Origin of the sequence: Pontixanthobacter luteolus, assembly GCF_947494915.1 — a bacterium.
Lineage (GTDB): Bacteria > Pseudomonadota > Alphaproteobacteria > Sphingomonadales > Sphingomonadaceae > Pontixanthobacter > Pontixanthobacter luteolus.
On record NZ_CANLWR010000001.1, the window covers coordinates 1,652,273 to 1,835,966 of the forward strand.

A 183,694-nucleotide genomic window follows, 5' to 3' on the forward strand; every position below is an offset into this window, starting at 1 on the left:
TACCGGCAAACCCGGCTGGTCAGTACAACCAGCTTGGTGGTGGTAACCCGAACCTCGACGTTGAAAAGGCAGACACTTGGACTGCTGGTTTCGTCTTTGAAGGCGACTCACTTGGTCTCCGCGGCTTCGCGCTGTCGGTCGACTACTTCAACATCGAAGTTGACGGCACCATCGCAGGTATCGGTGCACAGACCACGATCAACCAGTGTATTGCCACCGGTGATCCGACCTTCTGTGACCTGATCGTTCGTAACGCAGGTACTGGTGACCTCTGGATCGGCAGCGACGCCAATGACGGCTACGTTGTGAACACCATCCAGAACATCGGTGGACTGAAGACCGAAGGCTTCGACATCAACGCAGGCTTCGACTTCCCTGTAACCGACACCGGTTCGGCATACCTCGACTATGCTGGTACCTATACAACTGCATATGAAATTCAGTCGCTTCCGACTTTGGATTTCTATGACTGTATCGGTTACTACGGTTCGACCTGTGGTCAGCCTTTCCCTGAGTACAGCCACATCGCACGGTTTGGCTATCGCTCGGAAGACGGCTTCTCGGTCAACCTGAGCTGGCGCTTCTTCGGCGGCGTTGACGCTGACGTTCTGTCTTCGGACCCGCAGCTTAGCGGTGCTTCGCAGGGCGTTGAAGAGCTCGACACCATCGACTCCTACAGCTGGTTCGACCTTTCGGGCACCGTCCGTGTTCTTGACACGCTGACGCTGACCGCTGGTGTGAACAACATGTTCGACAAGAAGCCACCACTCGTTGGTTCTGCTTACAGCCCGTCGAACGGCAACACCTACCCAGGTGTTTACGATCCAGTAGGTCGCAACATCTTCGTTCGTGCTGCTCTCGACTTCTAAGAGTAGACGACACTGAAACGGAAACGGCGGGCTTCGGCCCGCCGTTTTTGTTTGTGCGCCCCAGACGCGCGAGTTCCATTTTGTTGAGAGTTCACCGCTCTGCCCGCTGGCAGCTCAATGCACGCTCATCAGACCGGACAAAAAGAGGGGCGCGTAGCCATCACCACACGCCCCAACAGATTTTCTCATTTGCGACTGATCGCTAGAAACTGTTCATCCGGACATCGAATGCGCAGGTCAGTCTCTCACCACCCTCAAATGGCCGTGTCCCATGCCACATTGTGGAAGGGAACAGCACCAGCCGGCCGACCTCCGGCCTGATCGCCCTGATCGGCTCCAACCCTGTCTCCAGCTCGCTCGCCGGCTCGCCGAGCATTAGCCAACCCGACTGATCCACATCGGCCACGTTGCTTTGGACACTCTGCGGCAAGGCGACATAAAACGCCGAACTAATATCCCCATGGGTGTGAATATGGTTCGCGTGAAACCCACCTTCAGTTAACCGGATCGACCAACTGCCACTGAAGCGAAAGTTCTCTCGCGGTCTGCCAAGCAATGGATGGTTCGGGTCCGGTTCTGGTAGCTGATCGATATACTCGCGAACGCAGTTCCTGAGCGCATTCACCAGCGTCTGGATTGGCGCGCTAGCGTTGCGGAAAAGGATATTCCCCGTTTGCGTGCCGCCCCGCACCGATTGAGCAATCGGCTGTTCGCGAAATACGTGCAGCTTGCGCAAAGTATCCGCCAGCTCCTCGATATCCGGCATTTCCGACGAAATATCATGCGTCTGAATGAAACGTCTATCGCCCTCGAGCCAGGCCCATCTAGGATCATCAAGTTTTCGCATTGCAATCGCGATATAGGGCCAGACATCGCCATTTATCGTGCCCTCACCTGCAGGGTCGAGCGCGAGGATGCCATTGCCAATCCTGATCACCTCGTCGAACCGCTGCGTTCTGGTCAGAAACCTGAGATAGGCCTTCGCAAATTCAGGAGAGCTTTCGAAATCGAGCTTTGCAAACAGAGCTTCAGCTTCATCAAAGCGCTTCAATTCCGAAAGGCTATTCGCCTTTGCCAACTGGATGAAACTGTCTTGATCGGCATCTTCACCGCCCTGCCCAAGAATTTCCAGCGCCCGTTCATGGCCTTCTACCCGCGATGCGAGGGCGGCATAGGCAGACCGCAAAGCGTGCCAATCCGGCCGCTGACTCAGCGCGGTTTCATACCGCGTTGCAAAGCCTTTGGCCCCGGATGTCTGGCGCTTCATATCAGCCAGAATTCCGTAGCCCTCCAGCCAATCGGGAGCCTTGTCCAGCGCATCTTCGAGAATGGCGATCCCATCTTCGGTCCGCCCGTCCTCTACTGCGGCCTGCGCAAGTGTAGCCTTCAGTTCGAGATTGTCTGGGTCTGCGGCGAGTGCGATTTCCAGCGGTTTGCTGGACGGATTGCCGGATTCGTACATTGAACGGGCAAGAATGTGTTTCGCACGGCGGTTGACCGGGTCGCGCGACAGGACCCGCTTGGACAGTTCCACTGCTTCGGAGATGCGGTCATCTTCGCGAAGGAAAAGCGCCAAATTGTTTGCAATACGAAATTCATGCGGGTGCGCATCTGCCAGTAAGGCCAACTCTTGCAAGGCGGCTGGACGGCCAGGGGTTCTTGCCAAGGAGAGAAGCCGGTCAATCTTGGCGTTGAGATGGTCGGGCTGCTCCGCCAGAATGGCATCGAAATGCACAATAGCCTTCTCATGCTCTCCCAGGGTGCTCAGCCAATCCGCATACACCCCTCGGAACGATATCTCGCGTGGCTGCAGACGAATTGCTGCCTCGAAGTTCTCCTTGGCTTTACCGATCTGCCCCTGTGCCCGGTGCGCATATGCCGTCATCAGGCGAATGGTGCCGTCTTGCGGGGCCAGTATCCTCAGCTTCGCCAAATCAGCATGAGCATCGTCATATCGGCCTTCCTGCATCGCACGTTGTGCGCGAGCAGCCAGTTCTTGCGGCGATTGATTCACGGTCATGCTTCGGCTCTAGTACCGTTGAGTTCCCAGCAGATCGCCTTGCCGTCAAACTCCAACACCTCGGGCCGTGCCCAATCGATGGATGATGCAGTACGCTTGATCAACGCATTGATATCATCCTCACTTTGGGCTGCCTGCTTCAATTCGCGTAAGATAGTGAGTTCTCGCTGCATTCCGGCATCAATACCGTCCAGAAGCGCCGTACGGTCGACCTCCGACATGGCAAACCCATCTCGACAAGCGGTAGCAATCTCGAGAATCAGCGGCTGCTCTCCATACTGGCCAACTAGCTTCCCGAAACCGGCTTGCAAACGGGCACGATCCCCGCTGCGGGCCGCATCGGTCGCTCCAAAGGCTGAGATGGCTTCCAGCAAATTGCGCCGGACTTTGTTTGCTTGCACCACCACGCTTTGCGCATGATGCATCAGAAGCCGGATCTTGCCACCGGGTTTCAGGATACGGGCCAACTCGCCCGATGCTTCTTCGCCAGCGTATTCGAAACCGAACTGGCTGATTGCGGCGTCAAATTCAGCATCATCGAAAGGCAGATTCTCTAGCGGCACCCCAGCGCGAACCGGAAACGGCAGATCTGCATCTTCCGAAATTTCTGCATAGTCCGCACCGATGATATCTGCAGTTGGGTTTCCGCTCAGCAGCGCCCGTCCAGCCGCACCCATACCGCATGCCAGATCGGCGACACGGCTGGCCTTTGGCATCTCTTTGCCGAATTCCTGCCAGCGGCCTGAGATCAATTTTTGGACAATTTCCTCGGCCTGCGGAACACAGGCCGCCGCTGAATCGGGATCGGCCCAATACCATGTCCAGCTGCTCTCAGCCGCCGACTTATCGCTTTTGTCGCTCATTTATTGCTCGCGCTAATTGTTTGGAAAATGGATAATTCAACGCGATCGCTTTATACGGAAGGATGGCCCGCCGTTGAGACTGGCTTTGTAGCTGGTGAACGCAGCCTTCTTTATGGTGATCTTGTCGCCCGGATCAGGCCGGAGATAATTGTTGTCCGTCTGATACCAAACCGCCCCGTCTTCAAGAGTGAAAACAAACCCGCTTCGGCCTTGTGACACCGACACGACGGTGGACTCGATTTCTGAAACCTCGTCATCATCGCCGCCGCCATCAAACAGCTTTATCTTGGGCAGAGTCAGTCCGAACAGGCCACGTTTTGTCTCCCGCACCTGTTCGCGATCAGCCAGCAGAAGATCGTTTGCCTCTTCCGCAGAAGCCATGGCGTCTACACTGGAATCGAAACAGGCAAGCCGCTCGGCATCGTCGGTCAACTGGCGACATTCGAGCACCTTAGTAAAAACTTCGGGTCGTTGCTGCTCATCCTGCGCCGAAGCTGGGACTGCAATCCCAAGACAGGCTGTTGCAGCCAGTGAATATCCGAATTTCCTAGTCATGAAATGCTCCCACGGCTCTGCACTCTCGCGTGACCCGCTGCTTAGGGCATTTGGCGGGCAGCGCCAATATCTGCAGCGTGCTGCCCGCCCGGAAATCTGTTGGCTCAGCCCACCTGCATCGCAAGTTCGCCGTCGCCTTCGTCGATTTTCACCGTGCTGCCATCTGGCACCTCGCCCTGAAGGATCTTCTCGGCGAGCGGGTCCTGCAGGTATCTCTGGACTGCCCGTTTCAGCGGACGTGCGCCGTAAACCGGATCGTATCCGACCCGCCCGAGCCAGCGTAGTGCTGCATCGGTCAGGTCGAGAGTGATTTTCCGGTCCTTGAGCAGTTTCTGGACCCGGCCAACCTGGATTTTCACGATCGGTGCCATATGCTCCATCGACAAGCGGTGGAACAGGATGATCTCGTCCAGCCGGTTGAGGAATTCGGGGCGGAAGTGACCGCGAACGACATCCATGACCTGCGGCTCGACATCTTCCACCTTCTGATCATCATCCATATTGGCGAGGAACTGGCTGCCAAGATTCGACGTCAGGATGATCAGCGTGTTTGAGAAATCCACCACACGCCCCTGCCCGTCTGTCAGGCGGCCATCATCAAGCACCTGAAGCAGCACGTTGAACACGTCGGAATGCGCTTTTTCGACCTCGTCGAACAGGATGACCTGATAGGGCCGGCGGCGAACCGCTTCGGTCAGCACGCCGCCTTCTTCGTATCCGACATAGCCGGGCGGCGCACCTATCAACCTTGCGACCGCGTGCTTCTCCATGAATTCAGACATATCGATGCGCACCATCGCGCTGTCATCGTCAAACAGAAACTCCGCGAGCGCCTTGGTCAGTTCCGTTTTACCCACGCCCGTGGGGCCGAGGAACAGGAACGAGCCGAGCGGACGGTTTGGATCCTGAAGGCCCGCGCGGGCACGGCGGATGGCCTTCGACACAGCCTCGATAGGCTGGCGCTGGCCAATCACGCGCTTGCCAATCACGTCCTCCATCTGGAGGAGCTTCTCACGTTCGCCTTCCATCATCTTGTCGATCGGAATCCCGGTCGAACGGCTGACAACAGCGGCGATATCGTCCTCGGTGACTTCCTCGCGCAGCATCGCGTTCTCGGTGTGCTCACCAGCCGCCTCGATCGCTTTCTCAAGCTCGGGAATCTTGCCGTATGAAAGCTCACCGGCCTTGGCCAGATCGCCTTCGCGCTGCGCCTGTTCAAGTTCCAGCCGCGCCGCGTCCAGTTGTTCTTTCAGCTTACTCTCGGCGTGAATCTTGTCGCGTTCGTTCTGCCAGCGGGTGGTCAGTTCCGATGATTGCTGTTCAAGATTCGCCAATTCCTCGCGCAAGGTCGCCAGACGGTCTTTGGATGCCTGGTCGGTTTCCTTGCCAAGAGCGGATTCTTCGATCTTGAGCTGGATGATCCGCCGGTCGAGGCTTTCGATTTCCTCGGGCTTCGATTCCACTTCCATCCGGATGCGGCTTGCCGCTTCGTCCATAAGGTCGATCGCCTTGTCGGGCAGGAAACGGTTCTGGATGTATCGGTTGGACAGAGTCGCAGCGGCGACAATCGCGCCGTCGGTAATCCGGACGCCGTGGTGCAGCTCGTATTTTTCCTTCAGACCGCGCAGGATCGAGATCGTGTCTTCAACTGTCGGCTCGTTGATATAAACCGACTGGAAACGCCGCTGCAGCGCCGGGTCCTTCTCGACATATTTCTGATATTCATCGAGCGTTGTTGCACCAATGCAGTGAAGTTCGCCGCGTGACAGGGCAGGCTTCAGCAGGTTCGACGCATCCATCGAACCTTCGGATGCACCCGCCCCGATCAGGGTGTGCATCTCGTCGATGAACAGGATGATCTGCCCTTCCGCGCCCTTCACTTCATCGAGCACTGCCTTGAGACGCTCTTCAAATTCGCCGCGATATTTCGCGCCGGCAATCAGTGCGCCCATGTCGAGCGCCATCAGCGTGCGGCCCTTCAGGCTGTCGGGCACGTCGCCATTGGCGATACGCAGGGCAAGGCCTTCCGCGATGGCGGTTTTACCTGTGCCGGGTTCACCGATCAGAGCCGGATTGTTCTTTGTCCGGCGGGCAAGGATCTGGATAGTGCGGCGAATTTCCTCGTCCCGGCCGATAACTGGGTCAAGCTTGCCGTCCCGCGCTGCCTGGGTCAGGTCGCGGGCGTATTTCTTCATCGCGTCATAGGCGTCTTCGGCGCCCGCCGTGTCGGCGCTGCGCCCGCCGCGAAGTTCATTGATCGCGGCATTCAGAGCCTGCGGATCGAGGTTCGCATCCTTCAGCGTCTGGCCAGCAGTGGTGGTGGTGGCAAGCGTAATCGCGACCAGAAGCCGCTCAACCGTGACATAGCTGTCACCAGCCTTCTCCGCGATCTGTTCGGCCTGATCGAGCAGGCGCACCGCGTCATTATCAAGGCCCGGCGTCTGCTGAGCGCCGCCGCCCGACACCGCCGGAATTTTTGCCAGAGCATCATCGACCGCACTTTGCGCGATCTGGACATTGCCGCCCGCACGCTGGATGAGTCCGGCAGCCATGCCTTCATTGTCTTCGAGCAAGGCCTTGAGGATATGCGTGGGCGAGATGCGCTGATGGCTGTTCCTGATGGCCACAGTCTGTGCGGATTGCAGGAAGCCCTTGGCGCGATCGGTAAACTTTTCCAGATTCATCAATAATCCCTCATTCTATACCGCCACAAGATAGTGTTGTATAACTGCAACACAAGGCCCGACCCCATTTTCCCATGGAGGTGTATTACTCACATATGGAACCCCGGCGAACCTACAAGATGGCAGCGAAAAAAACTCATACGTGATTGTCCAGACGCTTCACCGATGCCGTCAAGCCCGCTAGGCTGCCCGGCAAGAGAGGAAATTACAGATGAAGCGATGGATTGCGCGTGCCGGATGGGCCGTGCTCGGCCTAGTGCTGGCGGTATTGATCGGCCTGATGGTGTGGGAACCGCTGGCAGCCGGGAAGAGCACGGCACCGGACACCGACCGCACTTATGAGGCGGAAATCGTTCGGAGCGAATTCGGGGTGCCGCATATCTACGGCGAAACTGACGCAGATGTCGCTTACGGCGTGGCCATCGCCCATTCGGAAGATGATTTCTTCACCTTGCAGGACGTGATCGCGATGAGCCGCGGACGTTACGGCGCAATCGCCGGGGAAGAAGGCGCTCAGGTCGATTTCGCTTATCACCTGCTTGATGCGCGCGGGACCGCCGAACGGCATTATTCCGCCCTGCCCGCCGATACGCGCGCTTTGTTCGAAGCTTACGCCACCGGCCTGAACCAATATGCCGATGAACATCCGGCACAGATCAAGCTGGCGAATCTGTTCCCGGTGAACGGTCAGGATGTGGCGGCTGGGTTTGCCTTGCGTCAGCCGTTTTTCTTTGGTCTCGGCAACACCATTGGCCCTCTGGTCTCCGGTGATCCACTTCCGCGCGAATTCGGCCCGGCCATTCCCGGCTATGCTCCGTCAGACGATGCTGAGCCGATCATGGATCGCAGCGGGGAAGATCAGGTCGCCCGCGCATTACCAATCCATATGGGCGAAGACGGCGCTATGGCCGGATCGAACGCGTGGGCGATTGCTCCGGACAAATCGGGCGACGGGGTGACCCGGCTCGTTTCCAACAGTCACCAGCCGTGGCGGGGCGGCGTCGCTTGGTATGAAATGGTCGTACAAAGCAATGAGGGCTGGCATTATGCCGGGGCCAATTTCCCGGGCAGCCCGTTCCCCTTCCTTGGCCATAACGAGAATTTGGGCTGGACCAACACCGTCAACCGGCCCGACATGACCGACATCTACCGCCTCGAGGTCGATGAAGCAGGCGAGAATTACCGTCTGGACGGCAAATGGATCCCGCTTGAACAGCGCAGCTTCACCTTGCCGGTAAAGATGGGGCCGTTGGTCCTGCCGGTGCGCCAGACTGTCTATCGCAGCGCGCATGGTCCGGTAATTCGCAATGACGACGGCTATTTTGCCATCCGTTACGGCGGCATGGACAATCTGGGTCAGCTGGACGCGTATTACCGCCTCAACAAGGCCGAAACGCTCGAGGAATGGGAAACCATTCTGGCACGCATGGACATCCCCTCGACCAACTTCATCTACGGCGACCGTGAGGGCAACATTGGCTACGTCTACAATGCGGCAATCCCCGATCGGCCGAAGGGACCAAACTGGCGCGGTATCCTGCCAGGCGATGACAGCTCGCTGATCTGGAAAGATGTTGTCGAATATTCCGCCATTCCCAAGGTGGTCAACCCTTCCAGCGGGTGGGTTTATAACGCCAACAACCAGCCCTATTCCGCAGCCGGACCGGCCGATGATATCGACCCGGAAAGCGTGCCCGCCGAAATGGGCGTGGAACTGAAAATGACCAATCGCGCAAGGCGCGCGGAAGAACTGATGAACCGCGCCGGCAGGATCGACCGATTGACGCTTGAACGGATCAAATACGATACCGGCTATGTGCGGGCGGATTACGTCGACACGATGCTGAACAGCGTGGCACTCCTCGATGTGACCGACGATCCGGAATTGCTGGAGGGACAGCGCTTGCTGGCTGAATGGGATCTGTCATCAGACGGTGTCGGACAAGGCGATGCCATCGCCCTGCTGATGGTGCGGCCTTGGATGAGCGCCGAATACCAGAACAAGGCTCTGCCCGATGCAAGAGAAGAGCTGCAACGCTCGGTTGATCACCTGATCACCCATTTTGGCCGGCTGGACCCACCAATGTCAGAATTGCTGCGATTGCGGCAGGGCGATGTCGATCTGCCACTGGACGGGGGCAGCGACACCTTGCGGGCATCTACCCTGTGGGACGTAGATGACGATGGGCGGCTATCCGTGCGGCACGGGGACAGTTTCCTGATGTTCGTCGAATGGGAACGCGGAAAACGGGTGCGGTCGCAGTCGATCCAGCCATACGGAGCGGCCACCACAAGGCCGGACAGCCCACATTATGCCGACCAGGCACCCCTGTTCGTTCGCAAGGAATTAAAACCGGTCCATTTCTGGCGCGTTGATGCGCTGAAAAACGCCGCTCATCGAAAAACGGTCACCAACAAGTGAGCCGCTTTTAAAACTGCCACCGGACTAAATTAACCTCAGAGGACTGATACATGCGCCTTCAACCACTCGCACGCTTTGCTTCTGCCAGCCTGATCGCGCTGTCGCTGGCGGCTTGCCAGACGACTGCGGCAGAACCTGTTGCGGTTTCTTCCGCGCTGCCGGGCGACAACACTGACGCGCAGGTGGCAAGCGCTGATCCGGCTCCGGTCTCGGAACTGATCGATGCGGTTTCGATCCCATACGAATCGTTCCAGCTGGAAAACGGACTGACCGTTCTGGTGCACGAAGACCGCAAGGCCCCGGTGGTCGGCGTATCGATCTGGTATAATGTCGGCTCCAAGCACGAGCCTGAAGGCAAGACCGGTTTTGCCCATCTGTTCGAACACTTGATGTTCAACGGGTCGGAAAACGCGCCAGGTGATTTCTTCGAGCCTTTGCAGCAGGTCGGCGCGACCGATTTCAACGGCACCACCTGGTTCGACCGCACAAATTACTTCGAAACCGTCCCTACCGGCGCGCTCGACCGGGCGCTTATGCTGGAAAGTGACCGGATGGGATATTTGCTGGGTGCGGTCACACAGGAAAAGCTCGATAACCAGATCGGCGTTGTCCAGAACGAGAAACGCCAGGGTGATAACCAGCCATACGGGCTGACCGAATACGAACAGCTGGAAAACCTCTATCCTGCGGGCCACCCCTATCACCACTCGACCATCGGATCGATGGACGACCTGTCCTCGGCCACGCTGGAAGACGTAAAACAGTGGTTCCGCGACAATTACGGGCCGAACAACGCAGTGCTGGTGCTGGCTGGAGACATCGATACCGCCACCGCGCGGGAAAAAGTGACCAAGTGGTTCGGTGCAATCAAGCGCGGACCGGAGACCACACCTGTCGCGGCCCCTGTCCCGACATTGCCCGAGTCAAAATCGAAAACGATTTACGACCGGATCGCCTCCCCTCGCCTGTACCGCATGTGGGCCGTTCCTGGGCTGGACAATCCTGACTTCCTGCCGCTGTCGATGGGTGCAACCGTGCTTGGCGGCCTGGCCTCATCGCGGCTGGACAATGCGCTGGTGCGCGAACAGCAACTGGCAGTCCGGGTCGTCGCACGGGCGGAAATTTTCGCCCAGGCCGGTCAATTTGTTGTTTACGCCGATGCAAAGCCCGGCGTTGACCAGGAGGAACTCGCTGCCGCACTCGATGCAGAGATCGAGAAATTCATGGCTGAAGGGCCAACCGCTGGCGAAATCCAGCGGGCGACCACAGTCTACGCCGCTGGCCAGATCCGCGGGCTGGAGCAAGTTGGCGGGTTCAGCGGCAAGGCACCGACGCTGGCCGAAGGCTTGCTGTACCAAGGCGATCCGGGCGCGTACAAAACCACGCTGCGCCGTGCGGCCGCATTGACGCAGGAGGAAGTGCGCGATGTGACCGCGAAATGGCTCTCGCGTCCGGTATTCGAACTCATCGTCGAACCCGGCGACCGGCAGGAAGGCGGCGAAAACCGTGGCGGTTTCGTAATCGCTCCAGAGGGATCGGGTGCGATGCAGCCGGCGTTCTTTATCAACCCTGCCGCAATGCAGGGGTCGGTAGGCGTCGCCGTTCCGGAAGCAGACCGGTCGCAATTGCCGCCTGTGGGCGAGCTAAAGCCACTCGATTTCCCCGACATTGAACGCGCGACCCTGTCCAACGGGATGGAAGTCTATTTCGCCCGCCGCGATGCAGTCCCCGCCGTTAGCGTCCGGGTTGCGTTCAATGCAGGTTACGGCGCTGACCCCGCTGGCCGCTTGGGCCTGCATTCGCTGATGCTCAGCGCGATGGACGAAGGGACCACCTCGCTCAGTTCGTCGGAACTGGCGGTCGCCCGCGAACAGCTCGGTGCCTCGATCGGAGGCGGCGCAAATGCCGACACCACGTTCTTCAGCCTCGATGCGGTGACCCCGAACCTGCTCGGATCTCTGAACCTGCTAGCCGACTACATCCGCAACCCCGCATTCGACGCGAGCGAACTTGAGCGAGTGCGCGCACAGCAATTGACGCGGATCACCAATGAACTGAACAACCCGGCGCAGATCGGGCAACGGGCGCTGCTGCCGATCCTGTACGGGCAAGACCACCCTTACGGCATTCCGCCCAGCGGCACCGGCGACCCGCAGGTGGTACAGACAGTCACGCGCGAGGAGATTTCCGATTTCCACCGCATGTGGCTGCGCCCCGATCTGGCAAAGGTGTTCGTGGTCGGCGACACCACGCTGGAGGAAGCCGTCCGTATGCTTGAGGCAAGCTTTGGCGACTGGCAGCCGCCAGCAGTCCCGGCACCGGAAAAAACCTACGATGCGCCCATCCCCCAGCCTGAACAGCGCATCATCCTGCTCAACCGCCCCAATTCGCCGCAGTCGATTATCTTCGGCGGTCTGGTGCTAGAACAGAAGGGCACAGACGACCTGACCGTGCTTCAATCGGCCAATGAGGTTTTCGGCGGCAGTTTCCTCAGCCGGATCAACATGAACCTGCGTGAGACAAAGGGATGGTCCTACGGCGTCCGCAGCATGGTGCGGGCACCGCTGGATCGGTCGTACTTCATGATCTACGCGCCGGTTCAGTCGGACCGCACGGGGGACTCGCTCGCCGAACTGCGCAAGGATTTGACCGAGTACACCAGCGGAAAGGGCGTGACGGAAGAAGAGCTGGTCCGTCTGATCAACGGCAATGTGCGCGAATTGCCGGGCCAGTTCGAAACCAGCGGTGATGTGCTTGGCGGGATCGTAAACATCGTGACCTACGACCGCCCGGACAATTATTATGAGACCCTGTCCGAAAAATATTCCTCGCTCACCGCCCAGCAGCTTGACGCTGCGGCATTGGGGGCTCTGCGCGAGGACCAGATCGTCTACGTAATTGTTGGCGATGCAGAAGTGGTGCGTCCGCAACTTGACGCATTGGGCCTGCCCGTGGAAGTGCGGGAAACATCAGGCGAATAAGCCGTTTGAATTGTATCAAAGGAGAATATTATGTCCGTAGCCGGTACTTATGATTGCGTAACCAAGAGCCCGATGGGCGACCAGAAGAGCACTTTCACCGTTGTCCCTGGTGATGACGGCACCACCTTCACCGGCACCAATGCCGGCGCAATGGGCAGCATGGACGTCGACGATGGCAAGATCGACGGCAACAAGCTGACCTGGAAGATGAACATGACAGTTCCGATGCCGATGACCCTCGACTGCGAAGCTACCGTCGATGGCGACCAGCTGACCGGCAACGTCAATGCAGGCGCATTCGGTTCGATGGCCATGACGGGTGAACGTCAGGGCTAAGTCGCTGTCAAACGACTAGCGTTTAACCAAACACAAAAAAGGGCGCCGGAGTATCACTCTGGCGCCCTTTTTTGCCTTTTTGACGGCGCAGATCACATCAGCTTGATGCGATCCATGATGCCGCGGACTTCCTCAATGTTCTGGTCGAAAAAGTGCAAACGCGGCGCGGTAAAATTCACAACGTAGAGTTCGCCGTTATGCACCGCCATACGCGCTTCGCCGCGGCGCTGCAGGCTTTCACCCGGAAGCGCGTAATCGTAGGTCAGCTTAAGCCCGTTGGCACCGCCCAGCATTGCTGGCGCAATCTCGGTCACCTCGAACTGGGTGATGTTGTTTTCGATGCTGAAATTCGCCTCGAACAATGTCGCAAGGTCGGGCAACAGCATATCGCTCTTGAATTTCGGCAGCGGACGGTCCGACTTGTTGCGCTCCTTGTAAACCGGATCGCCGTTGGCAACCTGGCCGAAGAAATCGAGCTGATTGAGCGGCAGGCCATCCTTGGTCCACGTTTCACCTTTCTTCGCCGGGCGGCGCGACCAGCGGTTCCATTCGCTGGACGGGGCAACTTCCATTGCCCCCTTCGCGACAGTAGTCTCGACCGGCTCGATCTTGCGCCAGCCTGCGTTGGCCGGAGCGGAAAGGACAGGAATTGCGATTACGGCAGCTGCCGCGAGTATAATTTTACGCATATTAGTTCACCCCAATCATCATGGACATCATCGGCGCGTCGGGCGCGTCGGGTTCCATTTCAAGATATGTCTTCAAAGCTTCCTGACCCTGCACCCGTGCACCGGCACGCATGTGAGCAAGGCCGAGGCCGCGCCACGTGCGCGGATCCGTATTGCCGAGTTCGATTGCCTGGCTGTAGGCCTCAATCGCGGTGGCGAGATCTTCAGGTTCGCCGCGATTCCGGTAAAGTTCACCGCGCAGCAACAGCAGATCGGCGTCCCAATTCCCGGCCGCCATTTCCTCCACGATATATTCGGACGCTGCGAAGTCGTTTCGCTGCAACTGATCGTCGAAGAAATCGGTCAGGAACGGGCGCATGGCCATCGCATAACGATCCCGTCGATCTTCGCCCTCAGCCTCGGCGAATTCCTCAGAACGGTCGAGATAGGTTGCCCGCACAAATGGCGCCGGATGGCTATCCAGCCAACCGGTTTTCTTGCCCTTCGCCCGGCGATCCCGCTCAACGGCGCGTGCCGCATCTTCATCCAGCATCCGCACCCACACATCGGCCGACGCGCGCGGCGTATAGGGCGATGCTGCGAGGAATTCGGAAGAAAGCATATCGGCTTCCTTTTCCTGCTCACGGCTGAAAGTGAACAGGTCAGAAATTGCCAGCAAGCCAACGAGGCTGCCAATCATGCCGAAACTGGATGCAAAGATCGCGATGTCTGTCGCTGCGCGTGCTTTCTTGAAGCTTTGCAGGCCGTGCCGTTCCTCGAAATGGGCAAATTCATGGCCGAGCATAAACGCCAGTTCCGCTTCCGAACGCAGGCGCAGCAAGGCACCGCTATGCACGATCATCATGCCGTTGGGATACATGCCCGCGTTGAAACTGGCATCGCGCAGCACGTAGATGCGCACACCGGTGCAACGTTCAGGCCCCACGGTTTCGCACAACACATCCTGCAAATATCCGCTCAGCGAATCGTCACGGATCACGTCTTTGCGGGCGATGGCCTTGCGTTCCAGCTCTTCCATCTGCTGCCAGATGCCGCGCTCATCCTCGTCTTCCGGATCGTATGACCCGGTGTAAGGCGGATAAATCGGTTCTGGCCCGGAAGGAGCCGAAACGATCTGCGGCATACCATCGACCTGAAAACTTGCCGGGTCCGTTTCCGGATCACCAGTTTCATTGACGGCCACTTCGGTGGCAGCATCGATTCCGGTTTCCGCCTCGATCGAAGCATCCGGCGAAACTTCTGCAATTTGCTCTGCATTCGCCGCCCCTTCCCCTGACATTGCATCAGACTGGGCAAGAGCAGGCGCAGAGACACCCAGCAGCAGAGCTGCGAGGGTGGTTTTCTCTACGACACCCATGGATCAGTCCTCCGCAGGAGTGCTGCCCGGGAAGTCTTCCAGCAACTGGCGGACACGCTTTTCAACGCCTTCGGCATCGCGAACGTCGCCGCCCATCTGCAGGTCGGCATTCAGCCACAGGACGTTGCCCGTGTGCAGATCGACGAGCCCTGCCGAACCCATGTGGACACCTGACTGGACACCCACGAGAAGCTGCATGACCTTCCGGCCAGCCGATCCGTAGTGATCTTCCGTCGTGATGAAGAGGCCGTAACGCGCGCCCGACATATCTGCGAGGCGCTTGGCACCTTCACCGATGGTCCATTCGAATGCTTCGTTCTTGCGCGTTGGCAGTCGGTTGCCGGGGAAGAACTGGTACTGAACGATCGAACCGCTCACCGCGTTGAAAAGCGCCTGGTATTCGGCAACCAGCGCGGCGTTTTCGCCGGTCTGTTCCGGGAAAGGCACCAGTTCGTTCGACAGGCGCGACTGGGCGCGCTGCAGTTCCGCACCGATCAGTTCGCGGGCGGTTTCGGTCCATTCAGCACGCGGTTCGAATAGACCGCCCATCGATTGTTCGCCGACCTTGATATCAGGCCGAAACAGAACGATTTTTTCACCCGCAATCTGGGCTTCTTCGAACCCGGGGCGGATACCTGATTTTTCCATCGCCTGCGCCTGCGCAGACAAACCAATAAACATTAGACAAGCAAATAGAATACGCATGAACATCTGCGCGACCCCCTGAAAATAATCCCTTGGCACTTGCTAGCGCCCTATCGTTGCATGGCAACAGGATATCCAGCAGGCCTGATCGCGCACTTCCTCTCTGCACTGATCCAGATGCAGAAAGCCAGGCACGCAAAGTTTGACCGCGAAGGACTCCCTGCGACACAAATCAGGGAATAGCGGCGGTTAAGCCCGTGCCATTGTATCAGAGCGACATCACGCCGAAACCTGCGCGAATTAGCCCAGCTTCGCCTTCAGCAGTTGGTTGACGACAGCCGGATTTGCCTTGCCCTGCATCGCTTTCATCGTCTGGCCAACGAAGAACCCGAACAGCTTGTCCTTGCCGCCCTTGTACTGTTCGACCTTGTCGCCATTGGCGGCGATGATTGCGTCGATTGCTTCCTCGATCGCGCCGGTGTCGCTGACCTGCTTGAGGCCTTCGGTGTCGGCAATTTCTTCGGGGCTGCGGCCGGTTTTCAGGACAATCTCGTAGATTTCCTTGGCCTGACCGCCCGAAATCTCGCCCGCGTCCTGCATTTTCAGGATCGCCGCCTGTGCTTCAGCCGTGGCGTATTCGAGGTTCGCTTCATCGCCGAGCGATTTGACCACGCCCGGCGCGGTGGACATCGACCAGTTCGCAACGGTGGTCGCAGCGCCGCTTTCGGGCTTGCCCAGATGCTTTGCAGTGATCGCCAGCAGCGTTTCGAACCGCGCGAAGGTTTCCACCTCTGCGGTCAGGACGTGCGCGTTGTATTCGCTCAGCCCCAGCTCGTTGATGTAACGCAGGCGCTTGGCATCAGGCAGTTCGGGCAGGCTTGCGCGGCATTCCTCGAGGAAGTCATCCTCAAGGTTAAGCGGCAACAGATCGGGATCGGGGAAATACCGGTAATCATGCGCGTCTTCCTTGCTGCGCATGGACCGCGTCTCGTTCTTGTCCGGATCATACAGGCGTGTTTCCTGCACCACTTCGCCGCCATCTTCGATCAGATCGATCTGACGACGCACTTCGCTTTCGATCACCGCCATGACGAAGCGGACCGAGTTGACGTTCTTCGTCTCCGTCCGCGTGCCAAGCTCGGTATCGCCAACCTTGCGGACCGAGACGTTGACGTCGGCGCGCATCGAGCCTTGCTCCATATTGCCATCGCACGATCCGACATAGCGCAAGATCGAGCGCAGCTTGCGGACGTATGCTCCGGCCTCTGCCGGCGATGTCATATCGGGCTTGGAGACAATCTCCATCAGCGCGACGCCGCAGCGGTTGAGATCGACATAGGACATGGTCGGGTGCTGGTCATGCATCAGCTTGCCCGCGTCCTGTTCGACGTGAATGCGCTCGATCCCGATGATCTTGTCCTCGGGAATGCCGGCCTTCTCGTCCTTCTCGATCAGCAGCTGACCCTCGCCCACGATGGGGTGGTAGAGCTGTGAAATCTGGTAGCCCTGCGGCAAATCGGCGTAGAAGTAATTCTTCCGGTCGAAGCGGCTGTATTTGTTGATCTGCGCCTCGATCGCCATGCCCGTGCGCACCGCCTGCCGGATGCATTCGGCATTGGGCACGGGCAGCATTCCGGGCATCGCGGCGTCGATCAGCGACACCTGCGTATTAGGCTCCGCACCAAAGGTGGTGTCCGCGCCGCTGAACAGCTTGCTCTTGGAAGTGACCTGCGCATGGACCTCAAGGCCGATCACGACCTCCCATTCGCCCGTTGCGCCGTGGATGCGGTAGTTACTCATCTATACACCATATTTCCTGTCAGCAGCTGAACCGTCGGACCTTCTCAATCCAGTTGCAATTTCTTCTCTTACATTGCTGTCGAGTTCTCCGCCCAATTCAGCTTGTCCTACACAACCCCAGCAATCCCCGCCGCAATCAATCGACAATGGATCATCGTCAACATCCAGCTTTCGCTGGCAAATGCTGCAGAGGGGCACTGCTTTCGAAGTGATGACATCGTTCTTTGCAAAGCGAAAATAGGCATATATTGCGACGAGCAACGCCGCAGCAGACGCAAGCGTTACTCCGACATTCACCACCACTTCTCCGGCTTGGCCGTAAACCCAGCGCGTTCTTCAATCGCCAGCCCTGCGTTCAGCACGCCTTGCTCGTCAAAGGCCTTGCCGACGATCTGGAGGCCCAGCGGCAGCCCTTCGCTGTTCACGCCGCAGGGCACGCTCATTGCAGGCAGTCCGGCCAGCGATGCTGGCACAGCAAACACATCGTTGAGATACATTGCCAGCGGATCGTCCGATTTCTCTCCGAGGCCGAAGCTGGCGGTCGGCGTTGTCGGGGCAAGGATCACATCGCAATGTTCCCACGCCTTTTCGAAGTCCTGCGCCACCAGCGCACGAACCTTTTGCGCCTGATTGTAATAGGCATCGTAGAAGCCCGCGCTGAGCACATAGGTGCCGATCAGCACGCGGCGCTTCACCTCGTCACCGAAACCGGCGGCGCGGGTGGCGGCGTACATATCCTGCAGGCCCGCACCCTCGGGCAATTCGCGCAAGCCGTAGCGCACACCGTCATAGCGCGCGAGGTTGCTCGACGCTTCTGCCGGGGCGATGATGTAATAGGCGGGCAGCGCATATTTGGTGTGCGGCAGGCTGATATCGACGATTTCAGCGCCGGCATCCTTCAGCCATGCAATCCCGTCATCCCAGCTTTTCAGGATTTCCGGATCGGTGCCGTCCATCCGGTATTCGCGCGGAATGCCGACTTTCTTGCCCTTCATGTCTGAATTGAGGGCAGCTTCCCAATCGGGCACGGGCATGTCGAGGCTGGTCGAATCCTTCGGATCGAAACCCGCCATCGCGCCGAGCATGATCGCGCAATCGCGCACGTCATGCGCCATCGGGCCAGCCTGATCGAGGCTGGAGGCAAACGCCACCACGCCCCACCGGCTGCACCGGCCATAGGTTGGCTTGATGCCCGTAATGCCCGCAAATGCGGCTGGCTGACGGATCGAACCGCCGGTGTCGGTGCCGGTCGCCGCCGGAGCGAGCCGCGCCGAAACGCAGGTGGAGCTGCCGCCGGACGAACCGCCGGGGCTCATCTGGGTGTTTGAGCCGCCGCTGCGCCGCCAAGGCGACACGACATTGCCAAAATAGCTGGTCTCGTTTGACGAGCCCATCGCGAACTGGTCGAGGTTCAGCTTGCCCAGCATACCCGCGCCCGCCGCCCACAGATTGGACGAAACGGTGCTTTCATACTGCGGAGTGAAACCTTCCAGAATGTGGCTGGCCGCGGTGGTCTGGACACCCTTGGTCGCGAACAGATCCTTCATGCCGATCGGCACACCGGCCATCCGGCCCAGTTCATTGCCCGCCGCGCGGTCGGCATCGACGGCATCGGCTGCGGCAAGCGCCGCGTCCGGGGTGGTCACGATGAAGGCGTTGAGCGCGTCCTGCGCGGCCGCGACATTGGCATTGAAAGCCTCTGCCACTTCGCGCGCGGTGAAATCGCCACGGGCGACGCCATCGCGGATTGCCGCGACGCCGAGTTCAGTCAGATTGGTCATTATTCGATTACCTTCGGCACGCCGAAAAAGCCGTGTTCGGCAGCGGGCGCATTGGCCAGAATATCGTCGCGGCGGTCACCGCCGGTCTTGGGGTCGGCATTGACCACGTCATCGCGCAGGCGCAGCGTGTTGGGGATCACTGCAGTCATCGGTTCGATGCCGGTGCAATCAACCTCGCCCAATTGCTCGACCCAGCCGAGGATATTGTTGAGTTCGGGGACCATACGCTCGAGCGCATCGTCATCCATCTGGATACGGGCCAGAGACGCAATCTTGGCCACGGTTGCTTTATCTACGGACATGACGCCGCGTTAGCCGCGCCTGCGGCACGCTTCAAGCAGGTTTCGCGCGCGAGGAGCCTATTCGAACGGTTCGCCTATCGGCTTGCCATCCACATAAACACGCCGGCCTGTCCATTCGCGGATTTCAACGTCAGAATTCGCCGACACTTCGGCATCCTTTTCAGGCGCTTCTGAGGCAAGCTCCACTGCGCTGACAGCGTCCATTCCCTGGGCCTTCAACTCGGTCAGCGGCTGGTTTGTGTCGATGGTCAGATTATACAGTCCCCGCCCCTCAGCAATCGCCACCGTGTGCACGCCGTCTTTTTCCTCGAGGTCAAGAGCGACACAGGGCTTGTCGCAGCTCCAGCGGCGGCCCGCGATGGTCAGTTCGACGCGGCGTTTCAGATCGGGATCGTCAAACTCCATGCGCAGGTTGGCAAGGCGGCGATCACGGTCGCTGGTCTGCTCCTTGATCGGGCCATACCGGTAGGGCCGCGATTCCTGGGCCAGCGCGATTTCCGCGCCTTCCTTGATCGCGGCATCGCTGCTCTTTGCCAGTTGTGCCAATGCCTCGCGCCCCGGCTCGCCGAAATCCCAGCGCAAGGCTGTGTAATCGAATTCATCAGCGCTGACCTTGCCGCTTTCAAGCCGGCTGAGCTGATTGGCGGTTGAAATCGTCCCGAAATTCAGGATCGGCATGGCGAGCAAGAACGCGATGACACAGGTGATAACCGCGAGATGCAGGTTCGCCTGCCGCAGTAGATCGCGCCACCCATCCTTGCGCCCGCGGATCGCGGCGACGAAATAGCCTGCCCCATATGCCACCGCGACGCCAATCGCGATCACCGCCCACAGGCGTTCCGGGCTAAGGCCGTGCTGGTCGATGCGCGTTCCCATCGACAGTGCGGCCATCGCGGCCAAAGGCAGGATACCGATGGCGAGCACGAAACCGGCGATCCGCAGAATGCGCGAATTGCTGGCATCGGCATCGTCATCGCGGACGACCGCATTGGTCAGCACAAATGCGCCAACCGCACAGGCCAGCAGCAACGGCGTGGCGCTTTTGGTGGCGGCCCACAGCACGTCGATGCCCGATAGCGCCACGGCCAGCAGGAACAGGATTAGCGCAATCGCCAACGGCACGGCCAGGATCGACAGCACCAGCAGAACGACCGACTGCAGCGTCCCGATGATTTTCATCTGGTTGCGCAGAACGCCAAGCGACGCACCGAACGCCGCACCGGAAAACATCCAGCCGAACCATTCCTCGTCTATCAAATCTTTCAGCAGGCTGATCTGGATAACGTCGAACAGTGCAGCAAGGATCGCGATCAGCGCCCAGCTAAGCCCGGTAAATGCAAGCGCGCCCGCCCCGCAGATCGCATCGCTCCAGACATGGTAATGGGTGACTTTATAGGGGGTTTTCCAGCGCAGCTTGTGGAAGCCCGACTGGAACAGTGGGACCGACAGCAGAACCGCCAGAATGCCTGCAGCAACCCAGTATTCTGTGTCGCTGTAACGGTCCTGCACGCTGGTCACGCGCCATGCGATGCCCGCCATGACTGCGCCGACACCAAGACCGAAGATTGCAGGTGCCACCCGGTCATTTCGGTCGATGGTGAGCGCGGCTGCAACAGGCCCGAAGAAGAAAAACGCTGTTAGCGCCATGCGCCACGGAGTGTCGCTGCCCCCGTCACTGGCAAGATGCACCGCCAGACCCGCAAGGCCAAGCAGGCCAGCAAGCAGCCAGGGCCGCAGGGGCCAGTCGTCTGGCCGCGCCGCCTCTATCGCAGTGTCGTTCTCACCCACGCCGTATCCCCTCCGTTACGGCAGCCAGCAATTTTATCCGATCAGTAAAAGCCTGATCAGTTGGCGCCCGGCCCCGAAGGCGGACCGGCCGGCCCACCAGGGCCGCCTTGTTGCTGCTGCATTTGCATCATTTGCTGAAGTGCCTGAAGCCGCATTTCGAAATCCTGCCGGCCCATGAAATCAACCACTTCGATCTCGAAGGTGAGGTCTGCGTTTGCCGGGATCGGCGAACCGGCTGGCGGCTCTGCACCATATGCCTGCGCGGCTGGAATCTCGAGGACGTATTTGCCGCCCTTCTGCATCTTTTTCAGGCCTTCCGCGAAACCGGGGATGGTCGCGCCATCTTCCAGCGGAAACGGATTGCCCTTCGGGAAGATACCTTCAGGGATTGGCGGGTCCTGCGATTCGTCGAACACAGTGCCATCGGCCAGCTTGCCGGTGTAATTGATGAACACCACGTCGCCGTCCTGCGGGGTCGGGCCCGTGCCTTCCGAAACCGTTTCGATCGAAACACCCTGCGGTACGGCCGACCATGCGATTGCCGCACCGATCAGTACGGCAACGATGATCCCGATCCACAGCTTGGTCAGGGAACCCTTGGCAATGGGGTGGATCGGTACGCGGGTGACTTCGGTCATGGATTGGTCCTGGATTTCTGATCTGTTTCAGCGCCAAAAACAAAAGGGCGCGGATTGCTCCGCGCCCTGATGGCTTATCGCTGTGCTAGGTTCAAGCGAGTAATCTGGAATGCGTGGCGATTAACCGTCGCGTTCCATCCGCTTGCGGTCCATCTTGCGAGCGCGGCGAACTGCAGCTGCCTTTTCACGGGCGCGCTTTTCGCTTGGCTTCTCGTAGTGGCGACGCAGCTTCATTTCGCGATACACGCCCTCACGCTGCAGCTTCTTCTTGAGCGCGCGGAGTGCTTGGTCGACATTGTTATCGCGAACCATGATCTGCATAAATTCAATAACCTCACAGCAAAGGAGCAGAGACCGCAAGAGCGCGGTTTGCCCTCAGAAAAATCAACGAAAAATGGGCCGAATCCATAACGGATCGGCTCGAACTGGGGCGCACCTAGCGAATCGCGGCAGTTTTGGCAAGGGCTTAGGACGCCCCAGTTTGCTCCGCGAAGCCCGCCGATGATGCAGCGGCGGCTTTGCCTGCTTTCCCTATGGCCCCTGCACGGCTAAGGAGCCGCCATGTCCTCTCTCTCACCATTAGCAGCAACCCTCAATGTCGCATTGGGCGGCGCTGTCGGCGCGGCCATGCGTTACCAGACCGGGCGGCTGATGACCGGCTGGCTTGGCCCCAAGGCTGTTACTGCATTTCCATGGGCCACGCTGACGGTAAACATCACCGGCAGCCTGCTGATGGGCCTGTCTGCGGGATGGATGGCCCGGCACGGCGGCGCAGGGGGCGAACAATGGCGCCTGCTGATCGGCGTAGGTTTGCTCGGCGGATTCACCACTTTTTCCAGCTTCAGCCTTGAGATGATGCTGCTGATCGAGCGCGGCCAGGTCGGCCAGTCGCTGCTATACGCGTTCGTTTCGGTCATGGCGGGCCTGATCGGACTTTACCTTGGATTGATCGTAATGAGACTTGCAGCATGAGCGGCGAAGATAAAAATCCCGACGGATCGGGCATTAACCCGTGGGATTCGGCGAAGGATTCGGACAATGTCCGCCAGTTCACGGTGGGCAAGGATGACGATGACATCCGGCTGGACCGCTGGTTCAAACGGAACTTACCGCAGATCGGCTTTGCCATGGTCAGCCGCTGGGCGCGCACCGGCCAGATCCGGGTGGATGGCAAGCGGGTGAAACCGGAAGACCGGTTGAAGGCAGGCCAGATGCTGCGCGTTCCGCCGGGGGGCGAGACAGCGCAGCGCGGCCCGCGTAAGCGTGAAGAGCTGTCGGACGAAGATATCGCCCGCGCCGAATCCATGCTGATCGCGCAGGACAAAGCATCCATCACGCTGAATAAACCTCCGGGTCTTGCCACGCAGGGCGGCACCGGCATGAGGGATCACGTAGACCGCCTGCTGGATGCCTTTGCCGGCGAAAATGATCCGCGCCCGCGCCTCGTCCACCGGCTGGACAAGGATACCAGCGGCGTGCTGCTGATTGCCCGCACACCTGGCAGCGCGGCGTATTTCTCCAAGCGTTTCTCGGGCCGTTCAGCCAAGAAGATCTACTGGGCGCTGGTGGTCGGCGTGCCCGAGGTGCAGGACGGCGTTATCGAGGCGGCACTGGCCAAACAGCCGGGCACCGGCGGCGAAAAAATGCATGTCGATGAAGCGGCAGGGCAACCTGCCAAAACCCGCTACCGCGTAGTCGACCGCGCAGGAAACCGCGCGGCATGGGTCGAATTGCAGCCCTTCACCGGGCGCACCCACCAGTTACGCGTGCACATGGCGGCAATCGGGCACCCCATCGTTGGCGACGGCAAATATGGCGGTCCCGATGCTTTCCTGACCGGCAGCATCAGCCGCAAGATGCACCTTCATGCGAGGCGCCTGATCATCGACCACCCGGATGGCTCGCCGCTGGACGTTGTGGCCGATCTGCCTGAACATTTCGCATCGAGCATGGAACAGCTCGGTTTCGACGAGAACGACAGCGACGCCCGGCCCGACGAAGGCCCCGGCCCGATGCCGAAGGAGCTGAAAAAGAAGGCCGCCCGCCAGCACGCCAAGCAAATCCGCAAGGATACGCGCGGCGAACGGCGCTCGCGTGGGGCCACTGACAAAAACCCGAAGAAGAAGCTGGGCAAAAAATCGACTGCCAAATTCGCCAAGGGCGGCGCGCCAAAACCCAAAGGGCGCGGCAAACCCGGCACACGCGGAACGGCAAGTCGCGGAGTAAAGCCTGGCCCAGGCAAAGGAAGCAAGCGGTAATGCATCCCAACCCGGCCTATCGCGGCGGCGACAGAGCGTTGCAGGAAACGCTGATCGACCAGATCGGCATGGGAATGGTCTTCATGCAGACGCCGGATGGTCCGCGGGTGGCGCATACGCCGCTGCTGTCCACCGGTGACGGGGCGGTCCAGTTCCACCTCGCGCGTGGCAATGCGCTGAGCAGGTATTTGGCTGGAGAGAACGCCCTGATCGTCGTCAACGGACCCGATGCCTATGTATCGGCACGCTGGTATGAAGACCGCAACACCGTTCCGACGTGGAATTTCGTCGCGCTGGAACTGGAAGGTCCGATCAGGAAAATGGCCGCAGAGGGTACGCTTGCCATGCTCGAAACGCTGTCGCAGCGGCACGAAGGCCGCGTCGAAGGCGGCACGCCGTGGACCATGGATGAATTGACCGATGACCGGAAACGGCGCCTGATGTCCGGCATCGCCGGTTTCGAGATGGAAGTGCGTGCGTGGCGCGATACGGTCAAGCTTTCGCAGGACGATAGCGCCAGCGACCGCACGCGCGTGGCAAAGGGGCTTGAGGCCAACGGATCGGTTGCCGTGGCCGAATTGATGCGCACACTGGTGCCAGACCAATGACCATCAAACTGGCCGTATTCGATTGCGACGGCACGCTTGTCGACGGGCAGGCAAGTATTTGTGAAGCGATGGAGATCGCCTTCCAAACCGCAGATCTGCCCCCGCCAGACCGTCACGACATTCGTCGCATCGTCGGGCTCAGCCTGCCGCAGGCGCTTGGCCATCTGGCGCCCGACGCCAGCGGCAGGCAGCGCGCCGCCGCGGTCGACGCCTACAAGGACGCGTTTCGCACCAGCCGTCTGGAAGGAAGATTGCAGGAACCGCTTTTCCAGGGGATCAAGCCGCTGCTTGACCGGCTGCTGGCCGCTGACTGGACGCTGGCAGTCGCCACCGGGAAATCCGACCGGGGGCTCTATTCCTGCCTGATGATGCACGGCCTGAGCGATCATTTCGTGTCTTGCCAGACAGCCGACAGACATCCATCCAAACCCCATCCCGACATGCTCCATGCCGCAATCGAAGAAGCGGGTGCGAGCGTGGCGGATGCGGTGATGATCGGAGACACCACCTTCGATATCGAAATGGCCAAGGCCGCCGGCGTTCGCCCCATCGGCGTCGATTGGGGCTATCACACCCCGGCCGAACTCACAGGCGCCGGAGCAGAGGCTATCGCCGCCAGCCCATCACATCTTGGAGACATCCTGATATGATCCAGAACAATGACGATGCAGTCGCCCGCACGCGGTATTTCATCATCTCGCTGACCCGCCTGTTCGGGGCAATCATGCTCATTTTGGGCATTCTCGTGGTCAACGGAACCATCGGCTGGCCGGATATTGCCGGATACGCGCTGATCGTGGTCGGGATCGCCGATACTTTCCTGATCCCGCAAATTCTCGTGCGCCGGTGGAGGACACCCCCGCAATGAAGCGGTTTTACACGGAAGTCTCGGTCAACAGCGGTGATGATGCGTACTGGATTGAACTGGATGGCCGGCCGGTCAAGACTGCCTTGGGCAACCGGCAGATGCTGCCGAACAGGGCGCTTGCTGAAGATATGGCGCAAGAATGGTCTGCGCAGGGCGATCCGATCGACGTGAACCTGTTTCGCCGCCGCGACCTAGCCGATTATGCCATCGACCTGATTTCGCCCGACACGGATGCCGCAGCCGCGAAGCTTCTGCCATTCCTGGAAACCGACACGCTGTGTTACCGCGCCGGCCCGGACGAACCGTTCTTCCGCAGACAGGAAGAAATTTGGGAGCCGATCATCGAGCGGTTCGAGCAAGACGAAGGTATCCGGTTGGAACGGGTCAGCGGCATCGTCCACCGTCCGCAGCCCGATGCCTCGCTTGCAAAAATGCGTGAACGTCTGGCCGCGATGGACCATTTTGCGCTGGCTTCGCTGCAAAGCATGACTTCGCTTGCCGCCTCGCTATCGATCGGGCTTCTGGCGATGGCCGAGGATGCCGATGCCGACGCATTGTGGAATGCCGCCAATCTGGAAGAGGACTGGCAGATCGAACAATGGGGTGAGGACAGCGAAGCGCAGGCAGTGCGCAAACGGCGCACCGCAGATTTCATGAACGCATTTGAATTTGCGAGACTGGCCCGCGCCTGAGCGCGGCAGCGCCGGGTTTATCCGCCTGCAACCCAATCTGCGACTTGCCCCGCAACATCGTTAGCCGCACGGTTCAGCCCATCGCCGACCGGCCCCGCTTCCGCCAGGATGCCGGGTTGCACGCTTTCGAAGCGGCGGGTTTGCAATGCGCCGTCAGGCTCGCTGCGAATGGCGTCGAAACGCACAACCACCGATGATGTGCGAGCATCATAGCCGAATTCGCGCAAGGTCCCTCGAATGGTCGAAGCAGCGCCAACGCCCGGATCATCCCCGTCGATCACCAGCCCGCCGGTGCGGGTACGCAGTGTTTCGGCCAGCAATGTACGGAACAGGCGCGACGGCTTCTCAACCCAGACCGCGTCTTTCAGATAGGCGATTTCGGTTGCATCGACCTGCACCGGCACCCGGGCAACACTCAGCCGGGCGGATGTTTCAGGTTCCAGAACCTTTATCGCAGTCGCTCTGCTACCGGCGGTCCCCGTTCCTGCAGGGGCAGAGGCGGTGGCTGTCAGCGTCAGCAGGCTTTCGGGCGGTTCGGACGACAGGCTGATGCACCCGGACAGGGCGATCACAGCCATGGCGGCGGCACCGTTACGGATCATGGCCAACATCGGCGGGTTCCTCTTGTCTCTCATGGCTCATACTCCGGCAGCGGTTTGGAACCGAGCAGCGACCCCGCCCCTTCGTTCTCCAGCCGTTCGGTAACGCTGCGCAGTGCCTTGCTGGTGGCACGCAGGTCTTCCAGCGTCGCCTCTGCAGCAGGCAAGGTTTCGGTCGACAGCTGGCGCGCGGCAGGCCGTGCATCTTCCAGCGTGTCGCTGAGCGATTTCGCCGCCGTGTTCGCAGTGCCCAGTGTCTCGCGCAGCTGCTTTGCCAGGGAAGCGCCTTCGCTGTTGAGCAACTGGTCGGTCGAATCGGTGACCTTTTCGAACGAATCCAGCGCCTCACCGGCTTCTTTCAAGGTATTTTCCAGCTCCGCCATGGTCGATTTGATTTGCGGGGCCGTGTCGGCAAGCTCGTCGGTCATCCGGTTGGTATTGCGAAGGATACCGGCAATCTCGCCCTGGTTCTTGTCAGAAAGCAGCTCGGTCATCCGCTCGGTCAGCGTTGCCAGACGTTCAAGCAGCAATGGAGCATTGGACAGGATCGCCCCGAAGCCGCCGGCCTTTGGCGGGATCTGCGGAACGCCGTCTTCAAGGCAGGATGTTGTTTCGCACGTAATTGGCGGTGCGCCCTGACGCGCGCCATCAAGCAGGATAGTTGAAACGCCGGTAAACGATCCCTGGATGGTCGCTGTCGTCCCCATCAGGATGGGAACCTCTTCCTTCACCCGGATACGCACGCGGACGAAACTGGGATCGTTTTCATAGATCGCGATCTGCGTCACCTGACCGGCGGGCACGCCTGCGAAAGACACTTGCGATCCGTTGGCCAGCCCGTCGACCGATTGCTGGAACAGGATATCGTAATCCTTCTGCGCACCCTGGCCCAACTGAGCGATCCAGATGATGAATGCGGCCAAAGCGGCAAGCAGCAGCAAGGTGATCGTACCGACCCACAGATGATTTGCACGCGTTTCCATACTGTTTCCTTATGCCCCGCCCTTGCGCGGCTTGTCCATCGAACGTGATGCGCTCGAAACTTCCCGTTTGCTTTCGCGCGCCTGTGCGGCCTGTGCTGCGCGTCCACGAGGGCCGGTGAAATAATCCAAAATCCACGGATGCTCTGTGGCGAGCAGTTCGTCGATCGTACCAACGCCGATGACCTTGCGATCCGCGATCACCGCGACCCGGTCGCAAATCTCGTGCAGCGTGTCGAGGTCGTGGGTGATCAGGAACACAGTCAGGCCCAGCGTATCCTGTAATTCCTTGGTCAGCTTGTCGAACTTGGCCGCGCCAATCGGATCGAGGCCCGCCGTAGGCTCGTCAAGAAAGAGCAATTCCGGGTCCAGTGCCAGCGCCCTGGCAAGGCCCGCGCGCTTCTTCATCCCGCCGGAAAGTTCCGACGGGTATTTGTTGACCGCTTCTGCCGGAAGACCCGACATTATCACCTTGTATAGCGCGATCTCGTCGAGCAGCTTCTGGCTAAGCTCGGGGTAAAACTGTTTCAGCGGAACCTGCACGTTTTCGCCCACTGTCAGGGTCGAAAACAGCGCGCCGCCCTGAAACAACACGCCCCAGCGCGACCGGACGCCAATCTCCTCATCCGGCTCAGCTTCGGTGATCGAATTGCCGAACACCTCGATATGCCCCTCATTGGGCCGCTGCAGACCGATGATGGACCGCATCAACACCGACTTACCGGTCCCGGAACCGCCCACTACGCCCAGGATTTCACCCTGTTTCACTTTCAGAGAGAGATCTTCGTGGACCGTTTGAGTGCCAAACCGGTTGACCAGACCGTCGACCACGATCGGGTACTGGAAATCACTTTCTTCGCCGCTCATCAGCCCCACCCTATTTCGGTGAAGAATACCGCGAAAAACGCGTCCAGCACGATGACCATGAAGATTGCGGAGACCACTGCCATCGTGGTGCGCCGCCCGACCTGCTCTGAATCGCCTGCCACCTGCATCCCGTGATAGCACCCGGCGATACCAATGATCAGGCCGAACACCGGTGCTTTGATCAGGCCGACCCAAAGGTCATACAGCGGCACGACTTCCTTGATCCGTTCAAGGAAAGTCAGGAACGGTATGCCCAGCGACAGGTCGGCGACCACTGCGCCGCCAACGATCGCGACAACCGACGAATAAAAGCCCAGCAGCGGCATCATCAAAACCGCCGAAAGAATACGCGGAATCACCAGCGCCTGCAGCGGCGAAATGCCGATGGTGCGCATCGCGTCGACTTCTTCGGTCAGTTTCATGGTGCCGATTTGCGCGGCGAAGGCAGATCCGGAACGGCCCGCGATCATGATCGCGGTCATCAGCACGCCCAGTTCACGCAGGGTGATCCGGCCCACGAGATTGACGGTCAGCGTTTCAGCACCGAATTGCGCCAGCTGCACCGCGCCTTGCTGCGCGATGACGATACCGATCAGGAAACTCATCAGGCCGACGATTGGCAGTGCGCGAATACCCACCAGATCAAGCTGGCGGACGACAGCCTTGCCGCGGAACAGGCGCGGCGAGCGCAGCAATTGGCCCACCGCAATCAGCGTCTGACCGAGGAATCCGACCACGCCCTTGATCCCGCCGACAAATTCTTCGACGAGAACACCGACATGTTCGGCAGCGCGTTCGTAACCGGGGCGCAAATCCGTCGCTTCCGGTTCGACCTCGTTCGCCGATTCGATTTCCTTGAGCAGACGCGAGGCGCGGTCCCCGGCGCCGACAATCGGCACGCCGAGCCGCGTAGACAGGCGCGCTGCAATCCATGCGCCCACGGTGTCGATTGCGGTTACACCGGACAGATCGACCGCCCCGACATCGCCATCCACATCGCGCAGGTCCGCGTCGATTTCGCCAATGGTCGAAACGAGATACGCGCCGGTCAGGGCCAGCACAGGGCCGCTTTCCGCGCGCTCTTCAATGCTGAAATGGGCCCCGTTATCCATATGACGGAGCTATGCGGCGAAAACTCTCTCCATACAAGCCGTTGCGTGCGCCGGTTGTCGCTGGCAAAGGCCGGTCACTATGACCACCGAACTCGCCAAGACATTCGATCCGGCTGCCATCGAGCAGCGTTGGTACCAGCACTGGGAAGAACAGGGGCTCTTCCGTCCCGAGCGTCCCGATGCGCAGCCCTTCACCATCGTGAACCCGCCGCCAAACGTCACCGGCAGCCTGCATATCGGCCATGCGCTGGACAACACGCTGCAGGATATCGTGATCCGGTACGAGCGGCTGCGCGGCAAGGATGCGCTGTGGGTGGTCGGCACCGACCATGCGGGCATCGCGACACAGATGGTGGTCGAACGCCAGCTGGAAGAGAAGCAGGACAAACGCACCAACTACACGCGCGAGGAATTTGTCGAGAAGGTCTGGGACTGGAAACGCGAAAGCGGCGGCACCATCACCACCCAGTTGCGCCGCCTTGGCTGTTCGATGGACTGGAGCCGCGAACAATTCACCATGGACCCGCATTTCAGCGAGGCCGTGCTCAAGGTCTTCGTCGATCTGTATAATGACGGGCTGATCTACCGTGATAAACGGCTGGTCAACTGGGACCCCAAGCTGAAAACCGCGATTTCCGATCTCGAGGTCGAGACGCAGGATATCAAGGGCAGCTTCTGGCATTTCAAATACCCTCTGGAAGACGGCGTGACGCTGTCTGACGGGCGCGACTATATCGAGGTTGCGACCACCCGCCCCGAAACGATGCTGGCCGATATGGCGGTTGCCGTGCACCCGGATGATGAACGCTACGCCAGCGTTGTCGGCAAGCATGTCGTGCTGCCGATTACCGGCCGCAAGGTTCCGATCGTCGCGGATGAACATGCCGACCCCGAACTGGGCAGCGGCGCGGTGAAGATCACGCCGGGTCACGATTTCAACGATTTCGATGTCGGCAAGCGCGCAGGCTTTGCCCCTGCCGATATGCTCAACATGCTCGATGCAGAGGCCAATGTTTGCCAGACGGCAGACGGCCTGGTGCCTGACGAGTTTCTTGGCCTGCACCGTTTCAAGCGCGACGGTATGGACGGCGCGCGCGAACTGGTGATCCAGCGCCTGAAGGAACAGGGTTACCTGATCCCGCACATCACCAAGACGAAAAAGGGCGAAGAGGTCGAACTCGACGCGGAACCGCGCACAATTGCCACCCCGTTTGGCGACCGCGGCGGCGTGGTGATCGAACCATGGCTGACTGACCAGTGGTATGTCGATGCCGCGAAACTTGCGGTCGCGCCGATGGAAGCTGTGCGAAACGGCGACATCGAGATTATTCCGCAAAGCTGGGAAAAAACCTTCTTCCACTGGATGGAAAACATCCAGCCGTGGTGCATTTCCCGCCAGCTGTGGTGGGGGCACCGGATTCCAGCGTGGTTCGACGAAAGCGGCAATGTGTTCGTCGCCATGTCCGAGGAAGAGGCCCAGGCAAAGGCTGGCGAAGGCGTTACGCTGAAGCGCGACGAAGACGTGCTCGACACGTGGTTCTCCTCCGGCCTGTGGCCATTTGCCACGCTCGGCTGGCCCGACGAAAACGCGCCGCTCTATCAAAAGCATTATCCCAACGACCTGCTGATTTCCGGCTTCGACATCCTGTTTTTCTGGGATGCGCGGATGGCGATGCAGGGGATGCATCTGACCGGTCAGGCCCCTTGGAAACGGCTGTATCTGCACGGTCTGGTCCGCGCGGCAGACGGCTCCAAAATGTCCAAGTCGAAAGGCAATGTGGTCGATCCGCTGGGTCTGATCGATCAATATGGCGCCGATGCGCTGCGGTTCTTCATGGCGGCGATGGAAAGCCAGGGCCGCGACATCAAAATGGATGACGAGCGGGTCAAGGGATACCGCAATTTCGCGACCAAGCTGTGGAACGCGGCCCGTTTTTGCCAGACCAACGGCATCACCGCGTCGGCCACCATGGAAGCGCCCGCCGCGACCAGCGCGGTCAACCGCTGGATCATTGGCGAAGTTGCCGGAACGCTGACGAAACTGGATGCGGCGATGGCCGATCTGCGTTTCGATGCGGCGGCCAACATCATCTACCACTTCACATGGGACACATTCTGCGACTGGTATATCGAACTGATCAAAGGCAATTTTGACGAGGAAACGAAGGCTGTTGCCGGCTGGGTCCTCGATCAGATCCTGGTAATGCTGCACCCGTTCATGCCGTTCGTCACGGAAGAGCTGTGGAATGCACAGGGCGACCGCGCAAACTACCCGCTGATCACCGCCAAATGGCCCGAATTTGCAGCGGGTGTCGATGCCGATGCCAAGTCCGAAGTCGAATGGCTTACCGGTCTGACCAGCGCGGTTCGCGCCGCCAAGAACGAGCTTGGCATTCCGCCGGGGCAAAAGCTGGAAGCATATTGCGAGGCACCCAGCCCGCTGGCCGCTGATGCAATTGCCCGCAACAGCGCGGCGATCGAACGGCTAGCCCGGATCAGCGCGATCCATACCACGCACCCGCCTGAAGGGCCGGCAATGCAGATCGGCGCAGGTTCGGACACGCTGGCAATCCCGCTGGAAGGCCTGATCGACATCGATGCGGAAAAGGCCCGCCTGACCAAGGCTCTCGAAGTCTCTGCCAAGGAAGCAAAATCGCTCGAAGGGCGGCTGGGCAACGCCAACTTCGTCGAACGCGCAAAGCCCGAGGCGGTGGAGAAGGCCAAGGCCGACCACGCGCATCACAGCGCCGAAGTCGAACGGCTGACTGCGGCGCTGGAACGGCTGGGATAAGGCACGGTGTCGGTGGCGGTATTTTCCTACCCCGCCGATATCTGGCACACCGCGACCATGGAATACGCAGCGACACATTTCGGGGCAAGCTTCTGGCGCACTGCCAGGCGCATTGGCAGGCGCATTGACAGGCGCTCTGGCAGACCCGGTATTTTCTGCCTCAGAACCGTGTTCCATGTGTTCCATTCTGTAGGGTTTGCCGGGGGTGAGCCGTGCAGCTAGTCCTCGCCACACAGGCGCCGGGGGAGCCAGAAATCTTTGCCTCTGTGCAAGGCGAAGGCCCTAGCGCCGGGTCGCCCTGCACCTTCGTCCGGCTGTCGCGCTGCAATCTGGCGTGCACATGGTGCGACACCGCCTACACCTGGCATTTCGAAGGCGATAACCGCCCGCACCGCAATGCTGAAACTTTCGAACGCAAGGCGAACCAGATCACCCTGAAGGTGGCAGATGTAGCCGCGCGAATTGAGGCGTTGGGACAAACCCGGCTGGTCGTGACCGGCGGCGAACCCTTGCTGCAGGCCGCAGCGCTGGGTGAATTGCTCAAACTGCTGCCCGACATGACGGTAGAGATTGAAACCAACGGCACCACCACCGCGCCCGGCCATGTCGATGTATGGATCGACCAGTATAACGTCAGCCCGAAACTGGCACATAGCGGCAATCCGGCGGAACTGGCGCTGATCCCCGAACGGCTGCGCAGTTATTCGCTGGACGAGCGGGCGTTCTTCAAATTCGTCGTCGCCTCGCCCGGCGATGTTGATGAAGTGGCTGAACTGGTGCGCACGCACGCGCTGCCCCGCCAGCGGGTATTCCTGATGCCGGAGGGGACCGACAGCGAGACAATTCGTGCCCGCGAACAATGGATGACGCAGGCCTGTCTCGATCATGGTTTCCGCATGACCGACCGGCTGCACATCCACCTGTTCGGCGATACAAGGGGGACTTGATGAGTTATCTTTCCGAAGCATCCGGTTCGCAGAAAGTCGGCTTTTTCATCGCCGTTGTAATCGCTGGACTGATGGCACGCTTTTTCTGGGCCGGCGGGATCGAGGAATATTTCAACCCGTCCAAGCAGGTCGAAAACCAGATTGTCGAGGTGCTTGAAGCGCGACCGGGCGATCTGGCCGTGCTGCGGGCGATGGAGCAATCCTTTCCGCTGCAATATGACGAACTGCTCGAAGCGATGACCGATGCCGGGATGCAAAACGCCCCGCCGGAAATGGTGATCGAAGCTGGCAGCAGGCAATTGGGCCAGTTCATGGCCAGCCATCGCAATGATTTTGCTGCTGCCCCGCTGCCTTCACTTGATGCGGTCGCCGGCAAGGAACGCGAATTGCTGGCATCGCTGCAGCGCGACGAGCCTGTCTACTGCGCCGATTACCTGTTCGGCACGCTGATCCCCTCGGACCCGCTGTCGCAGGAAAGCTCGCGATTAATCGGAGAAACCGCAGCCGCGCGTGTCCAAGCGATGGCCGCCGGGCGCGCTGACCAGCAGCTGCGGCTCGATATTACGCCCGCCATTCTGGACGGCCTCGCAGATACGATGAAAGACGAAGGCGCGAGCGCTCAGCAATTGGCAGTGATCTTCGGCGACGCGGATTCGTCCACGCTCAGCGCTGAGCAGCAATGCGATTCGGCATTGCGGATGCTTTCCAGCATCGAGAGCCAAACGGACACGCGGCGAGCCTTGCTGATCGGCAAGATGCTCGCCCGGTAAGGTGCCCTAGGAGCCCTAGACCCCCTGACTGCGCCAGCGCTGGACGGTGCGGTAAACCGCCTCTTCCTCGCCTCCGCTGCCGGTCCAAAGTTCAACAAAGCTCGGGTCTTCGGATGCCGGCCGTTTGATTTCCTCGAGGTTGTCGAAACTGACCCGGATCGGGATGGCCACACCCTCGCCGCAGATGATGCATTCGCGGTTGCGCAAGGCCGGGATCGAATCGAGGAAACCGCGCGCACCTTCGGGCATTGCAGCCTTCACGAATGCCTGGTCACGGTCGTTGTTGAGACGCATGGAGATGATCGTGCCGCACTGCGACAGCACGCCTTCGGCAAGGTCAGAAGGACGCTGGGTAATCAGGCCCAGCGAGATACCGTACTTACGGCCTTCCTTCGCGATCCGGCCAAGGATGTTGCCGACCGACGAGCCATCAGCGTTCTTCTCGTTTGGAACGTATCGGTGGGCCTCCTCGCATACGAGCAGGATCGGACGGGTCTTTTCGTCGCGGCCCCATATCGCAAAGTCGAACACCAGCCGGCTGAGAACCGCAACCACGGTGGATGTGATGTCCGACGGCACGCCCGAGACATCGATAATCGAAATCGGTTTGCCATTGCCGGGCATCCGGAACACCTTGGAAATGAAGTCCGCCATCGTGTCACCCACGAGCATGCCGGAGAACATGAACTGGTAACGCGGATCGCCCTTCAGTTCCTCAAGCTTGTTCTTGATGCGCATATACGGCGCGGAATTGGTCGCTTTGTCCAACTTGCCCATCTGGTCCTGAATTGCGCCGGAAAGGTCGGACAGAAGATAAGGCACCGGCGAATCGACGGTGATCTTGCCCATCGTTTCGGCCAGGCGGTTCTTGTTGCGTGCCACCAGCAGGCAGCGCGCCAGAATATCGGCGTCGATCTGACGTTCGTTGCCGCGCGAAGTAAGCAGCACCTCGCAATGTTCTTCGAAGTTCATCAGCCAATAGGGCATCTGAAGGTTCGTCACGTCGAGGATCTGGCCATTGGTTTTGAACGCTGCGGAATATTCCCCGTGCGGATCGATCATTACGATGTGACCATCGGGCGCAGCTTCGCAGATGCGGTGCAGGATAAGCGCGGCGCTGGTCGATTTACCGGTACCGGTCGACCCGAGCAGTGCGAAATGCTTGCCCAGCATCGCATCGATGTAAACGCCGGCGCGAATGTCCTTGGTCGGATAAACCGTACCGATCTGGATATTCGAACGCCCATCGCTGGCATAAATCTGTTTAAGATCGGAAGTGGTCGCCGGATAGATAAGCGCGCCAGGCACGGGATAGCGGGTCACGCCGCGGCGGAAACCGTGAATCTTGCCGGTCAGCTTCTCTTCCTGTCCTTCGCCGAGGAAGTCGATATTGGCGATGATTCCGCCGTTGGAGCGGCGATCCTGCCGTTGGTTGCGGACGTTTGCGAGCAGCCAAGCATCACCCACGCGGATCTTGATCTGGCTACCAACCTGCCCGGCCAGTGCGATCGATGGATCTTCGTCCTGCATGCACTGGTTTAGACGTTCGAGATCCAGCGCGATTTGCGAGCCTGAGCCCGCGATTTCCAGAACGACACCAATTGGCTGTTTGGCGTTGTCGGACCTTGCAGCTGGCTTTGCGGGTGCCGGCTGAGCAGATGGCTGCGCAGCTGGACGCTGGGCCGCCGGTTGCGGCGCGTTATTGGGCGCGGGCTGCGGATTTTGCGGAGCCTCTGACTGAGACTGAGCAGCCCCACCCGAATTCGCGTTTGGCGACGCTGCCGACGTTCCCGCCTGCGGCTGCCTGAAATTGTGATTACCCAATTCGCCCATGGTGTGCGCCCAGTTCCCGTTGTGTTTCGGGATACGCGCTAGCGCGAAAGGGGTTAATATCGGGTCAACTGCCCGACCAGCGGACTTAAATCAGCGCGAATAACCGGCCGGCGACCCATCCCATGAAGATCGAAAGACTGACGGCAAGCAGTCCGTACCAGAACTCTTGTTGCTGCGAAAACAGCTCTACAAAGCGTTCAAACCCGACCTTCTTGACTTCGACTTCAGCAATAGCGGAGGCGATTACGCGGCCGCGTGTAATGGCGAAAGTTTCCGCAGTATAGGTTCCCGTCTGCACATTCGACGGCAAGGAAATCCGTGCCTGATAGAGCACCTGCTCGCTGATGCGGACGCCCTCCATCGACTCCTTGTACAATCCCTGCCGCTCTCGCAGATCGACCAGCCCTGCCGTGAAGCGGGCCTGTTCTTCCGGATCGATGGTGCCGCTGGGGGACAATTGTATGTAGTCAAGCCCCAGTTCATAAATCGCTGCGGTTCTTTCATCGACAATATCTGCAATCCGCGCGGAGGAAGACGCCACGGCGAAGAACGAAGGGGCCGAGCGGAACGCCGTGCTTTCAGCGTTCATCCAGATCGGGCCAATGCGTTCTTTTTCGCGCAGACGGATCGGTTCCGACGGCCCTTTGAGGATCACAACGATGTCGTATTTTCGGCCAGCCCGCTGACCCGACGGGTCCAGAATGGCGCCAAACAGAATGAGCTCTGTCCCGGTAAAGCCCTGCCGCACCTGCACCTCGTGCTGGGACACCTCCGGCACGAGGATCGGGTCACGCTGCGCGCTCAGTGCAAAAAAGCACAGGATTATCAGGAACACCCGGATCATAGCGGCGACACCGTGTAAATCTCGTCCGGTTGAACACCCAGTCCGAAAAGCATTCTGAGCGCGACAAGCAGAACGATCACCGCGAGCGCAAGGCGCAACCATTCAGGTTTGACCTTCTGCGCCACCTGCGTGCCGATCTGCGCCCCGGTCACAGAGCCGAGCAGGAGAAACGCCGCCAAAACAATGTCCACCGCCTGGGTTGTCAAAGCGTGCATCATTGTAGTCGCCATGGTCACGAACAGAATATTGAACAGCGACGTACCGACCACGACACCCGCGCTCATGCCGAGAATGTACAGCATGGCCGGAACCAGAATGAAGCCGCCGCCAACGCCCATCAGCATGGTGAGAATGCCTACCAGAATGCCGAGAATGAGCGGCGCGAAGGGCGAGATATACAGACCGGAGCGATAGAACCGCCAACGCAGGGGCAATGCGGTCACCAGCGGGTGATGCCGCCGCTTCGGCGCGCTGCGCGAGGTAGATCCCTGCGCTGGCCGGATCGATTCCATCGCTTCCTTCGCCATCAGAGAACCAATGGTCCCCAGCATGACGACGTAAAGAATGTTGATCACAACATCGATCTGACCGGCGGCTTGCAAGAAGCGGAACAGGATCGCCCCGATCCCGGCGCCGAAAATACCACCGACAACGGTGACCCCGCCCAGCTTGTAGTCAACGCCCTTGCGTTTACTGTGAGCGAAGACCCCGGACACGCTGGCACCGGTAACCTGGGTAGAAGCCGACGCAGCCGCAACCGTTGGCGGGATACCATAAAAGATCAGCAATGGCGTTGTGAGAAATCCCCCGCCGACCCCGAACAGGCCGGACAGGATGCCGGTCAGCATACCCAAAGCGACGATCCAGATGCCGTTCACCGACAGGTTCGCAATGGGCAGATAAAGATCCATGGCCCGCCCTACCGCACGCGTGCGGCAGGTGAAAGGTGAAACGGTTCAAAATCCGGTCGAAAGCGTGACTGCGATTCCTGAATCGGGCTGCGCGTCTCCGGCCGCTCGGTGCCTGTAGTCCATCGATAGTCGCACAGGGGCCCGGTCGAGATTGAAATTGGCACTGATGCCAGGTCCGGCATCGAGCCTTTCGGCACCCTCTTGCGCCCCGCCCCATACACCGGCGCCCAGCCTCAGTTCAGCACCGCCGACCTGCGCCAACTTGTGATCTAGCCTCACTTGCCCGTCGACAAAGGCGGTTTCAAAATTGCCGCCGACATAGCCCGCTTGGACATATGCCTCAGCCCGCAGGCCAAGCGGCAATTGCGCTGGCGGCAGCTCGGTCACGGCAAATACGGCTGGCCGGATCTCCGTGCCAGACGCATTGCGCGACAACCTTGCTTCGGCATGGAGCGCCACCGGGATCTGCGGCACCGGCCGTGCCGCGGCTCCAAGCGCAATATCGCCCTCCTCGCCTTGGGAAATTGCCTTGGTGACCCGCGCATAGGCAACGGGCTTATAGCTGCTGTGTGGATCGAGCCGGTACCGCATGACTGCGCCGACCTGACTGCCACCATAACTCGGTGCCAGCACGCCTGCGGCTGTCGGGAGGCCATCTTGAGAACGGAAAAATGCCCATCCATCGAATGACCAACGCTTGTCACGCTTACTTGCGCCTCGGACAGAATTGGGTCGAGACAAGTCATTCCTTTTGGCCGGCTGCGAGACCGTTAGTGAATTTTGCACGCTTGTTAATGTAGCTCTGCGCGGCGCCTCAGTTGCAGATGCTGGCGAAGCAACCACTGACGGCAGTCGCAAGCCCATAGTTTCTGGAGCGGGCGCGCTACGGGAATTTCGGATCAATTTGCGGTCCGCGCTCACCTGCACGCGAGAAACGGCGTTGGAGATGCGGCGCACCGTCTCTGTGCCAACTGCGGTATCAGATGCCTCGTCATCGTTTGCCTTGCGGGTATTAGCCGCGATCTCAGGCCCGGCCAACCGCACCGCCGCAGCGTCGCCCGCCGCCCCATCCGCCGGATCAAACGGAGAATGCCAAAGCGTCACACGCAAAGCGATCCACAAGGCAAGCACTGCGGCCAGCGCCACGAGCGGCGCACCCTTGCGCCGCACCCTGATGTTAGTCATCGGCTGCCTCTGCCTGCTGCAAGTACTGCCGAGTGCGTTGCAGGGTGGGCCGAATGGTCGGTCTTGTCCCAGCGCGGCGCCTCTCCGGACAGTGTCGCCACATAAGCCATCAAGGCACGGCGGCCAGCCATGATCGCGATGATGTTTGCAACCGGTATCCGCAAGATCGCGAGCAGCCCCTCGCCTAGTCCATATTCACGCGCCGTGAATGCAAAACGCCACACAGCACGCCATGCAAAACTGATGAAGTTCAGCGCCAGCACTGCACGCAACAAGGCATTCAACTCCATCGATGGACCTTGCCAGAAAGCATTGAGCGCCCAGACAATCGCTGAAAGCACCAGCAGCAAATATGCCGCCGCCAGCACCAGAGCCGTGAACGGGCCGCGCCTGTCACGCAAACGCATCCAGAATTCACTGGGCTTCCCGCTCCATCCGAGATGGTCCCACCCCTGAAAAGCGATGCCGTGCACCCAGCGCGTTTTCTGCCGAACGGCCTGATCGAGCTTGGCCGGAAAACACGCACGGGTTGCAATCAATCGGCCGTCTTCGTGCCGCATCCGCACGAACCGGCCACTACCGCCCAGTTCCGCGACCCCCAGGCCCAATTCGTAATCCTCTGTCAGACTGCCATCGGCGAAAGGTCTCTGACCGCCGTTTTGTGCGGCTAGCCGAGTCAGCATTGCTCGGGAGATCGCACATCCGACCCCGGCCAGAGGCATGCCCGCACCGAGCGCATCGCGAACCACCATGGCCTTGCCATGCGCCTCGGCGAACTCTTCACAGTAATGCCCGGCGATCCACGGTGAGGTCGGTTGCGGCTCCGGCAAGACCGGTAATTGGACGATGTCCGCCGTCTGCATCGACCGGTCAATCAGCGTCAAAGCCGCCGGATCGACCATATCCTCTGCATCATGCAACAGCACCATGCTCGCCTGCTTGCCCGTGCGCGCCTCGTCCGTCTGAAGCGCGGCATAGAGGCTGTTCAGACAGTCGGCCTTGGTCGTAGGTCCGGGTTTGGGCTGAACCACAATTCGCAGCCGCGAGTCGGTTCCGCCTGCAACCGCAGCAGCAGCGAGAGTTGCCGGGTCGTTGTCATAACAGCCGACATACATGCGCAGCTGGCTATGCGGCCACACCGCCAGTGCATGACGGATCGTTGTGCCGATAACCGCGGCTTCCTGCCACGTTGGTATAAAAACCGCTGCCGGGCCGCTTAATTCCAGCTCGCTTTCATGTTCAGGCGCGAGGGTCTCCGTCCGCGCCCGGCCTGTCAGTTTCAGCCAAATCCAGGCGAAATCGACAGTTATTTCATCCAAAGCCCCGATAAGAAAAAAAGCGCCCGCAAATAACAAAAGCTCTTGCTGGACCAGTACAAGCCATTCGGCCCCTGAATATTCGATCAATGCTTGTCCGACCCCCGGAAAGTGAGGTCCTCATCACAAATACGCGTATCGGAGGCTGCCGGGCCTTGCAACGGAGAAAAGATTGGGGGATGGGGCACAGCAGACATGGCCCAAACAAAATTACCTCTTCGCTCCGTCTTTGCCCCTGTACGCGCGCTGTTCGTAAGCGACGCCTCGGCAGGCGTCCTGCTCATCCTTGTGGCAGCCGCCGCCATGCTGGCTGCGAATTCTGAACTGGCATCGGAATACAGCTTGCTGTTCAACGGCAAGCTCGGATGGACCCCGATCCCGAAACTCGACACGCTCCACTATTGGATCAACGATGGTTTGATGGCGATTTTCTTCTTCGTCGTCGGCCTCGAGGTTAAGCGGGAAATCATTTGCGGGCAGCTGTCCTCGCCTGAGCAGCGGCGTCTGCCCATACTGGCCGCGATTGCAGGAATGCTGGCACCGGCCGCAGTTTATGTATTCATCGTTGGCCCAGATTCCGAACTGACCCGCGGCTGGGCCATCCCGGCCGCGACCGACATTGCCTTTGCAATGGGCGTGCTCGGCCTGCTTGGCAGCCGTGTTCCGGCTTCGCTCCGCCTGTTCCTGCTGACGGTTGCCATCGTCGACGATATCGGTGCCGTCATGGTGATCGCGGCGTTCTATACCGCCAATATCAAGATGGCCTGGTTGGTCGCTTCGATTGTCGTTGTCGGCGTGATGATGGCGATGAACCGCATGCATGTCAGCCGGATTTTCCCATATATTCTGGTCGCTCTGGTGCTCTGGTTCTGCGTACTCAATTCAGGTGTTCATGCGACGATTGCGGGCGTAGTTGCCGCGCTGACCGTCCCGATGCACCGCAAGGACGGGAACAGTCTGCTGGAGAAGATCGAACATGGCCTTGCCCCGTGGAGCGCCTATGCGATTGTGCCAATCTTCGGTTTCGCCAATGCCGGCGTGAACTTGAGCGGGATCGGTATGGACAAGATGCTGGATCCGTTGCCGCTGGCAGTTGCAGCGGGCCTCGTGTTCGGCAAGCAGCTGGGTATTTTCACGATCATCGTGCTGGCTGCAAAGGTTGGCTTCGCCAAACCGCCAAAGGGTGCCAGTTGGGCTGAAATCTGGGGCGTTTCCGTGCTGTGCGGGATCGGTTTCACCATGTCGCTGTTCATCGGCGAACTTGCCTTCACCGGATCTAACGAAGCGGCTCGCCTCCTCAGGGACGAAGCCAAGATTGGTATTCTGGCCGGATCGGTTATCTCGGCAGTGCTCGGCTTCGTGATCCTCAGGCTCACCACCGAACATCCCAATGATCGCAGCGCGGAACCCGATCCCGCCTGATCAAGATCCTGTTACCGGCCAGATGAATACCGCCGGGAGCCTCACCAGCTCCCGGTGTTTTCCATGCTTGCCCAAGGTTCCTGCTCGGGCAAATTGCCGTCCTGCAAAAGCTCGACAGATATCCCATCTGGCGAACGCACAAACGCCATATGGCCGTCACGCGGCGGGCGGTTGATCGTGACCCCAGCATCCATCAGGCGCTGGCACGTTTCGTAAATATCATCGACGCGGTACGCGAGGTGGCCGAAATTGCGGCCGCCTTCGTATTGTTCGGGTTCGCTGCCGTCTTCTGCGGGCCAATTGTATGTTAGCTCGACCTCAGCCACGCCTTCCTGTCCGGGCGCCGCGAGGAAGATCAGGGTGAAACGTCCCGCCTCCACATCGAAGCGGCGGACTTCCTCGAGACCAATCAGCTTGAAAAAATCGACCGTCGCATCCGGATCGGTCACGCGGATCATGCTGTGAAGATATTTGGTCATCGCTGGTAAACTCCATTCGTCGCTATTCAAGCACAGTTCATCGTCAGATGGTATCCCAAGCTCGGTCGCCAGAACCGCAACTGGGAGGACATGAATGACTGATATCAGTGAAACACCCACCGCCGCCACCACCTTCTGGCGGGATTCCGAAAATCGCCGATGGATAGGCAGTTCGGCGATAATTGCCGCCGGACTGATCGCGGGCGGCTTCCTACTGGGCGACGGGCTTGTCCGCGCGAAGGACGCTGACCGGTCGGTCACCGTGCGCGGCCTCGATGAACGCGAAGTGGTGGCCGATCTCGCGACCTGGACAATCTCTTATTCCGCCACGGCTTCCAACCTTCAATCGGCCCAGTCGGGGGTCGACCGCGACAGCGAAGCTATCCGGAAGTTCTTCAAGGAAATCGGCTTTCCAGAAAACGCATTGGAGCCGACCGGCGTCAACGTGAATTACTATACCGACAACGGCGTGCCGCGTTACACGGTCAGGCAGCGTATGACCTTGCGGAGCAAGAACATCGAACTGGCCCAGAAGGCCGTCAAACAGCAGGTCGATCTGGTCCGCAGCGGTGTGGTTCTGGAAGACGGATCAGGCATGTCTTACACCTTCACCGGGTTGAACGACGTCAAACCGGAAATGGTCGCAGCTGCAACAAAGGACGCACGGGCTTCTGCAGAACAGTTCGCGAAAGATAGCGGCGCCTCTGTCGGCAGTATCCGCAAGGCGACCCAAGGCTATTTTTCGATCAATGCACGCGACGGAGATGGCGGCGGATGGGGCGTAAGCGATACGCCCTATAAGAAGGTCCGCGTAGTCACGACCGTCGATTTTTCACTGGAATAGCAGGCAAAAAAGGGCCCGCGCCTCCCCCTAAGGCGCGGGCCCTTTCGTATAGCCCAAGTGGGCGAATTACATGCTGTAGGACAGCGTGAAGAAGAAACCGGCGTCGGTGAAATCTTCGAATGACGGGCCCTGCGTATCGACGTAGTTCACGCCGAGGCTCAGGCTGTCGGTAACCGCGTAGGATGCACCGAGCCCCCAGTCGAAGGACGTTCCGTCCGTATCGGTCGAGAACACGCCGTCGGTATAACCGAGGTGTGCGCTAAGACTGACCGGAGTGTCGGGAATGCCAACTTCGAAGTCTGTGTAGACGTAGATATTGTCGCTATTACCGAGCGAGTCCTGATCCCACGCATAGGCCGCGCCCAGCGTTGCGCTGACCGGACCAAGCGTCGTCGAAATCGACGCGTAGGGTTCGAAGTAATCGGTATCTACGCCTGGAATGTCGCCAGTCGGATAGATGTAATAGAGCAGACCGACATCGAAGGTCAGACCTTCGGCTACGTCGCCGCTCCAACCGCCATATACGTCAAGCTCCAGCTCGCCGAATGCACTACCGCCGGAAATGGTGGACGCCCAGGTGCCGACATAGAAACCGCTCGAATGGCCCAGATCAATGCCGCCTTGCAGCGCGATATCACCGTCGGAGAAAGATACGCCGCGGAAACGGTAGTCGGATACCAGCGCAACATTGCCGGACAGCTCGAGACCGCTTTCGCCGCCAACTTTGCTTTCTTTTTCAAAATTCACGTCTTGCGAGATACGGACCACTTCCTGTGCGGTCAGTTCAGGCATTACGGCGTTTACATCGATATCGGCGATATCGACTACGACGTCGGATGTGACAATGTCGGACGTGTTGATGACAGTTGTCTCGGCTTCGACAGCAATTTCAGATGCCAGAGCAGGCGCCGAGATCAGCGCAGTAGTAACAAAAAGACTTGCGGCGGTAAGGCCGCGGATGGACGTGAGCATGACAAACTTCCTTGGTTTGTTGGGTTGCTTCGTCCCACCTGCATAAACACCGGCCGCGTTCTTTTCGATGTGCGGTCTCGTGCGAATATGTAATTATCTTGCAGGCCAATGCTGCGCCGCACAAGTCTTATTACGAGATTTTCGAGAAGCCGTCAGAATGTGTGGATTTTCTGCACCAATTGCGCGACACTTAAGCCTCGGTACAGCGATTGCGGCCTAACCCTCTCTCCCCTATGCGCGCCATCAACCAATCAGGAATCAGAGTTTTCAATGTTCGAGCCGTTCCGCAATATCTTTAAAGGCAAATCGGGCCCTCGCGGCGCACGGTTGCCCGAAGGTGAGCGTGCCTATGTCATCGGCGACATACACGGACGTGCCGACCTGTTCGAAGTGCTGATCAAGGCAATCGAGGAGGATGACAAGCAAGCCGGACCTGCCGAAACAACCGTCATTCTTCTGGGTGACCTGATAGATCGTGGGCCGGACAGCGCAGGCGTGATCAAGCTCGCCCGGTTATGGACTGATTACCGCAAAGTCCTTTTCCTGACCGGCAATCATGAAGAGATGTTTCTGGATTCGTTCAAGGACGAAGGTGTGCTGCGCCATTTCCTGAAGCATGGCGGCCGCGAAACAATCATCAGCTACGGCGTTACCAAAAAGGAATTCAACAATTCCACGCTGGAGCAATTGCAGGACCTGCTTCGCGAAAGAGTGCCAAAGGGCGACCGCAAATTCCTGAAAAGTTTCGCCGACATGATCGAAATGGGCGATTATCTGTTCGTCCACGCCGGAATCAATCCGAAACGGACGGTCGACGAACAGAAGCGCAGCGACCTGCGGTGGATCCGCGAACCCTTTCTGAACCACAAGGACCAACATTCTCACGTGGTGGTTCACGGCCATACAATATTTGAAGAAATCGACGAGCGTCACAACCGCATCGGGATCGATACCGGCGCATACCGCCATGGTGTATTGACCGCACTTGTGCTGGAAGGGGACACCCGCCGTTACATCCAGTCCGTCGAGAAGAAAAAGGGCGGGATTCAGATCGTGAAAAAGGACGAAGTCGCATGAAAATCGCCATGGTGGGCTCAGGCTATGTAGGTCTGGTATCGGGTGCCTGTTTCGCCGATTTTGGACACGATGTTGTCTGCATCGACAAGGATCAGTCGAAGATTGATCGCCTGCATGACGGGGTCATGCCGATTTACGAGCCAGGCCTTGCCGAACTGGTCGGCACGAATGTGAAGGCCGGCCGCCTGTCGTTCACAACCGATCTGGCAGAGGGGATCAAGGACGCTCAGGCTATCTTCATCGCGGTCGGCACCCCTAGCCGCCGCGGCGACGGGCACGCCGACCTTTCCTTTGTCTATGCAGTCGCGAAGGAAGTTGGTGAAAGCCTATCGAACGATGCAGTGGTCGTTACCAAGTCCACTGTGCCAGTCGGCACCGGCGACGAGGTCGAACGTATCCTGCAGGATAGCGGCACGAGCCACAAATTCGCAGTTGTATCCAACCCCGAATTCCTGCGTGAAGGCGCTGCGATTGGTGACTTCAAGCGTCCTGATCGCATCGTGATCGGTGCGGAAAGCGAGTTTGGGCGCGAGATCATGCGCGAAGTTTATCGCCCGCTGTTCCTGAATGAATCGCCAATCCTTTTCACCAGCCGCCGCAGTGCGGAACTGATCAAATATGCCGCCAACGCATTCCTTGCGACGAAGATCACCTTCATCAATGAAATGGCTGATCTGTGCGAAAAGGTGGGCGCGGATGTCCAGGATGTCAGCCGCGGAATTGGCAGCGACAACCGGATTGGGTCCAAATTCCTGCACGCAGGCCCGGGTTATGGCGGATCGTGCTTCCCCAAGGACACGCTCGCCCTGTTAAAAACCGCTGAGGATTATGAAAGCCCGGTCCGCATCGTCGAAGCGGTGGTCAAGACCAACGACACGCGCAAACGTGCGATGGGCCGGAAGGTTGTCGACGCTCTGGGCGGGCCTGACCACGCGCGCGGCAAAAAGGTCGCGCTGCTTGGCCTCACCTTCAAACCGAACACCGATGACATGCGCGACAGCCCGGCAATCGCAATTGCGCAGACTTTGCAGGACGCCGGGGTGACCGTCGATGCATTCGATCCTGAAGGTATGGAAATCGCGAGGCCTTTGATGCCCGGCGTGAATATGAAAAACGATCCCTACGCCGCCATCGAAGGCGCGGATGCGATTGCAATCGTTACCGAATGGGATGCGTTTCGTGCCCTTGACCTGAAGCGTGTGCGCGAGCTTGCAAAGGCCCCGGTCCTAGTTGACCTGCGCAATATATATCAACCGTCAGATGTCCGTGCAGCAGGCTTTGAATATTCCAGCATAGGCCGCGAATAAACGTCAGAGGCCGAGCCACCGCTTCCGGTTCGGTGCATCTGGCAATTTCGCGGCAGCGGCGAAAATCACCAGAACTGCGGACAGGATTGCTGCATAGGTTATCAGCGGGAATTGCTGCCCGCCCTGATAATGTATGGCCAGCATCGCCCACAGGATAACCGCCGCATACCAGGGATTCCCGCGGCTGCGGAATGTCGCAGCGGCGCCAATGATCCCGGCGACCAAGACAATGGCTGCAGCCAGCAACGGATATTCACCGCCGCCGCCAACGCCATGATATTTAAGCGCAGCGGTTATGTTGACGGTTGAGGCGACTGTCAGCCATGCCGCCAGAGCGCTGAATGTTAATCCCGCAATCCATCTCTCGCCAGCTGTGAATTCGCGTTCGTAATTCACCAAATGCCTTAGCGCCGCCAACAGGCAAACCAGCGAGCAAAGGATAATGACCGCAGAAATCGCCGTCAGGTTCGCAAACTGGGTGTATGTCGCCCACAGCCCGTTCGCTGCAGTCGCTCCGGCAGTGTACCATCCGATGCGTGCCAGCAGGGTATTATTCCGCTGCGAGGGAAGCGCTTGCCAGATCGCGTAGATCACGCAGCCCAGAAATAGCGGCCCCCAAATAGCAAATGCCCAACCTGCCGGCACGACCAGTGAGCGGATTGCATCCGAACGCTCACCTATCTGCTCCCCAAAACCGAGGTTCGGCAAGAAAGTCGCTCCGATCTGGAACGCGACGGCCAGAATAATGGCGAACCGCTGCGCGGCGCTGCGAGGGGATGATACTGTGTTCATGCAGGTTAAACACGCCCCGCGCCGACCGGTTCCGTCGCTGCGGTTAGTCCGTATCTGCGTAGAGAACCCGGAAAGTATAGACCGCCACTATGGCGCCGGCGAGCTGCGCAGCGATAAAGCCCAGCACATCGGCGGGTGAGATTCCCGCGAAGGTGTTCGAAAGGCTTCTGGCCACGGTGATCGCAGGATTGGCGAAGCTGGTCGAAGAGGTGAACCAATAGGCAGCTGAAATATACAGCCCGACACTGGCAGGCACCCACGCCTTGCTGACCTTGATCGTGCCCAGAATAGTCAGAACCAGTCCAAAGGTGGCGATAAATTCGCCCAGCCATTGCCCGGTTCCGGTCCTTGGCTTGATCGAATACTGCCACACCGGCAGATCGAACATGACATGAGCGGCCCAGACACCGGCAATCCCAGCGCACAGCTGAACCAGAACGAACAGCAGCGCTTCTCGCGTTCCGATTTCGCCCCCGATGCGGAAGGCCAGCGTTACCGCTGGATTGAAATGTGCACCCGATATCGGCCCCAGCATGGCAATTAGCACGGCGAGGATCGCGCCCGTCGCCAGAGTATTGCCGAGCAGCGCGACCGCAACATTTCCGCCGGCCAGCCCCTCCGCCATGACGCCTGATCCCACGACACAGGCGAACAGGAAAAAGCTGCCGATTGCTTCGGCCAGTAGGCGCTGTTTCATGATGTCCGAAATCCCCATCAACCGTTTCGGCGGCCGCTATAATCAAGCCGGAGCCGGATGACACAGATAAATTTGCCAGGGGGCCTGTAAGCCGGGTTCTGTCCTGCAGCCGGTTTGCTTACGCACCAGCGCTGCAGGGGCAGCCATTCCTCTAGGCGGCGGATTGCTCCGCCGCTCAAGCAGCCAACCCGGGCGATCACGGTCCGAAACAGACCTGCTGACTAGCAGCGCGCCGCCCCTATTTGGCCTTGCTCCAGGTGGGGTTTACCATGCCGCCATTGTTACCAATCGCGCGGTGCGCTCTTACCGCACCCTTTCACCCTTACCCCTTGGCCGAGGCCTCGGGGCGGTTTGCTCTCTGTGGCACTTTCCCTACGGTCACCCGCGGCGGGCGTTACCCGCCACCATCGTTTCGCGGAGCCCGGACTTTCCTCGCGGAGACAAAGTCCCCCCGCAGCTGCCCGGCCCCCTGGCAAAGCCCATGTAAGACCGCCCTGCCCGATTGGGAAGCGCTTTGCTGTTATTCGGCAGCTGCATCCGAGTATTGATCATACGCCTCAAGCGCCTGCGCTGCGTACATCGCACTGGGCCCTGCGCCCATATACACAGCCAGCCCCAGTGTTTCGGCGATCTCTTCGCGGGAGGCGCCATGCTTGCGCGCGCCTTCGACATGATAGGTGATGCACGGATCGCAGCGAACCGCGACAGAGATTGCGACCGCCAGCAACTCCTTGGTCTTTGCATCCAGTGCGCCGCCCTGATGCGCTGCACCGCCCATCTCGCGGAACGCCTTCATCACGCCCGGCGAACCCTTGTGCAGTTCCTTGATCGCCGGGATCAGGTTTGCGGCCATTCCCGGCCAGTCCTTGAATTCAGTGTGTGCCATTCGCTTGCTCCTTGCTTGCCCTGACCTTTAGGCGCGCGGTGTTCGGCGCGCTTTGACACAGATCAATTTGGCAATTTGTTGCAAGCTTTAGCGGGCGATACCCCGGTCACGGTCGAGCAAGAGCTGGAACAGGATCGCGCGCAATTCTCCGTCGATTTCACCGCTGATCCTGCGCGGCCGCCAGCGGCGCTCGAAAGCCTCAACCGCCTTGTGGCCATCGGTGATATCGTACCCGTACCGTTCCAGCGCGAGGTAAAACGCGCCGTCATTGTCGAACGGATCGCCCAGTTCGATCTTTGGCGTCGGGGTCGCAAGACCGTATTCCGCAAGCCTGTCCCATGGGAAAAGTTCCCCCGGATCGGTCTTTCGCGCCGGGGCCACGTCGGAATGCCCGACGATGTTGGCGCGCGGAATGTCATGGGTTTTCACGATCCGGTGCAGCAAAGGCACAAGCGCCTCTATCTGGGCATCGGCAAAGGGGCGATATCCCAGCCCGTGCCCGGGATGGTCGAGTTCAATCCCGATACTGGCCGAATTCACATCCTTGTGGCCGCGCCAATAGGATACGCCTGCATGCCATGCGCGTTTGTCCTCCGGCACCAGCAAGGTGACCTCACCCTCTTCCGATATCAGATAGTGGGCACTTACCCCCGCGTCGGCATCGCACAGCCGGTCCAGGGCTGTGCCAACCGGCTTCATTTCGGTGTAGTGGAGCACAACCATGGAAACGGGCAATTTCCGGTCGTTGAAATTGGGCGACAGCCGCGTGTGATGAACGAGTTCGTCGCTCAACCGATCAGACCCTCCGGCTGCGGCAACACTGCGCCCAGCACCAGGGCATCTTCGCCCAGTTGATATTGAAGGCCGCCGCCAGACCGCTCAGCCAGCATGGCGATCATATGTGCGGGTGCCGTACGGCTGGAAAGATCACGCGCTGCAAGATCACCTTGCAAAGCCTTGCCGATTGTTTCGTCAAACGCGATTTTCGGGCCGCTTGCGCGAACCACGATTTCGGTATTCCCGCTGCGCATTTCCGCACCGATATCGAGCGAGCCGCCGCGCACCAGCGTTTCCAGCGCAATATGCGCGAGGTTGAGCAGGACCTTCACCGCATCCTTGGGCAGTTTGGCCGCGTCCATCGCCCAATGGGCTTCCACCCGTTTAGCATTGGCGACAAGCGAATCGATAACCGACTTCGCTTCGCTCACTTCAACCATTTCGCCAAATCCGCCAGCAGCGCCGAACGCCAGACGGAAGAACTTGAGCTTGTCCGTGCTGGTCCGCGCGCTCTGTTCCAGCAAATCCATACATTGTTCGCGCATTTGCGGGTCGGTTTCGTCAGCCAGCAATTCCAGCCCGTTGCTCAGCGCGCCAACCGGGCTGAGCATATCGTGGCACAGCCGCGAACACATAAGCGCGGCAAGATCGAGGGATGCATCATCGTTCATAAAAAGCAGCTAATTCCTGACGGTATGGAACACTTGGAACACAGTCCTAGGGCAAAAATTCCCTGCCTGCATCCGTTCTTTGGACAGACCGAATGATTGGCGGGCACCAGCCGAACGGCGAGGCAGGTCTATCCCGTGATCGCCGCGTAGGAAAGTTCATTGAAACCAGTGCTTTCATCGCGCCAGAAGCGAATGTTTCCAGCCCCGATGATCGCCCAGATGCGCCCGTCATGGGCTGCCATGGCGGCATCTGTGGCGGAAGGAACGGCAACGCCATTAGGGTGCGAATGGTAGAAACCGGCAATGGCAGGGCCGCCGCCGCGTTCATCGCGGTAGGCCGAGATCAGCGCTGCCGGATCAATCTCGAAATGGGCCGCCGGCAGTGGATGGACATTAGCGGTGGGCACGGCGCCGATGATGGTATCACCGCTCCCCAACAGGATCCCGCAGCATTCCAGCGGAGCCGCCGATGCAGCAGCCGCCTTCATCGCATCCAAAACCTTGCTTGAGATATGCAGCGTCATCGCCCATCGGTTTAGCCATGAGCGAAAGCGAAGTCATCACCGGCACAATCGCCACATCCGGCAGGGTGGACAAATCGCTTGCCGAGGCGTCGGGCCTTTCGCGCGAACGGGTCAAGGCGCTGATGGCGCAAGGCGCGGTTACTATTGGCAGGACCGTTGCCAGCAATCCGTCTGCCAAGATGCAGGCCGGGGCGCATTTCACCATCGATGTCCCGCCAGCGGCAGAGGCAGGAGCGCAGCCTCAGGACATCCCGCTGGACGTGGTGTTCGAGGATGAGGACCTTATCATCATCAACAAACCCGCCGGGATGGTTGTGCATCCTGCTGCCGGGAACCCGGACGGCACGCTGGTCAATGCCCTGCTGCATCACTGCAAGGGGCAGCTTTCAGGAATTGGTGGGGTCGCCCGGCCAGGGATAGTGCACCGGATCGACAAGGATACTTCTGGTTTGCTGGTTGCAGCCAAATCTACTGCTGCGCATAAAGGGCTGGCAAGACAGTTTGCCGACCATTCGATCATGCGCCGCTATCTTGCTGTTTGCGGCGGGCATCCCAACCCGCCGGAAGGAACCGTTTCAGGACGGCTTGGCCGGTCCGATGCGAACCGCAAGAAAATGGCGGTTCTGGCGGACGATTCGAGCCGCGGAAAACACGCGGTCACGCATTACAGAACGTTGGAAAAACTCAGCCATTCCAGCCTGATAGAATGCCGTCTTGAAACAGGTAGAACGCACCAGGTGCGCGTTCACTGTGCGTCAATCGGTCATGCGCTATTGGGGGATCAAATATATGGACGGACACCCAGCGTTCTGCGGCCCATTCTTAAGCGAATCGGTTTCGCCCGGCAGGCGCTTCACGCAGCGTCGCTTGGCTTCGATCACCCGGTAACCGGCGAAAGGATGGAGTTTCACGCGGATCTACCGCCGGATATGCGGGAACTCATCGACGAAACCACTCGTTGAAATCGATGAAATGCCTGATGAAGGTGCTGCAAAACGCAAAGATTGCGTCTATATGTAACCAAGCGGCCCGAAATTGCGGATGCCCATCAGGGGTCCGGTAAAAGTGAGGCTGGCAACAGAAAGGTTAGGGAAGAAGTGAGCAACGTAACAAGTAAAGTCCCGGCCCTTGGCGGAGAGCAGAGCCTCAACCGCTATCTGGCCGAAATCAAGAAGTTCCCCGTTTTGACTGCAGAGCAGGAATATATGCTCGCCAAACGTTATGCGGAACACGAAGACCCCGAAGCAGCAGCACAGCTGGTGACCAGCCATCTTCGCCTCGTCGCGAAGATCGCGATGGGTTACCGCGGCTATGGCCTGCCGGTCTCCGACCTGATTTCAGAGGGCAATGTCGGCCTTATGCAGGGCGTCAAGAAATTCGAACCGGAACGCGGCTTCCGCCTCGCCACCTATGCAATGTGGTGGATCAAGGCGAGCATGCAGGAATTCATCCTGCGCAGCTGGAGCCTGGTGAAAATGGGCACGACCGCGGCCCAGAAAAAGCTGTTCTTCAACCTTCGCCGGATGAAGAAAGAGCTGGAAGCTTATGAAGATAGCGACCTGCATCCCGATGACGTGACCAAGATCGCTACCGATCTGGGCGTTGCGGAACAGGAAGTCATCAACATGAACCGGCGCATGATGATGGGCGGCGACGGCTCGCTCAACACCAAGATGCGCGGTGACGAGGAAGATGGCGGCCAGTGGCAGGATTGGCTGGTCGACGACCGCCCGCTGCAGGACGAAACAGTGGCCGATGCTGAAGAGGCAGAGGTTCGTCACGAAATGCTGATCGAAGCGATGGACGGGCTGAATGACCGCGAGAAGCACATTCTGACCGAGCGCCGTCTGACGGAAAATCCGCAGACACTCGAAGAGCTTTCGCAGGTTTACGATGTCAGCCGCGAACGCATCCGCCAGATCGAAGTGCGTGCATTCGAGAAGCTCCAGAAAGCGATGAAAACGATCGCCGGAGAGCGCCTGATGCCCACCGCGGCATAAGCCGGTCTGACAAAATCACACATTTACCCCGCCGGTAGCGATACCGGCGGGGTTTTTCATGTCCGCAAGCGGCAGAAATCCTGGTCGAGAGCGGTATTGAGGATGGCCCGGTAATCTTCGGCAAGCCGCTGCCCCGGTGTGATCAGGCCGAATTCCGCATCGGGTATCTGGCCGATCGGAACGAACGCAACCGGGCACGACACCGGCACAAGCTGAGATCCGGCACCGACTTGCAGGGTGGAAAGCAGGCCAAACATCCGCTTTTCCCGCGTGGCGCGGCCCAATACGATCAGCCGGTATTGCCCCGCCTCACTGGTCACAAGGTAGATATGGCCTGAAAGGTTTGGCATCGACACGAAGCCCGACTGTGCGAAGCTGCTATCCAGCCGCTCGCTTTCGCAGAATGCCAGATGCCCCTGCGCATCGTCCCACTGGATCTGCGTGCGATAGGCGTAGGTTGCCCCCTCGTCGCCAAAGCTGGCCCGAAGGGTGAGATAATCCCCTTCGATCCAGCGGACCGCCTGCCTGGCGTAAGTTCCCATGTGCGGCGGTGCGAGAGATGGTGCCTCGGTTCGTTGATGGCCCGGGCGGCGCAGCGATGCACCCAGTGCGTCCTCCAGCTTTACGATAGTTGCCAGCGTGAACGGGCGCCTGCCTGACAGGGCTTTTTCCAGTGTCGAAATGCTGACACGGGCGGTTTCCGCCAATCCCTGGCGCGAGATGCGGCGCCGCGCGATCTCCTCCCGCAGGCGCGCGGCCACTCCTTCATTGCTGAAACCCTGTTCGGTCATCGCCCACCCCATCATCGCTCTCCCTTTCCGTACATGTGCGGACGAATCCGTACAAACCCTCACTTAATCTCCGGCGAACCTCCGAATCCGGCAGAAATTGGCCATTCTTGCCTGTGGCGGGTCCGTTCTTCGATGCCGTAACGGGTAGGAAGGTTGAGATGAACGGAGGCTTACATGAGACGAACTGCGGTGACCAAATCCAGAAGAATTGCAGCCACGGTTGCGATTCTCGCGCTCATATTCGCTGCATTCCAGACAGCTTCCGTGTTTGCTGCCGGTGGCCGCGGAGCAGGCGAGATGGCTAGCGACCAGCGCGGCGCAGGCCGCCTGATGCTGCACGGCAAGGGCGTTGCAGATGAACTGCCTGCGATGCAGCTGGGCACCGATATCCAGGTCAAGGTTAGCGGCCCGGTTGCGCGGGTCACCGTCACCCAGGCGTTTCGCAACACATCGGATGGCTGGATGGAGGCAACCTATCTCTACCCCTTGCCCGATGACGGGGCAGTCGACAGCCTGAAGATGGTGGTTGGCCAGCGTATCTTCGAAGGCAAGATCAAGCCGCGCGAGGAAGCCCGCCAGATTTACGAACAAGCCAAGGCCGACGGGCGCAAATCGGGCTTAGTCGAACAGGCCCGGGCCAACAGGTTCCGCAATTCGGTTGCCAATGTGGGGCCGGGTGAAACGGTTCTGATCGCAATCGAATTTCAGGCTCCTGTCCAGCAATTGGCAGGCGAGTATGCCTTGCGCCTGCCGCTTGTGGTGGGGCCGCGATATGTCCCGCCTCGCAGCCTAGTGAACGAGCGCGGCGAAATCGATCTGGTGCAGGTTGCCGATGCGGCAAATGTGACCGCCCCGCTCGCCCATCCCAAGCTGGGCAGCAAGCTGAACCCGGTCTCTATCACCGTGGAACTGGATCCGGGTTTTGAGCCAGCAAAGATCGACAGCCCGTATCATCCCATCAAGATTGTCGATCAGGGTGCCCAGAAGCGGCTGATTATCCTGGCTGACGGCGAAGTGCCTGCAAACCGTGACTTCAAACTGAGCTGGCGCGCACCATCGGGCAAACCGGCAGTTGGCCTGTTCAAACAGGAACACGCCGGCCTCGACTATCTGATGGCCACCATCACCCCGCCGGCTGGAAAACAATCTGGTCCGGCTCTCCCGAGAGAGATGATTTTCGTGATCGACAATTCCGGATCAATGGCCGGCGATTCGATGATCGCGGCCAAGACCAGCCTGATCTACGCCTTGGGCACCCTGCGCCCGCAAGATACATTCAACGTGATCCGATTCGACGACACCATGACGCAGCTGTTTTCTACACCGGTCCGCGCAGATGAACGCCAGGTTGCGGCTGCAACGCGATTTGCGAAAGGTCTCGATGCGAATGGCGGTACGGACATGTTACCCGCCTTGCGCGCAGCCTTGGTCGATCGGCACGGCGAAAGCCGCAATTCCATTCGCCAGATAATCTTCCTGACCGATGGCAATCTGTCCGACGAGGCCGAGATGATGGCGGAAATCGCCACCAATCGCGGCCGCAGCCGGGTGTTCATGGTGGGCATGGGATCTGCGCCCAACACGTTCCTGATGCGGCGGATGTCGGAAACTGGGCGCGGCACGTTCACCCATGTCGGGACCGACACCGAAGCGGTGAGAGAAATGAAAGCGTTGCTCGACCGTCTAACCGCGCCGGTGGCGACCGATATCAAGGTTACCGTGAGCGGTGCCAGCATCGATTTGGCACCGCGCGAACTGCCCGATCTCTATCGGGGGGAGCCGCTGGTTCTGCTGGGCCGCACGAAGCAGCTGACGGGCACGTTGAAAGTAACGGCCACGATCGGCGGGAAAACCTGGACCCACAGTGCCGACCTGTCTGCCGCTGCGGCCAGTGAAAGCGCCGCGAAACTGTGGGCATACCGCCGGATCGCAGAGATTGAGGCGCAGCGTTATTCCTATGAACTCGACCGCGAAACCGCCGATGCCGCGATCGAGGAACTGGGGCTTGAATTTCATCTCGTCACTTCACGCACCAGCCTGGTTGCTGAAGACGAGACGCCCAGCCGGCCAGAAGGCGCAACATTGACGAAGGAGGAACTGCCGTTGCTGCTTCCCGCTGGCTGGGATTTCGACACCCTGTTCAAAGGGCAGAATGCCGCAGCCAAGGCTAATCCCGAATTGGCCGAGCAGAGCGAACTGCTGGAACTGCCTGAAACGGCGACAGGGTTCATGAGCGCGCTGATGGCGGGATTGCTGCTGATGCTCACCGGCCTGTTTGCGGCGGCTGTCCGCCGGCGCCGGATGATCGCGGCGTGACGGCGACCAGCGCCTTCATCAGCAGAGCCAGGGCCAGCTGGCCCTGGCTCATCTGCGCCGCCGGGATGGTGATCGCGCTGCAGGCCGCATGGATTCCGGTAAAGGCGCAAGTCGCGCAAATTATGCTGGAGGATGCTTTTGACCGCAGCCTTACGGATGGCGCCGCGCGCAAGCCGTGGCCCTGGGCAGATACCGCGCCGCTGGGCAAGATCACGGCACACAGGCTGGGCGTGAGCGAGATCGTCTTGTCCGGGGCGTCGGGCGAAGCGATGGCCTTCGGACCGGCAGCGATTGCCGACGGCGGATCATCGGGGGTCACAATACTGGCCGCACACCGCGACACACATTTCCGTTTCGTCAAAGACCTGAAGGCCGGGGACGAGCTGTCGCTGCAGCGTGTGGACGGCAGCATCGCGCGTTACCGTGTCGCCGGTTTTGAGACTGTTCGGTGGGACGAATTCGGGTACCCCGCAAACGGCCATACCGGCTTGCTTGCCCTGTCAACGTGTTATCCCTTCGGAACCGACACACCCGGGCCATTGCGCCGTGTTGTCTGGGCGGAGCTGCTCATTTAGCCGCCGCATCAGGATAGGGGGTTTCGGATTTGCACCCGTCTGGAGTAGATAGTGACAACGGCATTCTTCAGGGAGGACAAGACATGCGTTTCATCCAATCACTTCGGCCCATTAGCGCTGCATTGGCGATCACCCTGATCAGCGCACCTGCCGCCGGGCAAACCAGTATCGACCCGCCTGCCGGCGATTGGACGCACCGCGGGGTGGATGTGAGCTTTCCCGAAACTGTCGGCGGATTCGAGCGCGGGCAGGCAACCGAATTCACGAGCGATGGCAGGGATGCAGCCATCGGTTACAAGTATAACAATGCAGACGGCACGTTGAACGTGACCGTCTATGTCTATCCCGATTATTCCGATCTCTCCTGCTCACAGATTTTCCTCGATGCGCGAAACAACGTGGCAGAATATCGCGGTGCCGAGCTAAGCGGTCAGGGATTCATCTCGCCGCCCAATGGGGGCAATACTGATTTCGGTCTTGCCGCGCGGTACCGCTTGCCCGCGAATTCGATGCGCGAGGGATATCCTGCCCTGATCTCGGACGTTTACCTTTACTGCCCGCCAGGTGACAAATGGCTGGTCAAATACCGCGCCAGCTGGACCGGCAGCGAAGCGACCTTCCCGGACGTTGGCAGCTTTCTGCGCCGGATCGATTGGCCCGCTGCCTTGCGGTCGAACCTCTAAGCCAATTCCCCGACGCACCGCCCAAGCTGAAACCTAGCTGAAACCGAGCCCCATGCTGCTGCGCATTGCAAAACTTCTGGCGAAAATCGTCCTCTGGTTCGTCGGACTTAGCCTGGCGTTCGTGGTGCTGTTCAAATTCGTTCCGCCGCCAATAACTGCCACAATGTTGATGGACGAAAACAGCGTGACCAAGGACTGGGAACCGCTCTCCAATATCGACCGCAATCTGGTGACCGCGGTAATCGCGGCAGAGGATGGCAAGTTTTGCAGTCATAACGGTTTCGACGCGGAAGCGATCGAGGAGGCAATCCGCAAAAACGCGCAGGGTGGCCGTATCCGGGGCGGCTCCACCATCAGCCAGCAAACCGCAAAGAACGTGTTCCTGTGGCAAGGTGGCGGCTATATCCGCAAGGGGTTCGAGGCGTGGTTCACCTTCCTGATCGAAAACATCTGGGGCAAGCGGCGGATCATGGAAGTCTATCTGAATGTCGCTGAAACCGGCATCGGCACCTACGGCGCGGAAGCCGGGGCGCAGCGTTATTTCAATCATTCGGCGGCCCGCCTCAGCAAGAGCGAAGCCTCGCGCATGGCAGCAGCCCTGCCCCTGCCGAAGGAACGCTCCGTCACCAATCCGGCTGGTTTTACACGGCGTTACGGCAACACGATTGCATCGCGCATGGGTGTAGTAAGGCGTGACGGATTGGATTCCTGCGTCTACGAGTGATCGCGATGGGCGCAGGGCATTCACACAGTAACGATAGCGGGCACGAAAGCGGGCACGATCATTCGCACGGGCATTCGCACGGGCATTCGCACGGGCATTCGCACGGGCATTCGCACGGGCATTCGCACGGGCATTCGCACGGGCCTGGACACAGCCACGCACCGGCAGATTTTGGCCGCGCATTTGCGATCGGGGTAATCCTCAACACAGGCTTCGTGATCGTAGAAGCGGTTTACGGGCTGCTCTCCGGCTCGATGGCGCTTATCGCCGATGCCGGTCATAATCTTTCCGACGTACTGGCGCTGCTATTGGCATGGGGTGCCAGCATCGCTGCCAAGCGTGCGCCATCCGACCGATTTACCTACGGGTTCAAAAGTTCGACGATCCTTGCTGCTCTGGCCAATGCCGGCCTCCTGCTGGTGGCGATTGGCGCAATCACGTTTGAAACCATTCACCGGATTTCAGAACCCGCCCCTGTCGAAGGGATGACGGTAGTTATCGTCGCGGGGATCGGCATCCTGATCAACGCCGGCACCGCCATGCTGTTCATGCGCGGCCGCAAGGATGATCTGAATATTCGCGGGGCCTACCTGCACATGGCCGCCGACGCGCTGGTCTCGGTTGGCGTGGTTCTGGCGGGCATCGTGATTTTGCTGACAGGTGCCTGGTGGATCGATCCGTTGACCAGTCTCGTCATCGTGGCGGTCATCGCCTGGAGCACGTGGGGGCTGCTGAAAGACAGCGTGAAAATGGGATTGCTGGGCGTGCCGGAAGGTATCTCGGAACAGGACGTCCGCGGGTTTCTTGGCGGTCTGCCAGGCGTCGAGGCGGTGCATGATCTGCATATCTGGCCGATGAGCACGACCGAAACCGCGCTGACCGCCCATCTGGTCATGCCGGGCGGGCACCCCGGCGATGCATTTCTTCACGATATTTCCGAAGAACTTAAGCACCATCACCGGATCAACCACGCGACGATCCAGATCGAACAGACACTCGAATGCGCCCAGAATGGCAAGGGCTGCGCGATATGAACGACGCAGTCCGCCAGCGGGAGGCATTGAAAGACGATATCGTCCGTCTCGCCAGCGGAGACAGATCGGCGCTGGAATCGATCTACCAAGCCACATCGGCGAAACTATTCGGCATCTGCCTTCGTATCTTGGGAAACCGCGATGAAGCAGAGGATGCCTTGCAGGACGTATATGTCAGCTTGTGGCGCAGCGCCGGGCGCTACGACCCTGAACGGGCCAGCCCGATCACCTGGCTGGCGACATTTGCCCGCAACCGCGCAATCGACCGTTTGCGGTCGGGCAAGGTCCAGCGAGGCGCGGTTCCGGTGGACGAGGCAGCTGAGATCGAAGACACAGCGCCGCTGGCGGATGAACTGGTCGAAACCGGTCAGCGCAACGCCCGCATCCATCATTGCCTGCGCGAACTGGAAGAGAAAACCCAGGATTCGATCCGGACAGCCTTTTTCCATGGTAAGACCTATGCGGAGCTGGCCGAGGCGAAAGGCGTCCCGCTCGGCACGATGAAAAGCTGGGTCCGGCGCGGTTTGGCCAAATTGAAAAGGTGCCTAGAGAAATGACAGCTCCTGAACTGACAGAAAGGGAACGTCTCGCCGCAGAGCATGCGCTTCGCCTGCTGGAAGGGGAAGAGCTGGTCATGGCGCGGGGGCTGGCCGCCAGCGATCCTGACTTTGCGCGCGAGGTTTCCGATTGGGAAGAACGCCTCGCACCGCTGCAGGATGAACTTGCCGGGGCCCAGCCCGGTGCGGATTTGTGGGACCGGATACAGGCGCGGCTGGATGGCGGCACTCCGGTGGCAGAAGTCACTGCCCTGCGCAGGCGGGTGCGCCAATGGCAAGTCGCCAGCCTGGTGTCGGCAGCGGCGGCAATTGCGGTGGCATTTCTGACGATCCCCGCGATGCAGCAATCCCCGGCTGAGCCTCAACCAGAGGCGCCTTTGATGGCGAACATTCCCATCGGGGATACATCGCTGCGCCTCGCAGTGACCTATCTGCCCGATCGGTCCGAAATGCTCGTATCAGCCAGCGGACTGACAGCCGATGGGGTGCACGACCACGAATTGTGGCTTGTCCCGCCGCAGGGCGAACTCCGATCGCTGGGTGTCGTGAAGCCTGGCGAGGAAGTGCGGATGCCGCTCGACCCGGATCTGGCCTCGCTGATCCATGATGGGTCGCAAATGGTTCTCACCCGCGAACCACTTGGCGGGAAACCGGCTGACGAAGCTGCCGGCCCGGTCGTGGCGGAAGGCGCATTCTCGCTGATCTGAGATAATTCCGAATTTTTATGCATCCGCCACCCGGCGGGCTGCGTAACTCCTCACGCAAGCAGGACGGGGCTTGGAAAAAGAGGAGATTACCAAATGCGTACACCATCCAAATTCAGAGCCGCCGCCTTTGCCGCAGTGGCAGCCATGGGCACTTTTGCCGCCATCAGCACAGCGCCGGTATCCGCGCATAATCACAAGATGGCCGAAAAGAGCCAGCCGAATATCGTGCAAACCGCGATGAGTACCGGCGTGCACAATACGCTGGTCGCTGCGGTCAAGGCAGCCGGTCTGGTGGACACACTCGCCAGCCCGGGGCCTTTCACCGTGTTCGCGCCGACCGACGATGCGTTCAGCAAACTGCCGGACGGCACGGTCGACAGTCTGCTGAAGCCGGAAAACAAGGGCACTCTGACCAAGGTGCTGACATACCATGCGGTGGCCGGCAGTGTGACTGCGGCTGACCTGCTGTCCATGATTGACGAAAATGGCGGTGCCGTAACGATCAGCACAGTGGCCGGTGATCCGCTGGTGGCCAGCAAGTTCGGCGATACCGTTGCAATCACAGACGCGGCCGGGCGCACCACCGTTGTCTCAACCGCAGACGTGAAGACATCGAACGGTGTCATTCACGTCACCGATGGTGTGTTCCTGCCGGGTTGATCACAACCACTAAAGCAAAGCCGCCGTCTTACGGAACTTCGGCGGCCTGACTGCGCTGCTCCTTTCCCCTTCGGATGCAGCGCAAACCGAACCCCGCCTGGCCATTCCTCCGGCCGGGCGGGGTTTTCTGATTCCGCCACGAAAAAGGGCCGGCCAGCACATGCTGACCGGCCCTGTTTTCATCGTAACCTAGCGGTTTAGAAACCGGCCTTCGCGCCAAGGAAGAAGTAGGTGCCAACCGGGCTGACTGGATAGGCCTGCTCAGTGATGAATGGCTTTTCGTTGAAGATGTTGTTCACACCGCCATAGAACGAGAAACGGTCGCTGGCTTCGAAGTTGAACGAAATATCATGGATGAAGGTTTCGTCCGAAATCGCGTTTTCAGCGCTGTAGATCGTGCCCACATCTTCGATTTCAACCGAACGCAGCGCCATCTTGTCGAGATAGGTCGTCGACCAGGTGATGCTCAAACGGTCCCAATCCCAGGTCAGCGACGCGTTGCCGGACCATTCCGGACGCTGCAGTTCACCCAGTTCAGGATCAAGATTGGTCAGGTCTGACGGATCGAAGAAGCGGTCCAGCTTGTCCACCCAGTTACCGGCCGCCGCGAGGGTGAAGCCGTGATCGCCAAGGTTGAAGCTGTAACGTGCCGATGCTTCGACACCGGCAGTTTCAAGACGCGCGAAGTTCAGCGACGACTGACGCAGGAAGGTAAACCCGCCATTGCTGGAACTGCGGTCAACCAGCGTACAGAACTGATTGTTGAAGTTTGCGCTGTCGACGCAATTGTTCACGATGTCCTGCGCGCTCACAGTCGAAATCGCATCTTCGATTTCGATGTTGTAGTAATCGACGCTCAGCGCGAGGCCCGGCAGGAACGAAGGCGTGATCTGCGTGCCCACCGTCCAGGTCGTCGCGGTTTCTTCCGAAAGGTTCGGGTTACCGCTGATCGAGCCGGAGAAACGTGCGGTGAGCGGATCGACATAGGAATATGTGCCGGTGCCGAAGGTTGGATCGAACCCGATCGAATTGAACAGCGCAACACAGTTTGCCTGACGCTGGGCCGGATCAGGCGCGTTCGCAAGTTCCGATGCATCGCACGGGTCGACCGGGCGGAAGAACGCACCCTGCGCCGGGTTGAACAATTCGTTGATGTTCGGCGCACGCACCGCGCTGGAATACGTACCGCGGAACAGGATGTCCTCTACCGGGGCGTACAGACCATTCACATTCCAGGTAAAGGTGCTGCCGACCGTGGAATAGTTCGCGTACCGCGCCGCTGCGTTGAGTTCGAGCAGCCTTGCAAAAGGCTTGTCGGCCAGAAGCGGCAGACGAACTTCTGCAAATGCATCGAACACGTCAAAGTCGCCGCCCGCATTGTCGATGATCGACGCCGGGTCAAATACCAGCGAGTTTTGTGCGTTCGGCAGGTCACGGAGCAGATCGCCTGCATTCGCATCCGGCGTATCGACAGGGACAACACCGCGGATCAGCGGATCGAACTGCGAATCGCTGGTTTCCTTGCGGAATTCAACGCCGACAACCCAGTCGACAGGACCGCCCGGCAGCTCGAAGAAGCCGCCCGTGTCACCGATGAGCGTGCCGTTGAGCACCAGCTGGTCGAGAGCAAAGCGGTTGACGGTGGTTGCCGTGATGAAGTCTATTGCTTCCTGGCTGATAGCGCCGACCCCGCCAAGGATATTGGCAGGAGCACACTGGCCGTCACCCGGGTTGAAGCTGAAGAAGCCGGGATCGCCAGCAGGGATGCCGAACGGGGTCGTTGCCGGTGCAGTCGGATCGATATCCGAACGGCAGATGGGATTACCCGTTACCGGGTCACTGATCACGTCGATTGCGGCATAGAACCGATCCAGAATGACGCTGTTATTGTTGATGCTCTTCTGGTCGAACTTGCCGTAGTTCACCGACACTTCGTATCGCAGGTGATCGGTCATTTCGCCGCGCAGACCGCCGACAAAGCGCCATGTCTCGAATTCGTTACGGTCGCGGTTCTGGCCTAGGTCGGCCGGGTCACGCGTGATGTAGAGACCGTCCCCGCCGCCAAAGAACAACGGTGCGACGAAATCTTGCAGATCGCCGGTGATGAACGGGTTGTCCGAACGAATGGTCAGCAGATCGTAGAACGTATTTGGCTGACCCTGGAATTCAGCAGTGTTGGAAACATACTTGCCCTCAAAGAACAGTTCCGCAGCCGGTGTAAATTCCATCGAAGCGTTGACGTTGACAGACCAGCGTTCAGTCTCAGGCGTCAGCGAATTCTCGTTGAAATTGTTCTGGATGCCGTCACCGCCAAACTGGTTGAACAGGCCGGTGATGAGGCCATCCTGATAGACCGAGACGCTGCCATCGGGGTTGATGTTGGCACAGCCGCCAGCGAGACCGAACGCACCGGGGTTGAATGTGGAGTTGAAGCCAACCGAAGATTCAAGACAGTCGGCAGTGCCATTATTGTTGATGTCCGGGCCATCGCTGAGGCCGATATCACCCGGCGCGATAACGCCGCCAGCCGAGGACAGCGAGAAGCGCGGATCGCGGGCGATGAGCCGGCTCGGTGCACTCGCAGCACGCTCGATCAGCGCCAGTTCCGCTGCGCTAAGCGTCGGGGTTGTGCCAAATTCTGCGAGATAGTCAGCCTGGAAATCAGCCGCACTCGTCGGGATACGGAAACCGGTCGGGAACGAGCCGTTGGCCAGCGAATAGAAGTTGGCAAAGTTAGGGGTACCCGTGCCGATATCGCCGTTCTGGAAACGCAGCGCCGGGTTGCCTTGGTCATCGGCAATTCCGTTGTCGCGGCTGAAGGAACGATCACCGTAAAGCAGTTCGTCATTGCGCGCATATTCACCGGTCACGGTAATGTTACCGCGGCCATCGGCGAAGTTCGTGCCCCAGGTAAGGTCACCATTGATCCGCCAGGCATCGCCCTTGTGCGAGATGCCGGACTGCACGTTGCCTTCAAGACCTTCGAAATCATCGCGAAGCTGGAAGTTGACAACGCCGGTCACAGCATCGGCACCGTAAACTGCCGATGCGCCGCCGGTGATTGTTTCGACCCGTTCAATAAGCGCGCTCGGGATGGAGTTGATGTCCACGACCTGCGCACCAGCTACGCCGGAAACGTGGCGGCGGCCGTTGACCAGCACCAGTGTACGGCCCGCGCCCAAACCGCGCAGGTTCAAGGTTGCCTGGCCGACGGAGAAGGAAAAAACGCCGTCGAGCGAGGATTCGGTCGAAGTCGACGTAGAAAGAGCCGGAACGTTGCGCAGCACATCGACCACGTCGCCGCTGCCCGTCTCTGTCAGCGCGGCAGCATCGATGGCCAGAATGGGTGCAGGCGAACCGATATTGGGGTCACGAGCAATACGTGAACCGGTCACGACGATGACTTCGTCCTGCGCCTCAGCCGCCGGTTCTGCGGGCACTTCCTGCGCATAAGCTGCAAAAGGCATGGAACTCGCTGCCAGCAACAATGTTGCACGCAGCGCCCGGTTTCGATTGATCATGATTGCTTCCCCGTTGTTATCTGCAATTCGCTGACACTATGCTGCGCTGCAGCACAAAGTAAAGCGCCCGAAATCGAGAGTGTCACAACTGTGGCGGGAATGTCACGAAGGGCAGATTCAGCGACAATATATTCGTCGCCGCGTGGATTGATGCGCCAGATCACCCCCGTCGCGGCAGCGCCGTGAACTCAAACAAAAGACGGGCCCGGCAATATGCCAGACCCGTCTCGGTATTTTGAACTTCAAACAGGCGTCACCGGATTAGCGGCAACCGGGAAGCAGCCTTCTAAGCGGCTTCTTCCTTTTCCTCGTCCTTGCCGCCCATGACGCGGATCGGTTCCTTGCGGCCTTCGACCACGTCCTTGTCGATCACGATTTCGGTCACGCCTTCCATGTCGGGCAGGTCGAACATCGTATCCAGCAGGATGCCTTCGACGATCGATCGGAGACCGCGCGCGCCGGTTTTGCGTTCAATGGCCTTCTGCGCGATGGTTTCCAGCGCGTCGCGCTGGAATGTCAGCTCGACATCTTCCAGTTCGAACAGCTTGGCATATTGTTTCGCCAGAGCGTTTTTCGGCTCGCTGAGGATCTGAACCAAGGCATCGGTATCCAGATCGCGCAAAGTCGCGATTACCGGCAAACGGCCTACGAATTCAGGGATAAGACCGAATTTCAGCAGATCTTCCGGCTCGCATTTTTCCAGCAGTTCGCCGATGCGGCGCTTGTCAGGATCGGCAACGTTCGCTCCAAAACCGATCGAGCGTTTCTGGAGACGGTCGGCTATCACCTTCTCGAGACCGGCAAATGCACCGCCGCAGATAAACAGGATGTTCGTCGTGTCGACCTGCAGGAATTCCTGCTGCGGATGCTTGCGGCCGCCCTGCGGCGGGACGGAGGCGGTGGTACCTTCCATCAGTTTCAGCAGCGCCTGCTGAACGCCCTCGCCCGAAACATCGCGGGTGATGCTGGGATTTTCCGCCTTGCGGGTGATCTTGTCGATTTCGTCGATATAGACGATGCCGTGCTGCGCCTTGTCGACGTTATAGTCGGACGACTGCAGCAGCTTGAGAATGATGTTTTCGACATCTTCACCAACGTAACCTGCCTCGGTCAGCGTGGTCGCATCTGCCATGGTGAACGGCACATCGAATGTGCGCGCCAGCGTTTGCGCCAGCAGCGTCTTGCCGCAGCCGGTCGGGCCGACGAGCAGAATGTTCGATTTCGCCAGCTCCACATCGCCAGCTTTGCCGCCATGCTTCAACCGCTTGTAGTGGTTGTGCACAGCAACCGAGAGGACCCGCTTCGCGCGGTCCTGGCCGATGACATAGTCGTTGAGCGTCGTGAAGATATCCATCGGGGTCGGCACATCGCCTTCACCCTTGCCAGCGATGCCGGCCTTGGTTTCTTCGCGAATGATGTCGTTGCACAGCTCCACGCATTCATCGCAGATGAAGACGGTTGGGCCGGCGATCAGTTTGCGAACTTCGTGCTGCGATTTGCCGCAGAAGCTGCAGTAAAGCGTACTTTTAGAGTCGGTTCCGCTCAATTTTGTCATATCCCGTGTTCCCGAATCCCCCCGTAGCGCCCTCATTGGCGGGGAGATTCGTCCGACTCTAAGGCCGGATCGTGTATAATCAACCTGCTGTGCTTAGCAGATGCCCGTTACAGACAGCTGAAAGCACAGGGTTGCCGAAAAGCTACAGTTAACGTCCCGCCCCGGTACAGGACCCCAGCACAGGGCCGCGGGCGTGGACGCTCGCATACCCTGCGCGAGACCGATACCCGGCCCGCGAGAGCGTTACTTCGGCGCGCCGCCTGAACCGTCGGCATCGTCCGGTTCTTCATTTTCCGGACGTGTTTCGAAGACCTTGTCGACGAGGCCAAACTTCATCGCTTCGTCAGCCTCGAGGAAGGTATCACGGTCCATTGCCCGCTCGATATCTTCCAGGCTTTGCCCGGTGTATTTGACATACAGATCGTTCATCCGGCTCTTGATCCGCAGGATTTCGCGAGCCTGAATTTCAATGTCCGACGCCATGCCGCGCGCACCGCCCGAAGGCTGGTGGATCATGATCCGCGCATTCGGCAGTGCGACACGCATACCCGGCTCACCGGCGGCCAGCAGGAAGCTGCCCATCGATGCTGCCTGACCCATGCAAACCGTCGAAACGCGCGGTTTGATATATTGCATGGTGTCGTGGATCGCCATTCCGGCCGTAACCACGCCGCCCGGCGAATTGATGTACATGCTGATCGGCTTGGAGGGATTCTCGCTCTCCAGGAACAGCAGCTGAGCAGTGATCAGCGAAGCCATGCCATCTTCCACCTGACCGGTGACGAAGACGATGCGTTCGCGAAGCAACCGGCTGAAAATGTCGAAGCTGCGTTCACCGCGGCTGGTCTGTTCCACCACGACAGGCACGAGCGCGCCGGTATTGGGGTCACGCGTGAACTGGCCCTGAGAGCCGAAAGTGTCGCCAAGCTGCGCGGAAAGATCGATCATGGAATTCCTCTGTCTCGAAGTTCGAAGGCCTATGTCGCGACTGACACGGTGGAGTTCAAGGGGATTAACCTTCGCAGGATAAATCACGGGTGGAAAACCGTGACAATCCAATGTCGTTTGTCCCGGCGAATGCGCGTCCTATCGAAGCGCACTGTTAATCATCCCGGACGCGAAGCAGGGCCCGCTGCGGAGAAGATACCTATGACACCGGCTGCACGCCCCCCATCGATGCGCCTGGCGTCCTGCCTTCTGTTCAGTGCAAGCGCCTGCCTTTGTGCACCCGCGCTGGCACAGGAACAGCCCGCAGGCGCGGCAGAAACCCCGGCCACAATGGGCCTCAGCGCAGCCGCTCCGCGTGCCGATGCGCGGATATTCGAGCCGACCTATTTCGAACAGTTTGCCCCGCGCAGTGCGCTGGACATGGTTTCGCAGATTCCCGGCTTTTCCATCGATGACGGCAATGATGGCCAGCGCGGTCTGGGCGAAGCGAACCAGAACGTTATCGTCAATGGGGAGCGTTTCTCCAGCAAGTCGGACAGCGTCCGCGACCAGTTGCGCCGGATTCCCGCAGGCGACGTTGTTCGCATCGAAATCCTCGACGGCAACGCGCTCGACATTCCCGGCCTGTCCGGTCAAGTCGCCAATATCGTTTACGTGAACACCGGCACATCCGGCCAGTTTCGCTGGAGAGGCGGATTCCGGGCCCACAATACCGAGGCGCAATTGTATGGCGGGGAAATCTCGCTGACCGGAAGCCGGGGCGATCTCGACTACACACTGGCCCTGTCCAACGACAACAATCGCTTCGGGGCCGATGGTCCGAGCCTGATTACCGACGCCAGCGGCGCCGTGATCGAAGAACAGTTCAGCAAGGTTTCGGGCAAATTCGACAATCCCAAGCTGAGCGCCATCTTCGCCTATGACTTCGGCGCAGACACGGTGGCCAATCTGAACCTCAGTTACGGCGAAGATTACTTCTCCCGCAAAGAACCGGAGATCGGCGTATCCCCTGACGGCCTGGTGCGCGAACGTGACGCCTCCCGCGAGGAAGACGGGCCGGAATATGAAATCGGCGCCGACATCCAGTTCCCTTTCGGACCGGGCACACTGAAGCTGATCGGGCTCGAGCGGTTCGAACGCGACAATTTCTCAAGCACGGTGATCGACCGCTTCAATGACGGACGCGGCGATGCCGGATCGCGCTTCACACAGGTCAACGAAGCGGGCGAGCGGATCGGCCGCCTGGAATATGGCTGGAAAATGTGGGGCGGCGACTGGCAGATTTCGGGCGAGGCAGCGTTCAACCGGCTGAACCGCACGTCGCGCCTGTTCGAACTGGCACCGGCGGGGGGATTTACCGAAATCGCATTCCCGGCGGGAAATGGCGGTGTCACTGAAGACCGGTATGAAGCCATCCTCAGCTTCAGCAGGCAAATCACCCCCAAGCTTTCCTTGCAGGCAACCGGCGGCGCGGAATATTCGAAGATCGAGCAAACCGGTGTCGCCGCCAACTCGCGCAGCTTCCAGCGCCCCAAGGGGTCGTTCTCCCTCGCATGGAAACCCGAAGACGATCTCGACATCTCGGTCGAATTGCGCCGCCGGGTCGGCCAGCTTTCATTTGGTGACTTTCTCGCCAGCGTGTCGATCAACGATGACAACGCGAACGGCGGCAATAACGAATTGCAGCCGGACCAGAGCTGGAACGTCGCACTCCAAGTAAACAAGGGACTGGGCGAATGGGGCTCCGCAACATTTGAGCTGGAACAGGTCTGGTATGAAGATTTCATCGATTTCTTCCCACTGCCCGATGGCGGCGAAGCACGCGGCAATATCGGCAGCGCGGAACGCACCCAGATTGAACTGAACACCACGCTCAAGATGGATCCACTGGGCTGGGACGGTGCCCGTTTCGAAGTGCGCGGTATCCGCCGATGGGACAACGTTAACGACCCGTTCGTGGGCCGAAGACGGCCCTTTTCAGGTCGGTTTACCGATTTGCTCGACGTGAATTTCCGCCATGACATCCTCGGCACCGACTGGGCATGGGGCGGCGGTTTGTTCACCGATAACCGCGCGAATTACTCCCGCCGGTTCGAGACGGGCCGCGATTATGAAGGTCCGACATTCGCCAATTTGTTTGTCGAACACAAGGATGTGTTCGGGCTGACGGTCAACGCCAGCTATGGCAATATACTGGGCGCACGGAACAAGTTCGAACGCGTCGTTTTCGACGGGCCCCGCCCCAACGCGAACATCGTCTTTGCGGAAAAGCTCGACCGGCGGATCGGCCCGATTTTCAGGTTCAGCGTCTCCGGCAATTTCTAGGTCTGACCCGCGCCGGGACTTGCCTTCGCGGCAGATGCTGGCACCGTGCGCAGCATGAAGAAATTTATCCTGCCAATTGCCGCTGCGATTTCCTGCGCCTCTTGTGCGGCTCTACCTGCGGCTGAGGCGTCGGAAGGGGCAAGCCTGCAAGCCGCGCCGGTGCAGCGACCGACACGGCCAATCGAATCCAATCTGATGCCTCGCGTCAGCCTCGCGGCGGCTGCGGCAAAATTGCAGATCGAACGCATCGCGGCGCTGGACGATGCCGGGCCTCAGCTAAACGCGGTGATTGCGCTCAACCCTGATGCAGCCGCGCAGGCGCAGGCGGCTGAGCGTGCCGGACTTCCCCTGTCCGGGCTTACCGTGCTGATCAAGGACAATATCGAGACGCGGGAATTGCCGACCACTGCGGGCAGCCTTGCCTTGAAAGACAATCTGACCGGCAGGGACGCACCGCTGGTGGCGAATTTGCGCGCGGCAGGCGGCGTCGTGTTGGGCAAGACCAACCTGTCTGAATGGGCCAATATACGGGACGACGATTCCACCAGCGGATGGAGCGCGGTGGGCGGCCTCACCCGCAATCCGCACGATCCGGCGCGCAACACCTGCGGTTCGTCTTCGGGCAGCGGTGCCGCGGTCGCAGCCGGATTTGCCTGGGCCGCAATCGGCACTGAAACCAACGGTTCGATAAGCTGCCCCGCAAGCATCAACGGCATCGTTGGCTTTAAACCGAGCGTTGGTCTGGTCAGCCGCAGACACGTCGTGCCGATCAGCAGCACTCAGGATACTGCCGGGCCTATGGCCAAAGACGTACTGCGCGCAGCGCGGCTGCTGGGCGCTATCGCGGCAGAGGATGCTGCAGACCCGGTGACGATGATCGTGCCGAACCGACGCGCCGACTATACCGAAGGTCTTTCGGAGCACTCGCTTCGCGGCGTCCGAATTGGCGTAATGCGCAAACAGATCGGCAAGAATGACGGCGTTCGCGGTGAATTCACGAAGGCGCTGGCGGATCTGGAGCGGGCCGGGGCGGTGCTGGTCGATATCGATTTCGAACCAAACCAAGAAATGTACAGCGACAGCTTCACTGTGCTGCTGTTCGAACTGCGTGAGGAAATGGGCAAGTATCTCGGTTCGCTCCCCGGTGAAGACATGCCTCGCAGCCTTGCTGATCTGATCCGGTTCAACGAACAGAACGCCTCCACTGAAATGCAATATTTTGGTCAGGGCCTGTTCGAGCTTGCCGAAAGCACCACCGACCGCGAGGCGTATGAGAAAGCGCGCGAAAATGCTGTCCGGATCGCAGGGCGAGAAACGCTTGATCGGCTGCTTGACGATTATGAGGTCCAATTCCTCGTCGCGCCTACCCGAGGGCCGGCATGGGTCAGCGATTTGGGTAATGGCGACACGTATGACGGCAGTATCGGCTTTGGCAGCCCTGCCGCGATTGCCGGTTACCCGCACCTGACCGTGCCGATGGGACAGGTTGATGGCTTGCCGGTCGGGATCAGTTTCTTCGGCGCAAAATGGTCCGACCACGATGTGTTGAAAGCCGGTGCCGCCTATGAACGCGCCCGGACGTCGCAAATACCCGTGCCCGATTTTGGAGCATGGATGCCAAGCAAGCGTTAGAAGGTCCTGATGGAACCGCGAATATTCCTGTTTGTCCTGTTCGGACTCGCCCTGACGCTGGCTGTGGCGCTGGAGAAAAGGCTTGCGCGCAGTCTGCTGCCCATGCCGGTCCTGTATGTCGGGGTCGGCTTTGCGGTATTTTCCCTCCCGCTGGGTATGCCGCATCTCAACCCCGTGGCAGACAGCCTCGACGCGCTGACTGTGGAATACGTGACCGAGTTTATCGTCATCGCTTCGCTCGCCGCTGCAGGCATCGCAATCGACAGGCCGGTGAACTGGCGCAATTGGCGGCAGATATGGCCCCTGCTCCTGTTCGCCATGCCGCTGACCATTATCCTTGTATCGTTGCTTGGCTGGTGGGCGCTTGGCCTGGCCCCGGCCAGTGCGATTTTGCTCGGCGCGGCACTGGCACCGACTGATCCGGTTCTCGCGCGCAGCGTGCAGGTGGGCCCGCCGGGTGACAATGAGCGGCATGATCTGCGTTTCAGCCTGACCGCAGAAGCCGGTCTCAATGACGGTCTGGCATTTCCGTTCACTTACCTCGCGATTGCAGCGGTGGGCATGGCGTCCTTGGGCGGCTGGACGATCGAATGGTTCGCGCTTGATTTCGTGTGGCGCATCGTCGCCGGTATCGGGATGGGTTATCTCGTCGGGCGGGCCGGATCATGGTATGTTTTCGAGCGCGAAGTTGATGGGCCGGCCAAGCAGGATGGCGACCAGTCGGAAGTCTATTCGACCAGCGAAGGTCTCATCGTGCTCGGCACGCTATTACTTGCCTATGGCTTGGCGGAAATGGTTGAGGGGTACGGCTTTATCGCGGTATTCGTCGGGGCTGTTACCGCCCGCCAGCGCGAGAACGCCAGCCGGTATCACAAGATCAGCCATCACTTCATCGACCAGATCGAAAAGATCGTGCTGGTCGCGGTGCTGCTGGCATTTGGCGGGATGCTGGCCAGCGGCGTGCTCGACGCGCTGACATGGCCGGCCGCGCTTACGGGCCTCGCGTTGATCTTCGTGATACGTCCCCTCAGCGGCCTGATGGCAGAATGGTTCACCCCGCTCCCGTGGAGAGGCAAGGCTGCTGTCGCTTTTCTGGGCATTCGCGGGATGGGTTCGATCTATTACCTCGCCTACGGCCAGAACCACGGGACATTCGAACAGCTCGATCTGCTATGGGCCACGGTGTCCTTCACGATCCTCGCCTCGATCCTGATCCACGGCGTCACCGCCGGCAGGATCATAGAATATGTCGAGCGCCGAAAAGGCCACATCCACAAGGGAGAGGGGGAGGAAATGCTATCCCTGTCACCTGACAATCGCGAAAACATCCGGGTCGATCCGGATGCCTGCGAATAAAACCGCGATCTAGGCCGGTAGCACCGCTGCATCCTGCGCCGCCTGCTTCGCCTTCAGTTCGCACAAAAACCCGTGAAGCACTTCGGTGGCCAGCCCGTGGAGAACCAGCCTGAAACCGGCTTTCAGGGTGGATTCCGGCACCATGGGATGCGCGTTGGTGATCATCGCCAGATGTTTTTCCTCACCCGTGATGCGCGCGCAATACAGGCCGATTGTCTCATCGAGTTGCAGGCTGTTGGCGGCGCGCCAGAAATCGCGGTCGGTCAGCCAGAACGCATATGCGGGCGTGTACAGTTCGATCGCCGTCTGCAGGTCGATCTTGTTGAGCCGCCCCTTCGGCATGTCTTCAATCTGCACCGCGTCAGGGTCGATCGCGCTGAAATCCACGCGCTCCACCTTCTGCACCTCGCCCCCGCGCCTATCCAGTTCATGGTTCAACTGGATCAAAAAGTTGAAGATGTTGAGATCGTGTTTCAGGAACAGATTGTCCCTGACATCGTCGATCGTGGCTGGTTGCATCGGCTCCAGCGTAGGTCTGAAGCCCGGCGTGGTGTTATCCGCGATAAAGCGCAAAATCTGCGATCCAAGGTGAAAATGCCGCAGGATCAGGCGGTTCGCATCGGGCGTCAGGAAATGCCTCATCCCCTTCGCGATCATCCAGTGCAGGAACCGCGGGGCGTGGGGGAAGCGCGGGAAAACACTCTTGAAAATCTGCGCCAGGACAATTGTGGTGCGCGCGAGCGGCCGTACAAATGGCAGCAGGAACTGGCGGCTGGGGCTGCGCTGGTCACGCAGCAGCGCGGCCTTTGCGTCTGGATCAAATGGCAGCGACCGGTCCATCGCAAGCGCAGCCCACGGATCGGGATCAGCGGGATCGTGTTCGCCAAAGGCATGAAGAATCTTCTCCTCCCTGGCCTTCTCCACGCGGGGCGCGCCATCCGCATCAGACATTGTCGATCTCTTCCAATTGCAGCCGGTAAAGCCTCGCGACGACCTTTGCGTGCTTGATGATGTCGCTGCCCACGGCATCGCTGGTCACGGCGATTTCCATTGCGCGGTCGAACATCTCCAGGTGATCTTCGTCATTTTCCCCGTGATAGGTGAAGAAACTCGTCGCTTCAGGCGGCAAATCCAGTTGCTCCGCCATCAGCTTGCTCCACGGACCGGCAATCCGGTTGCCCAACCCTTCGATCACGAACATCGCGCCAAGCATACCCACGGGGTCGCGCTGAGAGGCGGCGTTGTACATGTACCCCGACAGCGCCTCTGACCCGATGTTCTTTTCGCCGCCCACGATGTCCTCGCGCAGCCCGCCGGCGGCGACGTAATTATCCTCCAGCATTCGGTAATCCCGGTGCTCTTCTTCCGCATGATGGATGAACAGCGTGCGCAATTCTTCGTGATTAGTGCCGAGATTGGATGCAGCACGGCTGATCCACCGGCTGCCCTCAACAACCTGCTGACGAAGATTGCGCAGCAAAGCGAGGTAATCGTCCCGCCGCCACTTCCCCGCGTGCAGGCGGCTAACCAGCGGTACGGTCATCAATGATGTTTCGAAATCGATCCAGACGCGGGCAAGACCCCGGTGCGTGCGTGCCAGCGCCGTGTCCGGTTTTCCGGTTTCTGCATTCATTTCGCCTCTCCCGCGGTATCAACTTCACCCGGCCCGACCACTGTCAGCCCCGCATATGCCATGACACATTGCCCGCTTTCCGGCACCGCCAGAAGGATATTCTGACCTTCACGCAGATCACCGCTGCGCATCAGGTCATCCAGTATCAGGAATATGGAAGCGGCACCGACATTGCCTTTGGTCGCCAGATTGGAGAACCAGCGGTCTTCCGGGATCATGCACCCCGCGCGTGTCGCAAGCCGGATCATCTCTTCGCGCAGGCTGTGCGCGGAATAGTGGCAACAGAACCAGTCCACCGCATCCGGATCGATCATGCCTTCATCCACCAGCCGCATGAATTCGCCCATCCACACCGGAAGCATCCGGTAAAGCGCGTCGACATCCTGACGCAGTTGGAACGCGCCCGCGGACGCGGCGGATTGAATGGTCGGATGGTGCGACCAAGGCTGCATGGTCCCGTCATCCCGGCGCACCCCGCCGCCCGTCATGCAGGGGCCGAAACGGTCTGCGAAACTGCGCAGGCTGATCCAGTCCACTCGCAAGGAGAGGCCGCGCGCGGCGGGCCTGTCTTCCATGATCAAAGCGGCTGCACCATCGCTGAGCGTCCAGCGCAGGAACCCTGCATCGGATGGCAGGGTACCGTCATCATCAAGCGCTGCGGTGCCTTCATAAAAACCGGGCCGGAAATACCGGCTCGCAAATTCGCCGCCGCCGACAATCGCAGCCTTGTGCTCGCCCGCCTTCAATTGCAGCCATGCGTTTTTTAGCGCCATCATCGAACTGGCACAGACCGATTGCTGGCTGGCAATCTCCAGCGGGGGCAGGCCAAGTTCGCCGTGAACCTGACTGGCGAGGCCCGGCACCATCAGGTCGTTCTGCGTTGTAGAAGTGGAAAGGAAACCGATCGATTTCGCGTCGATCTCCGCCACCGACAGAGCATCCTGCGCCGCGCGCGCCAGCATGCTGGCGACGGTCCACCTGGTAGTGCCATCCTTTTCCAGCGCATAATGCCGGGTGCGGATCTTGTTTTGTCGTAGAGTGAGTTTCCCGAGCCGCTCTGAATTGTCAGACAAGCGGCCGATATAATCGGCCATTTCGGCGTTCGGGACTGGGTCGCCGGGCAGAAACTGCCCCGTGGCGGTAATATAGGTCATCCAGACCAAGATTGCGCCCCGACCCGCCTTTGACAAGCATGTTTCGGGGAAAATCGTGCTGAATCAGAGGGAAACCCTCCCGGCAAATCAGCGTGCCGGGAGGGTGTTCGCCTTACTTCTTCTTGGGTGCAGCTTTCTTTGCAGCCGGCTTCTTGGCGTCTGCTTTTTTGGCAGGTGCCTTCTTGGCCGGAGCTTTCTTCGCTGCTGGCTTCTTTTCGTCGTCCTTGGCGGCTGCCTTCTTCGCCGGGGCCTTCTTGGCCGGAGCTTTCTTGGCAGCTTCCTTCTTCGGCGCGTCCTTCTTGGCGGCAGCCTTTTTATTGGCCGGAGCCTTCGTTTTGGCTTTTGTTTCCTCGGCTTCCTCGTCAGCCTCAATCGCGGCTTCGAGTTCTTCCTTGGTCACTTCGCGTTCGGTGACATCGGCCTTGTCGAACAGGAAGTCGACGACCTTGTCTTCATAAAGCGGTGCGCGAAGCTGCGCTGCAGCCATCGGTTCCTGCTGGACGTACTGGATGAAACGCTCGCGGTCTTCGTCGCGATATTGCTGCGCCGCCTGCTGGATGAGCATGCTCATTTCCTGCTGGGTGACTTCAACACCGTTCTTCTGGCCAATTTCGCTGAGCAGCAGGCCGAGACGCACGCGGCGTTCGGCGATGTTGCGGTAATCGTCCTTCTCGTCTTCGATTTCCTTCTGCGCCTGCTCAGGATTTTCGTCCTTGGCAGCTTCCTGCTGAAGCTGGGCCCAGATCTGTTCGAATTCTGCGTCGACCATCTTTTCCGGAACCGGGAAATCATGGCCGGCAGCAAGCTGGTCGAGAAGCTGACGCTTCATCTGGGTGCGGGTCAGGCCGTTGGTTTCCTGCTCAAGCTGGCCTTTCAGCAGCTCCTTGAGCTTGTCGAGGCTGTCGAGGCCGAGCGATGTCGCGAAATCGTCGTCCAGCTTGGTTTCGCCTTCGACCTTCACCTGCTTGACGGTGACGGCAAATTGCGCGTCCTTACCGGCGAGGTGCTCGGCAGGGTAATCTTCAGGGAAGGTCACGGTGATGGTCTTCTCATCGCCGGTCTTCACACCCGAAAGCTGCTCTTCGAAACCAGGAATGAACTGGCCGGATCCGATAACCAGCGGCGCGTCTTCTGCCTTGCCGCCTTCGAATTCTTCACCGTCGATGCTGCCAACGAAATCGATAATCAGCTGATCGCCGTCCTTCGACTTGCGTGTCTTGGGGGCATCCTTGTAGCTCTTCTGCTGGTCGGCGATGTTCTTCAGCGCTTCTTCGACCGCTTCGTCCTTCACCGGAACGCTGAGGCGCTCAAGCTTCAGGTTTTCGATTTCAGGCGTTTCGATCTCAGGCAGTACTTCCAGCTCGATGGTGAGCTTGGCGTCTTTGCCTTCTTCATAACCTTCTTCGAGGTCGATCGCTGGCTGCATCGCCGGGCGAAGCGCCTTTTCTTTCATCAAGCCGTCAACCGATTCGCGGATCACGTCGTTGACGGTCTGCGCATGCAGCTGTTCGCCATGCATTTTCTTGACCAGATTCGCCGGAACCTTGCCCGGGCGGAAGCCAGGCATTTTAACCTGCGGCGCGATCTTCTTGACTTCAGCGTCGATACGGCTGGCGATATCTGCGGCCGGAATGGTCACCTGATAGGCGCGCTTGAGGCCTTCGTTGGTGGTCTCTTTAATCTGCATGGTGCGCTACTTAAACCTTTTCAAAATCTCATCTTTTCGAGTGTCGCAGGCGGCGTTCTGGTGCGGGCGAAGGGACTCGAACCCCCACATCGTAAGATACTGGTACCTAAAACCAGCGCGTCTACCAATTCCGCCACGCCCGCAACCCGAACGAAGCCGCGTGCACACGCCTTTTGGGCGCGAACCTCGCGAGCAAGGGTGCGCCCTTAAAAGGCCCTGCGCAAAAGGGCAAGCAGACTGTGCGCCAGAACGCCTTGCCCGATACCATTTGTCAGACTATCGGCGCTGTAATTGAGCTGAGGCGGGCATATTACCGCCGGGGCAGCAGAGCCGAAAGAGAACGATGAGCGAAGAAAATAATCCAGAAAGCCCGGAAACCGCAGCAAAGTCAGGCGCGGACGTTCCGCCCGATCGCCTGTCAGTAAATCCGCGCAGCGAGCTGTTCGACGGCGAACTGCTGCAGCGCGGCGTCGGCATCCGGTTCAAGGGCACCGAGCGCACGAACATCGAGGAATATTGCATTTCCGAAGGCTGGGTGAAGGTTCAGGCAGGCAAGACGCTGGACCGCAAGGGCAACCCGCTCACGCTCAAACTCAAGGGACCTGTTGAAGCCTGGTTCGAAGATCTGGGCGATAATCCACCCATCGCCAAGGCCGACTAAGACCTAGTTTCCGTATTTCGCGAACATAGACGCGAATTTCCCGCCCGAATCGGTATTGCCGTCCAGCGCGGTAAAGGCGCTGGCGAACTGTGCCGATGGTTTCGGTGAGGTCTTGGCTTGTGCAATCTGGCTCTTCGCGCCCGATGGCCGGGCCTTTTTTCCGTAGATAAACCCGTTCACAGGCCATGCGGTTTTACCCAGCTGTTGCAGCGGGTGATACCACACGCGCACTTCGCTCCAGTCGTTGCCTGGCGAAACGTCCACCGCCCGGACATCGTTTTCGATCTGGCCGCGCCGCCCGTTGATCGGCGACCAGTTCGCATGACGCAGCAGAACCGTGCGGTTGTCGATGATCTTGCTAACCGCTGCGACATGGCCGAGGCGCATATTACGATGCGGGCGAAACGCCATGACAGCGCCCGGTTTCGGCTCGTTTCCGCGCTGAAAGCGCCCTTCCGCTTGATCCCACCATGTGTGGGCATCGCCGTAAATCTGGATGCCCGACACTTCCCGCGCATACGGGACGCATTGCAGGTAAGGCGGCAATTCCGCACGCGATCCAGCGCCGTAATCGCGTTCGAAGCCGACGCTGGCGTCTGCAAAAGCGGTTTGCGGCACAGCAAAACTGGCACCAGCGGCGAGGATGGTTAGCGCTCTCTTCATGACGCTGCTTGTGGTGGATTTGGGTTAGTATCGCCCTGCCCGCTGTGGTTAACGGATATTCACCATAACAGGCAGCTTTCATCGCAATGCTTGCCAATTGCACGATTAAGCGCCACCTGCGCCTCATCATGCTTCCGCAAGTCATCATTATTGGTCGTCCCAATGTCGGGAAATCGACCCTGTTCAATCGCCTGGTGGGCAAAAAGCTCGCGCTGGTCGACGATCAGCCGGGCGTCACCCGCGACCGCCGTTCCGGCGACGCCGAAATTGCCGGCCTGAAATTCGAGGTGGTCGACACCGCTGGCTGGGAAGATGATGATCCGCACACCCTGCCCGGCCGGATGCGCAAACAGACCGAAGTCAGCCTGATCGGTGCCGATGCCGCGATGATGGTGATTGATGCCCGCGCGGGCGTCACCACTCTGGACGAAGAAATCGCGCTCTGGCTGCGCAGCCAGAAAGTGCCTGTGGTGATGGTCTGCAACAAGGCGGAAGGAAAAGCCGCCGAAGCAGGCATTTTCGAAAGCTACGCGCTCGGCTTTGGTGATCCGGTTCCGGTTTCTGCGGAACACGGCGAAGGCATCGCCGACCTGTTTGGCGCGCTGTGGCCGATCATCGGCGACAGCGAAGCGCGGATCGAAGCGGAAGAAAAAGCCGCTGCGGAAGCGAAAGCTACCAAGGTCCAGCAAGATCGCGACGCTGCCGAGGAAGCAGGCGAGGTCTATGAAGAAATCTACGAGGACATCGAAGGCCCGCTGAAGCTCGCCATCGTTGGCCGCCCCAATGCGGGCAAAAGCACTCTGATCAACCGCTTGCTGGGCGAAGACCGTTTGCTGACCGGCCCCGAAGCGGGGATCACCCGCGATTCTATCGCCGTGGACTGGAAATGGACCGATCCGCGCAGCGGTGAGGAACGCGACATCCGCCTGATCGACACCGCGGGCATGCGTAAGCGCGCCAAGGTCACCGACAAGCTGGAAAAACTCGCGGTACAGGATGCCAAACTGGCAGTCGATTTCGCCGAAGTCGTGGTGCTACTTCTCGATGCGACCAAGGGGCTTGAACATCAGGACCTCAAGATCGCCAGTCAGGTGGTCGAGGAAGGCCGTGCACTGATGATCGCGATCAACAAGTGGGATGTTGCCGAAAACGCGTCCAGCCTGTTCAACGGAATCAAGGAAGCGCTGAACGATGGGCTTGCCCAGGTTCGCGGCGTCCCCCTGTTTGCCGTATCCGCGAAAACCGGGAAAGGGCTCGACACCATGCTTGGCGCGGCGTTCGAACTGCGCAAGACTTGGTCCAAGCGCGTGCCGACGGCAGCGCTCAACCGCTGGTTCGACGACGCACTCAACGCCAATCCGCCGCCCGCACCAAAAGGCAAGCGGATCAAACTGCGCTATATCACGCAGGTCGGCACCCGCCCGCCCCGTTTCGTTGTGTTCGGGACCCGTCTGGACATGTTGCCCACCAGCTATGAACGCTATCTGGTCAACGGCATCCGCCGCCAGCTTGGCTTTGATGCCGTGCCGGTGCGGGTGAACCTGAAAAGTCCAAAGAACCCTTTCGCCAGCTGACAAGCCGGTGCCTGAACGAAGGCGGTGGGCGAGCGCTATATTTCGATGACGATCATCCACGCATCGTCTATTCACGGCAGTTAGCCGACGAGATTTTGCGCAAACTCAGGAAAGACAAATTGCTGTGATCCCACTGCTCGCCGAAGCCGGAATCGCCACCGAACTGATCGAGCGCACCGCAAGTACGCTGCGGGTGCAAGAGATTGTCCAGCTTAGCCTTGCGCCGGTATTCCTGCTGGCGGCAATCGGTGCCGTTTTGAACGTCATGAACGCACGGCTGATATGGATCGTCGACCGGATCAACGGGATCGAGCAGGCGCGGGAAAGCGGCCTTGCAGGACGCGAGGCAGAAGAATTACCCGCCTTGCGCCAGCGCCAATCCTATTCGCAACTTGCAGTCAATCTGAGCACGGCTGCGGCGCTGACGATCTGTCTGGTCGTCGCCCTGCTGTTCGTCAGCGCATTCATCCGCCCTCAAATCGGGACGGCTGTCGCGATTGCATGGATCTTCACCATGGCCCTGTTGATTGCAGCGCTCGGCCTGTTCCTGCTGGAAACGCGGTTGGCAACCGCATCGGCCAGGGAAAGGCGCAAGATGAGCCGCGAGATCCTCGAAAAACGTGCCGCCGAGGACGCAGAAGGCTAAGCGCCTTTACTCTTCGCCTGCAGGTTTGCTCTGCAACTGGGCATAGTTTTGCAGACCCATCTGCTCGATCATATCAAACTGGGTTTCGAGGAAATCGACGTGTTCTTCCTCGCTCGAGAGGATGCTGGAAAACAGGTCACGGCTGACAAAGTCGCGCACGCTTTCACAATACTCGATCGCCTCCTTCAGCAGCGGAATTGCATCCTCTTCCATCGCCAGATCAGCCTTGAGGATTTCCTCGACCGTTTCACCCACTCGCAGCTTGTGGATCGCCTGAAAATTAGGAAGGCCGCTCAGGAACAGGATGCGCCCCGCCAGCTGATCGGCATGCTTCATCTCGTCGATCGATTCGTGGCGCTCGTATTCGGCGAGCTTGGCCATCCCCCAATCATCCAGCACCCGGTAATGCAGCCAGTACTGGTTGATCGCCGTCAATTCGTTGGTCAGCGCCTTGTTGAGGAATTCGATGACTTTGGGATCGCCCTTCATGGCCCCGCTCCTATCTGAATTTCGTTGTAGCAACATGCGCCGCGCGCGCCGAGAAATGCAAGGACTCAGAGCAAAAAACGGCAGAATTGCGCCAGTTGCGAGTGATTTGCGTTAGTAAGAAAACTATTCCGCGTAAGCCGGCATGAGCGCCATTTCGCGCTCTTCGGAAACGATCGCCTCGGCATCGTCCAGGCACTGGCCGCAATTGGGCCGTTTGCCGAGCGCGGCATAGACCGCTTCCGCATCACCTGCGGTTGAACAGGCGGCGCGCCGCAGATCGGTTTCGCGGATGGCATTGCAAATGCAGATGTACAAAGGCGATTCTCCAACAAGAACACCTCGGATAGTAATGCGACTAATTCGCAATAGCAAGCCTCTTGCGAATTAGTCGCAAAGAAGCCGCCCTCCCCGTTGAGGGAAGGCGGCTCTCGCTTTTGTCTTTGGTTTTACAGTTTCGCGCGGATTAGCGGCTTGCCATCCGGATGCCGGTATCAACTGCACCTGGAAGCGGCTTGTTCGCTGCCCAGGTGATGCAGCCCTGGTTCCGCGATTTGACGCTCGAGCACATGTTCTTGGCGCTCGCGCGCTGGAAACCGCCGGCGGACACACGGTAATATGTTTTCCCGCGAACCACCGCCTTGGTGATGACCATGTCAGAATTGGCCAGCTGCGAATACCGCTTGGAATAGATGCCCCAAGCGCGCTTTGCCGCTGCTTCGCTGGAGAATGAGCCGAGCTGGATCAGATGCTCGCCGGCAACCGCATCGCGGCCTTCGGCAGACGCTGCCTGAATGGCGGCTTTCGGCTTGGGCTTATAGCCAGCCGGAGCTTTCTGAACCACCGGGTTCGAAACGAAACGCTTGGTGCTTTGCGCAACCTTGGCAAGTGTCGGTCCGGCCGGAGCCTCTTCGACAAATGCAGCTTCGAAATCTTGCTGAGCCTTGACCGGCGGAGCAGCATAGGCGGCAACCGTTTCAGTCGGTGCAGGAGCCGAAGCCGATCCCGAAGGAGCGCCGAGCGGCGGGAGTTCATAAGACGATGCGCTGCTTGCCACCACCGGTGCAGGCGATGGTGTAGCCACAGGTGCCAAAGGCGCAGGCGCCTGAGCGGCTGCTTCTGCTGCCAGCATCTGCGTGCTTGGATGGTTGTTCAGCGCCAGCATGGCCGGCTGTCCGATATCGCCCACCACCGGCACGTCCAGCAAATTGGCGACACGGACCTGGAACTGCGCCGGGGCTGCGCTTTGCGCCCATTCAGCGATCCGGTCGTTGATCTGGTCTGCAGGCACATCTTCTGCCGCCATCAGGCGGGCAGAGCGCCAGTCGCCCTTGAGCGCGTAGGCATAGGCCAGGTTCTGACGAACCTTTGCCGTGTTCTGGCCGCCGCGCAGGGCATTGCCCAGAATGTGCACGCCGCGATCCGGATCGCCAGCAAGGGCAAAGGCCAGACCGAGGTCGGAAGCGTCGATGTCATCGCGCCACTGGTCCAGCACCGCCTGTGCGGCGCGGAAATCACCGGCAGCGATTTCTGCGAGAGAATAGCTCAGCGCGGTGCGCGCGCTGTTATCGCCAAGGTCCATCGCGTCCTTGAATGTTGCGGCTGCCGATTGGAAGCGCCCTGCCTCCATATAGGTCGCGCCGAGCATTGCGCGGTAGGATGCGTTGCGCGGATCGGCCAGCACGGCCTCTTCAGCATGGGAAACGGCCTGGCTGGTTTTGCCTTTGACAAGCGCAGTTTGCGCCTTGTTGACCGAATATTCGGCGTGCGGTGCAGCCTTCGTGGTGCATCCGGCAAGCGCAGTCGTCGCCAGTGCGGTGGTCACCGCCAGCATGATCGCCCGGTTGTTATTGGCTATCTTCGGCATTGTCCGTTCCCCTTAGTTCAATCGGTCTTGCGCGCTTCGGCAGCGAGATTCTTCACATCGGGCATCTTGCCCAGAAATTGATCGAGCGCTTCGGTCAGCAATTGCTGCGCGCTGCGATTGCGAAGCGTACTGGCAAGTCGCAGTTTGAGATGGCGCTCCGCGTCGAGACGCAGAGTGAAAGCAGCCCGCTTGCCGCGTTCAAGAGCAGAGCGGCGCGGACGTTTAGGCGCCGCCGCTACAGCCTCTGAATGGGCCGGTTGCACCGCGGGATTGCGGGCAGACGGCTCTTCATGCTGTGCGTGGATCTGTTCAGCGATGGCTTCCTGCTGGCGGCGTACCTCGGGCTTTTCCATCAGCGGGGCGTGCAGTGCAGCCTCCGCCTTTTCAGCCAGAGCCTCGGCCTCTGCCGCCATTTCCGCATTTGCGGGTTCAGGCGTCAGGTTCAGCACTTTCCCGTCGTGATGCGATCCGGGCTCTTCGCCCATATCGTTCCAGCCCAGGTCTTCCAGATTATGTGCAGCGTTGCTGCCGCTGGCCAACGGGCCCAGCTGCGGACGCATGGCCGGCTTTGCGCCGCCTTTGCGCGCAAGCAGGGTCGGCCCCAGCGATGCGAAATTTGATTCGTCCATGACCGTGCTCTCCGCCCTTGATTACTGGGCGACCCGGCGGCCGAAGCCCCCGGCGGGACGGTGCGCGGGCGCAACCTGCGAAACAGAACCCGGCGCAGCAAACACTGTCCGGCGGAAATTCTTCTCGAGTCGGTCGGCCATGTAGTTCCACAGAGCGGTAACTTCCGCAGCAGAGCGGCTGTCCGGGTCGACTTCCATCACGGTGCGCCCGTCGATCATCGACGCGGCAAAGTCGGTGCGGTGATGCAGAGTGATCGGGGCAACCGTGCCGTGCTGTGACAGCGCGACCGCGGCTTCCGAAGTGATCTTGGCCTTGGGTGTCGCGGCATTGACGACGAACACCAGAGGTTTGCCGGCGCGTTCGCAAAGATCGACCGTTGCGCCAACGGCGCGAAGGTCATGCGGGCTTGGCCGGGTCGGCACGACGATCAGTTCAGCCACGCTGATGACAGACTGGATCGCCATTGTAATTGCTGGCGGGGTATCGATCACCGCCAGTTTGAAGCCCTGCTGACGCAAGACCTGAAGGTCATTTGCCAGGCGAGCGACCGTGGTTTGCGCAAAGGCGGGATATTCCGCCTCGCGTTCGTTCCACCAGTCGGCCAGTGATCCCTGCGGATCGATGTCGATCAGTACGACCGGGCCTGCCCCTGCGCGCTGCGCCTGAACTGCCAGATGTCCTGAAAGCGTGGTCTTGCCCGATCCACCCTTCTGCGATGCCAATGCCAGTACTCGCAAGGCCTGGTCCCCCTGAATTACGTTAACAAGCCGCCCAAGTGCGGTTCGGAGACTGAATTCGCAGGATACCCCTAATTTTGAGTTAACGAGGATCACATGGCATATAGGCGTTTACGGCTTTTGCGGCGGGATACGGGCAATGCTTCCGATGGAAACTCTTTCCTAACGTCCTGTTCACTATAGAAGCCTGACGAATTCGGGACCTGGAAGGCTACGCAAGCGATTATGAAGTTCAAATCAGCACTGAACTGTCTGGCGGCAGCAGCGGCAATCATGCTCGCCGCCCCCGCAACAGCCGAACTGAATGCGGGATACGAAGCCTGGCACAAGGGTGACTATACCCGCGCGGTGGCTGAGTGGCGCGATCTTGCTGCGGCTGGCAACGCCGATGCGCAATACAATATGGCGCAGGCATACCGGCAGGGCAAAGGCGTAAAGAAAAACGAGAAGCAGGCCGAGATCCTCCTCGCCAAGGCTGCGGCCCAAGGGCACATCAAGGCGACCGACAATTACGGTTTGCTGCTGTTTCAAAGCGGGCGGCGGGAAGAGGCGATGCCGTATGTTACCGCAGCATCCCAGCGCGGCAATCCATGGGCGCAATACCTTATCGGGATCGGCCATTTCAACGGCGACCTGCTGGAGAAAGACTGGGTCAAAGCCTACGCCTTGATGACGCTGTCCAATTCGGCGAATTACGAACACGCAAAGGCTGCACTCGCGCAGATGGATGATTTCATTCCGCTGGACCAGCGCCAGCAGGCACAGCTTCTCGCGCAAAAACTCAAACGTGATGCTGATGCGAAATTTGCCAGCCAGAAGGCCGCAGAAGACCTTTCCATCGCAGCCGCCGAACCTGCAACGAGCAGACCGGCGAATGTCAATGTCGCGGTGTCCGGCCAACCGCTTCCCAGTTCTGCCAACCGCATTCCGCGGCCGGTTCAGGCTGTGACCCTGCCCCCATCGGTCGCAGCCGCACAGGCCGCCGTCGCAGAAGCGTCACGGGTTACCGGCACGGAAAGCCCGGCTAACGCCGGGGCTGACTTCACGCCGTCAACCTCGCGGAACCCGGTTCGTGCCGCGCGTGCGCCAGCCACTCAGGCCCAGCCGCCTTCGGCTCCAGCGAGTGCAGAACCGAGGCCGAAACCGGCTCAGCAAGCCGCGCCCTCGGCTGATGGACCGTGGCGGGTTCAGCTTGGCGCTTTCGGTGTAAGGGGCAATGCGGACAAGCTGTGGTCGCGGCTGTCGGCAAATGCTGCGCTAAGCGGCAAGCGCAAGCTGATTGTACCTGCGGGGAACCTCGTACGCCTGCAAGCTGGCGGTTTTGCCACGCAGTCGCAGGCACAGGCTGCCTGCAACACGCTGAAACGCAGCGGCCAGAATTGTCTCGTCACGCGCTGAAAGGGACAACACCGCTTACGCCAACCTGTTGCGCTGCTACAGCGGGCTGAGCGAGGTACGAAAAAATGAGTGATACCGCTGCGCAAGCGCGCGCTGACAATGACGCACAAGGCCAGCTTGCTCCAGATGGCACGCCCGTTTCTGGCAGCCGCATCGGTAGCCTGGATTTCATCCGCGGAATCGCTGTGCTTGGCATTCTGGCGGCGAATATAATCGCATTTGGCCAGCCTTTCGGCGCGTATATGTGGCCCGAGGCATTCCTGTCCCCGCCCGGCCCGTACAGCGACACCCTGTGGCTGGCGCAGTTCGTATTCATCGATGGCAAAATGCGCGCTCTGTTCGCGATCCTGTTCGGCGCGGGAATGTATCTGTTCCTGCAGAATGCATGGGCCAAAGGGCTCAGCAGCTGGCTTCAGGCAAGGCGCCTCGCATTCCTGCTTGCGTTCGGATTGATCCACTTCTTCTTCATCTGGAAGGGGGACATACTGGTCTATTATGCGCTGACCGGACTGATCGCCCTGATGTTCGTGAAAATGCGTGCGGAAACGCAGCTAAAGCTCGGAATTCTGGGCTATATTGCCGGTGCGATCCTGTATGCGGGGATGATGGTGCCGCTGCATTTCATCGCCGACACGCCGTTTGGTGAAAATGCCGCAATGTCCGAAACGCGCGCCGGGCTGGAGGAAACAAAGCGGCAAGTCCTGCACGACGATAAGGTTGAAAGCGCCATTATTAGCGATGGTGATTACTCGGCCTATGTGACGCATAATCTGGTTGAACATGGCCCCGATCCGCTGATCAACATGCTGATTTTCGGGATCGAGATTTTGCCGCTGATGTTGCTCGGCATGGCGCTGTACCGAATCGGTATGTTCGATGGGCAGCTGGACCGAAAGGAACAGCGCATGTGGGGCTGGCTGGGCCTTGGCACAGGCGCAGCGTTGTCGCTGGGATTGGGCCTGTGGGCGCTGTCTACCGGCCCATCATATTACGGCTCGCTCGCCGCGTTTGTTGGCCTGTCACCGATACCCCGGCTGATGATGGCGCTGGGTCTGGCGGCCTTGCTGGCGCTTTACACACCGCGCGCAAAAGGCTGGCTTGGCGAACGGCTGAGCGCCGCCGGACGAATGGCGTTTTCCAACTATCTGGGCACGTCAATCCTGATGATTTCAGTGTTCCATGGCTGGGGCCTCGGCCTGTTCGGCGAACTGACCCGGGCGCAGCTGTATCTTGTGGTACTTGGCGCATGGATCGTCATGCTGGCGTGGTCGAAACCGTGGCTCGGCCAGTTCAGATACGGTCCGCTGGAATGGCTCTGGCGCTGTCTGACTTACGGAAAGCGCGTCCCGCTACGGAGATAGCTGCGTTTATCCGATCTTCACGCCGCCCTTGAACAGGGCAAGCGCCCTGCCCTGTGCGGGCTGACCATCGAACGGCGTGTTTCCGGCGGTTGCTTCCATCTTGCGGCTGTCGACCACCCACGGCTTGTGCGGATCGATCACGCAGATGTCGGCTTCCGTGCCGGTTTCCAGTTTCCCGCACGGCGCATCCAGCAGCGCAGCCGGTGCCGCCGCCAGCAGCTCGAATGCGCGAACCAGATCGATTGCATCGTCGCGCACCAACGTCAGCGCCATCGCCAGCAGCGTTTCCGCTCCAGCCATACCGGGTTCCGCATCGGAGAACGGCAGGCGTTTGTCCTCTGCCCCGCGCGGATCGTGGCCCGACGCAATAACGTCAATCGTCCCGTCCGAAATCGCTTCGATCACAGCCTTGCGGTCGGCATCGGAACGCAGCGGCGGGGAAAGTTTGGCGAAGGTCCTGAACTGGGCAGTTGCCAGATCGGAGAGCATGAAATGCGCCGGAGTAACGCCCGCAGTCACCTTCACACCCCGTGCCTTCGCACTGCGAACAAGATCAAGAGCGCGGGCGGTTGTTACCTGGCGCAAGTGAAGCCGTGCACCGGCCATTTCGGCAAGCGCTATATCGCGGCTGACGGCCAGAGCCTCTGCCTCTGCCGGCGCGCTTGGCAGGCCCAGCCGGGTCGCCATGTCGCCCGCCGTGGCAGATGCGTTACCGGCAAGCGCCGCATCCTCTGCATGGCTGACCACGACAAGGTCCAACATCGCTGCGTATTGTAGCAGACGCAGCATGGCCCCCGAGTCCGAAATCCACCGGCGACCGGTGGCGACGCCCCTTGCGCCTGCCTGTTTCATCAGGCCGATTTCGGCCAGTTCGCGCCCTTCCAGGCCCTTGGTCGCGGCGGCCAGCGGATGAACCCACAGATCGGGCTTGCCGCTCTGCGCGACCAACTTGACCCTGGATGGATAATCTAGCGGTGGGTTCTGATCCGGCATGACCGCTGCACGAGTGATCCCGCCGAAATGGAATGCAGGTTTGTCGACCGCGAATACGCCGAAATCGACCAGTCCGGGTGCCACCAGTTTGCCCTTGGCATCAAAAACTTCGTCACCGTCTTGCGGACCGGCCAAGCCGACTTCCGCGATCAGCCCGTTTTCAACGCGAATAGCGCCTTTTTCTGTGCGGTCAGGCAGTACGAGTTCGCCATTGATGATGGTAAGGGGCGCAGACTGTCTCATACCCATTGCTCCCCGCCGGCGATATTTTCGCTCCAGCCATCGACACCGCGAGTTCTGCGGGTGAGCACGTCGAGCGCGGCCATGCGGATGGCTACGCCCATTTCGACCTGCCGGGTGATGATTGATCGGTCGAGCATGTCTGCCACTTCGCTATCGATCTCGACACCGCGGTTCATGGGGCCGGGATGCATGACCAGCGCATCAGGCGCAGCGCGCTGCAGCCGCTCCATCGTCAGGCCGTAAAGATGATGATACTCACGCGCCGAAGGGATGAACTGCCCCTCCATCCGTTCGGTCTGAAGCCGCAGCATCATGGCCACGTCCGCACCGTCCAGCGCAGCATCGAAATCGTGAAATGGCACAGCGCCCATTGCCTCGATTTCTGCCGGCATCAGGGCGGGCGGCGCACACAGCCGGACATTCGCGCCCAGTGCGGTCAGGCAAAGGACGTTGGAACGCGCGACGCGGCTGTGCAGGATGTCGCCGCAAATCGTCACCGTCAGTCCGGTGAAATCATCGGCGCTATGGCCCCGTTCGCGCAAGGCATGGCGCAGGGCCAGCGCATCCAGCAGCGCCTGCGTCGGGTGTTCGTGCTGGCCGTCGCCGGCATTGAGAACCGGGCAATCGACCTTGCTGGCGATCAGTTCCACCGCCCCGCTCGATCCGTGCCGGATCACAATCGCATCCGCACGCATCGCGTTGAGCGTAATCGCCGTGTCGATCAGCGTTTCGCCCTTCTTCACGCTGGACTGCGCGGCGTGCATGTTGACCACGTCAGCACCCAGCCGCTTGCCCGCGATTTCGAAACTCAGCAGCGTACGGGTCGAATTCTCGAAGAACGCGTTGATGATCGTCAGGCCCGACAGCAGATCGGTATGCTTGCTCGGTTGCCGGTTCAGATCGACCCATTGTTCAGCCTCGTCGAGGAGGTACAGGATCTGGTGGCGTTCCAGCTGGCCAATGCCCAGCAGGTCGCGGTGCGGATAGGCCAGCGAACCGGCCGGATATTCCCGGGAAAGTCCAGCTGAAGCCTGAGGAGAGCGCGTCGATGTCATTAAAGCCAAGCCCTTAGTCGAGCGTTGTCACCCGCTCAAGCGGTTTCGACTGGAACCATTCTCGTTTGATGCCTACCTGTGGTTCAATTCTGCATCTTTCGGGGCACCTTACGCATGGCATTCGCTGGAAAAGTTTGGAAATTGCTGGTCGGCATCAAGGACGGGCTCAGCCTGGTCTTTCTGCTGCTGTTCTTCGCGCTCCTCTATGGAATACTGACCGCACGGCCCAGCCCTGCACAAGTCCGGGACGGCGCGCTTCTTCTCGACCTCAACGGGTACGTTGTGGAGGAGAAAACCGAGATCGACCCGCTGGAGGTGCTCCTTTCGGGTCAGGAACCGGTCGGCGAATATCAGGCCCGCGATCTGGTTCATGCACTGGAAGAGGCCGCGACCGACGAACGGATCAAGGCGGTCGTGCTCGATCTGAGCGAGTTTGGCGGCGGCGGACAGGTGCACATGCAGGCGATTGGCGCGGCGCTCGACCGCGTCCGCGCAGCAGAGAAACCGGTGCTGACATATGCGTTGGCATATAGCGACGATGCAGTCATGCTTGCGGCTCACGCCAGCGAAGTCTGGGTCGACCCGCTTGGCGGTGCGATCATCGCCGGACCGGGCGGATCACGCCTGTATTACGGCGATTTGCTGGATAAGCTGAAGATCAATGCGCGTGTGTACAAGGTGGGCACCTACAAGTCGGCAGTTGAACCGTATTCGCGCAACAGCATGTCCCCCGAAGCTCGCGAGAATTATTCCGCCCTCTACGGATCGCTGTGGGAAGAATGGCAGGCCAACGTGAAGAAGGCCCGCCCGCAGATCGATCTCGACCTGATTACAAAAACACCCGCACAGTGGGTGCAGGACAACAAGGGCGATCTGTCGAAGGCCGCTCTGGAGGCCGGCTTGGTCGACAAGTTGGGCAACCGCGTTGAATTCGGTGAGCGGGTTGCAGAAATTGTCGGCGAAGACGACTGGAACCCCGGCCGCGGCAGTTACGCCCATACAGAGCTGGACCCCTGGCTTGCCGACAAGACTCTCAGCAAAGACGGTGACGCGATCGGTGTTGTCACAATTGCCGGTGAAATTGTCGATGGTGACGCAGGACCGGGCACGGCAGGCGGCGAACGGATTGCCGAGCTTCTTGACGAAGCGCTCGACGATGATCTGAAAGCGCTCGTTGTGCGTGTCGATTCCCCGGGCGGTTCGGTAACCGCGTCGGAAGACATTCGGCTGGCTATCTTGCGGCACAAGGCGAAAGACATCCCGATTGTCGTATCGATGGGCAACGTCGCAGCCAGCGGCGGTTACTGGGTATCAACACCGGCAGACCGGATTTTTGCGGAGCCTGAGACGGTGACCGGGTCGATCGGCATTTTTGCTGTCGTGCCGACATTCGAAAGGGCGGCAGCTGACCTCGGCGTAAATGGCGACGGTGTCCGCACCACCCCGCTGTCCGGCCAGCCGGACCTGATCTCCGGCTTCACTCCGGAAGTCGATGCCATTCTGCAAAGCTCGATCGAAGACGGCTATACCGACTTCATCACCCGCGTGGCTAAATCGCGCAATCTGACGACCCAGCAGGTCGACGCCATCGGCCAGGGACGCGTTTGGGATGGCGGCACTGCGCGCCAGATCGGCCTGGTCGACCAATATGGCGGGATTGATGAAGCGCTGGAATGGGCTGCGAAACAAGCTGATCTGGAGGACGGTGCATGGCACGTCGCCTATCTTGGCAGCCAGCCGGGCGAATATAACACTTTGCTGCGCAGGCTGCTTGGCGGCGACAGCAATGCGGCGGGTCCGGGCGGCGACCTGTTCGCCATGGTTGCTGGTCAACAACGCGCTATTGTCGGGCAAGTTGAAAACGACCTCGACCGGATTTTGTCGGTCCGCGGGATGCAGGTCTATTGCCTTGAATGTCCGACAGCACCTGTGCGCGCTTCGCAATCGGCCGCGCCGAAGGGCTGGCTCGCCAAGGCGGCTGCACTCTTCGCCAGCTGATCCGGGTTCGCAGTGCGGAACCAATAGAAAAAGGGCGCGAGCAGTTTGAACTGCCGCGCCCTTTTCCGTTTGTAAGTGCTGCAATCAGACGATTGCAGGTTCGACTTCCGGCGGGGTCCGATTGATGACCGGATTTGGCGCCTTGTCGCTGGTCGGCGTTTCGTCCTTACGGTCCATGTACTTTTTGACCAGATAACCACCAGCAGTCACGGCGACGAGCGCCGGGATGCTGAGGCGTTTGGCAATAGTGGCCGCGCCAACACCCAGAAGTGTGCCGGTTGCACCGCCGATGCCCGAAGTAGATTTTGCAATTTTTGAACCGGCGAATCCGCCGATAATCTTACCAAACATGTTAATCTCCTTGTTGGAAAATCAACGGCTTCCGCCTTGTTTGGTTCCGCACTCTTTGAACGGGAATTGTTGTAGGCCAGCCTAACGCTGTCTGGCGATGCCTGTCCGCAAGAGGTCGCTTGCTGCATCCGCGACATCGTCAGCCGACCAGTCATCTGCTTCGCCCCAGATCGCGAAACGCAGGCCGAGGAATACGTTCATTCCCATGATTGCCCATGCATGGGCCTCACCCAGACCGTCGCGGAATTCACCCCGATCTGCACCTTGTTGCAGCCGGTCCCTGATCCGCGCAGCAATGGTTTCGTAGTGCGTGCGGTAGCTGGCGGGATCGACGAACTCAGCCTCGTCGATAATGCGGTAGATTTCCTTGTGCTCGCTTGCGAATTCCAGAAATCCCCGCAGCGCAGCCTTTTCCACCTCGAACGCGGTCATCGGTTCAGTCAGTGCGTCGCGAGCGGCACGTTTCACCGAATCGCTCATGTCGGAAACCAGTGCGCGAAAGATTGCGTCCTTGGAATCGAAATAGGTGTAAAAACTGCCAAGAGCGACACCGGCGCGGCGCGTTATCCCGCTGATCGAGGCCTCGTGAAATCCTCTCTCGCCAAATTCAATGGTCGCGGCGTCGAGCAGTTTGCGCAAGGTCTTGCGCCCGCGTTCGGTCCTTGGCTGCTTCTCAGCGCCGTCCGCGATTTTCCCTGACCCCTGCTCCATGCGCAATGAACTACGCTGCAAATGAAATAGCTGCAAGGTTAAACTTGAAAGGTGGTTCAACTTTCAATATGAGGGCACAATAATAGATCGGGAGAGAACCATGAGATTACCGAAAAACAGCCTGAATTCCGCCTTGCTTGCAGGCACTGCCCTGCTTGCGCTTACCTCTGCACCCGTTCAGGCGCAGGAAGCGAACGATGCGCCTGCGGGCGCCGACACCGCAGATGACGGCATCATCATCGTCAGCGCGCGCCGCAGGGATGAACGCATTACCGACGTGCCGCTTTCAATCACCGCAGTAAGCGCAGAAGCGCTCGCCAAATCCGGTACGCTGGAACTGACTGAAATTGGTCAGGAAGTCCCCAACCTCACGCTGGAGGTTTCGCGCGGAACCAACACGACCCTGACCGCATTCATTCGCGGCGTTGGCCAGCAGGACCCTGTCGCCGGCTTCGAAGCGGGCGTGGGCCTCTATGTAGACGATGTGTACCTGAACCGTCCGCAGGCCGCCGTGCTGGACATCTATGACGTCGAACGGATCGAGGTGCTCCGCGGGCCGCAGGGCACGCTCTATGGCCGCAACACCATTGGTGGGGCGATCAAATATGTGACGCGCCGTCTGCCGGATGATCTACAGCTGAAAGTGCGCGGAACCTATGGTTCGTACGATCAGGCCGACATCGTGGTCAGCGGATCAGCGCCGGTTTCGGAAAGCTTGAAATTCGGCGCCAGCGCAGCGCGGCTGAGCCGCGGCGGGTTTGGCGACAACCTCACTCTCGGCACCGAGAATTACAACAAGGACGTCTGGGCCGGCCGTGCCACGCTGGAATTCGACAATGGTCCGGTATTTGTCCGACTTTCCGGCGACTATGTGAAAGACAATAGCGAGGCGCGTCAGGGCCACCGGTTGATCCCCGGCCTGTTCACCGGCGCGCCCGTGCTGGATGACGTTTACGACACCCGCGCCGGCCTGAACGTGGTCGACCAGGAAGTCGAAGCCTATGGCGGCGCATTGAACATTGCCGTCGAGGTCAGCGACACGATCACGCTCAAAAGCATCACCGGCTACCGCGAAGATAAATCGACCAGCCCCATCGATTTTGACAGCCTGCCCGCCGCTGATCTGGACGTTCCGGCAATTTACGAAAACGACCAGCTCAGCCAGGAATTCCAGCTGCTGTATGAATCCGACCGCCTGAACGGTGTTCTGGGCGCGTATTATCTCGATGCCAATGCTTTTACCGCGTTCGACGTGGCGCTGTTTACCACCGGCAGCCTGATCGGGCTTCCCGGTCTGAACGCGCAGACGCTGGGCGATGTCAAAACCGAAACATGGTCTGTCTTCGGCGATTTCACCTATGACATTACCGACCAGCTGAGCGTTTCTGTCGGCGGCCGATACACCAGCGACAAACGCACCAGCACGATCCTGCGCACGACGTTTATCGGCGGCTATTCGGATCTGTTCGCAACCGGCGCGACCGCCATCGCCGTGACATCCAATTTCAACGGCAGCGAAACCTTCAAGGAGTTTACCCCTCGCGCCTCGGTCAGTTTCAAACCGAACCAGAACCACAATATCTATTTCACATACTCGCGCGGCTTCAAGGGCGGTGGTTTCGACCCGCGCGGGCAGACTTCTGCTGCACCCGATCTTGACGGAGACGGCGACGTCGATTTCGACGATCAGTTCCAGTTCCTGCGCTTCGCGCCCGAGACCGTCGACAGTTACGAACTGGGCTGGAAGGCATCGCTGCTCGACAACCGGCTCAACATCAGCCTCGCCGCATTCAAGGGCGACTACAACGATGTGCAGATCCCCGGCTCGGTCGGCGTTGATACCAACAATGACGGGATCAACGACAGCTTTATCGGGATTACGTCGAACGCGGCCAGCGCCGACGTGAACGGGTTTGAATTCGAAGGCAACGCGCTGGTGGGCAAGGACTTCGCCGGCGACGGGAGCCGTCTGAACGTGAACTGGGCGCTCGGCTATCTCGACGCCGAGTACAATACGTTCATCGATGCGTTCGGTGTCGACGTGGCGGACCAGCGTGTGTTCCAGAACACGCCTGAGTTCACGGTCAACACAGGGTTTGATCTGGGTCTGCCGGTCGCAAGCGGTCTGGTCGATTTCATCGGGTCGATTTCCTATCGCAGCGACGCCAGCCAGTTCGAGGTTCCAAATCGGTTCCTCGATCAGGATGGCTTTGTACTGCTGGACGCCAGCGTGGTTTACACAGCCGATAATGATCGCTGGTCAATCGGGGTTCACGGCAAGAACCTGACCGATCAACGTTACATCGTGGCGGGATACAATTTCGTATCGGGCGGCGTGAACGGCCAGCCCTTTACCCCGACCCTCGGCCTCGAAGGGACGTTGACCGGTTTCTACGGCGATCCGCGCCGCTTCTTCGTAACCGGGGAATTCCGCTTCTAAGAGCTCTCCAGGAGGGTGTCCTTCCCGGATGCCCTCCTTTCCCGAGACCGCGCAGCTTCCACCGTGAAGCTGCGCGGTTTTTGATTCCCGTCACCATTCGCGAACACCACCAGATCGCCGGGTGCCGTGTCGTTCGCAGCATAGATGTCCCAAGCGTCATGGATCATGTCGGGCTGGCCGAAAACGCGCACCGCATTCCAGTAACGGTCATCGCGAAAACCGACAAAATGGACAAGCCGTCTGGTCATTGCGTCCGGTTTACTCTCACCAGTGCTTGAGGCAAAATCAAAAACCATCCATAGGCAGCGGCATGCACGACATTCGATTTATCCGCGAAAATCCAGAAGCTTTCGACGCTGCGCTTGCCCGCCGAGGCCTTGATCCGGTTGCTGCCGAAATCATCGCTCTGGACGAGGCGAAGCGCGCCGCCGCAACGGCGATCCAGGAAGCTCAGGCAAAACGCAATGGCGCGTCCAAGGCCATCGGCCAGGCGATAGCATCTGGTGACAAGGATAAGGCCGAAGCTCTCAAGGCCGAGGTTGCCGAGCTGAAGCAATCCATGCCCGGCATGGAAGACGCCGACAGGCAACTGGGCGTTCAGCTGCGCGACGCGCTGGCCATTATTCCCAACCTGCCCGCAGATGATGTGCCGCAGGGCGAGGATGAAGCCGGCAATGTCGAGGTTGGCAAATGGGGCACCCCCCGCGAATTCGATTTCGAGCCGAAAGAACACGCAGACCTTGGCCCTGCCCTGGGACTGGACTTCGAAACCGGCGCAAGCCTTTCCGGCGCGCGGTTCACTTTCCTGCGCGGCGGCATGGCGCGGCTGCACCGCGCGCTGGGGCAATTCATGATTGATCGCCAGTCGGGCGAAAACGGATATACGGAATGCGCGCCGCCTGTGCTCGTGCGTGACGAGGCCATGTACAGCACCGACAAATTGCCGAAATTTGCGGAGGATTCGTTCCGCACAACCGATGGCCGCTGGCTAATCCCGACCGCCGAAGTCAGTCTGACCGCGTCCGTTCAGGACTCGATTCTGGACGATGCATCCCTGCCGCTCAGAATGACTGCGCTAACCCTGTGCTTCCGCAGCGAAGCCGGTTCGGCGGGCAAGGATACGCGCGGCTTCATCCGCCAGCATCAGTTCGAGAAATGCGAACTGGTCAGCGTCGTCCGCCCCGAAGACAGCGATGCCGAGCATGAGCGCATGACCGGTTGCGCCGAAGGTATCCTGCAGGCGCTTGACCTACCCTATCGCAAAGTACTGCTGTGCACCGGCGACATGGGGTTTGGTGCGCGCAAGACCTATGATCTGGAAGTTTGGCTGCCGGGACAGGATGCCTACCGCGAGATCAGTTCCTGTTCCAACACAGGCGATTTTCAGGCGCGGCGGATGAATGCCCGCTTTAAACCCGAGGGTGAAAAGAAAACGGTGTTCCCGCACACGCTGAACGGGTCCGGCCTTGCCGTGGGGCGCACGCTCGTCGCCGTGCTCGAGAATTATCAGCAGGCCGACGGGAGCGTAAAGATCCCGGCTGTTCTGCAGCCCTATATGGGCGGTACCGAAACGCTTACTCCGGAATCCTGATGCGCATATTGGTCACCAATGACGATGGTATTTTCGCCCCGGGCCTGAAGGTCCTCGAAGAAATTGCCGCTGAGTTCAGTGACGATATCTGGGTGTGCGCACCGCATGAGGAACAATCGGGCGCCGGCCATTCGCTGACGCTCAACGCCCCGGTCAGGCTGCACCGGCACGGGGATCGCCGCTTTTCCGTCACCGGCACGCCGACGGATTCGGTAACGCTTGGCCTACGCAAAGTGATGGATAGCCCGCCCGACTTGATCCTTTCCGGGGTCAATCGCGGGGCGAACCTTGGCGATGACATCACCTATTCGGGCACCGTTTCGGCCGCCATCGAAGGCGCTTTGGCGGGCATCAGGTCAATTGCGCTCAGCCAGGTTATCCGGCGCGGTGCAGAGCATGAACAATTCGATGCGACCCGCAAATGGGGCGCAAAAGCCATCGCGCCGCTGCTTGATGCACCGCTGCCCTCGCGCACGCTCGTCAACGTCAACTTCCCCCCGCTCCCGGCAGACGAAATTGCCGGTATCCGGGCGGTGCGGCAGGGTTTCCATGACTATTCGCGGGGCTCGGTTGTCGAAGGGCGCGACCCGCGCGGCTTGCCCTATTTCTGGTTCGGCCTGCACGCGATTGAACATACACTGGATCATGGGACCGATCTGGAAGCAATCGACGAAGGGTTCGTGTCGGTTACTCCGCTGCAACTCGACCTGACACATCACACCTCGCTCGAAGCGTTGGCCGGGAGATACAAGGCATGAAGAAACTGGTTCTGGCAGCATTTGCCACCCTGCTGATTGCAGCAGGCGATCCCGCTACCGAAGCTGAACACACGGTCGAGCCGGGTGAAACTTTGGGCGGCATTGCCAACCGTGCCAATGTACCCGCTTCGGTCATAGCCGCAGCCAACGGCATGGTGGAACCATACAGTGTGCGTACGGGACAAGTCCTGCAAATCCCCCGTCAGCGCGTCCACACTGTGAAAGAAGGTGATACCGGCTTGGGCATCGCGCAGCGCTACGGCGTGCCGTTCGCAAACATCGCCATCGCCAACGGATTGGCCGAACCCTACACGATCAGCAACGGGCAGACCCTGATCATACCAGCGGTCGTGAAAGCCGTTGCCGCGCCCCAGGCACCGCGCACCGAACCATATTTCCGCTGGCCGCATGATGGCGAGGTCATGCTCGGTTTTTCACTCCGCGAAGACGGCTCGGGCCATGACGGTATCGACCTGAAAGCAAACCGGTTCGACATGGTTCGGGCATCGGCGTCCGGATCTGTCGTGTTTGCAGACAACACGAACCGGTTCGGCAGGCTGGTTGTCATCGATCACGGTAACGGGTGGCGCACGCGCTACGGCCATCTCGACAGAATCACCGTGAAACTACGCGACGTTGTGAAGACCGGTGAACGGATCGGGCTGGCCGGAGATGCTGGCGTGGCAACCCGACCGGAACTGCATTTTGAAATCATGAAAGATAACAAGCGCGTTGACCCGGCGGCCAAGCTGCCGCAACGCTAAAACACGATGAGCAACCAGTTAGACCGGATTGGCGCGCCCGGTAGCGGGCGCCGCGTTCGCGGACCGCGGTTCCAACCGCTGCGCCGGGCGAGCCGGGTTCCCGTATGGGGCGATTTGGGCATCAGGTTGGGCTTGGCCCTGTTCCTGCTCGGTATCGTGGTCATGATCCACTGGTGGGACCGCGGCGGGCTGGTCGACAATCTCGACGGCGAAGTCAGCTTCCTCGACGTGGTCTATTTCACGATGATCTCTGTCACAACGACGGGTTTCGGCGACATCGCACCGATCAGTGACCGGGCCCGCATGGTCGAAGCGATCATCGTTACGCCGATCCGTTTTGCTGTATTTTTCATTTTCGTGGGCACCGCCTACAACTTCATTATCAAGCGCAGCTGGGAGAAGTTTCGAATGGCGCGCATTCAGGAAAAGCTTTCGAACCATATCGTCGTCCTCGGCTATGGCGTCTCCGGCTCTGAATCGGTCAGCGAACTGATCGAACGGGGCACCGATCCGCACAATATCGTGGTGATCGATCCCAGCGAAGAACGGCTCGCAGAGGCGGAGAAACTTGGCTGCAACGTGATGGCAGCGGATGCGACACGCGATGAAACGCTGAACGCGGTACGCATTACAGAGGCGAACAACGTCCTGGTATCAGCGGGCCGCGACGACACCTCCATCCTTATTGTTCTCACGGTGCGCCATCTGGCTCCGAAGGTACCGATCAGCGTGGTCGTGCGTGCAGACGATAATGAATTTCTGGCCCGTCAGGCCGGCGCAAACAACGTGATCAACCCGGTGCGCTTCACCGGCCTGCTGCTCGCCGGTTCGGCGAAAGGCGCGCACATTGCGGACTATCTTGCCGATCTCGCTTCGGTGACCGGGCGTGTGCAGCTGGTCGAACGCGAAGTGACCAAGGAAGAATGCGGCTGCTCGATTACCGATTTGAAAACCGGCGGGCGCGGCCTCAGGGTGTACCGGGGCGGCAAGGTTCTCGGTTTCTGGGAAGAAGAATGCGAAAACCTGCTGCCCGGCGACATCGTGGTTGAAATTGTCCCGACAGATCACGGCGAAAAGCGCGGCGACGGACACGGTCGTCGCCGCTGACGGACATTTCGCCGACCTTCCGCCGCAGTCAGCTGAAGTAGACGAAAACCCCGCCCATCGCAGCCATGCCGACAATGAAATGGCCAGCGTCGATCGCAAACAGTTTGCCCGATTCGCGCTGGAACAGATAATTGATCCCGATTGCCGGCACCATGATCCCAATCGCGAACCCAACGGAGATCATCATGATGCCCCGCGTGCTCGGGTTGGTCATCGCGAACTGATGTCCCAGCATCAGTGCAATCAGCAATTCAAGCAGGAAGCACAGCCCGAAAATCAGCGCTGCATTGCCTGACTTTATCTGTTCGTCGGACAGCCCAGCCTCTCGCTGCCAGACCTTGCCGAAGAAAGCCGAATACCAGATTGCCCCCACGATGAAGAAAGCAGCGGCGGCCAGAAACACAGCCAGCAGATTGACATTACCCATTTCGATTTCCCCTCTCAGGTGCGTCCCGTTGCACAGGGGATAGCGCAAAGCGCGCTGTGGGTGTAGAGGGCCGCGCAATCATGAACACCGCAACAACTCTCCCTGAAGCCAAAAAGATCGGCATGGTCAGCCTCGGCTGCCCCAAGGCACTGGTCGATTCCGAACGCATCCTGACCCGGCTCCGCGCCGATGGATATGCCATGTCGCCCGATTATGCCGGCGCAGACGTGGTGCTGGTCAACACCTGCGGCTTCCTCGACAGCGCGAAGGAAGAAAGCCTGCAAGCCATTGGCGAGGCGATCGCCGAAAATGGCCGCGTGATCGTGACCGGTTGCATGGGCGAGGAAGCGGACGCGATCCGCGCAGCCCATCCGCAGGTGCTCGCCGTTACGGGCGCGCATCAATATGAACAGGTTGTGGAGGCCGTGCACACCCATGCACCGCCGTCACAAGGTCCGTTTGTCGACCTGATTCCGCAGCCGTCCGATACCGATATCAAGCTGACCCCGCGGCATTACAGCTATCTGAAGATTTCAGAGGGCTGCAACCATTCCTGCGCCTTCTGCATCATTCCGGACCTGCGCGGAAAACTCGCCAGCCGCCGGATCGATGCGGTTCTGCGCGAGGCGGAAAAACTGGTCGCTGCAGGCACCAAGGAACTGCTGGTGATCAGCCAGGATACCAGCGCGTACGGCGTCGACACCCGGCACGAGCCGCGCGATTGGAAAGGCCGCGAGGTCCGCGCCCACATGACCGACATGGCACGGGAACTGGGCCAGCTGCGAACGCCTGAAGGCGAGACGCCGTGGACCCGCCTGCACTATGTCTATCCATACCCGCACGTTGACGCGGTGATCCCGCTGATGGCGGAGGGGCTGCTGACTCCCTATCTCGACATCCCGTTCCAGCATGCCAGCCCCAAGGTGCTGAAAGCGATGAAACGTCCCGCCAACGAAGCAAAAGTGCTGGAACGACTGGAAAGCTGGCGCGAAATTTGCCCGGAAATCGCGATCCGGTCCAGCTTCGTAGTCGGCTTCCCCGGCGAGACAGAGGACGATTTCCGTTACCTGCTCGACTGGCTGGAGGAGGCCCAGCTCGACCGCGTGGGCGCATTCCGGTTCGAACCGGTTGAAGGTGCCCAGGCGAATGCCCTGCCCGATCATGTGCCGGAAGAAATCAAGGAAGAACGCTTCGCCCGCGTGATGGAAGTCACTGAACGCATCAGCGCGGCGAAACTGCAAGCCAAGGTCGGCAAGGTCATTCAGGTGATCGTGGACGAAGTTGGCGAGCCGGACGAAGATGGCGATATCGGAGCCACCGCCCGCAGCCAGGCAGACGCTCCTGAAATCGACGGCGCCGTCTATTTGCGTAACGTGGCCACCACGCTGAAAGTAGGCGATTTCGTAGATGTGACGGTAGAAGACGCCGACGCGCACGATCTGTTTGGCGTGCCCGCATAAAGTAGGTCTAGAGCGGCACGCGGACGGCTGCGGCCGTCAGAATTGCTGCCGTATTTGCTCCATGACGATCGCTGGCTGATCCTGCATGAGGAAACTGCCCGCATCGTCGATGATTTTTGCATTTTCCAAGCCAAGCCGGGCACACGACATCGCCACAAAATCGGGCGGAGCGTTGCTGTCATTGTCGCCGACCAGAATTGTAAACGGAACCCGCAAGCCGGCGAATGAGCTTGAATAGTCGCTGCTCCAGTTGAGCATGGTGTCGATCGCTCCGTCCGGACCGAATTTCAGGCCGTAACCGGCTGCCAAACGGAACCTCCTGACCACTTCGGGGTCACGCACCGTTTCGAGTTCGCGCGGACACGCTTCGTAATAATCGTCTACAAAGCGATGAAAATCGCCGGTTCCCATGCTGGCGAGCATAGCTCGCATGTAAACTCTGGCCAGACCGGGCGCCATTCGCGAAATTCGAAAATGCACTCTCTGTCTTGCTGGCAAGAAACCATAATCCGAATGCTTTGCAATCGGCATGAATGGCCCCACAAGCAAAGCTGCCTGAATGCGTTCGGGGCCAAGCTGCGCCATTGCCAGCAAAAAAGGGGTGCCGGCCTGCGTGCCCACACAAACCGGGCGCACAGCACCGATATGTTCGAGAAATTCCGGCATTCTGGAGGCAAATTGGCGTGGGCTGTCAGTGCTTGGCTTGGTGCCTGTGGTTGCGCCATAAAACGGACGCCATGGCGCGATGAACCGGAGGCCTGCGTTCACAGCTGCATCGGCAACCCGGTTTGTAACAAGCGGACCTTCCAGTGCGTGAAAGAACAGCACCGGCCTGCCTTCTGGGTCGCCAAATTCTTCCCACGCAATCTTGCTGCCATCCGCTGCGGTAAAGATGTTTTCGCAAACATGATCGACCGGCGCGGCAGAATGATCCGGCAGCTCCAGCGAATGGACAAAACCTGCATAGAGAAGGAGCAGATCCTCTTTTGACCCGATCGACAGCTTTCTCTGAAGTGCCTTCAACTGGTTTCGAGCGGTTCCGATCGAACGGCCGCGAGCTTCGGCGAATTCGCGCACACTGCCGCCTTCGACGAGGTGCCTGGTCAAGGCGATTTCAGTGCCTGTCAGCTTCAGCGCGCGTTGAAATGCCTCTGCACTGCGTTCGCTCCAGCGAAGGCGCACCACGGTAAAAGAGTTAATCGGCACTTCACCGGAAGTGTCCGTTTCGATCGAAAACCAGCGCCCCTTTTCATCTTCAGCCGAAGTGTGCAGCTGGATGAAACCGGCATCCCCGCCTGCATTTGAGCAGCGTAGCCGCTCCTTGTCTTCTTTGTCAGTCAGGTGGTTAAACAGCCAGTCTGGAATAGGTTGCCCCACCGCGAGTTCGCCGGTTGGAAAAAGTTTTGGGTTCACCGCGACAACGCGAAAATCCCGGTCGATAGCCAGATCGCAATCCAGCGGCTGTGACTGTACTGTGGTCAGGCCTGCAAAATCGGAACTTCTCAACGGATACATTTTGTCGAGAATGCTCTCGGCATTTTCGAAATGCATGTCGATTGGTCCCGATATCTGCTTCAATTCTCCTTCAGCCGCCACGACTTCATGGAGCAGTTCCACAAACTCCTCTGGCGATGCGATGGCCGCATAGGCTTTTGCCACAACGTCCTGCAGCATCCGATCTCGCGTAGCTTCGGTCATTTATCCCAATTCATTTTCGCTGCCTCTGCTGCGACCGGCAGCACCTCGCATCTGCGCATAAGATCAATCGGTGACAATCGCGCTAAGGTTCGATGATTAATGAAAAAAGGGCCGCGTTCCGTCAAGAACGCAGCCCAGGTCGGCCTGATGGGGTCACGACATCAGGAACCTTATTTGACGCAGTATTTGCCCGAAGCTTTCAGGCCTGAAGGGCAGCTGCCGCTGCGCACTTCAGCATGGTCCCCGCGGTCACCGACACAGTAGTTTGCAGAAGCCTTGAACCCGGTTGGGCAGGAGCCAAGCTTGACGATTGCGACCTGCGAGCTGGACTTGCAGCTGGAACCGCTGGCCTTGAAACCTTTCGGGCAGGAACCATCCTTGGTCACTTCGGAAGAACTGGACTGAGCATAGGCTGCAGGGGCAGTGCCGACTGAAAGCGCGATTGCGCCGAGAATTGCGGTGAAACGCATAAAGGTATTCCTTTGTCTGAATGGGGGCGGTGCGACGGAAAAAGACTTTGGGATCGCATCCCGCCGCACCTAACTTTTAACCTTGGGGACCGCGGCGATAGGCAACGGCCAGCGCACTCTTGCCGGTTTTGTCGTTGAACCACTGGCAGAAGAAATCGGTGCCGGATTTGTCCGTGTGAAGAGCGCCGAAGTTGAATGTCAGCATCGTGCGGCCGCGCTTGTTCAACAGTGCGTCATAGGCGCCAGAGCGCTGCGAATTGCTGCCGGTCGCGGTCGGTTCATAGCCGAACGAATGGCCGGTATGCAGCATCACATCCTTGCCCTTGTAATTGTTGATGCGCGGGCCGTTCACATTGTCCAATTGTTCCGAACCGTCATAAGATACGCATTGGATGCTATAGGCATGCTTGTCGTACTTCGCCTTGTCGACCTCAACATACAGCACGTCGCCAACAGCCAGGCCGGAATAAAGACAGCCATTGGTCGCCTGAACGTCGCGGCGCTCTATCAGTCCGGAACGCTCTTCCGTGCTGATGCCTTTGCTGAAAGTGTATTTGCCGTCGCGTCCGACGAAAGCATTGCCAATACCCAGGTTTGCGCAATTGAGCTGTCCGGTGAACTTGGCAGGAACCGGGCCTGCCCCGCCGACATGATCTGGCGCACGGGCGCTGCATGGCGAATTTGAATTGCTGCCAAGATTGGCATTGCAATAGGAACCATCGGCGGAACGGCCGACGCCTGCCCGCCTCGAACTGCCGCGTCGCTTCTTGCCGCTTACGGTTTCAACGATATCCTCGGCCTGAGCTGCAGTCTGCTCGACTTCCTTCGCCTTCTTTTCGATTTTTTTGACTTTGCTTTTCAGCTTGTCGAACGGTCCGGCGTGCACAGGTGCGCTGAATGTCGTTGCGGCTAGAGCAAGGCCTACCGCCGTCCAGATTGCTTTCGTCATGATACGATCCCTCGTTTGGAGTTGAGGGCTGCCGGATAGGTCGTGCCGGCCTTCCGGCGAATGTCCCATCTGGTACAAATCTGTGCTTTTGCTGAATTTTTTCAGCCAAAATGGCCAAGCAGGCTGCAGGCGAAACCGTCAGCCTGCTGGATGGCTACCGTATCTGGCTTGCATTCTTTCTGCTCAAGAACGCTATCGGCGTGAATTCGTCAGGAATTACCCGTCCGTACCTAACTAGATCCGCGCGCAGTTCCGGGAATTGCGAAAGCAGCTCCTCGTTTTGAGGCAAATTGGACGGCGTGTAGAATAGCTCGAATTTCTTTGGTTGCAGTGCACCGATCGCCGTTTCGCGATATCGATCATCAGCCAGTGCGGATTGAAGCACCCGTGCGGCTTCTTCATTCTGGCCGGCACATTGCAAAGCCTGAGCAGCAAGGCTTTGAGAAACTTCCCAATTGTTTCGAAGGAATTCCAGATCCCCGTCAATCTCGTCCGCCCGGCCAAGGTTCTGGAGCGCGCAGACATTGTTTCTGGCGATGATCATCTTCGCGAATTGGGACCCGTAATTCCCCGCCACCTGCCCCGCCAGCGCGTTGGCCGCCAGCCCGTCTTCCCATCGATCGTGACCGATCAGGCGTGATGCGCGATTGATGACAAAGCTCACCACCCAAGGGTTCGCGTCAGGGTCCAATCCTGCGAGATCGTCGAACACGGCATCGGCCTTGGCCCGCTGGCCAATCGCATCATATGCATAAGCCTGGATATTGAGGGCCCACCCGTCCCCTTCTTCGATGTTCTTGAGGGTGCCGTTCCTCTCACGCCATTTCTGCGCGAGCGCGATGGCGTCTTCATACCGCCCTTCAAAATACAGGCCATGTGCAGCATCGGAAAATCGATCTCTGTCCGATTCGTTATTCTCCAGCCGCGCCTCGGCCCAGAAAGAATACTCTTCGCTGATCGGTTTCAGATTTGGCCCTGCTCGTTCTTCGATCCTCGGCCAAATCAGTTCGTATTTGCGATTAGCCAGTAGGTCGATGTAGCTGCGTGGATCCCGGATCAGCCGCAAGAGACCGTCAACCTGCTCTAGCTTTTCTTGACGGACTGCCGCGTCCAGAGCGTTGGAAACAATACCGCCCTCCAGCTCGGATGGAAAAACCGCAAGTTTCCCGTCCGAAAACCATTGCAAAGCCTGATCTTCGAACTGCTCGATACGTCCCTTTTCCCGCAGCATTCGCACACTGGCCCAGAACCGGTCCCGACCCAATTCTGCGAGTTGTGCGTCACTCAGTGAACGAAACCGGTCCAGCACGGCTTGCGCATTTCCCGTCTTGCCCTCGAAATACAGGGCAAGGTCGGTGTAATCTGCGTCAGGGGCGATCTTTTCCAGTTCGGCCACCTTGCGGGCGCCCAGTTCGTAATCATCTCTCTCACTGGCACAAAGCGCTTCTGAATATACCAGGCCGTGTTTGAACCGCGCCGGATCTGGCATTCTGCGATCAAGTTCCGAAAATACAGGCACGCCAATAGAGCATGAATTGCTATACCAGGGCTTCTCACGGTCATCCAATGCCGCGAACAGTTCCGCGTCAGTCATATTGGATGCATTGATCTCTGCCGGGCTTTCGGATGGCTGGGCCAAGACAGGAAAACCCACTAACGCCCAGGCTGCGACAAACAGTTTCAGTTGCTTCATGTTGATACGTTAACCCCTCTACCGCCTAAAACACCATAAAAAACAATCTGAAACCCCACCCCTTGCCGAGCGTTATCATACCATGCCCATTTCCATTTCAGCTTCATTCGCGTTCGAAACGGCAGAGCCGATCGACATCCTCCTCCAGTTCGAGGCGGCGGCGATCCCCGAGCAGCGCCTGATCTCGGCACGCACGACCATGTCCGATGCGGATCACTGTGCGAGGGTTTCAGCCGGGGACGACATCGGTGAACGGATCTGGCTGCGTGTCGATGGCCGGTTCGAAGTGGATTATGCCAGCGAGGTTGAGCTGGACCGGTTGCTCAGTCCGGTCAGCAGCCTGAAACGGGTCCCGCCGCATGAATTGCCTGCCGAGGCGGTCAAATACCTGTTCGATTCCCGCTATTGCCAGGCGGACAGGATGCAGAGTTTTGTTCATGACGAATTTGGCGGGCTTACCGGCGGTGCGCAGATCATGGCGATGCACGACTGGATTTCATCCAACTTTACGTACGCGCCGGGAAGCTCGAACGCTTCCACCACTGCGGTCGACAGCTTTATCGAACGGCGCGGCGTGTGCCGCGATTACGCGCATGTGATGGTGACGCTGGCCCGAGCCAGCGCAGTCCCGGCGCGGTTCGTCAGCTGTTTTGCACCGCAAGTGACGCCGCAGGATTTCCATGCCGTGGCCGAGGTATTCCTGTCGGACCCAACAACGCCCGGCGGCGGCGCGTGGTATCTGATCGATGCAACCAACATGGCCAATGCGGAAGACATCGTGAAAATCGGGGTCGGCCGCGATGCCGCCGATGTCAGTTTCATGACCAGTTTCGGGGCGGCAGATTTTCAATGCAAGGAAGTCGCAGTAACCCAATCCTGATGCGCGGCGTCATCTGACGCGCGCTGATGAATACGATTGCCAATCGCCCCATGCCGGGGTGCATGGCAAGGCAGCGGATGCTACAGCCGCATGAAATGCAACGCTTTGGAGGGACAAGCGTCTTGGGAGAAATGCACGCATGAGCTTCACCGCAGACCGCCTGCTACTGTTCGGAGCGACCGGCGACCTTGCCCAGCGAATGTTGCTGCCGTCGCTATGCGCGCTTCATGCAGATGAACTGATCGCGCCCGATGTAAAGATTATCGGCACCGCCCGTTCAGAAATGAGCGACAGCGAATTTCGCGCCTTTGCCCGCGAAGCGCTGGAAAAATATCTGCCTGCCGATCGCCGCGGGGGCATGGCCGATTTCCTGAACCGGTTGAGCTATCAGACGCTGGATGCAACCACGCTGGACGGGTTTGATGATCTGGCGAGGAAAGTCGGTACGCCGGCACGCGGCCTGGCGATTTTCCTCTCGACCGCGCCCAGCCTGTTCGAACCGACAATCAAGGGGCTGCAGCACGCCGGGCTGGACGGCAAGACAGTGCGTATGTGTCTTGAAAAACCGCTCGGCACCGATCTGGGATCGAGCTGCGAGATCAACGATGCCGTTGCCAGCGCGTTCGAGGAAGACCAGATTTTCCGCATCGATCATTATCTGGGCAAGGAAACCGTCCAGAACCTGCTCGCCCTGCGGTTTGCGAACATCATGTTCGAACCGCTGTGGAACGCCGCGCATATCGAACACGTCCAGATCACCGTTGCCGAAACGGTCGGGCTGGAAGGCCGGGTTGCATTTTACGACGATGCCGGTGCGATCCGCGACATGGTGCAGAACCATATGCTGCAATTGCTGGCGCTGGTCGCGATGGAGCCGCCATCGGATTTTGATGCGACTGCGATCCGCGATGAAAAGGTCAAGGTCCTGCGGTCACTGCGCGCGGTGTCGGGCAATGAAACCGTCACCGGCCAATACCGCGCCGGTGCTATCGGCGGTCAGGCCGTGCCCGGATATGACGACGAACTGGGCAAGGATTCGGACACCGAAACCTTTGTCGCGATCAAGGGTCATGTCGATAACTGGCGCTGGAAAGGCGTGCCGTTCTACCTGCGGACCGGCAAACGTCTGCCGCAGCGCCGCACGGAAATCGTCGTCCAGTTCCGCTGCGTTCCGCATTCGATCTTTGCCGAAAAAGGCGCCCGGATGGAACCAAACCGTCTGGTGATCGGCATTCAACCGGAAGAGAATATTTCGCTGAACCTGATGGCCAAGGTCCCCGGTCTGGACCGTGAAGGCATCCGCCTGCGTTCCGTCCCGCTGGATATCGCCATGCCCGATGCGTTTGTCGGACAGCACCGCCGCATCGCCTATGAACGGCTGCTGCTCGACCTGATCGAAGGCGACCAGACGCTGTTCGTACGCCGCGACGAGGTTGAGGCGCAGTGGGAGTGGATCGACGCCATTCGCGCCGGATGGTCGGCAAACGGCGTCGTGCCCAAGACCTATACCGCTGGCAGCTGGGGGCCGAGCGCGGCCATCGCGCTTGCCGAACGCGACGGAGTAACGTGGAATGAGTAATCTGAGCGATGTGCTGCACCGCGTGACAGAGCGGGTAATCGCCAACTCGAAAGACAGCCGCAGCCGCTATCTCGAGCTGATCCGGCGCGAGGCTGACAACCAGCCGGATCGCAGCCAGGTTTCATGCTCCAATCTCGCCCATGCCTATGCCGGCGCGCTGGAAGACCAGAAAGCGCTGATGGCCCATCGCGGCCCCAATATCGGCATTGTCAGTTCCTATAACGACATGCTTTCCGCGCATCAGCCCTATGGCCGTTATCCGGAGCGGTTGAAAATATACGCCCGCGAAGTCGGCGCGACCGCGCAGGTGGCCGGCGCGACGCCTGCCATGTGCGACGGTGTGACGCAGGGCGAAACCGGCATGGAACTGTCGCTGTTCAGCCGCGATGTGATCGCGCTGTCCACCGGGGTGGCGCTGAGCCACGCGATGTATGACGGCGCGTTGATGCTCGGGATTTGCGACAAGATCGTGCCCGGACTGCTGATGGGTGCTCTGCGTTTCGGCCACCTGCCCGCGATTTTCGTGCCCAGCGGCCCGATGCCCAGCGGTATTTCGAACAAACAGAAACAGGAAACACGCCAGCTTTATGCAGAGGGCAAGGCGACCCGTGCACAATTGCTGGAAAGCGAGCTTGGCAGCTATCATTCCCCCGGCACCTGCACGTTCTACGGCACTGCCAACTCCAACCAGATGATGATGGAGATGATGGGCCTGCATATCCCGGGTTCCGCCTTTATCCAGCCGGGGACCAAGCTGCGCCAGGCCTTGGACCGAGAGGCGGTTGTTCGCGTGGCGGAGATCGGCATCGACAGCGATGATTACCGCCCGCTGGGCCGATGCGTCGATGAAAAGGCGATTATCAACGCTGCGGTAGGCCTGCTGGCAACCGGCGGATCGACCAATCATGCGATCCACATTCCCGCCATGGCGCGCGCTGCGGGGGTCCAGTTCGACTGGACCGATCTGTCCGAACTATCAGCGGCGGTCCCGCTGCTGGCCCGCGTCTATCCAAACGGTGCAGGCGATGTGAACCATTTTCACGATGCTGGCGGCATGGGCTACGTGATCGGCGAATTGCTGGAGGCGGGGCTTGCCCACCGCGATGTGATGACCGTTGGCCGGGGCGATCTGGGCGATTACGCGAACGAGCCGGGCCTCGACGGAGACGATCTGGTCTGGCGCGCAGTTGGCGAAAGCGGTGATGACACAATGCTGCGCCCTGCATCCGCCCCCTTCCTGCCCGATGGCGGCATGAAGCTGGTGGAAGGCAATCTGGGCCGCGCCTGTTTCAAGACCAGCGCGGTTTCCGAGGATCGCTACACCATCGAGGCACCGTGCCGCGTGTTCGAGAACCAGGCCGATGTGACCGCCGCGTTCAAGACCGGCGAACTGGACCGCGACGTGGTGGTCGTCGTGCGGTTTCAGGGGCCGCGATCGAACGGGATGCCCGAACTTCACTCGCTCACCCCGCCGCTCGCCGTGTTGCAGGACCGCGGATACCGCGTTGCACTGGTCACAGACGGGCGGATGTCGGGTGCCAGCGGCAAGGTGCCGGCGGCGATCCATTGCACGCCTGAGGCACTTGGCGGCGGCCCGCTCAGCAAGCTGCGCGATGGCGATGTGGTGCGGCTATGCGCCAAGACCGGTACACTCAGCACAACCGCAGATCTGGACACACGGGAGGCGGCCCATAACCCGCAGCCATCTGAGGGCGTGGGCCGCGAACTGTTCGCGATGTTCCGTGCAAATGCCGACGGGGCCGAACGCGGCGGATCGTCAATGCTGGCAATGGCCGGATTGTAAGGGGGAATGGCAATGGATCTGGTCGCGGTTGATATCGGCGGAACGCACGCCCGGTTCGCGATTGCGCGCATCGAAGATGATGGCGCCATCACAATGGAAGAACCGGAAACGCTGCATACGGATGATCACGCCAGCTTCCAGACCGCGTGGGAAGATTTCCGCGAGCGCAAGGGCGGCACCTTGCCCCGCGCGGTGTCGATGGCGATTGCCGGACCCGTGGGCGGCGATGTCATCCGCTTTACCAACAACCCTTGGATCATCCGCCCGGCGCTGGTTCAGGAGAAGCTCGGTGTGGACCGCTTCACAATCGTCAACGATTTCGAAGCAGTGGCCCATGCCGTGGCCCGTGCACCGGAAGAACAGTTCATTCACCTCACCGGACCAGAAGAAGCGCTGCCCGCGACCGGCCGGCTGACCGTGCTTGGCCCCGGCACAGGCCTCGGGGTGGCGCATCTCTACCGCGAGGCAAATGGCACCTACCGGGTGTCGGCGACCGAAGGCGGCCATGTGGATTTCGCCCCGCTCGACAGTATCGAGGACGCGATCCTCGCCAGGCTGCGCAAACGCCACAACCGCGTATCGGTGGAACGCGTCGTTGCAGGCCCGGCAATTTCCGACATTTACCAGACGCTCGCCGCGATGGAGGGCAAACCGGTTGCCGATGAAGACGACATTGCCATCTGGACGCGCGGACAGGACGGGTCGGACAGCCTCGCCGCCGCAGCGGTCGACCGTTTCTGTCTGTCGCTCGGCAGTGTCGCCGGCGACATGGCTTTGGCCCACGGCGCAAAGGGTGTCGTGATCGCAGGCGGGCTTGGCTACCGCATCCGCAAGACATTGCTCGCTTCCGGCTTTGCCGAACGCTTTCGCGCCAAGGGGCGGTTTGAAAGCATGATGGCCGCGATGCCCGTCAAACTCATCGTGCACCCCCAGCCCGGCCTGTTCGGCGCGGCCGCGGCGTTTGCATCAGAACACACTGGAGAAACCAATTGAGCGATATCGAAACCATCATGCGCACCGCGCCGGTTGTACCTGTTATCGTGGTCGAAGACCTCGATCATGCGGTTCCTTTGGCAGAGGCACTGGTGGCTGGCGGCTTGCGCGCGCTGGAGGTCACGCTGCGCACGCCGGTTGCGCTCGACGCGATACGCGCGATGAAACAGGTGCCCGGCGCTATCGTCGGGGCCGGAACGGTCACCAATCAGGAAGAACTGGAAGACGCGATCGATGCGGGCAGCGAGTTTATCGTGTCCCCCGGCCTGACTGACACACTGGCACGTGCTGCAATCCGCCACGAAATCCCTTTTCTGCCCGGCACCGCCACTGCGGGTGACATTATGCGCGGGCTGGATCTGGGGCTGACCCATTTCAAGTTCTTCCCTGCAATGGCGGCAGGCGGCCTGCCCGCGTTGAAGGCTCTGGCCGCTCCTTTCGGGCAGTGCAAATTCTGCCCGACCGGCGGGATCAGCCTGCAAAACGCAGCCGAATGGCTGGCCTTCGATCCGGTTCTGTGCGTCGGCGGTAGCTGGGTCGCCCCCAAAGGCACGCCCGATCAGGCGAAGATCGAAGCCATGGCGAAAGAGGCCGCTGCACTATGATTACCCGGACCGTCGACGATCTGACCCAGCGGCTGAGCGAACTGCACGAGAAAACACGCGAAACGCCGCTGTTCAATCCGGTTTTTCAGCTTTCCCTGGACCTTTCACGGCAGCTGGAGTCGGGCGATCTTTCGCTGGATGATATCGAAAGCATGATCGCCGAGCTGGAATGCCAGTCGCTGAAAAGCCGCGCGAGCCGCCTGCGCCGGAACCTCGCGCCCGTTTCGCCTGACGCCAACGACGCGGTCTTGTCAGAAATGTGCGAACTGAGCGACTTCGACGCTTTCCGCGCGCGGTGGGAAAACCCCAGCTTGCATGCGGTTTTCACCGCGCACCCCACATTCCTGCTGACGCCGGACCAGAGCGATGCGGTAGCCACTTCTGCCAGCAGCGAAGGCGAAATCGGCGACGCCGCCTGCGCCGCGCACACCGAACGTCCGGAAATCACCCTGATCTACGAACATGGCCGGGCCATGCGCGCGATTGCCAACGCTCAGGATGCACGCGACCGGATGGTCGCAAACGCCCTGAAACAGGCGCAGAAACAATGGCCGGGCAAATGGTATGCCGCCGAACCGCTACCCTTCCGCTTCGCCAGCTGGGTCGGCTATGACATGGACGGCCGGACCGACATCAAATGGTTCGATTCCATCGGTTTCCGCCTGGCTGAGAAAGCTCAAAGACTGTCGCGCTATGTCGCTTCTCTGGAACAGATAGACGCCGACCATCGTCTGCTGGAAACGCTACGCAATGCAGCGGATTATTCAGCCGAACGCGCCGAAGATTTCCGGCAGGACCTGTCGGAACCCGCGGCCCTGTCGCAGGCGGCAAACACGCTGACTGCGGACCATCCGTCCAAATTGCTGTCGCTTACCTCGATTATCGACTTGCTCGAGGCAGAGGCTGTCGGTGCGGAGCCGGCACGCGCGATCCAGCTGAAGACGCTGGCTGCCGCTATGCGTGCAGACGGGCTTGGTATGGGCTGGATCCACTTCCGGGTTAATTCCAGCCAGTTGCACAACGCCATTCGCCGGCGGATCGATCCTGACAACACGCTCGACCTCAGCAGCAAGGGCGCGATGGCAACGCTGCGCGACCTGCTGAAAAAGGTTGAGCCGCTGCGGTCCAATTTCGCTGCCCTGGCGATCGAGAGTAGCACCGCGATCCGCCAGTTCCTGGCCATGGCGCAGGTCATTCACCACATCGACGGCGATGCGCCGATCCGGATGCTGATCGCAGAATGCGAACAACCTTCGACGATTCTGGCGGCCCTGTATTTCTCCCGCTTGTTCGGGATCGAGGACAAGGTCGATGTCTCTCCGCTGTTTGAGACCGAGAGTGCGCTGGAACATGGAGGCCGTTTCCTAGACGCCCTGTTGGCGGAAGAAACCTATCAGGAATATGCCCGCAAACGCGGCCGCGTTGCGATCCAGACCGGGTTTTCCGATGCTGGCCGTTTCGTGGGACAGATCCCGGCAAGCCTCGCCATTGAGCGTCTGCAAGGGCGCATGGCTGACGCTATGCGTGACAACGGGCTGACCGATGTTGCAGCGCTGATTTTCAACACTCACGGCGAAAGCATGGGCCGCGGCGCGCATCCCGGCGGGTTCGCAGATCGGCTCGCCTGGCCGCTCAGCCCGTGGACACGGCGCAGGTTCGTCCGCGCCGGCATTCGGCTGGAGCCCGAAGTCAGCTTTCAGGGAGGCGACGGCTATCTGCATTTCGCCACCGCCGAACTGGCGCTCGCAACCCTGACGCGGATCGCGGCGCTCAATCCATCGGCGACCGATCCTGACGCGCCAACCGATCCGTTCTACCGCCGCACCGATCTCAGCCTAGATTTCTACCGCGCGGTTCGCAAACATCAGCGCGACCATCTCGAAAGCCAGACCTACAGCCGGGCGCTGACCGCGTTCGGCCTTGGCTTGCTCAATTCGACCGGTAGCCGCGTCTCGCGCCGCCAGTCTGACCTGAGCGCGGACCGCGATATGAACCTGCGCCAGATCAGGGCAATCCCGCATAATGCGGTGCTTCAGCAGCTTGGCTATCCGGTCAACGTGATTTCCGGTGTCGGCAGCGCGGCAGACGGCAATTACGAAGACGTCGCTCAATTGCTTCAGGAAAGCGAGCGCGGGCGGCAATTGATCCGGCTTGTGCGTGCATCGAACGCACTCGCCAGTATCAAGACTGTCGCTGCATTCGGCGAACTGTTCAATTCGGCCTATTGGGCAAGCCGCCCGTATCGCGGCACGGAGAAACACCTGTCCGACGCGTGCGAGGCATTGGCGGAATACCTCACCAAGGATGACCGTACCGGCACTTTTCGCCGTTTGGCATCCCGCCTGCGGGTCGATGCGCTGAAACTCCACCGCCTGCTGGACATGATCCCGGACGAGGCACCGCTGGAAAACCGCGAGAATGTCCGCCGTTCGATCGGGGCATTGCAGGCCCTGCGGCTCACCCTGCTCCAGCATATGTTTATCAAGGCTGTCTCGATTCCGGCGTTCAGCCGCGCAAACGACATCAGCCGCGACGATGTGCTGGAGATGGTTTTCACCCTGCGTGTCGACGATGCACTGGCGCAGCTGCGCCGCGCCTATCCAACGAGCTTTCCGGGGCTGGAGGATTTCACCGTCGATGAACCAAGCGATTACCCCGATGGTGACGGCGAAGGATACACCGTGATCCAGCGCGATTATATTGACCCGCTGGAACGGGCATACGGGCTCAGCCTGCGGATCGGCACGGCTATCGCCAATGAATTTGGCGCGCACGGCTGATACCCCTCTGCCGTTAACTCGGCCGCGCCGCCTGTCCCCCAAAGAGACAGACCGGAGCGCACGCTGGCGGAAATTCTCGCTTTCTGGCATTGGGAAGTCATGGAACCAATGGTGAAATGGATTGGCGGCGCAACTGCCGCGCTGGTGTTGCTACTCGGCGGGACGACGCTTGCCAGCGGTCTGGTGACAGGCGACAACTCTCAGGATGCTCCGGCGCTGGAAGAAGCCATTCCAGCAGAAGAGACGGTTCAGGCTGATGAGATCGCGCAAAAGCAGGGCATCGCAACCACCGCAGAACCCACGGTCCAACAAGTCGCGCAAGACACCGATGACACCTTCGTAATCAAGCGCATCCTGCCGATTTCCGGCCCGATCAAATATGGCGAATGGCACTGGGATGACGAAGGCGTGCCTGATGGGCCGTTGGTCATGACTGTCGACCTCGATGCCAGAGTGCTTTCGGTATTTCGTGGCGGCTACGAAATCGGCGCGTCAGCTGTGTTGCTAGGCACCGACGAGCATCCAACGCCGCTCGGCACGTTCCCGATCCGCTACAAGATGCGCCACAATGTTTCAGAGAAGTATAACAACGCGCCAATGCCGTATTCGATGTTCCTGACGACAGACGGCGTTGCGATCCATGGGTCACAGGTTGAGAACGGCTATGCCAGCCATGGCTGCATCGGAACTCCAGACGATTTCGCGGCCAAGGTATTCGCCATCGCCAAGAAGGGCGACAAGGTCATCATCACCCGCGGCAAACGCATCGGCATGGGCGATTCGATTATCTGATCAAGGCTGGCTTGCGGTGTTTCGCGGCGGCTCCGGCTCGAACCGCCACGCATCGCCAACGGTTGATGCAAGCACGCCGGCTAGGTTCGCCTGCTCCCCTGCCTCAAGCCGGTCCAGCAGACGCGCAATGTCCGACCCGCGCGGCCCCGAACCGGGCAGATCACCGCCCAATTCCTCGATAATGCGCGAAACGACGCGCAACCGCACCGTGCGCGGCGCAGCCGGCCGATAGACATATTTGCGCCCGATCCGCTTCACCCGGCCTGCCCATTCATGCGCGGCCATCCATTCAATTGTGGCATCCGCTTCAGCGAGATGGGTCACGCTTTTCGCTATCGCGCCGATGTCCAGCCAGCCAGCATCGGTCAGGTTTTCGCGCAGTTTCACCCTGTCGAATGCCTGATCCCGATTGGACGGGTCCCGGGCGAAATCGGCACCGGCATTTTCTAGCAATTCGATCAGTTCTCGCTTGCGCCATGCCAATAGCGGCCGGATCAATCGATGCGATCCCCCGGGCACATTGCCCGAGGGCCGAATGCCCGAAAGGCCCGCAACCCCGCTGCCGCGATTAAGCCGCATAAGGAAGGTTTCGACCTGGTCATCGGCATGGTGCGCGGTTGCAAGGGTCGGCAGATCCTGTTCGGCAAGCCACCTGTCCAGCGCACCGTAGCGGGCATTTCGCGCCTCTGCCTGCAAATTGCCTGCGGCAACATCGACAGGCAGCGTCCGGTGCGGCACGCCGAGGATCTTGCAAAGATCGGAGACCATCGCAGCCTCGGCTGCGCTTTCTTCACGCAGCCGGTGATCGACGGTCGCTGCCTCGACCATGCCTGGCCTTGCAGCGTTGGCCAGCAGCAACAAAGCCATGCTGTCGGGCCCGCCAGAAACAGCTACACCGAGCTTTTCCCCAGCTGGCCAGAGGCGATCTGCATCGCCCCGAAAACGTTCGATCAGTTTCGGGTCAAGTTGAGGCGGCCTGGCGCCGCTATCAATTGCAAGTCACCTTGGACCGGTTCGCCTGATACTGATTGCTCAAGCGGCCTGATGCGAGTGCCGGATATGTATCGCCGAATTCCGCCAGCGCGATGCAGGCGCGGTTTGTATCTTTCAGCGCAATCATGCTCTCCGCCAGATACAGCAGGCTGTCGGGCGCCCGGGCATCCTGCTTGTTAGCCTGGTAGTTGCGAAGGAACCACGGCGCGGCCTCGCTTGGCTTGCCATCGTCCAGATACGCCCGGCCAAGAAGGTTGCGGCCATAAGTGCTGCGCCAATGGTTGGGATACTCGTTCGCGAACTTGGTCAATTGCTGCTGCGCCTCGGGATAGAAACCCGCATTCCACAGGCGGTACCCGTAAGAATATTCATCGTCGGCAGCGTCATCTGTCTGCGGTTTGGCGATTTCCTGAACAGCGGCAAGGCGGCTGGCGCTGGGCGCAGCAGCCGGTTGCGCCTTGTCGTCATCGCCATCATCCGATGCACCGCCAGTCATGGCGGACAGATTGCTCGACGGTGCGCTCGTGGCCGCAGTCGCCGCCGTCGGCGTAGTTTCGAGCGAAACGATACGGTTGGTCAGTTGCAGGATTGCATTGGTGTTTTCTTCGGTCTGCGAAGTCAGGCTGGCAATCTGCGCCTCAAGCGCATCGAGGCGCACGAGGATGTCGGTCACGGCAGTGGTCGATGCCGTGTTGCCAGTGCCGCCAGCCGCTGGCGCGCGGGTAATCTCAGGTTCGAAATAGCGCCCGTCCCCGCCCGGAAAAACCTTGCGCTGCAACGCGCGGACTTCGGATTCCAGCTTGCGCAGGCGCGCCTCGTCGCCGTTCGACTGTGCGAGAGCAGGCATGGAAGTGCCAGCGACTGCGAATAGCGCGAGGCCCGCGAAAACTGCACGGCTGCTACGGCTGATCATGGTATGGAACGCTCCTGTACGGTCTAAAATCGTCATCTGGCGTCATGACACCAGAGTGTGCCTGAATATTTGCAGAATCTGCAACATCGGCCCCGCTTTGTCGAGGCGATTGATGGCCAAATCGGTGGAGATTGTCAGTTAAGCTGCGGCTCTGAATCGTCGGCCGGAGCCGGTTCAGCAGAGTTACGCGCCAGCAATGCCTCTGCCGTAACGTCAATGTCGCGGAGGATTTCGCTTTCGTCAGACAAGGTACCGATGTCGGTATCGCCGATGGTAATCCTCAATGCTTCTGGCTGTCCGGTCCATACCTGCGGCCCCTGCGCGTCTGCTGGGACGACGTATCGTTCGCCTTCCGCCATCTGCTTTTCCATCAGGCGTTCGCCCGCATCGTCGTAGAATTTGACCCATACGCCATCTTCCAGCGACGTGAAGACCACCCGCCGGTCAGTCGATGCAACAGCGATCGCAGGTGCGGCGGTGGCAGCAGCCGGTGCCTGATTTTCTGCAATCTGCTGTTCGCCAACCAGCGGCGCCGGGCCTGAACCCGGGAAGATATATCCGCGGAAAAAGGCCAATCCGCCCACAATCAGAAGGATTGCCGCAAAGGCGCTGAACCACGCCAGCCCCCTGCCGGGCACACGGTCCGGATCACCCGGTTCATAGGTGGCGGTAGCACCATTTTCACGGTAGACACCGTTGTCCAGTTCCGCGCGGACCTCGTCTACAATCTCATTGGTATCGAGGCCGACAGCCTGAGCGTAATTGCGCGAGAATCCGATGGCGTAGGCCCGCGACGGAAGTTCGGAAAATTCCCCGTGCTCAATCGATTCCAGATGGCGCGCTGGAATGCGCGTCTCTGCTGCGACCTGATCGATTGTCATGCCCGCAGCTTCCCGTGCACGTGCAAGTTTCTGCCCTGCACCTTCCAAAGGGAGCTGTTCATCACGAAGAGTTACTTCGTCACTCATTTAATTGTCCTTGCCACCCGATTTATATTTTGACGCAGGAGAATAGGTCTGACGCGTCTGAGTCAAGCACCTTGCCGCGACGCCACCCTCGGAATTCGCCCAGCCGGTCCAGAGGCAGGACGAAGTCAATCGACGGAGATTCCGCGCTCTGCTGCCCACTCTGCCAGAGTGGTGCGCAAGTTCTCTGGCGGATGGGCGAGCCAGCCATTCATAGCCTCGGTAATCTGGGCCAGATCGACCTGCCGTACGAGTTCCTTGATCGGACCGATGGATACCGGCGTAATCGATAATCGGCGATAACCGATGCCGAGCAGCGCCAATGCCTCCAACTGCCTGCCGCCCATCTCGCCGCAAATCCCCAGATCGACCGGCTGGCCGACCGCAGCCAGCGAGACACGCCGCAGGAACCGCAGGATAGCGGGGCTCAACCAGTCATAACGTTCAGCGAGCTTAGGATTGGCCCGATCTGCCGCGAACAGGAACTGCGTCAGGTCATTCGTGCCGATAGACAGGAACGATATCCGCGGGAGCAGTTGGTCAAGCACTTCGGCAAGCGCCGGAACTTCCAGCATGGCTCCGTAATGGATCGCCTCCGGCAAGACTTTCTTCTGCGATTTCAGGTAGGCCAGCTGATCTTCGAAAACGGACTTGGCGGCATCGAATTCCCACGGTTCCGACACCATCGGGAACATGACGTACAGCGATCTGCCCGATGCCGCTTCCAGCAAAGCCCTTGCCTGTACCTTGAGCAGACCGTCGCGTTCCAGGGCAAGACGCAGTGCGCGCCATCCCATCGCAGGGTTCTCGTCATTCTCCGCTTCGCCTGAACGAAGATACGGCACTGCCTTGTCGCCGCCGATATCTACAGTCCGGAAAATCACTGGGCGGTCGCCCGCCGCGTCGATCACGTCTCGGTACAGGCGAAACTGGCGTTCGCGCTGGGGGAGGGTCGCGGAAACCAGGAACTGGAATTCCGTGCGGAACAGGCCGATCCCGTCCGCGCCAACCAGATTGAGGTTGGAAATATCTTCGCGCAGGCCGGCATTCATCATCACCTGAATGCGCGTGCCGCAGCGGGTGAACGGCTCCACATCGCGCAGCTTGGCGTAATCGGCCTGCCTTTTGCGCGATTTGGTGAAACGTGTTTCGAACGCGTCTGCAACCGGTTGGGCAGGCCGGACCGTGGCAGTTCCATTTTCCGCATCGAGCAGGATTTCGTCGCCTTCGCGCACGATCCCGCGCAGACCGCGGACACGGCCCAGAACCGGAACTCCCATCGCACGCGCCACGATAACCACGTGTGACGTCAGCGATCCTTCTTCCAGGATCACGCCTTTCAACCTGCGCTTGTCGTATTCCAGCAGTTCCGCCGGACCGAGGTTTTTCGCGATCAGGATTGTGTCGCCGCGAAGGCCCTGCGTGGCGGCAGTTCCCATCTGGCCGGAAACAATCCGCAACAGCCTGTTCGCCAGATCTTCCAGATCGTGCATCCGGTCTTGCAGCAGCGGATCGTCAATCTCGCGCATTCGCATCCGCGTTCGCTGCTGAACCCTCTCGATTGCCGCCTCTGCAGTCAGGCCGGAATCGATTGCTTCGTTGATCCGGCGGCCCCACCCCTCGTCATAGGCGAACATCTTGTAGGTGTTCAGGACCTCCTCGTGCTCTCCGCCCACGCCAAACTCGGCATTGCTGGCCATATTGTCGATCTGTTCGCGCATCTTGTCGAAGGCACGGTAGACACGCTGCCGCTCGACCTCGATGTCGTCGGCCATGACCTGATCAATGGTAACGCGCGGCTGGTGGTAGACAGCATTGCCGCTCGCCAGCCCCTTGACCAGCGACAGGCCGGCAATATTGGCCGGACCCGTCTGTTCGGGGGCAAGGCCCAGCGCCTCTTCCTCGTCCACCAGATCATTGTTTGAAATAAGTTCAGACAGGACCATGGCGGTCGTTTGCAGCGCCTCGATCTCGATGTCTTCGTAGCGGCGCGGATCGACATGCTGCACGCACAGCACACCGATGGCACGTTCGCGGTACACGATCGGTACGCCGGCGAAGGAATGGAACTTCTCTTCACCGGTTTCCGGCCTGTACTGGAAATCGGGATGCGCCTTGGCCTCTGCCAGGTTCAGCGTCTCGACATTATCGGCAATCGTACCCGTCAGCCCTTCGCCGATCGCCATCCGGGTGACGTGCACGGCTTCCTTGTTCAAACCGCGCGTCGCGAAAAGTTCCAGCATCCCCTCGCGCAGGAGATAGATCGACACCACCTCGCTATCGAGATTGTGCGCGATGATCTCCACCACCCGGTCGAGCTTGCGCTGCGCGTGCATACGCGAAGCCATGATCTCGTGCAGTTGTGTAAGAATCAAGCGGGCTGCTGCGGCTGCGGTCATAGGCAAGGCCTATACCACAACACACAGCAAGTTAATCGCTTTCCGCGCGGCGGACAGTGTCGGCGTTCAGGAAAATCCGGTCAGTTTGCAGCCAGTTCTTCCTTAATTCGCAATTTCTTTTTCTTGAGGGCCTGGATTGTCGCTGTGTCTGGCGCTGGCCGGTTCATTTCGCTGCGAAGCTTTTGTTCAATGACGGCATGTTTTGATTGCAGGGCGCTGACGTGGGACGATTCCATCTGGCTCTCCTTGTTAGGTGCGTGACCCGGTGAGCGACTCGTCCATCGCGGACGAACCGCGTATGCACATAGAACCACATCCGCGCGGGTTTGCGAAGGGCTGATTTTTCACTTTTCGGCGACCAACCCTTTTGACGCGGTGAATTGTCCCGCTAGAAGCGAGGCCGGATAATCAGGCGCATCAGCCTGACAGAGAGGATACGGCCTTGGGGATGCTGCGACGTGACTGAAGACGAAATGCGCAAGCGCCTGGCCGTGCTGAAAACCGAACATCGCGACCTCGATGCTGCGATCGAAGCGCTGCGTCAGTCCGGCTCCACCGACCAGCTTCAGATTGCCCGGCTAAAGAAACGGAAACTGGGCCTGAAGGACCAGATATCGCTGCTCGAAGACGCTTTGTTACCAGACATCATTGCCTAAGGGTTAACGCCGACTGCAATTAGTCGCTTTTGTGCAATTGCCTGATCTGCAACACAAATATTGATGCTGCATGTTCAGATCGTTTCCCCAGCCGCCGTTCGAAACCGACCCATTTCGGCACAGTCCCGATTTGGTTCGGGATAGTTTTAGCAATGGTCTGGCCCCTCAGGAATCGCGCACGTACGAGTGTAAATTCATGGCCAAACCGACCGACATAAACGAGCCAATCGTCGAGGCATTGTATTGCGAGGCGCTGGTGCTTGCTGACGAAGTGCGGCAGGTTTTCGACCTGACCCCGGTTCGCGACACAAGTGCGGAAGCCGACAAGGTCCGCCTTGCCCTGTCGGTAGAAGGCCTGCGGACCACCACCCGGATCATGCATGTCCTCGCATGGCTGCTCAATCACCGCGCATATTTCAATGGCGAACTGAGCGAGTTCCAGCTTCGCCGTCACAGCAAATTACCGCCTGATCGCCAATCTGAACCAGGCAATCTCGAACTGCTGGAAGAAACGACCCGTTCACTGATCCGGGAAAGCGAGCACCTTCACGCGCGGATCACTCGGCTCGATACTGCATGGCGCGACCGGTTCGAAATGCGTCCGGCGGCGATCCTTCGCCTGCGCGAACGCCTTGACGATGCGGTTCAGCGCGGCTGAACAAGCCATTTACGCTGCGGCCAGCGCCTTGCGCCAGGCGAACAGCCGTTTTTCCCGAACATTACCGTCCATCGACGGCGCGAAGTTGCCGATCGTCCCGCGCATCGCATCGCTCGCTTCCTGAAGGTCCGCGACAATCCCCGCCCCCTTGGCGGCCAGCATTGCAGCGCCAAGCGCAGTTGTCTCGACAAAATCGGGCCGTTCGACCGGCAGGTTCAGCAAATTGGCAATATCCTGCGCCATCCAGTCGTTCGCGCTCATCCCGCCGTCGATTTTCAACGAGGTCCAGCGGGCACCATCGGCTGCGAATGCTTCTGCCAGATCGAACGTCTGATGCGCCATCGCCTCCAGTGCGGCGCGCGCTATCTGCGCCCGCCCCGTGGCGAAGCTGAGCCCGGCAATCACGCCGCGCGCTTCGGGCTGCCAGTGCGGTGCACCCAGCCCAGCCATCGCCGGTATGATCACCACGCCGCCGCTATCGTCGATTGATCGCGCGAGCGTTTCGGTCTCCGCTGCCGTGCCAAGCAAGCCAAGCGAATCCCGCAGCCACTGGACCAGACTACCAGCCACGAAAACGGACCCTTCCAGCGCATAGGTGCGCACGCCGTCTTCCTGATAGAGGACGGTACCGAGCAGGCGGTTGGACGATGCCGGAATGCTTTGCCCCTTATTGGCAAGGATGAATGCCCCGGTGCCGTAAGTCGCCTTGGTTTCGCCCGGCGTCAGACAGCCCTGCCCGATCGTTGCCGATTGCTGGTCCCCGACCATTCCGGTGATCGGGATCGGCGCGCCGAACAATTCGCGCAAGGTGCTGCCAAATGCCCCTGAATTATCGACCACTTCCGCCAGCGCAGATTTCGGCACACCAAACAGGTCGCACAGCCCCTCGTCGAAATCCACTCCGTCAAGCGTCAGCAACAAGGTCCGACTGGCATTGCTGGCATCGCTGATGAACTTGCCGCCTGTAAGTTTGAATACCAACCAGCTCTCAATTGTGCCCAGCGCCAGCGTGCCTGCCTCTGCCGCCGCCTTCACCGCCGGCTCGTTGTCGATCAACCAGCGCATTTTCGTGCCTGAGAAATATGGGTCGAGCAGCAGGCCGGTGCGTTCCTGCACCTCTGGCTCGTGCCCGGCATTGCGCAAAGTGTCGCAGAAATCGGCGGTGCGGCGATCTTGCCAGACAAGCGCGCGCGACAGCGGTTCGCCGCTGTTCCGGTCCCACGCGACCACAGTCTCGCGCTGGTTGGTGATGCCGATCCCGGCGATATGCTCCGCCCCGCCAGCTTTCTCGACCATCTCCCTCGCGCAGGCCAGTGTCCGGTGCCAGATTTCCGTCGCGTCATGTTCCACCCGGCCAGGTGCGGGGTAATGCTGGGTCAATTCCTGCTGCGCGCTGGAAAGAAGCTTGCCATCGGGCGCGAACAACATCGCCCGTGTCGAGGTTGTGCCTTCATCGAGTACGAGAATTTTCTGCGTCATCCTGCCTGAATGCCGCCCGCTACGTAACAAGTCGAGAGGGATTGAAAGGAAACGTGTCTCGACTTCGCAGGGCTTGGGCTGCAATAGACGCAACATGGCTATTCCGCCCAAACCATGGCCGACCGGCAAGGTCGAGCAGCCCGAGCCGCTGGTCCGCCGCGTGCTCGCCCCCAATCCCTCACCCTACACCTACACCGGTACGCAGACCTATATCGTCGGCAATCAGGGGCAGGTCGCGGTAATCGATCCCGGCCCTGACGAGCCCGATCATCTGCAGGCGCTGATCACCGCGATCGGGGATGACAAGGTTATCGCGATCATGTGCACGCATACGCACCGTGATCACTCGCCGGCCGCCGCGCCGCTGGCGAAACTTACCGGCGCACCGATTGTCGGCTGCGCCCCGCTGGCATTGAAAGTCGACGGGCCGCGATCCGACGAAGCATTCGACACCACATACGAGCCGGACCGCGTGCTGGAAGACGGCGAACAGATGACCGGCACCGGCTGGACGCTGACCGCGGTCCACACCCCCGGCCACACGTCCAACCATCTGTGTTTTGCGCTGGAAGAAAGCGGCGCGCTGTTCACCGGCGACCATGTCATGGGCTGGTCAACCAGCGTGGTGATCCCGCCCGACGGCGACATGGGCGATTACATGAAAAGCCTCGAAAAACTGTACGCCCGGGCCGAAGAAGGCGGCGACCGGGTCTATTATTCCGCCCACGGCGCGCCGATCGAAAAGCCGCGCCAGCTTGTGCGCGGCATGATGGGGCACCGCCGCCAGCGCGAAAACCAGATCCTGCGCCTTTTGGGCGAGAGCGCGAAGAGCATCGATGAAATGGTGCCGATCATGTACAAGGGGCTGGACCCGAAACTGACCGGCGCTGCCGGGATGTCGGTAAAGGCTCATTTGCTCGATCTGGAACGCCGGGGGCTGGTATCGCGTTCAGGAGATATATGGCAGACGCACGCCGCTTGATCCGCTAGCAATCATCAGACAGGAAAAGCCGGCACGCCGCAGCTTGCCGGTACGACAAAAGGACTAGAAATGACCGCCCCTACAAAGCTTCCCACCGGTGACGATCTGCTCGCGGAAATCGACCGCCTGCGCAAGGAACGCAACGCGGTCATCCTGGCGCACTACTATCAGACCCCGGATATCCAGGACCTGGCCGATTATGTGGGGGACAGCCTGCAGCTTAGCCAGATGGCGGCCGAAACCGATGCCGACGTGATTGCCTTTTGCGGCGTCAAATTCATGGCCGACACAGCCAAAATTCTCAGCCCGGAAAAAATCGTCGTGCTGCCCGATATGGATGCCGGTTGCAGCCTGGAAGACAGCTGCCCGCCAGAAAAGTTCAAGGCCTTCCGCGAGGCGCATCCCGATCACATCGCGCTGACCTACATCAATTGTTCTACTGAGGTGAAAGCGCTGTCGGATGTGATCGTGACCAGCTCTTCGGCTGAAACCATCCTTCAGCAAATTCCGGCAGACCAGAAGATCATTTTCGGGCCCGACCGGCATTTGGGCGGGTATCTGAGCCGAAAGTTCAACCGCGAAATGCTGCTGTGGCCCGGTGTCTGCATCGTGCACGAGGCGTTCAGCGAAACCGAACTGCTCAAGCTGAAAGAGCAATATCCCGACGCGCCGATTGCTGCGCACCCGGAATGCCCGCCGACAATCGTCGATCACGCCGACTATGTCGGTTCGACCAGCGGCATTCTGCAATTCGCCAAGACGTTCCCGGGTGACACGCTGATCGTCGCGACCGAGCCGCACATCATCCACCAGATGGAAAAGGCGCTGCCGGAAAAGAATTTCATCGGCGCGCCCGGTGCAGACGGCAATTGCAGCTGCAACATCTGCCCCTACATGGCGCTCAACACGCTGGAAAAACTCTACACCGCGCTGCGCGATCTGGAACCGCGGATCGAAATCGAGGAAGGCCTGCGCCTGAAAGCGAAGCAAAGCCTCGACCGGATGCTGGAAATGGCCAGCGGCACCATCGGCAAGGGCGATTTGGGCAAGGTCTGAACGGGGTGACGGCTGGATGGTGCGGGCCAATCGCTGATTTTGGTTTTTGCCTGATCCGGCTCGCGCGATGCCCGTGACGCAACCAAAGCTGCTTCTGCGCGTTTCCCCCGCATGACAGCTGACATCCGCTTTTTCTGGGCGCGCTTAAACGCGAACTATTGGTTCTATCCGGCGCTGTTTTCGATCATCGCTGCGGTGCTTGCATTCTCGCTGGTCTGGCTCGACCGATCAGGCTGGGCGCAGGCGCTGAATGAGGCCGACTGGCTGATTCCCGCCCGGCCCAAGGGCGCGGCGGATATGCTGACGGTGATGGCCGGCAGCATGATCGGGGTCGCCTCCACCGTTTTCTCGATCACGCTGGTCGCGGTTACCTATGCCAGCGGGAACTACGGCCCGCGTCTGCTGACCAATTTTCTGGAAGATCGCGGCAACCAGCTCAGCCTGGCCACTTTCATCGGCAGCTTTGTCTATGCACTCGTCGTGCTGCGCAGCGTGCGGGCAGAGGATGAAACGCCTGCGGCAGGCTCAGGCGCGGCAGATGCGCTGCCTGGTTTCGTGCCGCAATTGTCCCTGCTGGTCGCCTATATCCTGATGGCGGTGTGCGTCGGCGTGCTGGTGTTCTTCCTCAACCACATTCCGTCCAGCATCCGGATCAATAAAGTGATCGAGGGTATCGGCGAGCGTCTGCTGCGCGCGATCCGTGAAACCTATCCAGTCGAGGACGAATTTTCCGATCCTGTCGAACAGGCAGGCGGAGAGGTACTGACCGCCTGGGGCACCGGCTATGTGCAGTTGATCGACTTTGATGATCTGAAACAGGTCGCGAGGGGTTGCGGCGGCACTTTCTCTCTCAAGGTGAGGACCGGCGACTTTGTGCACCGCGACTTGGCCCTGATGGAAATTGACGGGTGCAAGCCCGACGATGTCGAGGACCGTGTCAGGCAATGTTTCACCCTCGGACCATCGCGCACTCCGGAACAGGACCCGCAATTTCTGATCGACGAACTGGTCGAAATCGGCCTGCGTGCGCTGTCGCCCGGCATCAACGATCCGTTCACGGCAATCACCGCGCTGCACTGGCTCGGCGCTGCCACTTCGGAAATCGGACGCCGCGATCTGCGCAAGGACATTTGCGGCGAAGATGAGGATGACTGCCCTATCATCCCGCTGCCCGACAATTTCGCCCATTATGTGAAGCGCGGCTTCGGTTCGATCCGCAGTGCAGTCGCGACATCGGCCATCGCAGCCGAGGTCATGCTGGACGTGATCTCGCACGCCGCCACGCCGATGCGGGACGAACGGCGCCAGCAAATCCTGCGCGACGAAGGCAGGTTACTGGGCGAACAGGCCCGGCTGGTATTGATCGGGCCGGATCTGGTTACGTTTGACGAACATGCCGCCGCATTCGACCGCAGTTTCTGGACAGACAGCGCGGCGGGTTAACTTCCCTCGCCAGCTTTTGCTGTGCCGTGCCCGGGTGCCTTCGGCAATCTGACCCGCGCCAGAAGCAGCGCCCCGCCCAGCATCGCCATGCCCAGAATATCGACCGCGCCCAGAATCTCGCCGAACACGCTGTACCCGATCAGCGCGGCGAGCGCCGGTTGTGTCAGAAGCGCCAGACCGATGATCAGCGGCGGAAAATGGCGCAGGCTGAATACCAGCAGCCCCTGTCCCAGCAATTGGCTGGTGATGAACAGGATGATCACCGGGGTCCAGTTGGTCGGCCACACGGGTTCACCTGCAAACACGGCCAGCGCCAGTATCACGGGCGATGCGAACACGCTGACCCACACCAGCAAGCTCCACGCGCCGATGGCCTTGCGCGCATCCTGCAGCGTCAGCAGGTAAACCGCATAGAACAGCCCCGCAGCCAGACAGAACAGGTCGCCGATCAACGTCGCGGTGCTGATTTCCAGACTGCGCCCCAGCAATATCCCCGCCCCGCCCAGCGCAAAAACGATCGCCAGCCATTCAAGCCCGCGCGGCAGCGTGCGGGTGATCAGGAATGTCCAGAACAGCAGCACGATGCTGCCCGCATTGCCGAACAGCGTCGCATTGCCCAGCCGGGTCTGCTCGATCCCGATATGCCAGCTCGACAGATCCAGCGCGAAAGCCACTGCGCCAAGCGCAACGAGTGAAAGCGTCCGGCGCGGGATGCCTCGCAACCTCTGCCCGGTTATCCGCGCAAACAGCACCAGGAATGGCAGCGCCAGAAACAGCCGCCAAAACGCCGCTGAAACCGGGCCGGTGTCGGCCAGCCGCACCAGCCACGGCCCCGTCGCAAGCGCGGCATTGCCCAGCAGCAAAGCCGCCAGAAATACCCAGCGCGGCCAAGAACCGCTATCCAGCCTGCTCGTTTTTGTTGCGCTTGTATTGCTCACCCGCGTTCCTTAGCTGCCATGGCAACAAAGCGAACCAATTTTCGAAAGGGGCATTAATGCACGACAGTCTTTTCCAGCCGATCAAGTTCGGTGCAATCGAAGCGAAGAACCGCATCCTGATGGCGCCGCTCACGCGCGGCCGTTCGACCCAGCCCGGCTCCGTGCCCAATGAAATGATGGCCACCTATTACCGCCAGCGCGCCGGTGCCGGCCTGATCATCAGCGAGGCGACGGGCATCAGCGTGGAAGGCCTTGGCTGGCCAGCTGCCCCAGGTATCTGGAGCGACGAGCAGGTCGAAGGTTGGAAACTGACCACCGATGCCGTGCACGAAGCAGGCGGCAAGATCGTGCTGCAAATGTGGCACATGGGCCGGTTGGTGCACCCCGATTTTCTCGGCGGCGAACCGCCTGTATCGGCCAGCGCGACCTGCGCGCCGGGCCATGCCCACACGTTCGAAGGGCGCAAGGATCACCAGCAGGCACGGGCGCTGGAAACAGACGAGATCAAGCGCGTGGTGGCCGATTACCGCCACGCCGCCGAAAATGCGAAGAAAGCCGGGTTCGACGGCGTCCAGTTGCACGGGGCAAATGGCTATCTTGTGGACCAGTTCCTGCGCGAAACAACCAACCAGCGCACCGACGAATATGGCGGATCGCCCGAAAACCGCACCCGTTTCCTGCGCGAAGTGCTGGAGGCGTTGGTCGATGTATGGGGCGCAGACCGCGTCAGCGTGCGGCTGTCGCCCAATGGCGAAACCCAGGGTGCAGACGACAGCAATCCGGCGGCGGTATTCGGCGCAGCAGCGCGCGTGGTGGAGGAGCTTGGCCTCGGCTTCCTGGAACTGCGTGAACCCGGCCCCGATGGCACGTTCGGATCGACCGATGTGCCCAAGCAAAGCCCGCTGATCCGCACGATCTATACCGGCCCGCTGGTTCTCAACAGCGATTACACCGCAGAACAAGCGGCCGAAGCGGTTGAAACCGGCAGGTGCGATGCCATCAGCTTTGGCCGGCCCTACATCTCCAACCCCGATCTTGCAGAGCGGATCGCCAAGGGTGCCGAATGGGCCGAAAACGTGAATGTCCCGCAAAGCTGGTATTTGCCCGGCCCCGCCGGTTACATCGATTACCCCGCAATGGACGAAGAATAAGCATCGCGGTTGCCCCTGGGCACCGCCGGCATGACCGCGCGGTGCCCCCTTGGGGGCGGGTAACCGAAGTTTAGGATATCGCTGTTACTGCGTTCTCTCATGAGATCGTGGTTAGTCATAGAGGGCAACAAGCCCGCCAAGCTGGCAAAGGCACCGATGGTTGGTGCCGATGCGATTGTGATCGACCTTGCCTGTGTGCCGGTTGATGATGCTGCCCCGCAGGTTCGTGAAGAGGTCGCCGAATGGCTGACCAATTTTTCCGACCCGCTGGTTGCCAAGAAAGCGTTTGCCCGCTGGGTGCGGATAAAACCCATGGATGCCCCGCACTGGCGTGAAGACCTGGTAGTGGCCATGAAAGGCGCGCCCGACGGCGTGATCCTGCCCAAGGTGACCGGGCCGACCCAGATCCGCATGCTGGCATCCGAACTTTACGAGATCGAACAGAAGCTGGCGCTGAAACACAACAGCACCAAGATTATTCCGCAGATCGGCGAAACCGCCGAAGCCGCCCTAACGCTGCCCTCGCTGACCGGCGACCCGCAGCCGCGCCTGACCGGATTTGCCTGGAATGCCGAAAACGTGGCCCGCGGCCTTGGCGCGAAACGCAGCCGCCGTGAAGATGGCGGGTGGACCGACACCATGCGCCACGTTCGCGCGATGACGCTGATCCTGGCGAAAGCCATGGGCGTTATGGCGATCGACACCGCCACCGCAGATGCGGCCGACGTAGACCTTGGCCTATGCGACGCGAGAGAAGCACGGCAAGACGGTTTCACCGGAATGTTCGCGGTTCACCCGCGGCAGGTTTCGGCAGTCAACGAGGCCTATTCACTCTCCGCACGCGAGCGCGCAGAGGCAGAAGCGCTGCTGGGTCTGTTTGCAAGCAAGCCAGCCGCTGCTCCGGTCGAACCTGCTGAAGACCCAGCCGAAGAACCCGCCCATCGCGAGCCGAAGGGCATTCGCGCACTCGGCTGACGTTTACTCGCTATCCGCCTCGGAATTTTCATCCGCAGGCGCGCTTTCGCTTTGCTCGCTTTCGGCCGGTTCCCTGCTCGAGGCCGCCGCATCAGCTTCACCGTCAGAGGCGCCAGCGGCCCTTTCCGTGCTTCCACCAGACGAATTGCGGACAGGCGGCGATACCGATTGCACAGAATCCAGCGGCAGCATGGCATCGCTGATCGACCCTTCCTGAACTTCCCCCAATGCCGCGCGGTCATCCCCGCCCTGAGCAACAGGTGCAGGCTCATCGTTGCAGCCAGCGACGGCTGACAATGCGATCAGGGGGACAAGGTATCGCTTCATTTTCGTGCTCCCGAATTTTCGGACAGCCTATCTAGGAAGCTGCCGCCGCGCGCAAGCAGTGCATCATCCCACTGCTCTGCCGAAATATCGATGCCCAGCCGCGCCAGACTGGTAACCCCGAACTCTTCGATGCCGCAGGGTACGATGCCGGCAAAATGCGACAGGTCCGGGTTCAGATTGACGGAAAAGCCATGCATCGTGACCCACCGGCGCACGCGCACGCCGATCGCGCCGATCTTGGCCTCGGTCCCGTCTATATCGCGGGTCCAGATGCCGATGCGCCCCTCGGCGCGCCAGCTTTCGACGCCCAGATCGCCGAGCGTATCGATAACCCAGCCTTCCAGACTATGGACGAATTTGCGTACATCGCGCCCACGCTTGGTCAGATCGAGCATGACATAGCCGATGCGCTGACCCGGGCCATGATAGGTGTAGCGCCCGCCCCGGCCAGCCTCGACAACTTCGAAGCGGGGATCGAGCAATTCCGCCTCAGCTGCGCTGGTCCCGGCGGTATAGACTGGCGGGTGTTCCAGCAGCCACAACAATTCGCGCGCCTCACCCGCAGCTATCGCACGGTTGCGCGCATCCATCTCGTCCAGGGCTTCGCGGTAAGGTATCTGGCTGGCCGCGCGGCGCACCGCGATATCAGATTCGAGTTTTCCCGACATGCGCATTGCGTGGCGCGTGGCATCGGGCTTATCAAGGGGAAACGACAATCTAGAGGGGCGTTTGCAATGAAATTCGATATGGGCCGGGCGTGGAATGATGCACTGGCGATGCTTGGCGCGAACAAGGATGTAATCGGCATCCTGGCTGCGGTGTTCTTTTTCCTGCCGGCGCTGATCGTAAGTATCATCGCACCAACCACGGAAATCGAAGCTGCAGCGGCTGCAAATCCGGACGCGGCACAGGCTGCTTTCTCCGCTTATTTCGCGGAAAACTGGGCTTTGTTCCTCGCCTACATGATCGCCACATTTGTCGGCACGCTAGCGATCATGGCACTGATCGGGAAACCGCATCGGCCCACCGTCGGCGAAGCGATCAGTGCGGCCATGAAGGCGCTGATCCCCTATATCATTGCCTCGCTGATTCTGGGCCTGTTCGCTGGTCTGCTGATCGTACTCGCTGGGGCGATAGGCGGCGTGACAGGCTCTACGTTGATTGCCGCACTGCTGATATTCGTCGCGATCATGGTCCTGATGTTCGTCACCTTCCGAATGATCCTGCTGGGCCCTGTGATGATGGTAGAAGGCATCATGAACCCGGTCGCCGCGCTCACCCGGTCGTGGAACCTTGTGAAAGGAAATACGCGCCGCGTGGTCCTGTTCATCCTCATGCTCGGCGTGGCACTGGTGGTCGTATCGCTGGTTCTTGGCCTGATCTTCGGTTTGATCGCGGCTGTTTTCAGCGGCACTGCCGGACTGTGGATCGAAGCGATCCTTGGCGGGATCATGGGCGCGGTGATGACCGTGATCATGCTCACCGTGTATGTCGCGATCTACAAGCAGCTGGCCGGTGACGTTTCGCCGCAAGACATCGAAGCCTTCGAATAAGCGGGGAGATCGGCCAACGGGGTATCCGTCAGCCGATCCGGCCTGCCACCGAACGGATCAGTCTTTCCAGCCCCAGAAAAGCTGGCAGGGCAGGATGTTCCATAGCTCGAACCCCTGGTCGATACGCTGAAAATGCTTCGCCATGTAATCGCGCGCCTTGGCACTGAACTGGTACACCAGAAACGCGCCGCCGGGGCGCAGCACCTTGTGCGTGGCCGCAGCGATTGCCGGGCCAACACCTTCTGGCAGGGTCGAAAACGGCAGACCTGACAGGATGTAATCGGCGTTATCATGGCCGTTGGCACGGATGATTTCTTCTACATCCGCCGCCGAACCAAGCACCGCCTTGAAACGGCTGTCGGCAATCGTCCGGTTTAGATAGTCGATATAAAGCGGGTTGGTATCGATCACGATCAGCGCACCGTCAGGCCGCAAGTTTTCCAGCACCGGTTCGCAGAAAGTCCCCACGCCCGGACCGTATTCGACGAACAGTTTGCATTCATTCCACTTTACCGGGCCCAGCATCTTGCGGATGGTGAAGCGTGATGACGGAATGATCGAACCGACCATTTTCGGGTGTTCCACAAATCCGCGGAAGAACACCGCCCATTGGCCCAGCATACGGGAAATCCGCTTGCCCATTGTGCTGCGCTTGTCTGCCGTCAGTTGATTGATATTGGTCAAGAAAAAGGACGCCCTTTATTCGCTTGTTCACCGCCTTGGTAAGGCCTGATTTGCGCGTGCGTTGGCAAATTCGCCTACGCAATGCAAGCGGGGCACCAACTTATGCGGGCACCAACAGCATTGCCAGCCCCGAACTTGACGAGTAGCCGCTTTTTCATGGCCGAAGCCGATCACTCCGCACCTGAGCAGACACCCTCGATAGAGGCCCGCGAACCCAACTCGCCCAATCGCCCTATTTCGCGCAATCGCATGACATTGCTGTTCATCGTGATGCTGGTCACCGCCGCGGGCAACACCGCGATGCAATCGGTGATGCCGTCCGTCGGGACAGCGCTTAACGTGGACGATGTCTGGATCAGCCTGGCCTATACCTGGTCGGCGCTGCTGTGGGTCATCTGCGCGCCCATCTGGGCACGCCGCTCGGACCAGCGCGGCCGCAAGGCGATGATGGCGCTGGGTCTGGTCGGCTTTATCGTGTCGATGGGCCTGTGCGGCCTTGTTTTGTGGTTCGGCCTCGCCGGCTTGCTGCCAGCAATCTGGACGCTGATCCTGTTCGCAATTTTCAGAGCGCTTTATGGCGGTTTCGGTTCAGCCGCCCCGCCCGCAGTTCAGGCCTATGTCGCATCGCGCACCCCGCGTTCGGAACGCACCCAGGCATTATCGCTGATCGCCTCCAGCTTTGGTTTGGGCACCGTTATCGGCCCTGCACTCGCGCCGCTGCTGGTGTTCCCGGGACTGGGCTTGGTCGGTCCGTTCGTGGCGTTCGCTGCCATCGGGATAGCGGCGCTTATCGCGCTGCGGATCTGGCTGCCCAACGATGAACCGCAATTCGCCGCTCGCGGCCGTGCATTTGGTGCGCCCTATGGCACGAGTTCCCCCGACCGTTCGGAAGACGAAGAAGACGAAGAAACCGGCCAACCCAACGGCCCAGGCACCGCCGCCGTGCCTGCCAAGCGGCTCAGCTGGTGGGAACCCCGGCTGCGGCCATGGGTCATTGCCGGGCTTCTGGGCGGACATGCGCACGCCATGGTGCTGGGAATTGCGGGCTTCCTCGTGCTCGACAGGCTGGGACTGCGCGACACACCAGCCGAAGGCGCCGGGCCAGTCGGGCTGGTCCTGATGTGCGGCGCTATTGCGACTTTGCTGGCACAGTGGGGCGTGATCCCGCGCATGAACCTTGGCCCCCGCGCAGCCACCTTATGGGGCGTGGCCCTTGCCGCGGTTGGAGTGATCATGTTCGGCGTAGCTCAGGATCTGCACTCGATATCGCTGGGATATGCGATCGCATCGCTGGGGTTTGGCCTGTTCCGCCCCGGCTTCAACGCCGGTGCGTCGCTGGCCGTATCGCGCGCAGAACAGGGTGAGGCATCCGGCGTGGTTGCATCGATTACCGGCGCTGCTTTCGTATTCGCACCGGCGCTGGGCGTATGGCTTTACGGACATTCCGACTGGCTTGGCTTTGGCCTGATCGTCGGACTGTGCGCTGCGGTGTTTATCAATGGCTGGCGTTCGCTTGCGCCGGATGAGATTACCACCCAGGCACGGCGCTAAACGCCTGCGGAGCCGCTAGAGAATTTCCAGCACGATATCCTGAGGGCGGCAAAGGCGCACGCCTTTCTCCGTTTCCACCAGCGGGCGGTTAATCAGAATCGGGTCCGCCGCCATCGCGCGAAGCACGGTCTCGCCATTGGCATCTGGCAGGCCGCGTTCTTCGGCATCGGTGCCGCGCAGGCGCAGACCCTCTGACGGTTCCATCCCAGCGTCCTTGAAAAGCTGAGCGAGCTTTTCCACGGTTGGCGGGTCCTTCAGGTATTCGACTACGGTCACATCAACCTTCGACAGGTTTTCGAGAATCGCCAGCGTCTTGCGCGATGTGCCGCATTTCGGGTTGTGCCAAATGGTCGCTTTCATAAATCGCTCCGCAGATTGTGTGTCTCGCTGCCCCTAGCCAGTGATTTTTTTCGCGCCAAGCAAAGACTAGGGTTGCAAATGCGAACTATTCTCAATAGCAGACCACCTCAATCGAGAATCATTCGCAATAAGGATATCTATGCTCTTCAACCTTCGCCACGTCGCACTGCTTTCAACAGTGGCTGCCGCTGCCATGGCTACTCCAGCCTTTGCCAGTGAGGGTGAAGACCTGGACCGTGACTATCTGCCGGTGGACATTGTCGTGACTGGTGCAGGTGGCGGTTACAAGACCGACGATGGTTCGACCGGCACAAAGACACCGACACCGCTGATCGAAGTGCCGCAGACCATAGTGGTCATTACCGAAGACCAGCTGGACGACCAGGCGATTACCCAGCTGGGCGACGCGCTCCGTTTTGTCCCGGGTGTCAGCCTGGAAACGGGTGAAGGCCACCGCGACGAAGTGTTCATTCGCGGTCAGGAATCCACTGCGGATTTCTATCTCGATGGGCTGCGCGATGATGCGCAATATTATCGCTCGCTCTACAATGTTACACGGATCGAAGTTCTCAAGGGCGCGAACGCGCTGATCTTTGGCCGCGGCGGCGGCGGCGGTGTCGTCAACCGCGTCAGCAAGATCGCCGATCCGATGGATATGTTTTTTACCGCCGATGCACAGGTCGACACGTTCGGTGCCTTTGCGGTTTCCGCAGATGTGAACCAGCCGTTGAGCGACAATGTCGCCGCCAGGATCAACGCGACTTACGAGGAATTCGGCAACGACCGGCAGTTTTACGAAGGCCGCTTCATCGGCATTTCGCCCACGATCACTGCCGATCTGTCACCTGAAACCCGCCTGACTGCCCACTACACCTATGACAATGACGAGCGCGTGACCGACCGCGGCGTGCCGTCGCTCAAGGGCAAGCCTCTGACCGGCTTCGACCAGACATTCTTCGGCGTGCCCGGTTTCAACGAAGCGAGCGCCGAAGTGCACATCGCCCGCGCCCGGGTCGATCATGAATTCTCCAGCGCGCTTTCTGCAAACGCTTCGGTGCAATATGCCAATTACGACAAGGTCTATGCCAATATCCTGCCGCGCGGCACCGATGGCACGACGGTATCGCTGGGCGGCTACAAGGATTTCACCAAACGCGAAAACTTCGTGGGTCAGGCAAACCTTGTCTGGAACGTGGATACCGGACCGCTGTCCCACACATTCCTGGCCGGTATCGAGGCGCTGGATCAGGACACCAGCAATGGCCGGTTCGGGATTTCATTGAGCGAGGATGAAGTCGATCTGCAGGAATTGATCGATTTCCCGACAGTCACGCTCACACCGCTTACCCGCAACCGCGAAAGCCAGCTGAATGTGCTTTCCGGCTATATTCAGGACCAGATCGAGATCGGCGAGTATGTCGAACTGATCGCTGGCCTGCGCTGGGAGCGGTTCGATCTGGAAACGCTGAATCTGGTTTCGGGCCAGCAGGTCGACCGGGTTGATGAAATGGTCAGCCCGCGTTTCGGAATTGTCCTGAAACCGTCAGGCAGCCTTTCGTTCTATGCCAGCTATTCGGAAAGCTTCCTGCCGCAATCGGGCGACCAGTTCCTGAGCCTGAGTACCGGCGATGCTGCATTCGATCCGGAGAAGTTCTCCAATTACGAGATCGGCGCGAAATGGCTCGTCAAACCCGACCTGTTCTTTACCGCATCGGTTTTCCGGCTCGACCGGACGAACACGACCGCACCTGACCCAGCGAATACCGGGCTGACGGTGCAAATTGGTGAAAGCCGGGTCGAAGGCGCGGAGCTGAGCCTGGTGGGTGACATCCTGCCCGGTTGGTCGGCCAGCCTTGGCTACACCTATCTCGACGGTGAAATCCGCACCACCAGCGATTTCGCGGTTGCAGGCACGCGGTTGCAGCAACTGCCAAAGCACCAGATCAGCGCATGGAACCATATCGACGTGACCGACCGCTTCGGCATCGGTCTGGGCGCTATCCACCAGTCGCAGCAGTTTTCCAGCTTCAGCAATGAGGTGGTCCTGCCATCCTACTGGCGTTTCGATGCAGCAGCATATTTCGAACTGAACGACCGTGTTTCGCTGCAGGTGAACGTCGAAAACCTGTTCGATGAAAACTATTATGCAAGCGCCCATGGCGACAACAACATCCAGCCCGGCGATCCATTAAGCGCCCGGTTCGGTGTCCGCATCAAGATGTAAACCGCAAAAGGGGCGAACGTTAATCGCTGGTCGTTCCGCTGTCAGGAACGGCCAGCGCAGGGACTTCGCGCGCAGCATCTTCTGCGCTTATACCCGGTGCCGGCGCTGAACTGATCGTTTCACGGCGGCGCGCCACACGTCCCGCCCGCTCTATCGCGCGAACCAGCCGGGGATAGACCCCGCAGCGGCACAGATTGGGTATCGCCTGTTCAATGTCTTTCCTGCTCGGATCGGCATTCTTCGCGATCAACGCAGCACCCGCCATGACGATGCCCGGGGTGCAGAACCCGCACTGGATCGCCTGTTCGGCCACCATCGCCTGCTGCACCGGATGCGAACGGTCACGGCTCAGGCCCTCGATCGTGGTTACAAAGCGCCCTTCGGCCTCTGAAATCGTGATCAGGCAGCTGCGCAGTGCCTCTCCGTCGACGATCACCATGCACGCACCGCAATCGCCCTGCCCGCAGCCATACTTGGTTCCAGTCAGATTCGCGGCATCACGCAATGCCCATAAGAGCGGCGTGTCCGGATCCATTTCAAATTCGACCGGTTGATCGTTGACTGTCATCCGGGGCATTGCCGGAAACTCCTGCTTCGTTGACGTCAGGCCTATCGCACGGTCACGGCCCGGCGCACAAGGCGCGAGACGCATACCGAAACTGCTTCCCCGCATACATCCGCGCCGCTAGGGCCGCTGACAATGAGCCAAAACGCCAAATTGACGCGCGGCAGTATTCGCGGACACCTGGTGACCCAGACTGCCCCGATGATCATCGGCGTGTTCGCAATCATGTCCATCGGCCTCGTCGATGCCTATTTCATCGGCCAGCTGGGCAGCGCCGAACTGGCGGCGATCTCCATCGTATTTCCCATCAGCGTAGCGCTAGCCAGCCTCGGTGTCGGCGTGATGGTTGGCATCAATTCAGTTGTTTCGCGAGCATTGGGCGCCGGGGATGATGAACGCGCGGCCAGCCGCGGCAATTTCGGCGTCGCATTTGCCGTCCTGCTCGGCATTGCCATCGGGCTGGTGCTGTATGCCATGCTCGACCCGCTGTTCTCGTTGATGCAGGCGGACGATGAAACCCTGCCGCTGATCCGTACTTACATGCAGCCTTTCGCACTGGGCTTCCCGCTGCAAATGGTCATCATGGGCATCAATGGCAATCTGCGCGGTCAGGGCGAAGCGCGCAAAACATCCTACGTGTCGATCTGTTATGCAGCAGCCAACTGGGTGCTCGATCCGATCCTGATTACGGGAGCGCTGGGCTTTTCCGGGTTCGGGATCGTCGGCGCGGCCTATGCCACGCTGGCCGGCTGGTCGATCGCCATTGTTTTCGGTTTTTACCTGCTGAGCAAAACTGCCATTCCTTTCAGCCCCGCCAAGGTCTTGAAGGCAGATTTTGGCCCGTCGGTGAAGGCGCTGACCAGCGTCGCCGGGCCAGCAGCATTCTCCAACGCGATCAATCCGATAGGGCTTTCGGTTCTGACCGCGCTGGTCGCGACACAGGGGCAAGATGCCGTCGCCGGTTTCGGCGCGGCCGGACGTGTGCAGAGCTTTGCAGTGGTTCCGCTGCTCGCCCTGTCGGGTGCCATCGGATCGATTGTCGGGCAAAACTGGGGCGCCAACATGCCCGACCGTTCGCGCGAGGCGATGCATTGGGCAGGCGGATTTTCGGTGATTTACGGGCTGGTCATCGCGGCTGCTCTGGTCGCAGCGAGCGGCACCATCGCCGGATTGTTTTCCGATGATCCTGCGGTGGTCAGTGAGTTTACGGCATATCTGCGGATCGCCGCCTGGGGATATGCAGGGTACGGCCTGCTGATCGTAAGCAACGGCGCGCTGAATGCGGTCGACAAGGCCGGATGGGCACTGGGGCAAAGTTTCTTCCGCGTATTTATGGTCATGCTGCCGGTGGCGTGGCTGCTGCGCCCGTCATGGGGGTCCGATGCGATCTATACGGCGGAACTTGCGGCCAACATTGTCGGCGGGATCGTCGCGATATTGATCGTGCGGCGGGTCCTCCACAGAAAATAGCGGCTGCAGAAGCTGATCTTCCCTGCGTTCCTTACCCTTCGTTAACCATCGCCCTTCATAGATACGTCCGAATAATCGGGGGCGTAGTTACATGGATGACCTGCTGGCAGATTTCGTCGCAGAAACGCGCGAAATGCTTGAAGCAATCGAAGGGGAGCTTGTCGCTTGGGAAAGCGAGCCCTCTGACCGCGCCCGGCTCGATGCCATTTTCCGCTTCGTCCACACCGTAAAGGGAAATTGTGGATTCTTCGATTTTCCGCGACTGGAGAAGCTGAGCCATTCCGCAGAAGGTGCCTTGGCCGAAGTGCGCGCTGGCCGCCGCCATCCCGACAGCCGTCTGGTATCAGCTGTTCTCGCGATCATCGACCGCATCATGCAGATGACCAACGCCATCGAGGCTGGCGAAGAAATGCCTGCTCAAGGCGATGAATTCCTGATCGCTGCACTGGAACCCGATGCCAGCGACGTGGGCGAGATCGCAGCCATGCAATCCGGCGAAAGTGCGGCCAAATCAAACGAAGCCGGTCCATCGGCACCGCGCACGATCCGCCTACCGGTCGAACTGCTCGACCGCGTGATGAGCGGCGTTTCCGACATGGTGCTGGCCCGCAACGACCTGGCCCGCCGCCTGCGCGAATCCGGTGCGGAACCCACTCTCGATGGCCCGTTCGAACGGCTCTCCGGCATTCTCGGCGATGTGCGCGAGGCGGTAACGAAGATGCGGATGCAGCGCATCGAACACCTGTATAATGCCCTGCCCCGCCTTGTGCGCGACCTGTCTGCCGATCTGGGCAAGCAGGTCATGGTCGATTTCGAGGGCGGCGCCGTCGAACTCGACCGCGAAATGATCGAAATGATCCGCGACCCGATTGTTCACCTGATCCGCAACGCGGTGGATCACGGGATCGAGGCACCAGCCGTGCGCCGCGCGGCAGGCAAGCGTGAAATCGGAATGCTGACAATCGCCGCGCGCCAATCCGGCAACCGGATTTCCATCGTGATTACCGACGATGGCGGCGGACTGAGCACTGCCAAGATTGGGGCAAAGGCTGTCTCGAACGGCCTGATTACCCAGTCCGAACTCGATGTCATGACGGACAGCGCAATTTCTGACCTGATTTTCGAAGCGGGACTATCCACCGCCGATGAAGTCAGTGCAATTTCAGGCCGCGGTGTCGGGATGGACGTCGTTCGCGCCAATATCGAAAAGATTGGCGGTACCATCAGCGTATCGTCGAATCCGGGCGAAGGGACGATGTTCTTCCTCCAGATCCCGCTTACGCTAAGCATCATTTCCGCGCTGACCGTCAGTGTTCAGGGGCAGCGTTTTGCCATTCCGCAGTCATTCGTCGAAGAAATCGCCCACGGCGCGTCGACCAATATCGAATTCTCGCAAGTGGGTGACAGCGACCTTGTGACTTTCCGCGCCAAGCGAATTCCCTGCCTGTCGCTGGATAATGTGCTGGAACTGGGACAGCGCCGCGCCGCCAGAGACCAGCGGCTTGTCCTGTTACGCCTGGGGAGCGGCGGTCTGTTTGCACTCGGCGTCGACCGCATCCACGACCAGGAAGACCTGGTTATCAAACCACTGGCCCCGGCAGTAATGCAGACCGGCGCTTACGCTGGCACCACGCTGCTAGATGATGGCAGCCCCGTGCTAATGCTCGACATCGCTACCATTGCCCAGCAGGCAGGACTGATCACGGATTCGCGCGCACGGCCGGCACAGGCCAGCGCACCGGTCAAAGCCGCGGCTGAAGCCGAACGGCGCTCCATCATGACATTCGTTGCTCTCGACGGACGCACGCGCGCGATCGATCTCGGTCTGGTCTCGCGCATCGACCTGGTCGACGCATCTGCAATCGATATCGATGCTGGCAGGTCGCAAGTTGTAGTCGACGACAGGATCCTGAAGCTTGTCGGGGTAGGCTGCGCCCAGATCACCGACGAAAAGGTCAAATTACTGAGGCTTTCAGACAGCGAGACCGATATTGCCTACGCCGTGGCTGAACTCGGCGAGTCGATCGACATCAGCACCGATCTTGCGCCGGCCGAAGGTGACGAGACTATCGAAGGCGTCGCCCTGATCGATGGCCAGCCGGTTCCGTTGGTCGACGGTTTCCGCCTGTTTTCGGGCAATCAGCACCAGCAAAGCCCGGACTCACGGCCCCTTTGCCGGCTTCCCGAAGGTGATGAATGGGTCGAACGGATGCTCAAACCCATGGTTTCAGCCGCAGGATACGCGATCGCGACCGGCGAAGATGAAACCGCCGACGTTGTGGTCGCCCTCGAAGGCACTCCGCCCGACGTCGCGGACCTGAAGGCGGGCCGCCTGATCACCATCCACGCCGATCCAGCCAAAGCCGGTAACGATAAGCACGAAGTCTACCGTTATGACCGCGACGGACTGATCGAGGCGCTCCGCAGCGCCCGACTGGGGAAAGCATCATGAACGAACTTATTGTCCTGCTGCACATCGATGATCGCCGTGTGGCCATTCCTGCAGCCGAGGTACAATCGGTGATCGAGCTGGAGGATATCTATCCAGTCCCACGTGCGCCCGATTTCGTAGTCGGCCTGACCGCCATGCGCAGCCGGTCGCTGACCGTGATCGATTGCCGCCGCGCGCTTGGCATTGCAGGCGAAACAGCAACGGGTGAACGCGCACCTGTCGTCGAAATAGCCGGCCATCTCTACGCTCTGCTCGTCGACGCGGTCGATGACGTTATCGAAACCCAGTCCGATATTCGCCCGGTTGCCGGCGGTTTCGGAAAAGAATGGCAACGTGTTGCCCGCGGCATGGTGGAAACAGACCGGGGACCAACACTGCTGATCAATGCAAGTTTACTGATTGAAGGACCTGTAGCGAGAGCCGCTTAAGCTCTTGGTTACCTCGTTCGTCTAACCATACGAAGAATTACAAGGATCGCGAAAAATGAAAACCTGCCTGATTGTCGATGATTCCCGGGTAATCCGCAAAGTTTCGCGTCATATTCTCGAATCGCTCGGATTTTCCGTCGATGAAGCTGAAAATGGCCGTGAAGGTCTCGAACATTGCCTTCGGGCGATGCCCGATGCGATCCTGCTCGACTGGAATATGCCGGTGATGACCGGGATCGAATTCATCACCCAGTTGCGCCAGCAGCCTGGTGGTGACCGGCCCAAGGTCGTGTTCTGCACTACCGAAAATGACATCGCACACATCCGCGAGGCCATCAGTGCCGGCGCGGACGAATACGTGATGAAACCGTTCGATCATGAAACCCTCCAGATAAAGCTTCAGCTCGTCGGCATGGGTTGAGATCGCCGCCATGGGCAGCGAAATCAAAATAAAGCCTGAAAGTGCCGGAGGAAGTCGAAAGTTACGGCGCACGACCCGTGTAATGCTGGTCGACGATTCGCTGACGGTGCGTGCGGTCCTGTCGCGGATCATTGACGCCGAAGCCGATCTGGAAGTCGTCGCAAAAACCAGCAGCGCGGAACTTGCGCTTGCCGAACTGAAACGAACCCCTGCGGACGTGGTGCTGCTTGACCTCGAAATGCCCGGAATGGGCGGCCTGCACGCGCTGCCGAAAATCCTCGAGGCGCATGACGGCATTCAGGTTCTGGTGGTTTCTTCGCTCACCAGCGAAGGCGCTGAGCCAACCCTCGCCGCCCTTTCGATGGGTGCTGCCGACACAATGGCGAAGCCGCAGTCGGGCGATTTCGGCAACGCATATTGCGGGACCTTACTGAGCAAAATTCGCGCGCTTGGCCGCTCGAATGCGGGCAGCGGGAAGGCGGACCAGTCGGTTCCAGTGCCCCCTGCCCTGCGGATCGAGCCGCGCAACAACCCTGAATTGCTGGCAATCGGCGCATCGACCGGCGGCATCCATGCATTATGCATTTTCTTGCGCGCACTGCCGCGGCAGTTCGACCTGCCGATCCTTGTGACCCAGCATCTGCCCGATTCCTTCATGTCGGTGTTTGCAAGACAACTGGAACTGGCAGCATCGCGCGAAGCGGTGATTGCCTGCGACAATATGACAATCCGCAGCAATACGATCCACATTGCGCCCGGCTCCGGCCATTTGAATGTCCGCAAGGCGGCATCCGGGCTTGTATGCAAGATCACCCATGAAAGCGCCGCCAGCGGCTGCACGCCATCGGTGGACCCGATGCTGACCACCGCCGCCGACGCGACTGGTGGCAATTCAATCGGCCTGATTCTGTCGGGAATGGGCAAGGACGGCGCGATAGGCGCCCGCCATCTGGTTGATGCCGGCGGCACGATTTTTGCGCAGAATGAAGAAAGCTCGGCCGTTTGGGGCATGCCCCGCGCGGTAACCGAGCTCGGGCTTGCTTCGGCAGTTCTTACGCCGACCGAATTGGCCATGCGGGTCATGGCAAGTGCGGGAGCGCGAGCATGGAAGTGAGTGCGGTATCCCACCGGATCATTGCCGATCTGCTCGAAGCACGCACCGGGCAACAGCTGACCGAAAGCCGCAAATGGCGCATCGGCACAGCTTTGTCGGGCGTTTTTCGACAGCGCGGTATCACCAATATCGACCAGCTCGTCTGCCTGCTCGCCGATCCCGCATCGGGCGACCTGGCCCAGCAAGTGGTGGAAGCCTTGCTGAACAATGAAACATACTTCTTCCGCGACCGGATCATGTTCGAGTTGCTGTCGCGCAGGGTCCTGCCCGAACTGGCGGAAAAACGCGCTGGCACGAAACGGCTTTCGATCTGGTCAGCAGGCTGTTCCACCGGCCAGGAAGCTCTGTCGCTGGCAATGCTGTTTGCCGACCAGCCGAGCCAGTGGAAAGACTGGACCATCGACATTGTCGGCACTGATATCTCGCAGAACGCGATCAATACGGCCCAGCGTTCAACCTATACCCAGTTCGAAATCCAGCGCGGCCTGAGCGTCAGCCAGATGCTGGCCCACTTTACCGAGACAAAAAAAGGGTGGGAGCCATCGCGCCAACTGCGCAACATGGTCCGGTTCAAGGTGCGCAACATCCTCGAACCCGCCGCTGCGCTTCAGCGTTTCGACATCGTTCTGTGCCGCAATGTCCTGCTCTATTTCGATGAAGCACGACGCGCCAAGGCGCTCGAATGCATTGCCAATTCCATGCGTCCGGATTCGTGGCTGATGCTTGGCGCAGGAGAAACCGCAATCGGCAGCACGACCATTTTCCGCGCCGCTGAAAACAATCAGGGCCTGTACGTCATGTCCGACGAGGCCGCTCATGAAATCTACGCAGGCAGAACGGCCCGCCAATCGGCCGCAAGGTAAAGCACGAATTAACCGTTCTTTAGGGACGATTGACTAGGTCTCGGCAATGGATTGCGATCACGCAAAAGGGGGAAGCAAAAATGCGGGAAACTTGGCGTCAGCCTAGCATAACGCCAAGAATGCTGGTCGTTGCGCCTCTCGCTGTGCTGACAGCGGTCTTTTTCGCGATCGTCGCGCTGATCCTTCTGAACGATCAAATCGAAGCGGTTCCGGCAACCTGGCTGATTGTCGGCGGGATTTCAGCCTATGCGGCGGCTGTTGCGCTGATTTGCCGCATGGGCCTGAATCACGTGGCCGGGCTTGAAACGCTCGGCATGACCGACAGTCTCAGCGACCTGCCCAACCGCCGTGCCTTGCACGCTGAAATCCAGTCATACTCCGCGAAAAAGGAAGAAATCGCAGTAGCGCTGGTCGACCTCGACGGTTTCAAGATGGTCAATGACCTTTACGGTCACGCAGTCGGCGACAAACTGATCAGACAATGCGCGGTCATCCTAGAGGAAGTCTGCGGAGAAGAGACAAAGCCTTTCCGGCTTGGCGGGGACGAGTTTGCATTGTGCATGAGCGGCCCTCTGTGCGGAACAATCCTCGAGGGGGTTTGCCGCAACCTGCTCGAACGCCTCGTCCACCCGATCCCGATCGACGATCGCCGGATCGCCGTGGGTGCCAGCGTTGGCCTTTCCAGAAGCAGCGGCACTGACGGCCTGGTATCGTCCGAACTCCTGCGCCGCGCCGATGTATCGATGTATGTGTCCAAACGCGGCGGGAAGATGCGCTGCACGTGGTACAAACCGGATTTCGACCGCAATCTGGAAGCACTGCGCGATCTCGATTCCGAAATGCGGACTGCGCTGCTCAACGAAGAATTCAAGGTTCACTATCAGCCCTTGGTCGATGCACAATCGGGCAAGGTGGTTGCGGTTGAATCGCTGATCCGCTGGAACCGTCCCGACGGCAAGCCGATCGGTCCGAACGTGTTCATTCCGGTGGCCGAGGAATCGGGCCTGATCAATGCGATCGGCCTGTTCGTCCTGCGCCAGTCATGTACCGATGCAATGGACTGGAACGGGATCAAACTGTCGGTCAACATTTCTGCGGCGCAATTGCGCAATCCCGAATTTCCGATCCAGCTGGGCCAGATTCTGGAAGAGACCGGCTTCGAACCGGAACGGCTGGAGCTGGAGATTACTGAAACCTGCCTGGTGCTCGATCCCGTCGTCGCCGAACGCAGTCTGGACGTGATCCGCGGGTTTGGCGTGAATGTTGTGCTGGACGATTTCGGCACCGGATACGCCTCGATCGGTTTTCTCCGCCAATTCCGCTTCCAGAAGCTTAAGCTTGATCGTTCGCTGGTTGTGGACTCGGCGGATGATGAAAGCTCACGGGCAATGATGCTGTCGAGTATTTCGATGGCTCAGGCGCTGAAAATGGGCGTTACGGCAGAAGGCGTCGAGACGGAGGCGCAAGCCGATCTGGTTCGCGCGGCCGGTTGCGACCAGATTCAGGGATGGCTGTATTTCAAGGCCATGCCGAAAGAAGAAATTGCTCAGCACCTGTCGGCGCTGGAACCGCTCCCAATCAATGAAATTCACGATCTGCAAAGGAACGCATCATGAGTGCGATGGATCTAGTCGCTGCCGAAATCCAGGAAGAACTGGAGCAAGACCGGCAGGAAGCCGAGGAAGCAACGCAGACCGGCATTGCCCGGGTCCGCGCTGAATTCCGCAATCTTCCGATCAAGAAGAAGCTGCGGGTCATCTTCGGGACGTTCCTTGTAATTTCCGCGGTACTGATCGCGGCTCTCTCCTTCGGCACGGCGTCCGTCTATGATCGCTATTTCCAGAGTACGACGCTGGACCGGGCGACGCTGGAATCGGCCAATCTCCGCGCCACCTCGGGCGAGATGCGGTACCATGCCATGCGTTATTCGCTGGCCGGTGAATCGTCAGAAGCCGACCGAATGCAGGCTGCCCTTGCTCGGGCGGAAGCTCAAATCGCAGCAATCCGTTCCGGCGCTGGCGAAGTCACCCCGGGCGTTGTTCCGGCAATCGACGCCCTTGGCGCGCAGCTTGCCGATTATGCAGCCGCGTTCGAGCGCCTCAAGGCGAGCCTCGCAGCCAGCGGACGGAGCGATGCGACCACCCGGCTTGCCTACGAATTGTCGGCCGCCGGTGACGCGCTTTACGCACAAGCGGACAGCCTTGAAGAACAGCTGCTGAAGGAAGGGACACTCTTCCGCGAGGCTGGCCTCGATCAATTCTTCAACCTTGTAAGCTTCATCATCATGCTAGGGTTGCTGGCCACGATCGTGCTGATCGTCGGCCTGCGCTATCTCTCGAGCGATTTGACCACTAAAATCGGTGAAGTAACCGGCGGCATGAACCTGCTTGCCAAGGGCAGTGCCGATTTCGAAATCGAAGGACGCAGCCGCAAGGACGAAATCGGCGACATGGTCCGGGCTCTCGACGTGTTCAAGGCTGCCAACAAGCGCCTGCGCAAGGATGCAGCGGAGCGGCAAGCCCGCACACAAGCCGAACTCGACCTGCAGGAAGAGCGCGCACGCGAACGGGAAGAGCAGCAGCAGAAACAGCGCGATATGCTGAAGGAATTCGCAGCACGCTTCGAATCCACCGTCGGCGATATCGTCAGCGGCGTGGCCTCCGCTTCGTCGCAGCTCAAGTCGACGGCCGGATCCATGGCTGCCGCTGCAGAGCAATCGACGACGCAGTCGGGCCATGTCGCGACCGCCATGGGCGAAGCGTCGACCGGCGTCACCGCAGCAGCCGCGGCGAGTGACGAATTCGCAATGTCGATCGGCGAAATCAGCCGCCAGGCCGCATCTTCTGCTGAGCTGGCGCGCAAGGCTTCCGATTCTGCAGACCGTGCAGACGAGACAATTTCCGCGCTTTCGACATCGGCTGAACAAGTCGGCAATATCGTCGAGCTGATCCAGTCGATCGCGAAGCGGACCAATCTGCTGGCGCTCAACGCCTCGATCGAGGCCGCGCGCGGCGGCGAAGCAGGCCGCGGGTTCGCCGTGGTCGCTTCCGAAGTGAAAGAACTGGCCGCACAGACCAGCCGCGCAACCGAAGAAGTGGCGGAGCAGATCCGCGCCATGCAAAGTTCAACCACGAACAGCGTCGGTGCCCTGCGCACCATCGGCGAACAGATCGAGCAACTCGAAGCAACCGCCATCTCCATTGCCTCTGCCGTCGACCAGCAATCGGTCGCAGGACAGGACCTTGCCCGCAGCATCGATCTGGCCGCACGCAGCAGCGATGAAGTAACCGCCAGCATCGAAGGTGTGCGCGAAAGCTCGCTCGCGACCGGCGCAGCGGCATCGCAGGTGCTCGGCTCTGCCACGGAACTGGAAGATCAGGCAGCGACACTCCGTAGCCAGGTCGGTGATTTCCTCAGGCATATTCGTGCAAGCTGATTGGAGGCTTGCAGTTGCCGGAGGAGAATCGCCTCCATTCTGCAAGCCGCCAATACATCCGGACGCACAGCATGGACGCGTGCTCGCCAGCGTCTTAGAACCCCTGCACGATATCAGGGGACTCAATCATGAAATTTCGCGCTGCTTCGGCAATTGCCAGCCTGCTTTTGACCACTTCACTGGTCGCGCCTCTCCATGCACAGGACAAGAAAGAGGAAGCCAAGTGGGACGTTAATGCTCCCACCGGGTCCGTCATCAGCCAGGTCCCGATCCAGACCGACGAAGCCAGCTGGGTCGATGTGGATGTAAGCCCTGATGGCCGCATGGTCGCCTTCACTGTATTGGGTGATATTTACACCATGCCGATTTCTGGCGGCACCCCCACCCGCATTGCGGAAGGTCTCGCATGGGAAGTGCACCCGCGCTGGTCGCCCGATGGCAGCAAGATTGCCTTCACATCCGACCGCGGCGGCGGCGATAATATCTGGGTGATGGACGCCAATGGCGCGAACATGCGGCAGGTGACGAAAGAAGATTTCCGCCTGACCAACCAGCCGACATGGAGCCCCGATGGCCGCTTCATCGCAGCCAAAAAGCATTTTACCACCGGGCGTTCGCTCGGCACCGGTGAAATCTGGCTGTATCACGTGTCAGGCGGCGGCGGCGTTAAGCTGGTCAAACGCCCCAATGAACAGCATCAAAAAGAACTGGGCGAACCGGTGTATGCGCCCGACGGCGCGGCGGTATATTACACCCGCAATACTACATCCGGCCCGATCTTCGAATATGCACAAGATTCGACGCAGGGTATTTTCGATATCGAGCGCTACGATCTTGCCACCGGCGAAGTCACGACCGCCGTTTCAGGGTTTGGCGGCGCAGTCCGCCCTGCTCCGTCGCCCGATGGCAAATCGATCGCTTTCGTCCGGCGTGAGCAGGACAAGTCACAGCTGTGGGTGAAAGATATCGCCTCTGGCAGTGAGGCCATGATTTATGGCGACCTCGACATGGACGTGTCCGAAACCTGGGCGGTGACGGGTGTCTATCCCAACATGGACTGGACCCCGGATTCGGGCAGCATCGTGTTCTGGTCTGGCGGCAAGATCCGCCGCGTTGATGCCGATGGTTCCAACCTGCGCGACATCCCCTTTGCCATCAATGACACGCGCGGCATTGCAAGCGCCCCGCACCCGGTGATCGATGTTGCGCCCGATACCTTCACTACCAGCATCCCGAAATTCGCCAGCGTATCGCCAGACGGCCGGCAGATCGTGTTCGAAACTCTGGGCAAGCTGTACGTGAAGCCTGCCAATGGCGGCTCCGCTCGCCGGCTGACATCGGGCGGCGGTGATGCCGTAGAGGCATTCCCCAGTTGGTCGCGCGATGGCCGCAAGATCGTGTTCGTTCGCTGGACAGACAGCGATCTGGGCCGGATTGTGACCATCAATGCCAACGGCGGCGGCGAAAACGTAGTCACATCGCAGCCGGGCCATTACGGCGTGCCACGCTACAGCCCCGATGGCCAGACCATCGTGTTCGAAAAACGCAGCGGCGGTTACCTGACTTCGCCCGAATGGTCCGAGAACGGCGGCGTCTATGCGGTTTCCGCATCCGGCGGTGCCCCACGCCTCGTAACCAAGGGGATGAATTCACCCCAGTTTGGCGAGGCCAGCGACAGACTGTTCATGATCGGCCGCGCCGAGGGCCAGCTTCAGCTCGTCTCGACCGACCTTAACGGCGAGGCAAAGCGGGTTCATGCCCAGGGCGAACTGGTCAATGATTTCGCGGTTGCGCCCGACGGGAAGTTCGTCGCCTTCAGACAGAATTACGAAGCTTTTGCGATGCCGCTGATGCCCGGCGGGCAGATGGTATCGGTCAGCCCCAAGGCCACCGCATTGCCCGTCGCCAAGGCGAGCAAGGGCGGTGCGGATTATATCGGCTGGTCGGGCGGCGGCAGCACGCTGAACTGGAGCATGGGCCCTGCCCTGTATTCCGCTGCAATCGGTGACCTGTTCCCGGCAGGCAAAGTTGACGAGGATGCGAAGTTCACCCCGCCGACCAGCGGCATTTCGCTGTCCATGACCCAGCGTGCAGCAAAGCCGGAAGGCACCGTAGCCCTCGTCGGGGCGAAATTGCTGACCATGTCGGGCAGCGGCGCCGGCGCAATTGAAGACGGTGTTGTCCTGATCGAAGGGAACCGGATCACTGCGGTTGGCCCGCGCAGTGAAATCGCGATTCCCGCTGGCACAAACCAGGTGGACATGGCGGGTAAGGTCATCATGCCCGGCCTCGTCGATGCCCACGCGCACGGTCCGCAGGGAACCGGCGACCTTGTCCCGCAGCAGAACTGGGCGCTCGTCCAGAACCTCGCGCTTGGCACCACCACGATGCACGATCCGTCTTCGTCCGCGAGCCAGATCTTCGCCGCTTCCGAACGGCAGCGCGCGGGCAAACTGCTTGCACCGCGGATCTTCTCGACCGGCGAAATCATCTACGGGGCAAAATCGCCGAGCGTCTATGCCGAGATCAACAATTACGAAGACGCGCTGGCCCATGTCCGCCGGATCAAGGCGCAGGGCGGTATTTCGGTAAAGAACTACAACCAGCCGCGCAGGGAACAGCGCCAGCAGGTTGCCCGTGCGGCTGCCGCTGAAAACATGCTGGTCGTGGCCGAGGGCGGATCTCTGTTCGGGATGGACATGAACCTTGTCGCCGACGGCAACTCGACCGTTGAACACAACGTCCCGCTGGACGTGTTCTACAAGGATGTGGTCCAGTTCTTCAGTCAGAGTGACAGCAATTACACCCCGACCCTCGTCGTCACTTATGGCGGGCTTGCCGGCGACCCATACTGGCGGCAGGCGACCGACGTGTGGAAGAACCCGCTGATGGTCCACACACCGCCCAAGATGCTGCTGGCCGGCAATGCCCGGCGTACGAAAGCCCCGGAATGGGCCTTCGTCGACGACAATGCAGCGCGCGAAGCCAAGAAGCTGGCTGATGCAGGCGTGAAGGTTTCCATTGGTGCGCATGGCCAGCAGGCAGGTATCGGGGCGCACTGGGAACTGTGGAGCTTCGTTCGCGGCGGGATGAGCCCGGTCGAGGCGCTGCGTGCGGGTACCATCTTGCCAGCCCAATCGCTTGGCATGGACAAGGATATCGGCAGTCTGGAAGCGGGCAAGCTTGCAGACCTGATCGTGCTGTCTGCCGATCCATCGGAAGATATCCGAAACAGCGACGACATCGAAAAGGTCATGCTGGGCGGCAGGCTGTACGATGCCAAAACCATGAACGAAGTCGAGACCGGCACCGCCAAGCGCCTGCCTTACTGGTGGGAATGAACTAGCGGCGGCTAAACAGGGCGGGCGAGCAATGCCAGCAAGGCAAAGCTCGCCAGCCAGTGTTCGCCCATGTAATCGCCGGTGACGTGCGGCAAAGCTGCACTGAGGTGCATCTCTGCCGCGTCCCGCGCGAGCGGAGCCGCTGCCCCCATATCCGGCTGAAGCGTGCGCCAGGCCCATGCCCGGCTCAGGTTCAGACCATCAAGATGAGCGATCTTGCCATCACTACGGTCGCTGACCGTCACCGGTGCAAACAGCGTGGCTGGCCGGCGCTGCGCCCTATCCGGCAGGAAATCTGCAAACCATTGCCGGAACTGTTCCTGCCCCAGCGCGCGTTGCATCAGCATCGCCTCGCTCAGTGCAGAAGACAGGAATTCATCGCCGCCCGGCTCCCACGCCTGGCAGGCACGGTCATCCGCGAACCAGTCCGCCGCTTTGCGATCGATCAACGGCGTAAGCTCGGGATCGAAAACCTCGGCCCATTCGCGGGACAGCAGCAGCGCAAATGCGGTGTTGAAATGCGTGCCCGTTCGGATCGGATATGTCAGTATGTCCAGATAACGGCGCAGCCGCGCTGCGAAGGCGCGGGCCAGCGGTTCGAGGCGACCTGCCCACGGCGCGCCGCCATGCCGCCCGGCCTCCAGATGCAGATACAGCAGCCATGCCCAGCCATAGGGCCGTTCAAACCCTGCCGAACCGGGACGATCGAGATAGGCCAGTTCCGCGGCAAGCTTTTCCTCGGTGAAGGTGCTGTTCGCCAGCGCCGCTATCTCCGCCGCCTCGGGCATGTCAGGATACAGCCGCCGCAAGGTGAGCAAGGTCCACCACCCATGGACACAGGAATGCCAATCATAGCTGCCGTAGAAACACGGATGCAGCACGCGGGGCGGCAGCGCGTCTTCATCACCGCCCAGCACATGATCCAGCTTGTGCGGATATTCGCGCACCACATGGCCCATCGCGGCCTGCGCAAAGCGGCGGGCAGTTTCCCCGTTCAGTTCGCTGACGGTTAGTTCCACAGTAGGAACCCCGCGACATAGATGATCGCGACGTTGCACACCCACAGCGGAATTGCCGTGCCTATCTGCTGCTTGATCACGCCGTTCTGGTCCTTGAGTTCAAGCAATGCCGCCGGGACAATGTTGAAGTTCGCCGCCATCGGCGTCATCAACGTACCGCAAAATCCGGCGAGCATCCCGACTGCGCCAATCACCGCTGGATTGCCGCCATACCCTTCCACCAGCAGCGGAATGCCAATGGCCGCCGCCATTACCGGGAAAGCGGCAAAGGCATTGCCCATAATCATCGTGAACAGCGCCATACCCAGCGCGAACACGATCACGGTCAGCAGCACGCTGCCATCGGGGATAATCTGCCCGGCAAGGCTGCCGATCACGTCGCCCACACCGGCCAGCGCGAACACAGCCCCCAGCGCCGCGAGCATTTGCGGCAGTATCGCAGCCCAGCCAATGGAATCGAGCAGACGGCGACCTTCCTCGGCGGGGGCCATGACGGGTGCCTTCAGCCATACCATTGCCGCAGCCAATGCAAAAACCACCCCGACACCGAACAGGATCAGTGTCTCGCGCCGTTCCTCGAATAGGCCAGTGTCACCCAATGGCGTGTAATTATACAGCAGTGTGCCTGCGACTGCGGTGACCGGCACGATCAGCGCCGGCAGAAACAGCTTGTTGCCCAGCAATGCCGAAAAGTTGAACCGTTCTTCGAGCGAAGTCGTCTCGGGATTGCTGCGCCCCAGCCCCCCTGCCCCGGCGATGCCGACCATGGCGAGAACCAGCAGGCCGTTGCCGAAATCGGGCAGGTGGCTGCCGAACAGAAAACTCGCCGCCAGCAAGCCCCAGAACCCGGCGTTGCCCAGGCGTTTGGTGTTGGCCCTGTCGCGCAGGCTGAGCAGCGACCAGACCGCGAAAAAGCTGCCGGCAAGGATATACAGCCATTCATAGGTGATCATTCCGGCAGCCTCCCCAAACGGCGATCCATCGCGAGGATGCGTCCCCCATGGATCAGGAAGGCGCAAATTGCGGTGGGGATCGCCCAGACCGACAATTGCAGCGGAGTAAGCGGATATCCCGCGCTCTCAAACACGCCCTGAATCAGCAGGATTGAGGCGATGGCGAAGAAAATGTCTTCGCCGAAAAACAGCCCGACATTGTCGGTAGCGGCGGACATGGCGAGCACCTTCTCCCGTTCCGCATCGGGCAGTTTTCCGTGGGATTTTTCAGCCGCTGCCTCGGCCATAGGTGCAACGAGCGGGCGAACAGCCTGCGGATGCCCGCCAATGTCCTTCATGCCGATTGCCGCCGTCAGCTGCCGGAAAATCAGGTAGATCACCAGTAGCTTGCCCATCGTCGCGCCGCGCACGCTTTCAATCAGGCCGCGGGCGCGCTGCTGCAAACCATATCGTTCCAGCAAACCGATCACCGGCAGGATGATCCAGGTGACCGAGATGTAGCGGTTGTCGTTGAATGCTGCCCCCAGCGCCTCGACCACGGACACGAATTCTAGGCCCGCCAGCAGCCCGGTTGCCAGCGCGGCGCTGACCACCACCAGCAGCGGATTGAAACGCAGGGCAAACCCCGCGACCACGATGGCGATGCCCGCAAGCGGCCAGTAATTCATCAGCTATTCCCTCCTCGGACCACGCACGCTCGGCATGGCTCTGATAACTTGGCCGCCCCCGGCCTGACCCTAGCGGCGGCCATATCCCCCGCCGCCCGGCGTGTAGATCACAAAGGTGTCACCCGGCTGCATCTCTGCCGAAGCAGTCGCGCTCATATCTTCGCGGGTCCCGTCAGCGCGCTCCACCCAATTGCGGCCGGGCTTCGCGTCCGAGCCGCCGCAGATGCCGCGCGGCGCGATCTTGCGGCGATTGGCCAGCATATTCGCTCGCATCGCCTCCAGAAACGTGATCCGCCGCTCTACCCCGTCACCGCCGCAATATTCGCCCTGCCCGCCGGAACCGGCACGGATTGCGAAACGATCAAGCCGAACGGGCAGCCGCGTTTCCAGTATTTCCGGGTCGGTCAGCCGGCTGTTGGTCATATGCGTCTGGACCGCACTTGTGCCATCATGCCCCGGCCCTGCACCAGAACCGCCGGCGATGGTTTCGTAATATTGATGCCGCGCATTGCCGAAGGTGAAATTGTTCATCGTCCCCTGCGACGGGGCAAGCTGGCCGGTGGCCGCGAACAGAGCATCGGTCACCACCTGACTAGTTTCAACATTGCCAGCGACAACAGCAGCGGGCGGTGCAGGATTGAGCATCGACCCGTCAGGCACGATCAATTCAACCGGGCGCAGGCAGCCATCGTTCATCGGTATCGCATCGTCGATCAGCGTGCGCACAACGTAAAGTGCAGCAGCGCGGGTGATCGAACGCGGCGCGTTGAAATTGCTGTCCTGCTGCGCGCTGGTGCCGGTGAAATCGAACACCGCGGCGCGGTTCTCCCGGTCGATACGGATCGCCGCACAGACCTTTGCACCGCTGTCCATTTCGTACGTGAACGCGCCATCCTCCAACCGGTCAAGCAGGCGGCGGACCGATTCCTCCGCATTGGCGAGTACGTGATCCATATACGCGGCAAGTACCTCCGTGCCGTTTTCATTCGCGGCTTGAGCAAGCAGTTCCGTGCCTCTGGTACACGCAGCGATCTGCGCGCGGAGGTCGGAAATATTGCGATCGGGATTGCGTGCTGGCCATTCGCCGCTGCCGAGCGCTGTGCGAATTTCCGCCTCGCAAAATCGGCCTTCATCAACCAGCAAGTGATTGTCGAGCAGCACGCCTTCTTCGTCGATTGTCCGGCTTTCAGGCGGCATTGACCCGGGGGCAATCCCGCCAATGTCCGCGTGATGCCCGCGAGCGGCAACGAATGCATCGGGGTGCTGTGCGTTTTCCGAATAAAATACAGGCACAATCACAGTGATATCGGGGAGATGAGTTCCGCCGCGATATGGATCGTTCAGCACATAGGCATCGCCGCGCCGGATGCCGCGGCCGTCACGCGCATCGCCGCGCGCCTCGATAATGCGCTGGATGGAATCCGCCATCGACCCGAGATGCACCGGGATATGCGGCGCGTTCGCGATCAGCGATCCTGAGGCACCGAACAAGGCGCACGAAAAATCCAGCCGTTCCTTGATATTCACCGAGGTGGCGGTGGATTGCAGAACAACGCCCATCTCTTCTGCTATCGCCATGAAGAGATTGTTGAATATCTCCAGCCGTACCGGGTCCACATGCGTCCCGCTGGCCATTTGCCGTTTCAGCGGTACCGTGCGCTGCACCACCAGGCTGGCATTGTCCTGCAGGGTGGCGGCCCAGCCATCTTCCACCACCATAGTCGAACCGGGATCGACGATGATCGCCGGGCCCTTCACCGCTTCGCCAGCTTGCATGTGGCTGCGGCCCATTCCCGGCCAGTCGCCGTGGGTCTCGATATCGAAGGGCTCAGGTTCGTATTCGGCAGTGGCAAGCCCGCCCGACGATCCGCTTGCCTCAACGCTCAGCGCCTCGACAATTATCTCGCCGTCCGGGTCGGAATAACCATAGCGCTGGCGGTGCTGGTGGTGGAATTCCTCAGCAAGCACGCGCTCGCTGGCCATGTCCAGCGGCAGGGTGCTGTCGCTTCCGGCATAGCGCAATCTTACGCGGCGCATCAGATCGATATCGGTATCGGTCAGACCCTGGTCGCGCAGGGCCGAAGCCGCAGCATCTTCCAGCACCGCCAGTTCGCCGGAAATATCCGTGCCGAGCGGCTTTACGATGCTCTGTTCGCGGATCGCCTTGATCGGAGCGAGGCCGATTCCATAGGCTGACAGCATCCCGGCAAGCGGGTGAACCAGCACCGTCTCGATCCCCAGAACATCGGCGACCCTGCATGCCAGCTGCCCGCCCGCCCCGCCAAAGCAGGCCAGCGCATAACGGGTAACATCATGCCCCCGTGCCACGCTGATCTTGCGAATTGCGGCAGCCATGTTGTCGACCGCGATTGCCAGAAACCCTTCCGCGATACTCTCCAGAGTTTCGCCGGATTCAAGGCTGTCGGCAATTTCCTGCAACCGCACACGCGATGCTTCAGGGTCAAGCGGCTGATCGCCGTTTGATCCGAAAACAGCAGGGAACAGCGACGGATTGATCCGGCCAAGGAACAGATTGCAATCGGTGACCGTCAGCGGCCCGCCCTTGCGGTAACACGCCGGCCCCGGATTGGCGCCCGCGCTTTCCGGACCAACGCGAAACCGCGTCCCGTTAAACTGGCAGATTGAGCCGCCGCCTGCGGCAACGGTATGGATTTGCATCATCGGCGCGGCCACCCGCACCCCGGCAACAACGCTGTCGCCGGTCAGTTCATACTCACCAGCATAGTGCGCAACATCGGTCGAAGTGCCGCCCATATCGAAGCCGATCAGCCGGTCATGGCCCAGTGCCCGGGAGGTCGCGACCATGCCCACTACGCCGCCGGCGGGGCCCGACAGGATCGCATCCTTGCCGCGGAACCTGTGCGCTTCCGCCAAGCCCCCGTTCGACTGCATGAATTGCAGTCTGCCCGCCTTCGGCAAACGGTTTTCGACCTGCTCGACATAGGTGCGCAGGACGGGCGAGAGATAGGCATCGACCACTGTCGTATCGCCGCGCGGCACCAGCTTGATCAGGGACGAAACCTCGTGGCTGACGCTGATCTGGGCGAAACCGATCTCGCGGGCGATATCCGCAAGACGCCGCTCATGTTCAGGGTAATTCCAGCCGTGCATCAGCACGATCGCGAGCGACGCAAAGCCGCGCTCCTTCAGCCCCGTCAGCGCAGCACGGGCGGCATCTTCGTCCAGCGCGCGCAGGACTTCACCGCTGGCCGCAACACGTTCGCTCACCTCCACCACTTCGGAGGCAAGCTGCGAGGGAAGCTCGATATGTCGTGCGAAGATCTCTGGCCGTGCCTGCGTGCCAATCCGCAGCGCATCGCCGAACCCGGCCGTAATCGCGAGCGCCGTTCGCGCGCCCTTACGTTCAAGCAGCGCGTTGGTGGCAACGGTGGTGCCGATGCGCACCTCCGCAATCGGCGCTTCCCCGTGCCGCTGCATCAGATGCGATACGGCTTCGCTGGCCGCGTCTTCATATTGATCCGGGTTTTCGGACAGCAGCTTGTCGGTGACTATCCTGCCGTCGGGCGTGGTGGCGACCACGTCGGTGAAGGTTCCGCCGCGGTCGATTGCAAATCTCCATGAACCTTCGGAAACTGCGTGCTCGGTGCTGGGTGCGGCCATGGCGCGACTATACGGAAGCGCGAGGCGCGGACAAGCGGTTCAGCGATGACGAAACCAATTGTGCTGCGGATTATTTCGGAGCGTTGGCGGCGGCCAGTTCGCGGATGCTGCGTTCGGGATCATCGCGCATGGCAGGCTGCAGGTTCAGTTCCATCACGCTTCGATCAGGGACCGAGTAAGGCTGCCAGTCGGGCATGAGATCGCTGGACGGCACACCTTCCCGGGCAAAGGAAATCCACGCATCGCTCATCATTTCGGCCATTCTTGCAGCGTCCGCCCCTTCGCCAACCAGCGCCGCGCTTTCCGCGGCGTTGTTGAACATCAGCGGGATATCCAGCGTGTGCGGCGAGCGCAGCATACCGTTCGCGACGGGGGTTTCCCATGTCAGCCTGTAAACGAATACAGGCGCATTCGCGGTGCGCGATTGCTGGTCGGCGAGCAGATAAGTGCCCTGAACGAACCGGGTTCCGAACGCTGCACTGGCGAGGTGCGTTGCGGAATAATCGGGGTACATTTCCCGGTACGCCGCCACTGCCCCTGCCGCCTGTGGGCCCATGCCTGCCGCCATCGCGTTCAGGGTGGCATCGTCGATCATTCCGAACCACGGCTGCGCCGCGAGGAACAGCGTCATTTCATCCTTGTTGTAACCGATCATCAGCGGGATGTCGGCGGATTGCTCCGGCGCGGCAGGCAGGAAGGGATCGCGCGGCTGGATAACGCCATCGGCAATCGGCCCAAATCTCGGCCCGCGACCGAACCCGGCATTGGCAGGTGTCGCCCGGCGGACCGCCGCCAGCAAATCGTCCGCCGCAATTGCCTGTAAACCAGCCGGATCGGCAATGCCCGCCTGCGCCAATATATCGCTGGCATAGGCCGCAGCTTCCGCGGGTTTGCCGCTGGTTACACCGGGGCCGGATTGCACAACCGCCTTGTGAAACAGATCCTTGGCAGACGGCATTGCCATCAAGTGGCTGACTTTCGACCCGCCGCCGGATTCGCCCATGATCGTGACATTGTCAGGATCGCCGCCAAAGGCACCGATATTGTCGCGCACCCACTCCAGCGAGCGCACCAAATCTAGATTGCCGAGATTGCCCGACGCGGCATAATCATCGCCGAATTTCTCTGCCAGGTTGAGGTATCCGAACGCGTTTAGCCGGTGGTTCACCGTCACCACTACGACATCGCCCTTCGCGGCGAGGTTGCGGCCGTTATAGGCTGGCCACCCGCCAGATCCGTAATCATATCCGCCGCCGTGGAACCAGACCATGACCGGGCGCGATCCAGCAGCGGCATCTGGGGTCCAGACGTTCAGGAACAGGCAGTCTTCATTGTCGATCTTCTGTTCTGTGGAGGTCGGGAAAATCGCCTGAATTCCGCGCGTGACGTCGGTCGAATTGGGCCCGCTGGGGGTGTAAAGCTGCATGCAGGGCGCGCCCATTCCGGTCGCGTCATAGAGCCCGCCATACGGTTCAGCAGCAACTGGCGGCTTGAAACGCAGATCGCCCACCGGCGGGGCGGCATATCTGAGGCCAAGAAAGGCATCGATCCCGTCTTGCTCCAACCCCTGAACACGTCCCTCACCCGTCTCGACGATGGGGGTGACATCCTGAGCAAATGCCGCTGGGCTTACCGCAGCCAGAAGCAGAGCGGCGAAAACTGTGGGAATACGCATCAAGCGATCCTTTCCAATCGATAATCAGGCTTTCAATCCGGCGGGCTCGGCCTGCGCCTGTAGAGCCAGGCAGCGTGAGGCGCGCCAGTAACAAAAGATCGCCAGCGGGGTGAAACATGCGATGACGAGCAGCGCCTGACGCAGCGATTCATCACCGTAATCCGCAACGAAATAGTCAGACAGTACGCCCACCAGCGTCGGCCCAAGGCCCAGACCGATGAGATTGATCACAAGCAGCGTAATCGCCGCCCACACGGCTCGCATCCTGAGCGGTGCGAGCGTCTGGATCATCGCGAAAGTCGGCCCGAGGTAACAGGACTGGAACAGTACGGCGATGAAATACACGCCTACTGCCAGCGGCGCAGAGTCAGCCATGTAGAACCAGATCAGGAACGGCAGCGCGATGGCCTTCAGCCCAGCCACCATCAGCGGCTGCGCCATGATCCCGTAACGCTGCGACAGGCGGTTGGCGAGCCAGCCGCTGCCCAGTCCGCTGGCAACGCCGGCGATGGCCAGAAGCGGCGCGACAATATTGCCGACTTGCAGGGTATTCAGCCCGTATGAACGGATCAGATACGCCGGGGTCCAGCCGGTCAGCGCATAGCCGATCATGGAAGTAAGCGTGACGCCTGCGACCAGCCAGACCGCTGCGCGGTTGGCGAAGATGGAACGGAAACCCGCGCCGATCGACGGCATTTTGTCGCTTTCGACCGCGCCAGGTTCGGCCTTGCGCATAGGTTCGGTCGCAAACAGTTTTACGATTATCGCCAGAGCGACACCGGGCAGCCCGATGGCAAGGAATGCGATACGCCAGTCGAAGAAATAGGTCAGGTTCCCGCCAAACATCTGGCCTGCGGCGGCACCCAAGGTCACGCCAAGCGAATAGATCGAAAGGGCAAGCGCGCGTTTATCAGCCGGGTACAAATCGGCAATGATGGAGTGACTGGGAGGCGAAGATCCAGCCTCGCCAATGCCGACCCCGATACGCGCCAGCAGCAGCTGCGTGAAGTTCTGGGCCAAGCCGCACACTGCGGTCATCCCGCTCCAGATGGCGAGCGCAATGGAGATGATGTTCACGCGGTTCATCCGGTCGGCCATGGCGGCAACGGGGATGCCAAGCGTGGCATAGAACAGGGCAAATGCGAGGCCGGACAGGAGGCCAAGCTGAGTGTCATTGAGAAGAAGATCGGCCTTGATGTCTTCCAGCAGGATGGCCAGGATCTGCCTGTCCATATAGCTGAAGAAATAGGTCACGGTCAGGAGCAGAAGCGTAATTCTGCGGGCCTTCGCGTTCACTTCCTCCCCTGATCCGGTTGAAGGCTGTGAAGCGGTCTGAGCTGTTTTCAAAAGTTTTTCACCAAAAGAGAAGGCGAGCCGGAGGGAAGACCCGGCTCGCCTAGCTCGTTAGAACCGGGTGCGAATTCCAACCCGGTAGTTGCGACCAATCGCGTTGCCGATGAAGGGGTTATAGCCAAGAGGCAGTTGGGCCTCGGCAGGCTCTTCGTCGGTGAAGTTTTCGACGGCGCCTTGCAGTTCCACTTCCATACCGCCGAGATCGAGCTGCAATGTCAGCGCGATATCATGCTGAGTGTACGAACCGCTCTGAACACCGAAATCGGTCGGTCCCTGCGAAGTGCTGAAGCACGGCGTACGGTTGATGCAGCGGTCATCGAACACGCCATCGATATGGCTGACGGAGTACCGTGCATTGACCATCCCGATATTCAGGTTGGCATACCCGTTGGCACGCCATTCCGGAACGGTGTTCGGATCGCGGAAGTAGTTCCCGAAGCCGACCGCATCGTAGGAAGGCTGAACCACAACGCCCTGAACCTCGAAATCATCGAACTTGTATTCGAGGTTGTAGACAGCGTTACCGCCGAACGAGAACATGCCGTCCTCAAACACCGGAATGTCGATGTTCAGGGAGAAATCGAGCCCTGAAATATCGACGTCGGGACCGTTTACGAAGTCAGTGCGAACGCGGCTGATATCGAGACCGGTCGTGGTGCCCTGGACACACGCGTTATTGCTGAACGTGATCAGACCAACAAGCGGGCTGGAACAGTTGACCGGGTCGTTGCCGGATGTCTGCCCGTTTGCCACCAGGCTGGCGATTGCATCGCCCGGCGTGGTCGTAATCCGGTCTTCCAGATTGATCGTCCAGTAATCGACCGAGAAGGTCAGGTTTGCAGCGCCCAGCGGCACATCCAGAATGGCACCAATGTTATAGGTAAGTGCCGTTTCCGGCCCGAGGTCGGTCGGGTTGCCAAAGATATCGAGCGATTTGTAGTTACCGCCTGCCGCAGTGAAGCCCTGCAGTGCGGTAACCGAGTTCGGCGATACGTTGGACGCAAGCGGTCCGCGGAAGGTCGTACCGATCGAGCCGCGCAGTGTCAGCCAGTCGGTTGCCTCGAAGCGGATCGAACCCTTCGGATTGATCGTCGATCCAACCGGGCTGCCGTAATCTTCGTAACGGATCGCACCAGACAGTTCGAGACCCTCCATCAGCGGAGCGCTGACTTCGGCGAAGACCGCATAGACATCCTGCTCAAGCCGGTCAGGGCGCGAACCTCCAAGGAAGATGAACGAGCCAACGCCTTCGGTCGAAGTACCGACGCAGCTCTGATCGCCTTCAATGAAGCAAGGATTGAAATCGAGGTTCGATTCCCGGCGGATCGGATCGGTCGAATATTTGTTCTTCCGATATTGTGCGCCGACAGCGAAGGCCAGTGGCCCGCCGCCAAGTTCAATACCGGTCGGGCCGGAAAGAACCGCGTCGAAGACGAACTGGCTTTCTTTCTCGTCAGTGCCGTTCGGAACCTGAAGATAACGGACCAGTTCTGCCGAATTTTCCGCACCCGGGACGTAGAACGGATTATCCAGACCCAGTGTCGGGTTGTTCGGTCCGGCATTGGCGAACGGGTTGAAATACAGGCAGCCATTTGCGCCCGGCGTCGTACCGGTGCAATTCTCGCCGCCAAGACCGTTAAGGGCATCCTGCAGGCGCGAGCCAACGATGCCCGGCGCATATGCCGTGCGGTTGGACTGCCAGAAGGTGCCGTTGACGTCGAGAACGAGATTGTCGCTGACATCGAATTCGAAACCGCCGCTCACGCGCCAGGCATCGTTGACAGCAAGGCCGGTGCCCGAACCGCGATCAGGGTCCAGCGGATTGCCGAGGTAGCCGAACGGACGGAAGAGTACGTTGGTTACTGCCACGATCGGATTTGTCGCGGACGATTGCGGCAACCCGACTTGAGTCAGGAATGCCGGGAGACCGGGGTTGGTCGGCGAGGTAGTGAAAGCCGACTGGAAACCGGAGCCTTTGGGACCCTGCGTTGGCGGGAAGGCTGGCGAATAGTTGATCGATTCAAGTTCGCTCCGCGACCACAGCGCATCGACATGGAAGCGAGTGGTATCGCTCAGATCGGCCGACAATTCACCGAACACCTGATAGCGGTCTTCTTCCTCGACGAGGTTATCGTAAGGTACATAGGTGAAGCGGCACAGCGCCCCATCCTGAAACCCGCCGAGATCATTACAACCCTGGTCAGGCCTCACCTGAGTGTTGAGACCGCCGGTACCGGTATCGAAATACGTCACCGCGACCAGACCCGGTGTCGAAAGCGCCGAATAGGCAGAAGGATTGGTCGCATAACCGACATTGATATAGTCGCGTGCGGTTGTCGGCAGCTCCGAACGGTGCTGCCAGCCGGCACCGACCACAAGGTTGGCGCCGCCGAATTCAAATCCCGCGAGACCGCTCAGGCTGTAATTGCCATCCGACCCATCGACGAAACCATAGTCGCCCTGCAATTCCACACCGGTGAAATTGCTGCGCGTAATGAAGTTGGTGACCCCTGCGATCGCATCGGAACCATATGTAGAACCTGCGCCATCCTTGAGAATTTCAACCCGCTCGAGGGCAAAGAGCGGGATAAGCTGCGTATCGACGAAACCTGAACCAGGCGACTGGATGGTCCGCTTTCCGTTAAGCAGCACGAGAGTACGGGTCGCACCAAGGCCGCGAAGGTTGATCGAGCCTACGCCCTGAAAGCCCTGCGCATCGGTGGAGAATTGGTTGGAATCGCCAAGCACCGCACCAACCGATGGGAGGTCCTTGATGAATTCGAGCGGGCTGTCGACACCTTGCTTGCGAAGGTCGTCTGCGGTGAACACGTCAACCGGCAGGGCGGCATCTTCCGGGGTGCCGCGGATCAGCGAGCCGGTAACGACAATCGAAACCTTTTCGTCATCTGCCTGCGAAGCGCCGGCTTGCTCAGCCTCTGCCTGTGCGAATGCTGCACATGGAACGGACGCCAGACTTACGGCGATGGTACCCTTTGCAATTGTATTGAGAAACTTGGCCTTCATGATCTCTCCCCGATCGTGCACGTTGCAACTTGCCGAGGAGTTTGATCATTTGGGCAGCCGGCGATTTTTCACCTGACACACCCTATCGAATTGAAGCGCCCTCTCCCGGCAAGGCCATACTGAACCTACAAATATGATAATTCAACCCCTGCATATGTGCTCTTTATGCACCAAAAAGCCATACTTATTCTACTACACCGTACAAGATCAGACGCAGGCAATTGGCGATGCTGTCGCGGGTTGAATTATAGTTGTGGAAGCGGGCAAGATCGTAAGTCGCATTGGCACCAATCGAAATGAATTGCGCAGCTATGTTCGGATCGACGGGGTTCACTCCGCCATTTGCAGCAGCGCGTGACAATTCGCTCGCATACCAGCGCGTCACCGGCTTCGATCGTTCGATCGTGGCCATCCGGATCGCGCGCGGAAGGCCGGGCAGCGCCGACGCGCGCAGCAAAGGCTCCTTCTGTTCCAGCTGAACGCGAATGATGGAGGCCAGCACAGTGGCGATCGAGTCTACCGGATTTCCGGCCATTTCGGCTGCTTTGCGCTGAAATTCGCCCATCCGGTTGTAGCTTTCTTCAAAGCACTGCTCGACCAGGCTCTCCTTGATCCGGTTGTGGTGGTAGAAACTTCCCTTCGTGACCCCGAGCTCCGCGGCTATCGCATCAATCGACGTGCCCCGATAACCCTTGCGGCAAATCAGTTGAGTGGCAGTCCGCAGGAATGCTGCATTGTCGATTGCCTTCCCGGTTCCGGCATCAGTTTCGTCGAGCACCTTCCAGTTCGGCCTGACAGTGCGCGCCAAAATACCCCCGCAAGTAAGTGCCGTCAGCTGGTCACGAACATACCCGAATTCCCAATCGCGGAAATCATCGATCCATGCTGGCAGCCAGAAGAGGTTTTCCAGCAGCAATTGAGCGGCCGCAAGCGGCACCGTTTCATCCGCCGGATTGACCCGGTCATTCAGCAACTTCCGGGTTCGTTCCAACGCTTCCTTGTAGCGCGCCCCCACCCGGCTGCGCCGCGACCGGTGCAGCGTGCGAACTTCGCCCAGCTGGCTGCGGCGGTTGGCCTTGCCTTCGAGATACAGCGCATAATTTTGCAGCTCGATATCGAAAATGGTCGCAACAGCGCCGGACAAGCTTTCCTGCTCCTCCGCAGCAGCGAGACTTTCCTCGAGCTCTTCAAGCCGGCGATGATAGAGAGCCTCCGCCAGATCTTCCCGGTTTCGGAAATAATACCGCACGCTTGTCGGTTTCAATCCGACCTTGTTTGCGATCTCCGCCAGATCGAGATCGGCAACGCTTCCAAGCGCCAACGACTCCGATGCTGCGTCCAGGATTTGATCGCGTCTCATGCGCCGCAATTAGCCCAAGGTCGCGTCAGAGCCAAGCTGGCAGCAATCTGAACTTCAGTATCACGGCTTTCGGCCGAGCATCGCCGACGCCTTCGCTGCTTGCAGAAAAACCGGCCATGCGAACGTATCTGTTTGCCAGATATGCTCGCTGGCCGGCTTTACTCATGCGCGCGCCCCGTTTTCAGGAGGCGCCAACAACGGTGCTATTTCTCGCCGGGGTATTCGATCCGCGGACCGATCCTTTCGATTACGTCCTGCGCGTTGAAAGCCCGCATTGTGCTGTTGGGGGTTTCGCCCTTGCCCAGCCGGATTTCAGCGGTGGCCTCGAAACGTTCGACCTCGCGGATATCGACGTGTTCAGTCCAGAATGAATGACCGTAATAGGGGTACCACGCCCGCCAGCCGCTCGGCCCATAATACCGCCAATAAGGCTGCCAATCGCCGTAGTAGCGACCGTACCACGGGTCATAAAGCGGATCACGGCGGATCTGCCGTTCGACCTCGCGTTCAAGCACACGGTCTTCAATCGCAAACCAGTCATACCCTTGCTGGGCCGTTAGCTCTGCCGCCCGGAAAAGCAGATAGCTTTCGACCTGCTCGCGGGAAGTGAGCCTGTTCCCGGCAAAGGACACGCGGTAGCGCTGATCCGAAAGACGTTCGTCCGAATAGCCACTGGCCACTTCGTTTGCGGATGACAGCGGCTGATAGGGGGTGCTGCGATAGGTGCAGCCTGCACTGGCGAGCATTGCTGTCGCTGCAGCGGCCAGGGCAATCTTCGGGTAGAGGCGCATACTTCAAGTCTCCAGTAGCCGGCCGGCGACGTTTTGCCGGTCCGCTGCATTCCAACTTGGTCAGGCACCTGATCCTATACGTAAATCCCCGGGACTTTTCACAATCACGCGACTGGCAGGTCGGCGCCGCTTGCTGAAAAGCGCAGCGGCGCCGATGTCTGCTCAGTTGAAGGTTTCGCCCTTCTCGGCCTTGTTGCGCAGATAGTCGCTGACTTCGAGACCGTGCTTTTCCAGCCCTTCGACAACCGTGCTGAGGCCAATGGTGTCTGCCCAGAACATTGGCCCACCGGTGAACAGCGGCCAGCCATAACCGTTGATCCAGACCACATCGATATCGCTCGCGCGCTGGGCCATTCCTTCGTCCAGGATCTTCGCGCCTTCATTGACCATCGGGTAGAGCAGGCGCTCCTTGATTTCTTCCTTCGAAATGTCGCGCTGTTCGCTGCCTTCCCTCGCGGCGAAATCAGCAATGATCTGCTTCACTTCATCGGATGGCGTGCGCTGGCGGGCCTCGTCGTAATCATAGAAGCCCTTGCCCGCTTTTTGCCCGAAACGGCCGACTGCGCACAGGGCCTCGCGAATTGTGGTGACCTTGGTAGGATCGCGGTGCCAGCCGATATCGATCCCCGCCAGATCGCCCATCTGGAACGGCCCCATCGGGAAACCGAATTCCAGCAGAACGTCATCTACGTCCCAGTAATTTGCGCCTTCCATGATCAACTGGTTGGCCTGCTCCTGCCGCTTCGACAGCATGCGGTTGCCGATAAATCCGGGGCAGACGCCGGACACAACGGCGACCTTGCCGATCTTCTTCGACAGTTTCATCGCCGTGGCCAGCACATCGCCGCGGGTCTTTGCACCGCGAACCACTTCGAGCAGCTTCATGATGTTCGCGGGCGAGAAGAAGTGCAGCCCGATCACGTATCCCGGCCGCTTGGTCGCAGTCGCGATTTCATCGATGTCGAGATAGCTGGTGTTGGATGCCAGGATCGCGCCCTGCTTCACTGTTTCATCCAGCTTGGCAAAAACCTCTTTCTTCACGTCCATATTCTCGAACACTGCCTCGATCACGAGGTCGCAATCGGCGAGGTCATCATATTCGAGGGTCGGGGTAAGTAGCCCCATCGCCTGTTCGACCTGTTCACCGGTCATGCGACCGCGTTTGGCCGTATTTTCGTAATTCTTGCGCATCACGCTGGTGCCGCGGTCGAGCGCATCCTGCTTCATTTCCAGGATCGTCACTGCGATGCCTGCGGACAGGAAATTCATCGCGATCCCGCCGCCCATGGTACCGGCGCCAATGATGCCGACTTTCTTGATCGGCAGGATCTCGGTGTCTGCCGGAACATCGTCAATCTTGTTGGCGGCACGTTCTGCGAAGAAATAATGCCGCATGGCCGCGCTTTGCGTGCCGGACATCAGCTTCATGAACAGTTCGCGTTCCTTCTTGACGCCGTCGGCATAGGGCATTTCGCCTGCCGCCTTGACCGCTTCGATAGCGGCATTGGGGGCATCGAAACCGCGCATCTTGCGGCCCTGCTTGGCGCGGAATTCGTCGAACAGGTCAGGGTTTTTGACCCCGTCCTGATTGGCGGTGCCTTCGGAAGAACGCGGCACGTCCTGACCGATTTTCGAACGCGCGAAGGCGATCGCATCTGCCTCTAGGCTCTCTTCGCCGACCAGTTCATCGATCAGCCCGATGGACTGCGCTTTCTTCGCTGCAATCGGGTTACCAATCGCCACCATCGGCAAGGCGGCCTCTGCCCCGACAAGTCGCGGCAAGCGCTGCGTTCCAGCCGCGCCGGGGATCAGGCCGAGTTTGACTTCGGGCAGGCCGATTTTCGCGCTGGGCACGGCGACCCGGTAATGGCAGGCCAGCGCAACTTCGCAGCCGCCTCCTAGCGCAGTACCGTGGATCGCGGCGACGACCGGTTTGTCACTGGCTTCCATCGCATCCAGTGTTTCCGGCAGGTTCGGGCCCTGCGGCGGTTTGCCGAATTCGGTAATGTCGGCGCCCGCGAAGAAAGTCCGCCCGTCACAGCGGATCACCACCGCCTTGACCCGGTCATCGGCCAGCGCGCCTTCAATTGCGTCTTTCAAGCCCTGACGGACAGCCTGGCCAAGCGCGTTGACCGGCGGATTGTCAGAGATCACGACAAGCACGTCGTCATGCAGTTCGGTGCGGATTGGTGAAGTCATTGGTTGCGCTCCTTCAGGCGTATGTTTCGGTAAGGGCGGAATAAATCAGCGTTTTGATCTGGCGCCGTATCGGATAGATCGAAGACGGATAAACCTGCGTCATGAAGACCATTGTGATCTGTTCCACAGGATCGACAAAGAAAGCGGTCGAATAGGCACCGCCCCAGTAAAATTCGCCCATGCTGGACGGCATCAGCGCCTTTGCAGGGTCGATCACCATCGCAAAGCCAAGGCCAAAACCGGTGCCGGCATTGTTGGCTTCGGAAAACAGGCTGCTGGACATCTGCGTGAGGTCGGCATTGCCGGGCAGGTGATTGGTCCGCATCAGCCGCAAGGTCTTGGGGCTGATGATCCGGGCCCCGTCCAACTCGCCGCCGTTCAGCAGCATGGTTGCGAAACGGTGGTAATCCGCAATGGAGCCAACAAGCCCGCCTCCGCCGCTGTCGAAACTGCCCTCGTGGTTCAGCTTGCTGCTCGCGCCGGTGTCGATCATGCGCGGTTCCGCGCCGGGGCGATAGGCGTAGGCATCGACCAGCCGCTCCTTCCCATCATTGCGTGCGCCGAACGCCGTGTCTTTCATGCCGAGCGGGCCGAAAATGTGCTTTTCGAAATACTCGCCCAGCCGCATTCCGGAAATCCGCTCTACCGCGATGCCCAGCACATCGGTCGAAACCGAGTAATTCCACCCTTCACCGGGCGAGAATTCGAGCGGCAGCTGCGACAGCTTGGAAACATACTCGTCTGACGAAAGGTGATGCCGCGCAAAGTCGAAATCATGCTCGCGATAGGCGGCATCGATGTTGTTCCGGTTCTGCAGACCATAGGTGAAACCTGACATGTGCGTCATCAGGTCGACAAACCGCATCTGTGCAGCGGGTTTGCCGGGGGCGAATGGCACCGCGCCGCCCCCGCCGCCATATACTGCCAGGTCCGCAAATTCGGGAAACACCCTGCTGACCGGATCTTCCAGCGCGATCTTGCAATGTTCGACAAGCTGCATGAACGCAATGGAAGTGACTGGTTTCGTCATGGAAGCGATGCGGAACAGCGCATCGTCTTTCAGGTCGCGCCCGTCATCGCCCATCTTGCCGAGCCGGGTGTAATGAACGGGCTCTCCGTTTCTCGCGACGACCAGCTGCGCATTGGGCAACCGGCCATTGTCGATATAGGTTTTCGCCAGAAATCGAGGAATCCGGTCCAGCCTTTCGGCGTCGAAACCCTGATCCTGTGCTTTCGCCAGATCGAACATGCGAATGTCTCTCCCCAATTCCTCTGCTTCAACATACCCCATTAACGAATTGATTGGGCGGCGCTACGTTTTTGCCTGTTTTTCCGCCGCGCCGCGTGCCATCGTCGGGAATACTATGTTTGCATACAATACCGGGCCGATGCCACGGTAAAAAATCTTGGAGGGGAAAAAGGATGAGCGATCTCGCACAGGCGATTGGTTGGACTGCGCCCGAAGGCTGGCCTGCGATGAGCCGCGAAGACTGCGTTGCAGCGCTGACCGCCCCTGGCGCGAGATTCGAGATGGAGAACATCGATATCCGCGGCGTACCGACCCGCGTGTGGAAGAATGCGCCGACCAACCTCAGGGTAATTGCGGAACTGGGCAGATCGCACGGTGGCAGGGAGTTCACGGTCTACGAAGGAGAGCGGGTTACGTACGATGCGTGGTACCGCGCGGTCGCCACACTGGCGCACGAATTTCAGACGCGCGGGATCAGGAAGGGCGACCGGATCGCGCTGGCCATGCGCAATCTGCCGGAATGGCCGGTGGCATTCTTCGCCGCAGTGACCATCGGCGCGATCTGCGTTCCGCTGAATGCGTGGTGGACCGGCCCCGAACTGGCATACGGCCTGAAAAATTCCGGCGCACGCATTCTGGTCTGCGATGCCGAACGGTGGGAGAGGATCCAACCGCACAGGCAGGATTGCCCGGACCTAGAAGCCGCGATCGTTTCGCGCACCGATGGTGAGCCGGCAGGTGCCGCGACGCTGGAAAGCATTATCGGAACACCGGCAGATTTCGCCGGCCTCCCGCCAGCCGAGCTGCCCGATGTTTCAATCGATCCTGATGATGACGCGACGATATTCTACACAAGCGGCACCACCGGAAATCCCAAGGGCGCACTGGGCACCCACCGCAATCTGTGCACCAACATCCTTTCAAGCGGTTTCAACGCCGCCTGTGCCGCGCTGAGGCGCGGTGAACAACCGCCGGAACCCGCAGCAAAAACCGGCCTGATGGTCATCCCGCTGTTTCACGTGACAGCCTGCTCGGCGAACCTGATGGGGGGCATCGCCGCGGGCAACAAACTGATCTTCATGCACAAATGGGACCCGGTCGAAGCATTCCAGATTATCGAGCGTGAGAAGGTCAACGTCACCGGCGGCGTCCCGACAATCGCATGGCAATTGCTGGAACATCCAGAGCGGAAGAATTACGACCTCTCCAGCCTCGAAGCCATCGCCTATGGCGGCGCGCCTGCTGCCCCGGAACTGGTGCGCAAAATCCGCGAAGTGTTCGGCGCACTGCCCGGGAATGGTTGGGGCATGACCGAAACCATGGCCACAGTGACCGGCCACAGCTCTGAAGATTATCTCAACCGCCCGGACAGCTGCGGCCCGCCCGTCGCAGTCGCCGACCTGAAAATCATGAACGACGATGGCACGGCGGAATTGCCCGTGGGCGAAGTCGGCGAGCTGTGGGCGCGCGGCCCCATGATCGTGAAAGGATACTGGAACAATCCAGAGGCCACGGCAGCCACCTTCACCGATGGCTGGGTGCATACCGGCGACCTTGCCAAACTGGACGGCGAGGGTTTCTGCTACATCGTCGACCGTGCCAAGGACATGATCATTCGCGGCGGTGAAAACATCTATTCATCAGAGGTCGAGAATGTCCTCTACGATCATCCGGCGGTCACCGATGCCGCGCTGATCGGCTTGCCGCATACCCAGCTGGGAGAAGAACCGGCGGCAGTCGTTCACCTGGCCCCCGGAGAGCAAGCAAGCGAAGACGAATTGCGCGCATGGGTCGGGGAACGGCTTGCGAAGTTCAAAATCCCCGTCCGCATTGCTTTCAGCGAAGACACTTTGCCGCGCAACGCCAACGGGAAAATCCTGAAGAAAGACCTCCAGTCCTTCTTCACCAGCTAGTCAGGGCGTTCAACCGAAGCGGCGCGGCTCTCTGACCAGTATCAGAACGAACAGGAGAGCCGCTGCCAGCGAGACAAACGCAGCGACAATCAGCGGAGTGTAGCCCATCGCCGCAACAGCCAGACCGGCGGCGATCGGCCCGATCGACGCGATAGCCCCTTCTGTGGTTGTCAGCAGAGCGAGACGCATGGGTATGTCCTCATGCTCGCCAAATTCGAGCACCAGCGTCACCGCCGCCATCATCCATCCGGAGAAGCCGAAGCCCAGCGCGACGAACGCGGCGATCACAATCCATCCGCTGCCGATTACGAGCAGCGCCATGCCCGCAAGGCTGCTCAGCAAGGCACCGATATAGACCAGGCGGAAGCCATAGCGGTCGCCCACCCCGCCCCAGACCAGATTTGAAACCGTATCCGCCCCCAGGAAAGCCAGGCTGAGCGTGCCGATCAGCGCACCGTCCATTCCCATGCGGTCGCCGACATACAGCGTCCAGAACGGCAATCCGACGCGCGCAATTGTGCCGAATGCATGGGCAATCAGAAACGCACGGAAACCGCGATGGGACAGCAGCATGGCGAATTGAGCAAACCTTTCGCGCAGCGGAATTGCCGGGCGCAGGCGCGGTGCATCAGGCTCCCTAATCCCCAGTTTCAGTACGACCAGCCCGACTGTTGTCAAAAGAAACGCGAGCAGAAACGTCGTCGCATAGCCGTTACCGAACCATTGCTGCTCGATGAAATAATGCCCGGCGACCCACGCAAGGACCGCTGCAATCATTCCGCCGATCATGTTGCGAATGCCCTGCAATCTGCCGCGCCGGTCCATCGGGATCAGTTTTGCCATCAGCATCTGAAACGCGACCCTCTGCGCTCCGCTGAAAAAGCCGAGCAGAAGAAAAGCAGCCAGCGTCACCACAAGCAGCGCGGTGCCTTCCAGCATCCATGCCGCGATCGCGAGCGCCAGCACCATCACCCGCATCATCGAACCGACCGAAATAGCGTAGGGTAAAATCCGGTTGCGGCTTTCGATCCGCGCGCCGGACAGGATCGGGGAAAGCGTGCCGCCCACTTGCAGCAGCGCGGCACCCAAACCGACTGCTGCCGCACTGCCGGTCAGGAAAAAGATGTAGGCGGGGATGATGGTCGGTGCATAAATCAACCTAAACCCGGTCATCCCGAAGACACCGTGGATCAGATTTGCGGTGTAGTTGCGCTTGAGGTTGCTTTCCACAAACGCAGAATGGCGCGCCCAGACGTCTCCATCCGGGCGCGCCTCATTCGCCTCGCCAGTGCCGGCGAGAGTGTCGCTCAATACCCGCTGATCCCGGCAAACCGGCCCCGCAGCCACGGCGTGCTGCCCCAGCTTGCCTCAAGCACACGGGCGCGTTTGAGATAAAAACCGATGTCGTATTCGTCGGTCATTCCGATACCCCCGTGCAATTGCAGGCCCTCGCGGCTGATAGCGTGCAGCACACGGTTTGCTTCTGCCTTGGCGATTGTCGCCGCACGGGCGACACCAAAGCCGCTGTCGAGCGCCTGAAGACCGCCCTCAACCGCAGAACGCATTTGAGCAAGGTCGCCAAACAGATCTGCCATGCGGTGCTGCAACGACTGGAAAGTGGCCAGCACCTGATTGAACTGCACACGCTGCTTCAGATAATCGAGCGTCGTATCGAACACCGCCTGCGCCATGCCCAGCATTTCGCACGCGGTCAGTATCCGTGCACGGTCGAGCACCTGTTCAAGCAGATCGTCGCCGCCGCCCTCCAGCTTTTGCGCAGGCGCATTGTCAAAACTGACCTCTGCATGGCTTCGCAAATCGGCGAGCTTACGGGACGACAGGGAAACTCCCTGACCACTTTCGACCAGATAGAGCCCATCCCTGGCCGCAACCACGAACAGATCTGCACTATGCGCCTCGTGCACGAATGCCTTCGTGCCTGACACTTTGCCACCTGCAGCGCTGGTCTCTATCGCAGCGGGGTTGTGCCGCGCGCTCTCGTCAATCGCGAGCGTTGCGATTGCTTCCCCGCTGGCAAGTTTCGGTAGCCAGGCAGCTTTCTGTTCTTCGTTTCCACCAAGAATGATCGCAGAGGCTGCCACTGTGTTCGCAATCAGCGGGCTTGCCGTCAGCGTCTTGCCCAATTCCTCGATCACGAGACCGGCCGAAAGCCAGCCAAAATCTGAACCGCCATGTTCTTCGGGAATTATCACCCCGGTCCAGCCCATGTCCGCCATTGCGGAATAGGCATCGCGGCTGAAGGCTTCCGGCTGACCGCCGGCGCGTACCTTGCGCCATTCGGTGACCGGGCTTTCCTTGCTCGCCCAATCGCGCGCCATATCGCGCAGCATTTCCTGTTCTTCGTTGAGAATGGCCATCGTTCTGTGCCCTCCCTTACTGGTGATCGAGCATGCCGAGGACACGCTTCGCAATGATGTTGTTCTGAATTTCCGTCGATCCGCCATAGATCGTGGTGGCTTTCCCGAAGAGCCAGCCGCGGACACCGGCAAGTTCCTTGTCGGTGAAACCCTCGCCTTCCCAGCCGAGGCCTTGGAGGCCCATGATTTCAATCGCCATCTCGGCACGTTCCTGACCCAGCTTGGTGCCAAGTTTCTTGAGTACTGAACTGATTTCAGAGACGCCGCCTTGCGCCTTGCTTTCTTCCACCGCGCGGCGCGCAGTCAGCAAGAACGAATTCCAGCGGATCTCAAAATCTGCGATCCTGTCGCGCAGAACAGGGTCATCAATCCGGCCATCCGCATCGGTCCCGACATAATGCTTGGCAACATCGGCGATGCTCGCACCCATCAGGCGTGCCATGCTGCCACCGCCCGACAAATTGGTCCGCTCATGTTGAAGCAGACGCTTGCCGATGGTCCAGCCGTTACCCTCTTCGCCGACCAGGTTTTCCTTTGGCACTTTGACGTCGGTGAAGAATGTTTCGCAGAACGGGCTGGCGCCACTGATCATCGTGATCGGGCGCACTTCGACGCCGGGCATATCCATGTCGATCAGAAGGAAGCTGATGCCCTTGTGCTTGTCGCTGCGATCGGTGCGAACGAGGCAGAAGCACTTGTCCGCCCACTGGCCCCCGCTGGTCCATGTTTTCTGGCCATTGACGAGGTAATGTTCGCCCTTGTCCTCGGCCATGGTTTGAAGGTTGGCGAGGTCCGAACCGGCATTGGGTTCTGAATATCCCTGGCACCAGCGGATTTCACCGCGGCAGATCGGCGGAATATGCTCTTTCTTCTGCTCTTCGCTGCCATATTCGAGGAGCGTAGGGCCGAACATCATCACGCCCATGCCGCCAATCGGGTTGAAAGCCCCGATCTTGGCCATTTCCTGATCGAGAATGCGTGCCTGCGGCTTGGTCAAGCCGCCGCCGCCATATTCCTTGGGCCAGGTTGGTGTGCCCCACCCACGGGCGCCCATCGCTTCGCGCCATTGGCGCTGCGCATCGCTTTCCTCGGTTGGTCCCTCGACGCTGGCGAGAGCATTGTTCTTGCCCTTCAGCTCTGCGGGGAAATTCTCAGCCAGAAACTGGCGGACCTCCTCGCGAAAGGCATCCCCTTCGCTTGCTGCTGCACTATCGACCTGTGTTGCCATCGCCTGTCTCCTCTATCAGCCCGGTCCGGCTCGAAGCCGGCGAGCATTTTGTATGCTTGCATACATATAACCGCGATCAGCGTTTGGGCAACAAGCGAACGAGAAATGCCTGCCTGCTCGCAAACTTCCCCGGTGGCGCGCGCTAAACGCCGTGTGAAATCTCAGTGGAATTCCAGTCCGTCGAATTTGCCCGAGTCCCGCCAGTCCTGAATATACTTGAAATACGCCATCGCTCCGGCTGGATAGCCGACCGACAGCTTGGCCTTTGGCCCCGGCTCCTGACCTTCGTTGTTATAATATCCCGGCGTGCAATCTTGCGCGCCGATCATCATACCCGGACCGCTAAGCAGCAGATCGATCCATTGCCGCTCTGCCTCTTGCGTCACTTCGACCTCAGCCGCATCTCTTCGGATGGCTTCATCGACTATCGCCGCGATCGTCGCGCCGGACTCGGTCAGATTGTGCGGGATGTTGGAAATCAGGTTCGCGCCCTGTGTTGGCTGGACAACAAACATGTTCGGGAAGCCTCGCACATGAATTCCGTGTTTCGTGCGCATCCCATCGGCCCAATATTCGGAAAGCCTGACGCCGCCGCGGCCGACCGGATCATAGCCCGCCCGCGCCGTGTAATCCGTCCCCACTTCGAAGCCAGAGGCGTAAATTATGCAGTCGACTGGATATTCCTTTCCGCCTGCGACGAGCCCCGTTTCCGTAATCCGGTCCACGCCCTTGCCGCCTGTATCGATCAGATGTGTGCCGGGTGTGTTGAATGCCTGAAGATAGGCATCGTGGAAGCATGGCCGCTTGCACAATTGGCGGTACCAGGCCTTCAGCGATTGTGCTGTTTCCGGGTCCTCCACCAATTGATCGACACGCCCGCGTATCTCCTCCATTTTCTCGAAATCGGCATCTTCGAATGCGGACATCATCCCTTCCGGATTCATCTTTTCAGGCGGTAGGGTAAAAATTCGGGCGCGCAGGCGCTTTGCGATATCGGTCCAGCCATCCTGCACCAGATCCTCCGAAGCTCCCGGTCCGGCTGCCTGATTTGCGGTGAAGTTTTCGAGCCAGCGCTTTTGCCAGCCGGGCTGCGCGACATCAGCAAACCATTCCGGGTCGATCGGCTGATTGTTGCGCACGTCGATCGAGGATGGTGTGCGCTGGAACACATACAGTTCCTTGGCCGCGCGGGCGAGATGGGGGACGCATTGGACCGAGGTTGCGCCGGTGCCGATAATGGCGACCCGTTTGTCCGAGAGCCCGGTCATCGGCGCACCAGAAGGATCGCCGCCGGTATACCCATAATCCCAGCGGCTGGTGTGAAAGCTTTGCCCTTCGAAGCTTCCGATCCCTTCGATACCGGGCAATTTGGCAACGTGCAGCGGGCCTGTGCCCATGCCCAGAAACTGTGCGGTGAACTCGTCGCAGCGATTGGTGCGTATGATCCAGCGATGCGCTGCCTCGTCCCATTCCAGCGCTTCGACCTCAGTATGAAAGAGCGCATTTTCATACAGTCCATATTGCCGGCCAATGCGCTGGCAATGCTCGAGGATTTCCGGACCATGCGCGTATTTTTCGGTCGGCATATGGCCGGTTTCTTCGAGCAGCGGCATGTAGATCATTGATGCTGTGTCGCACTGCGCACCCGGATACCGGTTCCAGTACCACGTGCCGCCAAAATCCCCGCCCTTCTCGATGATGCGGACGTCGGTGATGCCGCGTTCGGCCAGCCGTGCGCCCGCGACCAGCCCGGCAAATCCACCCCCGATAAAAGCGAACGTCACATGATCACGCAACGGCTCTCGCGGCTTGACCGGCATATGCGGGTCTTCGGCATAGGCGGCGAATTTGCCTTCCAGCCGCTGGTACTGCTCATTGCCATCAGGACGCAGCCGCTTGGCACGTTCTTCAGCATATTTGCGGCGCAAGGCCTCCTTGTCGATGCTGCCTGCCGTACCCGCCGGTTGCGCGTTGCCTGCCATTATCCCTCAGTCCTTCTTGAAAAATTGCGCGGCGTTATTGTTCTGTCCGGTCGGCTGCACGCCACATTTCGAGCACCGAAAGCAGCGCAGTCGCAAATGCGATTGGCTGGTCGAGCATCAGGTGGTGCCGGGCATTGGGTACAGGAATGATCGGAAAATCATCCCCGCCAAGTTCGCGCAGATAATCGGCGGAATCGTCGGTGAAGAGCAAACTACGCTGGCCGTAGATCACCGCCTTGCGGCCCGGTGCCTCGACAATTCGCGGCCCCTGCCTTTCCCACCTGTCTTCGCGCGTTGTATCGCGGCGAAATACGCCTGGATCGAACTTCCAGCTCCAACCGCCATCGACCCGCTTCATGGAATGATAGGCCATGTATTCGAGCAAATAGGGTTCTTCCACCTTCTGCTTGGGCGAAAGAACATAGCGGCCGCGAGCCGTTTCATAGTCCGGATAAATCTTGTTCGGCCGGTCAGGGTCCTGCGAGCCCGGCGGCCGGTTGCCACTGAAATGCCGTGCCAGATGCTCCGGCCTCAGCGCCATCAGATCGCAGATGATCGCACCGGTAAACTCGCTGTGATGCGCCTGCATCGTCTCAATCGCGACATTCCCGCCGTAGGAATGGGCTATGATAACCGGCTTCCGCTTGTGATCGAACAATCCGGTCTGCCGGGCCACCGCCATCAGTTCGGCGACGCGTGTCTCATCGGAATAGCGCTCGCGCGTGCCGGAATCGCCCATGCCCGACAGATCATATGCGATTACGTGATGATCCTTGGCCAGATAAGGCCCTATGGCTGCGAAGCATCCTGCGTGTGAGAGAAACCCATGCAGCAAGATCAACGGGGGGTTGGCCGGGTCGCCCCACTCGAAATAATTGATCAGGCATCCCCGGTCGGTGGCAGTACCCCGCGAAACCGGTTGCCCCAGCACCCATGCCAACCAGCCTTCAGGTTCCGGCAGCAGCGTATTGTCATCTTTGATTGGTTGTATGTGCAATGCGGTAATCCCTCTCCGTCAGACAATTTGTATCAATACATATTAATATGTAAATGGGGTCCCAATCCTGGCGGCGCTTGATGAGGGGCTTGGCTTGATGCAGTTAACGCCGCTGGGTCGGGGGAACTGATGAGAAACGACAATGAAGGCGCGGCTGATGAAATCGGCCCGGCAATCGAGGAAGCGATCAGGTTCAGCTATCTGCTGGGCGACAGCACACGCTGGATGCGCCACGCCTATGACCGGGAAATGCAGAAACTGGGGCTTACGCGCGCGCAATGGCGCATGCTGCTTGCCGTGCTTCACAAACGGTCTCCGACGCAGAGTGAACTTGCCGAAATGCTGGACATCGGCCGCGCGTCTGCGGGGGTTCTGATCCGCCAGCTTGAAGACAAGAATTATTTGCAGCGCCACGAAGACGACACCGATGGACGTGTCAGGCGCGTACGCCCCAGCCAGCGGGCGATCGATTCAGCAGCACAAATGACGGATCTGGGAAATGCGGCCGCGGAAAAGCTGTTTGCTGGAATCTCCCCGCAGGATCTGGAAACGGCCACTCAGGTCCTGAAAGCGATCAAGGCGAACGCGCGCGTCGGGCTCGGCTGATTATGCGCCGCGCTCGCGCGCCTTCAACGCAGCTAGATTCGCCTCGTGGTCGCTGCGATTGATCGAATACGCGGCAACACACAGCATCATCGCCAGCCACAGCCCGAAAATCACCGGAATATAATAGAAACCGATCCCGTCGATGGCAGCCTGCGACACCTCGTCAGGTTGCGCCCCTTCGGGGAAATTCGACAGCGACAGAATGATTGCGACCATGAAACCACCTAGGCCAAGGGTGCATTTCTTGGAAAAACTGATCGCTGCGAAAAACATACCTTCAGAACGGCGTCCGGTTTTCAGTTCGCTCTGCTCGACGATGTCTCCGATCATGGACGACATCAGAATTTGCGCCGTGATAATCAGCGCAACGTCGATCATCTGGAACACCAGAATGAAATAGAACAACGCGTCCTCACCATTGGCCGGCAGCATGTCCATCAGCCTCAGAATGTAGGGCATCGGGGTCATGATCATGGCGGTTCCGCCAGTCAGCAATGCCCCTTGCTTCTTGCCGAGCTTCCTCGAAATGACTTGCGACAATACTAGGGCAACAACGCAGGAAATAAACAGCGCGAGCTGCAGGCCGGACACCTGTTGCGGGCTGAATCCCCAGAAGAACCCCATCAGATAATGGTTCAAGCCTGCCCCGACGCCGGTTGCAGCCGCCCCGAACAGAGCGGCCACGAACAGAACCAGAAAAGACCGGTTGGACAGAGTTTCAAAAATCTCGCCAAACACACCCCGCACAGTTTTCTTTTCCTTGGGCGGGGCGGCCCGCATATACTTGATGCGGCCATGCGTTGCGATGCTGCAAGTCAGAACGCTAAGCAGGATCAGCGACGATGCAACAAAACCATACGTCCTGTATCCCTGGACATTGAAATAGCCGTTCGAAATCGTGTCTGTCGGGACCAGGAAGATTGCGAGCGTGACGATGGAAAGCGATGCACCGCCCAGCCACCCGAAGAAATAACGGTAAGACATGATATCCGTGCGCTGATCGTAGTCGTCGGTCAGCTCCGGCATCATCGCGGTGCTCGGCACCTGGTAAAAGGTAATGAAGGTCCGCGTGATGATCGCCATGGCAAGCAGATATCCGAACAGGCCCATCTGGCTCATCCCCTCCGGCGGGGTCCAGACGAAATAATAACCCAGCACCAGCGGTATGACCGAAGCGTACATGAATGGATGGCGCCGGCCCCAGCGGGAATGGAAGTTGTCGGAGATGTACCCGACCAGTGGGTCGCTGATCGCATCAAGAATAAGTGCGAGGAAGATAGCGAGGCCAGCAAGGCCCGCATCCAGGCCCATAACAGCGCTGTAAAAGAACATCAGGAAATAATTGTAACCCTGATCCTTTACGCCGTGGGCCACCGCGCCAAAACCGTAAGCGATTTTCGTGATTAGGCGCAGCGGCGGTATCTCGGCCGAACGCCCTCCAGCCTCGGCGCCCGCCGCGCCGGTCATGCCAGCGGCAACGGCCGCAGCTTGTGTTTCCGCTTGCCGGTTTCCTACCATCGATGTCCTACCCTCTCCAAGGTGCAATGATGAGAACAGATTGTAGGTTAACATACAAGTCCCGTCTTTTTGCCACGGGATCTTTGCGGCACGCGATTAGGGAATAATCCTGATACCGCGCTTGATGAAGCGAACCCTAGTTTCGGCCCGAAGAAAAACAAATCGGTGGGGCGCGACATTCCAAAATCTTTCAAGGCAATTCTCATGCTCTCTTCTGCGGCATGCGCAAGCAGCGGAGCAATGGCACAAACTGAAATCCAGTCTCAGGAGAGTGAACCAGTAGTTGAACAAGTGGTTGAAGCCGAAGCTTCGGATGCCAAGGTTTCCTTCAGCGCCGACCTTGATGGAGCGGTGGGATACGCTGACAACATTTTTGCGACCCAGAATTCGCGGATCGATGATCTGGTCGCAGTCATCCGCCCGCGGATAAACCTGTCTGCGCAGGATAGCGCTTACCGCGTCGCCGCAAGCGCGCGCGGCCTGATCGGTCGCTATGAAGAAAATACATCCGAAAATTATGAAGACTGGGAGCTGACGCTGGATGGGCGGCTGAAACTCAGCGACAGGGCCACCATTGTCGGCGGCGGCAGCTATCAATGGGATCATGAAAATCGTTCGTCGCCTGACGATGTGAATGGCACAGAGCCAACACAATTCGAACGGGCGTATGGCTTTGCCGGGCTTTTGCTTGACACTGATGACCTGAGCATTCGGCTCGCTGCCACTGTCGCAGACCTCGATTTCGACGACGTGCCGTCAATCAGCGGCACCATCAACAATGATGACCGTGACCGGGTGCGCTACGAGTTGGGCGGCCGAATTGGATATCAGGCAAACCCGGACACCCAGCCCTTCTTGCAGATCGCTTACGACGAGCGGGATTATAGCGCCCGGCTCGATGATTTCGGCTTCGCCCGCAGTTCCAGCGGGTACACGGCAACCGCCGGGATCCGTCACAGATTCTCACCGCGCCTCAGCGGCGAGATTTTCGCCGGCATCATGGAACAGAACTTCGACGACCCCTCGCTGGAAAACGTCAGCACGGTGGATTTCGGCGCGTTGCTCAACTGGAGCGACCCTCGCGGTGTTTCAGCCAATCTACGCATCGACCGAACGGTAGAGGAAACCACACTGCCCGGTTCTTCGGCCTACATCCTCAGCACCGCACGACTATCCCTTCAGGCCGCCAATACGGCGCGTTTCTCTGCCGGATTCGGGATCAGTGGATCGCATCTGGACTATGTCGGTGTATCCCGCTCCGAGTTCATTTTATCCAGCGACATCTGGTCCCGTTTCTGGCTCAGCCCGAGGATTTACATCGGCGCTGACTATGATTTTGCCGAACGGACTTCGAACCGCGCCGGCTTTGATTTTCAGGAAAATCGGTTCTTCCTTCGCCTTGGTGCGCAGACGCGCGCTCGAAAAGACTTCGCCGAGGGACAGGGTTTCAACCTGTCGTCTGGCATTGCTCCTGCCGGGGCGTATGGCGCCTTGCTGCTCGGTCATTCGACTATCGTGACCGCCCTCGATGGCCCGCGCGGCAGGGACGGAGCGAACACTGCGGATTTCGGCAATGATGGCGCAAGCTTGTCAGCAATCGGCGGCTACGGTGTTGTGAGCGGACAATTCTATCTCGGCCTGGAAGTCGAAGGCACTCTTGATGGTGCCGATTGGCAGCATATCGCGAGCCGAGACTTCGCCTTGAGCAAGCGCCACTCATTTGGCGGGAACGCACGCGTGGGCATTGTGACCCCTCATTCCGACCTACTTTACACCCGCTTTGGTCTGCGCTGGACCAAGGTCAGAACCGATTACAGCCATGCCAATTCTTCGATTACGATCAGTGATACCAAGCTTGGCCCCGGGTTCGGTGTCGGTATGGAAGCTGGCGCCGGCAGACGGGGCTTTCTCCGCGCCGAATATGGCTTCCAGTCTTACGGTGATACTGACATTCCAACCGGAGTCGGAGGGTTCGACAATTTTTCCAGCAAGGAGAGCCAGTTCCGCGTCGGTATCGGCTTCCGGACCGGAGAACAGCAGAAGACGGATCTCCCACCGCACAATTTTGCCGGACCTTACATTGGGGTGCAGGTCGGTCACGGCTCACTGATCAGCGAAAACTCCGGCATACGCTCGGGCGGAACGCCGATCGTTATAGATCGCGCTAGCGGAGGCCCGCTGGCCGGATTGGTTGCTGGCCTGTCTGCGCGCGCTGGCCGGTTGATCTTTGGCGGCGAATTCGAAGCGGATATTTCCAACATAGACTGGAATATCGAACGCGAACCCACCGGTCGCATCTACTCCACAGAACACGAGCTATCTTTTGGGGCTGCTGCCCGGGTTGGTTTTCAATTGGGCAAAGCCGCGCACGTATATGGCCGTCTGGGTTTCGCCAGAACGAGATTTGAAACCGACTACTCAACGCAGGCGGCGTCCGTCCGCGAAATCAACTGGGAAACCGGGCTCCGTGCCGGCGGCGGCATCGAGCTAGGCATCGCAGCCAGGACGTCCCTCAGGTTCGATTACACACACACAGATTATGGCGGCTTCGATGTCGAAATTGATGCCGCATCCGATGGATTCGAGAACAGCGAAAACCTGTTCCGAATAGGCGTCTTATTCAGACTCTGAAGGGCCGAACGGCAGCCCCGCAACACTACGTAACGACAGAAAAATAATTGGATTGATGCTTGGAAAGATAAAAACAAAGTGAGGTCAAAAATGTTTAAAAACATCAGCAAAACTAGCTTGAAAGCTCTCCCCTATGGCACCGCACTGGCTGCCATGATGGTCTTCGGAGCAGGGTACAGCCTACCTGCCTCGGCAGAGGTAGCTGCGTCGATTCAACAGCATGGCGGCGGCCATGATAGTGGCTCAACAGACGATCACGACCACACAGATACCGATCACGGAAGCGATCACGAAACCCAGGGCCAGCGCGGCAAGAAAGGCGATGCGCCTGGCACTCGCGGCCAAGGCGGCAGGCGCGGCGGACTTGAAGATATCTTCCGCGACGTAACAGGCACGGACACTGGCGACGACGATTCCGACAAACCTGCGTGGGCAGGTGGGAAAGGCGGCAGCGCAGACCGCGGTGGTAAACCCGATACGGCAGGTAAGCAGGGCGACTTGTTTGGCGACATGTATGTAATCCTGCGCGACATAAACGGTGTGCCGATCCTGAGTGAGGAGGGTTTCGTCCAACCGATCGACGCAGATGGCAATCTCATCCCATTGGATGAAGAGGGCGCGCCGATTGATCCGGAACTGGCGATTGAAGTTGAACTGGGCCGCCTCAACGTTGGCAGAGCCCCGCCCCAGGTTCTAGATCGCCGCGCGCAAGAGGTGATCATACTTCTCAACGAAGCGACCGCAATCGAAACTGATGCAGCGGGCCGGCTGGTATTGACCGTTGACGGTGAAGCCAAGACAATCGACTCCCCGTTGGAGAACCTCGCAATTTACATTGCCCTGATGACGACCGGCACCATACCCGGCGTCGACGACTTGCCAGGCACAGAATTTGACTATCTGGTCGACGGCGAATTGACCGCTGCCGATGTCTTGGCCGCAGCGTCCTTCGCGGCCGCTGCAACCGACAAGACAGGTCAGTTCTCGATCGATGAAATCGCCTATCTCAACGCGTTTCTGGATATTAACATCGAAAGAGTTGGGGACGTCAGTTATTCGAATTTTGATTTTAGCGACTTCACCTATGATCGTTCCGACATGTACGAAGGCGTCACTGTCGAGGTTCTCATTCAGCAGCCCGACGGGACGTGGGCACCCACGACAATCAATGTTTATGAAGTGATTTTTGGAGGAGTCGATTTCACAGGAGGAGGATCGATAAGCGCCTTCTCTCAGGCTGCCGATGATGCGCGCAAGATCATCAATTTCATCCATGAGTACGCAATCCCGGCAGACAGCACGGATTGATAGAACATTGGGCGCTGGCGATCCCCTGATATCGCCGGCGCTTCCCAATACTTGGCTCGCGCCAGCATTTGCGCTTACGCGATCCGAACACGGAACGGCAGCTATCAGGTCATTAGCAGCCCGTCCGTTTCTGGCACATCACAAGCTCGTCAAATCAGTCACGAAGGGGGGTGGGAAGCGGACGTTAGACGCCAAGCCATTCAAGGCCAAAGGGAAGCTCTTCAGCCGCGTAATCGACTTGAAGCACTCGCCTGCTCGTGGGCAGAGAAGCTGCCTCGGACGCATGAAGGATCGGCGTTGCATAGAGCCAGACGTCTCCAGCCTCAGCAACACACGACGCGCTGCCACAAACCTCGATGACCTTTTCGACCTCTGCGACCGCGACCCGGCCATACTTGTGGGATCCCGGCGCGATGAGAAGCGGAGCGTTAGTAGCCGGAACATCGTCGAGGTGCGCCCGCAACGTCACCATTCGGGTCAGCAGGTCGAACGGGGGAGCGACATGAACCATGCCGCTCTTGACGGTCCATGGGCCAAAACCGGGAGCCTCTCGCTTCTCCTTCACGCATATTGTTCGGTCCTGATGCCATGCGAGCGACCAATTAACCTCCGGCGACTTATTAAACAGGATCGCCCGCACTGGTCTCGCGGTTGCGCCCAGGACTGAAGCAGCAACGGCTCCGACGCATCCATCGATGGAAAGCGAAGGCGCGAGGCCATCGATCCCGTGGAGCCGAAGGCCAGCCTCCTCTTGTGGCAGGGTGCTCAGGGCCGCCTCCAAGACATCAATACGAATTGAGCGCGCCCTTGAAAAGCTGCGCACCATAAGAGGCGAAATCTGTAGCGATGTCGTCGGTCATCACTCGCTGACTTACGCGTGAGCACCCTTGCCATGCAAGGTCAGCTACTGGGTCGTTAGCTCACAGGCGGCTTTTCGACAAAACAGCCCCCACAGCAGATGTACCGCCTTCGGCCCGATTAGGGGCGTCATACAGACGCGCAGAAGCCCTGCTGGATTGCAG

At 59.8% G+C, this 183,694-nt stretch carries 157 protein-coding genes, 1 tRNA gene and 1 other RNA gene (1 of these 159 only partly in view); 72 read left to right on the forward strand and 87 right to left on the reverse strand.

Going from position 1 to position 183,694, the window contains the following annotated elements; all coding sequences use genetic code 11:
- Positions 1–869: the 3' end of a TonB-dependent receptor domain-containing protein gene (locus PO778_RS08075; protein ID WP_271439191.1), read on the forward strand. It extends 2,083 nt beyond the left edge of the window; only the last 869 of its 2,952 coding nucleotides appear in the window; the start codon falls outside the window, past its left edge; its stop codon occupies positions 867–869.
- Between the two features lie 202 nt (positions 870–1,071).
- Here PO778_RS08075 and PO778_RS08080 read toward each other — a convergent pair whose 3' ends face one another.
- The 4 genes from PO778_RS08080 to clpB form a co-directional block, all read right to left on the reverse strand.
- Positions 1,072–2,889, reverse strand: coding sequence for a 2OG-Fe(II) oxygenase family protein (locus tag PO778_RS08080; RefSeq protein ID WP_271439192.1), 1,818 nt, complete (start codon positions 2,887–2,889; stop codon positions 1,072–1,074).
- Positions 2,886–3,752, reverse strand: a complete 867-nt coding sequence (locus PO778_RS08085; RefSeq protein WP_271439193.1) for a class I SAM-dependent methyltransferase — start codon at positions 3,750–3,752, stop codon at positions 2,886–2,888. The genes PO778_RS08080 and PO778_RS08085 overlap by 4 nt, the downstream gene beginning before the upstream one ends.
- 36 nt (positions 3,753–3,788) lie before the next feature.
- Positions 3,789–4,307, reverse strand: coding sequence for a hypothetical protein (locus tag PO778_RS08090; protein WP_271439194.1), 519 nt, complete (start codon positions 4,305–4,307; stop codon positions 3,789–3,791).
- A 104-nt stretch (positions 4,308–4,411) separates the two neighbouring features.
- Positions 4,412–6,991: an ATP-dependent chaperone ClpB gene (gene clpB / locus PO778_RS08095; protein ID WP_271439195.1), complete on the reverse strand. Its 2,580-nt coding sequence runs from the start codon at positions 6,989–6,991 to the stop codon at positions 4,412–4,414.
- Between the two features lie 211 nt (positions 6,992–7,202).
- Here clpB and PO778_RS08100 point away from each other — a divergent pair, with 211 nt between their 5' ends.
- From PO778_RS08100 to PO778_RS08110, 3 genes are read left to right on the forward strand one after another with little or no spacing between them, the layout of a single operon-like run.
- Positions 7,203–9,413: a penicillin acylase family protein gene (locus tag PO778_RS08100; protein ID WP_271439196.1), complete on the forward strand. Its 2,211-nt coding sequence runs from the start codon at positions 7,203–7,205 to the stop codon at positions 9,411–9,413.
- A 50-nt stretch (positions 9,414–9,463) separates the two neighbouring features.
- On the forward strand, positions 9,464–12,394 hold the full coding sequence (locus PO778_RS08105; protein WP_271439197.1) for a M16 family metallopeptidase: 2,931 nt from the start codon (positions 9,464–9,466) through the stop codon (positions 12,392–12,394).
- A gap of 30 nt (positions 12,395–12,424) precedes the next feature.
- Positions 12,425–12,730, forward strand: coding sequence for a hypothetical protein (locus PO778_RS08110; protein WP_271439198.1), 306 nt, complete (start codon positions 12,425–12,427; stop codon positions 12,728–12,730).
- A 92-nt stretch (positions 12,731–12,822) separates the two neighbouring features.
- On the opposite strand, the gene PO778_RS08115 is transcribed toward PO778_RS08110, so the two are convergent.
- The 10 genes from PO778_RS08115 to rpsU form a co-directional block, all read right to left on the reverse strand.
- Positions 12,823–13,419 (reverse strand): hypothetical protein, encoded by a 597-nt coding sequence (locus PO778_RS08115; protein ID WP_271439199.1) that lies wholly within the window; start codon positions 13,417–13,419, stop codon positions 12,823–12,825.
- 1 nt (position 13,420) lies between these two features.
- Complete coding sequence (locus PO778_RS08120) at positions 13,421–14,776, reverse strand: M48 family metallopeptidase (protein ID WP_271439200.1); 1,356 nt, start codon at positions 14,774–14,776, stop codon at positions 13,421–13,423.
- Positions 14,777–14,779: 3 nt separating this feature from the next.
- Positions 14,780–15,457, reverse strand: a complete 678-nt coding sequence (locus tag PO778_RS08125) for a hypothetical protein (protein WP_271439201.1) — start codon at positions 15,455–15,457, stop codon at positions 14,780–14,782.
- Positions 15,458–15,721: 264 nt separating this feature from the next.
- Positions 15,722–17,221 carry an Asp-tRNA(Asn)/Glu-tRNA(Gln) amidotransferase subunit GatB gene (gene gatB, locus PO778_RS08130; RefSeq protein WP_271439202.1) on the reverse strand — a complete coding sequence of 500 codons (1,500 nt, stop codon included), beginning with the start codon at positions 17,219–17,221 and terminating at the stop codon, positions 15,722–15,724.
- Entirely contained in the window at positions 17,222–17,524 is a 303-nt protein-coding gene (locus PO778_RS08135) for a hypothetical protein (protein WP_202391612.1), read from the reverse strand.
- Positions 17,515–19,002, reverse strand: a complete 1,488-nt coding sequence (gatA, locus tag PO778_RS08140; protein WP_271439203.1) for an Asp-tRNA(Asn)/Glu-tRNA(Gln) amidotransferase subunit GatA — start codon at positions 19,000–19,002, stop codon at positions 17,515–17,517. Before gatA ends, PO778_RS08135 begins: the two co-directional genes overlap by 10 nt.
- Positions 19,002–19,304 (reverse strand): Asp-tRNA(Asn)/Glu-tRNA(Gln) amidotransferase subunit GatC, encoded by a 303-nt coding sequence (gene gatC, locus PO778_RS08145; RefSeq protein WP_271439204.1) that lies wholly within the window; start codon positions 19,302–19,304, stop codon positions 19,002–19,004. The genes gatA and gatC overlap by 1 nt, the downstream gene beginning before the upstream one ends.
- A gap of 57 nt (positions 19,305–19,361) precedes the next feature.
- The gene (locus tag PO778_RS08150) at positions 19,362–21,092 is read right to left on the reverse strand and encodes a DUF4153 domain-containing protein (RefSeq protein ID WP_271439205.1); all 1,731 of its coding nucleotides are present in this window, start codon (positions 21,090–21,092) and stop codon (positions 19,362–19,364) included.
- Between the two features lie 56 nt (positions 21,093–21,148).
- On the reverse strand, positions 21,149–21,730 hold the full coding sequence (locus tag PO778_RS08155) for an FKBP-type peptidyl-prolyl cis-trans isomerase (RefSeq protein ID WP_271439206.1): 582 nt from the start codon (positions 21,728–21,730) through the stop codon (positions 21,149–21,151).
- A 120-nt stretch (positions 21,731–21,850) separates the two neighbouring features.
- The gene (gene rpsU / locus PO778_RS08160) at positions 21,851–22,051 is read right to left on the reverse strand and encodes a 30S ribosomal protein S21 (protein ID WP_067611817.1); all 201 of its coding nucleotides are present in this window, start codon (positions 22,049–22,051) and stop codon (positions 21,851–21,853) included.
- 240 nt (positions 22,052–22,291) lie between these two features.
- On the opposite strand from rpsU, the gene crcB reads away from it, so the two are divergent.
- From crcB to PO778_RS08190, 6 genes are read left to right on the forward strand one after another with little or no spacing between them, the layout of a single operon-like run.
- Positions 22,292–22,702, forward strand: coding sequence for a fluoride efflux transporter CrcB (crcB, locus tag PO778_RS08165; protein ID WP_271439207.1), 411 nt, complete (start codon positions 22,292–22,294; stop codon positions 22,700–22,702).
- On the forward strand, positions 22,699–23,988 hold the full coding sequence (locus PO778_RS08170; RefSeq protein ID WP_271439208.1) for an RluA family pseudouridine synthase: 1,290 nt from the start codon (positions 22,699–22,701) through the stop codon (positions 23,986–23,988). The genes crcB and PO778_RS08170 overlap by 4 nt, the downstream gene beginning before the upstream one ends.
- A complete protein-coding gene (locus PO778_RS08175; RefSeq protein WP_271439209.1) occupies positions 23,988–24,596 on the forward strand; it encodes an FMN-binding negative transcriptional regulator in 609 nt (202 codons plus the stop codon). The genes PO778_RS08170 and PO778_RS08175 overlap by 1 nt, the downstream gene beginning before the upstream one ends.
- The gene (locus PO778_RS08180) at positions 24,593–25,246 is read left to right on the forward strand and encodes an HAD-IA family hydrolase (protein ID WP_271439210.1); all 654 of its coding nucleotides are present in this window, start codon (positions 24,593–24,595) and stop codon (positions 25,244–25,246) included. The genes PO778_RS08175 and PO778_RS08180 overlap by 4 nt, the downstream gene beginning before the upstream one ends.
- Complete coding sequence (locus PO778_RS08185; RefSeq protein ID WP_271439211.1) at positions 25,243–25,464, forward strand: hypothetical protein; 222 nt, start codon at positions 25,243–25,245, stop codon at positions 25,462–25,464. Before PO778_RS08180 ends, PO778_RS08185 begins: the two co-directional genes overlap by 4 nt.
- Positions 25,461–26,156, forward strand: coding sequence for an ATP12 family chaperone protein (locus PO778_RS08190; protein ID WP_271439212.1), 696 nt, complete (start codon positions 25,461–25,463; stop codon positions 26,154–26,156). The genes PO778_RS08185 and PO778_RS08190 overlap by 4 nt, the downstream gene beginning before the upstream one ends.
- A 17-nt stretch (positions 26,157–26,173) precedes the next feature.
- Here PO778_RS08190 and PO778_RS08195 read toward each other — a convergent pair whose 3' ends face one another.
- The 4 genes from PO778_RS08195 to PO778_RS08210 are packed head-to-tail and all read right to left on the reverse strand — an operon-like array spanning position 26,174 to position 29,714.
- Positions 26,174–26,791 carry an ABC-type transport auxiliary lipoprotein family protein gene (locus tag PO778_RS08195; protein WP_271439213.1) on the reverse strand — a complete coding sequence of 206 codons (618 nt, stop codon included), beginning with the start codon at positions 26,789–26,791 and terminating at the stop codon, positions 26,174–26,176.
- On the reverse strand, positions 26,788–27,738 hold the full coding sequence (locus tag PO778_RS08200; RefSeq protein WP_160730424.1) for an MlaD family protein: 951 nt from the start codon (positions 27,736–27,738) through the stop codon (positions 26,788–26,790). Before PO778_RS08200 ends, PO778_RS08195 begins: the two co-directional genes overlap by 4 nt.
- 9 nt (positions 27,739–27,747) lie before the next feature.
- The gene (locus PO778_RS08205) at positions 27,748–28,602 is read right to left on the reverse strand and encodes an ABC transporter ATP-binding protein (RefSeq protein WP_271439214.1); all 855 of its coding nucleotides are present in this window, start codon (positions 28,600–28,602) and stop codon (positions 27,748–27,750) included.
- The gene (locus PO778_RS08210; protein ID WP_160730426.1) at positions 28,602–29,714 is read right to left on the reverse strand and encodes an MlaE family ABC transporter permease; all 1,113 of its coding nucleotides are present in this window, start codon (positions 29,712–29,714) and stop codon (positions 28,602–28,604) included. Before PO778_RS08210 ends, PO778_RS08205 begins: the two co-directional genes overlap by 1 nt.
- 79 nt (positions 29,715–29,793) lie before the next feature.
- Between PO778_RS08210 and PO778_RS08215 the strand changes: the two genes are divergently transcribed.
- The 3 genes from PO778_RS08215 (at position 29,794) to PO778_RS08225 (ending at position 34,222) form a co-directional block, all read left to right on the forward strand.
- Complete coding sequence (locus PO778_RS08215; protein WP_271439215.1) at positions 29,794–32,505, forward strand: valine--tRNA ligase; 2,712 nt, start codon at positions 29,794–29,796, stop codon at positions 32,503–32,505.
- Positions 32,506–32,717: 212 nt separating this feature from the next.
- A complete protein-coding gene (locus PO778_RS08220) occupies positions 32,718–33,452 on the forward strand; it encodes a 7-carboxy-7-deazaguanine synthase QueE (RefSeq protein WP_160730428.1) in 735 nt (244 codons plus the stop codon).
- Positions 33,452–34,222, forward strand: a complete 771-nt coding sequence (locus tag PO778_RS08225; RefSeq protein ID WP_271439216.1) for a hypothetical protein — start codon at positions 33,452–33,454, stop codon at positions 34,220–34,222. The genes PO778_RS08220 and PO778_RS08225 overlap by 1 nt, the downstream gene beginning before the upstream one ends.
- A gap of 15 nt (positions 34,223–34,237) precedes the next feature.
- Here the strand turns inward: PO778_RS08225 and PO778_RS08230 are convergent, their stop codons facing one another.
- From PO778_RS08230 to PO778_RS08250, 5 genes are all read right to left on the reverse strand, one after another.
- On the reverse strand, positions 34,238–36,055 hold the full coding sequence (locus PO778_RS08230; protein WP_271439217.1) for an ATP-binding protein: 1,818 nt from the start codon (positions 36,053–36,055) through the stop codon (positions 34,238–34,240).
- A gap of 85 nt (positions 36,056–36,140) precedes the next feature.
- Positions 36,141–36,899 (reverse strand): TIGR02186 family protein, encoded by a 759-nt coding sequence (locus tag PO778_RS08235; RefSeq protein ID WP_271439218.1) that lies wholly within the window; start codon positions 36,897–36,899, stop codon positions 36,141–36,143.
- Positions 36,896–37,810, reverse strand: a complete 915-nt coding sequence (locus PO778_RS08240; protein WP_160730431.1) for a sulfite exporter TauE/SafE family protein — start codon at positions 37,808–37,810, stop codon at positions 36,896–36,898. Before PO778_RS08240 ends, PO778_RS08235 begins: the two co-directional genes overlap by 4 nt.
- A gap of 45 nt (positions 37,811–37,855) precedes the next feature.
- Complete coding sequence (locus PO778_RS08245) at positions 37,856–38,443, reverse strand: hypothetical protein (RefSeq protein WP_271439219.1); 588 nt, start codon at positions 38,441–38,443, stop codon at positions 37,856–37,858.
- A 548-nt stretch (positions 38,444–38,991) separates the two neighbouring features.
- Entirely contained in the window at positions 38,992–40,401 is a 1,410-nt protein-coding gene (locus tag PO778_RS08250) for a glycosyl transferase family protein (RefSeq protein WP_271439220.1), read from the reverse strand.
- 105 nt (positions 40,402–40,506) lie between these two features.
- On the opposite strand from PO778_RS08250, the gene nhaA reads away from it, so the two are divergent.
- Positions 40,507–41,733 carry a Na+/H+ antiporter NhaA gene (nhaA, locus tag PO778_RS08255; RefSeq protein ID WP_160730434.1) on the forward strand — a complete coding sequence of 409 codons (1,227 nt, stop codon included), beginning with the start codon at positions 40,507–40,509 and terminating at the stop codon, positions 41,731–41,733.
- Between the two features lie 41 nt (positions 41,734–41,774).
- On the opposite strand, the gene PO778_RS08260 is transcribed toward nhaA, so the two are convergent.
- Positions 41,775–42,212, reverse strand: coding sequence for a VOC family protein (locus tag PO778_RS08260; protein ID WP_271439221.1), 438 nt, complete (start codon positions 42,210–42,212; stop codon positions 41,775–41,777).
- Between the two features lie 94 nt (positions 42,213–42,306).
- Between PO778_RS08260 and PO778_RS08265 the strand changes: the two genes are divergently transcribed.
- On the forward strand, positions 42,307–43,056 hold the full coding sequence (locus tag PO778_RS08265; RefSeq protein ID WP_271439222.1) for an SIMPL domain-containing protein: 750 nt from the start codon (positions 42,307–42,309) through the stop codon (positions 43,054–43,056).
- A 66-nt stretch (positions 43,057–43,122) separates the two neighbouring features.
- Here PO778_RS08265 and PO778_RS08270 read toward each other — a convergent pair whose 3' ends face one another.
- Complete coding sequence (locus tag PO778_RS08270) at positions 43,123–44,028, reverse strand: TorF family putative porin (protein ID WP_271439223.1); 906 nt, start codon at positions 44,026–44,028, stop codon at positions 43,123–43,125.
- A 270-nt stretch (positions 44,029–44,298) separates the two neighbouring features.
- Here PO778_RS08270 and PO778_RS08275 point away from each other — a divergent pair, with 270 nt between their 5' ends.
- Both PO778_RS08275 and PO778_RS08280 read left to right on the forward strand, forming a co-directional pair.
- On the forward strand, positions 44,299–45,105 hold the full coding sequence (locus PO778_RS08275; protein ID WP_160730437.1) for a metallophosphoesterase family protein: 807 nt from the start codon (positions 44,299–44,301) through the stop codon (positions 45,103–45,105).
- Positions 45,102–46,412, forward strand: coding sequence for a UDP-glucose dehydrogenase family protein (locus tag PO778_RS08280; protein ID WP_271439224.1), 1,311 nt, complete (start codon positions 45,102–45,104; stop codon positions 46,410–46,412). The genes PO778_RS08275 and PO778_RS08280 overlap by 4 nt, the downstream gene beginning before the upstream one ends.
- 3 nt (positions 46,413–46,415) lie before the next feature.
- Here PO778_RS08280 and PO778_RS08285 read toward each other — a convergent pair whose 3' ends face one another.
- From PO778_RS08285 to PO778_RS08315, 7 genes are all read right to left on the reverse strand, one after another.
- Complete coding sequence (locus PO778_RS08285) at positions 46,416–47,204, reverse strand: TspO-related membrane protein (RefSeq protein WP_271439225.1); 789 nt, start codon at positions 47,202–47,204, stop codon at positions 46,416–46,418.
- Between the two features lie 43 nt (positions 47,205–47,247).
- Positions 47,248–47,901, reverse strand: a complete 654-nt coding sequence (locus tag PO778_RS08290; RefSeq protein WP_271439226.1) for an aquaporin — start codon at positions 47,899–47,901, stop codon at positions 47,248–47,250.
- A gap of 71 nt (positions 47,902–47,972) precedes the next feature.
- Positions 47,973–48,374, reverse strand: an RNA gene (gene rnpB / locus PO778_RS08295) — RNase P RNA component class A.
- Between the two features lie 47 nt (positions 48,375–48,421).
- The gene (locus PO778_RS08300; RefSeq protein ID WP_160730440.1) at positions 48,422–48,787 is read right to left on the reverse strand and encodes a carboxymuconolactone decarboxylase family protein; all 366 of its coding nucleotides are present in this window, start codon (positions 48,785–48,787) and stop codon (positions 48,422–48,424) included.
- A gap of 87 nt (positions 48,788–48,874) precedes the next feature.
- Positions 48,875–49,510: an N-acetylmuramoyl-L-alanine amidase gene (locus tag PO778_RS08305; protein ID WP_271439364.1), complete on the reverse strand. Its 636-nt coding sequence runs from the start codon at positions 49,508–49,510 to the stop codon at positions 48,875–48,877.
- A gap of 65 nt (positions 49,511–49,575) precedes the next feature.
- The gene (locus tag PO778_RS08310; protein ID WP_271439227.1) at positions 49,576–50,235 is read right to left on the reverse strand and encodes a histidine phosphotransferase family protein; all 660 of its coding nucleotides are present in this window, start codon (positions 50,233–50,235) and stop codon (positions 49,576–49,578) included.
- A gap of 128 nt (positions 50,236–50,363) precedes the next feature.
- Positions 50,364–50,759: a M67 family metallopeptidase gene (locus PO778_RS08315; protein WP_271439228.1), complete on the reverse strand. Its 396-nt coding sequence runs from the start codon at positions 50,757–50,759 to the stop codon at positions 50,364–50,366.
- A 17-nt stretch (positions 50,760–50,776) separates the two neighbouring features.
- On the opposite strand from PO778_RS08315, the gene PO778_RS08320 reads away from it, so the two are divergent.
- Positions 50,777–51,721, forward strand: a complete 945-nt coding sequence (locus PO778_RS08320) for an RluA family pseudouridine synthase (protein ID WP_271439229.1) — start codon at positions 50,777–50,779, stop codon at positions 51,719–51,721.
- A gap of 135 nt (positions 51,722–51,856) precedes the next feature.
- On the forward strand, positions 51,857–52,759 hold the full coding sequence (gene rpoH / locus PO778_RS08325) for an RNA polymerase sigma factor RpoH (RefSeq protein ID WP_160730444.1): 903 nt from the start codon (positions 51,857–51,859) through the stop codon (positions 52,757–52,759).
- Positions 52,760–52,815: 56 nt separating this feature from the next.
- Here rpoH and PO778_RS08330 read toward each other — a convergent pair whose 3' ends face one another.
- Positions 52,816–53,550, reverse strand: a complete 735-nt coding sequence (locus PO778_RS08330) for a helix-turn-helix domain-containing protein (protein ID WP_271439230.1) — start codon at positions 53,548–53,550, stop codon at positions 52,816–52,818.
- A 174-nt stretch (positions 53,551–53,724) separates the two neighbouring features.
- Here PO778_RS08330 and PO778_RS08335 point away from each other — a divergent pair, with 174 nt between their 5' ends.
- The 8 genes from PO778_RS08335 (at position 53,725) to PO778_RS08370 (ending at position 60,806) form a co-directional block, all read left to right on the forward strand.
- Entirely contained in the window at positions 53,725–55,866 is a 2,142-nt protein-coding gene (locus tag PO778_RS08335; RefSeq protein WP_271439231.1) for a marine proteobacterial sortase target protein, read from the forward strand.
- Positions 55,863–56,441 carry a class GN sortase gene (locus PO778_RS08340; RefSeq protein ID WP_271439232.1) on the forward strand — a complete coding sequence of 193 codons (579 nt, stop codon included), beginning with the start codon at positions 55,863–55,865 and terminating at the stop codon, positions 56,439–56,441. Before PO778_RS08335 ends, PO778_RS08340 begins: the two co-directional genes overlap by 4 nt.
- A gap of 83 nt (positions 56,442–56,524) precedes the next feature.
- Positions 56,525–57,124, forward strand: coding sequence for a hypothetical protein (locus tag PO778_RS08345; RefSeq protein WP_271439233.1), 600 nt, complete (start codon positions 56,525–56,527; stop codon positions 57,122–57,124).
- A 52-nt stretch (positions 57,125–57,176) separates the two neighbouring features.
- The gene (gene mtgA / locus PO778_RS08350; RefSeq protein ID WP_160730448.1) at positions 57,177–57,848 is read left to right on the forward strand and encodes a monofunctional biosynthetic peptidoglycan transglycosylase; all 672 of its coding nucleotides are present in this window, start codon (positions 57,177–57,179) and stop codon (positions 57,846–57,848) included.
- Positions 57,849–57,853: 5 nt separating this feature from the next.
- Complete coding sequence (locus PO778_RS08355) at positions 57,854–58,882, forward strand: cation diffusion facilitator family transporter (RefSeq protein WP_271439234.1); 1,029 nt, start codon at positions 57,854–57,856, stop codon at positions 58,880–58,882.
- Complete coding sequence (locus tag PO778_RS08360) at positions 58,879–59,439, forward strand: sigma-70 family RNA polymerase sigma factor (protein ID WP_160730450.1); 561 nt, start codon at positions 58,879–58,881, stop codon at positions 59,437–59,439. The genes PO778_RS08355 and PO778_RS08360 overlap by 4 nt, the downstream gene beginning before the upstream one ends.
- The gene (locus PO778_RS08365) at positions 59,436–60,146 is read left to right on the forward strand and encodes an anti-sigma factor (RefSeq protein WP_271439235.1); all 711 of its coding nucleotides are present in this window, start codon (positions 59,436–59,438) and stop codon (positions 60,144–60,146) included. The genes PO778_RS08360 and PO778_RS08365 overlap by 4 nt, the downstream gene beginning before the upstream one ends.
- A gap of 93 nt (positions 60,147–60,239) precedes the next feature.
- Positions 60,240–60,806: a fasciclin domain-containing protein gene (locus PO778_RS08370; protein WP_271439236.1), complete on the forward strand. Its 567-nt coding sequence runs from the start codon at positions 60,240–60,242 to the stop codon at positions 60,804–60,806.
- Between the two features lie 197 nt (positions 60,807–61,003).
- Here the strand turns inward: PO778_RS08370 and PO778_RS08375 are convergent, their stop codons facing one another.
- From PO778_RS08375 to PO778_RS08385, 3 genes are all read right to left on the reverse strand, one after another.
- Complete coding sequence (locus tag PO778_RS08375; protein WP_271439237.1) at positions 61,004–64,327, reverse strand: TonB-dependent receptor domain-containing protein; 3,324 nt, start codon at positions 64,325–64,327, stop codon at positions 61,004–61,006.
- Between the two features lie 286 nt (positions 64,328–64,613).
- Positions 64,614–65,882 carry an ATP-dependent Clp protease ATP-binding subunit ClpX gene (gene clpX, locus PO778_RS08380; protein WP_160730454.1) on the reverse strand — a complete coding sequence of 423 codons (1,269 nt, stop codon included), beginning with the start codon at positions 65,880–65,882 and terminating at the stop codon, positions 64,614–64,616.
- Between the two features lie 243 nt (positions 65,883–66,125).
- Positions 66,126–66,830: an ATP-dependent Clp protease proteolytic subunit gene (locus PO778_RS08385; protein ID WP_160730455.1), complete on the reverse strand. Its 705-nt coding sequence runs from the start codon at positions 66,828–66,830 to the stop codon at positions 66,126–66,128.
- 201 nt (positions 66,831–67,031) lie between these two features.
- Between PO778_RS08385 and PO778_RS08390 the strand changes: the two genes are divergently transcribed.
- The 3 genes from PO778_RS08390 (at position 67,032) to PO778_RS08400 (ending at position 72,143) form a co-directional block, all read left to right on the forward strand.
- Positions 67,032–69,155 carry a TonB-dependent receptor plug domain-containing protein gene (locus PO778_RS08390; RefSeq protein WP_160730456.1) on the forward strand — a complete coding sequence of 708 codons (2,124 nt, stop codon included), beginning with the start codon at positions 67,032–67,034 and terminating at the stop codon, positions 69,153–69,155.
- 195 nt (positions 69,156–69,350) lie between these two features.
- Complete coding sequence (locus PO778_RS08395; RefSeq protein WP_438944390.1) at positions 69,351–70,787, forward strand: amidase; 1,437 nt, start codon at positions 69,351–69,353, stop codon at positions 70,785–70,787.
- 9 nt (positions 70,788–70,796) lie between these two features.
- Positions 70,797–72,143 carry a cation:proton antiporter gene (locus tag PO778_RS08400; protein WP_271439239.1) on the forward strand — a complete coding sequence of 449 codons (1,347 nt, stop codon included), beginning with the start codon at positions 70,797–70,799 and terminating at the stop codon, positions 72,141–72,143.
- Between the two features lie 9 nt (positions 72,144–72,152).
- Here the strand turns inward: PO778_RS08400 and PO778_RS08405 are convergent, their stop codons facing one another.
- The 5 genes from PO778_RS08405 to PO778_RS08425 all read right to left on the reverse strand — a co-directional run bounded on the left by PO778_RS08405 (position 72,153) and on the right by PO778_RS08425 (position 76,760).
- Positions 72,153–73,094, reverse strand: coding sequence for a DUF6999 family protein (locus PO778_RS08405; protein ID WP_271439240.1), 942 nt, complete (start codon positions 73,092–73,094; stop codon positions 72,153–72,155).
- The gene (locus tag PO778_RS08410; protein ID WP_271439241.1) at positions 73,087–73,776 is read right to left on the reverse strand and encodes an iron-containing redox enzyme family protein; all 690 of its coding nucleotides are present in this window, start codon (positions 73,774–73,776) and stop codon (positions 73,087–73,089) included. The genes PO778_RS08405 and PO778_RS08410 overlap by 8 nt, the downstream gene beginning before the upstream one ends.
- Positions 73,773–74,930: a 3-oxoacyl-[acyl-carrier-protein] synthase III C-terminal domain-containing protein gene (locus PO778_RS08415; protein ID WP_271439242.1), complete on the reverse strand. Its 1,158-nt coding sequence runs from the start codon at positions 74,928–74,930 to the stop codon at positions 73,773–73,775. The genes PO778_RS08410 and PO778_RS08415 overlap by 4 nt, the downstream gene beginning before the upstream one ends.
- Positions 74,931–75,042: 112 nt before the next feature.
- Entirely contained in the window at positions 75,043–76,617 is a 1,575-nt protein-coding gene (gene tig, locus PO778_RS08420; protein ID WP_271439243.1) for a trigger factor, read from the reverse strand.
- Between the two features lie 58 nt (positions 76,618–76,675).
- A tRNA-Leu gene (locus PO778_RS08425) sits at positions 76,676–76,760 on the reverse strand.
- A gap of 200 nt (positions 76,761–76,960) precedes the next feature.
- Here PO778_RS08425 and PO778_RS08430 point away from each other — a divergent pair.
- Positions 76,961–77,278 carry a DUF3297 family protein gene (locus PO778_RS08430; RefSeq protein ID WP_271439244.1) on the forward strand — a complete coding sequence of 106 codons (318 nt, stop codon included), beginning with the start codon at positions 76,961–76,963 and terminating at the stop codon, positions 77,276–77,278.
- A gap of 3 nt (positions 77,279–77,281) precedes the next feature.
- On the opposite strand, the gene PO778_RS08435 is transcribed toward PO778_RS08430, so the two are convergent.
- A complete protein-coding gene (locus PO778_RS08435; protein ID WP_271439245.1) occupies positions 77,282–77,941 on the reverse strand; it encodes a CHAP domain-containing protein in 660 nt (219 codons plus the stop codon).
- Between the two features lie 128 nt (positions 77,942–78,069).
- On the opposite strand from PO778_RS08435, the gene der reads away from it, so the two are divergent.
- Positions 78,070–79,515, forward strand: coding sequence for a ribosome biogenesis GTPase Der (der, locus tag PO778_RS08440; protein WP_160730464.1), 1,446 nt, complete (start codon positions 78,070–78,072; stop codon positions 79,513–79,515).
- 124 nt (positions 79,516–79,639) lie between these two features.
- On the forward strand, positions 79,640–80,161 hold the full coding sequence (locus PO778_RS08445) for a DUF2721 domain-containing protein (protein ID WP_271439246.1): 522 nt from the start codon (positions 79,640–79,642) through the stop codon (positions 80,159–80,161).
- Between the two features lie 6 nt (positions 80,162–80,167).
- Here the strand turns inward: PO778_RS08445 and bfr are convergent, their stop codons facing one another.
- From bfr to PO778_RS08470, 5 genes are all read right to left on the reverse strand, one after another.
- Positions 80,168–80,650, reverse strand: a complete 483-nt coding sequence (gene bfr, locus PO778_RS08450) for a bacterioferritin (RefSeq protein WP_160730466.1) — start codon at positions 80,648–80,650, stop codon at positions 80,168–80,170.
- A 123-nt stretch (positions 80,651–80,773) separates the two neighbouring features.
- Positions 80,774–80,965: a (2Fe-2S)-binding protein gene (locus PO778_RS08455; RefSeq protein ID WP_160730467.1), complete on the reverse strand. Its 192-nt coding sequence runs from the start codon at positions 80,963–80,965 to the stop codon at positions 80,774–80,776.
- Positions 80,966–81,113: 148 nt separating this feature from the next.
- Positions 81,114–82,514 (reverse strand): SPOR domain-containing protein, encoded by a 1,401-nt coding sequence (locus PO778_RS08460; protein ID WP_271439247.1) that lies wholly within the window; start codon positions 82,512–82,514, stop codon positions 81,114–81,116.
- Positions 82,515–82,531: 17 nt separating this feature from the next.
- Positions 82,532–83,143, reverse strand: coding sequence for a hypothetical protein (locus tag PO778_RS08465; protein ID WP_271439248.1), 612 nt, complete (start codon positions 83,141–83,143; stop codon positions 82,532–82,534).
- Positions 83,144–83,164: 21 nt separating this feature from the next.
- Positions 83,165–83,881: an AAA family ATPase gene (locus PO778_RS08470; protein WP_160730470.1), complete on the reverse strand. Its 717-nt coding sequence runs from the start codon at positions 83,879–83,881 to the stop codon at positions 83,165–83,167.
- A 225-nt stretch (positions 83,882–84,106) separates the two neighbouring features.
- Here PO778_RS08470 and PO778_RS08475 point away from each other — a divergent pair, with 225 nt between their 5' ends.
- Both PO778_RS08475 and PO778_RS08480 read left to right on the forward strand, forming a co-directional pair.
- The gene (locus PO778_RS08475) at positions 84,107–85,279 is read left to right on the forward strand and encodes an SPOR domain-containing protein (RefSeq protein WP_271439249.1); all 1,173 of its coding nucleotides are present in this window, start codon (positions 84,107–84,109) and stop codon (positions 85,277–85,279) included.
- A 65-nt stretch (positions 85,280–85,344) separates the two neighbouring features.
- Positions 85,345–86,640, forward strand: a complete 1,296-nt coding sequence (locus PO778_RS08480) for a DUF418 domain-containing protein (RefSeq protein WP_271439250.1) — start codon at positions 85,345–85,347, stop codon at positions 86,638–86,640.
- A 6-nt stretch (positions 86,641–86,646) separates the two neighbouring features.
- Here PO778_RS08480 and PO778_RS08485 read toward each other — a convergent pair whose 3' ends face one another.
- Both PO778_RS08485 and PO778_RS08490 read right to left on the reverse strand, forming a co-directional pair.
- Positions 86,647–87,876 (reverse strand): dihydroorotase, encoded by a 1,230-nt coding sequence (locus PO778_RS08485; protein WP_271439251.1) that lies wholly within the window; start codon positions 87,874–87,876, stop codon positions 86,647–86,649.
- Complete coding sequence (locus tag PO778_RS08490) at positions 87,873–88,931, reverse strand: aspartate carbamoyltransferase catalytic subunit (RefSeq protein ID WP_271439252.1); 1,059 nt, start codon at positions 88,929–88,931, stop codon at positions 87,873–87,875. Before PO778_RS08490 ends, PO778_RS08485 begins: the two co-directional genes overlap by 4 nt.
- Before the next feature lie 114 nt (positions 88,932–89,045).
- Between PO778_RS08490 and sppA the strand changes: the two genes are divergently transcribed.
- Positions 89,046–90,929, forward strand: coding sequence for a signal peptide peptidase SppA (gene sppA / locus PO778_RS08495; protein ID WP_271439253.1), 1,884 nt, complete (start codon positions 89,046–89,048; stop codon positions 90,927–90,929).
- Between the two features lie 84 nt (positions 90,930–91,013).
- Here the strand turns inward: sppA and PO778_RS08500 are convergent, their stop codons facing one another.
- Both PO778_RS08500 and PO778_RS08505 read right to left on the reverse strand, forming a co-directional pair.
- Complete coding sequence (locus PO778_RS08500; protein ID WP_202391615.1) at positions 91,014–91,280, reverse strand: hypothetical protein; 267 nt, start codon at positions 91,278–91,280, stop codon at positions 91,014–91,016.
- Between the two features lie 81 nt (positions 91,281–91,361).
- Positions 91,362–91,991, reverse strand: a complete 630-nt coding sequence (locus PO778_RS08505) for a TetR/AcrR family transcriptional regulator (protein ID WP_160730475.1) — start codon at positions 91,989–91,991, stop codon at positions 91,362–91,364.
- A gap of 100 nt (positions 91,992–92,091) precedes the next feature.
- On the opposite strand from PO778_RS08505, the gene PO778_RS08510 reads away from it, so the two are divergent.
- The gene (locus tag PO778_RS08510) at positions 92,092–94,431 is read left to right on the forward strand and encodes a TonB-dependent receptor (RefSeq protein WP_271439254.1); all 2,340 of its coding nucleotides are present in this window, start codon (positions 92,092–92,094) and stop codon (positions 94,429–94,431) included.
- Here the strand turns inward: PO778_RS08510 and PO778_RS08515 are convergent.
- Positions 94,428–94,679, reverse strand: a complete 252-nt coding sequence (locus PO778_RS08515) for a hypothetical protein (RefSeq protein ID WP_271439255.1) — start codon at positions 94,677–94,679, stop codon at positions 94,428–94,430. The two genes, PO778_RS08510 and PO778_RS08515, sit on opposite strands and share 4 nt — an antisense overlap.
- A gap of 62 nt (positions 94,680–94,741) precedes the next feature.
- Here PO778_RS08515 and serS point away from each other — a divergent pair, with 62 nt between their 5' ends.
- Genes serS through PO778_RS08535 form a run of 4 tightly spaced genes read left to right on the forward strand, consistent with a single transcriptional unit; the run spans position 94,742 to position 98,651 of the window.
- Complete coding sequence (serS, locus tag PO778_RS08520; protein WP_271439256.1) at positions 94,742–96,022, forward strand: serine--tRNA ligase; 1,281 nt, start codon at positions 94,742–94,744, stop codon at positions 96,020–96,022.
- Entirely contained in the window at positions 96,022–96,780 is a 759-nt protein-coding gene (gene surE / locus PO778_RS08525) for a 5'/3'-nucleotidase SurE (RefSeq protein ID WP_271439257.1), read from the forward strand. The genes serS and surE overlap by 1 nt, the downstream gene beginning before the upstream one ends.
- Positions 96,777–97,544, forward strand: coding sequence for a peptidoglycan DD-metalloendopeptidase family protein (locus PO778_RS08530; RefSeq protein WP_271439258.1), 768 nt, complete (start codon positions 96,777–96,779; stop codon positions 97,542–97,544). The genes surE and PO778_RS08530 overlap by 4 nt, the downstream gene beginning before the upstream one ends.
- A gap of 6 nt (positions 97,545–97,550) precedes the next feature.
- A complete protein-coding gene (locus PO778_RS08535) occupies positions 97,551–98,651 on the forward strand; it encodes a potassium channel family protein (RefSeq protein WP_160730480.1) in 1,101 nt (366 codons plus the stop codon).
- Positions 98,652–98,679: 28 nt separating this feature from the next.
- On the opposite strand, the gene PO778_RS08540 is transcribed toward PO778_RS08535, so the two are convergent.
- A complete protein-coding gene (locus PO778_RS08540) occupies positions 98,680–99,078 on the reverse strand; it encodes a DUF1761 domain-containing protein (protein WP_271439259.1) in 399 nt (132 codons plus the stop codon).
- Between the two features lie 80 nt (positions 99,079–99,158).
- On the opposite strand from PO778_RS08540, the gene rimO reads away from it, so the two are divergent.
- Positions 99,159–100,538, forward strand: coding sequence for a 30S ribosomal protein S12 methylthiotransferase RimO (rimO, locus tag PO778_RS08545; RefSeq protein WP_271439260.1), 1,380 nt, complete (start codon positions 99,159–99,161; stop codon positions 100,536–100,538).
- 36 nt (positions 100,539–100,574) lie between these two features.
- On the opposite strand, the gene PO778_RS08550 is transcribed toward rimO, so the two are convergent.
- The 4 genes from PO778_RS08550 to PO778_RS08565 form a co-directional block, all read right to left on the reverse strand.
- Positions 100,575–102,236 (reverse strand): bifunctional helix-turn-helix transcriptional regulator/alpha/beta hydrolase, encoded by a 1,662-nt coding sequence (locus PO778_RS08550; protein ID WP_271439261.1) that lies wholly within the window; start codon positions 102,234–102,236, stop codon positions 100,575–100,577.
- Between the two features lie 170 nt (positions 102,237–102,406).
- Complete coding sequence (locus PO778_RS08555) at positions 102,407–102,706, reverse strand: hypothetical protein (protein WP_160730484.1); 300 nt, start codon at positions 102,704–102,706, stop codon at positions 102,407–102,409.
- Positions 102,707–102,782: 76 nt separating this feature from the next.
- Positions 102,783–103,655, reverse strand: a complete 873-nt coding sequence (locus PO778_RS08560) for a hypothetical protein (RefSeq protein ID WP_271439262.1) — start codon at positions 103,653–103,655, stop codon at positions 102,783–102,785.
- A gap of 154 nt (positions 103,656–103,809) precedes the next feature.
- Positions 103,810–105,348: a tetratricopeptide repeat protein gene (locus PO778_RS08565; RefSeq protein ID WP_271439263.1), complete on the reverse strand. Its 1,539-nt coding sequence runs from the start codon at positions 105,346–105,348 to the stop codon at positions 103,810–103,812.
- Positions 105,349–105,430: 82 nt separating this feature from the next.
- Here PO778_RS08565 and PO778_RS08570 point away from each other — a divergent pair, with 82 nt between their 5' ends.
- The 7 genes from PO778_RS08570 (at position 105,431) to PO778_RS08600 (ending at position 114,781) form a co-directional block, all read left to right on the forward strand.
- Entirely contained in the window at positions 105,431–106,228 is a 798-nt protein-coding gene (locus tag PO778_RS08570; RefSeq protein WP_160730487.1) for a transglutaminase-like domain-containing protein, read from the forward strand.
- A gap of 139 nt (positions 106,229–106,367) precedes the next feature.
- Positions 106,368–107,807: a glucose-6-phosphate dehydrogenase gene (gene zwf, locus PO778_RS08575; RefSeq protein WP_160730488.1), complete on the forward strand. Its 1,440-nt coding sequence runs from the start codon at positions 106,368–106,370 to the stop codon at positions 107,805–107,807.
- Positions 107,800–109,611 carry a phosphogluconate dehydratase gene (gene edd, locus PO778_RS08580; RefSeq protein WP_271439264.1) on the forward strand — a complete coding sequence of 604 codons (1,812 nt, stop codon included), beginning with the start codon at positions 107,800–107,802 and terminating at the stop codon, positions 109,609–109,611. The genes zwf and edd overlap by 8 nt, the downstream gene beginning before the upstream one ends.
- 6 nt (positions 109,612–109,617) lie before the next feature.
- Positions 109,618–110,604 (forward strand): glucokinase, encoded by a 987-nt coding sequence (gene glk, locus PO778_RS08585; RefSeq protein WP_271439265.1) that lies wholly within the window; start codon positions 109,618–109,620, stop codon positions 110,602–110,604.
- Positions 110,601–111,209 carry a bifunctional 4-hydroxy-2-oxoglutarate aldolase/2-dehydro-3-deoxy-phosphogluconate aldolase gene (gene eda, locus PO778_RS08590; protein WP_271439266.1) on the forward strand — a complete coding sequence of 203 codons (609 nt, stop codon included), beginning with the start codon at positions 110,601–110,603 and terminating at the stop codon, positions 111,207–111,209. The genes glk and eda overlap by 4 nt, the downstream gene beginning before the upstream one ends.
- Positions 111,206–113,989, forward strand: coding sequence for a phosphoenolpyruvate carboxylase (locus PO778_RS08595; protein ID WP_271439267.1), 2,784 nt, complete (start codon positions 111,206–111,208; stop codon positions 113,987–113,989). Before eda ends, PO778_RS08595 begins: the two co-directional genes overlap by 4 nt.
- A gap of 99 nt (positions 113,990–114,088) precedes the next feature.
- Complete coding sequence (locus tag PO778_RS08600) at positions 114,089–114,781, forward strand: L,D-transpeptidase family protein (protein ID WP_271439268.1); 693 nt, start codon at positions 114,089–114,091, stop codon at positions 114,779–114,781.
- On the opposite strand, the gene tilS is transcribed toward PO778_RS08600, so the two are convergent.
- The 5 genes from tilS to PO778_RS08625 form a co-directional block, all read right to left on the reverse strand.
- Positions 114,782–115,774 (reverse strand): tRNA lysidine(34) synthetase TilS, encoded by a 993-nt coding sequence (gene tilS, locus PO778_RS08605; protein ID WP_438944391.1) that lies wholly within the window; start codon positions 115,772–115,774, stop codon positions 114,782–114,784.
- The gene (locus PO778_RS08610) at positions 115,770–116,687 is read right to left on the reverse strand and encodes a tetratricopeptide repeat protein (RefSeq protein WP_271439269.1); all 918 of its coding nucleotides are present in this window, start codon (positions 116,685–116,687) and stop codon (positions 115,770–115,772) included. Before PO778_RS08610 ends, tilS begins: the two co-directional genes overlap by 5 nt.
- A 134-nt stretch (positions 116,688–116,821) precedes the next feature.
- The gene (locus PO778_RS08615) at positions 116,822–117,655 is read right to left on the reverse strand and encodes a helix-turn-helix domain-containing protein (protein ID WP_160730496.1); all 834 of its coding nucleotides are present in this window, start codon (positions 117,653–117,655) and stop codon (positions 116,822–116,824) included.
- Between the two features lie 125 nt (positions 117,656–117,780).
- Positions 117,781–120,051, reverse strand: coding sequence for a phosphoenolpyruvate--protein phosphotransferase (gene ptsP / locus PO778_RS08620; RefSeq protein WP_271439270.1), 2,271 nt, complete (start codon positions 120,049–120,051; stop codon positions 117,781–117,783).
- 80 nt (positions 120,052–120,131) lie between these two features.
- The gene (locus PO778_RS08625; RefSeq protein ID WP_160730498.1) at positions 120,132–120,287 is read right to left on the reverse strand and encodes a YdcH family protein; all 156 of its coding nucleotides are present in this window, start codon (positions 120,285–120,287) and stop codon (positions 120,132–120,134) included.
- Positions 120,288–120,509: 222 nt separating this feature from the next.
- Between PO778_RS08625 and PO778_RS08630 the strand changes: the two genes are divergently transcribed.
- Both PO778_RS08630 and PO778_RS08635 read left to right on the forward strand, forming a co-directional pair.
- Positions 120,510–120,707 carry a YdcH family protein gene (locus PO778_RS08630; RefSeq protein ID WP_160730499.1) on the forward strand — a complete coding sequence of 66 codons (198 nt, stop codon included), beginning with the start codon at positions 120,510–120,512 and terminating at the stop codon, positions 120,705–120,707.
- Positions 120,708–120,903: 196 nt separating this feature from the next.
- Positions 120,904–121,365: a DUF1465 family protein gene (locus PO778_RS08635; RefSeq protein WP_271439271.1), complete on the forward strand. Its 462-nt coding sequence runs from the start codon at positions 120,904–120,906 to the stop codon at positions 121,363–121,365.
- Between the two features lie 9 nt (positions 121,366–121,374).
- Here PO778_RS08635 and PO778_RS08640 read toward each other — a convergent pair whose 3' ends face one another.
- Positions 121,375–122,844 (reverse strand): glycerol kinase, encoded by a 1,470-nt coding sequence (locus PO778_RS08640; protein WP_271439272.1) that lies wholly within the window; start codon positions 122,842–122,844, stop codon positions 121,375–121,377.
- A gap of 94 nt (positions 122,845–122,938) precedes the next feature.
- Between PO778_RS08640 and PO778_RS08645 the strand changes: the two genes are divergently transcribed.
- From PO778_RS08645 to PO778_RS08655, 3 genes are all read left to right on the forward strand, one after another.
- Positions 122,939–123,826: an MBL fold metallo-hydrolase gene (locus PO778_RS08645; protein WP_271439273.1), complete on the forward strand. Its 888-nt coding sequence runs from the start codon at positions 122,939–122,941 to the stop codon at positions 123,824–123,826.
- Between the two features lie 69 nt (positions 123,827–123,895).
- Positions 123,896–124,882 carry a quinolinate synthase NadA gene (nadA, locus tag PO778_RS08650; protein WP_271439274.1) on the forward strand — a complete coding sequence of 329 codons (987 nt, stop codon included), beginning with the start codon at positions 123,896–123,898 and terminating at the stop codon, positions 124,880–124,882.
- A 111-nt stretch (positions 124,883–124,993) separates the two neighbouring features.
- Positions 124,994–126,325, forward strand: coding sequence for a DUF2254 domain-containing protein (locus PO778_RS08655; protein WP_271439275.1), 1,332 nt, complete (start codon positions 124,994–124,996; stop codon positions 126,323–126,325).
- Here the strand turns inward: PO778_RS08655 and PO778_RS08660 are convergent.
- Positions 126,322–127,263 carry a DMT family transporter gene (locus PO778_RS08660; RefSeq protein WP_271439276.1) on the reverse strand — a complete coding sequence of 314 codons (942 nt, stop codon included), beginning with the start codon at positions 127,261–127,263 and terminating at the stop codon, positions 126,322–126,324. The two genes, PO778_RS08655 and PO778_RS08660, sit on opposite strands and share 4 nt — an antisense overlap.
- A 56-nt stretch (positions 127,264–127,319) precedes the next feature.
- Here PO778_RS08660 and PO778_RS08665 point away from each other — a divergent pair, with 56 nt between their 5' ends.
- Positions 127,320–128,414: an alkene reductase gene (locus PO778_RS08665; RefSeq protein ID WP_271439277.1), complete on the forward strand. Its 1,095-nt coding sequence runs from the start codon at positions 127,320–127,322 to the stop codon at positions 128,412–128,414.
- A 99-nt stretch (positions 128,415–128,513) separates the two neighbouring features.
- Entirely contained in the window at positions 128,514–129,389 is an 876-nt protein-coding gene (locus PO778_RS08670) for an HpcH/HpaI aldolase/citrate lyase family protein (protein ID WP_271439278.1), read from the forward strand.
- A 3-nt stretch (positions 129,390–129,392) separates the two neighbouring features.
- On the opposite strand, the gene PO778_RS08675 is transcribed toward PO778_RS08670, so the two are convergent.
- Both PO778_RS08675 and lipB read right to left on the reverse strand, forming a co-directional pair.
- On the reverse strand, positions 129,393–129,716 hold the full coding sequence (locus tag PO778_RS08675) for a hypothetical protein (protein WP_271439279.1): 324 nt from the start codon (positions 129,714–129,716) through the stop codon (positions 129,393–129,395).
- The gene (gene lipB, locus PO778_RS08680; RefSeq protein WP_438944392.1) at positions 129,713–130,390 is read right to left on the reverse strand and encodes a lipoyl(octanoyl) transferase LipB; all 678 of its coding nucleotides are present in this window, start codon (positions 130,388–130,390) and stop codon (positions 129,713–129,715) included. Before lipB ends, PO778_RS08675 begins: the two co-directional genes overlap by 4 nt.
- Before the next feature lie 60 nt (positions 130,391–130,450).
- Between lipB and PO778_RS08685 the strand changes: the two genes are divergently transcribed.
- A complete protein-coding gene (locus PO778_RS08685; RefSeq protein ID WP_160730508.1) occupies positions 130,451–131,269 on the forward strand; it encodes a hypothetical protein in 819 nt (272 codons plus the stop codon).
- 57 nt (positions 131,270–131,326) lie between these two features.
- On the opposite strand, the gene PO778_RS08690 is transcribed toward PO778_RS08685, so the two are convergent.
- A complete protein-coding gene (locus PO778_RS08690) occupies positions 131,327–131,911 on the reverse strand; it encodes a class I SAM-dependent methyltransferase (RefSeq protein ID WP_271439366.1) in 585 nt (194 codons plus the stop codon).
- 198 nt (positions 131,912–132,109) lie between these two features.
- Between PO778_RS08690 and PO778_RS08695 the strand changes: the two genes are divergently transcribed.
- On the forward strand, positions 132,110–133,504 hold the full coding sequence (locus PO778_RS08695) for an MFS transporter (protein ID WP_160730509.1): 1,395 nt from the start codon (positions 132,110–132,112) through the stop codon (positions 133,502–133,504).
- Positions 133,505–133,519: 15 nt separating this feature from the next.
- On the opposite strand, the gene PO778_RS08700 is transcribed toward PO778_RS08695, so the two are convergent.
- Positions 133,520–133,864 carry an arsenate reductase family protein gene (locus tag PO778_RS08700; RefSeq protein ID WP_271439281.1) on the reverse strand — a complete coding sequence of 115 codons (345 nt, stop codon included), beginning with the start codon at positions 133,862–133,864 and terminating at the stop codon, positions 133,520–133,522.
- A gap of 139 nt (positions 133,865–134,003) precedes the next feature.
- Between PO778_RS08700 and PO778_RS08705 the strand changes: the two genes are divergently transcribed.
- Positions 134,004–136,088: a TonB-dependent receptor gene (locus tag PO778_RS08705; RefSeq protein WP_271439282.1), complete on the forward strand. Its 2,085-nt coding sequence runs from the start codon at positions 134,004–134,006 to the stop codon at positions 136,086–136,088.
- Positions 136,089–136,107: 19 nt separating this feature from the next.
- Here the strand turns inward: PO778_RS08705 and PO778_RS08710 are convergent, their stop codons facing one another.
- Positions 136,108–136,665, reverse strand: coding sequence for a (2Fe-2S)-binding protein (locus PO778_RS08710; RefSeq protein WP_160730512.1), 558 nt, complete (start codon positions 136,663–136,665; stop codon positions 136,108–136,110).
- Positions 136,666–136,788: 123 nt separating this feature from the next.
- Here PO778_RS08710 and PO778_RS08715 point away from each other — a divergent pair, with 123 nt between their 5' ends.
- The 9 genes from PO778_RS08715 to PO778_RS08755 all read left to right on the forward strand — a co-directional run bounded on the left by PO778_RS08715 (position 136,789) and on the right by PO778_RS08755 (position 150,178).
- Entirely contained in the window at positions 136,789–138,123 is a 1,335-nt protein-coding gene (locus PO778_RS08715; protein ID WP_271439283.1) for an MATE family efflux transporter, read from the forward strand.
- A gap of 91 nt (positions 138,124–138,214) precedes the next feature.
- Complete coding sequence (locus PO778_RS08720; RefSeq protein WP_271439284.1) at positions 138,215–140,575, forward strand: chemotaxis protein CheA; 2,361 nt, start codon at positions 138,215–138,217, stop codon at positions 140,573–140,575.
- Positions 140,572–141,003: a chemotaxis protein CheW gene (locus tag PO778_RS08725; RefSeq protein WP_160730515.1), complete on the forward strand. Its 432-nt coding sequence runs from the start codon at positions 140,572–140,574 to the stop codon at positions 141,001–141,003. The genes PO778_RS08720 and PO778_RS08725 overlap by 4 nt, the downstream gene beginning before the upstream one ends.
- A 55-nt stretch (positions 141,004–141,058) precedes the next feature.
- Positions 141,059–141,424 carry a response regulator gene (locus tag PO778_RS08730; RefSeq protein WP_160730516.1) on the forward strand — a complete coding sequence of 122 codons (366 nt, stop codon included), beginning with the start codon at positions 141,059–141,061 and terminating at the stop codon, positions 141,422–141,424.
- Positions 141,425–141,506: 82 nt separating this feature from the next.
- Positions 141,507–142,538 carry a chemotaxis-specific protein-glutamate methyltransferase CheB gene (cheB, locus tag PO778_RS08735; RefSeq protein WP_271439285.1) on the forward strand — a complete coding sequence of 344 codons (1,032 nt, stop codon included), beginning with the start codon at positions 141,507–141,509 and terminating at the stop codon, positions 142,536–142,538.
- On the forward strand, positions 142,529–143,401 hold the full coding sequence (locus PO778_RS08740) for a CheR family methyltransferase (RefSeq protein WP_160730518.1): 873 nt from the start codon (positions 142,529–142,531) through the stop codon (positions 143,399–143,401). Before cheB ends, PO778_RS08740 begins: the two co-directional genes overlap by 10 nt.
- Positions 143,402–143,520: 119 nt before the next feature.
- The gene (locus PO778_RS08745; RefSeq protein ID WP_271439286.1) at positions 143,521–145,017 is read left to right on the forward strand and encodes a putative bifunctional diguanylate cyclase/phosphodiesterase; all 1,497 of its coding nucleotides are present in this window, start codon (positions 143,521–143,523) and stop codon (positions 145,015–145,017) included.
- The gene (locus PO778_RS08750; RefSeq protein ID WP_271439287.1) at positions 145,014–146,837 is read left to right on the forward strand and encodes a methyl-accepting chemotaxis protein; all 1,824 of its coding nucleotides are present in this window, start codon (positions 145,014–145,016) and stop codon (positions 146,835–146,837) included. The genes PO778_RS08745 and PO778_RS08750 overlap by 4 nt, the downstream gene beginning before the upstream one ends.
- Positions 146,838–146,965: 128 nt before the next feature.
- The gene (locus PO778_RS08755) at positions 146,966–150,178 is read left to right on the forward strand and encodes an amidohydrolase family protein (protein WP_271439288.1); all 3,213 of its coding nucleotides are present in this window, start codon (positions 146,966–146,968) and stop codon (positions 150,176–150,178) included.
- An 11-nt stretch (positions 150,179–150,189) separates the two neighbouring features.
- Here the strand turns inward: PO778_RS08755 and PO778_RS08760 are convergent, their stop codons facing one another.
- From PO778_RS08760 to PO778_RS08810, 11 genes are all read right to left on the reverse strand, one after another.
- Entirely contained in the window at positions 150,190–151,197 is a 1,008-nt protein-coding gene (locus PO778_RS08760; protein WP_271439289.1) for a DUF2891 domain-containing protein, read from the reverse strand.
- Positions 151,188–152,150 carry a DUF979 domain-containing protein gene (locus PO778_RS08765; protein ID WP_271439290.1) on the reverse strand — a complete coding sequence of 321 codons (963 nt, stop codon included), beginning with the start codon at positions 152,148–152,150 and terminating at the stop codon, positions 151,188–151,190. The genes PO778_RS08760 and PO778_RS08765 overlap by 10 nt, the downstream gene beginning before the upstream one ends.
- A complete protein-coding gene (locus tag PO778_RS08770) occupies positions 152,147–152,818 on the reverse strand; it encodes a DUF969 domain-containing protein (RefSeq protein ID WP_160730521.1) in 672 nt (223 codons plus the stop codon). Before PO778_RS08770 ends, PO778_RS08765 begins: the two co-directional genes overlap by 4 nt.
- Before the next feature lie 69 nt (positions 152,819–152,887).
- Positions 152,888–156,460, reverse strand: coding sequence for a hydantoinase B/oxoprolinase family protein (locus tag PO778_RS08775; RefSeq protein WP_271439291.1), 3,573 nt, complete (start codon positions 156,458–156,460; stop codon positions 152,888–152,890).
- A 70-nt stretch (positions 156,461–156,530) separates the two neighbouring features.
- The gene (locus PO778_RS08780; protein WP_271439292.1) at positions 156,531–158,135 is read right to left on the reverse strand and encodes a carboxylesterase/lipase family protein; all 1,605 of its coding nucleotides are present in this window, start codon (positions 158,133–158,135) and stop codon (positions 156,531–156,533) included.
- Positions 158,136–158,159: 24 nt separating this feature from the next.
- On the reverse strand, positions 158,160–159,431 hold the full coding sequence (locus tag PO778_RS08785; protein WP_271439293.1) for a spinster family MFS transporter: 1,272 nt from the start codon (positions 159,429–159,431) through the stop codon (positions 158,160–158,162).
- A 108-nt stretch (positions 159,432–159,539) separates the two neighbouring features.
- On the reverse strand, positions 159,540–162,512 hold the full coding sequence (locus tag PO778_RS08790) for a TonB-dependent receptor domain-containing protein (protein WP_271439294.1): 2,973 nt from the start codon (positions 162,510–162,512) through the stop codon (positions 159,540–159,542).
- Between the two features lie 184 nt (positions 162,513–162,696).
- On the reverse strand, positions 162,697–163,872 hold the full coding sequence (locus PO778_RS08795; protein WP_271439295.1) for a TetR/AcrR family transcriptional regulator: 1,176 nt from the start codon (positions 163,870–163,872) through the stop codon (positions 162,697–162,699).
- Between the two features lie 203 nt (positions 163,873–164,075).
- Positions 164,076–164,663, reverse strand: coding sequence for a CC0125/CC1285 family lipoprotein (locus tag PO778_RS08800; RefSeq protein ID WP_271439296.1), 588 nt, complete (start codon positions 164,661–164,663; stop codon positions 164,076–164,078).
- 162 nt (positions 164,664–164,825) lie between these two features.
- A complete protein-coding gene (locus PO778_RS08805) occupies positions 164,826–166,862 on the reverse strand; it encodes a 3-hydroxyacyl-CoA dehydrogenase NAD-binding domain-containing protein (protein WP_271439297.1) in 2,037 nt (678 codons plus the stop codon).
- A 13-nt stretch (positions 166,863–166,875) separates the two neighbouring features.
- On the reverse strand, positions 166,876–168,111 hold the full coding sequence (locus tag PO778_RS08810) for a serine hydrolase domain-containing protein (protein WP_271439298.1): 1,236 nt from the start codon (positions 168,109–168,111) through the stop codon (positions 166,876–166,878).
- A 173-nt stretch (positions 168,112–168,284) separates the two neighbouring features.
- Between PO778_RS08810 and PO778_RS08815 the strand changes: the two genes are divergently transcribed.
- Positions 168,285–170,024 carry a class I adenylate-forming enzyme family protein gene (locus tag PO778_RS08815; RefSeq protein ID WP_271439299.1) on the forward strand — a complete coding sequence of 580 codons (1,740 nt, stop codon included), beginning with the start codon at positions 168,285–168,287 and terminating at the stop codon, positions 170,022–170,024.
- A gap of 9 nt (positions 170,025–170,033) precedes the next feature.
- On the opposite strand, the gene PO778_RS08820 is transcribed toward PO778_RS08815, so the two are convergent.
- The 5 genes from PO778_RS08820 to PO778_RS08840 all read right to left on the reverse strand — a co-directional run bounded on the left by PO778_RS08820 (position 170,034) and on the right by PO778_RS08840 (position 176,609).
- Positions 170,034–171,335 (reverse strand): MFS transporter, encoded by a 1,302-nt coding sequence (locus PO778_RS08820; RefSeq protein ID WP_235903643.1) that lies wholly within the window; start codon positions 171,333–171,335, stop codon positions 170,034–170,036.
- The gene (locus PO778_RS08825) at positions 171,332–172,402 is read right to left on the reverse strand and encodes an acyl-CoA dehydrogenase family protein (protein ID WP_271439300.1); all 1,071 of its coding nucleotides are present in this window, start codon (positions 172,400–172,402) and stop codon (positions 171,332–171,334) included. Before PO778_RS08825 ends, PO778_RS08820 begins: the two co-directional genes overlap by 4 nt.
- A 16-nt stretch (positions 172,403–172,418) precedes the next feature.
- Positions 172,419–173,630 carry an acyl-CoA dehydrogenase family protein gene (locus PO778_RS08830; RefSeq protein ID WP_271439301.1) on the reverse strand — a complete coding sequence of 404 codons (1,212 nt, stop codon included), beginning with the start codon at positions 173,628–173,630 and terminating at the stop codon, positions 172,419–172,421.
- A gap of 161 nt (positions 173,631–173,791) precedes the next feature.
- On the reverse strand, positions 173,792–175,612 hold the full coding sequence (locus PO778_RS08835) for a flavin-containing monooxygenase (protein ID WP_271439302.1): 1,821 nt from the start codon (positions 175,610–175,612) through the stop codon (positions 173,792–173,794).
- 34 nt (positions 175,613–175,646) lie between these two features.
- On the reverse strand, positions 175,647–176,609 hold the full coding sequence (locus PO778_RS08840) for an alpha/beta fold hydrolase (RefSeq protein ID WP_271439303.1): 963 nt from the start codon (positions 176,607–176,609) through the stop codon (positions 175,647–175,649).
- A 129-nt stretch (positions 176,610–176,738) separates the two neighbouring features.
- Here PO778_RS08840 and PO778_RS08845 point away from each other — a divergent pair, with 129 nt between their 5' ends.
- Entirely contained in the window at positions 176,739–177,215 is a 477-nt protein-coding gene (locus tag PO778_RS08845) for a MarR family winged helix-turn-helix transcriptional regulator (RefSeq protein ID WP_271439304.1), read from the forward strand.
- Here the strand turns inward: PO778_RS08845 and PO778_RS08850 are convergent, their stop codons facing one another.
- Complete coding sequence (locus PO778_RS08850) at positions 177,216–178,682, reverse strand: MFS transporter (protein WP_271439305.1); 1,467 nt, start codon at positions 178,680–178,682, stop codon at positions 177,216–177,218. It lies immediately after the preceding gene.
- Between the two features lie 291 nt (positions 178,683–178,973).
- On the opposite strand from PO778_RS08850, the gene PO778_RS08855 reads away from it, so the two are divergent.
- Together PO778_RS08855 and PO778_RS08860 are read left to right on the forward strand one after the other, a co-directional pair.
- Positions 178,974–181,364, forward strand: a complete 2,391-nt coding sequence (locus PO778_RS08855; RefSeq protein WP_271439306.1) for an outer membrane beta-barrel protein — start codon at positions 178,974–178,976, stop codon at positions 181,362–181,364.
- Positions 181,365–181,481: 117 nt separating this feature from the next.
- A complete protein-coding gene (locus tag PO778_RS08860) occupies positions 181,482–182,672 on the forward strand; it encodes a hypothetical protein (protein ID WP_271439307.1) in 1,191 nt (396 codons plus the stop codon).
- A 184-nt stretch (positions 182,673–182,856) separates the two neighbouring features.
- On the opposite strand, the gene PO778_RS08865 is transcribed toward PO778_RS08860, so the two are convergent.
- A complete protein-coding gene (locus tag PO778_RS08865) occupies positions 182,857–183,498 on the reverse strand; it encodes a phytanoyl-CoA dioxygenase family protein (RefSeq protein WP_271439308.1) in 642 nt (213 codons plus the stop codon).
- Positions 183,499–183,694: the final 196 nt, after the last annotated feature.

Excerpts from the sequence above, each read along its gene's own strand:
- PO778_RS08080 (WP_271439192.1), bottom strand. The coding sequence starts at position 2,889 with ATGACCGTGAATCAATCGCCGCAAGAACTGGCTGCTCGCGCACAACGT.
- PO778_RS08085 (WP_271439193.1), bottom strand. The coding sequence starts at position 3,752 with ATGAGCGACAAAAGCGATAAGTCGGCGGCTGAGAGCAGCTGGACATGG.
- PO778_RS08090 (WP_271439194.1), bottom strand. The coding sequence starts at position 4,307 with ATGACTAGGAAATTCGGATATTCACTGGCTGCAACAGCCTGTCTTGGG.
- clpB (WP_271439195.1), bottom strand. The coding sequence starts at position 6,991 with ATGAATCTGGAAAAGTTTACCGATCGCGCCAAGGGCTTCCTGCAATCC.
- PO778_RS08100 (WP_271439196.1), top strand. The coding sequence starts at position 7,203 with ATGAAGCGATGGATTGCGCGTGCCGGATGGGCCGTGCTCGGCCTAGTG.
- PO778_RS08105 (WP_271439197.1), top strand. The coding sequence starts at position 9,464 with ATGCGCCTTCAACCACTCGCACGCTTTGCTTCTGCCAGCCTGATCGCG.
- PO778_RS08110 (WP_271439198.1), top strand. The coding sequence starts at position 12,425 with ATGTCCGTAGCCGGTACTTATGATTGCGTAACCAAGAGCCCGATGGGC.
- PO778_RS08115 (WP_271439199.1), bottom strand. The coding sequence starts at position 13,419 with ATGCGTAAAATTATACTCGCGGCAGCTGCCGTAATCGCAATTCCTGTC.
- PO778_RS08120 (WP_271439200.1), bottom strand. The coding sequence starts at position 14,776 with ATGGGTGTCGTAGAGAAAACCACCCTCGCAGCTCTGCTGCTGGGTGTC.
- PO778_RS08125 (WP_271439201.1), bottom strand. The coding sequence starts at position 15,457 with ATGTTTATTGGTTTGTCTGCGCAGGCGCAGGCGATGGAAAAATCAGGT.
- gatB (WP_271439202.1), bottom strand. The coding sequence starts at position 17,221 with ATGAGTAACTACCGCATCCACGGCGCAACGGGCGAATGGGAGGTCGTG.
- gatA (WP_271439203.1), bottom strand. The coding sequence starts at position 19,002 with ATGACCAATCTGACTGAACTCGGCGTCGCGGCAATCCGCGATGGCGTC.
- gatC (WP_271439204.1), bottom strand. The coding sequence starts at position 19,304 with ATGTCCGTAGATAAAGCAACCGTGGCCAAGATTGCGTCTCTGGCCCGT.
- PO778_RS08155 (WP_271439206.1), bottom strand. The coding sequence starts at position 21,730 with ATGACCGAAGTCACCCGCGTACCGATCCACCCCATTGCCAAGGGTTCC.
- rpsU (WP_067611817.1), bottom strand. The coding sequence starts at position 22,051 with ATGCAGATCATGGTTCGCGATAACAATGTCGACCAAGCACTCCGCGCG.
- crcB (WP_271439207.1), top strand. The coding sequence starts at position 22,292 with ATGTCCTCTCTCTCACCATTAGCAGCAACCCTCAATGTCGCATTGGGC.
- PO778_RS08170 (WP_271439208.1), top strand. The coding sequence starts at position 22,699 with ATGAGCGGCGAAGATAAAAATCCCGACGGATCGGGCATTAACCCGTGG.
- PO778_RS08175 (WP_271439209.1), top strand. The coding sequence starts at position 23,988 with ATGCATCCCAACCCGGCCTATCGCGGCGGCGACAGAGCGTTGCAGGAA.
- PO778_RS08180 (WP_271439210.1), top strand. The coding sequence starts at position 24,593 with ATGACCATCAAACTGGCCGTATTCGATTGCGACGGCACGCTTGTCGAC.
- PO778_RS08185 (WP_271439211.1), top strand. The coding sequence starts at position 25,243 with ATGATCCAGAACAATGACGATGCAGTCGCCCGCACGCGGTATTTCATC.
- PO778_RS08190 (WP_271439212.1), top strand. The coding sequence starts at position 25,461 with ATGAAGCGGTTTTACACGGAAGTCTCGGTCAACAGCGGTGATGATGCG.
- PO778_RS08195 (WP_271439213.1), bottom strand. The coding sequence starts at position 26,791 with ATGAGAGACAAGAGGAACCCGCCGATGTTGGCCATGATCCGTAACGGT.
- PO778_RS08200 (WP_160730424.1), bottom strand. The coding sequence starts at position 27,738 with ATGGAAACGCGTGCAAATCATCTGTGGGTCGGTACGATCACCTTGCTG.
- PO778_RS08205 (WP_271439214.1), bottom strand. The coding sequence starts at position 28,602 with ATGAGCGGCGAAGAAAGTGATTTCCAGTACCCGATCGTGGTCGACGGT.
- PO778_RS08210 (WP_160730426.1), bottom strand. The coding sequence starts at position 29,714 with ATGGATAACGGGGCCCATTTCAGCATTGAAGAGCGCGCGGAAAGCGGC.
- PO778_RS08215 (WP_271439215.1), top strand. The coding sequence starts at position 29,794 with ATGACCACCGAACTCGCCAAGACATTCGATCCGGCTGCCATCGAGCAG.
- PO778_RS08225 (WP_271439216.1), top strand. The coding sequence starts at position 33,452 with ATGAGTTATCTTTCCGAAGCATCCGGTTCGCAGAAAGTCGGCTTTTTC.
- PO778_RS08230 (WP_271439217.1), bottom strand. The coding sequence starts at position 36,055 with ATGGGCGAATTGGGTAATCACAATTTCAGGCAGCCGCAGGCGGGAACG.
- PO778_RS08235 (WP_271439218.1), bottom strand. The coding sequence starts at position 36,899 with ATGATCCGGGTGTTCCTGATAATCCTGTGCTTTTTTGCACTGAGCGCG.
- PO778_RS08240 (WP_160730431.1), bottom strand. The coding sequence starts at position 37,810 with ATGGATCTTTATCTGCCCATTGCGAACCTGTCGGTGAACGGCATCTGG.
- nhaA (WP_160730434.1), top strand. The coding sequence starts at position 40,507 with ATGGCCCAAACAAAATTACCTCTTCGCTCCGTCTTTGCCCCTGTACGC.
- PO778_RS08260 (WP_271439221.1), bottom strand. The coding sequence starts at position 42,212 with ATGACCAAATATCTTCACAGCATGATCCGCGTGACCGATCCGGATGCG.
- PO778_RS08265 (WP_271439222.1), top strand. The coding sequence starts at position 42,307 with ATGACTGATATCAGTGAAACACCCACCGCCGCCACCACCTTCTGGCGG.
- PO778_RS08270 (WP_271439223.1), bottom strand. The coding sequence starts at position 44,028 with ATGCTCACGTCCATCCGCGGCCTTACCGCCGCAAGTCTTTTTGTTACT.
- PO778_RS08275 (WP_160730437.1), top strand. The coding sequence starts at position 44,299 with ATGTTCGAGCCGTTCCGCAATATCTTTAAAGGCAAATCGGGCCCTCGC.
- PO778_RS08280 (WP_271439224.1), top strand. The coding sequence starts at position 45,102 with ATGAAAATCGCCATGGTGGGCTCAGGCTATGTAGGTCTGGTATCGGGT.
- PO778_RS08285 (WP_271439225.1), bottom strand. The coding sequence starts at position 47,204 with ATGAACACAGTATCATCCCCTCGCAGCGCCGCGCAGCGGTTCGCCATT.
- PO778_RS08290 (WP_271439226.1), bottom strand. The coding sequence starts at position 47,901 with ATGAAACAGCGCCTACTGGCCGAAGCAATCGGCAGCTTTTTCCTGTTC.
- PO778_RS08300 (WP_160730440.1), bottom strand. The coding sequence starts at position 48,787 with ATGGCACACACTGAATTCAAGGACTGGCCGGGAATGGCCGCAAACCTG.
- PO778_RS08305 (WP_271439364.1), bottom strand. The coding sequence starts at position 49,510 with ATGGTTGTGCTCCACTACACCGAAATGAAGCCGGTTGGCACAGCCCTG.
- PO778_RS08310 (WP_271439227.1), bottom strand. The coding sequence starts at position 50,235 with ATGAACGATGATGCATCCCTCGATCTTGCCGCGCTTATGTGTTCGCGG.
- PO778_RS08315 (WP_271439228.1), bottom strand. The coding sequence starts at position 50,759 with ATGACGCTGCATATCTCAAGCAAGGTTTTGGATGCGATGAAGGCGGCT.
- PO778_RS08320 (WP_271439229.1), top strand. The coding sequence starts at position 50,777 with ATGAGCGAAAGCGAAGTCATCACCGGCACAATCGCCACATCCGGCAGG.
- PO778_RS08330 (WP_271439230.1), bottom strand. The coding sequence starts at position 53,550 with ATGACCGAACAGGGTTTCAGCAATGAAGGAGTGGCCGCGCGCCTGCGG.
- PO778_RS08335 (WP_271439231.1), top strand. The coding sequence starts at position 53,725 with ATGAGACGAACTGCGGTGACCAAATCCAGAAGAATTGCAGCCACGGTT.
- PO778_RS08345 (WP_271439233.1), top strand. The coding sequence starts at position 56,525 with ATGCGTTTCATCCAATCACTTCGGCCCATTAGCGCTGCATTGGCGATC.
- mtgA (WP_160730448.1), top strand. The coding sequence starts at position 57,177 with ATGCTGCTGCGCATTGCAAAACTTCTGGCGAAAATCGTCCTCTGGTTC.
- PO778_RS08355 (WP_271439234.1), top strand. The coding sequence starts at position 57,854 with ATGGGCGCAGGGCATTCACACAGTAACGATAGCGGGCACGAAAGCGGG.
- PO778_RS08360 (WP_160730450.1), top strand. The coding sequence starts at position 58,879 with ATGAACGACGCAGTCCGCCAGCGGGAGGCATTGAAAGACGATATCGTC.
- PO778_RS08365 (WP_271439235.1), top strand. The coding sequence starts at position 59,436 with ATGACAGCTCCTGAACTGACAGAAAGGGAACGTCTCGCCGCAGAGCAT.
- PO778_RS08370 (WP_271439236.1), top strand. The coding sequence starts at position 60,240 with ATGCGTACACCATCCAAATTCAGAGCCGCCGCCTTTGCCGCAGTGGCA.
- PO778_RS08375 (WP_271439237.1), bottom strand. The coding sequence starts at position 64,327 with ATGATCAATCGAAACCGGGCGCTGCGTGCAACATTGTTGCTGGCAGCG.
- clpX (WP_160730454.1), bottom strand. The coding sequence starts at position 65,882 with ATGACAAAATTGAGCGGAACCGACTCTAAAAGTACGCTTTACTGCAGC.
- PO778_RS08385 (WP_160730455.1), bottom strand. The coding sequence starts at position 66,830 with ATGATCGATCTTTCCGCGCAGCTTGGCGACACTTTCGGCTCTCAGGGC.
- PO778_RS08390 (WP_160730456.1), top strand. The coding sequence starts at position 67,032 with ATGACACCGGCTGCACGCCCCCCATCGATGCGCCTGGCGTCCTGCCTT.
- PO778_RS08395 (WP_438944390.1), top strand. The coding sequence starts at position 69,351 with ATGCCTCGCGTCAGCCTCGCGGCGGCTGCGGCAAAATTGCAGATCGAA.
- PO778_RS08400 (WP_271439239.1), top strand. The coding sequence starts at position 70,797 with ATGGAACCGCGAATATTCCTGTTTGTCCTGTTCGGACTCGCCCTGACG.
- PO778_RS08405 (WP_271439240.1), bottom strand. The coding sequence starts at position 73,094 with ATGTCTGATGCGGATGGCGCGCCCCGCGTGGAGAAGGCCAGGGAGGAG.
- PO778_RS08410 (WP_271439241.1), bottom strand. The coding sequence starts at position 73,776 with ATGAATGCAGAAACCGGAAAACCGGACACGGCGCTGGCACGCACGCAC.
- PO778_RS08415 (WP_271439242.1), bottom strand. The coding sequence starts at position 74,930 with ATGACCTATATTACCGCCACGGGGCAGTTTCTGCCCGGCGACCCAGTC.
- tig (WP_271439243.1), bottom strand. The coding sequence starts at position 76,617 with ATGCAGATTAAAGAGACCACCAACGAAGGCCTCAAGCGCGCCTATCAG.
- PO778_RS08430 (WP_271439244.1), top strand. The coding sequence starts at position 76,961 with ATGAGCGAAGAAAATAATCCAGAAAGCCCGGAAACCGCAGCAAAGTCA.
- PO778_RS08435 (WP_271439245.1), bottom strand. The coding sequence starts at position 77,941 with ATGAAGAGAGCGCTAACCATCCTCGCCGCTGGTGCCAGTTTTGCTGTG.
- der (WP_160730464.1), top strand. The coding sequence starts at position 78,070 with ATGCTTCCGCAAGTCATCATTATTGGTCGTCCCAATGTCGGGAAATCG.
- bfr (WP_160730466.1), bottom strand. The coding sequence starts at position 80,650 with ATGAAGGGCGATCCCAAAGTCATCGAATTCCTCAACAAGGCGCTGACC.
- PO778_RS08460 (WP_271439247.1), bottom strand. The coding sequence starts at position 82,514 with ATGCCGAAGATAGCCAATAACAACCGGGCGATCATGCTGGCGGTGACC.
- PO778_RS08465 (WP_271439248.1), bottom strand. The coding sequence starts at position 83,143 with ATGGACGAATCAAATTTCGCATCGCTGGGGCCGACCCTGCTTGCGCGC.
- PO778_RS08475 (WP_271439249.1), top strand. The coding sequence starts at position 84,107 with ATGAAGTTCAAATCAGCACTGAACTGTCTGGCGGCAGCAGCGGCAATC.
- PO778_RS08480 (WP_271439250.1), top strand. The coding sequence starts at position 85,345 with ATGAGTGATACCGCTGCGCAAGCGCGCGCTGACAATGACGCACAAGGC.
- PO778_RS08485 (WP_271439251.1), bottom strand. The coding sequence starts at position 87,876 with ATGAGACAGTCTGCGCCCCTTACCATCATCAATGGCGAACTCGTACTG.
- PO778_RS08490 (WP_271439252.1), bottom strand. The coding sequence starts at position 88,931 with ATGACATCGACGCGCTCTCCTCAGGCTTCAGCTGGACTTTCCCGGGAA.
- sppA (WP_271439253.1), top strand. The coding sequence starts at position 89,046 with ATGGCATTCGCTGGAAAAGTTTGGAAATTGCTGGTCGGCATCAAGGAC.
- PO778_RS08500 (WP_202391615.1), bottom strand. The coding sequence starts at position 91,280 with ATGTTTGGTAAGATTATCGGCGGATTCGCCGGTTCAAAAATTGCAAAA.
- PO778_RS08505 (WP_160730475.1), bottom strand. The coding sequence starts at position 91,991 with ATGGAGCAGGGGTCAGGGAAAATCGCGGACGGCGCTGAGAAGCAGCCA.
- PO778_RS08510 (WP_271439254.1), top strand. The coding sequence starts at position 92,092 with ATGAGATTACCGAAAAACAGCCTGAATTCCGCCTTGCTTGCAGGCACT.
- PO778_RS08515 (WP_271439255.1), bottom strand. The coding sequence starts at position 94,679 with ATGACCAGACGGCTTGTCCATTTTGTCGGTTTTCGCGATGACCGTTAC.
- serS (WP_271439256.1), top strand. The coding sequence starts at position 94,742 with ATGCACGACATTCGATTTATCCGCGAAAATCCAGAAGCTTTCGACGCT.
- surE (WP_271439257.1), top strand. The coding sequence starts at position 96,022 with ATGCGCATATTGGTCACCAATGACGATGGTATTTTCGCCCCGGGCCTG.
- PO778_RS08530 (WP_271439258.1), top strand. The coding sequence starts at position 96,777 with ATGAAGAAACTGGTTCTGGCAGCATTTGCCACCCTGCTGATTGCAGCA.
- PO778_RS08535 (WP_160730480.1), top strand. The coding sequence starts at position 97,551 with ATGAGCAACCAGTTAGACCGGATTGGCGCGCCCGGTAGCGGGCGCCGC.
- PO778_RS08540 (WP_271439259.1), bottom strand. The coding sequence starts at position 99,078 with ATGGGTAATGTCAATCTGCTGGCTGTGTTTCTGGCCGCCGCTGCTTTC.
- rimO (WP_271439260.1), top strand. The coding sequence starts at position 99,159 with ATGAACACCGCAACAACTCTCCCTGAAGCCAAAAAGATCGGCATGGTC.
- PO778_RS08550 (WP_271439261.1), bottom strand. The coding sequence starts at position 102,236 with ATGACCGAAGCTACGCGAGATCGGATGCTGCAGGACGTTGTGGCAAAA.
- PO778_RS08555 (WP_160730484.1), bottom strand. The coding sequence starts at position 102,706 with ATGCGTTTCACCGCAATTCTCGGCGCAATCGCGCTTTCAGTCGGCACT.
- PO778_RS08560 (WP_271439262.1), bottom strand. The coding sequence starts at position 103,655 with ATGACGAAAGCAATCTGGACGGCGGTAGGCCTTGCTCTAGCCGCAACG.
- PO778_RS08565 (WP_271439263.1), bottom strand. The coding sequence starts at position 105,348 with ATGAAGCAACTGAAACTGTTTGTCGCAGCCTGGGCGTTAGTGGGTTTT.
- PO778_RS08570 (WP_160730487.1), top strand. The coding sequence starts at position 105,431 with ATGCCCATTTCCATTTCAGCTTCATTCGCGTTCGAAACGGCAGAGCCG.
- zwf (WP_160730488.1), top strand. The coding sequence starts at position 106,368 with ATGAGCTTCACCGCAGACCGCCTGCTACTGTTCGGAGCGACCGGCGAC.
- edd (WP_271439264.1), top strand. The coding sequence starts at position 107,800 with ATGAGTAATCTGAGCGATGTGCTGCACCGCGTGACAGAGCGGGTAATC.
- glk (WP_271439265.1), top strand. The coding sequence starts at position 109,618 with ATGGCAATGGATCTGGTCGCGGTTGATATCGGCGGAACGCACGCCCGG.
- PO778_RS08595 (WP_271439267.1), top strand. The coding sequence starts at position 111,206 with ATGATTACCCGGACCGTCGACGATCTGACCCAGCGGCTGAGCGAACTG.
- PO778_RS08600 (WP_271439268.1), top strand. The coding sequence starts at position 114,089 with ATGGAACCAATGGTGAAATGGATTGGCGGCGCAACTGCCGCGCTGGTG.
- PO778_RS08610 (WP_271439269.1), bottom strand. The coding sequence starts at position 116,687 with ATGATCAGCCGTAGCAGCCGTGCAGTTTTCGCGGGCCTCGCGCTATTC.
- PO778_RS08615 (WP_160730496.1), bottom strand. The coding sequence starts at position 117,655 with ATGAGTGACGAAGTAACTCTTCGTGATGAACAGCTCCCTTTGGAAGGT.
- ptsP (WP_271439270.1), bottom strand. The coding sequence starts at position 120,051 with ATGACCGCAGCCGCAGCAGCCCGCTTGATTCTTACACAACTGCACGAG.
- PO778_RS08625 (WP_160730498.1), bottom strand. The coding sequence starts at position 120,287 with ATGGAATCGTCCCACGTCAGCGCCCTGCAATCAAAACATGCCGTCATT.
- PO778_RS08635 (WP_271439271.1), top strand. The coding sequence starts at position 120,904 with ATGGCCAAACCGACCGACATAAACGAGCCAATCGTCGAGGCATTGTAT.
- PO778_RS08640 (WP_271439272.1), bottom strand. The coding sequence starts at position 122,844 with ATGACGCAGAAAATTCTCGTACTCGATGAAGGCACAACCTCGACACGG.
- PO778_RS08645 (WP_271439273.1), top strand. The coding sequence starts at position 122,939 with ATGGCTATTCCGCCCAAACCATGGCCGACCGGCAAGGTCGAGCAGCCC.
- nadA (WP_271439274.1), top strand. The coding sequence starts at position 123,896 with ATGACCGCCCCTACAAAGCTTCCCACCGGTGACGATCTGCTCGCGGAA.
- PO778_RS08655 (WP_271439275.1), top strand. The coding sequence starts at position 124,994 with ATGACAGCTGACATCCGCTTTTTCTGGGCGCGCTTAAACGCGAACTAT.
- PO778_RS08665 (WP_271439277.1), top strand. The coding sequence starts at position 127,320 with ATGCACGACAGTCTTTTCCAGCCGATCAAGTTCGGTGCAATCGAAGCG.
- PO778_RS08670 (WP_271439278.1), top strand. The coding sequence starts at position 128,514 with ATGAGATCGTGGTTAGTCATAGAGGGCAACAAGCCCGCCAAGCTGGCA.
- PO778_RS08675 (WP_271439279.1), bottom strand. The coding sequence starts at position 129,716 with ATGAAGCGATACCTTGTCCCCCTGATCGCATTGTCAGCCGTCGCTGGC.
- lipB (WP_438944392.1), bottom strand. The coding sequence starts at position 130,390 with ATGCGCATGTCGGGAAAACTCGAATCTGATATCGCGGTGCGCCGCGCG.
- PO778_RS08685 (WP_160730508.1), top strand. The coding sequence starts at position 130,451 with ATGAAATTCGATATGGGCCGGGCGTGGAATGATGCACTGGCGATGCTT.
- PO778_RS08690 (WP_271439366.1), bottom strand. The coding sequence starts at position 131,911 with ATGGGCAAGCGGATTTCCCGTATGCTGGGCCAATGGGCGGTGTTCTTC.
- PO778_RS08695 (WP_160730509.1), top strand. The coding sequence starts at position 132,110 with ATGGCCGAAGCCGATCACTCCGCACCTGAGCAGACACCCTCGATAGAG.
- PO778_RS08700 (WP_271439281.1), bottom strand. The coding sequence starts at position 133,864 with ATGAAAGCGACCATTTGGCACAACCCGAAATGCGGCACATCGCGCAAG.
- PO778_RS08705 (WP_271439282.1), top strand. The coding sequence starts at position 134,004 with ATGCTCTTCAACCTTCGCCACGTCGCACTGCTTTCAACAGTGGCTGCC.
- PO778_RS08710 (WP_160730512.1), bottom strand. The coding sequence starts at position 136,665 with ATGCCCCGGATGACAGTCAACGATCAACCGGTCGAATTTGAAATGGAT.
- PO778_RS08715 (WP_271439283.1), top strand. The coding sequence starts at position 136,789 with ATGAGCCAAAACGCCAAATTGACGCGCGGCAGTATTCGCGGACACCTG.
- PO778_RS08720 (WP_271439284.1), top strand. The coding sequence starts at position 138,215 with ATGGATGACCTGCTGGCAGATTTCGTCGCAGAAACGCGCGAAATGCTT.
- PO778_RS08725 (WP_160730515.1), top strand. The coding sequence starts at position 140,572 with ATGAACGAACTTATTGTCCTGCTGCACATCGATGATCGCCGTGTGGCC.
- PO778_RS08730 (WP_160730516.1), top strand. The coding sequence starts at position 141,059 with ATGAAAACCTGCCTGATTGTCGATGATTCCCGGGTAATCCGCAAAGTT.
- cheB (WP_271439285.1), top strand. The coding sequence starts at position 141,507 with ATGCTGGTCGACGATTCGCTGACGGTGCGTGCGGTCCTGTCGCGGATC.
- PO778_RS08740 (WP_160730518.1), top strand. The coding sequence starts at position 142,529 with ATGGAAGTGAGTGCGGTATCCCACCGGATCATTGCCGATCTGCTCGAA.
- PO778_RS08745 (WP_271439286.1), top strand. The coding sequence starts at position 143,521 with ATGCTGGTCGTTGCGCCTCTCGCTGTGCTGACAGCGGTCTTTTTCGCG.
- PO778_RS08750 (WP_271439287.1), top strand. The coding sequence starts at position 145,014 with ATGAGTGCGATGGATCTAGTCGCTGCCGAAATCCAGGAAGAACTGGAG.
- PO778_RS08755 (WP_271439288.1), top strand. The coding sequence starts at position 146,966 with ATGAAATTTCGCGCTGCTTCGGCAATTGCCAGCCTGCTTTTGACCACT.
- PO778_RS08765 (WP_271439290.1), bottom strand. The coding sequence starts at position 152,150 with ATGATCACCTATGAATGGCTGTATATCCTTGCCGGCAGCTTTTTCGCG.
- PO778_RS08770 (WP_160730521.1), bottom strand. The coding sequence starts at position 152,818 with ATGAATTACTGGCCGCTTGCGGGCATCGCCATCGTGGTCGCGGGGTTT.
- PO778_RS08775 (WP_271439291.1), bottom strand. The coding sequence starts at position 156,460 with ATGGCCGCACCCAGCACCGAGCACGCAGTTTCCGAAGGTTCATGGAGA.
- PO778_RS08780 (WP_271439292.1), bottom strand. The coding sequence starts at position 158,135 with ATGCGTATTCCCACAGTTTTCGCCGCTCTGCTTCTGGCTGCGGTAAGC.
- PO778_RS08790 (WP_271439294.1), bottom strand. The coding sequence starts at position 162,512 with ATGAAGGCCAAGTTTCTCAATACAATTGCAAAGGGTACCATCGCCGTA.
- PO778_RS08795 (WP_271439295.1), bottom strand. The coding sequence starts at position 163,872 with ATGAGACGCGATCAAATCCTGGACGCAGCATCGGAGTCGTTGGCGCTT.
- PO778_RS08800 (WP_271439296.1), bottom strand. The coding sequence starts at position 164,663 with ATGCGCCTCTACCCGAAGATTGCCCTGGCCGCTGCAGCGACAGCAATG.
- PO778_RS08805 (WP_271439297.1), bottom strand. The coding sequence starts at position 166,862 with ATGACTTCACCAATCCGCACCGAACTGCATGACGACGTGCTTGTCGTG.
- PO778_RS08810 (WP_271439298.1), bottom strand. The coding sequence starts at position 168,111 with ATGTTCGATCTGGCGAAAGCACAGGATCAGGGTTTCGACGCCGAAAGG.
- PO778_RS08815 (WP_271439299.1), top strand. The coding sequence starts at position 168,285 with ATGAGCGATCTCGCACAGGCGATTGGTTGGACTGCGCCCGAAGGCTGG.
- PO778_RS08825 (WP_271439300.1), bottom strand. The coding sequence starts at position 172,402 with ATGGCCATTCTCAACGAAGAACAGGAAATGCTGCGCGATATGGCGCGC.
- PO778_RS08830 (WP_271439301.1), bottom strand. The coding sequence starts at position 173,630 with ATGGCAACACAGGTCGATAGTGCAGCAGCAAGCGAAGGGGATGCCTTT.
- PO778_RS08835 (WP_271439302.1), bottom strand. The coding sequence starts at position 175,612 with ATGGCAGGCAACGCGCAACCGGCGGGTACGGCAGGCAGCATCGACAAG.
- PO778_RS08845 (WP_271439304.1), top strand. The coding sequence starts at position 176,739 with ATGAGAAACGACAATGAAGGCGCGGCTGATGAAATCGGCCCGGCAATC.
- PO778_RS08850 (WP_271439305.1), bottom strand. The coding sequence starts at position 178,682 with ATGACCGGCGCGGCGGGCGCCGAGGCTGGAGGGCGTTCGGCCGAGATA.
- PO778_RS08855 (WP_271439306.1), top strand. The coding sequence starts at position 178,974 with ATGGCACAAACTGAAATCCAGTCTCAGGAGAGTGAACCAGTAGTTGAA.
- PO778_RS08865 (WP_271439308.1), bottom strand. The coding sequence starts at position 183,498 with ATGGTGCGCAGCTTTTCAAGGGCGCGCTCAATTCGTATTGATGTCTTG.